Below are 206,192 nucleotides of genomic sequence, written 5' to 3'. Positions count from 1 at the left end.
AGACCCGCGTACGCGGGCGGGTGGCCGTGAAGCGTGAACCCGGCACGACACCAGTCGGTCAGACCGGGACCGTCCCGCCGCAAGGCAGGACTACCGATCGTGAGCTCACCAAAGCTCACTGAGAGGTAACGGGTGGGTGGGAGGGTCCCCTGTATACCTCGGGACTGGATCAGGTAGCCGTGACCCCACCCCCTTTCAGCCGCGAGCGCCGCGCTGAGGTTGTGGTGCGGTCGTGTCACGGCGAAGGATGCTGTCTGTGCGAGTAGACGTCGCCTCGGAGGCGGGCGCCTCCCGAACCCCGAACGAGGACTGGGCCTTTGCGACCGACCGGTTCATGGTCGTACTCGACGGGGCGACCGCCCGCACCGGAACCGGCTGCTGGCACGGTGTCGCCTGGTACGCCGCGTCTCTCGGGTCGACGGTCGCCGGTCTGGCGGCCGACCGGCGGGTACGCCTCGACGACGCGCTCGCCGACGGGATCCGTGCCACCGCGGACCGGCATCGTGGGTGCGACCTGACCCACCCCGGCACCCCGTCGGCCGGCGTGGCTGTCGTACGGCTCGACGACGACGTGCTCGAGTATCTCGTTCTCGGTGACGTCACGGTGGCCATCGACACCGCCGACGGTGTTCGGGTCGTCACCGACGACCGGGTGGACCGGACGGCGACGGCCGAACGTGCCGAGGCGGACCGCTATCCGTTCGGGTCCGCCGAGAAGCAGGCCGCCCTGCTGCGTATGAAGCACGCCGAGCTGGCGGCGCGCAACCGGCCCGGCGGGTACTGGGTCGCCGCCGCGGATCCGGCCGCCGCGGCGTACGCCGTCACCGGGTCGGTGCCGCTCGACACGGTCCGACGGTTCGCGTTGCTGACGGACGGGGCGGCCCGGCTGGTCACCCCGTTCGGGCTGCTCGACTGGCCGGCGGTGCTCGACGTACTCGACAGCCACGGACCGGCCGAGCTGATCCGGCGGGTCCGGGCGGCGGAGGCGACCGACCCGTCGTGCCTGCGCTGGCCGCGTAACAAGCGCGGCGACGACGCGACCGTCGTCTACGTCCGCTGATCCGGACCGGGCTCCTGAGCGCCCAGGTGGCGGGCGACCGCGTCGCGGACTTCGGCGTCCGACGGCACCGGCACCCGCTGCTCCTCGGCGAGCCGGCTGATGGAGGTGATCGTGACGTCGGCCAGACCGCACGAGGTGAACGAGTCGAACACGGCCATGTCCGGGTCGATGTTGAGGGAGAAGCCGTGGCTGGTGACGGTGCCCCGGACCCGCATCCCGATCGATGCGATCTTGCGATGGTCCGGTGTCCAGACACCGACGAGACTGGTGCCGCCGCGCGGCGTGTCCCGGCGAACGGCGGCGAAGCCCAGATCGGCGAGCGCGGCGACGAGGCCGTGTTCGACCCACCGTACGACGTCGCCGGGACCGCGCTCGCGCAGGCCGAGCACCAGGTAGCCGACGAGTTGGCCGGGGCCGTGATAGGTGGCCTGACCGCCACGGTCGACCAACACCGTCGGTACGTCCGCAGGCAGGCCGACGAGGTCCGCCGGATTCGTCGTACGCCCGTAGGTGACCACGGGCGGATGGCTGAGCAGGAACAGCCGGTCACCGGCCAGCCCTTCGCGGCGTTCGCGTACCCACCCGTCCATGTCCGCCATCGCGCGGTCGTAGGGCACCTCGCCGAGGTCCACCCGGGTCAGCGGCGGCGGTGCCACGGGCCGTCGTCGGCCCGGACCACCCGGCGCGCTCACACTCATGCCTGTTCCGTCCCCGTGGATGTAGGACACTCCTGCCGTGGCAGAACTAGCCTTCGGCACCGAAGATCCCGAGCTGGAGAAGCGCCTGTCTGACGAGTTGGACGCTATCAACAACGCGGCTGTCGCCTCCGACGACCAGACTCCGCTGTCGATCCGACTGCTCGACGACGACGGCGTCCTTCAGGGCGGGCTGACCGGCTGGACCTGGGGCGGCTGCGGCGGGATCACGTCCCTGTGGCTGGCATCCGACCTGCGTGGGCAGGGCTGGGGCGGGCGCCTCCTCACCGCCGCCGAGGACGAGATCCGGCGGCGCGGGTGTGACCGGGTCGTGGTGGCCACGATGTCCTTCCAGGCGCCCGGTTTCTACCTGCGGTTTGGTTACCGGGAGGTCGGCCGCACCCCTGGCATGCCGGACGGGACGGCGAAACACCATTTCCACAAGCGGCTCTGACCCGGCGGATCGTCGTGCCGAAGTTGCCGGCCGCTCAGCCGGTGGAGGCGGGGGTGTGCCGAGGTGGCCCCGCCGCGCGGACTGTGCCGTGAGGGCCGCTGCACAGCGGGAGTTCGTGGTTGATGGGCGGTCGTGGAGTTGGGCGTGTGTGTCGCCGGGGGCTTCTGGTTGGGCGGCCGGCGTCGGTGTGTGTGGTGGTGGCTGGCGGTGTGCGTCGGAGTGTGTCCGGGGCCAGCTGGCGTGTGTTGCTGAGGGGTGGGTGTGGTCGTGGTGTGTGCGTGCTGCCGGGGTGGATGGTCGCGCCGACCGGCGGTGTGCGGGTGGGCTGTGTGCGACGGGTGTGCGGTGGCACGCTGCGTGCGGGTGTTGCTGTGTGGGTCTCTGAAGGAGAGATTCCACGATAGTTCGTCGATCCAACCGGCCTAGCGTGGTCGTGCTGTGGTGATCTCGGTGGGGGCGCCGTCGGGGCCTGTTGGCGGGTGTTGTCGTGCCGGCTGGGGTGGTTCGGTGCGTGTCCACGGACGGGGCGGTGGTTTCATCCGTGTCTTTCGGGCGGGCCTGGTCGTAGGTCGGGTTGTGGTGGTCGCGGTGTCGGAGCCGTCAGGGCGGCCCGGGACCGTGCGGAGGGGATCGGCGACAGGTGACGCGTCGGTGCCGGGTGCTTCTCGGCCTTTTGCTGCTGCCCCCGGTCGGGAGAGTATCCCCCGAGGGGATGTTTAGGGGCGGCCCATGATCGTTGATCATGGGCCGCTACCTGCACAGTTGGGCCGGATGGTGCCCTTTGGTGACGACGAGTGCCTGCCTGGGGGTTTGCCCAGGGGTTTGCCCAGGGTCCTGCCCAGGGGTTTGCCTACCCCTGGTCAGCCCCGGTGAGGCGGGCGTGGTGGTCTGTCGGACGGACTGCGTGATGTCGGTGGCCGCGGGCAGGTGACCGTCGAACCGTTCCCTCGTTTGGCAGCGGACCGCATCGAGACGGTGCGGCCCACCCGCGCTGTTCGTACGCCTGCGTGCAGGCCGGCAACCCGCGCTGGCAACGCGCCGGAGCCCGCCGGATCCGGCGGCTTCCGTCCTACAAGGACCGGTGAGGTGCCTCACGCCAGCAGTACCGACACCGAGGTACCCAACCGGGAGCCAACTGGGCCCACCAGTTGGCCCGGCAACCACCTGGTTGCCGGACCAACGAGCGGGACCCCCGGTCACCTGAAGCCCGTTGGCCAACCCGACTCCACCAGGGCAGCGTCCAGTTGCCCAACTCGTTCGACCGGACGACTCCGGTTGGGCAACGAGAACCCGGCTGTTACGGCACGATCCGGGTCGCAGGGGTGTCGCCCGGTGGGCCGGACAGATTCCTCTCCAACGGCGGCACCGGAGTGGTCGAGACCGAGCCGTCGCCGCCGCAAGCGGTCACCGACGCCGCCGCAGCCGACGACAGGGTCACCTCGCCGAAGCCGAACGCGTCGACCCGGACCGCCACGGCAGCGGCCCCGTCGGGCGTGAGCGAGACCGCGCCCGCAGCGGCCACCACGAGCACCCGGTCGATGCGTCGTCCCTGCCCTCGACACGCAGCCGCCAGGCGAACGGCCGTGCGTCGGCGCCGTCGGCCGGTAGCAGCAGCCGCAGGTCCATCGGCAGGGTCAGGTCAGGATCAGAAGGCGGGCGCTGAAACGGTCAGCGGTTCGCCGCCGGCGCGTCAACCGTTGTCGGGGGACGGCCGGGCGGCGGGTGGAAGCGCCGGAAGATCGGCGGGAGGAACAGCAGGACCAGGACGGCGATCGCCGCGCCGAAGATCAGGAGCGGCCCGACGGTGTTGCCGACGCGGAACCAGGTCGGCAGGGTCTGAACGGGCGCGGTCCCGCTCGAGTCGGCCATCGTCCCCTCGAACGAGCCCCTGCCGCCGGCGAACACCACGCCGCAGCAGTACACGAACGGGCCGACCAGGAAGCAGGTCGCCACATATGCCCACCGCTGGCCGCGGACGAGCCCCACCATCGACAGGAGCAGGCCGACCGCGGCGACGCCGGACACGGCCAGCGACGTCTCGCGGGTAACGATGCCGACGAGGTCTACGAGGCCGTTGCGGTTGGCCGCCTCCTCTGGCGGCACGTAGTAGATGACGTCCCAGTGCGCGAGTTCGTAGATGGTCGTCGCGGCGTTGAGTGCCAGGCCGAGCAGCAGCAGACCGACCGCGACCACCGGCGCGAGCACGGGCCACCGGGACATCGACGTCATGGCCGGCCCCGGCGGTGACGATCGTTCGTGTCGAGCGCCGGAGGACACGTCGTGCCCGGAGCGATGTCGTGAGAGCAGAGTGCGCACCAGTGGGCGGGGACGGTTTCGTGCCTGATCGCCGCGTAGACGGTCGGGTTGGCGTCGGCCGCCCGCCGAGGCGTACGGGCGAAGTAGCGTACGGTCCAGCGGTCCTGTCCTGGTGGCCAGCCGCTCAGTGTGATCTGGATGGCGGTGGAGTCGTCGCCCCACCACAGGTCGGCCGGCCCGGTCGCTTCGGGCACGGGTGGCGGGAGCCGTTCCTCGTCGACGACCGGCAGGACCTCCGGCGGGGTGGAACAGGTGAAGGTCCGGTGCGGCCAGGACCGCACCGCAACCAGGAGGGCGTGCTTCTCCAGCCGCTGGTCGACGGACCGGTCGATGATGCGGTAGGGCCACCGTCCCGGTCCCATGGCGGTCCTGCCGTCGGCGAGGACGTCGATGCCCCAGGTCTGGTCGCCGTCGAAGATGCCGGGGAGGGCCGGTCCGAGCGGGCTGTGGTGGCCGGTGGGCACACCGTCGAGCCCGTACTCCATTCCGTTGCTGCCGATGACGGCGTAGCGGAGCCCGCCGAAGCGTTCCTCGAACCGGACCATCGCGGTGACCAGTTCCTCGGGTGCCGGTTCGTCGCGGCCGTCGACGGTCATGGCGGCGGCGGACCGGATGCGGGCCTCGGTCGTGTGCGGCAGCCGCCGGGCGCGTTCCGCCAGGAACCGGTGGAGGCGGGGGGAGAGCGAGGGGTCGTCGCCGACGTACACGTCGGGGAACCTACCGGTCCGGGCCCCGCCGCGGGGGCCCGGAGAGCCGTACCCGAGGCCGCCTCGGCGGTGGCCCGGACCGGCGAGGTCAGGCGCGCCGGCGGTGGGCGGTGACCAGGCCGGCGATCGAGCCGACCGCGATGAGTCCGGTGACGAGCTGCAGTGTGATCTGTCCCGCCCCGCCCGGCACGAACAGGTTGGTGGCGGCGTTGGCGGCGGCCGAAATGACGAGTGTGACCCAGAGCAGGTTCTTCACGGCGGCAGGTTCCTCTCGAATGCGGTGGGCGATGACATGTCCGAGTCTGCCGCCGGCCAGAGTGCCCGGCGATGGCCCCCACTCCCGAACCGATGGTGTAGCCCGCTACACCATGCCGGGGAAGCCCGCCCCACCGGCAATCCCGGATCCGGCACATAGCCTGGCCCCATGCGTACGGCGTTACAGCAGGCGGGGCGGGCCACGTACGGCCTTTTCGGGGCCGCCGGGCTGGCCCTGGTCTCCTACGCCTTCCTCGGGCTGATCCTGTTCACCGCCATGATCAGCCTTACCGTGGTCGGCGCGGGTGTACTGCCGGAGACCGTGCTGCTGCTGCGCCGGCTCGCCGGGCTCAAGCGGCGCCAGGTGGCGACGTACGGCGGGGTCGAGATCCCGTCCCGCTACCTGCCGTTGACCGGTCCGCTCGGCGGTCGGGTCCGGACCGCGCTGACCGATCCGGGGACCCGCCGCGACCTGCGCTGGCTGCTGTGGCACCTGCTCTACGGGCTGGGCCTGGCCTGCGCCGCGCTGACCGTGTGGCCGTTCGCGGTGCTCGTCGACGGGGTGTGGACCGGTCTGCTGGGCCGGCCGCCGCTGCTGTTGCCGGTCATCGACCGGCTCGCCGGTCTCGACGCCGCCTGGACGCGGGCACTGCTGCTGCCGTCGCCGAACGACCGGCTCGCCGAGCGGGTGGCCGAGCTGACCGAGACCCGGGCGGCCGCGATCGCGGCCCACGGGGCCGAACTGCGGCGGATCGAACGGGACCTGCACGACGGCACCCAGGCACGCCTGGTGGCGCTGTCGATGCGGGTCGGTCTCGCCCGGCGGGCGTACGACCGGGACCCGGACCACGCCCGCAAGCTGCTGGACGAGGCGCAGGACCAGGCCGAGCAGGCGCTCGCCGAGCTGCGGCATGTGATCCGCGGCATCTACCCGCCGATCCTCACCGACCGGGGCCTGGTCGGCGCGGTACGGGCGCTCGCCGCCAGCAGCGGGCTGGACGTCGCCGTCGAGGTGGACGGGCTGCCACCGGCGCGGGCGGCGGCGGCGGTCGAGGCGGCGGCGTACTTCGTCGTCGCGGAGTCGCTGACGAACGTGGCCCGGCACAGCGGCACCACCACGGCCACGGTCCGCCTGGCGAAGGACGCGGATACGCTGACGATCCTCGTCCGCGACGACGGGCGGGGCGGGGTCGACGAGTCCGCCGGCAGCGGCCTGCTCGGCATCCGGCGCCGGGTCGCCGCCCTGGACGGCACGATGGGGGTGAACAGCCCGGCCGGAGGGCCGACCGTGATCGAGATAGGACTGCCGTGCGCGTGGTGATCGCCGAGGACAACGCCCTGCTGCGCGAGGGCCTCGTTCTCCTGCTGACGTCCGCCGGCCACGAGGTTGTCGCGGTCGTCGTCAACGGCCCCGAGGTGCTGCCCGCCCTCCTGGAACACCGTCCGGACGTCGCCGTCGTCGACGTACGGCTGCCGCCGGGGCTGCGCGACGAGGGCCTGCGGGCCGCGCTCGACGCCCGCCGGGCGGTGCCCGGCCTGCCGGTCCTGGTGCTGTCCCAGTACGTCGAGGAGACGTACGCGACCGAGTTGCTCAGCGGTGGCGCGAGCGGTGTCGGCTACCTGTTGAAGGACCGGATCGGCCGGGTCGACGAGTTCCTCGACGCGCTGGAGCGGGTCGCCGCCGGTGGCACCGCCCTCGACCCGGAGGTGGTGACGGAGCTGATGAGCCGGCGCCGCGACGACCCGCTGGCCTCGCTGACTCCGCGCGAACTCGAGGTGCTGCGGCTGATGGCCGAGGGCCGCGACAACGTGACGATCGCCCGGACGCTGGTGGTGACCGAACGCGCGGTGAGCAAGCACATCGGCAACGTGTTCGCCAAGCTCGGGCTGCCGCCCAGCGACAGCGGGCACCGGCGGGTCCTCGCCGTACTGGCCTATCTCCAGCACGGCGAGGCGCGCGGCCCCGCCCGCTAGCGGCCGTGACACGAGCGCCCTGGTACGTCGGGCTGATCCGCCGGCCGGTGTGGGGGAGGATGACAGCATGATCTTCATTACCGCGAAGTTCCTGATCAAGCCGGAGCATGCCGACCAGTGGCCGCAGATCGCCGGACCCTTCACGCGGGCGACGCGGGCCGAACCCGGCTGCCTCTGGTTCGACTGGTCCCGCAGCCTCGACGACCCCAATGAGTACGTCCTTGTGGAGGCCTTCCGTGACGGCGACGCGGGCGGCGCCCACGTGAACTCCGCGCACTTCCGGCAGGCCCAGCAGGACCTGCCGGCATACCTTCAGGCCACCCCGAAGATCGTGAGCCAGTCGGTCGACCAGGACGACTGGTCCGACCTGGGGGAGATGGCCGTCAGCTAGCCGACGCACCCCGTCGCCACAGCGTCAATACCGTTGGTCCGGGCGTCCGCCCGGCCGGTAGCCTGCCCCGACCGGCAAGGAGGGCGCGATGACCGAGACGATGACGCTGTGGCGGCCGACCGGCCCGCAGGAGCTCGACCTCGTACGCGCCTCGGGCTGGACGGCGTGGCCGCCGCGCCGGCCGGACCAGCCGATCTTCTACCCGGTCCTCAACGAGCAGTACGCCATCATGATCGCCCGGGACTGGAACGTGCCGGCCTCCGGCGCCGGCTTCGTCACCCGGTTCGAGGTCGACGCGGAGTTCGCCGCCCGCTACCCGGTCCAGCAGGTCGGCGGCCGCGACATCCTCGAACTCTGGGTGCCGGCCGAGGAACTCGACGAGTTCAACCGGCACATCGTCGGCCTGATCGAGGTCGTGCACGAGTTCCGGTGAGCCCGGGGCCGGGCGTTCCCCTTGTGGGGCGCGCCCGGCTACCGCTCCCGCCCGCGGCCCGCGAGCCCGCGCAGCCAGAGGCTCACCGCGACCAGGAGACACACCACGCCGACGACCGTCACCGCCGTCCGTAGCGCCCATGGCGCGTCGGCGAGGAACGGGAACATCCGCTGGGCCACGAGGGCCGCGAAGGCGACGAGCAACAGAAGTACGGCGAGGATCCGGCGCGACATCCCCGTGACTATAGGCGGGGCGGGCCGGCGTCCGCCCTGGGAGCCTGCCCGGGCGGGCGCTAGAATCTGTGTCGTGTCGCGTGCGAACCGTCTGACGACGGCGGTTGCATGGAGGCGCCTGTCAGGTCCCGGGGAGCGAATCGTGAGTCCACACACGCCGCTCGCGTAACGCCGCCACGTCGGCGTGGCCCTTGTGTGCCACGCCCGGCCGCGCTCGCCTGCACCCCGATCTTCAACCCCACGACGGATGCCCGCGTGCGTCCGTGCCATCCGCGCACAGCACCGCATGCCGTACGGCCGCCGGCCGTACGACCGCGCCCCGGGGTCCGTCGTCCATTCGAACCGAGGGAGTACCTTGTCCGAAATCCCCGCGCATTACATGCAGCCTGAACCGCAGATCAGTGACTTCAACCGGCCGGTCGTCGAGGAGTTCCGCGCCAACGGCGGAAAGGTCGGCGGCCCGTTCGAGGGCGGCGACCTGCTGCTGCTCACCACGACCGGGGCGAGGTCCGGCCGGTGGCAGATCAGCCCGCTCGGCTTCGTCCGTGACGGCGACCGGCTGCTAGTCGTCGCGTCCGCCGGTGGTTCGCCCCGCCATCCGGCCTGGTACCACAACCTGATCGCCAACCCGATGGTCCGGGTCGAGGTCGGGACCGAGACGTTCGACGCGGTCGCGGTGCCCGCGCAGGGCGCCGACCGCGACCGGCTCTTCGCCCACGTCGTCGCACAGGAGCCCGGGTACGGCGACTACCAGGCCCGCACGAGCCGGCGGATTCCGGTGGTGGTGCTGGACCGGGTGCACTCGGAAGCGGGTGACCGCGAGGTGGCCAACCTGGCCGACAAGCTCATGGAGATCCACGACTGGCTGCGGGACCAGTTGGCGCGTACCCGGGCCGAGACCGACGCGTACTTCGCGGCCCGGCACGCCACCGACGGGCCGCCGCCGGTCGGGCTGGGGATGCAGATCCGGCAGCACTGCCTGGCGTTCTGCCAGTCCCTGCACTTCCACCACACCGGCGAGGACGGGCACATGCTGCCCGGGCTGGAGCAGGGGTATCCGCATCTCGCGTCGGTCATCGAGCGGCTGCGGGCCGAACACGTGACCGTCGACCGGATCCGCCGCGAGTTGGAGGGACTGCTGGCCGATGTCGCCACCGCCGACCCGGTGCGGTTCCGGGCTGAACTGGACCGGATGTCGAGCGAGCTGACCACGCACCTGGCGTACGAGGAGGAGACCCTGATCCCGGTCCTGGCGCAGGTCCCGTTCCCGCCGGCCGGTCCCGGCGCCTGAGGTCACCGGCCGATCGCGGCTAGATAGCACGACCAGCTAGCTGGTCGTGCTATCTTCTTGCGCGTGAATCAGGAGCGGCGCGCCCAATGGCTACGGGGAGTCCTCGACCTGTGCGTGCTGGCGATGCTCGCCCGGCGCGAGTCGTACGGCTACGAACTGTCGCAGGCGCTGGAGGCGGCCGGCCTCGGGCCGGTCAAGGGCGGGACCCTCTACCCGGTCCTGCTCCGGCTCCAGCGGGCCGGACTCATCGCCGCCGACTGGCGCGAGGGCGAAGCCGGCCCGGCCCGCAAGTACTACCGGATCACCGGACCCGGCCACGACGTGCTGCGGCAGGCCACCGCCGACTGGGGCCGGTTCGCCGGCGGGGTCGGCGCGATACTACGGGAGGTACCAGCGCGGTGAACCAGGATGCATGGCTGGCGGCCCTTGTCGGCGAACTGCGCCGGCACGGCGTCGGCCCCGACCTCGCCGGGCACGTCGTCGCCGAGGCGGCCACCCACCTGCGCGACAGCGGAGAGCCGCCGCTGTCGGCGTTCGGCCCACCGGGGTCGTACGCCCGTGACGTCGCCGACAGCATCGGTGCCGCCGCACCCGCCCCGCGGCGCCCGCCACCCGGCCCGGTCCGGCTCGACGTACGCGGGATCAGCAAGCGCTACCGCCGGCACCGCGTCCTCAGCGACGTCAACCTGACCGTACGCGCCGGCCAGATCGCCGCCGTCGTCGGCGCCAACGGTGCCGGCAAGAGCACCTTCCTGCGCATCTGCGCCGGCCTCGTCAGCCCCGACCGGGGCGAGGTGCACGCGTACGGCAGCCTCGGCTACTGCCCGCAGGACGGCGGCACCCGCGAGTTCCTCACTCCCGACGAGCACTTCGTCCTCATCGGCACCGGACGCGACCTGGACCGGCCCGCCGCCCGCCGGGCCGGCCGGGCGCACGCCGCCCGGCTGGACTGGGAGCCGGACCGCGGCCGTCTCGCCGGCCAACTCTCCGGCGGCACCCGCCAGAAGCTGAACCTGGTCATGGCCCGGCTCGGCGAACCCGACATCCTGCTGCTCGACGAGCCCTACCAGGGCTTCGACCGGGGCGCCTACCTCGATTTCTGGCACGAGGTGTGGCGGTGGCGCGACGCCGGCACCGCCGTCGTGGTCGTCACCCACCTGCTCAACCAACTCGACCGGGTCGACATCGTGCTCGACCTGACCCCCGACCGGGAGCGGGTCGCATGAACAAGATCCTCACCACCGCGGACCTGGCCCTGCGCGAGATCGCCCGCCGGCGTACCGTGCTCGTCGTCCTCGCCGTGCTGCCGCTCGCCTTCTACCTCAGCCGGCGCGGCGACCACCTCGGCCAGTCGATCCGGTTCGTCTGCCTCGGGCTCGGCTGGGCGCTGAGCACCGCCGCGCTGTTCGCCGGCAGCGCGGCCCGGCCCATCGAGCCACGGCTGCGGCTGTCCGGTTACGGCAGCCGGCACCTCGTCCTCGGCCGGCTCCTGGCACTGTGGACGGTCGGGCTGCTGTTGTCGCTGCCGTACTACCTGCTCATCCTCGTCGACCAGCACGACGTGCGCTACGGCGCCATCGCCGTGGTGATGCTGCTGACCGTCGCGGTCGCGGCACCGTTCGGGCTGGCCCTGAGCGCCGTCCTGCCCCGCGAACTCGAGGGCACCCTGGTGCTGCTCATCGTGGTCGGGCTGCAGATGATGACCGACCCGGCGGCCACCGCGTCACGGGCGCTGCCGTTCTGGTTCAGCCGGGAGATCGGCACGTACGCCATCGACCACACCGACTCCGGATACCTCGACCGGGGCCTGCTGCACGGCGTCGTCTTCACCGTCGCGCTGACCGCGCTGGTGGCCGTGGCGGCGGGCGTACGGCTGCGGCGGCGGCCACACCTGAAGTTCATGCCGTCCCGGTAGACGCCGCCCGGCCGGTCAGGCCGGGTACGTCGCGAGCCTGTCCCGCCCGGCTGATCAGGAGCCCGTCAAGTCGTCGACACCGGCCACAGTGGATTCCTTAATCCGTTGCGAGGGCCGGCACCGGCCCGAACGTACTGGTCAGCACCGGATAGGGGTGACCAGGGAGGGGAACGCGATGACGATGTACGGGAGTGTCACCCGACTGGCCGCCACGGCCCTCGTCCTACCGCTCGCCGGAGACGACCTGGGCCGGTGGGTCGGCTAGCGCGGGACAGTGATCCGCGCGCCGCCCGCCCCGACCCCGGGAGCGGGCGGCTTTCATTTCAGCGCCCCCCAAGGCCCGCCCTCGTAGCCCAACGGCAGAGGCACGACGTTGAGGACGTCGACAGTGCGCGTTCGAATCGCGCCGAGGGCACGCCCGGATAGCCCAACGGCAGGAGGCACGCCGCTTAGGACGGCGACAGTGCGCGTTCGAATCGCGCTCCGGGCACGACCCGATCGGGGGTGCGCGGGGTCGTCGACAGCCGTCGACGACCCCGCGTGGTGCTTCGCGCCCGGTTCCGCCGGCCTAGCGCGGGGTCGGTGCCGGCTGGCAGGGGGCGATGTCGCTCGGCGTCCGCGGACCGACGAGCGGCACGAGGTACGGACCCTCGCTCTCGACGTAGGTGATCAGCCCGGTGGCGAGGTTGACCGCCCCGACCGGACCCATCGTCTCGACGCAGGATGCGTTGACGAACACGTTCGTGGCCCGGCGGGTGCCGTTGCGGGTGACCCGGTAGGCGTGGCTGGGAAACGCGGTGACCTCGGTGCTGAGCATCAGGTCGGTGTCGGTGAACGTGCCGACCAGGGTGGCCTCCAGGGGCGGGGCGCCCGCCACGAGGTCGGTGGCGTGCCGGTGGGACAGCGTGAAGGTGTTCCCGTCGATGCTGTAGTCGGCCGGGTCCGGAACCGTCTCGTTGCCGTACTCGCGGCAGTTGCGGATCACGCCGGTGTCCAGGTTCGTGAACGTCCACAGCCGGATGCTGTGCGCCGGGTCGTCGCGCAGCCGGGGCCGGGTCATGCTGGCGCCGTCCCAGAGGAACTCGAACGTCGTGGTGATCCGGGCGGCGCCGTCCGGCCCGTAGCCGACGTGGTTGTCGCCGTAGAAGAACGACTCGAGCCGGATGCGGGCGTTGCGCCACTTCGGCCGGCAGTCCTCCGGCACGTCCAGCGATCCGAGGTCGGTCCAGACGCCGCCGGCGATGGTCAGTTCGAGCGGCTCGATGTGGAACGGGTCGACGACGGAGAACTGCGGGATCCACGACTTCAGTTCGATCTCGTACCGGTCCAGGACGGTGACCGTCACCTCGTCGGACTTCGGGCTGCCGCCCGCGCCGGAGACCGCGGTGAACCGCAGGACGTAGCTGCCGGGGGCGGAGAACTCGACCTCGGTGTCCGGTGCGCCGGAGGCGAACGTGGCCCGGCCGGGCCCGGACACCTTCTGCCAGGCGGACGCGGTCGCGGTGCCGACGATCGTGCCGCCGAGGTTCGTGGTCCGGGAACCGGCGACGGGCCGGTCCTCGCCGGCGGACACGATCAGCAGCGGGCAGCCGTCGGTGCCGACGTCGACGCCGGCCGGTGTGCCGGGGCACAGGTCCTCGCCGTCGGGGACGCCGTCGCCGTCGCTGTCGGCGAAGCCGGTCGGGTCGAGGAGCACCTGCCAGGTGCCGTTGTTGTCGGGGAAGGCGGCGACGTCGTCGTTGATGACCAGTTCCAGTTCGCCGACGCCGCCGAGCGTCGTCGGTCCGGCACCGATGTAGCGGTAGGGGCCGGACCCGACCCGCCCGATCAGGGCCAGCGCCGGCAGTTGCGGTGCGACGGCGTTGCCGAGGTGCCGGATCGTCGGGTGGCCGGCCGGTGGTACGACGTCACCGGATTCGAACGACCCGCTCCAGTAGCCGATGACACCCGACGCGGACACCGTGACGCCCTCGCCCGCGGCGAGCACGATCCCGGTCCGGTACGGGTTGACGTCGACCGGCATCGCGACCGTGGTCGGGTCGGCGGCCGCCGGTGCCTGGATGCCACCTGTCACGAGCAGGGCCACGGCGGTGCCGACCAGGATGCGCCGAATTCCCATGTGTCGACTCCTTCGACCGCGCGGGCACCGTCCGGGACGACGGGTGGACCGAAACGCGATGGAGCGTGGCACGACTGTCGCTTGTGGCCAAGTGGAGTGACGGACATCGGTCTGTTTCCACCCGCGAGCCGGGCCGGGAAAAGCTGTTATGTCGGTGTCGGTGATCCGTCTACAACCCGACGGGCCGCGAGGGTCGCCCAGCCCTGCCCGTCTCCTCCACCGGCTCCACGACACCCAGGAAGGACCCGAGACGTGAAAGGCAACCCGACCCGACGACGAGTAGTGGCCGTTCTCGGCACGGCTCTCACCGTCACCCTCGTCACCGGCGTGCTGACCGCCGTATCCGCCCAGGCGGCCGCCGGCTGCCAGGTCACCTACACCACGACCGGCCAGTGGCCCGGCGGCTTCACCGCCAACATCAGCATCAGGAACCTCGGCGACCCCGTCGACGGATGGCGATTCGGCTGGACCTTCCCCGCCGGGCAGACCATCACCAACGCCTGGGGCTTCACCGCCAGCGCCACCGGCGGCACCGTCACCGCCACCAACGTCGGCTACAACGCCGCCCTGCCCACCAACGCCAGCACCGACATCGGCTTCAACGGCACCTGGAACAACGTCACCAACCCGGCACCGGCCGCCTTCACCCTCAACGGCACGACCTGCACCGGGACGGTGAACCCCACCCCGCCCGCCACGACCCCGCCGCCGACGAGCGCGCCCCCCACGACCCCGCCTCCCACGACACCGCCACCGACCAGCCCGCCGTCGGCCGGCCCGATCGGCTGGGCCGCCCAGGGCGGCGGCACGACCGGCGGCGGCAACACGGCCCCGACCACCGTCGACAACCTCTCCGCGCTGCGCGCGGCTGCCGCGAGTACGGCGGCGGCGGTGATCCGGGTGTCCGGCACCATCTCGTGCACGGGAATGCTCAACGTACGGTCGAACAAGACCATCGTCGGCAACGCCGGTGCGACGATCGTCGGCTGCGGTCTCAACATCTCGGGTTCCACCAACGTGATCGTGCGCAACCTGACCTTCCGCGGCTGGAACGACGACGCCATCAACATCCAGGCGTCGAGCCGGGTCTGGATCGACCACCTGACCCTGTCGAACGGCGCCGACGGCGCCATCGACATCAAGGAGGGGTCGGACTACGTCACCGTCTCCTGGAACCGGATCTTCGACCACCACAAGGCACTGTTGCTCGGCCACGACGACGACAACGGCGCCCAGGACCGCGGCAAGCTGCGGGTGACGTACCACCACAACTGGTTCGACGGCACCGTCACCCGCAACCCGATGGTCCGCTTCGGCAACCCGGTGCACGTCTTCAACAACTACTACGACGGCGTCGCCTCGTACGGCGTCCGGTCCCTGCTCGGGGCCGGGGTGCTGGTCGAGGGCAACTATTTCGAGAACACCAAGGACCCGTTCCACCGCGGCGTCGACGGCACCCTGCTGGGCAACATCGTGGCCCGGAACAACACGTTCGTCGGGTCCGGTTCCGGCACCGCCGGCGGCGGCGTCGCCGCCATCCCGTACACGTACCCGATGGACCCCCCGGGCAGCGTGAAGTCGATCGTCCAGGCCGGCGCGGGCGCCGGGCGCGTCACCGCCTGACCTGATCCGGGGCGGGGTCGTCGGCGACCGTCGACGACCCCGCACGGCGCTACGACCGCAGTTTGCGGTAGGCGTACGCCGACAGCGGCAGGAACACCGCCGTGATCAGGATCGGCCAGCCGATGGCGAGCGCGACGGCGTGGTCGGCGAGGACTCCGCTGGTCGCGCCGGTCGGGTTGCCGAAGAGCTCCCGTACGGCGGTCGCCGTCGCCGAGACCGGATTCCACACGGTGACCGCGGCGAGCCAGCCCGGCATCGTCTCGGCGGAGACGAACACCGTCGACAGGAACCCGACCGGCCAGATGAGGGTCTGTACCGCCATCGTCGTGCTGTCGCCCTTGAAGGCGAGGCCGAGGTAGACGCCGACCCACAGCAGCGCGAACCGCAGGGCCAGGAGCAGCAGTACGGCCAGTGCCGCGGAGCCGGCATCGCCGGTGATCCGCCAGCCGATGAGCAGGCCGCCGCCGATCAGTACGGCGAGTTCGACCGCCGAGTTGGCCATGTCCGCCCCGACCCGGCCGAGCGCGACCGAGGCGCTGCCGATCGGCATGGACCGGAACCGGTCGGTGATCCCCTTCTTGGCGTCGTTGGCCATCGCCGACGTCGTCGTCTCCACGCCGAACATCATCGTGAGGGCGAGCATCCCGGGCAGCAGGAAGTCGATGTATCCGCCGCCGGGTACGTCGATCGCGCCGCCGAACAGCAGCCCGAAGATCAGCAGCAGCACGACCGAGAACAGCAGGCTGAAGATCGGTGTCCACGGCTGCCTGACCCAGTGCAGAAGATCCCGCTGGGTGATGATCCAGCCGGCTCGCAGGGTGTTCATCGGTGTACGACCTCCTTGCCGCCCGTGGCGGCGTTGTTCGGGGTGGCGGGGTCCGCGGTGGCGTCGGTCAGGGACAGGAAGACCTCGTCCAGGGTGGGCCGGCGCAGCAGCAGGTCCTCGGGGCCGATCGCGGCGGCGTCGAGCGCGCGGACGATCTCGGCGAGGCCCACCACACCGTGCCCCACCTCGAAGGTGAGGGTGTGTGCCTCGGCGTCGACCAGAGCCGTGCCACCGACCGCCGCGCCCAGGGTCTCCGCCGCCGGCCCGAGCGGTTCGTGGCGGGGGAGGGTGACGACGACGCGGTCGCCGCCGAGCTGGCGCTTCAGCGCGTCGGGGGTGTCGGAGGCGATGACCCGGCCGTGGTTCATCACCGAGATCCGGTCGGCCATCTGGTCGGCCTCGTCCAGGTACTGCGTGGTCAGCAGCACCGTCGTGCCCCGCGCGGCGACCCCACGCACGGTGGTCCAGACCTCGTTGCGGGCCCGCGGGTCGAGACCGGTGGTCGGCTCGTCGAGGAACAGCACCGCCGGGGCCAGGATCAGGCCCGCCGCGATGTCGAGCCGGCGCCGCATCCCGCCGGAGTACGTCGAGACCGGCCGGTCGGCCGCCTCGGTGAGGTCGAACGAGCGGAGCAGTTCGTCGGCGCGGGCGCGGGCGGCGGCCTTGCTCAGCCCGAACAGCCGGCCGAACATGACCAGGTTCTGCCGGCCGCCGAGGATCTCGTCGACCGCCGCGTGCTGGCCGACCAGCCCGATGCTGCGCCGTACGGCCTGCGGTTCGGTCCGCACGTCGTGGCCGGCGACGGTGGCGGTGCCGCCGTCGAGGTCGATGAGGGTGGTCAGGGCCCGTACCGCCGTGCTCTTGCCGGCGCCGTTCGGGCCGAGCAGCCCGTGGATGGTCCCCGCCTCGACGCTCAGGTCGAATCCGTCCAGGGCGGCCAGGTCGCCGTACCTCTTGCGAAGGCCGCTCGCGGTCAGTGAGTGGTCGCGTGCCATGGGACTCCTTAACTCCGTACGCCGTACGGCGTGACTGCGCCGAATCACCGTACACCACACGGAGTAGCATCCGCCTATGGAAAACGAACCCGGGGCGGCGCCCGACTACGACCGGACGCTCATGCTGCTGTGGCGGCGTACGCTCGGCGAGCCGCAGGGGACCCGCGGCCCCCGGCAGCGGCTGACCGTCGACGAGGTGGTGCGGGCCGGGATCGCGGTCGCCGACGCCGAAGGGCTGACGACCTTCTCGATGCGCAAGGTCGCCGAAAAGCTTGGCCTCGGCGTCATGTCGATCTACACGTACGTGCCCGGCCGGGAGGAACTGATCGGGCTGATGGTCGACGAGGTGCAGGGCGAACGCGAACTCCCCGAACTCACCGGCCCGCTGCGGGACCGGCTCGCCCGGATCGCCCGCGAACTCTGGGACGAGTTCCACCGCCACCCCTGGCTGCTCCAGGTGACCCACCACCGGCCGTTCATCGGCCCGAACGGCGCCGACCGCTACGAGTGGCAACTGCGGGCGATCGAGGGGATCGGCTTCGGCGACATCGAGATGGACCAGATCGTCACGCTGGTCAGCGGGTTCGCCGCCAGCGCCGCCCGCGCCTCGATCGAAGCCCGCCGGGCCCAGGAGATCTCGGGGATCACCGACGTGCAGTGGTGGGAGATCAACGCCCCCATCCTCGAACGGATCATGGAGCCGGGCCGGTATGTCGTCTCCGACCGGGTCGGTACGGCCGCGGGGGAGGCGTACAACGCGGTCAGCGACCCCGACCTGGCCTTCCGGTTCGGCCTCGACCGCATCCTCGACGGGATCGAACTGCTCGCCGCCGCCCGGTCATCCGACGCCGCCACCTGACGGGCCGGTGCGTGGGGCGCCCTCGTGTCGGTGTGCCGTTGATGTCGGTGGGGGCCGATAGTCTCGCGGTGCCGACCCGGTCCGATCCGCCGGGCCGATCCCACCGGCCTCGATCCCACCGGCCCCGATCCCGCCGGCTCGGTCCGCGAGGGAAGGAGCACCGTCATGACAGCTCAGGAACCCGCACCGGAGACCGAGTTCCCGCGCGGTATCGGCAAGGTGGCGACGCGGGAGCTGGCCGCGAACGGATACACCCGGTTCGCGCACCTGACGACCACCACCCCCGCCGAGCTGCTCAAGATCCACGGCGTGGGCCGGAAGAGCATCTCGATCCTGCGCGAGGAGCTGGCCGGCCGCGGCCTGTCGTTCGCCGACGGATCCTGACGGCCCGGCCACCGGAGGCGATGCGGATGCAGGTCGACTTCTGGTTCGACCCGAGCTGCCCCTACACGTGGATCACCTCCCGCTGGATGGTCGAGGTGGCCGCGGTGCGGCCGGTGACGGTCCGCTGGCGGATCATGAGCCTGTCGGTCCTCAACGAGGGACGGCCGGACGATCCCGAGGGTGACCCGGAGGGCTACCTGTGGGGGCCGGTCCGGGTGTGCGCGGCGGTGGAGCGACGGTACGGCCCGGCTGCCCTGGACCGCTTCTTCGCCGCGTACGGCGTACGGGTCCACGAGCGCGGCGAGTGGGCCGATCCCGCGGACATCCTCGCCGACGCCGGGCTGCCGCCGGAGCTGGCCGCCGCCGCCGGGTCCACCGAATACGACGCCGCGGTGCGGGAGTCCCACGAGCGGGGCATCAGCCTGGTGGGGCGGCATGTCGGCACACCGATCATCGCCGCGGACGGGCCCGGCGGCCGGCGGATCGCCTTCTTCGGGCCGGTGATCTCCCGTATCCCGCGCGGCGAACGGGCCGGCCGGCTCTGGGACGGTGTGCTGCTGGTGGCCGGCGAGCCGGCTTTCCATGAGCTGAAGGGGCGTCCGCACGAGGAACCCGGGTTCGGCCACTGAGGACGACCGGTCGCGAACCGGGCCGCGACAGGTGGCGGAACGGGCCGCCGGGTTTCCGCGCGGGGTGTTCCCATTCTGGGATCGAATATCGGCTGTTGTGCAAGTGGTGCAGCATTGTCTCATGCGCGGGACCGCTCCGCATGTCACATTTCACGCAAACCAGATATCCCGGGCGTCGTACTTCGAAATGTCGATCCGGGCACGGATGATGATGAATTATCAATTGTCGGGCTTTGATTGATGGCGATGTCATGTGTGAGTGTCGTTCGGGTTTTCGACGGTGCAATTTCATTGTGCTGAGATCTATTGCTCACCGTCCCGCCATGTGCTTAGCTGACCGGCAAGATCCACTCCTTTGAATCGGAGGAAGCCGTGCGTCGATCTCCCGTGCCACGGTCATCAGGCCGCGTCGAGCGACACCTCGAGGACGGCCGGCTCCGGGCGGACCGCGAGACGCGGGGATATCTGCTCGAAACCGGGTCGGATTAGCGTCTGTTCAGGGCCGGTCCGATCGGCAGGCTTCAGGAACTTCGTCGACCTTCTGAGGCCCAGAGGAGCAACTGGATGCGAGCACTTCTCGTGGAGGACGACCTGCGTGTCGCCTCCGCGTTGTCTTCGGCCCTGCGCCGTCGGGGCCACCTGGTCATTCCCGCGACGACCGCGGCCGAGGCCCTCCGGGCGGGGCCGGTCGACCTGGTCCTGCTCGACCTCAACCTGCCCGACCGGGACGGCCTGGAGGTCTGCCGGGAGTTGCGGCGGCGGGACGCCGACGTCTGCATCATCGCCGTGACCGCCCGCGGCGAGGAGCACGACCGCGTGACCGGGTTGCGCGCCGGGGCCGACGACTATGTGGTGAAGCCCTTCTCCATGGCCGAACTGCAGGCCCGGATCGAGGCGGTCATGCGCCGGACCGCGCGGGCCCGGCGGGCCGAGGGGGTGCTGGAGGTCGGTCCGATCCGAATCGACGTGACCGCCCGGCAGGCCTGGGTGGACGATCGGGAGGTGAGCCTGACCCGCAAGGAGTTCGAGCTGCTGATGGCGCTGGCCCGGCAGGCCGGCACGGTGGTACCGAGAGAGCGGCTGCAACTGGAGATCTGGCAGACCACCTTCGCGGCCGGCCACACCCTCGACGTGCACGTCGCCGCCCTGCGGAGCAAGTTGGACGATGCCAGCCTGGTGCAGACCGTACGGGGCGTGGGCTACCGCCTGCGGGTGACCTAGATCCGCACGCCCGGGCGACGGCGGTGACGATCGAGCCCCACCCGGCGCGCGAACCTCAGTGTGATCGTTCGTTGACACCCGGTCGTCGTCTCGTGTCGGCGGCCCCGCATCGGCCCGGGCCACGACATGCGGCCCCTGCCAAAGTCTCAGAGGATCCTCAAGAATCGTCGTGTTTCCGAGATGGCGCGGCCGGACTGACGTGTGCTGTCTCCACCTAGGTCCAGCCTCAATGCACAGGAGCCCCCATGCTGCATAGACGGCCAGCGGCAATAGCGCTAGCTGCACTCCTCGTGGCCACCGTATCGGTGGTCGCCTCACCAACCACGGCCTCGGCCGACCCGTTGACCCGGGTGCCCGCCCTCAACGCCGCGGAACCGAACCAGGTCCAGGACCTCAAGGTCACCCAGGGGTACGGCTTCGCCACCCTGGCCTGGACCCACGTCGACGGCGCCACCGACTACCAGATCGAGCGCACCCCGGTCGGCGCCGACGACGTGCCGACCGGCAACCCCGTCATCACCGGGCTCTGGCGCCCCAACCGTCAGATCAACAACGAGTCGCCGACCTTCGCCGACGCCGGATTCAACCCGGGTCTGCGGTTCCAGTGGCGGGTGCGGGCCCGGTTCGGCGCCGCCGAGCAGCCGTACTCGACCCCGTTCGTCGGCACCACCCAGGGGTCCTGGGGCGACCCGAACGTGCCCGGCGAGAGCCTGCGCACCCAGTGGGAGACCACCCAGGCCGCCCAGTACACCAGCGACGTCAACGAGTACGCCTACACCGCCGCCATCGACGAGCTGAGCGACCGGATGCGGGTGGTGGAGATCGGCCGCACCATCCTCAACCGGCCGATCAACATGATGGTCTTCGGCTACCCGACCCCGCCGGCCACCCCGGAGGCGATCGCGGCCACCTCGCCCGTGCTGATCAACTGCAACGTGCACGGCAACGAGCCGGGTGACCGGGAGGCCTGCCTGATCCTCGCCCGGCAGCTGGCCTTCAGCCAGGACCGCGGCACGCTCGACGTGCTCACCAACAGCACCGTGCTCATCGTCCCGACCATCAACGGGGACGGCCGCGCCGCCAACACCCGGGGCAACAACGCCGGGCAGGACCTGAACCGCGACTACTCCCTGGTCCGCCAGCCGGAGACCCTCGCGTTCGTCAAGATGCTCCAGGAGTACCGGCCGGTGGCCGGCTACGACGGGCACGAGTACGGCAACACCGGCACCGGTGACCTGCCGATGCTTCCGCCGCGGCACCAGAACGTGGCCCGGGAGATCTTCGACGAGTCGATGAACATGATCGAAGGCCACATGTACGAGCAGGGTGCCACCGACGGCTGGTGGGCCTGCCCGTACGGCTGCACCGGCGCCAGCGTGGGCCTGGGCGAGGAGACCATCCTCCGCAACACGCTGGGTCTGAAGAACGTGGTCAACTCGCTGCTCGAACTGCGCAGCTCCGGTGGGGCCACCCGGCCGGACGAGGGAAACACCTCGAACAACCGCCGCCGCAAGGGCTACTCCGCCCTCTGGACCTTCACCCAGTTCCTCGACTACCACCGGGCCAACCACAGCGCGATCCGGCAGGCGAGGGGCGAGGCGATCAAGCTGCAGAGCGGGAACACCGGACGGATCGTCTTCCGGGGCTCGCACGAGGTTCCCGCCCACCCGGCGCCGCACCCGGGCGAGACCCCGCCGCCGGTGGACGCGCCGCGCCAGGAGCTGATCCTCGACAACGCGCCGTGCGCGTACCGGCTCACCGAGGAGCAGTACAACGGTGAGCGCACCGACGGCGCGGCCGGGCATCGTACGACGGTGGCCCAGCGGCTCGCGGCCCACGGCTGGCGGGTCGTCAAGGTCGGCGACGGCTACTTCGTTCCGCTGACCCAGCCCGAGCGGGGCCTGATCCCCCTGCTGCTGGACGGGACCGGTGTCGAGCGGCTGGTCGCCGGTGAGCGGGTCTACCCGACCCTGACCGGCCGGCACAACGGGCCGCTGCGGGTGAGCGGCTTCACCTGTGTCTCGGGCGCCAACGTCAACGGGCCGGTCAACGTGCAGCCGGGCGCCGTCCTGGTCGCCAGCGGCTCGTCCTTCAACGGTCCGATCACCGCCGCCGGGTCCGCGGGCCTGTTCATGTCCGGTAACACCGTGCACGGCCCGATCCAGGTCGCCAACGTGACCGACGCGGTCTCCCTGATCAACAACCGGGTCAACGGTCCGGTCAACCTGGTCGGGAACCGCGCCGGTGGCAACGCCCCGTTCGTGGCGGCGAACACCGTGCAGGGTCCGCTCAACTGCGCGCAGAACACCCGGGTACCGACCAACCTCGAGTTGTCGAACTCGGTCGCCGGCCCCAGGTCCGGCCAGTGCGCGGGTCTCTAGGGGCCCACGCCGCCGGTGACCTGAACCGGCAACCATGAAATGCCGTACCGGCGGGCCACGCACCGGGCCCGCCGGTACGGTCCTGGTATGAGTCGATCATGGAGATCCTTGTGATCAGTTCAGCCCGGCACCCCGGTCGCCCCACCCGGTCCCCTCGGCACCCCCGGGACCGTGGCCTCGCCGTACGCGCCCGCGGCGTCGCCGCCTCCCTGCTCTGCCTGGTGGTCCTCGCCGGTTGCACGGGGAACGGCGACAACTCGTCCCCGGACCCGGCCGCCGGCTCGGCGGCGCCTGCCAGCCCCATCGTCACCGGGCCCCTCTGCGAGGTCCTGCCGGCCGGCGCCGAGCCGGGGAACCCGGCCGCCCTGACCGGCGAGCCGGTCGACGTGGCCCTGCAGTGGATCACCGTGCTCACCACCTTCGAGGCGGCCGTGCGGGCCTCCGGACTCGCGACCGATCTGCGGGGGATGGAGGGGCTGACCATCCTGGCGCCGACCGACGACGCTTTTCTCCGGAAGTTCTCCGCGGCGAACTGGGACGAACTGATCCTCAGCCGTCCGGACGACCTGCGCGCACTGCTCCGCGCCCACCTGGTCGACGGTTCCCACTCCCTCGCCGAACTCGTGACCGCCGGCAACATCACCACGCTCGACGGCACCGAGGCCACGGTGGCCGCGGACGGCGCCATGGCCCGGATCGCCGGCGACGCCCAGACGCTGTGCGTGGACTACCGGGCCACGAACGCCCGGATCCACATAATCAACAAGGTCCTCGGCGATCTGCCCACCACGGCCCACGAGGACGACCACATCGGCCACTGACGGGGACAAGGGGCGGATCTGCCCGACGGCCGTACGGCGCCTTACGCCGGTGGCCCCGGGACACGTAGCTGGCCCCGGGACACGTGGCGCGCGGTCGCGCGCGGGCGTCGGGCAACCCCGCCCGCCGCGGGCCGCGCGGCCGATCCTGCCCCGACAATCCCCACGCCTCGATACCCACTCCGTTGAGAGCCGAGAGCGGCTGGTCCGGAGATACGGATCGCGTCCGCGGCTGGCTGATGCCGAGCCCGTCGCGCGTCCGGGCCGACCTGCGGACGCTTGCCCACTCGGGCGTCCAGGTCCCACCCACCCATTGTCGATCATGTCGGGCGGGTGATGCCGCGATGGCAGGGTGAGCCGCTGAAACGTCGCGGACCGGAGGGGATGCCCAGCCGCTCGGCCAGCGACCCCGCACCGGCCGCGGCCGGGATCATGCCGGTCGCCACCAGCCCGGCACATCCTGCGACGACCGCCCGTACCGGCTGGTGATCAACACGGCCAGCTGCCCGGCGGGGTCCCGCCGCTGGCGACCGGCCGAAGGGCACCAACGGGATGGCGGCACCGGCCAGGCGAAGCCTCGTCCGGCTGCGCCCACATCCGTCCCTCTTCTGTATTCCCCTGCGGGGCAACGGGTCGGCCGGTCCCGGGCGACACCCCGCTGGTAGGGGGAGCCGTCGCTGCCCGAGCTGAAGGCGCGCACGGGAATCGTCCCTCGACCACTGAGGACGATCCACTGTGCACTCACCCTTTCCGGTTGTCGTGCCGGGCGACTGCATTCAGGCGTGAGTGTTGTTCGCATTTTGGGAAGTGATATCGGCTGTCGCGAAAGTGGGGCAGCATTGTCCCGTCTGCGGGACTCTCTTCGCATGTCACATTTCACTCAAATCCGGTAAGTCGGGCGTCGTGCTTCGAAATGTCGATCCGGGCACGGATGATCATGAGCTGTCAATTGTCGGTCTTTGATTGCTGAAAGCGTCATGCGTGAGCATCGTTCGGATTCTGGACGGTGCAATTTCATTGCGCTGAGATCTATTGCTCACTGTCTCGCCATGTGCTTAGCTGACCGACAAGATCCACTCCTTTGAATCGGAGGTAAGCTGTGCGTCGTTCACTGCCGCCACAGTCAACGAGCCGCGTCAAGCGCCACCTTGCGGTGGCCGCTGCGGCGCTGGTGGGTGTCCCCGGCGTCGCCGCCGTGCTCACCACTCCGGCATTCGCCCAACCCCTCGAGTCGCATTGCGGGAACGAGACCGGCAATGGTCCGGTTTCCGGCTTCATCAGCCACGCGGAACTGAAGCGGAGCCTCGAACAGATCGAGGCGACGAGTGGTGGCAAGGTCAGCGTCGACGTTGCCGGATACTCGAACCAGGGCCGCGAAATCTGGTCCGCCCGGGTAGGTGAGGGCGACACCGTCGTCTACGTCCAGAGCCAGATCCACGGCAACGAGATGCACGGCACCGCCGCGGCGCTCGACCTTCTCAAGACCCTCGGCAACAACTCCAAGCGGTCCGCCGAGATCCGCGAGGCGGTGACCGTCGTCGTCGTACCCAAGCTCAACGCCGACGGCAGCGAGGCCGACACCCGGCAGAACGCCCGGACCTGGAACGACGTCGTCGCCGACTTCCCGCAGCTCGCGGGCGCCTCGCCGTCGTGGAACTACAACACGCGGGTCGGCGGCTTCGACGTCAACCGCGACTTCAACCCCAACCTCGACTACGTGCCGCAGGCCGCCGACTTCCCGGGCAACAGCGCCTCCGTCGGCTGGTACATCACGCCGGAGGCGCAGACCTCCCGCAACGTGTACCGGGCGCTGGAGCAGGAGTTCGGCACCGTCGACGTCTTCGTCGACCTGCACAACCAGGGCGCCTGCTACACCGGCGAGGGCATGGACGACTACACCACCCTGTCCATCTCCGGCCGGTTCATCTCCAACCCCGCCCAGCACGGCAACTGGCCCAAGTTCAACTACGACGCGTCGCGCCGGATCAACGTCGCCGTGTACGACGCCCTCCAGTCGGGCAACTCGCCGCAGAGCAAGGTGACCCTCTACCCGCAGAACACGAACCTGCCCGGCACCGCGCTCGGCTCGTTCGCCCTGCGTGGCAGCGCGACCATCCTGTTCGAGACGCGTGGCCAGACCCAGTCGTGGGGCCAGAAGCAGCACGGCATGCTGACCAAGCAGCTGGTGACCGGCATGACCGGCATCATCGACTCCATCACCGACGAAACCCTGGACACCATCGACCCGGCCCGCTACGACGCGATCCCGGAGCGGCGGAACGTTCCCCGGACCTGATTCCGCGCAGCGCTGACCCCTTGACCAAGGGTCCCGGACCGGGCGGTACCTCCCCAGCCCGCCGGTCCGGAGCAGCCACCGCCCACCGTGTACGGCCCCCGCGTTCAGCGGACACGGTAGGCGGTGGCTGCACCACGTTTCGGGCTCGCCGCCGCTCGGACCCGCCGCGCCTACCGTGGCCCGGCCGGCCGCCCCTGGAACGCCTGCGCGATCGACCGTAGCTCCGCCAGCGGCCGGCCGAACCCCCGATCACTGTGTGAGCCCAGGCAGACCGGAACACCGTCCCAGTCGCCCCATTCGGTGACACCCCAGAACCGTTCGCTCGCCGCGAGCAGCTCGTCGGCGATCTCCGCCTGCCGGTGGTGGCAGCCGAGCGCCGCCAGGGCCGTGGCGACGACCTCGGTGGCCTGGGCGGGCAGGTGTGCATCCCCGATGGCCGGCAAAAGCACGAGCAACCGGCGGGCGGAGTCCGGCGCGGAGCCGGCACCGGCGGCGACGGTGGCCAGTTCACGCCAGGACAGCGCCGGTCCCCGGAAATTGCCCTCGAGAGCGGCGACCAGCACCGGTTCGTCGACGTCGGGGAGCGTGACCAGGTAGTCCTGCCCCGATTCGTCCGGGAAGTTGCGCCACACCAGATGCGCCTGGTGACCATCGCCGAGGTGCAGCGACACCACCGGCCACCGGTCCGGCCGGTCCATCTCGGAGAGCATCGCGTCAACGTCCGCCGGGTCGACGTCGAACCCTTCCACGGCGGTGGGCGAACCGCCGACCGACCACAGCAGGGCGGGCCAGAAGACCGGATCGTCCAACCACGCGGTCGCGTCGACCAGCACGGAGGCGTCGACCGGTGGCTGGTAACCGTCGAGGTAGCCGGGCAGGTTCACGACGGGCTGCCACCTGTCGACGGCGAGGTTCTTGCCGCTGGTCGGCGGCATCCAGGCGACAGGAATGCCGCGCTGTCGACGGCCACTCGCTCCACGGCCGGGACCGTAGCACCCCCGGTTCGGCTCAGCGTAGTCAGGAGATCTTCCGGCGCCGAGGAAATGCGCACCAATGGACTGCTCCTCCTGCAAGCCGAAGCGAAGGCCGAGGAGACAATGCTCCACAGAGGAGTCGGGACCGCCGGTAGCGGGTAGGGCTACCCCTGGACTGGGCCACCAGGGGTCCGGCAGGCTACCCGGGTACCGGACGAGCCGATCCAGGTCGGGGGAGTGACCATGCCCGAAGGCGCCACCACCACTTTCTTCGTCGGCCCACCCGAGGAGCCCGACAAATATCGCCTGCTGCGGCAGGTCGGCGGTGGTGGCGAGGCGGAACTCTGGCAGGCCGACGTGGCGTTGGGTGCCGAGCGGGAGCGGGTCGCCGTCAAGGTGCTCCGCTCGGCCCACGAGGACCGGGCAACCTGGCGCAGCCGCTGGATCGAGCAGGCCGACCTGCTGCGGCTGATCAGGCATCCGGGCGTCGTCGGGGTGCATGCCGCCTTCGAGGGGCCGAGGATGCACCATGTCGGCGCGGCCGACCCCGCCGAGACCGCTCTCTACCTGGTGATGAACTGGGTCGACGGCACCGACCTGCGGGACTGGCCGGCCCGGCAGTCCGGGCCACCGGCCGCAGTCTTCACCTGCCTCACCCAGCTCGCCGACGTGCTCGACTGGCTGCACTCCGGCCGGGCCACCCCGTCCGGCCGTCCGGTCGTCCACGGCGACATCAGCCCGGCCAACGTGATCGTCAACGCCGACGGCCAGGCCGTACTGGTCGACTTCGGACTGTTCCGGATGAGCAACCACAACACCAGCCTGCCGGCCGGCACCCAGGGCTACATCGCCCCGGAGGTGCTGCGCGACGGCAGCTACAGTCCGGCCTCCGACCGGTACGGCTTCGGCGGGCTGGCCTACTTCCTGCTCACCGGCACCCATCCACCGGCTACGGCCGACGCCCGCGCCGCCGGCCTGCACGCCGTGTTCGGTCCGACCCCGTCGCTCGACCACGCGCTGCTGATGTTCGCCGACGACCCGGCCGCCCGCCCGGCGGCCGGCGAGTGGGTACGCAACCTGCGCTCGCAGGCATCCACGACGACCATGACCCCGACCGGCCTGCCGCCGATGCGGCCCGGCCCGGCGTCGCCGTCTGCCGCGAACGGTGGTCCGTCGGCGTCCGGCGGCGCGTCCGGAACCGGCCGGTCGGTGCGGCCGTGGTGGCTGGTCGCGGCCGGCGCGGCGCTCACCCTGGTGCTGGTTGCCGGCGTACTCGGCGCCGTCGAACTGCTCGGCGGCGGCGACGGCGACGGCGAGCGGACCACGACCGGTGACACGGCGGGCGACGTGACCGGCACCCCGCCGACCGCCGGTGAGTCGCCGCGACCGGACCCGAGCGGCACGCCCGCGGCGTCGGATTCCCAGGTCTACCTCGTCTCGCTGAAACCGCGCGACAAACCGAACATGGAAGAGGAGAACGGCGTCGCGACCATCGACGACCGGGAGTACCCGTCGAGCATCTCCCGCAGCTGCTTCGGGGTCAGCCTCGAATACCACCTCGGGTACGACTACACCCGCTTCCAGAGCACCGTCGGCCTGGACGACGAGTCCGACTCCGGAAGCTCGGCGACGTTCGTCGTCTACGTCGACGACAAACGGCAGGACAGCGCCACCGTCCGCCTCGCCGAGACCGGGACCGTCGAGGCCGACGTCACCGGCGCCTTCCGGCTGCGTATCGAGGCGGAGATCGCCGGCGGCTACAACTGCGGGGTCACCACCGTGTTCGCCGACCCGACCCTGACGAGGTGACAGCATGGCCGACGACTCGCTCACCGTCCAGGTCGACGACCGACGGCACACCCTGCGACCGGGGCAGGCGCTGACGTTCGGCCGGGACGCGTCCTGCACCGTCCGCCTCGACGCGACCGATCTCGGCATCAGCCGTACGGCCGGCCGGGTGCACCACGACGGCTCCGGCTGGCAGGTCACCAACCTCAGCCGGAAGCGGACCCTGCACCTCGTCGACGCGTACGGCTTCGCGACCCCGCTGCCGGTCGCCGCCACCGGCTGGCCGTCCAGCGCCCGAGCCGTCGGGCATCCACACACGACGGTGCTGGTCGCCGGGCAGGAGTGGACGTACGCGCTCGTGCTGACCCCGGCGGCCCGGCCGGCGCAGCCGACCGCGCCGCAACCCGTCGACCCGCGCAGCACCCGCAACCAGGTGCCCGCGCTCACCCCGCGCCAGCGGGCGGTGCTGGTGGCGATGGCCCGCGGCTACCTGCGTCCCTACCCGCACTACGACCCGCGGCCCCACACCTACAACGAGATCGCCGAACGGCTCGGCCTGACCCGCACCCAGGTGGTCCGCCGGGTCGAGCGGGTACGCGAGCAACTGGTCGCCGCCGGCGTACTCGGTCTGGAGGGCGAGGGCGACGCCCGGCGCGCACTGTGCGAGTGGCTGCTCGCCACCCGGGTGATCAGCCCCGCCGACCTCGACCGGCCGGCGATGGTGCCGGATCCGGCCCCGGCTACGGAAGCCCCGGCAGCGGGCCCGGTTCCGCCGCCGGCACCGGCGACCCCGCCCACGGCGGCGTCCGGCCCGGTTCCGGCGTCCGGCCCTGCCAGTGCGTCCGTTCCCGCTCCGGTCCCCGATCCACGGCCGGGGGCCGGTGGCACCCCGGCGGCCAAGCCCGCGCCGCCGCCCCGTGCGGCGCTGGAGCGTCCGGAGACCGGGGGGCCGGACACCCGCGCCGTCACGATCGCGCGGCAGGTCGAGGCGGTGGCCGAGGACGCCGCGCGCGAGATCGCCCCGCTGCTGGAGCGCAGGCTCGTCGCCTACCACGGCCCCGACTGGCTGGCGGCGGTCAACAGCCGGCGCCGGAGGGGCGGTCACAAGCCCGGTCAGCGGCTGCGCGACTTCCGGTTCTGCCTGGCCGTCCTGGGCCACGATCCGGCGACCGAGGGATGGGCGAACCGGGCCTGCCGGCGGGCCGCGCTGGACCTCAACCGGTTGGCGTTCGATGCCGTGCACCGTGGCACGCTCACCGTCCCCGACCTGGAGCGGGCCCGGAAAACCGCAGCCCGGCTGCTGGCCAATCTGCCCGCCGGGTGAACGCGGGTCGGGCACCGGGTGGCTGGCCCGGTGCCCGACCCCTCGGGGGGAGTGGAAGGCGTTACGCGGCGCGGATCCAGCCGGGGTCGTTCGGCGCCGGGATCCGCATGCCGACCGCGCCGCGCTGGCCGTACACGGCGATGCCGCCGTGGCCGTGCGCGCCGAGGGTGGTCGCCAGCCGGTCCACGAAGGACATCGCCGCCGGGCCGCCGGCGTCGGCCGACTCGCAGGCCGAGACGAAGATCCGGCCCCGGTAGTCGGCGGGCAGCAGGTGTTCGAGGTTGACGTACAGGTCGCCGGCGGTGAGGAAGAGGTCCTTCTTCTTGTCACCGATCACCGGCTGGGGCGGGGAGATCCAGCCGGTGCCGTCGTACGCGCCGTGGGAGGAGACGAACAGGTCCTCGTCGACGCCGAGCCGGGGGATGACCTGGCTGAAGACGCGGTACGTGGTCCCGTACACCCGGGGGTTCTGCCTGGACTGTTTCTCGGCCTCGCGGACGAGGAGGTCGTCGTCGGTGCACACGGTGATGATCATTTTGGTTCCTCCGGTTCAGTCGGCGAGTACGGTGTTGGCGATGCTGTCCTTGGCGACCTTGCTGGTGGCGGCCGTGACCTGGTCCTTGACGGCCAGCCAGCCGTCCCAGGCGAGGCCGAGCTGGACGCCGAACGAGTCGACCTTGAAGGTGGACGAGTCGTGCTCGACGAACAGCGACTCGAAGCTGCTGGCCGAGAAGTCGAAGCTGTAGTAGACGAGCCAGATCTTGGCCATGCCGGTCGACTGGTCGATGGTCAGCGGCCCGACAGCGGCCTGCACCCGGTGCTCGTGCACCGAGGCGGACTGCCACCACACGTTGCGGAAGTTGGTCGCGCCGGGGTCGGCGGCATCCTTGAGCGCGGCGAACATCGACTCGATGGAGCCGGCCGTGATGCCGAGATAGGCGCCGAGGATGTCGGCCATGATGCCGATGACGTTGATCGAGGTGCCGGACTTGCTCTGGTCCCACTTCAGGCTCTCGTAGCTGGTCGTCGTCCAGCCGCACTGGGCGAGGTGCTTCTGAAGGCCGGTCCAGTACGCCGGGTTGGACGGGTCGGTCAGCTTCTGCCCGGAGTTGGCGTCCTGCGCGAACAGCAGGGAGTTCTGCCACGCCTCCTGCTGGTCCCACAGGCTCGGCGGGCCGTCCCCGGCGGGACGGGTGCCGGCGACGGCGGCGAAGGCCTGCGGGGTGGCCGGCAGCACGCCCGCCGGGTTGAGGCCGGCGTCGCCGGTCGCGTACGACATCACGCCGGGCTGGTCGAGCGTCGGGTCGTGTTGCGAGCGGAAGCCCACCGAGGTCAGGGAGATGTTCTTCGGTCCGGTCGAATAGACCATGACCGCTCCTTTCGGTTGCCGCCCCGCCGGTCGGGGCGATGGGGACAGCAGACCGGGTGGGGCGTGTCGGCGGCGTCGCCCGACCGCCGTGCCCCGGCCGTCGCCGGGTCACCGCCGCGTCACCGCGATGCCGCCCGTACGTCCCGAACCGGCGTCCGTCGGGGGTGCGGGAGCGCGGCGGGTCCGGCGCCGGGGGCGACTCTGCGCGTACGCCGTGTCACCGGTGCGTCACCGTGACCTCGGGCGGCGGCGCGTGGGGCTCGTGTCGACCTCGATCGTTTGTGGCTCAGGCGGTCGACACGCCGGGCCGGAAGCGTCTGAACCGCAGACGATCACGAAGCGGTGCGGGGTGTGTGCCACAGGCGGGCGGAGCGCCACAGACGGGCGGGGCGGGGCGTGCCCACGGGCGGGCCGCCGTGGAGGGCGGTGGGTCAGCCGCGGGCGGTGCCGGTGGGCAGGTGCCGGGCGATCAGGTTGGTGACGCCCAGCCCGGGCGCGACCCCCAGGGCGGCGAGGTGGCCGCGGTAGCGGTGGTACTGGCGTAGCGCCTCGGCGACGTTGCCCTGCCGGAGGTGGGTCTCGATCAGCAGTTGGTTGGCGCTCTCCCGCAGTGGGTCGGCCTGGGCGGCCTGGAGGATGTGCGGCAGCGCCGGCCCGGCCTGCCCGGCGGCCAGCAGCTGTGCGGCGGTCGACTCGAACGCCTGCACCTGTAGTAGCCGCAGGCGTTCGCGCGGCTGCTCGACCCACTCGTCGTCGAAGCCGGGCAGCAGGGTGCGGACGGTGGTGACCGGGGGTGGCGCGGCCAGTTCCGCGGGGTCGCGGCCGGGCCGCACCGCGGCCAGTGCCCACCGCTCGACGAGGCGTACGTCGAGTTCGACCGGGTCGGCCAGGGCGAGCAGGTGCCGGGTGCTGACCACCAGCCGGGGCTCGACCTTCTGCAGCCGCCACAGGGCGGTGCGCAGGTCGGCGTTGGCCCGGCGCTGGGTGGTGTCCGGCCACAGCCGGCCGGCGAGTTCCTGCCGTTCGGTGACGTCGTGCAGGGCGAGCGCGGCCAGTAGCCGGGCGGCGCTCGCCGGCAGTACCAGCGGGGTGCCGCCACGCCGTACCCGGAACGCGCCGAGGAGTTGCAGGCGCAGCGGCGGCGAATCGGGCGCGGACGGCTGAGGCTCTTCGCCGGGTCGCATGGTCCTCCTGGCTGCCCGGTGCGGCGGGGGTGCCGCGCGGCGGAGCTTGCCTCCAAAGAGTCACCGGATAGACACGGATTGTAAATAGATGTGCGACACAGTGCGCTGATCGAGTGATTCCGCTCGGCCACCCTTGCCTCGCCGACCGGGCTGGGTACGATCCGCCGCCCGCGAGCCGAGCCCTCCCGTCGTGCCGGATGCGGAATCAGGCCGTACTCTATGGCGTTGACTGCGGTTGATCTTTGGATAATTGGAGCGAAATGGAGCTGTTGGCCAGCCCGGAGATCTGGATCGCGTTCGCGACCCTGCTCCTGCTCGAAATCGTGCTCGGCATCGACAACATCGTGTTCATCTCGATCCTGTCCGGCCGGCTGCCGGAGCACCAGCGGGCCAGGGCCCGGACCATCGGTCTGGCGCTCGCCCTGATCACCCGACTGCTCCTGCTCGCCTCGCTGTCCTGGGTGATCGGGCTGACGGCACCACTGTTCACCGTCTTCGGGCAGGAGATCTCCGGCCGCGACCTGATCCTGTTGATCGGCGGTCTGTTCCTGGTCGCCAAGGCGACGTACGAGATCCACGAACACCTCGAGGGCGACGACCACGGCAAGAAGAGCAAGGCCGCGTCGTTCGCCTCCGTCATCGCCCAGATCCTCGTCCTCGACATCGTGTTCTCGCTCGACTCGGTCATCACCGCCGTCGGCATGGTCGACGAACTTGCCGTGATGGTCGCCGCGGTCGTCGTCGCGATGGTCATCATGCTGGTGTCGGCCAGCGCGGTCAGCAACTTCGTCAACAAGCACCCGACGGTCAAGATGCTGGCCCTGGCGTTCCTGGTGCTGATCGGCGCCAGCCTCGTCGCCGAAGGACTCGACCAGCACATCCCCAAGGGCTACGTCTACGGCCCCATCGCGTTCTCGATCTTCGTCGAGTTCCTCAACCTGCGGGTCCGGTCCCGGCAGAAGCGCGAACGCTCCGCGCCGGTGCACCTGCACCCGACGTACGTCAAGAACGGCGCGGAGCAGGGCGGGGCCGCACTCGCAACGGCCCGCCCGACCGGACAGAAGACCCAACTCCCCAAGCAGCCCGGCAACGCCGGCCAGCAGGGCAGGGCCGGACAGCCGAACCGCAGCGGGCGGCCGGGCAACACCAACCGGCCCGGCAAGGGCGGGCGCGGCGGCCGGTCCGGCCGCGGCTGAGAACCGGCCGGCGACCGGATCAGCCGTCGCCGGCCACGCTGTCCAGGAAGGCCCGGCGCCCGTCCAGGTACGCACCGAAGTCACGTACCCGGATCAGCCGGACCGCGTCGGGCCCGACACCCGTCGCCTCCACGACGACCGGGTGGTCGCCGAGCACCGCCTCGGCGATCCACCCGCCATCGTGCGGCCACCGGGCGAACTCCCGTGGCTCGCCGTCGACCACGATCGTGACGGCCCCGGGCACCTCCGCCCGCAGCGCGGCGTCGAGCCGGTCGAACACCTCCGCCGACGTCGGCCACTCGCGCTCCAACGCCAGCGCCCGCCGCCGCTCCCGCGCCACGTGCGCGGCGCCCACCCGGGCCGTGACCACCCGGACGTACGGACCCGGTCCTTTCGGCCGGCCGTGCGCGAGACCGATGGCCTGCAACACCCCGCTCTCCAGGCCGCACTCGTCAACGAGGCGAAGACCGGCCCAGCCGTCGAGCCCGTAGAGCGGCAGCGCCGGCAGGTGCCGGGCGATCTCGCGCTGCTGCTCGTCGAGCATGCGCCGAAACTGCTCGGGAGTGAGTTTTCCGCCGTACCGCATGCCGCTCCTCCGGTCCGCCGGGTCGCCACGATGCCGTCGCGGGTCATTCTGCCGCTCCGGACGGTGCCGGGGCGGTCCGCACCGGCACTTCGGGCAGGGCGGACAACCGGGGGACTTCACGCACGCCGTCCGCTCGGTCAGACTGTCCCGGCCGAGCCACGGACCGCCGACCACGAGTACCGGCGGGCCCGGCGTCGGCGGACCGACCAGCACCAGCGACCGACCGTCGAAGGGGAAGAGCACATGTCGACCGCACCCGCCCAGCCCGCACCGGACCTGGCGACACTCGACGCGATCCAGCGCCGGGTGCTGTGGCTGGCCGTCCGGATGGTCGACGCGGCCAACCGTGAGCGGCCGAACACCGAGGGTGTCAAGGTCGGTGGGCACCAGGCCTCCAGCGCGTCGATGGTGTCGCTGATGACCGCCCTCTACTTCGCCCACCTCGACGCCGCCGACCGGGTCAGCGTCAAGCCGCACGCCTCCCCGGTGCTGCACGCCATCAACTACCTGCTCGGCAACCTGGACCGCTCCTACCTCACCCGGCTGCGCTCGTACGGCGGGCTCCAGTCGTACCCGTCGCGGACCAAGGACCCGGACCGGGTCGACTTCTCCACCGGCTCGGTCGGGCTCGGCGCCGCCGCGCCGCTGTTCGGCGCGGTCACCCGCCGGTACGTCGACGCGCACTTCGGCCCCCGCCCACCGGCGCGGTTCGTCGCCCTGCTCGGCGACGCCGAACTCGACGAGGGCAACATCTGGGAGGCGATCGCCGACCCGGCGACCCAGGGCCTCGGCAACGTCATGTGGGTCGTTGACTTCAACCGGCAGTCGCTGGACCGGGTGGTGCCCGGCGTACGGATCGGGCAGTGGTCGGCGCAGTTCCAGGCGGCCGGCTGGCACGTCGTCGAACTGCGCTTCGGCGGCCGGCTCAGCGAACTGTTCACCCGGCCCGGCGGCGACGCGCTGCGCCGCTGGATCGAGGAGATGCCGAACGAGCGCTACCAGTCGCTGTTCGCGCTGAACCCGGGGGAGGCCCGGAGCCGGTTCACCGAGGACGCGCCCGCGGCCGTCGTCGACCTGCTCGCCGACCTGTCCGACGAGGAGGTGTTCGCCGCCGTCACCGATCTCGGCGGGCACGACCTGGCCAGCCTGCTCGACGCGTTCGCCGAGTGCGACCGGGTCACCGACCGGCCGAGCGTGGTCTTCGCGTACACGGTCAAGGGGTGGGGGCTGCCGATCGCCGGCAACCCGCGCAACCACTCGCAACTGCTCGGCGGCGAGCAGATCGCCGCGCTGCGGGAGGCGACCGGGCTGGCCGACGACACCGAGTGGGACCGGTTCGACGCCGCGTCGGGCGAGGGGATCTGGTGCAACCGGCGGCAGGAGGCGCTGCGGCTCGAACCGGCGCCGCGGCGGCTGGCGGTGACCGTACCGGAGGCGACCGGGGCCGGCCGGGCCGGCCGCAAGCCGGTGTCGACGCAGGAGGTGTTCGGCCGCACCCTGGTCGACCTGTCCCGCGACGCCGACCTGGCGCCCTACCTGGTCAGCACCGCGCCCGACGTGGCGACGTCGACCAACCTCGCCGGGTTCATCAACCGGATGGGCGTCTTCCACCCGATCGAGCAGCGCGCCTGGTCGGTCGACCCGGCGCTGAAGTGGACCGAGAGCCCGAAGGGGCAGCACATCGAGCTGGGCATCAGCGAGATGAACCTCTTCCTGCTGCTCGGCCAGCTCGGCCTGGCCTGGGACCTGTCGCACCAGCCGCTGATCCCGATCGGCACCGTCTACGACCCGTTCGTCCTACGTGGACTCGATGCCTTCGTCTACTCGGTCTACTCCGGGGCCCGGTTCATCGTCGCCGGCACCCCGTCCGGGGTGACCCTGGCCCCCGAGGGCGGCGCCCACCAGTCGACCATCACCCCCAGCGTCGGCCTCGAACTGCCCGGGGTGACGCTGGTCGAGCCGGCGTACGGCACCGCGCTCGACTGGCTGCTGTGCGACGCGGTCGGCCACATCGCCGCCGGCGGCGACACCCCGACCACCGCCGCCCCCGCCGAGGCCGCGTCGTACTACTTCCGGCTCTCGACCCGGCCGATCGACCAGGCGCCGTTCGAGGCCGCCCGGCAGCGGCTCGGCGACGTCGTGCTGCGCCGGCAGGTGCTCGCCGGCGCCTACCGGCTGCTCGACCCGTACGACAGCGCCCCGCACCTGCGGTCGCGGCCCGGCGGCGAACCGGCGCCGTCGGTGGTGCTGGCCGCCTCCGGCGCGGTGCTGCCCGAGGTGCTGGCCGCGGCGGCCGAGCTGATGAACGAGGGCGTAGCCGCCCACGTCGTCGACGTGACCAGCGCCGACCGGCTCTATTCGGCGTGGCAGCGGACCCTGCGCCAGGGCATCCGTACGGCGACCACGCCGAGCACCGCCGGGGCGCTGCGGGCTGCCTTCGGCGGCACCCGCGGACCCGTCGTCACCGTCCATGATGGAGCATCGCACGCCATGGCCTGGCTCGGCGCCGCGCTCGGCGTGCACTGCGTACCGCTCGGCGTCGACTCGTTCGGCCAGTCCGGCACCGTCGCCGACCTCTACCGGGCGCACGACCTCGACCCGGGCAGTATCGTCAACGCCGCGCTGGCCGCCCTCGAACTCAGCCACACCGCGGAATCGACCCATCACATGGCGGCCGAATGACCACAGTCTGAAGCCCGGCCAGGCGGCCACCGAACCCGGTGACCGCCTGTCCGGAGCGCCCCCCGCCAGTCGCGCGGATCCGGACCCCGGCCACGAAACCAGCCGCCGGCCGGTCCCGGGCCGCATCCGGCACCACCCCCGACACCCCGCATGCCGGCACGGATGCCGGGTGGCCGACCCGGCCGGCGCGACACGCCGGCCGGCGCAGCCGGTAACGAAGTAATCCTCGGCCACCCCCGGCCGCAGGCCCGACAGGAGTTTCATGACCAGTACGAAGACCGACGGCTCGCTGTTCCTGCGCGAGTTCCTCCGGGCGCCGACCCGGACCGCCGCGGTCGCCCCGAGCGGTACGGCACTCGCCGACCAGATGGCCCTGCCGATCCCCGAGCGGGGCGAGCCGGTGGTGGTCGAGCTGGGACCCGGCACCGGCGCGTTCACCCGGGCGATCGAACAGCGGCTCGCCGGACGCGGGCGACAGTTGGCCGTCGAGCTCAACCCGACCATGGCCGACCACCTCGCCGCCCGGTTCCCCGGGGTGGAGGTCGCCCGCGGCAGAGCCGGCGACCTGCCGCAGATCCTCGCCGGGTACGGCATCGACCGGGCCGACGTCATCGTCAGCGGCCTGCCCTGGTTCGCCTACGAGGCGGACAGCGACGGCCCACCGCTGGTGCACACCCTCGCCTCGGTGCTGACCACCCAGGGCGTCCTGACCCAGTTCGCGTACACCTGGACCCGCTGGGCGCCGCCCGCCCGCCGGCTGCTGCACGGGCTGCGGGCCGGCTTCGAGGAGGTGGTCAGCGGCCGCACCGTGTGGGCGAACCTGCCCCCGGCGACCGTGTACTTCGCCCGCCGGCCGCGCTCCCTGCCGTGAGCGGCTGACGGCGGACGGAACCGGCCCGGCCGACGGCCGGGCCGGACCGCCGTCGACCGGTCTTCGGCCGGCCGGGTGTTCGCCGGCCGGTCTGTTCGCCGGCCGGTCTGTTTCTCGGCCGGGCCGGCCGGTGGTCGGCCCGGCCGGTCGTCGGGCCGGTCAGCTGAACGGGCGACCGCCGGCCGGGCGGGACGACAACGCGGTGAGTGGATCGACCGCCGGCTCGACGTGCAGGTCGACGTAGGTGCGGGCGAGGCGGTCCAGGTGTTGCCGCATGGCGACGGCGGCGCCCTCCTCGTCACCGGAGCGGATGTGTCGCAGGATCTGCGCGTGGTCGTGGGCGGTCTCGCGCCAGAACTGGGCCGGGGCCGGCGGGCGCAGGAACCGCGTGCGCAGCACCTGGAAGATCGGCTCGACGGTGAGCGGCAGCAGTTGGTTCCTCGCCGCCTTGAGCACCAGCGAGTGGAACGCGCGGTGCGGCTCGAAGTCGCCGCCGCGCTCGGCGAGGGCGCTCTCCTCCGTGACGCAGGCGGTCAGCTCGTCCAGTTCGTCTTCGCTACGCAGCCGGGCGGCCAGTCGGGCCGCCGGCACCTCGAACATCTCGCGTGCCTCGAGCAGTTCGCGTACGGAGATCACCTGGGCGCCGCTGAGCAGGCCGAGCCGGGTGGTGAGGTATTCGCGCAGCTTGGCGGGGTCGGCCGCCATCACGAAGGTGCCGCCGTTGATCCCGCGGCTGGTGCTCACCAGATCCTGGGACGACAGGAGGCGCAGGGCCTCGCGGATCGTGCTCCGGCTGACCCCGAAGATCGTCGACAGTTCCGGCTCGATGGGCAGCCGGTCACCCGGCCGCAGTGAACCGGTGACGATCGCCTCGCGCAGTTGGTCAGCCACTTGAACATAAGCCGGACGAATTCGTGAGACAGGCAGTTTCGCTGCTGATGGACCGGATCGTTGCGGCCCGGTTGGCATTGTTGAAGATGAGGACCGAGGTCGGCGGGTGGCCATGGCGCTATTGTAAGACGTAAAGGTTGAATAATGGTTGCCCGACTGCGCAAAAAGTACGTCCGCTGATATTACGCCGACCCCCGTCCCTTCGTGACACCGGTACGTCCCGAGGCCGACCGACGCGGCCCGACGGCCATACGGCGCAAGGCATCGCGGCCCACCGGCCATCCGCGCCGGAGGTGCCGGGAACCGTGACCGCCGGTCGACGGTGCGGGCGGAAGCGTGCCCCGGAATAGTCGCCGATCATGGAGCCGATAAAGCGCCGATCGGGTGCGGTGCCGGGGCGATGAAGTCGACCATCGGCACACCGTTTCCGGGCTGGAAGCGGATCTGTCGGAAGGTGGCCACCGGTGGAGGGCCTTCGTGTTCCGGAATGCGGGAACCATGTCTTCTGCCCACCGGCGACCAGCAATTTCCCTGCTCCTTTCAAGGTCGTTCCGGCGCCCTCGGATGAACCATGATGTGAGATGGCTGTCCCGAGAAGTGGGAGCGGGGGATAGTGTCGACGCCTCGACGAGGAGAGGCGGGCGCCATGACGATCTACACCCACGGCCACCACGAGTCGGTGCTGCGCGTGCACCGGTGGCGAACCGCCGACAACTCCGCCGCCTACCTGCTGCCCCACCTCGTCTCCGGCATGTCGGTCCTCGACGTCGGATGTGGGCCCGGCACGATCACCGCCGACCTCGCCGCCCGGGTCACCCCGGGCCGGGTCACCGCCGTCGAGATCACCGCCGCCGCGCTCGGCCTGGCCCGCGACGAGGCGGGCGCCCGCGGCCAGCGGAACATCGACTTCGCCGTCGCCGACGTACACGAGCTGCACTTTCCCGACGGCAGCTTCGACGTCGTGCACGCCCACCAGGTCCTGCAACACGTCGCCGACCCGGTCCGGGCGCTCGCCGAGATGCGCCGGGTGACCAGACCCGGCGGCGTGGTCGCCGCCCGCGACGCCGACTACGCCGCGTTCGCCTGGTTTCCGCAGGTGCCGGAACTCGACGAATGGCTCGACCTCTACCGGCGGGCGGCCCGCGCCAACGGCGCCGAGCCGGACGCCGGCCGGCGGCTGCTGTCCTGGGCCAGGGCGGCCGGATTCACCGACGTGACCGCCACCGCCGGCGTCTGGTGCTTCGCCGAACCCGACGACCGCCGGTGGTGGGGTGGAAACTGGGCCGAGCGGGTCACCCGGTCTGACCTGGCCCGCCAACTCCGGGTGCTCGGCGCCACCGACGACGACCTGCGGCGCATCGCGGCCGGCTGGCGGGAGTGGGTCGAGGCCGCCGACGGCTGGTTCGCCGTGCCGCACGGCGAGATCGTCTGCCGGGTCCCGGCCTGACGCCGGTGCCGCTCCGGTGCCGGTACGACCCCGGGCGCGGGAGCGGTCCGACGTCGACCCGGCCCACCCGGGCGCGTCAGCGCCGGCGCACGATGCCGTGCACGAAGCGGCCGTTGCTGAACTCCGACACGTTGACCAACTCCCAGCCGGCCTGCTGCAACACCTCGACCGCCATGAGCACTTCCGTGACCGGGGACGTCCCGCCCGAGAAACCGTAGCGGGCGACCACCGACACGTGCCGGAACGGATATCCGCGCAGGTCGACCTGGTTGCGCAGGATCGCGTCGGCGCTGACCGTGCGGGTCTTGGCGATCTTGTCAGGCGTGGACGGAAGGGCCATCCCCGCACCGTAGGCGGCGAGTTCAAGCTGTCACACCTTCGGAAACCGGCGCCGCGGTAGGCGGGGCGGGCGGCCGGACGTCGTGCGGGCTCTTGAGCGTCCGCATCCGGCGGGTGAGCATCGGCAGGCCGGACAGGGCCAGCCCGACCGCGCCCACGGCCACGCCCGCCCGGCTGCCGGCGGCCTGGCCGACGAACCCGCCGGCCGCACTGCCCAGCGGCAGGATGCCGTAGATCAGCAGCCGGTAGCCGGCGTTGGTGCGGGCCAGCGAGCCGCGCGGCACCACGATCTGGCGCAGGGTGACCGACAGGACGTTGGCGATGCCGAGCCCGATCCCGCTGACCAGTTGCACGGCGGCCAGCCCGACGGCGAGCCCCGTGCCGGTGCCCGGCAGCACCGCGATCACCAGCGGGAACCCGCAGGACAGGAGCATCCCCACGATGAATCCGCGCCCGTAGCCGATCCGGCCGGTCAGCCGCAGTGCCAGCATCGTGCCGATGAACGCGCCGACACCCGCGGCGGACAGAGCCAGCCCGAACATGCCGGCGTTGAGGCCCCGATCGGTGACGGCGAAGACGACGAGGTTGACCGTCAGGATCTGGAACGCCCCGTTGTAGACGGTCGCGTACGCGGCCAGCGCCCGCAGGAACGGGTTGACCGCGACGGCCCGCAGCCCCTCCAGCAGTCCGGGCCGGCCCGCCACCGGCGGTGGCGGGGGTTCGGGACGGCGCGCCCCGGCCACACCGAAGGCGCTCAGCACGTAGCTGACCGCGTCCAGCGCCACCGCCATCGCCGGACCGACGAGCTGGGCCAGCCCGCCGGCCAGTCCCGGCCCGGCCACCTGCGCCGCCGTCGTCGACCCCTGCGTCGCCTGGTTCGCCGCCGGCAGGTCGTCCTCCTCGACCAGCGTCGGGACGTATGCGAAGCTCGCCAGTTCGAAGACCACGCTGGCGGCCCCGACGACGAACGCCACCACGACCAGCAACGGAATCGAGAGCAGGTCGACCACATAGGCCACCGGTACGGCGGCCAGCGCGACCGCCCGCACGATGTCGGTCACCACCATGACCTGCCGGCGCCGGCGCCGCTCCAGCCAGTGGCCGACGAACAGCGACAGCAGCAGGTTGGGCAGGAACGTGGCGGTGGCGATGGCGGCGACCCCGGCCGCGCCCGCGTCGAGGGTCAGCGTCGCCAGCAGCGGCAGCGCCACCGCCGTGACGTGCGTGCCGGCGACCGACGCGGTGTGGCCGAACCAGAACCGCCGGAAGTCCTGGTTGCGGCGCAGAAGGCCGGTCTTCGTTACCACTTGGGGGTTCCCTTCCAGTAACGGTTACCGCATGATGATGCCACAGCGGTAACGTGTAGTCATGACGCAGCCAGGCGACCGCGCACCGGCACCCGGCGCGCTCACGCTCGTGCAGGATTTCGCCAACACCGCCGACCTCGCCGGTGGACACGACGGCCTGGGCGGCCCCGACGACCTCACCGCCCTCTGCGCCGCCCACGGGCTCACCGACGTGTGGTTCGACGAGACCGACATCGCCGAGGCCCGCCGGCTCCGCGAGGTGCTACGCGACGTGTGCGAGGCGCACACCGGCGTCGAGATCCCGGCGGCCAGCCTCGCCGTCCTCGACGCGATGCTGGACGGGGCGCCGCTCGTGCTCTCGGTCGACGCAGGCGGGCAGGCCCGTGCCCTGCCACGCCCCGGGCTCACCGGTCTGTCCGCCCTCACCGCCGCACTCGCGGCCCGGATCCTCGCCGCCGCCGCCGACCGCACCTGGCCCCGCCTGAAGGCCTGCGGCGCCCACGACTGTCGATGGGTCTACTACGACCACAGCCCGGCGGGGCGCAGCCGCTGGTGCACGATGAGCATCTGCGGCAGCCGCGCCAAGATGCGCGCCTACCGGGGGCGGGGCCGGCCGGTCAACGCCAGCGTCGTACCCGCCCGCAGGTGACGACGGCGGAGCTTCGGTGCTCCGCGTAAACGGTTGTGCGCGGTGAGTGTGGATCTCTACTGTTTGGACGTGCTCTCAAGATCTCGATACCGCCCCCACCCCGCGCGGTTCGCCGGCCGGCTGCCGCGCCTGATCACCGCCTCCGTCGTCGCCGTCGCCCTGGTGGCGGTCGGCCCGGCTCCCGCGTCCTCGGCCCCGATCTCCGCGACGACCGCCGGCCCGCCGCCGCCGACGGTGTCGGGGGACCCGTACGTCCCGATGTCGGCCGGCACCTGGAACGGCGGGGTCGGCCAGCCGGGCACCTTCACGTTCGGCGCCAACGGCTCGCCCGACGTGGTGCGCTACGTCTACCAGCTCAACGGCGGCAACGCGGTGTGGGCGACCGCCGGCGAGCCGCGGGCCGAGCAGTTGCCCGCCGACCAGCGCCAGGTCTCGACCGACGTGACCGGCTACGGGGCGGTGAACGCGACCCGGACCCGGGTCACCACGCTTGGCCACGACTCCGACGACTCGCTGGCGGTCACCCCGATCGCGGCGGGCGGCGGTGCCAGCGGCGCGATCGGCGACACGTTCGCCACCGTCGACGGCGACCGCGGCGGGCTGCGGTCCGGCATGCAGCCCGGGAAGCGGTACGAGATCTCGGCGTGGATCTACGTGCCGGCGGCGACCGGCCTGGCGCCCACCGGGACGATCGGCCGGGAGCGGGGCCTGCGCCTCGTCGCCTTCTACAAGGCCGGCCCGACGTACACCGCGGTGCATTCGTCGCGGGCGTCGAGGACCGACACCTGGCAACGGCTCTCGGTCATCATGGACGTTCCGCCCACCGCCACCGACGCCTTCTTCCGGCTCTACAACGGGTTCGACGTCGGCTCCGGCAAGACCGTGTACTGGGACGACCTGTCCGTCCGGGAGTACGTCGAGACCACGAGCGAGGTGTCGATCACCCCGATCCGGGACGGCCTCAACGTCCTGTCCGTGCAGTCCTACAACTCGGCGTGGGTGGGCTCCGATACGACGGTCTACCGCTTCCTGGTCAACCCGAGCATCGGTGCGTGGAGCTGGAACATGGACGCCGGGGCGGGGACCGTCGCAGAGTCCGATCCCGCCGGCCACCCGCTGACCTTCACCGGCCCCGGCGTCTCGTGGGCCGCTCCGGGACGGGTCGGAGCCAGCGCGGTCACCCTGGCCGGCACCGACGACCTCTCCACGTCGGCGCCGGTGCTCGACACCGCCGCCCCGGCCGGGTTCACCGTTGCCGCCTGGGCCCGGCTAACCGACCTCGGACAGTCGCGGACGGCGATCTCCCAGGACGGCGATCAGGCGTCGATGTTCCGGCTCGGCTACCGCGACGACGTCGATGTCGACGGGGACAACCAGCCCGACCCCGCCTGGTGCTTCACGCTCGCCGCGACCGACTCCGCGACGGCGTCGCAAGCGGCCGCCTGCACGACCGACTTCGTCAACGTCGGCGAGTGGGTCAGCCTGGTCGGCATCTACGAGCCGTACCACGGACTCATCAAGATCTACGTCAACGGGCCACCGGATTTCGGCGGCACCCTGGCGCAGGCGCACTACACCGGCGAGTGGTCGGCCACCGGCGGCTTCGCCGTCGGCCGGGCCTGGTCCGGCAGCGATCGGTGGATTGGTGAACTCGACCACGTGCAGGCCGCGCAGCGGGCGTGGGGCGAGATCGATGTTCTCGTCCACATGCTCTGGTGACCTGGCTTACGGCCTGAACGATGAGCCGTTGGTGGGCGGTGCCGCATCGTGCAGCGCCCGCCGGGTGGCGGTCACCGCCGGGTGACCGTCACTCCCGGCGCGTACGGCGGTGAAGATCCGGCGGTGCTGGCGGGCGTCGGGGATCGGCAGCCGTACGACGTCCGGGGTGAACTCGGCCGGCACCAGCGCCGGAAGGAACGCCGCGGCCTGACCGGCGCGCACCAGGGCGGCCTGCACGAGCAGGTCGGTGCTGGTGTGCGCCACGTCGGGCTCGAACCCGGCGGCCCGGCACAGCGCCGTCGACCAGCTCCGGGCGACCGTACCGACCGATTCCATCACCCACGGGTGTCGCGCCAGGTCGGCGAGCCGGGTGATCCGGGTGCCGGCCGGCAGGACGAGCAGCATCTCGTCGCGGCACAGATCCTCCTGCTGCAACTCCGGCGGCCGGGGCGCCGGCCGGTCCGGATAGTCCTCGGCGACCACGAGGTCGAGGTCGCGGGCCAGCAGGGCCGGCAGCGCGATCTCGGGTTCCATGCCGGTGACCTCGATCCGCAGCGCCGGATGCCGGGCGCGCAGCCGGGTCAGCGCGCGGGGGACCAGGGTGAGTGCCGCGCTCTGGAAGGCGGCGACCCGCAGCGTCCCGGTGACCTCGGTCAGGCTGGCGGCGACGTCGGCCTCGGCACGTTCGAGTCGGGCCAGGATCGCGTCGGCGTGACCGACGAGCACCTGGGCGGGGGCGGTGAGACGGACACCCCGGCCGACGCGTTCGAGCAGCGGGGTGCCGACCTCGCGTTCGAGGACCGAGAGTTGTTGCGACACGGCCGACGGGCTGTAGGAGAGGGCCTCGGCGACGGCGGCGATCGTGCCGCGCATCGCGAGTTCGCGCAGCAGCCGCAGCCGGTGTACGTCCAGCATCCGTAAACCGTAAGCGGAACTGACGGGTTTCGTTCGGAAACATCCGCTGGACTGACGTACGGCTCGGCGCGGAGGCTGGAACCATGCTGACCGCTGCTGCCACCGACTCGTATCTGCGACCCGGGGCGCGGGCCTGGCGGTGCCGTCCGGCGCCGGCCGACGTACCCCGGTTCCACCGGGCCCTCGACGGCTACCGGCCGACGCCGCTGGTCGAACTGCCGGCCCTGGCCGCCGAGGTCGGCGTCGGCCGGCTCTTCGTCAAGGACGAGTCCGACCGGTTCGGGCTGCCCGCGTTCAAGATCCTCGGCGCCTCGTGGGCGATCCGGCAGGCGTTGGCGGACCGCGCGGACCGCGCGGACGGCGGGCAGATCACGCTCGTCGCCGCCACCGAGGGTAACCACGGACGGGCGGTCGCCCGGGTGGCCCGGATGCTGCGCCGGCCGGCCCACATCTTCGTACCGCAGACCATCGGCGCCGCGTCGGCGGCGGCCATCCGGTCCGAGGGCGCGACCGTGACCACCGTCCCCGACGGCTACGACGAGACGGTACGCCGGGCGGCGGCGTACGCGACCGGCGATCCGTCCCGGCTGCTGATCCAGGACACCGCGTGGCCCGGCTACGAGCAGGTTCCGGCCTGGATCGTCGAAGGCTACTCGACCCTGTTCCACGAGGTCGACGAACAGTTGGCGGCGGCCGGCGCGGCACCCGCGGCGCTCGTCGGCGTACCCGTCGGCGTCGGCTCGCTGGCCCAGGCCGCCGTCGTGCACCACCGCGACGGGCGGGGCCGCCCGGCGGCCCTGCTCGGCGTCGAACCGGCCGTCGCCGGCTGCGTCACCGCCAGCCTGCGGGCCGGCGCGCTGACCGAGGTGCCCACGGGAACGACCGTGCTTGCCGGGCTCAACTGCGGTGTGCCGTCCAGCCTCGCGTGGCCGTACCTGCGGGACGGGCTGGACGCCGCGACCACCGTGAGTGACAACGAGGCCGTGCGGGCGCGGGCCGACCTGGCCGCGCTCGGCGTGCCGGCCGGGCCGAGCGGCGCGGCGCCGCTCGCCGGGCTGCGCGCGATGCGGCACCACACCGACCTCGGCCTCAACCGGGCGTCCACGGTCGTCCTGCTCAGCACCGACGGCGCCGCCGGGCGTCCGGCGTGACCGCCGAGGTTGTCGCTGGGTGGTCGGCGTGACCGCCGACGTTGTCGCTCGGAGGCCGGCGTGACCGCCGACGTTGTCACCTTGCTGCGCGAACTCGTCGCGATCGACTCGGCGAACCCCTCGCTGGTGCCGGGGGCCGCCGGGGAGCGGACCATCGCCGGGTACGTCGAACGGTGGGCCCGCGACAACGGCCTGTCCGCGCGGATCGTCGCCCCGGACCCGACGCGGCCCAGCGTGATCGTGCGCGGCGGCGGTGGGGGAGGCGGGCGCACGCTGCTGCTCTGCGGACACCTCGACACCGTCGGGCACGGCACGATGACCGACCCGTTGACCCCGCGGGTCGACGGCGACCGGCTCTACGCGCGGGGCGCCTACGACATGAAGGCCGGGCTGGCCGCGGCGCTGATCGCCGCCCGGCAGGCGGCCCGGGACGGGCTGGCTGGTGAGGTCGTCGTCGCGGCCGTCGCCGACGAGGAACACGCCAGCCGGGGCGTGCAGGACGTGCTCGCCGCCGGCGGGCTGGACGTCGACGCGGCGATCGTCACCGAACCGACCGAGATGGCGGTCGCGGTCGGCCACCGCGGCTTCGTCTGGAGCGAGATCGAGGTGACCGGGCGGGCCGCGCACGGCTCCCGCCCGCACCTCGGCGTCGACGCGATCCTCAAGGCCGGGCCGGTGCTCGTCGCCCTCGCCGAACTCGACACCCGCCTGCGGCGAACCGTTCACCCGCTGCTCGGCAGCGGCAACCTGCACGGCTCGCTGATCGAGGGCGGGCGGGAGGAGTCGACGATCCCGGACCGCTGCCTGATCACCGTCGAGCGCCGTACGCTGCCCGGCGAAACCGTCGCCGACGTCGAACGCGACCTCGCCGAACTGCTCGACCGGTGCCGGGCCGCCGACCCGGACCTGGTCGTCACCAGCCGTACGACGCTGGCCCGCGACCCGTTCGAGACCGACCCGTCAGCCCCGATCGTCACCGCACTGGGGGCGGCCGTCGCGCGGGTGACCGGGCGGACGCCCGAGGTGACCGGGATGAGCTACTGGGCCGACTCCGGGTTCCTGGCCGCCGCCGGCATCCCGACCGTCCTGTTCGGACCGGGCGGGGACGGCGCGCACGCCGAGGTCGAGTGGGTCAGCCTCGCCGACACGGTCGCCTGCGCCGACAGCCTGATCGCCGTCACCCGGTCGTTCTGCGGCGAAGTCGAGTGACAGGGCCGCTGACGCCAGACACCGACTTCGGCACCGCCGACAGCCGGTCAGTGCTTCTGGCGTGAGTGGTGATCGTTAGCTGTTCCGCCGTTGTTACACGGCGTGTCGAGCTGCTGGGCAGCTGATGATCACAGGTGCCCCCGGGCCGCGGGCGGCCCGCGCCATGGTGCCAAGCGCCTGCTCGTTTGCCGAGATGATCGTCTGCTGCTCAGGTGTCGGCGGGTCGGCGTGTCGACTGTCTGAACAGCAGACGATCATGCCGGAGTGATCGTCAGGACGGGTCGTAGGAGAGGTTGGGGCGTAGCCAGCGTTCCATCTCGGCGACGCCGACGCCCTTGCGGGCGGCGTACTCCTCGACCTGGTCGCGGTTGATCCGCCCGATGGCGAAGTACCGCGACTCTGGGTGCGCGAACAGCAGGCCGCTGACGCTGGCGGCCGGCGTCATCGCGTAGGACTCGGTCAGGCCCATGCCGATGCTCGTCGCGTCGAGGATCTTGAAGAGCTTGTCCTTCTCGGTGTGGTCGGGGCAGGCCGGGTAGCCGAACGCGGGCCGGATGCCCCGGAACCGCTCGGCGTGCAGGTCCGCGAGCGACGGGTTCGCGTCCGGCTCGTACCAGCCGCGCCGGGCGGCGAGGTGCACGTATTCGGCGGCGGCCTCGGCGAGCCGGTCGGCGATCGCCTTGACCATGATCGCCCGGTAGTCGTCGTGCTCGGCCTCGTGGCCGGCGGCCAGCTCGTCGGCGCCGTGCACCGAGACGGCGAACGCGCCGACGTGGTCACCGCCGTCCGCCGGGGCGACGAAGTCGGCGAGGCTGCGGTTGGGACGGCCGCCCTCCCACAGCGCCTGCTGGCGCAGCTGCGGGAACCGGGTGCCGTCGGCGAGCACGATGTCGTCGCCCTCGGCGTGTGCCGGCCAGAAGCCGTAGACGCCACGGACCCGCAGCAGGTCGCCGGCCATGATCTCGTCGAGCATGGCGATCGCGTCGTCGTAGAGTTCGCGGGCGGCCGGCTCGTCGAGGATCGCCGGGAACTTGCCCTTCAGCTCCCAGGCGGTGAAGAAGAACTGCCAGTCGATCAGCGCGCGCACCTCGGCCAGCGCCGGCTCGACCGTACGGGTGCCGGTGAACGGCGGGGTCGGCAGGTCGGCGAAGTCGAGGCGTACCCGGTTGGCGCGGGCCTCGGCCAGCGACAGCAGCGGCCGCTTCTCCTTGGCCGCGTGCTGCTCGCGCAGCCGCTCCTGCTCCTCGCGGTTGGCCGTGTCGAGCCTGTCGGACCGGACCGGGTCGAGCAGGTCGGAGACGACACCGACGACCCGGGACGCGTCGAGCACGTGCACCGTCGAACCGGTGTACGCCGGGGCGATGCGTACGGCGGTGTGCTGCTTCGACGTGGTCGCCCCGCCGATCAGCAGCGGCAGCCGGATGCCCCGCCGGTCCATCTCCTTGGCGACGTTGACCATCTCGTCGAGCGACGGGGTGATCAGGCCGGACAGGCCGATCGCGTCGGCGCGCTCGGCGACCGCGGTGTCGAGGATCTTGGTGGCGGGGACCATCACGCCGAGGTCGATGACCTCGTAGTTGTTGCAGCCGAGCACCACGCCGACGATGTTCTTGCCGATGTCGTGCACGTCGCCCTTGACGGTCGCCATCACGACCTTGCCCTGGGCCCGGCTGCCGCCGACCCGGTTCTCCCGGATCGCGGCCTGCTTCTCCTCCTCCATGTACGGCTCCAGGTAGGCCACCGAGCGCTTCATCACCCGCGCGCTCTTGACCACCTGGGGGAGGAACATCTTGCCGGCGCCGAAGAGGTCGCCGACGACCTTCATGCCGTCCATCAGCGGGCCCTCGATGACGTCGAGCGGTCGGGCCGCCTCCAGCCGGGCCTGCTCGGTGTCCTCCTCGATGAAGTCGACGATGCCGTGCACCAGCGCGTGGGCCAGCCGCTTCTCGACCGGCGCCTCGCGCCAGGAGAGGTCGACGGCGCGCTTCGTGCCGGCCCCCTTGACCGTCTCGGCGAACGAGACGAGGCGGTCGGTGGCGTCCGGCCGCCGGTCGAAGATCACGTCTTCGACGAGTTCGAGCAGGTCGGCCGGGATGTCCTCGTAGACGACGAGCTGGCCGGCGTTGACGATGCCCATGTCCAGGCCGGCCCGGATGGCGTGCAGCAGGAACGCGGAGTGCATCGCCTCGCGTACGACGTCGTTGCCCCGGAACGAGAACGACAGGTTGGAGATGCCGCCGCTGGTCCGCGCCCCCGGGCAGCGTTCCTTGATCAGCGGGAGCGCCTCGATGAACGCCTTGGCGTAGCCGTTGTGCTCCTCGATGCCGGTGGCGACCGCGAGCACGTTCGGGTCGAAGATGATGTCCTCGGGCGCGAAGCCCGCCTTCTGCGTCAGCAGGTCGTAGGCCCGGGCGCAGATCGCCACCTTACGCTCGACCGTGTCGGCCTGACCCTGCTCGTCGAAGGCCATCACGACCGCGCCGGCACCGTAGTCACGGATCCGCCGGGCCTGCTCGAGGAACTGCTCCTCGCCCTCCTTGAGACTGATCGAGTTGACCACGGCCTTGCCCTGCACGCACTTGAGCCCGGCCTCCAGCACGCTCCACCGCGAGCTGTCGATCATGACCGGGATCCGGGCCACCTCGGGCTCGGTCGCGATCAGGTTGAGGAACGTCGTCATGGCCTGCTCGCCGTCGAGCAGGTCGGCGTCCATGTTCACGTCGAGCAGGTTCGCGCCGCCGCGTACCTGCTCCAGTGCGACGTCGACGGCGCCCTGGTGGTCGTCGGCCTCGATCAGCCGGCGGAACCGGGCCGAGCCGGTGACGTTGGTCCGCTCGCCGATCATCACGAACCCGGTGTCGGCGGTGATATCGAACGGCTCGAGCCCGCTGAACCGCGAGGCGGGCGGCCGGGTGACCGCCGGGCGGGGCGCCAGCGTGGCGACCTTCTCGGCGATCCGCGCGATGTGCGCCGGCGTGGTGCCGCAGCAGCCGCCGACCACATTGACGAAACCGGCCTCGGCGAACTCGCCGAGCAGCCGGGCCGTGTCGTGCGGCTGCTCGTCGTAGCCGCCGAACGCGTTCGGCAGCCCCGCGTTGGGGTAGCAGGCGGTGTAGGTGCCGGCGATGTTCGCCATCGCCTCCATGTGCGGGCGCATCTCGCTCGCGCCGAGCGAGCAGTTGAGCCCGACGAAGAGCGGCTCGGCGTGGGCGACCGCCGCCCAGAACGCCTCGACGGTCTGCCCGGACAGGGTGCGCCCGCTCAGGTCGACGATGGTGACCGAGATCCACAGCGGCAGGTCCGGGGCCACCTCGCGGGCCGCCGTGATCGCCGCCTTGCAGTTGAGCGTGTCGAAGATCGTCTCGATCAGCAGTACGTCGACGCCGCCCTCGGCCAGCGCCGCGATCTGCTCCGCGTACGCCGCCTTCACCTGGTCGTACGTCACCGCGCGGAACGCCGGGTCGTCGACCTTGGGCGACAGCGACAGGGTGACGTTGAGCGGCCCGACCGAGCCGGCGACGAACTTCCCGCCGGCCTCGTCGGCGGCCTGCCGGGCCAGCCGCGCACCGGCGAGGTTCATCTCGCGTACGGCCGCTTCCATGCCGTAGTCGGCCTGGCCGATGCTGGTCGCGGTGAACGTGTTGGTGGTGGTGATGTCGGCACCGGCCGCCAGGTATTGGCGGTGGATGTCGAGGATCACGTCCGGCCGGGTGATGTTCAGCAGGTCGGGATCGCCGGTCAGGTCGTGGCCGTGATCGGCGAATCGGTCACCGCGGTAGTCCGCCGGGGTCAGGGCGGCGCCCTGCAGCATCGTCCCCCACGCCCCGTCGAGAACGAGAATTCGCTGCTCAAGAAGGCTTCTGAGGGTTTCCGCGCGTCCCGCCACCATGCTCCCGTTCATAGGCTGAATTGCGCCGGCCGTGGGCGAACTGCTCCCGCGTGCCGAAAGGCCAAAGAAACATGATCCCCCACGAACTTCCAACCAAGGCTACCTTTCCCACTGGTCGGCCAGGGGCACCCGTCCCACCGCCGGCCCGCACCGCCCGCCCCCGAAGAACGGAGTTCCCCATGCCGGTCACCGTCACCTCCCGCATCGCCGGAAAACCCGCCGGCCAGGGTGAACCGGCCGGCCCCGGCGGGCGGTACCGGTCGGTGGACCCGGCCGACACCGGTCAGGTCGTGGCGGACGTGATCCTCGGCACCGCCGACACCTACCTCGCCGCCTGCCGGGCCGCCCGGGACGCCCAGGCCGCCTGGGCCGACGTTCCGGCCCCGGTGCGCGGTCGGGCCGTGGGGCACATCGGCCGGCTCGTCGAGGCCAACGCCGAAGCGCTCGCCGCCCTGCTCACCCACGAGATCGGCAAGCCGTACGCCGAGGCGCTGGGCGAGGTCCGCGAGATCGTCGACACCTGTGACTTCTTCCTCGGCGAGGGCCGGCGCCTCTACGGGCAGACCGTCCCGTCCGAGATGCCCGACAAGCAACTCTTCACCTTCCGCAACCCGGTCGGTGTGGTCAATGTCATCACCGCCGGCAACTTCCCGGCCGCCGTCCCGGCCTGGTACATCGTGCCGGCCCTGCTCGCCGGCAACACCGTGGTCTGGAAGCCGGCCGAATACGCCGCCGCCACCTCGCTCGCCCTCTACGAGCTGTTCGTGCGGGCCGGGCTGCCCGACGGCGTACTCAACGTCGTCTTCGCCGACGGCGAGACGACCTTCGACGGGCTGTCCGCGGCCCTCGACGAGGGACTGGTCGACAAGGTCGGCTTCACCGGCTCCAGCGCGGTCGGCGCCCGCATCGGCGGGTTGTGCGGCCGGCACCTCCAGACGCCGTGCCTCGAACTGGGCGGCAAGAACCCGATGGTGATCACCCCGTCCGCCGACCTCGACCTGGCCGTACGCGGCGCGCTCTTCTCCGGCTTCGGCACCGCCGGCCAGCGCTGCACCTCGCTGGGCACGGTGATCGTGCACGAGTCGCGGCACGCCGAGTTCCTGGCCCGGTTCACCGCGGCGGTCGCGGCGGCGCCGGTCGGCGACCCGACCGCGGCCGTGGTGTTCGGCCCGCTGATCGACGAGCGGTTCGCCCGCCGCTTCGAGGACTACCTCGGCTGGATCCAGCCGCACCACACCGTCTCCGGCTCGCCGCACACCGGTCGCATCACCGCCGACCGGCCCCGGCCCGGGTTCGTCGGCGATCCGGCGGCCGGCCTCTTCTACCACCCGACGATCGTCGACGGCGTACGCCCCGACGACGACCTGTTCCGCCACGAGACGTTCGGCCCGGTCGTCGGCGTGACGACCTACCGGGACCTGGACGAGGCGATCCGGCTGGGCAACCTGCCCGGCTACGGCCTGTCGGCGGCGATCTACACCGCCGACGCGGGGGAGGCGTTCGCGTTTCGCCGCGGGACCGGTGCCGGCATGGTCAGCGTCAACAACACCACCTCCGGGGCCGAGGCGCACCTGCCGTTCGGCGGCAACGGCCTCTCCGGAAACGGCAGCCGCCAGTCCGGCATCTGGGTCCTCGACCAGTTCACCCGCTGGCAGTCAGTCAACTGGGACCACTCCGGCACGCTGCAGAAGGCCCAGATGGACGTGGCCGACCTGACCCCGGACCTGACCTACCGCCTCCCCTGACCCACCCCCGCCCCCGCCCCCGCCCTCAAGTGCCACGTCCCTGCCCCCGACCCGCCCTCCAAGATCCGCGTGATCAGGGACCAAATCGGGCGGGTCGGCGGCGTGTCGGGGGAGTACGCCCCTGATCACGGGGATCTTCAGGGGGCGGGGTGGCCGATCGGGAGGGCGTAGAAGGCGGTGGCGTGTACGCCGTCGAGGAGCAGCAGCTGGTTGAGGTCGTCGTCGAAGAAGCCGCCCAGCGGCAGCGCCGACAGTCCCATCGCGGTCGTGGTCAGCAGCAGGTTCTGCGCGAGGTGGCCGGCCTCCATCGCGGCGTACCGGTAGGCACGCTGCCCGAACCTGGCCCGTAGCCCGCCGAGATCGGAGGTCACGAACAGCCACAGCGGCACCGCGTCGACGTCGATGCCGACATCGGCTCCGACACCGGCTCCGACGTCGGGCGGGGCGGTCAGCCGTGGCCGGGCGGCGAGCTGCGGGGCGATCCGCCGCAGCCGCCCGTCGGTGGGGCCGGGCGCGAGCCGGTGCAGCGTGTGTCCGGCCGGCCGGTACGCGTACAGCGCGGACACGATCCCGTCGACCCGGCGTGGCCACACCGACAGCGAGGCGGCCGGCCGGCCACCCGCCGTCGGATGGGCCAGCCGGGGCCGGGCGCCGCCGTCCGGCGTGGTGTCGCCGGCCGCGTAACGCAGCAACCGGGACAGGTCGTCGGCGGCCAGTGGTGCTACCGCGAACCGGCGGTGACTGCGCCGGGCCAGCAGCGCGTCGGCGAGCGACACGTCCGCGAGCACTCCGGCCGCGACCGCCGGCAGTCGCACGACGTCTCCGGCGGACGGCGGTCGTATGACGTCCCCGGCGGCCGACGGTCGTATGACGTCCCCGGCGGCCGACGGTCGTATGACGTCCCCGGCGGCCGACGGTCGTACGACGTCCCCGGGCGGCGGGACGTCTCCACCCGCCGCGACGGCGTCGGCCGGCGGGTGGGGGCCGTGCCTGGGGGACTGCGCCGACCAGCGGGAGCGGACATACTTCGCCCGCTCGTGGTGGACCCGGTCCGGTCCGTCCGGTCCGCCATCGTGGAAGCCGGCTGGTCCGGTCCCCGGCAGGTAGGCGAACGAGGCGAGCCATGCGACCTGGCATTCGGCCGCCGCGTCGAGCCCGATCCGGTTGTGCAGCAGGTGGATCTGGGTGGCGAGCACCGATCGCACGGTGGCCGGTGGCCCGACCGTCCGGGAGCGCGGCGCGTCGAGGTACGCGGCGACCGCGTCCGCCCAGAGCGCGACCGCCGTACGGGGTGTCTCGCGGGACTCGACCGACGCGGCGACGACCAGCCGGCGCTGCCGTACCCGGTCTGGATCGTCCTGGAAGTCGGCCTCGGCGGCGTCGAGTGCCGTCGACAGTTCGGTGCCGACGGCCTCCGGGCCGAGCGCCCGGCCGTTGGCGTAACCGCGCAGCAGGGCGACCGCGTCGGTGTCGCCGAGCCGGGCGGCGGCGACCGTCGCGAACAGCAGGTCCAGGCAGGCGGCCAGCCGCCGGCGGCCCGGCAGCCTGAGCACGGCGAGCGCGGCCCCGCTCGACTCGGCGGCCAGTCGCCCGGCCGCCCCGACCGCGGCCACCCCGGCCCAGGCCGCTCCGACGCCGCCCATCCCGACCTCGGCCGCTTCACCATCAGCCATCCCGGCACCAGCCATCGCGGCCCCGGCGGCTCCGCCGGGCCACAAAGCTCCCACCGGATCCTTGTCGGGTCCCGCCCCCGGCCCGCCGTCGGGCCCGGACTCCGTCGCGTACGGCGACTCGACGACCGTCCCGTGCGGATGCCAGCCGAGACGGTCGACACCGTCCGGCCACCCGAACCGGGCGTACCAGTGTTCCGGTACCAGCTCGCGCGGTGGCGGCGGCAGCGTGGCGACCTTCGCGGCCAGGTCGGTGCGGACCTGCCGGACGGTGTCGGGGTCGGCGCCGGCCAGCCGCCAGCGCAGGTGCGGGCCGCCCTGCCAGGACCGGTCGAAGTGCCACGATTCGACGAAGCCGTCCCGCAGCAGCCGGGTGGCGTACGGCCCGAGGTGTTCGCGCAGCACCGTGTCCATCTGTTCCGGCCCGCCGTGCAGGTGGACGTGGAACGAGTTCCAGGTGCTGGTCACAGCGGCGGCTCCTCCGGCAACGGTGCGGCCCGCGCGGAGTTGGCCGCCGTACGACGGCACCCGGCTCCACCCGCCTGGCCGGCGTCCCCAACCCTACCGACGCGGGCGGGGGGGTGATCGTCCTGAGGGGACGGCCCGGCCTGCGGCCGCCGGTGATCGGGTTCGTCTAGGGTTGCGCCATGACCAGCCTGTGGAAAGGCGTCACGGCCAAGCTCGGCAAGCTCACCGGCCGGCGGGAGGCGCCCGCGCCCGCCCGGCGGGAGGCGCCGGCACCCGGCCGTACGCCGAACGGCCGTACGATCCCCGCCGCCCGTCCCGCGCCGCCGCGCAACCGTCCGACCGGGGAGGTCCGTGACGGCCGGCTTCTCGTCTACGCGCCGCAGCTCGACGGGCAGGCGGATCCGGGCGAAATCGTGTGGACGTGGGTGCCCTACGAGGACGATCCCCGGCAGGGCAAGGACCGTCCGGTGCTGGTCGTCGGCCGCAAGGGGGCCACGCTGCTCGGGCTGATGCTTTCCAGCCAGGACGACCGGGACGGGCAGCGGCACTGGTTCGGGCTCGGCCCGGGGGCCTGGGACCGCGAGTCGCGGCCGAGCTGGGTACGCCTGGACCGGGTGATCGAGGTGGACGAGGACGGCATCCGCCGCGAGGGCGCGATCCTCGACCGGCGGCGGTTCGACCTGGTCGCCGCCGAGCTGCGCCGCGACTACGGCTGGAACTGAGGCGGGCACCCGGGCCCGCGCCGGGAGCCGGCCGGGCACCGGGAAGCAGCGGCGCACCGGGGAAACAGCGGCGCCGGGCTAGGTAGAGCGGTGGGGAGACGGCCGGGCGCCGGCGGTGGGTCGCCGGCGCCGGGGGCGCGGTCGGTCAGCGGCTGACGGTCAGTTCGGCCTCGCCCGGGTCGGCGTCCTTGACCAGGACGGTCACCCGGCCGACGGTGGCGGTCTCGCCCTCCTTGAGGGTCTTCGAGTCGCCCCGGTACGACACCTTCACCGAGTCGTCCTTCAGTTCGCTGACCCGAAGGTCGTACTTGAAGATCTTGGTCTTGGCCGAGCTCTTCGTCTTGACCGTGACCTCGCAGGTGTTGCCGCTGCACTTCTTCGTGGTGGTGCTGGCGCTGCACGCGGCGAGGCCGAGGAGGAGCAGCGGCGCCGCGATCGCGGCGGTCAGGATCTGCTTCGTTCGCATGACCGGAAGCTTGTCATCGAAGTAATGCCGGTGGATCAACCGGGGCACCGCTCTGGCACGTTCCCGGGACCGACCCGACCCGGACCGGCGGCGGGAGCGGAACAGACCGGACCGGACCGGCGGAAGCGGCGGGGCGGGGCCGGCGGTAGGTCCCGGGAACGGGCCATCCGGTCGTGCCGGACCGTCGCCGACCGGCCCGGACGTACGAGGATGTCGACCATGAACGAGTCCGAGAAGACGCTGCTCAAGCCCGGGCGGGCCAGAATCTGGGTGGCGGGGCTGCTCGCCGTCACCGTGCTCGCCTGGCTGGTCCTCGGCGTCGGGTCGGCCCTGGCGAGCCCGGTCTGGTGGCTGGTCGCGGCCGTACCGATCGTCGTGTTCATCGCGTTGCCGTTCTCGCTCTACTGGTTGAGCGAGGGACGTACCGGCCCGAGCTGGGTGGCGTTCGTTTTCGCGATCGTGTTGGCGGGGTCCGCGTTCGCGGTTCCCGCCGAGTGGCACATGCGGGCCGTCGGGGATCCGGTCACCGCCACGGTCGGCGACGCCAGCTGCCACTACAACGCCCGCACCGGCAGGTGTCTCTACAGCTACACGCTGAGCGGACCGGACGGGACCACGCTGCCGGGCAAGCTGCAGGAGACCGGTGAGTATCCGCCCGGCTCGTCGCTGGAGGTGATCACCGATCCGTTGGGTGTGTTCGCGCCCCGCCTGGCCGTCGACCTGGAGACGACGTGGGTCTTCGAGGTCGCGGCCCTCGTCGCCTTCGCCGGATTCGCCGGGGCGACAGTCGTCGCCGCGGTCCTCGGCGAACGTCGCCGCCGCGGGCACCCGGCCGCCACGGCCGGCAAGCCCACGACCGGCAAGCCCACCGGCGGCAGCGCTACCAACGGCACCGGCGCCGGTGGCCGCCGGACCGGGGTGAAGCGGCGGCCGAGCGGGGCCAAACGCAGACGGTAGGCGGGGATCAGGCCACGGTCCGGGCGGCGCGGGCGCGGCGCAGTTCGTCGGTCGCGTCGAGGACGACGCGGCGCAGGACCGGGTCGACGTCGGCCCGGCCGAGCAGGGCCCCGGCCGCCTCCTCGGTCCGCGCCGACACCGCGTACCTGGGATAGACGGTGGCGGCGATCCGGGCCATCGCGGTCGGGGTACGCCGGCCGGCGAGCGTGGGCAGGTCGGCGAAGTAACGGTCGACGTACGGGGCGGTCAGCCCGGCCTGGCCGGGGTGCCAGAAGCCCTGGGCGGCGGCGAGGGCGAGGTGGGCCGACCGGGTGTCGTCGTCGCGGATCGCCGCCCAGGCCCGCTCCTTGGCCTGTTCGGTGGCGACGGCGGCCCGGCAGCGGGCGGCGGGCTCGATGCCCTGCGGGTCGCGCCGGACCTCGTCGGCGATCTCCGTCTCGCCTGCGGCGCCGAGGGCGACCAGCCGGTACAGCAGTGTCCAGCGCAGGTCGACGTCGATGGCCAGGCCCTCGGGTACGCCGTCGCCGGCCAGCCAGCCGGCGAGCCGGCCGGTGTCGGCCGGGCCGGCGCACGCGGCCAGCCAGCGGGCGGCGGCGAGCTGCCGGCCGCTGCCGGGTGCGGCGTGGTCGAGGGTCTCCAGGCAGGTGGCGGCGAGGGTGGCCAGGGCGGCGGGCTGTGCCGGCTCCGGCAGGTAGCGGGTGGCGGCGAAGTCGCGGGCGAAGCGCAGCACCTCCTCGAAGACCGAGGTCACGGTCTCGGTGGGCAGTCCGGCGGCGGCGAGCGCCACGAACCGGGCCGGGGACAGTTCGGCGTCGCGGGCGGCGTCGATCGCCGCGGTCCAGACCACGGCGCGGGCCAGCGGGTCGTCGAGCGCGCCGAGCAGGGTGTCCAGCCGGTCCAGGTCCGCCGGGTCGAGACGGACCTTCGTGTACGTCAGGTCGCCGTCGTTGAGCAGCAGCAGCCGTCCGGGTTCGGTGCCGGCGAGCCCCGGCACCGGGGTCCGACCACCGTCGGCGGTCGGGTCGAGGTCGACGGTGTACCGGCGCAGCAGGGTGCCCGGGGCGTCGCCGGTGCCGTAGACGCCGACGGCGAGGCGGTGCGGGCGCAGTGTCGGGTGCGCCGGCGGCGCGGTCTGCACCACGGTCACCGACCGGTAGCGGCCGTCGGCGTCCAGGGCCACCTCGGGCCGTAGCGTGTTGACCTGGGCGCGGCGCAGCCACAGCCGGGCCCACCCGGTCAGGTCCCGGCCGGCGGCGGCGCCGAGGGCGGCCAGCAGGTCGTCGAGGGTCGCGTTGGCGAAGGCGTGCGCGGTGAAGTAGGCGCGGACGCCGGCGAGGAACGTGTCGTCGCCGAGGTGCGCGATGAGCTGGCGGAGCGCGGCGGCGCCCTTGGCGTACGAGATGCCGTCGAAGTTGAGCAGGGCGTGCGCGGTGTCGGGGACACCCTCGGGGGCGACCGGGTGGGTCGACGGCCCCTGGTCGGTGACGTACCCCCAGCTCTTGCGCCGGATGGTGAAGCTGGTCCAGGCGTCGCGGTAGGCGGTGACCTCGGCGGTGACCCGCCAGCCCATGTACTCGGCGAACGACTCGCTCAGCCAGATGTCGTCCCACCAGCGCATCGTGACCAGGTCGCCGAACCACATGTGCGCCATCTCGTGGGCGACGATCACGGTACGCAGTTCGCGGTCGGCGTCGGTGACCGCCGACCGGAAGAGCAGGTCCTCGGTGAAGGTGACGCAGCCGGGGTTCTCGACCGCGCCGGAGTTCAGTTCGGGCACGAACGCCTGGTCGTACTTGGCGAACGGATACCGCGACGCGAAGAGTTCGTGGTAGCGGTCGAGGAAGGCGCCGGTGACGGCGAAGAGTTCGTCGGCGTCGCGGTCGAGGTCGGCGGCGAGCGACCGGCGGCAGAGCAGGCCGAGCGGGATGCCGTCGTGTTCGGCCCGTCGTACGTGCCAGGGGCCGGCGACGAACGTGAAGTGGTAGGTGGAGATCGGCGGGGTGGCCCCGAACTCCCATCGGCGGGTGCCGTCAGCGGTGTCCACGGTGGAGTCGACGGCGGCGTTGGCCCGGGCGGTCCAGTTCGCCGGGGTGGTCAGCGTCAGCGTCAGTGGCGCCTTCAGGTCGGGCTGGTCGAAGCAGGCGAAGACGCGCTGCGCGCTGTCGAGCGGGGCGTGGCAGTGGACGTAGACCTCGCCGTCGTCGGGGTCGGTGAACCGGTGTACGCCCTCCCCGGTCGACGAGAACGCCATCGTGGCCCGCACGACCAGTTCGTTGTCGGCGCGCAGGTCGTCCAGGGGCAGCCGGTTGCCGATCAGGGTGCCCGGGTCGAGGGTGCGCCCGTTGAGGACGACCCGCGACACGGACACCGGCCGCAGTTCGACGAACGTGGTCGCGCCGGGCCGGGTGCAGGCGAAGCGCACCGTCGTGGTCGAGGTGAAGTGGTCGGCGTCGCGTCCGGCCGCGAGATCCAGTTCGACCCGGTACGCCTCGACGCGTAGCCGGTCGGCGCGGACGGCCGCCTCGTGGCGGGTCAGGGTCGGCATGTCCGGAGCCTACGCGGCCCGGTATGGGGCAGATGCTATGCGGCCGACCCCGCCGACCGGCATCTATATTGGCTAGCGTCGATCGATGGCGCGCGCCGGATCCACCCCCAACACGAGGAGTCCGTCATGTTCAGACGACGTTTCCTGCAGGCCGCCCTCGCGGTCCTGACCGCGCTCCTGCCGGTGGCCGGCATCCAGGCCGTCACCGCCGCGCCCGCCTCGGCCGACATGTCGGCCGCCGTACGCACCATCTACTACGACGCCAGCCGCGCCGGCGTCTTCGCCACCAACTTCGCCCAGGCCGCGCAGATCTGGAACAGCCGGGTCAGCAACATCCGCCTCCAGGCCGGCACCCCGGCCAGCGTGGTCATCTACGTCGACACCGGCTGGCCCCGCGCCCAGACCACCTCGCTCGGCGCCGGCCGGATCTGGATGGGATGGCAGGCGGTCAACCAGGGCTACGACCGGACCCGGATCGCCACCCACGAGTGGGGACACATCCTGGGCCTGCCCGACCGGCGCACCGGCCTCTGCTCCGACCTGATGTCCGGCAGCAGCGCACCCGTGTCGTGCACCAACGCCCAGCCGAGCACCGCCGAGGCGAACCGCGTCCAGCAACTCTTCGCCGGCTCGCTCACCCCGGCGCTCGCCGGCTCCGGGAGCGGTGGGAACGGTGTGACCTGGACCTGGCACGGCAACTGACGGCTCCGGGTGGCGGACCGGATCCCCGCCCCGGTCCGCCACCCGCCCGTTCCCCGCACCGGTGCCGTGGGCGGGGTCAGGTCGTCCCGTCGGCGGCCCGTAGCACCGCGGCGACCAGCGCCACCGTCGAGGCGGTCGGCACGGCGCTGTCCGGGGTCGCGACCACGACCTCGACCACCGGCCGTGGCGGCCCCAGTTCGGCATACCGCAGGTCCGTCGCCCGGGCCGCCCACGACCTCGGCACCAGCGTCACGCCGAGCCGGTGCCGGACCAGGTCCAGCGCGGTGGCGGCGTCGCCGATCTCGGCCACCGGGCGACGCCCGACGCCGGCCGTGGCGAACACCTCGTCGACCACGGCACGTACGCCCCAGCCGGCCGGGAAGTCGACGAAGCCCTCGTCACGCAGGTCCGTCGGGTCGACCGTGTCGCGCCCGCCCAGCCGGTGGTCCGCGGCGGTGGCCAGCAGCACCGGCTCGGTCGCCACGACGTGCATCCGCAGCCCGGCGCCGGCCGCGGCGCGGACCAGGAACGCCACGTCGAGCCGGCCGGCGCGCAGGCCGTCGGCCTGGTCGGCGCAGCCGCGCCCGCCCGCGCCGACGAACCGCAGGTCGACGCCGGGGTGCTGGACACCGAAGGCGGTCAGGGTCGCGAAGAGGTCGGGCGGCAGCAGGCCGTGCGGGATGCCGACGTTGACCGGCTGCCGCTGGCCGGCCCGGGCGTCGCTGACGGCCTGCCGGGCGGCGCGGGCGGCGGCGATGACGCGGTGGGCCTCCGGCAGCAGCGCCCGTCCCGCGTCGGAGAGCTGGGTGCCGGCGCGCTCGAACAGCGGTGTCCCCAGCTCCCGTTCGAGGGCGTGCACCGACGCGAGGTGGAGTCGCCGGGCGGCGGCGGTGAACCTGCGCTGCTCGGCGACGGCGATGAAGTGCTCCAGCCGGTTCAGCTCCATCGCCACCCCGCTTTCTTCTACAGGTTTGTAGAAGTTAGCAGAGCGTTCGCCCGCCGGTCAGCGCACGCGCGCCAGCCCGAGCAACTCGTGCAGGTCGTAGACGCCCTCGCCGGCCCACACCGTCGAGGCGACCGCGACCATCGCCGGTACGTACAGCAGGTAGCTGTGCCGTACCGGCCCCGCCGGCCGCAGCAGCGCCGCCATCCGGCGCGGCACCGCCCCGGGCCGGGTCGTCACGCTGACGTGCAGGGCCCCGGCGTGCGCCAGCCCGCCGCGCCGGCCGGCGGCCAGCGCCGCCACCCCGACCGCCTGCGCGACCGTCCGCCGGTCGCCGGTCTGCTCCGCCGCCCGCTCGTCGGCCCACCGCTCGACCAGGTATTCGACGTGCCGGGCCATCGGCCGGAGCAGCGGGTGGCTGGCCGCGGCCAGCCAGGCCAGCATCACCAGCTGGTGGTGCCGGCCGGTGAGGTGGGCCCGCTCGTGGGCGACCAGGGCCGCGTACTGCCCGTCGGTCAACGCCTCGCGCATCCCGGTCGTCACCACGATCCGGCCGTCGGGGCCGGGCAGCGTGAAGGCGTCCGCCGCACCGTCGGGCAGGAGCACCACCCCGCCCGGCCCGTCGCCGGACAGCGCCGCGGCGTGCCGCCGCGCCGCCCGGACCGCGCGCCGCTGCGACCGGCGGGTACGCGCCAGATTCAGCAACGCGGCGACGAGCAGCGCCAGCGACAGCCACGACGCCCACGGCACGTGCGCGGTGTCGAGCAGCACCCGCTCGTGGGACCAGTTGCCGCGGGCCGCGACCGCCGGAAGCTCGGCCGCGGCCTTCAGCGCGAAGACGAACAGGCTCACCGTGCTGGACGCCGCCAGCATCACCGCCGACCAGGCGAACACCACCGCCGCGTCACCGGGGCGCAGCCGCTCGGCGAGCAGCCGGACCACCACCATGCCCGCGAAGGGGCCGACGACGACGGCCATCACCCAGTGGTCGAACACGGCGGATCCGGCGTTCCGCGGTTACTGCTGCGCGCCGAGCACGTCGACGACGAACCGCAGCGGGCCCTCCGGCGCGCCCTGGCGCGGGTTCTCGCCGTACGCCAGCGCGGTCGGCAGGTCCAGCTGCACCCGGCTGCCGACCTTCACACCGACCAGGCCCTGGTCCCAGCCGGGGATGACCCCGCCGGCGCCGAGTTGGAAGGAGAACGGCCGCGAGCTGTTCCAGGAGGCGTCGAACTCCTCGCCGGAGCCGTAGAAGACGCCGACGTAGTTGACGGTGATCGTCTGGCCGTTGGCCGCGGCCGGGCCGGTGCCCTCGATGATCGGGGTGACCTTCAGCTCGGTCAGCTCGCCGGTGCCGGCGGTCACGGTCGGCTTGGTGCCCAGCGCCGGGTCGGCGCCCTCGGGCAGCGGCGGGAACGGCGCCTCGGTCGGCGGACCGGCCGGCGGGTCGCCGGCCTGCGACCCGGGCGCGCTCGCGCCCGGGCTGGGGAGGCTCGCCGTGCCGGTGTCGTCGTCACCGGGCCTCAGCAGGAAGAACGCGCCGACGATGACGGCCATGACGGCCAGCCCGGCGACGCCGCCGAGGATCGCCTGCCGGCGCTTCTGCGCGGCGACGGCCTTGGCCTTCGCCTCCTTGGCGAGGGCGCGCTTCTCCGGCTTGGTCAGCGTGCGTCCTTCCGGCGGCTCGAAGCGGGGGCGGTTCTGAACCCGGTCACTCAACGTCGACTCCCGTCGGGTCATGGCCGGCGGGGGTGAGGGGGTGGGTGCCGGCGAAAAACTGCCAGACACGGTACCGCCCCCACCTGCGAGTGCCACCCACCCGTCCCCGAGACGGCCCTGCTCACGCGTCGGGGCCGCCGTCCCCGGCCGCCGTCGGGCGGGCGGAATGGTGGGTATGGGGTTGTATGCGAGGTGTGGCGTGCGGTGTGCGGGATCAGCGCTCGGAGTCGAGGAAGGTGACCGGCACCCGGCGGCTCATCGCCGCGTAGAACCGGTTGACCGCCGCGCCGGGACGGCGCATGTCCTCGACCAGGCCGGGTTCGACCCGTTCCGCCTCGGCTTCGATCATCGACGTGAGCGCCTTCTCCATCGTCTGTCCATGATGGCGGGCGACCATCGCGAGGAGGTGGTGGGCGTCGGCGTCGATGACCAGTTCCTGGTCGTAGCTCATGGCTTCACGCTAACGACGGACAGGCAAGATCGGGCGACTACTCCTTGATCAACGGGCCGGGCCTGGGGTGCGGTCGAGGACCATCAGGGCCGCGTCGTCGCGGGTCCGGCCCCGGGTGTGGGCCAGCAGGCGGGCGACGATCCGGTCGACGCACTCGTCACCGGTCGACTCGGCGAGGCAGTCGTAGATCTCGGACAGGGCCAGGAACCCGCCGTCGCGGTCGCGCGCCTCGAGCAGCCCGTCGGTGTAGAGCAGCAACCGGTCGCCGGGGCGCCAGGCGTGCCGCACCGGGGTCGGCGGCGGCGCGCCCCGGCGCAGGCCGAGGGGCGGGTAGCGGTCGGGCGGCTCGATCGTGACCAGGTCGTCCCCGCCGGAGCGCAGCACCGGGGCGGGGTGACCGCAGTTGACCACCTCGAGTTCGGTCGTGCCGAACTGGACGAGGGCGGCGGTGACGAAGGCGACCGGCGCCGCCCCGCCCGCCGGGTCCCGGGCGACGGCCAGGTCCAGGTCGACGGCGACGGCGGCGAGGTCCTCGTGCACGTAGGCGGCGTGCCGGAACGCGCCGAGCGCCGTCGACGCGGTCAGCACCGCCTGGAGTCCCTTGCCGCAGGCGTCACCGATGATGGCCCGTACGCCGTACGGGGTGACCACCACCTCGTAGAGGTCGCCGCCGACCTTGGCCGTCTCGTACGCCGACAGGTAGCGGGCCGCCACCCGCAGGTCACCGACCTGCTCGGGCAGCACCCGCAGGACGGCCCGCTGGGTCACCTGGGCGATCTCGCTGACCTGCCGCAGGCGGTGTTCGCGCTGGGTGCGGGAGCGGGCGACGTAGATCGAGGCGAGCCCGACGGAGAAGACGACGGCCACCCTCAGCAGGTGGTCGAGGCTGCCGAACAGGCCGCTGGGCAGCCCGGCGAGCACCGCGACCGTCATGGCGACCCCGGACACGACGGCGGTCCGCCGGCCGCCCTCGACGGCGGCGGCGATCAGCGGTGCCAGGGCCAGGAAGCCGATGAACACGGCGTGCGTCTGGCTGACGACGTCGAGCAGCCAGACGAGGGCGACGAAGACGAGCGCGGCGGGCAGTCCGCGCCACCGGTCGAGGGTGCCGCCGGCACCCCGACCGGTTTTCGCCTGCCGTCCGGGCACCTGTCGGCTCCTCACCCTTGACCGGGCTACCGGTCCGGCCGCTTCGTCACGCGCGCCCTGAGGCTAGCCGACGTTGCTGGGAGCCGACTGCCCCGACGGTTCCGGCGGGTCGGGTCCGGATACCCCCTCGACTTATTTGAAAACGATTGTCATTATAGGTTGGCTTCGCCTCGCGGCGGCCCGGCCGATCGGCCCGGCGCTGCCGTGGCATCACGCCGTCCCGGCCGAACCGCGAGGCGGCACCCGAACTGTCCGGAGTGGACCGTCCACGCGGCGGCCACCACCGGGCGCGATGAAAGGGGAGGAATGACCGACACCACGCGGACGCGTACCCTCGCGTCCCTGATCGCCGGCGGCGTACTCGTCGCCGGCACCCTGCTGGCGGCGCAACCCGCGGCGGCGGCCGAGCGCGTCGTGCTGTCCCGCGGGCACGTCGACGCCGTCGACGTGCACTACAGCGGCGGACAGCTCCAGCTCAAGGTGCACGACGGCACCGTCGAGCCGTCCGTCGAGCGCGACCCGGCCGACGTCACCTTCCAGGTGGCACCCGGCGCGGCCACCACCGTGCCGGACGACCCCCGGTACGCCTTCCTCGGCACCCCCGGCACCGACGTCTGGGTGCTGCCGCAGACCCAGGACCCGGACCTGCTCTGGCCGGGCTGGAACACCACCGAACTCGGCACCGGCGTCTTCGCCGGCAACCAGGTCCGGCTCAGCCTCGTCGACGTGGCCGGGCCGGGCGCCGTCACGCTCTTCGGCGTCAACGCCTTCGGCGACCCGCTGGTCAGGTTCCGCAGCTCCGACGGCCTGCCCGACGCGATCGACGTGCCGGTGGGCACCCACGCCCACGCGAGCTGGGCGTTCACCGCACTCGGCGAATACACCCTGAAGTTCCGGGCCGACGCCACGCTCGCCGACGGCACCGCCCTCACCACCGGCCCGGTCGACTACTCCTTCGTGGTCGGCGACCTGACCGGCGGCGGAACCGAGAACGGGCTGACCATCGGCGGCCTGGCCGACAGCTACCAGCCGAACGACACCGTCACCCTGCGCGCCGTCCAGAGCCCACCGTCCGAACTGGACCACTACCACTGGTTCAGCCGGTGCCCCGGCGCCACCGACTTCGCCATCATCCCCGGCGAGGCCGGCGAGACGTACCGCTTCACCGCCACCCGCGAACTGAACGCCTGCGAGTACGTGGTCAAGCTCTACGGGCACGGCCACGGCGTCGTGGCCACGAGTCCCCCCGTCACGCTGCGGGTGGCCGACCAGCCGCAGCAGCCGGGGGCGGCGCAGACCATCACCGCCTCCATCGACGCCACGCAGGGCGCCCTGGTGGTCAGCGTCGACCCCGACGACCGGTCCGTCGTGCTGCCGACCGCCCGGCTCAACGCCGCCGGCGACCGGTGGGAGAGCCAGGGCGAACTGCGACCGGTCAAGGTGACCGACACCCGTTCGGCCACCCCGGGCTGGAGCGTCTCCGGCCAGATCCCGGCCGACTTCGCCGGCCCGGACGGCACCACCTTCGACGCCGGCCACCTCGGCTGGACGCCCCGGGTGGTCAGCCAGGGCAGCGGGCAGGGCGCGGTCGCCGGCCCGGAGGTCGCCCCGTACGCCACCGGCACCGGCCTCGGCGCCAGCAGCGTGCTGGCGACCGCGCCGGACGGCGCCGGACGCGGCACCGCCGAACTCTCCGCCGGCCTGCGGCTGAGCGTGCCGACGGAGACCCCGCCCGGTACGTACACCGCGACCCTCACCCTCACCGCCATCTGAGCCGCCCCGCCGGGGTACGGGCCACCGGCCGTACCCCGGCGGGCGGGACCGCCGGCGGCCTCGCCGGCGCGTCCCGGCCGGGTCCGCCGGCCGACCGGACCCGCGGACCCGGCCACCGACCCCGACATCCCTCGCCCCCGGAAACGGACCGAACCACCCATGCGCCTGCCCACCGCGCTCGCCGCCGCCTTGCTGGCCGCCGTACCGGCCGGCCCGGCCCCACCCGCCGCGGCGGCGGACCCGCCGCCCGCCGTCACCCTCGCCGCGCCCGCGCCGACCCCGACCCCGGCCACCCCCTCGCCCGCACCCGGGCCGGCGGCGGGCGCTGTCACCTGGGGCGTGGCACCGTCCGGCCCGGACGGGCCGGACGGCCGGCCCGGCTTCGAATACAAGCTCGACCCGGGCGCGGTGCTCACCGACCACGTCGCGGTCACCAACCACACGCCCCGCCCGCTGACCCTCGACGTCTACGCCAGCGACGCGTTCACCACCGCACAGGGCGGCTTCGACCTGCTCGCCGCCGGCGCGGCACCGGTCGACGTCGGCTCCTGGATCACGCTGCCGGCCCGGACGGTGACCGTGCCCGCCACCTCCCGGGTCGACATCCCGTTCGAGCTGCGGGTGCCGGCCGACGCCACCCCCGGCGACCACGCCGGCGGCATCGTCGCGTCGCTGGCCGCCGAGGGCACCGGCCCGGACGGCAACCGGGTCGCCGTCGACCACCGGGTCGGCACCCGGGTCCACCTGCGGGTCACCGGTCAACTGCGACCCGTGCTCGCCGTCGGGGACCTGCGGATCGGGTACGACGGCCCGGCCCACCCGTTCACCGGCGGCGACCTGACCGCGACGTTCACCGTCCGCAACACCGGCAACGTCCGGCTCACCGGGCGGCCGTCGCTGACGGTCACCGGCCCGCTCGGGCTCGGCCGGTGGACCGCGACCGCGCAACCGCTGCCGGAGATCCTGCCCGGCGGCGAACTGCGGGCCCGGGTCCGGCTGTCCGGCGTACCGCCGCTCTTCCGGCTGTCCGCGACCGCCGGGGTGACCCCGGCCGCGGTCGGTGACCAGGTGCTCGATCCGCCGCCGGCCGCCGACCCGGCGCGGGCCGGGGTGTGGGCCTGGCCGTGGCCGCACCTGCTGCTGCTCGCCGCGCTCGGGCTGCTGGCCCTCGCGGCGGCCCGGCTGCGCCGGCGCAGCCGGGCCGCACTGGCCGAGGCGGTCGCGCGGGCCCGCGCCCAGGGCCGCGCCGAAGCCGCCGGCCGGTCGGACACCGACGCCGACCCCGACCCGCCCGTGGACGACCGCCGACCGACCCTGACCACCGGAAAGGACCGACCGTGAGACGGCCCCGCACCGGCCCGGGCGCCGCCGCCCTGGCCGTGACCCTGGCCCTCGCCGGCTGCACCGGCGCCGCCGACGACGGCGCGGTGACCGTCGTGGCGAGCACCGAGATCATCGCCGACCTGGTGCGCAACGTCGGCGGCGACCGGATCTCCGTGGAGACCGTCGTGCCGGCCGGCGGCGACCCGCACTCCTACGAGCCGACCCCGGCCGACGCCGCCAAGGTGGCCCGCGCCGACGTGGCCTTCACCAACCACCTGCTGCTCGAGGAGCACTCGCTGATCAAGCTCTTCGACAGCAACGTCCCCACCGGGTCCCCGAACGTCTCGCTCGCCGAGAGCGCCGAACCGTACGGCGCGACCCTGATCCCGCTGGTCGAGAACCTCGACCTCGACGTGGTCTGGCTGGGCCTCGCCGTACGCGGCAAGGGGCCGGGCCGCACCGCCGACGTACGGCTGTCGGTGACCGCCGTCGAGGGGCCGGGCCGCTTCGCCGCCTACCTCACCGACGCCCTCGGCCAGCCGAGGGTCTACTACGACTCGGCCGACGGCATCACCGACGCCGACGTGGCCGTCCTGCCGCCCGACGCGCACACCCACCTCAACTGGTCGTTCAGCGCGGCGGGGGAGTACCGGGTGACGATGACCGCGCGGGTCGACGCCGGCGACGGCAGCCCGCCCCGCCAGCTCGGCAGCGGCACGTTCGCCTTCGCCGTCGGCGTCGACCCGCGCGGGGCGCTGCGCGACGACCGGACCACGCTGCTCGACGCCGGCCACACCGACCTCGCCGTCGACCTCGACACCGGGCAGGTGTTCGCCCGCACCGACGAACAGGGCGACATCCCGGCCGGGCAGGTCGTCGTCGACGTACCCGACCGGGCGGTCGAGCAGGTGCCGGACGACGCCCGGTTCGCGTTCCTCGGCGCACCCGGCACGAAGGTGTGGCAGCTGCCGCAGGCGGTGCTCGGCAAGCACGTGCACGGCGAGATCGACCCGCACCTGTGGCAGGACGTCCGCAACGCCAGGGCGTACGCCGAGGTCATCGCGGACACCCTGGCGGAGGTCGACCCGGCCGGCGCCGAGGCGTACGCCGGCAACCTCGACCGCTACCTCGGCGAACTGTCCACACTGCACACGTACGTCGGCGCGCAGCTCGCGAAGGTCCCGCCCGACCGGCGGAACCTGGTCACCACCCACGACGCGTTCGGCTACCTGGCCAGCGCGTACGGGCTCACCATCGCCGGCTTCGTGGTGCCGAACCCGGCCCAGGAGCCCAGCGCGGCCCAGGTGACGAAGCTGACCGAGACGATCCGCGACCTGCGGGTGCCGGCCGTCTTCGTCGAACCGCAACTCGCCGCCCGGGCCGGCGTGCTGAAGCGGGTCGCCGCCGATCAGGGCGTGCGGGTCTGCCGGATCTACGGCGACGCCTTCGACCACGACACCACCTCGTACGTCGCGATGATGCGGCACAACGCCGACGAGCTGTTGCGCTGCCTGGGAGGAGAACGATGAGACCGATGCGGGTGGCGGCCGGCGTGCTGGCCGCCGTAATGCTGGGCGGCGCGCCGCCGGCCGTGGCCGCGCCGCAGCCCCCGCCGCCGCCGTCCCCGAGCCCGGTGCTGGCCGGGGCCGACCTGGTCTCGGTACGGGTCGACGGCGGCGAACTGTCGCTGCGGTTCCGCGACGCCCGGCAGGCGGCCCGGGGAGAGGCCGGGCACCGCCCCGACGACGTGCGGCTCGGGCCGGACGGCGGGCTCGCCGCCCGGGTGCCGCACCGGCCCGCGTTCCGGTTCCTCGGCGCCGCCGGCCGGCCGGTGTGGGCGCTGGCCGGCGGCGATCCGGCCCTGCCGGCCCTGGACACCACCGGGGTGTCCGGCGGTCCGGTGACGCTGGCGCTGACCGGTGTGACCGGCCCCGGGCGGTTCACGGCGTACACGCTGTCCGGCTTCGGCACCCCGACACCGATGCTCGGCAGCGGGGCCGGGCTGCCGGACTCGGTCCTGCTGCCGGCCGGTACGCGGACCGGCGGGGTGGTGTGGGCCTTCGACGCCGCCGGCGACTACGAGCTGACGTTCACCGCCGCCGCCGGGCCGGTCGGCCCGGCGGCGGCCACCTGGCGGGTGACAGTGCCGCCGATCGACCCGCCGCCGATCAGCCCGCCGCCGGGCGCCGACCCGCCGCCGATCGATCCACCGTCCGCCCCGGCGGGGGACCGTACCGCCGGGCCGGCACCGCTCGCGCGGGCCGCCGCGCCACCGGCGGTCCCGGCCGCCGCACCCGCGCCGGCGGCGTTGGCCACGACGGCTCCGGCCGGCACCGGCGAGCGCAAGGTGATCGACGACGGCCACGTCGACATGGGGCCGACCCTGACCGACGGGCGGTGGCGGATCCGGATCAAGGACGGCACGGTCAGCCCGCCGGTCTGGCGGGAACTCGGCGACACCGTGCTGCACGTACGCGACAACGCGAGGATCACCGTTCCGGACGGCGCCGACCACGCCTTCCTCGGCCCGGCCGGCGGGAGCGTGTGGCTGCTGCCGCAGGCGCAGCAGGACGGCATCGTCTGGCCGGGCTGGAACACCCAGCACGAGGCGGTCGTCGGCGGGATCCGTGGGCCGGTGACCTGGACGCTGAAGAGCGTCACCGGACCGGGCGCGTTCACGCTGTTCCTGACCGGCTCGTTCGGCAAACCGCAGGTGCTGTTCGACGGCACCAGGCTGCCGGGGGAACTGGACATCCCGCTCAACACCCACGCCCACGGAAACTGGGCGTTCGGCGCCCCCGGCGTCTACCGGCTCGAGGTGGCGATGAGCGCCACCACGACCGGCGGCGCGCCGGTCACCGACAGCCGTACCCTCACGGTCGCCGTCGGTGACGGCACCGACCCGGGCCGGGTCACTGACGGCGACGGCAACGGTGGCGGCGACGGGCCGGGCGGCCGGCTGCCGCGTACCGGGGAGTCGTGGGTCCTGCCGGCCGCCGTCGGCGGCCTGGTCCTGCTCGGCGCCGGCGCGCTGCTGGTCCGGCTCGGCCGGCGGCGGGCGGGGCGGGCGTCGTGACCCCGGCCCTGCGGGTCGAGGCGCTCACCGTCCGGCTGGGGGAGCGGCTCGCCGTCGACAACGTCGACCTGACCGTCGGGGCCGGCGAGATCGTCGGGCTGATCGGCCCGAACGGTGCCGGCAAGACCACCCTGCTGCGGGCGGTGCTCGGGCTGGTCCCGGCGCAGCGCGGGCGGGTGCTGGTCGCCGGCTCACCCGCCGCCCGGGTCCGGCCCCTCATCGGGTACGTCCCGCAGCGGCACGAGTTCGCCTGGGACTTCCCGGTGACCGTGGCCGGCGCGGTGCTGACCGGCCGTACCCGCGCCATCGGCTGGCTGCGCCGGCCGAAACCCGCCGACCGGGCGGCGGTGGCCGAGGCACTGGCCCGGGCCGGTCTCACCGACCTGCGGGACCGGCCGGTCGGGCAGCTCTCCGGGGGCCAGCGCCAGCGGGTCCTGGTCGCCCGGGCGCTGGCTTTGCGCCCCCGGGTGCTGCTGCTCGACGAGCCGTTCACCGGGGTCGACGTACCCACCCAGGAACTGCTGACCGCGCTGCTGGACCGGCTGCGCGGCGAGGGCGTGGCGGTGCTGACGACCACCCACGACCTGCCGGCGGCGGCCGCGTCCTGCACCCGGCTGTGCCTGCTCAACCGGCGGGTGGTCGCCGAGGGGCCGCCGGACCGGCTGACCGACCCGGCCCTGTGGCTGCGCGCCTTCGGGGTCACCTCGTCCGACCGGTTGCTCGACACCCTGGGGGTACGGCGGTGATCGAGGCGCTCACCGAGCCCTGGCAGCACGTGTTCATGCAGCGGGCGTTCGTCGTGGCGGTGCTCGCCAGCGTGGTGTGCGCGGTCGTGGGCAGCTTCGTCGTGCTGCGCGGCATGGCGTTCATCGGCGACGCGGTCGCCCACGCGGTGTTCCCCGGGGTGGCCGTCGGCTACGTGCTCCAGGTCAACCTGGCGGTCGCCGGGGCGGTGGCCGGGGTGGCGACCGCGCTGACCGTGGCCGTCGTGGCCCAGAACCGGCGGCTGAAGGAGGACGCCGTGATCGGGGTGTTCTTCGCCTTCGCCTTCGGGCTGGGCATCGTGCTGGTCAGCACCCGGAGCAGCTACACCGGCGACCTGGCGTCGTTCCTGTTCGGACAGATCCTCGGCCTGTCCGACGCCGACGTGGTGACCGTGGCGGTGGTCGGCGGGCTGCTGGTCGCGGCGGTCCTGGCGCTGCGCAAGGAACTGGTGACGGTCAGCCTGGACCGGGAGACGGCCGCGGCGTCCGGGCTGCCGGTCTTCTGGCTGGACACCGCGCTGTACGTGATGGTGACGGTGGCCATCGTGATCTCGTTGCAGGCGGTCGGCAACATCCTGGTGCTGGCGCTGCTGATCACCCCGGCGGCGACCGCCCGGATGCTGACCGACCGGTTGGGCGTGATGATGTCGCTTTCGGCCGGGATCGGCGCGGTCTGCGCGGTCACCGGCCTCTACCTGTCGTACCACCTGAACCTGGCCGCCGGCGGGCTGATCGTGCTGACGCTGAGCGCGGTCTTCGTCGGCACCTGGCTGTTCGCCCCCCGCTACGGCCTGCTGCGGCGCCGTACCCGGGCGGTGCCGGCGGCGCCCTGACGGGGTGGGCACGAGGATCCGCTAGGGCGCGTCGGGGCTGGGACGGTGCTGCGGCGCCGGCCCGGGGGGGGCCGGGGGGCGCCCGCCCGGGGGGGGGGCGGCCCCCCGGCCCGCCCCCACCCCGTACCTCTGCCCCTACTGCCAGCGGAACGTCCGGACCGCGGCGGCCGAGACACCGATCACGTACGCGAGCAGCACCACCAGGTGCAGCGCGGACGGCCAGCCGCCGTCGGAGGTGTCCCGCAGCGCCTGCGCGCCGGCACCCAGCGGGGTGAAGTCGCCGATCCGGTTGAGCAGGTCCGGCATCGCCTCGCGCGGCACCCACAGCCCGGCGAAGAACAGCATCGGGAAGAAGAGCAGGGTGCCCGCGCCCTGGGCGCCCCGGCTGGTGCCGAACAGGCCGGCGATCAGCAGCCCGATCGAGAACAGCGCCAGCGTGCTCAGCACCAGCGCCAGCAGGAAGCCGGCCGGGTTCTGCGGCATCCGGACGTCGAAGACCAGCCGGCCGAGGGCGAGGATGATCACGACGGTGCAGGCCGTCAGCAGCAGGTGCACCACGATCTGGGCGGACAGCATCGCCGACGCCTTCACCGGGGTCGTCGACAGCCGGCGCAGCACGCCGCGTTCCCGGCGGGTGACCAACTCGCTCGGCAGCGCGTTCACCGCCATCATCGCGATCGCCATCAGCATCATGATCGGCACGTACAGGTCGATGACCCGTAGCCCGCCGAGGTCGTCGTTGACCACCCGGAACGTCGGGACGCTGCCCAGGATGACCAGGATCAGCGGGGACATCGCCAGCCCGAAGGCGATCGAGGCCGGCTCGCGCAGGAAGAGCCGCAGTTCGGTGCGTACCAGTCGGGTGTTCATGCCGTCTCCTCCGGTCCGGCGGATCCGCCGATGAGGGCGAGGTACGCGTCGTCGAGGCTGGGCTGGCTCAGCTGGACGCCGGTCGGCACCACGCCGTGCCGGGTCAGCTCGACGAGCACGACCGACACCAGGTCACCGGTGCCGGTGACCAGCACCTCGCCGTCCTGCCGGCGGACCGAGGTCACCCCGGGCAGGCCGGCGAGCAGCCGCTCGTCGAAGTCGCGGTCCGGGCGGAAGCCGAGGCGCTGGCCGGATTCCACGCCGCCGGTCAGCCCGTGCGGGGTGTCCAGCGCGACGACCGCGCCGTCGCGGATCACCGCCACCCGGTCGCACAGGTGGGCGGCCTCGGCCATGAAGTGGGTGACCAGCAGCACGGTGACACCCCGGTCGCGGACCTGCTCGACCAGCCGCCAGGTGTCCTGGCGGGCCTGCGGGTCCAGCCCGGTGGTCAGCTCGTCGAGCACGGCGATGCGGGGATTGCCGACCAGGGCCAGGGCGATCGACAGCCGCTGCTTCTGCCCGCCGGACAGCTTGGCGTACGGGGCCCGCCGCTTGTCGGCCAGCCCCAGCTCGTCGATCAGCCGGTCGGGGTCGGCCGGTGCCGCGTAGAACGACGCGAACAGTTCCAGCGCCTCGCCGACCCGCAGCCGGTCGGGCAGGGCGCTCTCCTGCAGTTGCGCGCCGACGAGTTCGCTGACCCGTTGGTGGTCCCGGACCGGGTCGAGGCCGAGCACCGAGACGGAGCCGCCGTCGGGGCGCCGCAGGCCGGTGACGCACTCGACCGTGGTGGTCTTGCCGGCGCCGTTCGGGCCGACGATTCCGAAGATCTCGCCCTCCTCGACGGCGAACGACACGTCGCGCACGGCGAGCCGGTCGCCGTACCGTTTGTGGAGGTTGCGTACCTCGATCGCTGTCATGCGTCGATGGTATGGACCGGGCAGGTCGTGGGGTATACGGAAAGCTGCCGACCCGGGTGGGGCCAGCTACACCCCCCACCCGGGTCCTGGCCGCCGGGGAGGCGTCGGCGGCCGTCGGGCTCAGGCCGGCCCGGGGCGTGGCACGCACACCGTCACCGCGCCCGGCCGGACCTTCGTCCGGAGCCGGCGGGTGGTGCCCCGCTCGCCGCCGTCCAGTTCGTACGTCACCGGCTCGGCGAACCGTACGTCGATCTTCTTCGCCCGGGTGATGCGGACGAACGGGGACCGGTCGGAGCGGCCGGCCGCCATCCGGCCGAGGGTACGGGCCCACTGGACCGCGCCGTCGGCGGTGGCGACGCCGACCTCGAGCCAGCCGTCGTCGGGCCGCGCGTCGTCGAACGCCTCGATGCCGCCGGTGATGGTGCCGACGTTGCCGATCAGGACACAGCTCGCCTTCCCGTCGAACCAACCGGTGCCGTCGACCCGGATCCGTACCCCGACCGCGCCGTCGCGCATGTGGCGCAGGCCGGTCCAGACGTACGCCAGCCGGCCCACCCGGTCCTTCAGGTCGCGGTCGGCCTCGCCGATCATCGCGGCGTCGAAGCCGGCGCCGGCCATGACGGCGAAGTGCTCGCCGTTGACCCGCCCGAGGTCGAGGTCACGGCGGTCGCCCCGGAAGCCGATCCGGACCGCCTCGGCCAGGTCGCGCGGAATGTCCAGATTGGACGCCAGGAGGTTGGCGGTGCCGGCGGGCACGATCGCCGCGGTGGTGCCGGTGCCGGCGAGCGCGTCGAGGCAGCGCTGCACGGTGCCGTCGCCGCCCCACACGAACACCAGGTCGGCGCCGGCCTCGGCCGCCTTGCGGGCCTTCTTCGGGGCCTTGCGGCTCTTGGGTACCTCGTACCAGATGAGTTCGTCGACGTCCTCGTCGGCGATCAGCTTGCGGAGCTCGTCGAGCCCGCCGTCGAGGGACTTCTTCGCGTGCGCGACGACGGCGACGCGGCGTGGCTTTCCGGTTGCGCCCATGGCCGGTTCCTTACCCGCGCGGGCGGGTCCGCCAACCTGACCGCGCGTCAGGCGGTGCGGTAGCGGGGGACGCGTCGCGGCTGGCCGGACAGCGCCGCCGGGCGCCAGCGTCGCAGCCCGGCCACCCGCGCCTTCACCCGGGCCGGCGCCGTCACGCTCGCCCACACGATCTTGCCGTCCGGTCCGGTCACCACGCCGCAGCCGTCGGCGTCGAGGCCGACCAGCCCCAGCCCCCGGCCCCGGATCGACAGGCCGGCCGACGGGTCCCGGGGGGCCGGTCCGGGGTCGGGGAAGGTCGGGTGGGCCGGCGAGCGGTCGGCGACGGCGATCCGCAGCTTGCGGCCGGCGTGGCTGAGCGTCAGGTCGATCTGCGTGCCGGCGTGCTCGACCGCGTTGGCGACGAGTTCGGAGACGATCATCTGGCCGGGGTCGACGACCTGGTCGAGGCCCCATTCGGCGCACTTGGCCCGCAGCAGCCGGCGGGCGGCGGCCGGTGCGTCCGGCTGTGGCTCCAGCCGCAGGTGGGCCCGCCGGGTGCCGGCCGGTACGTCGTGCGGCCGCAGTTCGCGCAGCGCCGCGCCGAGACCGCCGTAGATCCGGAACGGGGCGTGCCGGGCCCGGCGCAGCAGGCCGGCCACCCGGCGGGTGGGGGTGCACAGCGCCAGCCGGGTGCCGCACTGGCTCGCCGTACGCGCCATCGCGGCGGTCAGCACCGTCGCGGTCGTACGCCGGCCGGTGGCCACCCGGGCACAGTCGACCAGCACGGCCGGTGGCCGGTGGGCGACGCACCAGGCCAGCGCCCGCCGGGTGGCGGCCACCGCGGGTACGGTCAGCGGTCCACAAAGGGTGATCACGAGAGCGCCCGATTCGATGTGCGCCGAGACGGCTGCGAACGTCACCGCGATCCCTCCCTCACCTGCGTTGGATGCGCCTATACCCGGGACGGGCCGGCTCTACGCGTCACGGGCCGGTGTCGACGGTCATCACACCGGGGTAGGGCGCGAATCAATATAGATAGACAGATTGAAATTCTTCACCGTGTCGATATGGTTTTCCTGGGCGTCCCAGTGCTTCACCTCCAACGATGCGCGCCCGCGGCATCCGGTCGGCCGCCGGATGCGCCGGCACGCGGTCAGCCGCCGGATCCACCCCCGGTCCGGTGTCCTCCCACAGACAAGGACAAGCATGATGAAGGCACCCGTCCTGCTCGCCCGTCTCCTGCTGGCGGCCGGCGTCGTCGCCGCCGGCCTCGCCGCACCCGCCGTGGCCAGCGCGGCACCCGCCACTCCCACGTACGCCGCCACCGAGGCGGCCAGCGGCCCGCAGGGCGACGTCGGCACCCTCGTCGTGAACGGCCGCCCGGCCTCGCAGAACTACTCGTTCATGGTCTACGTCTCGGGCTGCACCGGCTCGCTGATCAAGGCGAACTGGGCGGTCACCGCCAAGCACTGTCCGAGCCCGAGCACGGTGCGGGTCGGCAGCATCAACCGCAGCAGCGGCGGCGTCGTCGTGTCGGTGATCCGGGTGGTCAACCACCCGACGATCGACGTCAAGCTCTTCCAGCTCGGCAGCTCGGTCAGCTACGCCCCGGCGCCGATCCCGACCAGCTCCGGCGCGGTCGGCACGGCGACCCGGATCATCGGCTGGGGTCAGACCTGCCCGCAGCCCGGCTGCGGCAGCGCCCCGCTGGTCGCCCAGGAGCTGGACACCTCGATCCGCCAGGACAGCGCCTGCCTCGGCATCAACGGCCCGTACGAGATCTGCACCAACAACACCAACGGCAACGCCGGTGCCTGCTACGGCGACTCCGGCGGCCCGCAGGTCCGCCTGATCAACAACCGGTGGAACCTGATCGGCGCCACCAGCCGCGCCGGCAACAACAACTCGGTGTGCGCGACCGGCCCGTCGATCTACGGTGACCTGTCGTCGATCCGCCCGTGGATCAACACCCAGGTCGGCGGCCTGCCCGCCTGATCCGCACCCGCACCACCCGACGCGATCCTGCCCCTGTCACTGCCCGTTCGACCTGATCCGGGCGGCGACAGGGGCAAGGTCGTTTTTTGCCGTGGGTGGGCGGGGCGGCGGTTTGTCGGCCGCGGTCATAGGGCAGGGTTGCAGTGTGTCGCTTATCCCGGTGGGTGAACCGGCCGTGCCCAGCCTGCACCGGGCCGCCCGGTTCGAAGACGCGGTCCGCAACATCATGGAACGCCGCCTGCGCCAGCGCGGCTGGGACGTCGTGCTCCTGCCGTACACCGGCTACGGCGCGCCCGGCTGGATACGGGTGCTGGGCCGGGTGCTGCTCACCCGCACCGGCGGCAAGCCCCGGCGGCGCCCCAAGAAGGTCCGCGGCTGGCGCAGCTTCCTGACCGTGTCGGTCAACTCCGCCCCGGTCGTCATCGAGGCCGGCGACCAGCGGCACGAGGTCATCGCCGACCGGGGCGGGTTCGTCGACGTCGTCGTGCCGGCCGACCTCGAGCCGGGCTGGCACACCGTACGGCTGAGCAGCCCCGGCGGTGAGCCGGTCGACGCCCCCGTACGCGTCGTGGATCCCGCCGTACGGTTCGGGATCGTCTCCGACATCGACGACACCGTCATGGTGACCGCGCTGCCCCGGCCGCTGCTCGCCGGCTGGAACACGTTCGTGCTCGACGAACACGCCCGCGCCTCGGTGCCCGGCATGGCGGTGCTCTACGAGCGGCTGGTGAACGCCCACCCGGGCGCACCCGTGCTCTACCTGTCGACCGGGGCGTGGAACGTGGCGCCGACGCTGACCAGGTTCCTCGGCCGGCACCTCTACCCGGCCGGTCCGCTGCTGCTCACCGACTGGGGGCCGACCGTCGACCGGTGGTTCCGCAGCGGCCGGGAACACAAGCGGGCCACCCTGGTGCGGCTGGCCGAGGAGTTCCCCGACATCAAGTGGCTGCTGATCGGCGACGACGGCCAGCACGACCAGGAGATCTACGCCGAGTTCGCGGCCGCCTACCCGGACAACGTCGCCGCGGTCGCCATCCGCCGGCTGTCACCGGCCCAGGTTGTGCTGGCCGGCGCGCTGCCGGCACACATCGCCGGCATGCTGCCGCCCCAACTCGGCGGCGTCGACTCGCCGGGCCGGTTCGCCAAGAAGTGGGTGTCGGCCCCCGACGGTGCCGGGCTGGTCACCCTGCTCCGCTCCGCCGGCCTGCTCTGACCTTTCCGCGATCTTGCACTTGTCGCCCGACGAACCCGACAAAAGGGGGAGACAACTGCAAGATCGCGGGGGAGTGGGGGGCGGTCAGGGCCAGGTGCCTTCGGCGGGGGCGGGGGGTGTGGGGGTGGCGGCCGCCGCGTGTCGCTCCAGCAACCGCTGCCGGACCTGCTCCGGGGTGTATGCCCGGCGGCGCCGCTCGGCCCGCGCGATTACCACCCCGGACGCCGCCACGCCGACGAAACCGGCCAGCCCAAGTATCTTCCACCAACGCATCTGCCTATGGTAGGGCTCGTGTCCGCCACGCCGATCAACCTCGATGACGCGGTCAACCTGACCCGCACCGGAGACCTCTGGGTCTTCCGGGGCACCAGCGGCGCCGACCGCGCCATCCAGTTCACCACCAACAGCCCGGTCAACCACGTCGGCATGGCCGTCGTCCTCGACGACCTGCCGCCGCTGATGTGGCACGCCGAACTCGGCCGGTCACTGCCCGACATGTGGTCGGGCACCCACCACCGCGGGGTGCAGTTGCACGACCTGCGCGACGCCGTCTCGGTCTGGGCCGGCCGCTACGGCCAGCGCGCCTGGCTGCGCCAACTCGACCCGGCCGTCACCGGCGAGATGGACGACGCGGTGCTGCGCACCATCGCCCGTCTCGACGGCGTCCCGTTCCCCTCCACCGCGCAACTGGCCTGGCGGTGGGCCCGGGGCCGGGTGCCGGCGTTCCGCCGGGGCGTACGCGACAGCGACCTGGAGAGCGCCTACTGCGCCGAGGTCGTCGCGGTGACGTACGAGGCGATGGGGCTGCTCGCGCCCGGCCGCCGCCCCAACTGGTACGACCCCGGCCGGTTCTGGAGCGGCGACGACCTCAGGCTCACCGGCGGCTACTCGCTCGGGGCGGAGATCGCGGTGGACGTACCGGGCCGGTAGCCGGTCCACACGCGACGGCCCGCCGCCGGTCGCGCCGGTGGCGGGCCGTTCAGCGGTTCGCGGTTACGAGACCTCCGGCTCGGGAGTCAGGGTCTCGGTCCCACCCGGGCCGGGCGTCTCCGAGGTGCGGCCGGGCGACGGCGTGGTCGGCGTGCCGCCCGGGGCCGGCGTGGTCGTGGTGGCGCCGGGGGCCGGGGTCGCCGTGCCGCCGGGGCTCGGCGTGATGCTCGGCACCGCGATACCCAGGCCCTGCGCCAGCGACACCAGCAGGTCGATGTGCGCCTGGATCACCGGCTGGGCGGTCTGGGCCAGTTGCACGACCTGCGGATCGCTGCCCTGTGCGATCTCGGTGTCGACGGCCTGCATCGCCTGCATGTGGCCGTTGAGTTCGGCGGTCACCCAGGCGGAGTCGAACTCGTTGCCGGTCAGCCCCTGGAGCTGGGTCATCGTCGCCTGCTGCTCGGCGGTCGGTTGGTTGGGCAGGCTGACGTTCAGGTTGGACGCGACCTGCTGGACCTGCTTGTCGAGTTCGGTGTGGTCCGCCGAGAAGCGCGCCCCGGCGTCCTTCACCTGCTGGTTCCCGGCGTTCTGCTGGGCCAGGTTGCCCATCGCGACCTCGGCCAGGTTGACCTGGTGGATCGTCTGCAGGAACTGGGTGTCCTGTTGCGACGGCTGCGCCGCGATCGGCGGGGCCGCCGGTGCCTCCACCGCCGCTGCCGCCCCGGCCGGCGCCAGGGCGAGTGCCGCGGCGGCGCAGAGCACGCCCAAACGCTTGATGACAAACATTGCTTTCCCCCCTTATTTCCTGAAATGCTCGGGTACCCGGTTCCTCATCGAGCATTCGACTGATCTACCTGGCATTCCGGGAAATGTTGAGCCGGTCTGCTCACCCCCGGCTCACCCCACCTGGACGACCGGACGAGCCGTACCGGCCCGCACCTCGCCGAGCACCGCCTCCAGGCGTACCCCGGTCCAGGCCGCCCGGTCCCGCAGCGTCGCCAGCCGGGCGGTGTTCTGCGGCAACCGCACCGGCCGCTCGTCCCACAGCCGGTCCACCTCCGCCAGCAACGGCCCGGCCGACTCACGGACCACGCCGAGCAGCGCCGGAGCGCCCATCTGCCGGGCGAAGTCGAAGACCTTCCCGGCGTACGGCAGCGGCAGCGCCGGCACCCCGGCCAGCGCGGCGAAGATGAGGAAGTGCAGCCGCATCCCCACCACCAGTTCCAGGTGCTCCATCAGCCCCAGGATCTGCCGGGGCCGGTAGTCGCCGTGCAGGATGCGGCCGTGCTCGGCGGCCGTCATGTGCGACAGCACCGCGTGCGCGTGCCGCAGGTCCCGGTTCTCCATCGGCACGAACAGCAGGTGCGCGTCGAAGCGGTGCACCAGGAAATCGCCGACGTGCGCGAGCAACCGGTGGTATTCGGCCGGGTCCAGGCTCTCCGCCGCCCGCCCCGGCTCCCGTACGCTCATCCCCATCAGCCGACGCTGCTCCGGCAGCCGGTCGCCGTGCAGGATCCCGAGGTCGAACTCCTCGGGTTCGAGCATCAGGGCCGGGTCGGCGGTGACCGTGACCGGCCGGGTGAGCCCGGCATCCTCGAGGGCCCGTTTGGACTCCTCGTCGCGGACCGTCACCTCGATCGCGGCACTCAGCGTCTCGACGACCATCGCACAGTCGAGCGGCTCGGTGAGCGGGCCGGCCCCGACGGCGTAGGTGAACACCGGGACGCCCTGCTCCTGGGCGGCCCGCACCATGCGCAGGTAGCGTCGGGCCTCGGTGTCGTAGAGCACCCCGCCCCCGCCGAGCACCAGCAGGTCGAGGCCGCGCAGCAGGGCGAGCCGGCCCTCGTGGTTGCTGTCCTGCCAGCGGACCGCCTCCACGCCGGGATGCGCCCGCCGGGTCTGGTCGGGGTCGCGGGTGAAGACCAGGATCCGGGCCCGGTCCGCCCGGACCCTCAGGTCGTCGAGCAGGCTGGTGAGGATTGCCTCGTCGCCGAGGTTGCGGCCGCCGTACGAGCCGAGAACCCCGACGGTCATACCGTGTGCGTCCATTCGCCGCTCCCAGGTCGGGTTCGCGGCGCTTACCCCGTCCGGTGCCGAGTAGACACCGGACGGGGAGCCGGCGCTCAGTTCACGTCGAGCAGGTCCACGACGAAGATGAGCGTCTCACCCGGGCGGATGGCGCCCCCGGCGCCACGGTCGCCGTAGCCCAGGTGCGGCGGGATGACCAGCCGGCGACGGCCGCCGACCCGCATCCCGACGACGCCCCGGTCCCAGCCGGCGATGACCCGGCCACCGCCGAGCGGGAACGTGAACGGCGCGCCCCGGTTCCACGAGGCGTCGAACTCCTGGCCGGTCGAGTGGGCCACCCCGACGTAGTGGACCGTCGCCGACTGGCCGGCCTTGGCCTCTTCGCCCTCGCCGACCGAGATGTCCTCGATCACGAGGTCTGCGGGCGCCTGGCCCTGGATCGGGTCGACCTGTGGCTTGCTCATCGTGTCGCTCTCCTGAACGGTCGGTGGCATGAACCGTCCGAGCCTAGCCGCCGGGCCGGGCGCCGGCGCGGCATCCGGCCACGACCGGGCGAACCACCCCGCCACGGGCGGAAAACGCGTGGGCGGGGCGGGCGCCCGTCCGGCATGATCACCCCATGACGACGGCCGACCACGGCACCCTGCGGATTCCGCCCCACCCGCAGATCACCGGCGACGGGCTGCACCTGCGCGAGTGGACCGACGACGACCTGCCGGCGTTGTCCGAACTCTTCGACGAACCGCAGGTCGACCGGTGGACCCCGCTCCGCTCGCCGTTCGACCTGACGGCCGCGCGGAAATACCTGGACAAGGCGTTCCGGGCCCGCGCCGAGGACCGGGGGCTGCATCTCGCGATCACCACCGACGGCCGGATCCCGCTGGGAGAGGTCCTGCTCTTCCAGACCGGCGGCGGCCCCGACGAGGCCGAGGTCGGCTACGCGGTCGGCGCCGCCCACCGGCGCCGGGGCCTGGCCCGCCGGGCGGTCACCCTGCTGACCGGGTACGCCCACCGGTCGCTCGGGATGCGCCGGGTCGTGCTGCGCATCGACCCGGCCAACGCGGCCAGCGTGGCGGTGGCCCACTCGGCCGGCTTCGCACTCACCGACGAGCCGCCGGTGACCCGCGAGGCCGAGGGCCGTACGGTCAGCCTGCGCACCTGGTGCCACCAGCGGTAGCCGGGCGTCACATTGGCCCGCGCCGGTCGTTGCGGTCAGTGATGACAGGGGACCGGTGGTACGGCCGTCCGGCGGCGTCCCGCACGCCGGCCGGTCCGATGCTCGGCGCGGCGGCGGTCGCCGGTGCCGGACTTGCCGCGCTGGCCGTGGCCGTCGCGACCCGCCGGCCGGCCCTGGTCGCCGCCGACACCGCACTGGCCCGTCGGGCACACCAGTTCGCCGTCCGCCACCCCGGCGTCGCCACCACCGCCGGCCGGCTGACCCACCTCGGCGACGGGCGGGTCGTCGTCGGCGTGCTCACCGCGACCGCCGCAGTCGTCGCCCGGCGCCGCCGGTGGCGGGCACTCACCTTCGTGGCCGCCGCGCCGGCCGCCGGAACCCTGCTGTGCCGGCTGGTCCGGGCCCGGGTGGCCCGGACCCGGCCGGACCGGGCACTGCGGATCGCCGACGGATACGCCTTCCCGTCCAACCACGCCACGAACGCCACCCTCGCCGCGGCGGTGGTGGCCGGGGTCGCCTGGTCCGAGGTGCCGGCGCCGAGCCGTCCCGGGGTGCTGGCCGGCGCGGTCGCCGCCCCGGCGGTGGTGGGCGCGACCCGGGTGCTGCTCGGTGTCCACTGGCCCAGCGACGTGCTCGCCGGCTGGCTGGTCGCGCTGACCGCCGTACCGGCCGTCGCCGCGCTGGCCCGCGCCCGCCGTACGGGACGGGCCTGACCCGTCCGCCGTGGACCGACCCGGGGCGCCGGGTGGTTCCGCGTCGGTAGCATCGGCGGCCCGCCACCGGCGGGGCTCCACGGCGCACGCACCACGAGGGACGGCACAACAGATGACGCGGACCAGGGGACACGCCCTGCTGGTGGGCAACAGCGACGGGATCGGCCTGGAGTTGACCCGGCGGCTGCTGGAATCGGGGTGGACGGTGACCGGGATCTCCCGGCGCGACAGCCCGGTCACGCACGACGGCTACCGCCACGTCGTCGCCGACGTCACCGCCCCCGACTACCCGGCGCTGCTGGCCGCGGCGGTCGAGCCGGTCGACCGGCTCGACGCCTGCGTCTACGCCGCCGGGATCGGCGAGCCGCTCGACCTCGCCGACCTGGCCACCCAGACCCGGGCGTTCGAGGTCAACCTGCTCGGTGCCGCCCGCACCGTGGAGGTGGTGGTGCCCAGGATGGTCGCCGCCGGGCGGGGGCACTTCGTCGGGCTGTCCAGCCTGGCCGACGTGCTGGTCTCCGGGGACGCGCCGGCCTATCCGGCGTCGAAGGCGGGGCTGACGGCGTACCTGAAGGGTCTGGCGTTGGCGCTGCGGCCCAAAGGGGTGCGGGTGTCGGTGGTCCGGTTCGGGTTCGTCGACACCAAGATGGGCAAGGCGCCGAACCGGCCGCTGCTGATGTCCGCGGCGGAGGCCGCCGAGGTGGTGCTGCGGACGCTGGACCGGGGCCGGGTCACGGTGTCCCGGCCGCGCCGGATGGCGGCCGTCGTCGGTGGACTACGCGCCGTCACCGCCGCCCGGATCCGCGCGCTGCGGTGAGCCCGGGCCGCCGGTCCCGGGTGGACGGCCGGGCGACACCCCACATCTCTCTGCGCATATGATGCTTGCCCTGTGGCAAACATTGATCGGGAGAGCCATTAAATGCCGGAATCACGCGGATCCGTGGCGGCCCTTCTCCGGGCCGCCGCGCCGGATGAACTGGTCGAGGTGGCCGACGGATTCATCCGGACCCGGTTGGGTGGAGCCCGGACCGACGTGCTGGTCGCCGACTACCGCATCTCCGGACTCTGGCCGGTGCTGGGCGAGTCGCACCCCGCCCACGGCCCACTGACCGAGACCGGCGCGGCCGTACGCTGCTTCAGCAGTCAGCGGTCCGTCGTGGAGCAACTGGCCGCCGGCGGCGTACGGCTCCACCTTCCGGTCACCGCCTGGGGCGAGCGGATCGGGGTGCTGGTCACCGACTTCGCCGCCGCCCCCGACGGCGAACTCGTCGACGAGGTCGGCCTGGTCGCCGACGAACTCGCCGTCGCGCTGCGGGCCGCCGACCGCGACACCGACCGCTACCGTCGGGCCCGCCGTCGGGAACGGCTGACCATGGCCGCCGAGATGCAGTGGGACCTGCTGCCCGGCCGCAGCCAGACACATCCGGCCTACCGGCTGGCGGGCCAGCTCGAACCCGCGTACACCGTCGGCGGCGACCACTTCGACTGGGCGCTGACCGACGACCGGCTCACCGTCACCGTCCTCAACGGATACGGCGCCGGCCTGGCCGCGTCGCTGCTGACCGCGGTGACCGTCAACGCCATGCGCAACGCCCGGCGGTCCGGCGGCAGCCTGGTCGAGCAGGCCGAACTCGCCTCCGACACCGTCTTCGCCGAACACCGCGGGACCCGGCACGTCGCCACCCTGCTCGTCGAGGTCGACCTGCCGACCGGCCGGGTCCGGGTCGTCGACGCCGGCTCGCCCCGCGCCCTGCTGATGCGCGGCCAGCAGGTCGAACTGATCCGGCTCGACCAGCAGCTCCCGCTGGGGATGTTCGCCGACACCCGCTACGAGGCGCAGGAGTTCAAGCTCGAACCGGACGACCGGCTGGTGGTCGTCAGCGACGGCGTCTACACCGCCGCTCCCGGCGGCCGGGCCCCGTACGGCGAGAGTGCCCTTGCCAGAGCCATCCGTCGAACTCGGCTGCAGCCGGCGACCGAAGCGGTTGGTACGGTGATGCGCGAGTTGCGCGCCTACCACGAACATGCTGATCTCGAAGACGACGCCGTCATCGTCTGTCTGGATTGGGATGGTATGAAACTCGATACCGCGGGTAGCGGCGTACGCAGGATCGAACCGGATCGGACGGGCTAGACCAAGGCAAGAGGACAACGGCATGGAGCGATCTGCGAATCTCGCCGCCGCGGTCGAGGCGGCCGCAGAGTCGCTGATCGCTGTGCTCGACGCCGCACGGTCCAGCCACGACTCGACGGTGTCACCGACCCAGCTCCGCGTGCTGTCCATCATCAGCAGTCGGCCCGGCACCAACGTCAACCGGCTCGCCGAACTGCTCGACGTCGTCCCGTCGTCGGCGAGCCGGCTCTGCGACCGGCTGGAGGCGACCGGCATGCTGCGCCGCGCCCCCGACCCCCGGGACCGCCGCGAGGTCCAGCTCTCGGTGACCGCGTCCGCCCGGGTGCTGCTCCAGGAACTGAAGGAACGCCGCTACCAGGCGGTCCAGGCGGTGCTGGACCGGATGCCCAGCCGGGCCCAGCGCGAACTGCTGCTCTCCCTGGTGGCCTTCAGCAGCGCGGCCGGGACGGTGCACAGCGCGGTGGACACACCGACCGAGGTGAAGAGCGCCTGAGCCGGCCGTGACCGCGCCGCCCGTGACCGGGCCGGCCCCGACCGGGCCGGCCCCGACCGCGCCGGCCTGACCCGTCGGTCAGCCGTCGGCGCCCAGCCGGCGGTGCAGCAGCACCTCCAGCGGGATCGACTCGCCGTCCCGGCCACCCTCGCCGATCACCAGCCGCGGTGGGTACGGCGGCAGCGCCGTACCCACCAACCGGGCCCGCAGGCTGGCCGGGACGGTCAGCAGGTAGAGGTTGCCGTCCTCGCCGACCGCCAGGTCGGCCCGCAGGTACCAGCCCCGCAGCCCGGTCCGGTAGCGGCCGCGACCGCCGTACGAGCGGGCGGTCAGCGCGGTCGCGGCCAGGCCACGGTCACGTGCCCGGGCGACGAACCCGGCGATCAGGGCCGCCGCCCGCTCCTCCTCGGCCGCCCGGGCCCGGGCCAGCGCCGCCCCGTGCGCCTCGACGGCGAGCCTGCGCCGCTCCTGCCACCCGCGTTCGTCGTCCACCCGAGAACCGTACGCTCACAGCATCTCCAGCGCGGTCTGGCCGTTCGGCGGCGGGTACGCCCGGTCCAGGATCGTCAGGTCGTCGCCGGTGAGCCGCAGGTCGAACGCCCCCCACAGGTCACGGATGTGTCCCGGCGTGCTCGCCTTCGGGATCGCGCACACCCCCTCCTGGCGCAGCGTCCAGGCCAGCGCCACCTGCGCCGGCTTCGCGTCGTGCCGGATCGCCACCTCACGCAGGGCCGGGTCGCCCAGCACCCGGCCGCGTCCCAGCGGCGAGTACGCCATCACCGGCAGCCCCGCCTCCCGGCACCTGGGCAGCAGTTCCCACTCGATGCCCCGGTTGCCGAGGTTGTAGAGCACCTGGTTCGCCTCCACCGCCGTGCCGCCGGGCAGGCTGGTCAGCTCGACCAGGTCGGGCAGGTCGAAGTTGCTGACCCCCCAGTGCCGGATCCGGCCCTCGGTGACCAGCGTGGTCATCGCGGTGATCGTCTCCTCCAGCGGTACCGTGCCCCGCCAGTGCAGCAGGAACAGGTCGATCCGGTCGGTACCCAGCCGGCGCAGGCTGCGCTCGCAGGCGTTGACCGCGCCGGTGGCGCTCGCGTTCGTCGGCGACACCTTGTCGACGATGAAGACCTCGTCCCGCCGACCCCTGATGACCTCGCCCACCAGCTGCTCGGCGGCACCGTCGGCGTAGAGCTCGGCGGTGTCGATCATTTGCATGCCCAGGTCCAGCCCGAGCCGCAGGGCGGCGACCTCCTCGTCGCGGCGGCGTACGTCCTCCGCCATCCCCCACGTGCCGAGGCCGAGTACGGGAACGGCGTCACCCGAGGGCAGATTGATCGCGCGCTGTGCGGTCTGAGTCATGGCTGCTCCTCCACGATTGCCGGACGCGGCGAGTTCCCGGGCCGCCGTACGGGCAAACCGGAATCGTCGCCGCCGCGCCGGGTATCCGTGCGGCTCGACGGGCCGGCCACCCGTTCGGCCCGACGGGCCGGGCAGTCCGGCGCGAACGCGGACCGGGAGGTACGCAATGCGGTACGACAAGTTTCTGGCCGACGTCCGGGAACGCGGCGAGTACGTCGACCGGGACGAGGCCGAACGGATCACCACCACGGTGCTCGAGGTGCTGGCGCAGCGGCTCTCGCCGGGCGAGGCCCACGACCTCGGGGCCCAGTTGCCCGGGGCGGCGGCGATACCGTTCGAGGCCCGGTCCGGTGCCGCCGAGCAGTTCAGCGTCCGAGAGTTCCTGGAGCGGGTCGCGGAGGAGACCGGCGCGACCGACATGACCGCCGAGTGGGACGCGAGCGCGGTGCTGTCGACCGTCGCCGACTCGGTCACCGGCGGCGAACTCAACGACGTGCTCGGCCAGCTCCCGTCCGGTTACGCGGTCCTGTTCGGCCGCCCCGGCCTGAGCGGCTGACCCGCCCAGATCCCGCCCCAGATCCGCGTGATCAGGGAGTACGTCGGGCGGGTCGCCGGCGGGCCGCCGTCACCGGCCCCTGATCACCGATCATGACAGGCCGGCGCGGCCGAGGGCCGCCCGGCCGGTCGGGCGGGCTCAGTCGAAGAAGCGGGCGAGGAACGCCGGGCCGGGTGTGTCGTCGCCGGGCCGGGCCGGTGCCAGGTCGGCGAAGACCGTGGCGCCGTCGCACGTGGCGTGCAGCGGCCGCCAGGGGTACGCCGCGTCCCGCCGCTCGCAGATGCTCTTGATCGTCTGCGGGTCGAAGTACCGTACGTGGGTCGGATCCGCCACCGCGTTGACATGCCGCCACCAGGGGGCCAGCACGTGCAGCACGCCGTCCGGCCGCAGCACCCGGTGACACTCGTCGAGCAGCGGCAGGTAGTCGATCAGATGCTCCAGGACGTGCACGGTGAAGATCCGGTCGACCGAGTTGGTGCGTACCGGGATCCCGGCCGCCAGGTCCGCGACCACCGCGACCCCACGCCCCGGCCGCCAGTCGATGCCGAGACTGCCCGGCTGTTGCAGGGTGTCGCCACATCCCAGGTCGAGGACCACCGGTTCGCGTCCGGCGACCGCGACCCGGTCCCAGACGGCGTACACGCCCTCGTACCGACCGAGCAGGTCTCGCAGGAGCGCGAGATGGGCACGGCTGTCCGCCGCGCCCGTCACGTGCGCCACCCCCCGGTCGAACGTCACGTTGACCCGCAGGTCACGCAGCCGGGGGTCGTTGGTCAGCAGATCGTCGGCGAAATGGTCCAGGCACCGGTCACGTAACCGGAGCCGGCTCTGTGCCGGCGCCTCGATAACCGTCACCGCGGCCGGTCAGCGGGCCGCGCCGGTACTCGGCGTCCCGGTCCGGTCGTGCGGGGCCCGCGCCCTCGGGTCGTCCGCCGTCCGGGCCTCGGCCGCCTCGTCGGCCCAGTCCGGGGACAGTTGCCGCTCGTCGCGCTCACCGGCCGGTTCCCGGTCGTCCGTCCGCTTCTTCTTGCCCTCGCCCATGTCACGCCCTCCGCTGTCGGATCGTCCGTCCGGACGGCGCGGTATACCCGCGGCACGCGCGGTAAACCGGGCGGCCGGGTTTGTCCGCCGACGGGCGGGGAATCCGGCGGCACCGACGACCGATCGGAGACCCAGGCATGAGCCGACCACGAATCGTGATCATCGGAGCCGGGTTCGCCGGCTACCACGCCGCCCGCCGGCTGTCCCGCCTGGCCCGGGGTGCCGCCGAGATCGTGCTGGTCAACCCGCACGACTACTTCCTCTATCTTCCGCTGCTGCCGGAGGTCGCCGCGGGGGTGCTCGAGCCGCGCCGGGTCACCGTGTCGCTGGTGGACACCCTGCCCGGCGTACGCCTGATCCTCGGCGAGGCCGAGCGGATCGACCTCGGCCGGCGGTGCGTCACGTACGGGGGACCGGGCGGCGGGCCCCGTGAGCTGACGTACGACCGGCTGGTGCTGGCCGCCGGCAGCGTCAACAAGCTGCTGCCGATCCCCGGCCTGACCGAGCACGCGCACGGCTTCCGGGGCATCCCCGAGGCGCTCTTCCTGCGCGACCACCTGACCCGGCAGGTCGAACTCGCGGCCGAGACGTCCGACGCCGCCGAACGCGACGCCCGCCGCACCTTCGTCGTCGTCGGCGCCGGCTACACCGGCACCGAGGTCGCCGGCAACGGCATCCTCTACACCGACGCGCTCGCCCGCCGGCTGCCCGGCCTGGCCGGCAACCCGCCGCGCTGGCTGCTGCTCGACGTCGCCGGGCGGGTCCTGCCCGAACTCGACGAGCGGATGTCCCGCACCGCCGACCGGGTGCTGCGGCGCCGCGGCGTCGACGTCCGCATGGGTACGTCGGTCGCCGAGGCCACCCACGACGGCGTACGCCTCACCGACGGCGGATTCGTCGCGACCCGCTCGCTGATCTGGTGCGTCGGCGTACGCCCCGACCCGCTGGTCGCCGACCTCGGCGTGCCGACGACCAAGGGCCGGCTCGTCGTCGACGAGTACCTCAACGTCCCCGGCCACCCCGAGGTGTACGCCTGCGGCGACGCGGCCGCCGTACCGGACCTGACCCGGCCGGGCGAGATCACCACGATGACCGCCCAGCACGCCGTACGGCAGGGCCGGCTGGCCGCCGACAACATCGCCGCCTCGTACGGGCGGGGGGCGCGGCGCCCGTACAAGCACCACGACCTCGGCTTCGTGGTCGACCTCGGCGGTACGCAGGCGGCCGGCAACCCGCTCGGGGTGCCGCTGTCCGGGCCGGTCGCCAAGGTGGTGACCCGGGGCTACCACCTGGTGTCGATGCCGGGGAACCGGATCAGGGTCCTCGCCGACTGGCTGGTCGGCTCGGTCCTGCCCCGGCAGGGCGTGCAACTCGGCCTGGTACCGCCCCAGGCGGTCCCGCTGGACAGTTCCTCCCCGGAACTGATGCACGCCGCCCGCTGAGCCCGCGCCCGTCGGGCACGCGTCGGGCGCGCGGCCGCGCGCGCCGGGTCCCCGCGCCGGGCGGGCGCGTTGATCAAGGAGAAGTTGAGCGACAAAGCGCCCCGGAACGGGCACGCTTTCTCCTTGATCAACGCGCGTCGGGGCGCCGGCCCGCCGCGCGCGACGGCAAGCCGGCGCGCGTCGCGGGCGCCGGGGCGGATCAGCGCCCGGAGCCGCCCAGGCCCTTGTCGAGGCCGGCGCGGCGCAGGGCGTCGGCGAGCGCACCGCCGCCGGTGAAGCCGCCTGACGTACCCCGGCCGCCGGAACCGCCGCGACCACCCTGCCGCCCGTCGCGCTGCCCGCCACCGCGCGGGCCGTCCCCGCGCTGCCCGCCACGCTGGCCGTCACCGCGCTGGCCGTCACCGCGCGGGCCGTCACCGCGCTGGCCGCCCTCGCGGCGGCCGCCGCCGGACCGCTGGTCGCCCCGGCCGGCGGTCACGTCGTCGTCGAGGCGCAGCGTCAGCCCGATCCGCTTACGCGCGATGTCCACGTCGACGACCTTGACCCGTACGATGTCGCCGGGCTTGACCACGTCGCGCGGGTCCTTGACGAAGGTGTTCGACATCGCCGACACGTGCACCAGCCCGTCCTGGTGCACCCCGACGTCGACGAACGCGCCGAACGCCGCCACATTCGTGACGACCCCCTCCAGCAGCATCCCCGGCGTCAGGTCGGAGATCTTCTCCACGCCGTCGGCGAACGTCGCGGTCTTGAACGCCGGCCGCGGGTCACGGCCCGGCTTCTCCAACTCCCGCAGAATGTCGGTGACGGTCGGCAGACCGAACGTGTCGTCGACGAACCCTTCCGGACGCAGTCCGCGCAGCAGCGGGTTGTTACCGATCAGCGCGCCCAGGTCGGTGCCGGTGCTGGCCAGGATCCGCCGGACCACCGGGTAGGCCTCGGGGTGCACGCTGGAGGAGTCGAGCGGGTCGTCGCCGCCGGGGATGCGCAGGAAGCCGGCGCACTGCTCGAACGCCTTCGGCCCGAGCCGGGGTACGTCCCGCAGCGCCTTGCGGCTGCGGAACGGCCCGTTCGTGTCGCGGTGCATGACGATGTTCTCGGCCAGTCCGGGCGCGATCCCGGAGACCCGGCTCAGCAGCGGCGCGGACGCGGTGTTGACGTCGACGCCGACGCCGTTGACACAGTCTTCGACCACCGCGTCGAGCGACCGGGACAGCTTGGTCTCGGCCAGGTCGTGCTGGTACTGCCCGACCCCGATCGACTTCGGGTCGATCTTCACCAGTTCGGCGAGCGGGTCCTGCAGGCGCCGGGCGATCGACACCGCGCCGCGCAGCGACACGTCGAGGCCGGGCAGTTCCTGGGAGGCGTACGCCGACGCGGAGTAGACCGACGCGCCGGCCTCCGACACGACGACCTTGGTCAGCCGGAGCTGCGGATGCCGCTTGATCAGGTCACCGGCGAGCTTGTCGGTCTCCCGCGACGCGGTGCCGTTGCCGATCGCGACGAGCTCGACCTGGTGGGCGGCGGCCAGCTTGGCGAGCGTCTCGACCGACTGGTCCCACCGCCGCGCCGGCTCGTGCGGATAGATCGTGTCGGTCGCGACGACCTTGCCGGTGCCGTCGATCACCGCCACCTTCACCCCGGTACGGAATCCCGGGTCGAGTCCCATCGTCGGCCGGGTCCCGGCCGGCGCGGCGAGCAGCAGGTCGCGCAGGTTGGCGGCGAAGACCCGGACCGCCTCGTCCTCGGCCGCCTGCCACAGCCGGGTCCGCAGGTCGACCCCGAGGTGTACGAGGATCCGGGTGCGCCACGCCCAGCGGACCGTGTCGGCGAGCCACCGGTCGCCCGGACGGCCCTGGTCGGCTATGCCGAACCGGTGGGCGATCCGCCGCTCGTAGTCGCTCGGCGTCACCGGGGCGGCCGGGTCGGCGGGCTGCTCGTCCGGCTCCAGCGACAGGTCGAGCACGCCCTCCTTCTCGCCCCGGAACAGGGCCAGGACCCGGTGCGACGGCAGCTTCGTGAACGGCTCGGCGAACTCGAAGTAGTCGGAGAACTTGGCGCCCTCGTCCTGCTTGCCGTCGCGTACGGCCGAGGTGACCCGACCCCGCGACCACATCTGCTCGCGCAGCCCGCCGATCAGGTCGGCGTCCTCGGCGAAGCGCTCGACCAGGATCGCCCGGGCCCCGTCCAGCGCGGCGACGGCGTCGGCGACGCCCCGGTCGGCGTCGACGTACTTCTCGGCGGCGAGCTTCGGGTCGACGGTGGGGTCGGCGAGCAGCCCGTCGGCCAGCGGCTCCAGCCCGGCCTCGCGGGCGATCTGCGCCTTCGTCCGCCGCTTCGGCTTGTACGGCAGGTAGATGTCCTCCAGCCGGGCCTTCGAGTCGGCGGCCATGATCGACGCTTCGAGGGCGTCGTCGAGCTTGCCCTGGGCGCGGATCGACTCGAGGATCGCGCTGCGACGCTCCTCCATCTCCCGCAGGTAGCGCAACCGTTCCTCGAGGGTCCGCAACTGGGCGTCGTCGAGCATCTCGGTCGCTTCCTTGCGGTAGCGGGCGATGAACGGCACCGTGGCGCCGCCGTCGAGCAGGTCGACCGCCGCCTGCACCTGCCGCTCGCGTACGCCGAGCTCCTGCGCGATCCGCTGGTAAACCGCCGTAGTCACGATCCTGATCCGTCCCTTTCCGGTGGACTTCGCCGCTGCATTCTGCCCGGGCCCGACCCCGCTTGTCGCGCGCCCACCCCGGCGCGTCGGCCCCCGTGGCCCACCCCACGTCATGCGACACCCCCCGCGCCCTCGCCGCCGGCGAGCGCCCGGTGAGTCCCCGGGTGAGCGCCCGGTGAGCGCCGATCAAGGGGAAGTTGGGGTGTTTCCCGCCCGTTTTGCGAAGAGGATCCCCTTGATCAGCGGGGGCGGGGGCGGGGGCGGGCGGGGCGGGGCGGGCGGGAGTGGGCGGGATGCGAGACGGGCGGGTGGGGTGGGTCAGCGGGGGAGGACGTTCAGGGCGGCGATGGCCGAACCGCGGGCGCCGGCCATGTCGAGATCGGGAACCAGGGCGAAGTGCGACGCCGCGGCCTGCTCGGTACGCAGCAGGGTGTGCTCCCGGATCCGGCCGAGGAACCATTCCCGGAACCCCGGATCCGTCTCGACCACACCGCCGCCGACGAAGAACACGCTCGGGTCGGTGAAGTTGGCCGCGATCGTGAACAGCCGCCCGAGCGCCATCGCCTGCTGGTCGAAGACCCGGCGGGCCAGTTCGTCGCCCTGTTCGCCGTACGTGCGGACGAGCTTGGCCGCGGCGCGCGGCGACTCGGCGGCGGCCAGCGGGTGGTCCGGGTAACGACCCAACCAGTACGGCAGGAGGTTGCGTTCGATCGCGGTCAGCGAGGCGACGCTCTCCACGTCGCCGGCGAAGCCGCACCGGCAGGTCGGGATCGGCTGCCCCTCGGCGAGCAGCCCGTGCAGCGGGATGTGTACGTGCCCGAGTTCGCCGGCCATCCCGGCGGCGCCCCGGACCACCCGGCCGGACTCGACCACCCCGCCGCCCAGTCCGGTGCCGACGATGGCCGAGATCGACGAGTGCTGTCCGGCGTCGGCGCCGAAGTGCACGTGGTGGGCGTAGAGGGCGGCCGCGTTGCCGTCGTTGTTGTAGACCACCGGCAGGCCGATCCGGTCGGCCAGCGCCGTACGGATGTCGTAGCCCCGCCACGGTGGCTGCGAGAAGTTGGTGGAGCCCTTCGAGCTGATCACCCCGTCGGCGCTGGCCGGACCGGGGGTGTCGAGGCCCACCGCGAGGACCTGCTCCCGGGCGACCCCGGTCAGGGTGAGCGCGGCGTCCATCGCCGTCACCATCGCCTCGACCGCGGCGGCGGGCCCTTCCAGCACCCGGCTCGGTGTCTCGACCAGCCGGTCGACCAGGAACCGGCCCGACACGTCGAGGACGGTCGCGTTCGTGCTGTTGCCACCGTTGTCCAGTCCGACGACGACCGGTCGGTCGACGGTCCCCATAGAGTTGCCGCCCTTTCGCGTTGACTGGAAAGGAATCGTACTCAGGGGACGGGTGACCGACCCGACGTCGACCGCCGCGTCGATCGAGGACTCGTTGCTGCCCAAAGTGGACATAACTCCCACGATTCCTCCTTGATCGACGGGCGGGTGGCGGGCGGGTGGCGGCCGGGCCGGCGCGAGGGCGGCGGGCGGGCGACGGGCGGGCCTGCGGGTGGGCGAGAGAGTCGGGGTGCGGGGTCCCGTGGGTGGACGGTTTGGTTTAAGGTGCGGCCGAAAGGGCGGTGATGGCGTGCATGGCACCGAAAGCGACCAGACGACAGCCGGACGGGATCTGTCCGACCTGACGGAACGCTGGGTGTCCGCGGTGCGGGCCAGCGGCTACCTGGCCCCCGACGGCGACCAGTTGCGCATCTTCCTGCACGAACTCGTCCGGCGGATGGCCGGGGCACTGCGCGCCCCGGCCGAGCACGAGCGGGTCGGGCACGATGTCGGCGTCGCCCTCGTCCGCGCCCGGCTCACCGCCCCCGAGGTGCTGCGCGACTCGATCACCACGCTGGCCCGGCTCCCGGCCGAGGCCGGACTGGCCGGACGAGCGGTGGAGGTCCGGCTCGGCGAACTGCTCGGCGGCCTGTCGGCCGGCTTCTGCGCGGCGGAGCGGGAACGCACCCTGATGGGGCAGGAGCGGATCCGGGCGGCGGCGCTGGCGGCCGTCGACACCGCCGAGCATGCCCGGCGCGACAGCGAGGCCCGGCTCCGGGCGGTGTTCAGCGCGGCCGGCACGGCCATCGCCATCGCCGACCTGCGCGGCCGGCTCGTCGAGGCCAACCCCGCCGTCTCCCTGATGCTCGGCATCCCGGCCGACGAGCTGGTCGGCCGGCGGGTGCTCGACTTCTTCCACCCCGACGACGTGCCGTCGATCCGGCAGGAGATCGTCGAACGGCTGCTCGGTTCCGGCGGTCGCCTCGTCCGGATGGAGAAGCGGTTCGTCGACGCGGCCGGCACGACGGGCTGGATGACGCTGTCGGTCTCCCTGGTCCACGGCGACGACGGCCGGCCGGCCTATCTGGTGGCGATGGCCGAAGACGTGACCGACCGGCATCGCCTGCAGACCGAGCTGCACCACCAGGCCCACCACGATCCGCTGACCGGCCTGCCCAACCGCACCCTGCTCTACCGGTGGCTGAAGGACACCATCGCCGCCGCCACCCCGGACTGTCGGGTCGGCGTCTGTTTCCTCGACCTCGACGACTTCAAGATCATCAACGACACGCTCGGGCACGGGATCGGCGACCAACTGCTGGTCGCCGTGGCCGGCCGGCTGCACGGCCGGGTCACCGACGCCGGCCACGTCATCGCGCGCGTCGGCGGCGACGAGTTCGTCGTCCTGCTGCGCGACACCGACGGCCCCGGCCAGGTCACCGCGCTCGCCGAGCAGCTCCTCGAGGTGCTCGACACACCGGTCGAGGTCGAGGGCCATCGGCTGACCGTGTCGGCCAGCATCGGGGTGCTCGAACGGCCCGCCTACGGCGAGGACTTCCAGGAGGTGCTGCGGGCCGCCGACGCCACCCTCTACCTGGCCAAGGCCGACGGGCGGGGCCGGTGGGCGCTGTTCGACCCGGACCGCAACGCCGCCCAGATGCGCCGCTACGACCTCGCCGGCCGGCTGCCCGAGGCGCTGCGCCGCGGCGAGTTCCAGCTCGAATACCAGCCGATCGTCTCGCTGACCGACCACCGGCTGCGCGGTGCCGAGGCACTGCTGCGCTGGCACCACCCCGAGCTGGGCCGGCTGTCGCCCAACACCTTCATCCCGGTTGCCGAGCAGTCCGGGGTGATCGTCGCGCTCGGCCGTTGGGTGCTGCGCCAGGCGTGCGCCGACGCCGCCCGCTGGCAGGACGGCGGCCCACCCCGGTTCGTCAGCGTCAACGTCTCCATGCGCCAGTTCACCGAACCCGACCTCGCCGACGAGGTGGCCCGGGCGCTGCGCGACAGCGGGCTGCCCCCGCAGGCACTGCAACTGGAGATCACCGAGAGCGCGGTGATGCAGTCGTACGACCGGCCCGTCGCCACCCTCCAGGCCATCGCCGACATGGGCGTACGGATCGTCATCGACGACTTCGGCACCGGCTACTCGAACCTGGCCCACCTGCGCCACCTGCCCGTGCACGGGCTGAAGCTGGCCGGCGCGTTCATGGCCGGCATGCGGCTGCCGACCCCCGACCGGGTCGACGAGCAGATCGTGGAGACCGTCGTACGCCTCGCCCACATGCTCGGCATGAGCGTCACCGCCGAGGGCGTCGAGACCGCCGAGCAGGCCGAGCGGCTCGCCACCCTCGGCAGCGACCTGGCCCAGGGCTGGCACTTCGGCCCGGCCGGCCGGCCGGAACAGATCGGTGAATACCCGCGCCACCTCACCCACCCCGCCACCTGACGCCGGCAGCCGTCCACAACCGGTCCGTCACATCCGTCGGTGCTGTCCCGTCCTCCATGACGGCAACCGCACCCAGCACAGGCGGGAGAGGCACGGATGAGGATCGCAGTCGCCGGAGGAACCGGCGCCGTCGGACGGCACGTCGTCGACGTCCTGCGGGAACGAGGGCACGAACCGGTCGTGCTCGCCCGCTCCACCGGCGTCGACCTCGTCGCCGGCACCCGCCTGGCGGCCGCGCTCGGCGGCGTACGGGCGGTCGTCGACGTGACCTCGGTGTCGACCCGCTCCGCCGAGGTGGCGGAAAGGTTCTTCCGGGCCGTGACCACGAACCTGCTCACCGCCGGAGCGGCCGCCGGGGTACGGCACCTCCTCGTGCTGTCGATCGTCGGCATCGACCGGGCCCCGTTCGGCTACTACGCCGGAAAGGTCGCCCAGGAACGGTTGGTAGAGAACGGCGGTCAGCCCTGGACGATCCTGCGCGCGACGCAGTTCCACGAGTTCGCGACCCAGATCTACGGGCAGCTCAGATTCGGCCCGCTCACGCTCATCCCGGCGATGAGGTCACAGCCGGTCGCCGCCCGGGAGGTCGCGCAACGACTCGTCGACCTCGCCGAGGGCGAACCGGTCGGCCGGGCCACCGACCTCGGCGGGCCACGCGAGGAGATGATGGCCGACCTGGTCCGGGCCTACGCACGCGCCGTCGGCGCGCGCGGCCCGGTCATCCAGTTCCCGCTGCCCGGCGCGTTCGGCCGGGCGATGCGCGACGGCACGCTCGTCGCCGGCCCGGCCGCCGAGCACGGCACCCAGACCTTCGCCGAGTGGCTGGCCCGGCGGCCGGCCCCGTAGGGTCCCCGCCCCCGGGCCCCGCCGCGATGACGCGGGCCGGCGGCCCCCCGGCCGCCAGTCGCCGGGTGCCGGTCGGTCGCCGGGTGCCGGGTGCCTGCGGCGGGCCTTCGCTCCGGGGATCGGGGCGACCCCCTCCGTTGCCGGCGCCGGGCCCGGGTCGGCGCGACCGGGAGGGACGCGATCAAGGAGAAGTGGTGACCGACTCGTGCCCGTTGCTGACGGTCAGTCCGGATCCGCCGCGGAGTCCGGACGGGTATAGCCGTCCGGGCTCACAGCGAAATCGCTGTGGATACGCCGAATTCGCTGTGGGTCGCGACAGCAATCCATGCCTCCGGCGGCCGCACGTCGGTCGTCGGAGGCCGACCCCGCGCCCCCCGGCCACCAACGACCGCCCCGCCCGTCACCGACAACCGGACCGTGCCGCCCGCCCGTCCCCGATAACCGGACCGTCCCGCCCCGCCACCCACGACCGGCCCGGACCGCCCCACCCGACCCGGCCCTCCCGCCACGCCGAGGACCGGCCCGGCGCGCCCGAACCGGTCGGGAGTACGGTCGACTTCATGACCCACCCCGTCGATCCCCGCGCCCAGCGCCTGTTCGGCGACAGCGCCACCGCGTACGGCGATCTGGCCGCGAGCCCGTTCCGTGCCGACCGCGACCGGATCGTCGGCTCGCCGTTCTTCTCCCGGCTCGGTGGGGTGACCCAGGTCATCAGCCCGGGCGGGTCCGGCCTGCTGGTGCACAACCGGCTGACGCACAGCCTCAAGGTCGCGCAGGTCGGCCGGGCGGTCGCCGAGCGGCTGTCGGCCGACGACCGCTACCGCGACCTGCTGGACAAGCTCGGCGGCTGCGACCCGGACGTGGTCGAGGCCGCGGCGCTGGCACACGACCTCGGGCACCCGCCGTTCGGCCATCTCGGCGAGCAGGTGCTGGACCGGCTGGCCCGCCAGCGGCTCGGCCTGCCGGACGGGTTCGAGGGCAACGCGCAGTCGTACCGGATCGTCACCAGCACCGAGATCCGGGGGACGGCGACGATCGGTCTGAACCTGACCGCCGCGGTCCGCGCGGCGATTTTGAAGTATCCGTGGACCCGCCACGATCATCCAGATCCGCACCCGCGTGACCTGGATCCGGCGCCGCGCGGGGCGACCCCGCCGGCCGACGACCCGGGCAGCGGGTCGCTGAAGTTCGGCGCGTACACGACCGAGGTCGACGACCTGCGCCAGGCCCGGGCCCCGTTCGCCGGCCGGGTCGCCGACTGGCAGCAGACCGTCGAGGCGTCGATCATGGATACCGCGGACGACATCGCGTACGCCATCCACGACCTGGAGGACTTCCACCGGGTCGGCGTGCTCCAGCAGGGGGCGGTGGCCGGCGAGCTGATGGGCTGGCAGCGCGAGGCGACCCGGCTGCGCGAACTGCCCGACGGCGAACTCGACGCCGGTGGCCGGCGGCCCGGCGCGGCCATCGAGCGGCTGCGTCGCCGGCTGCACCGCCGCGACGGCTGGATCAGCGACGACGAGGCGTTCGCGGCGGCCGTCGAGCACGTCCGGGCCGAACTGGTCGACGGGCTGCTCGCCGCCCCGTTCGACGGCTCGCTCGCCGCGGAGCAGTACGTCACCGGGTTCTCCAGCCGGTGGACCCGCCGGCTGGTCGACGCGATCGAGGTGGTGGCCGAGCCGTCGATGCGGTCCGGGCACGTCCTGCTGCACGCGGCGCAGTGGCACGAGGTCCAGGTGCTCAAGTTCGTCCACCACCGGTTCGTGCTCGAACGTCCGGATCTGGCCCTGCACCAGCGTGGGCAGGCCCGGCTGCTGGCCACCCTGGTCGAGGCGCTGGTCGCCTGGATCCTCGACCCCGGCGAGGAGACCCGGCTCCCGCGCCGGCTGCACGACCTGGTCGAGCTGGCCGAGGCCGAGTTGCTGTCGGCCGGCGCCGACGCGGCCGGTACGGGGCGGGGGAGCGGTCCGGACCTGAGGGCCCGGGCCCGCGGCCGTGCGGTCATCGACTTCGTCGCGGCGCTCACCGACGGGCAGGCGGTCGCCCTGCTCGACGCCCTCTCCGGGCGCTCCCGTCAGCTCTGGACCGACGCCTTCGTGCTGTGACCTGCCCGGCGGCGCCGACGGGCCGGGGTGGGGATCTTCACCCACCGGTTCCGGCTTGCCTTGATACTGTGTGGCCCTGCCAGACGATCAGTCAGCACACGTGTCCGTTCAGGGGGCGATGCCGATGCCGCGTACGGCTTCGCCGTCGGACAGCCCCGCCGCCTCGGCTCTGCCCGCCTGCCTCTATGTCGTCGGCGGGCTTCTGGCCGCCGTTCTCTACGTCGCCGACGTCAGCCCGGTCCTGTCCGGCCTGACGTTCATCGTCGTGGCCATCGCCGGTGTGGTCGCGCTCCTCGTCGGCCCCCGCTGGCACCGCACGGAACTGCGCAACCCCTGGACGCTGCTGGCCGCCGCCATCGTCGTCTTCACCGCGGGGGCACTGCTGCGCCCGTGGGCGTCGGGCCGGACCGGGGTCAGCGAGCTGGCCGCCGACATGTTCACCGTGCCTGGATACGTCCTGATGCTGCTCAGTCTCGCCGGCCTGTTACGTGCCCGGCGCGCCATCGAGAAGCACGCGGTCATCGACGGGCTGATCGTCTGCGTCGGCATGGCCATCGTGTCGATCCTGCTGTTCGCCGTACCCGCGGCGAGCATCGCGCACCGGTCCGCCGTCGTGTCGGCGCTGGCCGGCGTCTATCCGCTCTTCGACACGGTGCTGGTCCTGCTGGTGGTCAACCTGGCGTTCACCACCGCCGCCCGGCGGCCCAGCTACCTGCTGCTGGTCGCCACGATGACCGGCGTCCTGATCGGCGACGTCGCGTATGCGATCATCGGCCGGACCGGTCACCTGACCGGGTCGCCCCTGCTCGACCTGCCGTTCCTGTTCAGCTTCGCGTTCATCGGCGCGGCCGCCCTGCACCCGTCGATGGTCGAACTCGGGCGGGCCACCCCGCTGCCGGTGCAGGCGTGGTCGTGGCCCCGGCTGCTGCTGATCGTGCCGGCGCTCGCCGTGCCGTTCCTGCTCACCGTCCTGCTGCCGGACAAGAACCCGGTGCAGCGGGTGGTGATCGCGGTCGGCGGTGTCGCCATGGTCGTCCTGCTGCTCGGGCGGGCCGTGTCGGCCGTGTCGGCGTACGCGGCGGCCCAGCACCGCTACCAGCACCAGGCCACCCACGACGCGCTCACCCAGCTGCCCAACCGGACGATGCTGCCCGAGCACGTCGGCCGGCTGCTCCACGCGCCGGCCCCGCCCGGGGCGATGGTCTGGGTCTTCTATCTCGACCTGGACGGCTTCAAACGGGTCAACGACTCGTGGGGGCACGCCGCCGGCGACCAGTTGATCGTCGAGGTGGCCCGGCGGCTGCGTACGGTCGTGCCCGGGCCGGCGACCGTCGCCCGGGTCGGCGGCGACGAGTTCGTGATGGTCGACGTCGGCAGCCGGGACGACGCCGTCGCGCTCGCCGAACGGGTCCTGGACTGCTTCGGCGCGCCGCTGTCGATGCCGTTCGCCCAGGTCGTCATCAGCGCCAGCGTCGGCATCGCCGGCCGGCCGGTCGACGCCGGCACCGAGGTCACGGCCGACGACCTGATGCGCGAGGCCGACACCGCCATGTACCAGGCCAAGTCCGAGGGCCCCGGCAAGTGGACGATGTTCGACTCGTCGATGCACCAGCGGGTCCGGGAGCGGGTCGACATCGAGGTCGACCTGCGCAAGGCCCTGCCGGCCGAGACCCCCGACGGGTCGGCGGTGTCGCCGCAGCTGCACCTGGCCTACCAGCCGATCGTCGAGCTGCGTACCGGCGGGTTGCTCGGCGCCGAGGCGCTGATCCGCTGGAACCACCCGACGCGCGGGGCGATCCCGCCGGGTGTATTCATCCCGATCGCCGAGGACACCGGCCTGATCGCCAAGATCGGCCGGTGGGTGCTGCGGGAGAGCGTGCGGCAGCTTGCCGACTGGCGGCATACCGACGCCGTCGGCGACGACTTCTGGATGTCCGTCAACGTCTCGCCCCGCCAGCTTCGCGACCCCTACCTGCCGGACGTGCTCGCCTCGACGCTCACCGAGTACGGCGTCCCGCCCGACGTCGTCGTACTGGAGATCACCGAGTCGGTGATGATCGACGCGTCGGCGGTGACCGACGAGGTCCTGCGCCAGATGCGCGAGATCGGCGTACGCATCGTCGTCGACGACTTCGGCACCGGCTACTCCGCGCTGGGCTACCTGCGGCGCCATCCGGTCACCGGCGTCAAGATAGACCGGTCGTTCGTCCGGGGCCTGGGCGTCAACGCACAGGACGAGGAGATCGTCCGGGCGGTCACGGCGATGAGCAGTGCGCTCGGGCTCACCGTGGTCGCCGAGGGCGTGGAGACGACGACCCAGCAGGGTGTTCTCGCCGAACTCGGCGTGGTGATGGGGCAGGGGCTGCTGTGGGGCGCCCCGATCGGCCCGGCCCGGTTCGGGGAGCGCTGGTCCACGCTGCCGGCCCTTCCACCGGGGTCGCCGGTCGTGCCGTCCCGGTCACCGGGGCAGCCGGCGACCGTGCCGTCCGGCCCGCCGACGGCGGCGGCTTGGCGGGGACCGGTTCAGGACGGCCCGGGCGCCTCGTAGATCCAGTACGACTGGTCGTCGATGTGTTCGGCGCGTACGTCGCCGCCCAGCGAGCCCAGCGCGTGGTGGATCGCCCGGTGGAAGCCCAGCTCGTCGTTGTGGCGGCAGACGTCGACCACGGCCATCCCGCCGGCGGCCAGGACCGGTCGCCAGATCTCCCGGGTCAGCCGGGCGAAGGCGCCGGTGCCCCGGGCGGCGGGGTGCACGGCGAGGAAGCCGACGTACCAGATCTGGCGCGCGGCGAAGAGGTCCGGCCAGTGGTGCGCGAAGTACTCCGGTGAGATCAACGGGATCGCCGACAGGTCGTCGGTGACGGTGGCGACGCCCCGGATCCGGTCCGGCCGGCGGTGGTCGACGTAGAGGAGCTTGCGCACCCGCTCGTCGGTCATCACCTCGTCGAACTCGTGGCGGTAGAGCACGTGCCGCTGCACCGCCCGGATCTTCATCTCCTCGAACGCCTCGGCGTAGATCTGCCAGGCCTGCTCGGCGATCTCGGCCGGCAACACCCGTTCGGCCACGACCCGCACCGATCCACCTCCCGATCCCGCCCGTGATCAACACGGGAGCCGAAACGGTATCGCGCCACCGGCGGCCGATCGAACCGCCGACCGGCCCGCTCCGACCGGCCCGGTCGGCCGGTTTACGCGTTGTCCGGACGCTTCGCCGACGCCTTGAGGAAGTCGCGGTTGAGCCGGCCGATGGTGGTCAGCGGGATGCCCTTCGGACAGACCGTGGTGCACTCCCCGGCGTTGGTGCAGCCGCCGAACCCGGCGTCGTCGTGGGCGGCCACCATGTCGATCACCCGTCCCGACCGCTCCGGCTGGCCCTGCGGCAGCAGCCCGAGGTGGGTGATCTTGGCAGCGGTGAAGAGCATGCCCGACCCGTTCGGGCAGGCCGCCACGCACGCGCCGCAGCCGATGCAGGCCGCGGCCTCGAACGCCGCGTCCGCGTTCGCCTTCGGCACCGGGGTGGCGTGGGCGTCGGGCGCGCTGCCGGTGGGCGCGGAGACGTACCCGCCGGCCTGGATGATCGAGTCGAACGCCGAGCGGTCCACGACGAGGTCCTTGACCACCGGGAACGCCCGGGCCCGCCACGGCTCGATGTCGATCGTGTCGCCGTCCTTGAAGTGCCGCATGTGGAGCTGGCAGGTCGTGGTGGCCCGCTCCGGCCCGTGCGCCACCCCGTTGATCACCATGCCGCACATGCCGCAGATGCCCTCGCGGCAGTCGTGGTCGAAGGCGACCGGCTCCTCGCCGTCGAGGGTGAGCCGCTCGTTGAGCACGTCGAGCATCTCCAGGAACGACATGTCCGGCGACACGTCGTCGAGCTGGTAGGACACCATCCGGCCCTTGTCCTTGGGGCCGTTCTGGCGCCAGATGCGCAGGGTCAGTTTCACTTGTAGCTCCGCTGCGTCGGGTGGACGTACTCGAAGATCAGGTCTTCCTTGTGCAGCACCGGCGCGTCGCCGGTGCCGGTGAACTCCCAGGCCGCGACGTAGCTGAAGTTCTCGTCGTCCCGCTCGGCCTCGCCCTCGGGGGTCTGGCTCTCGGCCCGGAAGTGGCCGCCGCACGACTCGGTGCGGTGCAGCGCGTCGACGCACATCAGCTCGGCCAGCTCGAAGAAGTCGGCCACCCGGCCGGCCCGCTCCAGCGCCTGGTTGAGCCCTTCGCCTTCGCCGGGCACCCGGACCCGCTGCCAGAACTCCTCGCGCAAACCGCGGATCAGGTCGATCGCCTTGCGCAGCCCGGCGTCGGTGCGCTCCATGCCGCAGTATTCCCACATGATCCGGCCGAGCTCGCGGTGGAACGAGTCGACCGTACGGTCGCCGTTCACGGCGAGGAGCTTGGCGATCCGGTCCTCGACCGCCGTACGGGCGGCGGCGACCTCGGGGTTGTCGGCGGCGAGCCGCTCGAACGGCCCGGCGGCCAGGTAGTCGCCGATCGTGTTCGGCAGCACGAAGTAGCCGTCGGCCAGACCCTGCATCAGCGCCGAGGCGCCGAGCCGGTTGGCGCCGTGGTCGGAGAAGTTGGCCTCGCCGATCACGAACAGGCCGGGGACGGTCGACTGGAGGTCGTAGTCGACCCAGAGGCCGCCCATCGTGTAGTGCACGGCCGGGTAGATCCGCATCGGAACCGTGTACGGGTCCTCGCCGGTGATCCGTTCGTACATCTCGAACAGGTTGCCGTACTTGGCCTCGACGGCCTTGCGGCCGAGCCGGCCGATGGCGTCGGCGAAGTCGAGGTAGACGCCGAGCCCGCCGGGGCCGACCCCGCGCCCCTCGTCGCAGACGTTCTTCGCCGCCCGGGAGGCGATGTCGCGGGGGACCAGGTTGCCGAACGCCGGGTAGATCCGCTCCAGGTAGTAGTCGCGCTCGTCCTCGGGGATGTCGGCGGCGGCCCGGTCGTCGCCGGCCTTCTTCGGCACCCACACCCGGCCGTCGTTGCGCAGCGACTCGCTCATCAGGGTCAGCTTCGACTGGTGGTCGCCGGACACCGGGATGCAGGTCGGGTGGATCTGGGTGTAGCAGGGGTTGGCGAACAGCGCGCCCTTGCGGTGCGCCCGCCAGGTGGCGGTGACGTTGCAGCCCTTGGCGTTGGTCGACAGGAAGAACACGTTGCCGTAGCCGCCGGAGGCGAGCACGACGGCGTCGGCCAGGTCGGTGCTGATCTCGCCGGTCACCATGTCGCGGACCACGATGCCGCGGGCCCGGCCGTCGACGACGATCAGCTCCAGCATCTCGTGCCGGGTGAACATCTCCACCGTGCCGGCCGCGACCTGCCGCTCCAGCGCCTGGTAGGCGCCGAGCAGCAGTTGCTGGCCGGTCTGGCCACGGGCGTAGAAGGTCCGCGACACCTGCGCGCCGCCGAACGAGCGGGTGTCGAGCAGCCCGCCGTACTCGCGGGCGAACGGCACGCCCTGCGCCACGCACTGGTCGATGATCTCCACCGAGACCTGGGCCAGCCGGTGCACGTTCGACTCCCGGGAGCGGAAGTCGCCGCCCTTGACGGTGTCGTAGAAGAGGCGGTGCACCGAGTCGCCGTCGTTGCGGTAGTTCTTGGCGGCGTTGATGCCGCCCTGCGCGGCGATCGAGTGCGCCCGGCGCGGGCTGTCCTGGTAGCAGTAGGACCGGACCCGGTAGCCCAGCTCGCCCAGCGTCGCGGCGGCGGAGCCGCCGGCCAGGCCGGTGCCGACCACGATCACCGACAGCTTGCGCTTGTTGGCCGGGTTGACCAGCTTGGCGGAGAACCGCCGCCGGTCCCAGCGGGTCTCGACCGGGCCGTCCGGGGCCTTGGTGTCGGCGATCGGGTCGCCGACCGAGAACAGTTCGGTCATGGCTCAGGACACCAATCCGGTGAGTACGGCGAACGGCACCGTCAGGTAGCCGACGCAGAGAACGACCGCGACGCCGAGGGCGATCACCCGGGCGTTGCGTTCCCCGTCCGCGGTCTGCTGCCCGAGCGTGCGCAGCGCGCTGTAGATGCCGTGCCGCAGGTGGAAGCCGAGGGCGAGGATGGCCAGCGTGTAGAAGGCGGTGACGTACCACCGGTCCGGGGCGAAGTCGGCGACCACGTTGCCGTACGGGGCGGACTTGTCGCCGATCGGGTTCAGGTGCCCGGTCGTCAGGTCGAGGATGTGGTAGATCACGAACAGGACGATGATCACGCCGCCCCAGCGCATGGTGCGGGCCGCGTAGCTGCCCTGCACCTTGGGCCGGTGGGCGTAGCGGACCGGGCGGGCCTTGCGGGCGCGTACGGCCAGCACCGTCGCCGCCACGATGTGTCCGATCACCGCGGCGAGCAGCCCGAAGCGCTGGATCCACAGGAACCAGGTGTCGGGCAGGATCGGGGTGCCGATGCCGCGCAGCCAGTGGGCGTACTCGTCGAACGACGACTGGCCCACGAAGATCTTGAGGTTGCCGAGCATGTGGGCGAAGAGGAAGAGCACCAAGAGGATGCCCGTCACCGCCATGAGGGCCTTCATGCCGACGCTGGAGCGGATCGGCGACCGGGTCGCTACTGCCACGGCACGAACGTAAGGACCGCCTGATCCAGTCGTCCAATGCATCGCAGTCGCAGCGACGATAGCCATAGGCTATCGCTATGCAGCTCCAACAGCTCAAGTACTTCCTGGCCGTGGCCAAACACCGACATTTCACCCAGGCGGCCGAGAGCGTCGGGATCACTCAGCCTTCTTTAAGTAAGCAGATTCACAGCCTGGAAGCCGAGCTCGGAGCCCCTCTGTTCGAACGCGTACGCGGCCACGTCGCCCTCACCGCCGCCGGTGACGCCCTCCTGCCGCTGGCCGCCCGGATCCTGGCCGACGTCGACACCGCCCGGCGCGAGGTCCAGGAACTCGTCGGCCTGCGGCGCGGCCGGGTACGCCTCGGCGCCACCCCCAGCCTGTGCTCGTCGCTCGCCCCGCAGGTGCTCAGCCGGTTCCGGGCCGCCCACCCCACCATCGACCTGCACGTCGAGGAAGGGGGCTCGCAGGACCTCGTACGCGAACTCACCCAGGGCGGACTCGACCTGGCGCTGATCATCCTGCCCGGCCAGGGCACCGACCCGACCCTGACCGCCGAACCGATCCTGCGGGAGAACCTCGTGGTCGCGTCGGTCGGCCCGCTGTTCGGCGTGGCGCCGGAGGGTCCGGTCGACCTGATCGCGCTGCGCCACCAGCCGCTGGTCATGTTCCGCACCGGATACGACCTGCGCGACGCGACCCTGGAGGCGTGCCGCAACGCCGGGTTCACCCCGCGGTTCGCCGTCGAGGGCGGCGAGATGGACGCCGTGCTCAGTTTCGTCGAGGCCGGTCTCGGCGTCGCCCTGGTGCCCGGCATCGTCGTCGCCGGCCGGCCCCAACTGCACGCCACCCCGCTGGCCGCACCGGGCATCCGGCGCACGATCGCGCTGGCCTGGCGCCGGGGCGTGGTGCCGACCCACGCCGCTCAGGCGCTGCGCCAGACCCTGCACGAATACCTGCGTACGGCCGCCGCCGACCGGACCCTCCCGGCCGGCGTCGAACCCCTGTGAACCGGCCCGGGGGAGAGCGGCCTCAGTCGTCGGAGTGGCCCTCCGGCGCGCCGTCGGGGGTGAACGCGCCCTCGCCGGCATGCCCGCCGAGGTAGACGTGCTGATGGCCGTTGCCGGCGTCGATGTTGATCTGGTCGAGCTGTGCCGCCGCCACCGACCAGGCCGTCGCCGCATCGGTCCGCTGGCGCTGCACGACCGTCAGCAGCGTGGCCCGGTCGGCCGCCGGCAACGGCAGCGCGGCGGCGTAGAGGTCGACCGCGGTCGCGAAGCCGTCGACGGCGCCGCGCAGCGCGCCGCGGGCCACGTTGGTCGCGGTCGTACCCGACGGGGTCTCGGCGTGCCGCTCGACGGCGGTCCGCATGGTCGCCTGCCAGCGGGCCACCCGGTCGGCGTCGGCCGGTGGCGCGCCGGCGGCCAGGGCCGGGTCGAGTTCGCCCAGCAGGGTCTCCAACTCGGCCCGGGTGGTCCGGGCCTGCGCGGTCAGCGCGGTGATCTGGGCGACGTCCCGCCGGGCCTCCTCGGCCCGGATCCGCTCCACCGCCGACTCGGTCGCGTCCGGAGCGGCGATCGAATAGCCGATCGCGCCGCCGACGAGCCCGGCCAGGACGACCGACAGCAGCAGGACCAGCGCCGTGCGCCACCCGGGGCGTCCGCCGCCGGTCCGGTTCCGGGTGTACGACGGCGGGCCGGTTCTCGGCGACATGCACGGCTCCTCGAGGCGGGCGCTGTTGCGCAGAGGTTACGGCTTTCGTCGATACCAGTCCATAGTTCGACGCCGATGCCGAAAACTTCCGTTGGTCAGCGCGAAAGGCGTCGGTCGGTCGTACCCGTACCCGGCGGTCGGCGCCGCAGGTGACCGGCGGTGGCCAGCGCCGCCAGCAGCAGGCCGACCAGGGCCGCGACGGGCGTGCCCAGGACGGTGAGCGTGACGGCGACGGCCCCCGCCGGCAGCCAGGTCCACACCGGTACGGTCCGCGGCGTCCGCCCGCGCCGGCGCCGGAACGCCTCGACGGCCATCGGTACGACCAGGGGCGGCAGTGCGGCCGCGAGCACGGTGAGCCAGGGCAGCATCAGCCGGTCGAACCGCATCGCGGCCAGCGCCGCGCCGGGCACCGCCACCAGCAGCGTCGCGACGGCCGTCGACAACCTCGGCCACACCCCGCGCAGGGCCAGCGCCCCGGAGAACGTCGTGGTCAGCGACGGCGCGAAGATGCCGGCGGTGACGAACAGGTTCCCGTACGCCGCGATTCCCGCGGTGCCGCCCAGCACCGCGACCACGTCGGCCGAACCGGTACGCAGCCACACCCCGGCACCGGCCACGACGAGCAGTGCCGCCGGTACGACCAGCAGCCCCACGCACCACAGCAGGTCGCGCCGGCCCGCCAGGTCACGGCTGAAGTCGGGGGCACGCAGGGCGAAGACGGCGGCGTACCCGCACATCGCGGCGACGTCGGCGGCCATGCCGAGGCCCCCGACCCCGACGGTGACCGGCGCCGAGTCCGGGCGCAACCGGATCAGGCAGAGCGCGACCAGGGCGAGCGCCGACAGCGTGGTGAGCACCGCGATCCGGTTGCCGAGCCGGGGCGAGGCGAACGACGCGGCGATCACGGTGGCGGCCAGCAGCAGCGCGGCGACCGGGCCGGGCAGCCCGGTCACGGCGGCCAGGGAGGCGCCGCCCAGCCCGACGTTGAACCCGTTCCAGCCGATCATGGCGATGCCGAGGACCAGGCCGATCAGCGGACGACTCGACGGGTGCAGGTAGCGCGGCGCCACCTCGGTCAGCGTCGCGCCCTCGCCGTACGGGGGACGTACGCCCAGCGCGCCCTGCCCGAAGAGCAGCAGCGCCATCAGTACGGCACCGCAGAGCACGGCGACCAGTGGGAGCGCACCGCCGTTGCGGTCGGCCATCCCGGCGCCCATGATCAGCGCGGCGGGGGCGGCGCCGAGGCCGAGCCAGGCGCCGGCCGCGTCGGTCCACCGCCGCGGGGCGCCCGCCGGTTCGGTGCTCATCGACCGGCGTCCGTGGTGTCGGTGACCACGACCTGGGCGTACGGGCGCACGGACCACCTCCGGCGAAACGGCTCGCCGGCCGGCTGCAACTGTTGCGGCAAGCGCTTTCTCGGACCCTAGAAGGTCTCGATCAACTCAGGCAAGGGGCTGGTCCGAAACGATCCCGAAATCTGTCGGGGATGAGGGTCGACCGTCGCCGACGGCCAGGCGCCGGATCGCCATCCGACCGGTCCGTCCGGTCCATCCCGGCGCGACGCTTCTCGCTGAGCGTCGTGGGTGGTCCTCGTTGATCTGGGCGGGAGAGACCTTATCGCGCGTGGATAAGGTCTCTCCCGCCCAGATCAACAGGTCTCTTTCCGCCGCCCTCGATCCGCCAGGGCGATAAGTGCTGAAAAGTCTCCCGTGGCCGGCGGGGCGCCGAGGTCGCGTGGGCGCGCCAGCGCCGGCGGCACTCGGCGTGCCCGGCTCGGGCGGCCCGCCCTTCCCGGCGGCACTCGGCGCGCCTGGCTCGGGCAGCCCGCCCCGGCGTGTCGGCCCGCCCGGCTCAGCCGGCCAGGCAGCGGCCGTCGGGCAGCGGGCCGACCACCTGAAGGTCGTGTGATCCACCACCGAGGTGGCCGATCACGCAGGTCTCGTACACCGGCACCGCGAACAGGACCGTGCCGGGCGGTGCCGGGTCGCCGGCCAGCGCGATCTGGACCACCGGATCGGGGTGCCCGGCCGCGACGATCGCCGCCCGTACCTCGTCGACGGCGACCACACCGCCGGACGGGGCGGGCAGGACGACCCGCTGCCAGTCGGTCAGCGCCCGCATGTGCTCCGGCAGGGGCACCGGCCGCCGGTCGGCGTGCAGCCGCGTCCGCCGCTCGCAGTCGTCGGGCCGGCTGACCTCGCACACGACGGCGAAAGCCGACCGCTCGACGACCACCGGCGGGTCGTTCCCGGTCACCCCCAGGCCACGCAGCACCGGCAGGCCCACCGCGAGCGCCCCGGCGGCGACGGCCACCGCCGGCAGCCCGACCAGGAGCCACGACCGGCGCGTCCGTGCCGCTTCACCCGCCATGCCGACAACCTAGCGACCGTGGCCGCCCCGGACCGCCCCGCCGGTCCGGCGCAGCCCCCGAACTTTCCATAGGCGTATGGGCGCCGGTCCGGTCTACCGTCGCCGCATGGCTGAGAAGACCATCCCGCTGCTCACCTGCGCCCAGATCAGCCCGGTGTCCGACTTCTACACCGCGCTCGGCTTCGAGGTGACCTACCTCCAGAAGGCGCCCTACCCCTACCTCGTCGTCGAACGCGGCGACATCGAGTTGCAGTTCTTCGGCATGAGGGACTTCGATCCGGCCACCTCGCTCGGCGGCTGCTACGTGCTCACCGACGACGTCGAGACACTGTACGAGACGTTCCGCAGTGGACTGAAGGGCTTCTACGGCCGGATCCCCACCCGCGGCATCCCCCGCATCGGCCCGCTCAGGGACACCTCGTACGGCGTACGGCAGTTCCTGATGACCGACCCGGGCGGGAACAGCATCCGGGTCGGGCAACCCGACGGGGGCGGCCCCGAGATCCGCCCGGCGCCCCGGGACCCGTACGAGAAGGCGCTGCACACCGCGACCCTGTTCGCCGACTCGAAAGAGGACCTTCCGGGCGCGGCCAGGGTGCTCGACCGGGTGCTCGCCCGGCCCGACGGGAAGCCGACCGCCGGGCAGCTGGTCCGGTTGCTGGTGCTGCGCGCCGACATCGCGCAGCGCAGTGGTGACCCCGGTGCGGCCGCCGAACTGCTCGACCGGGCGGCCGGTACGCCGCTGACCGACGACCAACGCGGTTCGCTGCGCGACGAACTGCGTCGGATGGCCGAACTCGGCGACCTTCTGCGCGACGACGGGTGGCGGGTGGCCGGGTCCGGTGCGGGGGAGCCGGCCCACGGCGGCTAGGGTCGCCGCATGGCCGCACCGGTGCCGTTCGCCAGGGGACGAGAGGCCGACGTCTTCCTCCTCGACGCCGGCACCGTGCTGCGCCGCTACCGCGCCGGTGGCGACGTGGTCGGGGAGGCGGCGATGATGGCCCACGTCGCCGGGTACGGCTATCCGGTGCCCCGGGTCGTCTCGGCCGGCGGGCCCGATCTGGTGATGGAGCGCCTCGACGGCCCGACCCTGCTGGGCGCGTTGGCCGCCTTCGCGGTGACCCCGGCCGCCGGTGCCGAACTGCTCGCCGACCTGCACCGGCGGCTGCACGAGATCCCCGCCCGGTTGTCGACGGACCCGGCGGACCGCGTCCTGCACCTGGACCTGCACCCCGACAACGTCATGCTCACCGCCCGCGGGCCGGTGGTCATCGACTGGCGCAACGCCGTCGACGGGCCGCCGGACTTCGACGTGGCGCTGTCGGCGCTCATCCTCGCCGAGGTCGCGGCCGATCCGGCCGGCCCGTACGCCGTGCCGGCCCGGGAGATGCTGTTCGCGTTCCTCGGCGCGGCCGGCGGTCGGCCGCTCGACCTGCTGCCGCGGGCGGTCGCGATGCGGGCCGGCAATCCCACGCTGAGCGCCGCCGAGAAGGCGTCGCTGGGCGGGGCCGCCGCGCTCGTCCGCGCCGCCGTGGGCTGAGCCGCCGACGGCTGAGTCACCGACGGCTGAGTCACCGACGGCCGAGCCGCCGTCCGGCAGGGGCGCCGCGACCACTGAGGACGGTTCGCGCCATCTGGCGACGTGCTCAAAGTGGCACCCTTGGTCATATCACCCGATCGTGGCGTAATAACTGGGCTTCGCGGGCGTCGCCCTTGCGGCATCAATGAAACGTCCCTGGTGGAGAGCTTGCGAATCGGTCTAGCATGACCTCTTTCAATTGAAGCTCATGCATTCGATAACGGGGTGTCGATCATGGGAAACAGTGCCGGTGGCAGCGCCGTCGCCCGGTGACGAAACCACCACCCTCCTGACCGCCGGAGAGCGTCTCGGCTGGGTCTTCCGGGACCGGAACACGCAGCGGCGGCCCTTTCCCGAAGTGCTTCCGCTGCCACCGCCACCTCGGGTCGACCTGTCGGCCAAAGTGGTGGTCGCCCGAGCGCGGCTGCCCCGGAACCTGTTCGTCACCGCCGGCTCCGGGACGGCGGCCGCCACCATTCTGGCGTGCGTCGGCTCGATGGCCGGCGACCTGTTCCGCTCACTCGGCACGGTGTCGCTGCTCGCCGGGTTGGGCGCCGCCGCCGGCGTCCTCGTCCGGTACGGCGTACTGCGCGGCCGGGCCGTCCGCACCGCCGACGAACTGCGTCAGCGGCACGAGCGGGCCGAGGCCGAATGGGCGGCCCGCAAGGCCACGTTCGAACGGCAGGAGACCGACCGGGTCGACGCGTTGCCGGAATGGGGCACCGTGTCACCGGGACCGGACGCCCGCCGGGTCGACGTCGTGGGCGGCAACCTGTGGGGCTGGGAGGCCCTGCTGACGGTCTGCGGTACGTCGCTGCTGGCCACCCGGGGCCCCATGGTCATGGTCGACCTGTCCGGTGAGGCGGTCAGCCGGGAACTGCTGCGGGTCGCCGCCGCCAACGGGCTGACCGTCGATCTGCTGCTGCTCCCCGACGAACTGGCCGACAGCGACCTGCTCGTCGGGCTCACCCCCCGCCAGCTCGTCGACTCACTGGTGGAGTCGATCCACTCCGGGCAGCCGCCGACCGAGCTGGCCGGCCGGTTGATGGACGACCGGATCCTGACCGCCGTCTGCGCCGCGCTCGGCGAGCACATCTCGATGGCCAGGCTCGCCGCCGCGCTCCGGGTCCTCATGAACGAACCGGGCGACACCCCCGAGCTGACCCCCGAGGAGCGCCGGCACGTCGCCGACCGGATCTTCGGCGACGACTACCGCCGGCACGCGCACCAGCACCTGAGCCGGCTGGAGTCGTTCGTCGAACCGCTGGCCCCGCTCGGCACCCGGCGCGACGCCCGCCCGGCCGCCGCGCTGACCTGCCTGGCCCTGGCGACCGGCGGCCGCACCGTACGTGCCGAACTGCTCGACGACCTCGTCGTGCAGTGGCTGATCCGGCGGATCGCCCACGGGCCGGCCCGACCGGGCAGCCTCGTCGTCGCCGGTGCCGACGACCTGCCCGCCCGGCACGTCGAGCGGCTCGGCGACCTCTGCGAGCGACGCGGCGTACGGCTGGTCCTGCTCCACCGCCACCTGCGCGGCCCGGTGGTGCAGGCGATCGGCGCCGGCACGGTCGGCTTCATGCGGCTCGGCAACCACGAGGAGGCCCGGCACGCCGCCGACTTCGTCGGCCGGGAACACCGGTTCGTGCTCTCCCAACTGACCCGGACCCTGGGCGGCAACGAGACTCACACGGTCGCCGACACCGAGGGCGCGAGCGACACCGAGGGGCACGGCACCGGATGGGGGACGTCGGACGGCACCGGCCGCGGCGGCGGTCGCGGATCCACGCCGACCACCTGGAGCCGCAACCGGGGCTGGAACCTGAGCGAGAGCGCCAACTGGAGCGTCACCCGGAACTGGAGCCGTACCCGCAGCCTCGCCGACGGCACCAACTGGAGCGACGCCGAGAGCCGGCAGCGGGTCTACGAGTACGCCGTCGAACCGCGGACCTTCCAGGAGTTGCCCGACTACGCGCTGATCCTGGTCCGCCGCGACGACGACGGCGCCACCGTGGTCCCGACCGAGTGCAACCCGGACCTCGTCACCCTGCCCCGGGTCGGCATGGGCCCGCTGCCGTCCCCGCCGGAGGTGACGGGACCGGCCGTCGGGGGCCCGACCGCCGCCGCGCCGTTACCCGCCGCGCCCCCGCTGCCGCTCACCGCGGCGCCGCCGGCCCGGCCGCCGCGCCAACGGCCGCCATCGTGAAGGCCGTTTCCGCGCCCGTCGTCGCGCCCGCCGACCTGTGCCGGGTCGTCGAGGTGTTCGCGCCGGCCCCGCCACCGCCCGGTGACCCGGACCGCGCCGGCAACGACCCGGACCGGCCCCGGCGGCACGCGGCGGTCGTCTCCGCCTACCACCTCGGCGTCCACGCCCCGGCCCCACCGCTGGTCTTCGGCTGGTGCCGGACAGCGCAAGGCGGCCCGGTCACCGTGCTGACCACCGCCTCGACCGCACCGGCGGCACCGGTCCCGCGACCGCGCGACCCGGCACCGGCACCGCGCGGTGCCGCCGCCGGGCGGGCCGTGCCGTTGAACTTCCCGCCCGGCAGCCGCGGCGAGCCCTGTCCCGCCGCCGACGTGGCGGGGCTCCTCGGCGCCCTGCCCGCCTGGACCGAACTGCGCGGCGTGGTCGACGGTCTCCTCGTGGACCAGCCGACACCGGAGCCGGCCGCGCGGCGCCCCGATCTCGCCGACGGGCTGCTCGGCGCCTGGCACCGCCCCTTCGCCTGGCTGCTGGTCGCCGTACCGGTCCCGCCCGCCGACATCCGCCGCGAGGCCGACCGGGTCGCCGCCGCCGAACGTGACGCCCGGGCCCGCGCCTCGTCACCGGAGCACGCGGTACGCGCCGTCCGGCTGGAACACCGCCACCGCGAGTTGCGCGCCGCCGAGGCGACCGGCCTCTGGCGGGTACGGCTGTTCGCCGGCGGCCCCGACCCGGCCGCCGCCACGGCCGTCGCGGGTCTGCTCTGCGCGGGCGCCGACCTGACCGGACTGCCGTACGCGTTCGCCCCCGACCCGGCCCCGGTCGATCCGGCCGGCCTGCTCGACCCGGCCGCCGACGGCCCCGAAGGCGAACCGCTGCTGGCCGGTTCGCTGCTGGTCGCCGCGCTCGCCCGGCCACCCGCGGTGGAGGTGCCCGGTCTGCGGGTCGTACCCAGGCCGACCTTTGACGTCACCCCCGAGGCCGCGGACCCCGACGGCATAGACATCGGCGAGATCCTGGACCGTGACGGAGCGCCCGCCGGCCGGCTCCGGCTGCCGGGCGCGAGCCTCAACCGGCACACCTTCGTCTGCGGGGCGACCGGTGCCGGCAAGTCGCAGACCATCCGGCACCTGCTCGACGGTGCCACCGCCGCCGGCCTGCCGTGGCTGGTCGTCGAACCGGCCAAGGCCGAATACCGCTCGATGGCCGCCCGGCTCGGCCCGGGCCGGATCGTCGCCGTCCGGCCCGGTGATCCCGACGCCCCGCCCGTCGGCCTCAACCCGCTCGAACCCGCCGCCGGGTTCCCGCTCCAGACCCATCTCGACCTGGTCCGCGCGCTGTTCCTGGCCGCGTTCGAGGCCGACGAACCGTTCCCGCAGGTGTTGGCCGCCGCGCTGCACCGCTGCTACACCGAGCAGGGCTGGGACCTGCCGCTCGGCGCCGCCCGCACCGCCGGCCGCCGGCCCCGCCACCCCACCCTCACCGACCTCCAACGGGCCGCCGAACAGGTGGTGGCCGAGATCGGGTACGGCCCGGAGATCAGCGACAACGTCCGCGGATTCGTCCGGGTCAGGCTGGCCAGCCTGCGGCTCGGCACGACCGGCCGGTTCTTCGAGGGCGGCCACCCGCTCGACCTCGACCGGCTGCTCGCCGCCCGCGTCGTCTTCGAGATCGAGGACGTCGGCGACGACCGCGACAAGGCGTTCCTGATGGGTGCCCTGCTCATCCGGCTCGTCGAACACCTGCGGGTCGCCCAGCGGCGCGACCCGGCACCCGCGCGCACCGGCCTGCGGCACCTGAGCGTCTTCGAGGAGGCACACCGGCTGCTGCGCCGCACCGAGCGTCCGGGGCCGGCCGCCCATGCCGTCGAACTGTTCGCGTCGCTGCTCGCCGAGATCCGGGCGTACGGCGAGGGCCTGGTGATCGCCGAACAGATTCCCGCCAAGCTCGCCCCGGACGTCATCAAGAACACCGCGGTCAAGGTCATCCACCGGCTGCCGGCCCGCGACGACCGGGACGCCGTCGGCGCCACCGTCAACCTGACCGAGGCGCAGTCGGCATACCTGGTCACGCTCCGGCCCGGCACCGGCGCGGTGTTCACCGACGGGATGGACCACCCGCTACTGGTGACCGTCCCCGACGGCACCGACCGGGAAGCCACCGCCGTACGCACCGCACCGGTCGACACCCTGATCGGCCGGCGCAGCGTCACCTGTGGCACCGACTGCCGCGTCCGGCCCTGCGACCTGCGCCAGATGCGGCACGCCGAGCACCTTCTCGAGGACCGGCCGCTGCTCGTCGTCTGGGCCGAACTCGGCGTCCTGGGACACCTCACCGGCTGGGGCAGCCCGCTGCCCGACGGCGACCTGATGGCGGAGGTCGAGGCACTGCCGGCCCGGCTGCGGCACTGCGCCCTGTCACACGCCGTCGACCGCGCTGTGGCCGCCCGTGCCCCCGTCCTCGGCTGCACCCCGGACGACCTCGCGGCGCACGTGCTGGCCACCCTGCCGGGACTGCCCGGCCGCACCGTCCGCTGCGCCGACGAGGAACCCGGGTGGTTGGCCGCGCCGTACCGGTGGGCGCTCGTTCTCGACGAACTCACCGAGGCCGTACGCGCCGACCCGGCGGCGCCGGCCCACCCCCGTACGGCCGGGTGGAACGCCACCCACCAGGCCCGGATCCCGTACGCGGCCAGCGCCGACCAACTGGCGGTCGTGCGGGGCTGGTTCGCCGCCGACCAGCGCGACGGGGCCCGGCGCCGGACGACGGTGCTCGGCAACGACGACCCGCCCGCGCTGGTGGCCGCCATCGGGGCGCGTCACACCGACCCCGACTGGAACGAGCGCGTCGATGCCGCCCTGCGCCGTTTCCCGCGCTGCGCCTGGCCCGCCAGATACCTCGGAGCCGCCGCATGACGGTCGAACGGGTTGCGACACCTCGGGCCTGGTGTTGCGAATCCGGCCTAGGTTCACATGGGGGAACGTATGGGCGAGCGTATCCATCGCATGTCACGTGGCCTCGACGAGCCGGCCGACAGCGGTGTCCCGCCGGACGACCCGCAATCGGCAGGTGGCGCCGGCGATGTTGCCGCTGAGACGGTGGAAGCGGATGGCCCTTCTCGTAGGAAGGCGCGGAGGGAGGTCGCCGAGCAAGATGAGGATATCGGCCGACGTGGCTTGGAGAACTGCTCTGACGCCGCCTATCAGGGAGTCCTTCACATAGCTCAGGAGTTGGCAGATGAGATCAGACTCGGTAGGGCTCGGAATCACGATCTCGGCATGTCTGATGATGCCTTGGCCGACTATCTGGAGGGCTTTGTTGACAGAAGCGACGGTAGCGCTCTCCGGGGCGGAGGTGTCGGGTGGTTCGACTCCAGCATGGACATCACGGTCGTTCAGCGTGGACGATATTCGATTACAGCCTTCAGGGAATCCTCAGACGATTTCAATCAGCGGAAAGCCTAGGTGATCGACGTGCGTGCTGAGCGTATTGCGAACCGGATCGAAATTGTGCTCGACAGTGATGAGGCGATGCGATTGGCCGCCTGCCTCACCGAGGCCACGGTTGGCTTGTCCCGGGCGGAATTCTTCATCCGGACCGGCTGTGCCAGAGAGGATGTCGATTCCCTCGGCCGGAAACTCGTCGACATTGCCCGAGGCGACGTGGGAACGTTCTCCGCCGACCTGCCGGAAGGCGACGAACAGACGGAGAACCCACGTCGGCCACGTCGCTGACCGCGCAGACTTCGCGTGCCGGTCAGCGGCCTTCGGCCTGGTCCATGGCGCGGTAGATGCGCTGCTCCGACACCGGGTAAGGGGTGCCGAGCGCCTGCGCGAACACGTTCACCCGCAGCTCCTCGATCATCCAGCGGATGTCGCGTACGTCGGCGTCGGCCCGGCGGCTCGGCGGCAGGGCGGCCAGCATCTCGTCGTACTCCTTGCGCACCTGGTCGATGCGGGCCTGCTGTTCCCGGTCGCGTTGCGGATTCTGGGCCAGCCGGTCCAGCCGCCGCTCGATCGCCGTCAGGTAGCGGGGCAGGTCGGCCAGCCGCGCGTAGCCGGTGTCGGTGATGAAGCCCGGGTAGACCAGCGCCGACAACTGCGCCCGGATGTCGGCCAGCGCGGCGACCAGGGTGAGGCTGGACGTACGCCCCAACCGCTGCTCGACGGCGTAGGCGGTGCTCAGCACCTTCTGGGTGCGGCCGACCACCTCGACGACGGTGTCGACGAGGTCGGCGCGTACCCGGTCTCGGAGCGCCGCGAACCCGGCGGCGTCCCAGGCGGGGCCGCCGGCGGCGTCGACGAGGTGGTCGACGGCGGCGCCGGCGGCGTCGTCGATCAGGTCGACGACGCTGCGGTGCGGGTTGCGGCTCAGGGCGAGCTTGGCCTCGTTGGACAGCCGGCCCTGGAGGAACTTGACCGGGGAGGCGACGGTGAGCCGCAGCAGCCTGCGGGTGCCGGCGCGCATCGCGGTCCGCTGCTCCAGTTCGGTCTCGAAGACCCGCAGGGCGACGGTGTCGCCCTCGTCGACGAGCGCCGGGTAGGCGGTGACCAGGTAGCCGGCGCGCACCTGCTCCACAGTGGGCGGGATCGTGCCGAGGTCGGCCCAGTCGGTCAGCCCGGACCGTTCGATGTCGCCCGCCGCGGCGGCGACGGTCTGGCGTACCTCGGTCTTGAGCTGCTGTTGCAGCGCCGGCAGGCTCTTGCCCTCGGCGACCGGCCGGTCGTCGTCGCCGAGCACCCGGTAGGTGACCCGCAGGTGGTCGGGGATGCGGGACCGGTCCCACTCCTGCGGGGCGACGGTGACCCCGGTCATCCGGCGCAGCTCACGGGTGACCGCGTCGAGCAGCGGCTCCTGGCCGGGGGTGATCCGGGCCAGCACCGCCCGCGCGTAGTCGGGCACCGGTACGAAGTTGCGCCGGGTGGCCTTCGGCAGCGAGCGGATCAGCGCGACGACGAGTTCCTCGCGCAGCCCGGGCACCTGCCAGTCGAAGTCGTCGGCCCGGACCTGGTTGAGTACCGGCAGCGGGATGTCGACGGTGACGCCGTCGGTCGGCTTGCCGGGCTCGAACTCGTATTTCAGTGGCAACTGGAAGCCGTCGGAACGCCACACGTCCGGATAGTCGGCCGGGTCGACGCCGCCCCGGCCGGCGTTGACCAGCATCTCCCGGTCGAAGGTGAGCAGTTCCGGCTTCTCCCGGCGAATCCGCTTCCACCAGGTGTCGAAGTGCCGGCCGGAGACGACGTCGGCCGGAATCCGCTGGTCGTAGAAGTCGAAGAGGGTCTGGTCGTCGACGAGGATGTCGCGGCGGCGGGCCCGGTGTTCGAGTTCCTCGATCTCGCCGAGGAGCGCCCGGTTGGCGGCGAAGAACGCGTGGCTGGTCTGCCAGTCGCCCTCGACCAGGGCGTGCCGGATGAACAGTTCCCGGGACAGCGCCGGGTCGATCCGGCCGAACTGGACCTTGCGTGAGGTGACCAGCGGTATCCCGTACAGGGTCACCTTCTCGTGCGCGACGACCGACGCCTGCTTCTTCTCCCAGTGCGGTTCGCTGTAGCTGCGCTTGACCAGGTGGCCGGCGAGCGACTCGGCCCATTCCGGTTCGATGCGGGCGGCGATGCGGCCCCACAGCCGGGACGTCTCGACCAGTTCGGCGACCATCACCCAGCGTGGCGGTTTGCGGAACAGCGCCGATCCGGGGAACAGGGCGAACTTGGCGCCCCGGGCGCCGAGGTAGTCGTTGCGCCCGCCCCGGCCGGTGTCGGTGGGCTTGCTCTTCTCGTCCCGTACGCCGAGGTGCGACAGCAGGCCGGCGAGCAGTGACTGGTGGACACGCTGCGCGTCGGCCGGCTCCTCGTTGGCGGTCACGTCGAGCGTGCGGGCCACCTGCCGCAGCTGCGAGTGGATGTCCTGCCACTCCCGGACCCGCAGGTAGTTGAGGTGCTCCGCCTTGCACATCCGGCGGAACGAGCTGGACGACCGCTCCTGCTGCTGCTCGCGCAGGTAGCGCCACAGGTTGAGGTACGTCGCGAAGTCGGACTCCTTGTCGACGAACCGCGCGTGCATCTGGTCGGCCTGGGCCTGCTTGTCCGCCGGCCGCTCCCGGGGGTCCTGGATGGACAGTGCGGCGGCGATCACCATGACCTCGGCGACGCAGCCGTTGCGGTCGGCCTCGAGCACCATCCGGGCCAGCCGCGGGTCGACCGGCAGTTGGGCGAGGCGCCGGCCGAGCGCGGTCAGCCGGCGGCGCGGGTCGTCCTGCGCCGGGTCGATCGCCCCGAGTTCGTGCAGCAGCGCCACCCCGTCGGCGACGTTGCGCCGGTCCGGCGGGTCGATGAACGGGAACGCGGCCAGGTCGCCCAGACCGATCGAGGTCATCTGGAGGATGACCGACGCGAGGTTGGTACGCAGGATCTCCGGATCGGTGAACTCGGGCCGGGACAGGAAGTCCTGCTCGTCGTAGAGCCGGATGCAGATGCCGTCCGACGTACGCCCGCAGCGGCCCTTGCGCTGGTTGGCCGATGCCTGCGAGACCGGCTCGATCGGCAGCCGCTGCACCTTCAGCCGGTGGCTGTAGCGGGAGATCCGGGCGGTGCCGGGGTCGACGACGTACTTGATGCCGGGCACCGTCAGCGACGTCTCGGCGACGTTGGTGGCCAGCACCACCCGCCGGCCGCCGTGCGGTTGGAAGACCCGGTGCTGCTCGGCGGTCGACAGCCGGGCGTACAGCGGCAGCACCTCGGTGTTCCGCAGGTCGAGGCGGTTCAGCGCGTCGGCGGTGTCGCGGATCTCCCGCTCGCCGCTGAGGAAGACCAGGATGTCGCCCGGCCCCTCGGCGGACAGTTCCCCGACCGCGTCGCAGATCGCCTGGATCTGGTCGCGTACGACGTCGGTGTCGGTGTCGTCCTCCTCCGCCTCGGTGTCGAGGACCAGCGGCCGGTAGCGGACCTCGACCGGGTACGTCCGCCCGCTGACCTCGATCACCGGGGCGTCGCCGAAGTGCCGGGAGAACCGCTGCGGGTCGATGGTCGCCGAGGTGATGACGACCTTGAGGTCGGGTCGGCGGGGGAGGAGTTGCCGCAGGTAGCCGAGGATGAAGTCGATGTTGAGGCTGCGCTCGTGCGCCTCGTCGATGATCAACGTGTCGTACTGGCGGAGCAGCCGGTCGTGCTGCAACTCGGTGAGCAGGATGCCGTCGGTCATCAGCTTGACCATGGTCGAGTCGCCTACCCGGTCGCTGAACCGCACCTTGAACCCGACCGTCTCACCCAGTTGCGTGCCCAGTTCCTCGGCGATCCGGTCGGCGACCGTACGCGCCGCGAGCCGGCGCGGCTGGGTGTGCCCGATCAGCCCGCGCACCCCCCGCCCCAGCTCCAGGCAGATCTTGGGAAGCTGGGTGGTCTTGCCGGAGCCGGTCTCGCCCGCGACGATCACCACCTGGTGGTCGCGGATCGCGGCGGCGATCTCGTCCCGGCGGTCGCTGACCGGCAACTGCGGCGGGTAGCTGACCGCCGGCACCGCCGCCCGCCGGGCGGCCAGCCGCGACTCCGCCCGGTCGACCTCGCCGGCGATCTCGGCCAGCGCGGCGGCCCGCCGCTCCCGGTCGCGGATCTTCCGGGTGCCGTCGACCCGCCGCTGGAGGCGGTGCTGATCGCGCGGCATCAGCTCGGGCAGGCGGGCCAGCAGGTCGGACAACCCGCCAGAATGGCTGGTCGGGGCATCCTGGCTGTCGGCCGGCGGGTTCGTGCGGTCGGCCGGCGGATCCGTGCCGTCGGCCGGGTGGAGCCGTCGGTCGGTCGGACTGCTCGTCGGATCGGGCGTGGAGCGGGCGGGCGGCGGAGTCTGCATGTCGTCGCCAAGGATAGGCATGCCCGGGGCGGGACGGCTTCCGGTTATCCCTCGACAACCACCTGGTGGTCGGTCGCCGCCGGCTCGACGAAGCGGATCAGGCGCTCGGCCACCCCGGTCACCGCGGCCCGGGTGCCGCGCGGCAGCCGGCCGAACGGGGTGACCGTGACGGTCGCCACCCGACGGCTGACCCGGGTCGCCCAGACCCCCGCCACGAAGCCGTCGACCAGCACCGTCGGCAGCCAGCGCAGGTTCGCGCGTACGTAGACCCGGTCCCGGTACGCGTCAGGCAGGATCCGGGCGCGACGGCCCGCCGCGTACGCCAGCAACGCGCTGTCGAACGCCGGCAGGAACCGCACCGGAATCTCGCCGTCCGGGCCCGGCCGGGGCGCGTCGGGCAGGTCGTACAGCACCCGCCCGTCCTCGTCGGCGAACCGGACCAGTTCGGCGCCGATCCGGTCGACGGCCGCCCGCACCACCGGCACCCGGACCCCGAGCCAGTACGCGACGTCGTCGGCACCGGCCGGCCCGAACGCCCGAAGATGCCGCCGGACCGCCATGTCGTGGGCCGCGTCCGGGTCCAGGTCGCCGGATTCCGCGGCGGCCCGGTAGGCGGCCGGCGTCCGGGCCGCCCACCGCCCGTCGGCCGGCACCCGCACCAGCGCCGGCGAGGCCCGCAGGACCCGCCACCGGTACGCCCGCTGCGCCGCCACCTCGGCATCGCTCAACCCGCCCGGATGCGCCTCGACCCACGCCTCGACGAAGTCGTGCAACTCGTCGCCGGTGCGGGACTGCCCGGCGTACGCCAGCAGATCGGCGAGCAGCCGGTCCGCGCCGGCCGTACGGGCCACCTTGAGCCCCTGCCACCCGTCGACACCGGACCCGGTGGCGACGACCGCGTACGCGGGGTGCTCACGGGCGCTGACCAGGTGCAGGGTGCGGCGCAGCAGGATCCCGGTGACCAGGTCGCCCCGGTCCAGCGCGGCCCACAGTTCGTCGGCGGTGAAGTCCCGCCGCCGCGACCACAGCGCGACCGGCGGCGACGTCCACTGCTGGGCCTGGATCGCGCCGACGGACTCGACGGTTTCGGTGAGCGGGCCGTCGAACGGGTCGATCAGCCCCTGCCGGGCCAGGAGCGCCCGGTTCAGCGCCCGCGCCGACAGCAGCCCGTCTCCCCTACTTCCCTCGGTCACGTGACACCTCGCTTCGCTCGGCGGTCACGTGACTGCGGGCTGAGCTGACTGGTTCCCTCGCTGCGCTCGGTCACGTGACACCTCGCTTCGCTCGGCGGTCACGTGACTGCGGGCTGAGCTGACTGGTTCCCTCGCTTCGCTCGGTCACGGGACCAGCGTGCCACGTCCGTCCGACGGGACGGAAGTGGCGGTCGAACAATTGTTCGAATAGGGTCGACGTGGGGTCGGGGCGGCGGTTGATCGCGTGTGACACCTTCGCACCGAGGGTCCTCGGGTCCGCGCCGAGGCGCGGGGTCGTCCGTCCAGTGAGGAGCGCGCAACGTGCCGACCGGCGCAACCATTGGCAGCGCGGCCGAGCGGGGCTCCGCGCCGGACCGGGGAGCCGTCGGCCAGTCGCGTTCCATTGCCGCCGTCGAGCGGGCGATGGACGTGCTCCTGCTTTTCGGCCGCAGCGGCCAGGCCGACCTGGGCGTCACCGAGATCGCCACGGCGCTCGGGCTGACCAAGGCCGCCGTGCACCGCATCCTGACCGCGTTGCGCAGCCGGGACCTCATCGTCCTCGACCCCACCACCCACCGCTACGCCCTCGGCCACGCCGCGGTGGCGCTCGGCCGCGCCTACCTGGCCCGCACCGATCTGCGTACGGCCGCCGGGCCGGAACTGCGTGGGCTGTCGGACCTCACCGGCGAGACCGCCACGCTGTCGCTGCGGCGCGGCGACACCCGCCTCCACGTCGACCAGGCGGTTCCCGACCAGGAGGTGCGCCTCGAACTCGACGTCGGCGTGCCGTATCCGCTGCACGCCGGCGGCCCGTCGAAGGCGTTCCTGGCCTTCCTCGACGACGTGCAGATCAGCGCCTATCTGTGCCGGCGCCGGCTGGCCAGGGTCACCGACCGCACCATCACCGACCCGGTGCGGTTGCGGGCCGAGATCGCGAGCATCCGTTCGCTGGGTTATTCGACCTCGTACGGCGAGTGCCGGACCGGCGCCGCCTCGATCGCGGCGCCGGTGTTCGGGCACGACTGTCGGGTGGCCGCGGTCATCGGCGTCTCCGGCCCGGAGGGCCGCTTCCGTCCCGACACGGTCGACGCGACCGAGGCGCTGCTGGCGGCGACCGCCCGCATCTCCGACCAACTGGGCTACCGCGCCGCCTGATCCGGCGCATTCCGGACCGCGCCCCCGCGATCCTGCGGTGCCGCCCCGGCAGCGGGCGACAACCGCAAGATCGCGGGGGGTGCGCTCAGGCGGCGGTGGTCCAGATGGCCGCGAAGGCGGCGGCCTCACCGGCGAGCCAGCGCTCGACCTGATCGGTCTTGACGCTCGCGTCGCGGCGGTGTGCGATCCCCCGTCGCACGTCGACCAGGACCGGCTCGGCGTGCGGGAGGACCTGGCCCATGTGCCTGGTCATCAGGTGCAGGGTGGCGATGACCGCCTCGTTGCTGGGCGGCTGCTCGTCGAGGTGCAGCCGGATCGCCTCGGCGTGGCCGTCGGCGTAGCGCAGCCCGAGATGGGGGTTGATCTTGACGGGTAGACCGCCGAGCATGCCGAGGGCGTCGTGGGTCTGGGCGAGTTGGACGGTGTCCGGCTCGTCCAGCGACCGCAGCCAGGCCAGCGCGCCGGGCACCAGCGCCTCGTAGAGCGGGCGCCAGCGCGGCTTGACGAGTTCGACGACCGCGGACAGGTGGGTGCCCCCGGTGTGGAACGCGATGTCGGTCTTCAGTGCCTTGACGAGTTGACCGTGCGGGTTGAACCCGGACCGGCTGGCCCGCTGCCGGCGCAGCCCACCGACGAAGGTCGCCTTGGCGGGGCCGGTGCGATCGACGTAGCGGGTGAAACCGAGCAGTGTCGCGTAGGGCGTAGGGGTGTCGGTAGCGGTCGGGCTCACTGATGTCCTCCCAGGTCAGCGGGCGGATTAGTACATACATTCTAATCGACTGGCGCCGCTTCGCCCAGGGTTTCTCGCCCCCGATCGGCCCCCTCTTCACAGCCCGGTGACCCGGTCCGGACGGGTACGGCGTCCGCCTCGATCGTCCGCGGTTCGAGCACCCGACACGCCCTGCCCGGAGGGGCCGAGCCGCAGACGATCACCGCGACCCGGGCGGGAGGAGACCGCCACCGCCCATGGCGACGTGGTCGGCGCGCCGCGCAAAGATGGCCTGATGTACGAAGTCGTGATCCGGCGTCGGGAGGCCACCGACCTCGACGCCTGCGTCGAGGCGCTCCGTGCCGTCCATGACGCCGACGCCTACCCGTTGAACTGGCCCACGGATCCACACCGATGGCTCACTCCGGCACGATTGCTGCGGGCCTGGATCGCCGAATGCCCGCGCGGCACCATCGCCGGCCACGTCGCCGTCCAACGCGCCCCTGACGCCGCCGGGAACCAGACGCCGAGTCCCGGCGCGGAGTTGTCCCGGCTCTACGTCACCCCGGCCGCCCGCCGCCGCGGCGTCGCCACCGCGCTGCTGCGCCGGGCGCGCTCATGGGCCGTGGAGCACCACCACCAGTTGACGCTGAACGTCACGGACGACCGCCGCTCCGCCGCCGTCGCCTTCTACGAAGCCGACGGCTGGCGGCACTCCCACACCGAAGACGCCGACTGGACCACCCCCGACGGAACGCCGGTGAAGCTGCGCCACTACGTCCTCGGCGGCGAGGAGCGCTGACCGGGCCGCAGTGGCCCGGGCCGCCGTGACGCGGCGATCAAGGAGATGTCGTGGGTGGTATGTCGCTTGTCGCCGACAACAAGTCCTTGATCGGCGACAAGGCGGGGGCGCGGGGCGCGGAGCCCGGGAGAGGGAGAGGGGTCAGACCGTCTGGAGGGGGCCGACGTCGGTGATCCGGATGACGGCGGCGCCCGCCTCGTCCGACGCCGCCAGGTCGACCTCGGCGCTGATGCCCCAGTCGTGGTCACCCTCGGGGTCGTCGAAGATCTGCCGTACGGTCCACCGCTCGCGCCCCTGCTCGATCAGCAGCAGCGCGGGGCCGCGCGCGTCCGGGCCGATGCCCAGCGACTCGTGCTCGTCGAAGTACGGCTCGACGGCGTCCGCCCAGGCGTCGGCGTTCCAGCCGTCGGCCGCGTCCAGTTCGCCGAGGTCGTCCCACCGGCGCAGCGCCGCCAGTTCGACCCGGCGGAACAGGGCGTTGCGGACCAGGACCCGGAAGGCACGCAGGTTGCGGGTGACGGCCGGCGGCCGCTCGTCGAGGACCTTCTCCACCTCGTCGGCGGGGTTGCGCAGCCGCTCCCACTCGTCGATGAGGCTGGAGTCGACCTGGCGGACCAGTTCGCCGAGCCACTCGATGAGGTCGACCAGTTCCTCGGTCTTGGCGTCCTCGGGCACCGTCTGCCGCAGCGTCTTGTACGCGTCGGCGAGGTAGCGCAGCACCAGACCCTCGGAGCGGGACAGGCTGTAGAAGCCGACATACTCGACGAAGGTCATCGCCCGCTCGTACATGTCGCGGACGACGGACTTGGGGGAGACCTCGTAGTCGGCGACCCACGGGTGGCCGCGCCGGTACATCTCGTATGCCGCGTCGAGCAGTTCGGCGAGCGGCTTGGGGTGGGTGACCTCCTCCAGCAGCTCCATCCGGGCCTCGTACTCGATCCCCTCGGACTTCATCGCCGCCACGGCCTCGCCGCGTGCCTTGAACTGCTGCGCCGACAGCACCTGCCGGGGGTTGTCGAGGATGGACTCGATGACCGACAGCACGTCGAGGGCGTACGACGGCGACTCGGCGTCGAGCAGTTCGATCGCGGCCAGCGCGAACGGCGACAGCGGCTGGTTGAGCGCGAAGTCGAACTGGAGGTCGACGGTGAGCCGTACGGAGCGGCCCTCCTCGTCCGGGGTGTCGAGGCGTTCGACGACGCCACCGGCGAGCAGCGCCCGGTAGATGGCGATCGCCCGCCGGATGTGCCGGCGCTGGGCGGGCCGGTCCTCGTGGTTCTCGGTCAGCAGGTGCCGCATCGCGACGAACGCGTCGCCGGGCCGGGCGATGACGTTGAGCAGCATCGAGTGGCTGACCTGGAAGCTCGACGTCAGCGGCTCGGGTTCGGCGGCCACCAGGCGTTCGAAGGTGGGCTGCGCCCAGCCGATCGCCCCCTCCGGCGGCTTGCGGCGCACCACCTTGCGCCGCTTCTTCGGGTCGTCGCCGGCCTTGGCCAGCGCCTTCTCGTTCTCGATGACGTGTTCGGGTGCCTGCACCACCACGGTGCCGATGGTGTCGAAGCCGGCCCGGCCGGCGCGGCCGGCGATCTGGTGGAACTCGCGGGCCTTGAGCAGCCGGGTCCGGACACCGTCGTATTTGGACAGTCCGGTGAACAGCACGGTGCGGATCGGGACGTTGATGCCGACGCCGAGGGTGTCGGTGCCACAGATGACCTTGAGCAGCCCGGCCTGGGCCAGGGTCTCCACCAGTCGCCGGTATTTCGGCAGCATGCCGGCGTGGTGCACGCCGATGCCGTGCCGGACCAGCCGGGACAGCGTACGCCCGAAGCCGGCGGTGAACCGGAAGTTGCCGATCGCCTCGGCGATCATGTCCTTCTCGGCCCGCGTGGCGACGTTGACGCTCATCAGCGCCTGCGCCCGCTCCAGCGCCGCAGCCTGGGTGAAGTGCACCACGTAGACCGGGGACTGCTTGGTGCTCAGCAACTCTTCCAGGGTCTCGTGCAGCGGCGTCATCGCGTACGAGAACATCAGCGGGACCGGCCGCTCGGCCGACTTCACGACGGCGGTCGCCCGGCCGGTACGCCGGGTCAGGTCGTCCTCGAACCGGGTGACGTCGCCCAGCGTCGCCGACATGAGCACGAACTGCGCCTGCGGCAGTTCGATCAGCGGCACCTGCCAGGCCCAGCCCCGGTCCGGCTCGGCGTAGAAGTGGAACTCGTCCATGACGACCAGGCCGACGTCCGCGCGTTCGCCGTCGCGCAGCGCGATGTTGGCCAGGATCTCGGCGGTGCAGCAGATGATCGGGGCGTCCTCGTTGACGCTGGCGTCGCCGGTCAGCATCCCGACGTTCTCGGCGCCGAAGACCTCGCACAGGTCGAAGAACTTCTCCGACACCAGGGCCTTGATCGGCGCCGTGTAGAACGACACCCGGTCGTCGGCCAGCGCGGCGAAGTGGGCCCCGGCCGCCACCAGGCTCTTGCCCGAGCCGGTCGGGGTGTTGAGGATGACGTTGGCCCCGGACACGATCTCGATCAGCGCCTCTTCCTGATGAGGGTAGAGGGCGAAGCCGCGGCTGTCGGCCCAGCCGGCGAAGGCGTCGAAGAGCGTGTCGGGGTCGGGGGCGGCGGGAATCCGGGTGGTCAGCGTCATGGCCGGTCCATGGTGCCCGAAATGCGCAACCCCTCGCCAGCCGGGCCGTCCGGTCCGGTCGTGGCAGGCTCCGCGACGCGGCGGAACACCAGGTCGAAGATCTGCCGGCCGGCGCGTACGCCCCGGTGCTCGAACTTGGTCAGCGGCCGGTGCGCGGGCCGCGGCGCGAACCCCTCGGCGGTGTTGACCAGCCCCGGGTCGGCGTCCAGCGTCGCCAGCATCGCGTCGGCGTACGGCGCCCAGTCGGTCGCGCAGTGCAGCACCCCGCCCGGCCGCAGCCGGCTGCGCAGCAGCGCGACCGGCGCCGGCTGGATCAGCCGCCGCTTGTGGTGCTTCAGCTTCGGCCACGGGTCGGGGAAGTAGACGTGCACCGCGTCCAGCGAGTCCGGCTCCAGCATGTCGCGGGCCAGGTCGAGGGCGTCGCCGCGGGCGATCCGTAGGTTGGTCAGCCCGCGCTCGCGCACCAGCGCGAGCAGGTTGGCGATGCCCGGCACGTGCACCTCGACGGCCAGGTAGTCGCGCCGCGGGTCGGCCGCCGCCATCGCCGCCGTCGCGTCGCCCATCCCGGAACCGATCTCCAGCACCAGCGGGGCGCGGCGGCCGAACAGCGCCTCCCGGTCGAGCCGCCCGTCGCCGACGACCAGCCCGTGGAGCGGCCACCCGTGGTCGAGCGCGTCGTCGAGCCGGGTCGTCATCCGGCCCTGCCGGGTGTGGAACGACCGGACCGACGTCCCGCCGCCGCCCACGCGGTGCTGCCGGGCCGGTCCGGCGTCGGCCGGTGGCCGGTCCGGTGCGGTTGCCGGTGGGCTCACGTCGAGGAAGGTCACAGACAGATGAGCGTACGCATTCGAAGGGTGCGTCCGGCGGCCGGGGGATGCGAAAATCACCCGGTACGGCAGACACCGGACACCCCCGCCCGGCGCTGCCCGACGGAGGGGTCCCCAGATGACCGAGCGGAGCGTGGGCACCGGCATGCCCAGCCCCCTGTCGCGTCCCGGCCGGGGCCGGCGCGCCGTCCTGTCCGGCGTGGCCGCCGCCGCGCTGCTGCTGCCACCGGTGCTCCTGCTCACACCCCCGGCCCCGGCGTGGGCCGCCGACGTCTACGTCGAGCTCAACCCGAGCACGGTCGAGGCCGGCTACCTCGTCGGCATCCGGGCGAGCTGCCGGGAGAACACCGAGCCGGCGACCGTCGAGTCGGACGCGTTCGCCGACAAGGTCACCGTCGAGCCGCAACTCGACCTGCTGACCGCCGCCGCGACGGTGCCCGAGGACCGGTCGGCACGGCCGTACCGGGTGAAGTTGACCTGTCCGGACGGGCGGGTCGCCACCGCCGTGCTCAACGTGGTCCAGCCGGGCCGGCCGAGCGAGGGCCCGGCCACCGGCTTCGGCGGCACGGCCGGCGACAACCCCGGCAGCCTGCTGCTCGGCGCCGGGCTGGCCACCGTCGCGGCCGGGGTGGCGCTCGGTGTCTTCACCTCCCGCCGGCAACGGGCCTGACCACCGTGTTCAAGCTGCGCCGGCCGCGCCTGGCCGCGGTGGTCGTGATCGTCGGGCTGGTCGTCACCGCCGCCGGCCTGTCCGAGACCGGACTGCTGCACAACCTGTTCGCCGGGGCGGACAAGCCGCCGCCGCGCGAGTTTCCGGTGATGGAGCCGAGCCGGCCCATCCGGCTGGCGATCCCGTCCCTGAAGATCCGCGCCGACGTGCACGGCCTCGGCCTCGCCGACGACGGCTCGATCGCCGTACCGCCGCTGCACCGGCACCGGCAGGCCGGCTGGTACGACCGCGGCCCGACCCCGGGCGAGTTCGGGCCGGCGATCATCGTCGGGCACGCCGACACCCGGGACGGCCCGTCGATCTTCCACGAGCTGCCCCGGATCCGCCCCGGCGCGAAGATCGAGGTGACCCGGCGGGACCGGAGCGTCGGCATCTTCGAGGTCAACTCGGTGGAGAGCTTCGACAAGAAGAAGCTGCCCGCCGAGCGGGTGTACGGCGACTACGCCCGCCCCGGCCTGCGGCTCATCACCTGCGGCGGCGAGTTCCGGGGCGGCGGCATCGGCTACGTCGACAACGTGGTCGTCTTCGCGTCGCTGGTCGACACCCGCGACCCGTGACCCGGCCGCGCGCCCGGCACGATGCCGGGGCCGGCCGGGTGTGCCCGGCCGGTGCGGCGGGCCCGGGTCAGGAGGCCGCCGGGACCTGCTGGACGACCTCGAACTCGAGCAGGTTGGCGCCGGTGGCGACCGGCTTGGCGCGCTCGCCGGCGTGCGCCTCCCGCGCCGACCCGCCGGCCCACGCCTGGTACGCCTCCTCGGACTCCCACCTCGTGTAGACGAAGTAGCGGGACTCGCCGGCGACCGGGCGCAGCAGTTCGAAGCCGAGGAAGCCGGGGGAGTTCTCGACCGCGCCGGCCCGGGCGGCGAAGCGACGCTCGAGTTCGGGGCCGGCACCCTCGGGCACCTCGATCGCGTTGATCTTCACGACAGCCATGGCTCCACCCTACGGGTGGCCTCACAGCCCGGCGGGTGCCGTGGGCGGCGTGCCACCCTCGGTCAGGTCGACCACGATCGGGGCGTGGTCGGACGGGCCCTTGCCCTTGCGGGCCTCCCGGTCGACGTACGCGCCGTCGACCAGGGCGGCCAGGTCGCCGGAGGCGTAGACCAGGTCGATGCGCATGCCCTTGTTCTGGTGGAACATCCCGGCCCGGTAGTCCCAGTACGTGTACGGGTGCGGGCCCTTCATCGGGGTCGGCACCACGTCGGTCAGGCCGAGCCGGCGCAGTTCGGCCAGCGCCTCCCGTTCCGGCGGGGTGACGTGGGTCGAGCCGACGAACAGTGCCGGGTCCCAGACGTCGGCGTCGGTGGGCGCGACGTTGAAGTCACCGCAGACCGCCAGCGGGCCGCGGGCCAGGTCGTCGGCGAGCGCGTCGCGCAGGGCGGCCAGCCAGGTCAGCTTGTAGAGGTAGTGCGGAGAGTCGGGGGTGCGGCCGTTGGGGACGTACACCGACCAGACCCGGACCCCGGCGCAGGTCGCGGCGACCGCGCGGGACTCCGGGTCGGGGAAGCCGGGCTCGTCGCGGAACCCGCGGGTGACGTCGTCGAGCCCGACCCGGGACAGCACGGCCACCCCGTTCCAGCGGCCGTCGCCGTGCGCGGCCACCGTGTAGCCCAGCTCGCCGACCTCGGCGGTGGGGAACGCGGTCGCCGCGCACTTGGTCTCCTGGAGACAGAGCACGTCGGGGCGGGTGGTGGCCAGCCAGTCGAGCAGGCGGGGGAGCCGGGCCTTGACGGAGTTGACGTTCCAGGTCGCCAGACGCATGCCCCCAGCCTGCCCGATCGACCGGCACCGGGCGGTGCCGGTCAGCCGTTCGGCGAGTCGCCCGGGCGGGTCTGCTCGGCCAGGAAACGCTCCAGCTCGGCGCCCAGCTCGTCGGCGGTTGGCAGCGGGCCGGTCTGGTCGGCGAGCAGGTTGGTGCCCTGCCGGCCCCGGGTGAAGGCGTCGTATTGCTCCTCCAGGGCGTGCACGAGCGCCCCGGCCTCGTCGGTCTGGGTGATCTGCCGGTCGATGTCGCCCCGGACCACCTCGGCCGCCGTACGCAGCCCCTCGGTCGGCAGCAGCAGACCGGTGGCCCGCGACACCGACGTCAGCAGCACCTCGGCCGCCGCCGGGTATTCGGCCTGGGCCACGTAGTGCGGTACGTGCACGGCGAAGCCCATCGCGTCGCGGCCCTGCTCGGCCAGCCGGAACTCGACCAGGTGGCCGGCACTGCCCGGCACCTGGACGCGTTGCAGCCACGGCTCGTGGCCGGCGATCAGTTCCCGGCGGCTGGCGTGCGCGGTCACCCCGGTGGGCCGGGTGTGCGGCACCGCCATCGGGATCGCGGTCAGCCCGACGGTGAGCCGTACGCCGAGCCGCTCGACCAGCGTGATGACGGCGGCGCTGAACCGTTCCCACTGGAGGTCCGGCTCCGGGCCGGTCAGCAGCAGGAAGGGGGTGCCGGCGTCGTCGTCGAGCAGGTGCAGCTGCAGGCGCGGTTCGTCGTAGCTCTCCCAGTGGTCCTCGACGAAGATCATCGTGGGTCGCCGGGAGCGGTAGTCGAGCAGTTGGTCGATGTCGAAGGTGGCCAGCACCCGACCCTGGAGGGTGCCGAGCAGGTGCTCTCGGGCGATCCGGGTCGCGTTGCCGGCGTCGACGAACCCGGTCAGCGCCTGCACCAGAACCGGTTCGCCCAGTTCGGGCAGGTCTTCGGTGAGCTCGTACAACTCGTGTGGATCGAGCACCGGTCAGAACCTCCTCTTGAGGGCGTGTCGCGGGGCGGCAACCCCGCCGGTGGAAACGCTGACCCCATCCTCGTGCATTCCATCGGACCGTGCCGCGTCCCCTCCCTCATCCGGGTTCCGGCGGACCTCGTCCCGACGGCGGCGGGTCGGACGGAGGCGAATCCGATTACACATTGCTCACCTGTCGAACGCGTTGTGTAGTAAGGGTTCTGGCGTGATCGGGCCGGACCGCCCCGCGCGGTGGACCCGGGCGGCGCGGGTCGTGCCACCGGTGGTCGACCGAATGGGGGAGGGGGGTGCTCGTCGCTCTCCGTGCTGGATGGTTCGAAGGTAAATGCCTGCCTGGCTGTGCAAAGTGCAGCTTTCCCGGGATGCCGGTCTTGCGGGCTTTTTGACCTGGCGTTCGCGCGTGTTGGCGGCTGACCGATTCATCGATCAAAATTGTGATGAGTGCCACAAGATCACTCTGTGTAGTTGCCGATCGTTGTGCCTAGCCTCGTCGGATGCGTGACGACCACACACTTGAAACCGAGTCCGGCGCCGCAGGCACCACTGACCATTCGGCCGAGGTCCCCTCGGCCGATCCGGTTACCGGCGCACCCACCCCGACCCGGCGCACCCGGCAGGCCCTCGGGGAACTGCTCGACCGGTCCAGCGACACCCTCCACGAGCTGGTCGCCCGGTCCGACCGGACCGTCGAGCGCTTCCGTGTCCACACCGGAGCCATGCTCACCGCCGTACGGACCGACCCGCGCGTGCGCGCCCTGCGCAACCACCCCCGGGTCGAAGCCGTCCTCGACAACCCCCGGGTCCGCGAACTGGCCGGCCGGCAGAGCCCGACCCGGCTCGCCCTGGCCATCGGCGTCATCTGCTGCCTCGGCCTCGTCGCCTTCGCCGAGACCCGCGCCGCGACCGTCGAGCGCCGGCTCCCCTCCGACGTCGCCGCCGCCCAGACCCGCGCCGACGAGGTCCGCTCCCGGGCCGGCCAGCCCGCCTCGCGCTCGCTCGAACGCCAGCCGGGCGCCGACGCCGCCGACACCACCCGGCGGGCGGACTCGGGCGACGACCGCGCGTCCGGCCGGGCCGCCGACACCTCCGACACCTCCGACGGGCCGGACACGCCGGCCGAGACGGTCGAGGCCGAGGCGCCCGCCATCCCGGAGCGGGTCGCCCCCGTCGCCGGCCTGTCCCAGGTCCAGATGGACAACGCCCTCGCCATCGTGCGGGCCGGCGACGACCTGGACATGCCGCGCCGCGCCCACATCATCGCCGTCGCGACCGCGATGCAGGAGAGCAACCTGCTCAACCGGGCCAGCGAGGTGCTGCCGGAGTCGAAGAACTACCCCCACCAGGGCACCGGCTGGGACCACGACTCCGTCGGCCTGTTCCAGCAGCGCACCAGCACCGGCTGGGGGCCGGTCGCCAGCCTGATGGACCCGGCGTACTCGGCCACCCAGTTCTACAAGGCACTCGCCCGGGTGCCCAACTGGGAGCGGATGCGGCTCACCGTCGCCGCCCAGACCGTGCAGGTGTCGGCGTTCCCGGAGCACTACGCCAAGCACGAGGGCAACGCCACCGCGGTCGTCGACGCCATCATCGGCCGGTCCTAGTCGGACGGTCCACCGGACGCCGGTCACCGGGGCCCGGGTGACCGGCGCCCGGTGACCGGGCCGACGTGTGGCCGGCCGGCGGTACGGGTAGAAGCCTCCTACCCGACCGGCAGGAGGCCGACATGTCACTGACCCGACGCATCAGGTCGTTCATCAGCAGCCCGCAGGGGCAGCGGACGGTCGCCCAGGGGCGGCGGCACCTCGCCAACCCGGCCAACCAGCATCGGCTTCGCTCGCTTCTGTCACGATTGACGCGGCGCCGCTGACGGCGGTGCCGCGTCAGGCCCGTCCGTCCCCCGGAGTGCTCCCGTGACCGATCCCCGCCCCGCCGGCTCCCTGCCGCCCGACCAGCCGCTCTGGCCCGAGCCGCCGGCACCCGCCCCGGCGGAGCCGGCACCGCCGGCCACCGGGGGACCGGCCAGCGGGGCAGCACCGGTGCCGGCCGCCCCGGCGCCCGCCGCCCAGCCGGTGCCGGCCGCCGAGGTTCCGGGGTCGGCGGCGCCGACCCCGGACGCCGGGCCGGCCATGCCGTTGTGGGGGCCGCCGCCCGCCTACCCGGCGGCCGGCGGACCCGCTCCGGCGCCACGGGCCGCCGGATACGCCACGGTCCCGGTCGCGGCCCCGCCCGTCGGTGCCCCCGACGACCCCGCCGCCGACGACGGGACCGCCGCCCCACCGGCCAGCCTGTGGGAGAAGATGCGGGCCGACCCGCAGTACGCCCCCGAGCACCTGGCCCTCGAAGCCGTCCGCCGGCTCGGTCCGGAGGCCCGCCGCTGGGTCGAGCGGGTGCACATCCAGCAGCCCGGCCTGCACCCCGACGTGGTCGCGCAGAAGGCGGCGAAGAAGTTCATCAACCTGGCCCGGCTCTCCGGTGCCGTCTCCGGCGCCACCGGTCTGCCCGGTGCCGTCGTCGACGTCGGGGTGCTGGCCTGGACCCAGGCCCGGATGGTGCTGCACATCGCCGCCGCGTACGGCGTCGACCCGGCCCATCCCGACCGGGCCACCGACCTGCTCGTCCTGCAGAAGGTCCACAAGGTCGCCGAGACCGCCCGGATGGCGCTCGGGGTGGCCGCCGGCCGGGAGAAGGCCGGCGCGCTCTTCCGCACCGGAACCAAGACCCCGGTCGGGCAGGTGGCGCTCAAGCTCGGCATGAAGCTCGCCCAGATGGCCGGGGTCAAGGCCGCGAAGAAGCTCTTCGCCAAGATGATCCCCGGCGCGGCGATCATCCTCGGCACCTGGGCCAACTCGTCGGCGACCACCGATCTCGCCCGGCGCGCCCAGGCGCTCTACCGGCAGCCGGCGATCGGCCAGCTTCCCCACCAGCGCCACCCCTGACACTGCACCTGGTGAATCTGAAGTCACCCACGGTCACGGGCGTGGTACGACATTACGGGCGGAGGTAGTCCGGGCAGACCTGTGGGGGCAGCGGCCATGGCGGGGCAGTTGGACGGCAAACGCATCATCGTGACCGGTGGCGCCCAGGGCATCGGCGCCGCCGTGGTGGCCGGATACGTCGCCGAGGGCGCCCGGGTCGCGGCCCTCGACCGGCAGTTCGGCACCGCCGGGACCACTCCCGACCACATCGTCCGGCGTCACTGCGACGTGTCCGACCGGGCCGAGGTCACGACCGTCTTCGACGAGGTCGTCAGCCTGCTCGGCGGCCTCGACGTGCTGGTCAACGTGGCCGGCGTCGAGCGCGGCGGGCCGTCGGCCGAGATCCCCGACAGCGACTGGGACGCCGTCTTCGACATCAACGCCAAGGGCACCCGCAACACCAACGCCGCCGCCTTCGCCCACCTGAAGGACGCCGGCGGAGCCATCATCAACTTCGGCTCCCGGTCCGGCATCGTCGGCGTACCCGAGCAGGCGGCCTACTCGGCCAGCAAGGCCGCCGTACACGTCTGGACCCGGGCCGTCGCGCAGGAGTGGGCGCCGTACAACATCACCGTCAACGCGGTCGCGCCGGCCATGTGGACCGGCATGTACGACGACTACCGCGGCCGCCTCAACGCCGAGGAACTCGCCCGGCACGACGCGATGATGTCCGCCCAGATCCCGATCGGCGGCAAGCTCGGCAACCCGGCCATGGACCTCGTACCGCTGATGGTGTTCCTCGCCGGCGACGGCGCCCACTTCATCAGCGGCCAGTCGTTCCCGGTCGACGGCGGCTGGCTGCACATGCGCTGACGGTCGGCCGCGGGGCGTCGTCCCCGGGCCGGACCGCTGTCACGGGTAGCGGCCCATGCTGACCGGCGTCCAGTCGCTGACCGGCTGGCCGGCCACCACGATGTGGCTGTAGTACCAGACCGGTGGGTTCCCGGTCCGCCGGTACGTCCGGCCGCCCTGGTCCCACACGTTCGTGTCGTCGAAGACCTGGTCGGCACTGGCCTGGATCGAGTCGTAGACCGGGCCGGCGATGAACTGCCGGCCGAAGCGGTTCCGCAACCAGAAGGCGTGCTGGGTGGTGTAGCCGTTCTGCGGGCTCTGGTTGCCGACCCGGATGACGTAGTTGGCGCCGTTGCAGTAGTTGTCGGTCATCAGGAACCACGACCCGTTGCCGCTCATCGTCCCCACCTGCAACGTGCCGTTGGCGAAGTCGACCACCTCCGGCGACGGCGCGTCGGCGGCGCCGGTGAAGCAGTCCAGCCGGTTGAACAGCACCCCGATGTTGTCGCCCGACGTCCACTGCACCGGGTCCGCGTGCGCGCCGGGCGCCTTGCGCAGCCCGTACACCCAGTTGTATTCGACCAGGGCGTCGCGGCCCACCTTGAACGCGTCGTTGCTGACCTCGTGCACCGCGTTGTAGCGCGCGGTGTAACCGCCGTACGGCGGGAACGCCGCCGACATCGCCTGGCCGCAGAGCAGTTCGCAGTACGACATGACCAGCCCCGGATTCGCGTCCTGTGTGGACACCAGGTATTTGCCGGTGCCGGTGACCGGGCGGCCGTCGATCCGGCAGTACCGGACCGTGACGTCGCGGGCCCGGATGGACAACTGCCCGACGATGTCCAGGTATTGCAGGACCGCGCCGGCCCGGGTGACGGTCACGCCCACCGTGCCGGTCGCCGCGTTCACGGTCACCGTCCCCGAGTTCGCGCCGGTCGCGTCGACCAGCGCGCCGGCCTTCGTGACCTTCGTCAGATAGCCGTAGCCCCGGCCCTGGGCCGCGAGGACGGGCAGGACCCCGCAGTACGCCGCACCGAGCGCCGCCCCGGACGTCACACCGGGCGGCGGCGCGGTGTGACCGTACGGGCCACGCCCGTTGTCCACCCCGCCGTTGCCGCCCCAACGGGCACCGCCCCAGGCCGGTACGCCGATCACGGGGCCGGTCGTACCGGGCACCCAGGCAGTCGTCTGCACCATCGTCGTCTCCTCTCGGGCACCGAACCCGACTCACGGATACGACTCGATGCTGGCGCGGCCGTCGTGGCACCGGCCCGCGTCGTGCCGCCCCGCGGAACGACTGCGGCACGATGTCGCCATGCCCGAGCGACTGGACCGGATTACGATCGTCGACCACGACCCCACCTGGGCCACGTCCTTCGAGGAGCAGCGGCGGGCTGGGTCCACGCCCCCGAACCCGGCGACGCCGAGAACCGCAAATGGTCGCTGTGCCACCCCGACATCGCCCGCCGCACGCACCACCTCCAGGTGGTCGAGCGGCGCTCCGACGGATGGCGCGAATGGCTCGCGTTCCGCGACCACCTACGCGCCGACGGTGAAGCGCGCGACGCGTACGCCGCCCTCAAGCGGCGGCTCGCCGCCGCGAACGACCGGGACCGGCCGCGTTACCGCGCGGGGAAGGCCGGCTTCATCCGCGGGGCGCGGTAGCTCGCTGCCGCCTTGGTCGAACCCGTGCGGCCCGCGGGGGCAGCAGCGTGGTCCCGGGGCGAGGTTGCTGTTTCGGTTCACAGCGAATTCGCTGTTTCCACGCCGAATTCGCTGTGAACCTCGACAGTGGTATCCCGCCCGGCCCCGTCTCGATCGTCTGCGGTCCAGGCAGCCGACCCGCCGTACCCGGAATGCCTCAACCGCAGACGATCACGACTTGACGGTGGTGGGGGCGTGCCGGGGCCCGACCGGTCCCCGGGCACGCCGTCAGGCGGTGACCAGCCGCCGGCTCGTCAGCGGTACCGGAATCACGGCGAGTCGGCCGAGTCTCCCGAATCTCCCGAGTCGGCGGAGGCCGGGGAGGCGGCCGACGCCGGCGAGTCCGCCGAAGCGGCCGAGACCGGTGATGCGGCCGAGGCGACGGAAGCGGCGGACGCCGCCGACGCAACAGACGCCGCAGACGCCGCCGAGGCCGCCGACGCGGGGGAGTCGGCCGGCGAGGTGGGGGTGAACGGGGAGTCCGCCGACGCCGGTTCGGTCCAGCCCGGGTCGTCCGGGCTGTCGTTCGGGGAGTCGGCGGAGTCGAAGGGGGACTCGGCCGGGCTGTCCGCCGACTCCGGCGAGTCGTCGGCCACCGGCACGGTTCCCGGGTCGCCGATTCGCACGTTCTCCGTCGGGGTGGTGCGGTCCTTCAGGTCGATGCCGTCGCTGGCGAGGGCGGCGGTGGCACCCAGGCCGAGTACGGCGGCCGCGGCACCGGCTCCCGCGACGATCTTCCAGGATCTCTTGATCCGCATCGGGCAACTCCTTCTGTAGGGAGGGATCGTTCGTTTCGAACAGCGCTGCTCACGTACCAGGGTTCGGGACCCGGATGAGGGGTTTCTGACCCGCCGGTGAGAGATCCCTCATCCGCCCCGGACCGGCACCGGCCCGACCGCACGGGCACTGGCCAGCCAGCGTTCCGCGAGATCCAACCGGCGCCGGGTGGTCGCCGGCCAGCCCGGCTCCTGCACCCGGTACGGCCCGGTGGCCAGCGAGAGCACCACCGCGGCGACCCGGTAGCGCAGGTCGGCGGGGTCCACCCGGCGGGCGAAGCTGGTCAGGTAGCGGGCGCCCAGGCGGTTGATCGCACCGGACCGCGCCTGGTCGATCTGGGCCAGCACCGACAGGTGCCCCAGCAGGCAGGCGAGGTCGTCGAGGCGGTCGCCCGGCCCCGCCGTGTCCACATCCAACAGTCCACTGACCCGGCCGTGCAGGACGTGCAGTTGGCTCTCGTAGAAGTCGCCGTGGACCGGCACCGTCGGCCCGGTGCCCGCCTCGTTCCCGATCGCCTCCGCCAGCGCCGCACATCGTTCCGTCTCCGCCGGCAGCGCCGAGCCGACGACGGTGGCGTAGTGCCGCGCCCGCTCGCCCCACGACGTCCGGCGCGGCTGCCGGGTCAGGTCGGCCGGCAACCGGTCCAGCAGGTCCAGCACCTGTTCGCCGTCGGGCAGCGCAGCGTTGCGGCCACGCAGCACGTCCCGCAGCGTCCGGCCGGGCAGCGCGGCGAGGACCAGCAGCCCGTCGGGGGTGAAACCGAGGCTCTGCGGCGCCGGCACCCCGGCGGCGGTGAGTAGGCGGTGCCGCTCGTGCAGGGCGGCGACCCGGGCCGGCCGGACCACCTTGACGAAGACCCGGCCCCGGTCGTTGACCGCCTCCAGGACGGCCCGTCGCCGTGGCCGGTAGGCGCGCACCGTCAGCCGCACCGGGCCGCCGCCCAGCCCCAGGTCGGCCAGCGCCCCCGCGACGGCCTCCGGGTCGTACGCGGCGCTCAGGCCCGGAAGGTACGGGTCGTGGGGGAATCGCCACACCGCGACCCGGGTGTCACCGTCGTCGAGCAGCAGGGTGCCCTCGGGCGGGGTACGGGTGCAGGCGGCGAACCGCTCCTCGGTCGTACGCCCGTCCGGCCACCGCACCCGGACCTGGTACGCGGCGGTGGCACCCCGGCCGGGCTGGTGCTCGACCTGACGCGTACGCCAGGACAGGAGTTCGGCGCCGGCCCCGGCCAGGGCGGCCCGGAGGAACTCGCCCGCGTCGGGGCCGGTCAGCAGGTCGGGTCTGATCATGACCCTCAGGGTCCCGACCACGGCTGAGTGACCGGTGAGGCCGCCATGAGAGTCGTCTCATCCCGGCGGGACGGCTCAGAGGACGAGCCGGTACCCCATTCCCCGGACGGTCTGGATCACATCGCCGCCGAGTTTGCGCCGGAGATAGCCGACGTAGACGTCGACGACATTGGACCCCGGGTCGTGGCCGAGTCCCCAGACCCGGTCGAGGAGCTGCTCCCGGCTGAGCACCTGACCGGGATGGCGCATCAGGGTCTCGGCGAGCAGGAACTCCCGGGCGGTCAGTTCCACGGCCCGGTCCCCGACGGTCACCGTACGGCGGATCAGGTCGATCCGTACCCGCCCGGCGACCAGTTCGGTGGCGGCCGGCCGGCCCTGGTCCCGCAACCGGGCCCGGACCCGGGCCAGCAACTCCTCGAAGCTGAACGGCTTGGTCATGTAGTCGTCCGCGCCCAGGTCCAGCCCGGTGACCCGGTCGGAGACCGCGTGCCGGGCGGTCAGCACGATCACCGGGATCCGTTCCCCGCGCGTACGGAGCTGGGCCAACGCCGCCAGACCGTCCTGGCCGGGCAGACCGAGGTCGAGGATCATCAGGTCGAACGCGCCGTCGCGTACGTACGCGGCGGCGTCCGTCCCGTTCGTGACCACGGTGGTGACGTAGCCGGCGGCGCGCAACCCCTTCTCCAGGAACGAGGCGATCCGGGGCTCGTCCTCGGCGACGAGTATCCGGTTCATGCCCCACCCCCGGGCAGGACGAGGGTGAAGGTGGAGCCGGCGCCGGGAATGCTGTCGACGGCGACCGTACCGCCGTGCGCCGCCGCGATCGCCGACACGATCGCCAGGCCCAGACCGGCGCCCTCCGCGCGCTGCCGGCCCGGCTCGGCCCGGGCGAACCGTTGGAAGATCCGCTCCCGGTCCTCCGGCGCGATGCCGATGCCGGTGTCCCGGACCGCCAGCAGGAGCCGGCCGTGCTCGGCCCGGGCGGACAGTTCGACGCGGTCACCGGGGCCGGTGAACTGCACCGCGTTCTGCGCCAACTGCATGAGTGCCTGGGTGAGCCGCTGCCGGTCCGCCCGCAGGGTCACCTCGGCGACCGGGCCGAGCCGCCAGTCCCGCTCGCCGAGCGCGGCCGCCTTGGTGTAGACCTCGGCCATCATCGGGGCGATGGGCACCTCCTCGGGGCGCAGGAAGTCCGGCTGCTCGGCACGGGCCAGCATCAGCAGGTCGTCGACCATCCGGTTCATCCGGTCCAGTTCGTCGGTCACCAGCGCGACCGTCTCCCGCCGCTCGACCGGATCGTCGCCCATGAGCTCCAGATGACCACGGACGATGGTGATCGGGGTACGCAACTCGTGCCCGGCGTCGCTGATGAACGCCCGCTGCGCGGCGAACGCCCCCTGGAGGCGGCCGAGCATGCCGTTGAACGTCCGGCCGAGATCCGCCACCTCGTCGGAGCCGGTGACGACGATCCGCTGGGACAGGTCGGTCTCCTCGATGTCGCGGGCGGTCTCGGTCATCGACCGCAAGGGGCGCAACGCCCGCCCCATCGCGAGGTAGCCGCCGGCCGCCACCACCACGATCACCAGGGCACAGGCCAGGGCCATCGTCCGTACCGCCCGGTCGATCTCGGCCCGTGGCCCACCGCTGAACTGCGCGACGACGAAGTGCCCGCGTACGTCGTCGTCGATCTGGACCGGTACGGCCAGCCACCGGGCCCGGGCCGCCGGCCCGCCTTCGACCTCGCCGTAGGCGCTGGTGGTGAGCGCGACCCAGCGGGCCGTCAACGCCGTGTCGCGGGTGAGGTCGTACGGCGCGTCGGCCGAGGACCGGTAGAACGCCCCGTCCACGAAGATCAGCATGACCTCGCCCTCCTGCGGCTCGTTGCGCAGCAGGTAGGTGTCGGCGATGGCGCGCAGGTCGGCCCCGAACGGCTGCCCGGTCGCCGGGTTGAGGCCGGCGGCGAGCCGACGGAACTCGCTCACCTCCTGGCCCAGGTAGGCACCGGTCCGGTTCTCGAGCTGGTTGAGCAGCACCTGCCGGATCACCACCACGGAGCTGAGGCTGGCCACCGTGAGCAGGACCAGGGCCCAGCCCAGCAGCCGCGTACGCAGGCCGACGGTGGGCCGCCAGGACCGTCCGGAGGGCGGCCCGGCCAGCTCAGTCGTCGTCTCCGTCGTCGTCATCGTCGGAGTCGTCGTCATCCCCACCGTCGTCGCCCGATCCACCGCCGGGCCGGGATCCGCCCCCGTCGTCGTCATCGTCGTCCCCTCCGGTGGCCGGCGGCACCTGCCCGATGGGGTCCGGCTCCGCCTCGTCCGCCGCCCCCATCTCGGCGCTCTCCGTTACCGGTACCACGATGCGGATCTCCGGAACAGCCGGGGGAGGCAGCAGGGCCGGCAGCCCGACGCCGACGAACAGGGCGGCCAGTGCGGCCAGCCCCACCCCGGTGGCCACCTTCTGCGCACTCACCGGCAACAGGCTGGTGGATCGGGATGACCGCCGGATGAAGGCTTCATGAGAGTTCTCTCATGGTTCGAGCCGGGCGGCCCGGGTGGTCAGATGACGACGTTCGGGCAGGCTGGTGGCGAGCCGTGCGGCCGCCCGGTAGTCGGCGGCCGCGGCGGTCCGGTCACCGGCCAGTTCCCGCAGGTGGGCGCGGGTCGCGAGGAGGCGGTGGTGCCGGGCCAGCCGGGTGTCCGTGGCCAGCTCCGCCAGCAGGGCCAGACCGGCGGCGGCTCCGTGCACCATGGCGACGGCCACCGCCCGGTTGAGGGTGACCATCGGCCCCGGCGCGAGCCGTTCCAGCAGGTCGTACAGGGCGAGGATCTGCGGCCAGTCGGTGGCGTCGAGGGTCTCGGCCTCGTCGTGGAGCGCGGCGACAGCTGCCTGCACCTGGTACGGCCCGACCGGCCCGCGCGCCAGCGCCTCGCTCACCAGCGCCACCCCGCGGTCGATCAGCTCACGGTCCCAGGCGGCGCGGTCCTGCTCGGCCAGCGGCACCAGGGCGCCGTCCGGTGCCGTACGGGCCGGACGGCGGGCCTCGGTGAGCAGCATCAGCGCCAGCAGCCCGGCCACCTCGGCGTCGTACGGCAGCAACCGCCGCAACCAACTCGTGAGCCGGATCGCCTCGTCGGACAGCCGGGGCGTGGTCAGGTCCGGCCCGCCCGTCGCGGTGTAGCCCTCGTTGAACAGCAGATACAGCACGTGCAGGACGGCGGCCAGCCGCGCCGCGCGGTCCGCCCCGGACGGCATCTCGAACGTGCCGCCGTTCGCCCGGATGGTCTGCTTCGCCCGGCTGATCCGCTGCGCCATCGTCGTCTCCGGCACCAGGAACGCGGCGGCGATCTGCGCGGTCGTCAGGCCACCGACCGCGCGCAGCGTCAGCGCGATCTGACTGGGCGACGACAGCGCCGGATGGCAGCACAGGAACAGCAGCTTCAGCGAGTCGTCCCGGTCGGCGTCCCGATCCTCGTCCGCCGGCCGGCCCAGCAACTCCGACTGCGGCGTCGCCGCCACGACCGCATCCTCCCGGCCCCGCCGGGACCGGTCGGCGCGTACCTCGTCGAGCAGCCGGTGCGCGGCGACCGTGACCAGCCAACCGCGCGGATTCTCCGGTACGCCCTCGGCCGGCCACCGCAGCGCGGCGCGGATCAGTGCCTCCTGGGTCGCGTCCTCGCACCGGTCGAACTGCCCGTAGCGGCGGACCAGCGCGCCGAGGACCTGCGGCGCCAACTCGCGCAGCAGGCCCTCGACCCCCCGATCGGCGGTCACAGGTCGGCGGGCGCCTCGTGCAGCACCGGCCACACCTCGACCGGCTCGAGGTGCGCCCACGGCATGTCCGCCGCAATCTCGTACGCCCGCTGCTCGCTCTCGCAGTCCAGCAGGTAGAAGCTCGCCATGTACTCCTTGGTCTCCAGGTAGGGCCCGTCGGTGACCGCAGGCGCGCCGTCGGTCCGCCGGACCAGCTTCGCCGCCGCGGCGTCGGCCAGCCCGTACGCGCCGATCAGCTCACCGGTCTGCTGGTATCTCCGGTTGAACGCGTCCTGTTTGGCGATCTCCTCGGGCCACGACTCGGCCGGGATCGAGTCCCACTTCTCCTGGTTGCCGTAGATCATCAGCAGGTACTTCATCAGGTTCGCTCCTTGGTCGTGAGGCGCCGCGGTCGGCGCGCTGTCACCTGGTGAACGGAGCCGGCCAGCCATCCTCGACATCCTCGCCGGAGAATTCTCCGGCGAGTACCCGGCGGCCCACCGCCGTGCGCCCCGGGGCGATGACCGGGGCGGGCGACGGAGGTTGGATCGGGCCGCCGGCCGGTAGGGTGCTGGCCGTGCTGGGTGGTGGAGTGGGTCGCGGTGCGCGGAACGCCGCGAAGACGAAGAGTCGTACGTCGCCGGCCGGAACGTGGCGCCGGCCGCCACGCCGGGTGGTGGTCGCGTTGTCGGTCGCGCTGGTCGTGGCCGTGGGTGGTCTGCTGACCTGGGCGTTGTGGCCGGAACCCGAACCGGAGCCACGGGCGCGGGAGTACCGCGACGTCACCGCCTGCCTGCTGACCGGTGCGTCCGGGGTGCAGAGCCCGGAGGCGGCGCCGGTCTGGTCGGGGATGCAGGACGCATCCGTGGAGACTCTTGTCAAGGTCCAGTTCCTCGAGGTGGACGGTCCGCAGACGGCGGAAAACGCGGGAACTTTTCTGGCGAGTTTGGCGCAGAGCCGGTGTGACACCGTGATCACGGTGGGTGACGCGCCCGTTGCTGCCTTGCAGTCTATTGCCCCGAGGTTCCCGAATGTTCGATTCGTGGGGATAGGGGGTGGTGCGCCCGTCGACAATGTGTCCGTTGTGGAAGCTGGTGCACCAGATGATCTCCAGAGTGCGATTCGGCGCCTGGTTACGGAAATGGCATGAGCCGACTTCGGAGCGCATGACTTTCGTCCTACATTCTGGGATATCGGGACTTGTGCCACTCTCGATGTTCCCGGAGACTCCCCGCTGGTCTTCGACAAAAGGGAGTCTTCGTGCCGCGTTGGGGTGGGCGTGCGCTGCGGCGGGGCGCGCTGATCGTCGCTGTGGTTTTCGGTCTGACGGTGGCGGTGCCACCCGGTGCGGTCCCCGCCGGGGGATCGTTCCCGACGTCGTGGCTGTCATGGTTCGCGCAACGCCCCTCCTGGGCCGACGGCGCACGGGCGTTCCTCGGCATGCCGGTGCAGAGGCAGGGCGAGTCGACCCCGCCCGACCACTACGTGTCGGCGGATGCCACCCGGGCCGTCGGAGGCGCCGGCCGGGTGCCCGCCCCGGCGCCCGGAACGCTGGCGCCATACACGCCGCACGAGGTCGACACCACCCCGCAGACCACGGCCAGCACCGAGAGCCGCTTCGACCCGAAGACCAGCAAGCGGCAGCCGAAGCAGTCCACCGCCCGAACCGACGTCTTCCGCAACGCCGATGGGTCCATCACCCGGCGCACCTACACCGACCCGGTCAACTACCGGACGGCGGACGGCTCCTGGCAGCCCATCGACCCCACCCTGGTCGAGCGACCGGACGGTCGTCTGCACGTGAAGGCCAACAGCGTCGGTATCGCGATGGCCGGGGAGTCGTCCGCCCGTAGCCGGGGCGCCGCCGCGGACACCGAACTCGCCGCCCTCACCCTGCCGACCGGCGAGGTGCTGGCCTGGAGCCTCCAGGGCGCCCAGGTCGGCACACCGGAGACCGACGGGGGCACCGCGACGTACCGCGACGTGTTGCCGGACACCGACCTGGAACTGACCGCGATCGCCTCCGGGGTCAAGGAAACCCTGGTGCTCAAGTCGCCGGCCGCCGGCTCGTCCTGGGTGTTCCCGCTGCGGCTGGAGGGCCTCACCCCACGACTGGACGAGCACGGATCGGTCGAGCTGGTCAACGCCAAGGGATCGGTGGTCGCCTGGATCCCGAGCGGCTGGATGGAAGACTCCCGGATCGACCCGCGGTCCGGCTCGGCCGCCCAGGGGGCCGTCCGTTACGAACTGACCACCGTGGACGGTCGCCCGGCGCTGCGGGTGGTCGCCGACGCCGCCTGGCTGAACCACCCCGACCGCGTCTACCCGGTCCGGGTCGACCCGACCGCACACACCGACACCACCGGCGACGTCTACATCGACAACGACCCCAACACGACGAACCAGAACGGTGACAACCTGCCGGTCGGCACCTACAACGGCGGAGGGGTCAAGGCCCGGTCGTTCATCCACTTCGACGACTACCGCAACGACGGCTTCAACGGACTGCGTATCACCGGCGTGCGGATTTGGCTCTACCAGACCTGGGCCTACAGTTGCACCACCTTCCTACCGTTCTACGTGCACCGGGTCACCGGGCCGTGGACCGTTGCCGGCCTGACCAACGCCGGACTGGCGTCCACCCCGGCGATGACCGACCCGATCGGCCAGGTGACGGTCAACGACCACGGCCCGTCGTGCACCAACACCAGCGGCAACCGCAGCGTCGGCAAGTGGGTCCGGGCCGTGCTCAACCCGGCCACCTTCAACGACTGGGGCACCGGCGGGGCGAACCACGGCCTGGCCCTGACCGCCTCCGAGACCGACTCCAACGGCTGGAAGCGGTTCACCTCCGCGAACTACTCCAGCGGCGACTACATGCCCTACCTTGAGCTGGACTACACCTACAACCACGCCCCCCAGGTCGACGTCCGCTACCCGGGTAACAACGCGGTGCTGCAGACCCTCACTCCCGAACTGGTCGCCCGGGTGCACGACCCGGACAAGTGGCCGAACAAGGGTTTCAGCTACCACTTCGTGGTCTTCGACGGCAGCACCGGCACCCAGGTCGCCAACTCCGGCTGGGTCGGCAGCCAGGCATGGCGCGTCCCGGCCGGAAGCCTGGCCTGGAACAAGAAATACCTCTACACCGTCCAGGTCAACGACAGGGCTAGCAACAGCACCATCTACCCGGCGCTGGCGTTCAGTACCCGGGTACCGCAACCGCTGGTGACCTCCGGCCTGGCGCAGAACGCCGGCAAGGGATTCGACCCGAGCATCGGCAACTACACCACGTCGGCGACGGACGCGAGCATCGCGACCGTCGGTCCGTCGCTGTCGATCACCCGTAGCTACAACAGCCTCGACACCCGCCGGGCGAACGCCTTCGGCGCCGGCTGGTCCACCGTGGTCGACGTACGGGCGACCGAGGTGAAGGACGCCGCCAACAGTGTGCAGTCGGTCCTGGTCAGGTACCCGAGCGGGCAGGAGGTGCCGTTCGGGCGCAACGCGGACGGCAGCTTCACCCCGCCGCCGGGCCGGTTCGCGACGTTCAAGGAGGTACGCGGCAGCGGCGGCACCCTGACCGGCTACACGCTCACCGACAAGGACGCCACCGTCTACACGTTCGGGCAGCCGAGCGGCGCCGGGGCCTTCGCCGTCACCGCCATCGCCGACGCCAACGGCCGGACGCTGACCCTCACGTACGACGGATCGGGCCGGGCGACGAAGCTGACCTCGGCGTCCGGGCGGTCGCTGAACCTCACCTGGACGACGCCGGCCGGATCGGCACACCCGCACATCTCGACCGTCACGACCGACCCGGTGGTGCCGGGCAACCCCACGACGGTCACCACGTGGCAGTACACCTACGGTACCGAGGACCGGCTGGCGGCCGTCTGCCCGCCGACCGGCTCGACCGAGTGCACCACGTACACCTCCGACACCACCTCGCAGTACGCCAACACCGTCCTCAACAGCGGGCCAAGTTCGTACTGGCGCTTCGAAGAGGCGACCGGGGCGACGGTGGCCGGCAGCCAGGTGCTGAGCAACGCCGGCGCCGACAACGCCGGCTACGCCAACGTGACCCTGGGCCAGGCCAACGGGCTGCCGGGCTCGACCGCGACCGCCGCTGCCTTCGACGGCACCACGTCCTCGGTCCAGTTGCCCGGCAACCTGATCAGCGACGGCGAGTACCAGTCGGTCGCGATGAGGTTCAAGACCACCGGCACCGACGGGGTCCTGTTCAGCTACAGCCGGGATCCGATCACCAACAGCACGACGGCGGGCAACTACGTACCGGCGCTCTACATCGGCAGCGACGGCAAGTTGCGTGGCCAGTTCTGGCAGGGGGCCGCCACCCCCATCACGTCACCCAGCGCGGTCAACGACGGCCAGTGGCACCAGGTGGTGCTCGCGGGCGCCGGCACCACGCAGACGCTGTACCTCGACGGCGTGGCGATCGGCACCCTCGGCGGACCGATCGCCGAGTCGGCCGACGGAGGTGCCAACAGCGTCTACGTCGGCGCCGGATTCGTCGGTGGCACCTGGCCCAACCACGCGCGCTCGAACCAGGCGGCCGGGGTCTCCCGCTTCAACGGCGCCATCTCCGACGTCGCGTTCTTCAACCAGACGCTGACCGCCGCCACCGTGGCGGCGCTGCAGCAGGCCGGCACTGCCTCCCACCACGTGCTGAACGGGATCGTCCGGCCGTCCGGCGGGATCACCGCGCAGGTCTCGTACGACAAGGCCACCGGCAAGGTCGCGTCCGTGACCGACGAGAACGGCGGCACCTGGACCATGGGTACGCCGACCGTCAGCGGCAGCAGCGATGTCTACCGGGCCGCCGTGCTGGGCTCGAAGCCCACCCAGTACTGGCGGTTCGGCGAGGTCGGTGTCAGCGACGCGGTCAACGACGTCCGGGGCGGGACTGCGACTTACAACAATGTCACCCTGGGCGTCGACGGGCCGTTCGCCGACAGTAAGGCCGCCTCGTTCAACGGCACCTCGTCGTACGTGACCCTGCCGGAGACCGCCGTACCGACGACCGGCCCGAACTCGGTCGAGATGTGGTTCAAGATGCCGTCGGGCAACAACGTCGGCGGTGTGCTGTTCGGCTACCAGGGCATGCCGATGGACAACATCGCCGGGTCCGGCGGCTGGGTTCCCGCCCTGTACGTCGGCACCGACGGAAAGCTGCGGGGCACCTTCAACCACGCCACGTCGAATCCGCCGGTGACCTCCGCCGGGAGCGTCAACGACGGTAAGTGGCACCACGTCGTACTCAGTGCCGGAGGCAGCACCCAGTCGGTGTACCTCGACGGTGTTCTCGTCGGCACGATGAACCGACCGATGGTCGACTTCGGTGCGACGTACGCCTACGTCGGCGCCGGAAAGTGGCAGGGATCCTGGCCGAACCACGGCACGTCGTCCGCCGGATACTGGCCTGGTTCGATCGCCGAGGTCGCGTTCTACAACAGCCAGCTTTCCGCGGCCCAGGTCGGGGCGCACTTCGAGGCGTCGAAGCAGACCGCCCCGGTCGCACTCACCATGGTCTCCGGCGTCGCCACGGCGATCCCGATGCCGGTGTCGACCGTCGAGGTCACCGGCCCCACCGGTGAGAAGACGTCCTACAGCTACGACGTCGTCAACGGAAACCGGATCATCGCCCAGTCCGACGCGCTCGGCAACGTGACCCGCTACGGCTACGACGTCGGCGGCTTCGGCAACCTCGTCTACGACCCGCGTGGCGTGTGGACGCAGACCCTGCAGGACGTACGCGGCAACACCCGGCAGTCGATCACCTGTCAGGACCAGGCCGCCAATCGGTGCTCGTCGGTCTACTTCACCTATTACCCCGACGCGACGTCGACGACCCTCACTCCGGACGCCCGCAACGACCTGCTGCTCACCGTCCGCGACGGTCGGTCGGCGTCGGCGACCGACAACACCTACCTGACCACGTTCGGCTACGACGCCAAGGGCAACCGGACCACGGTCACCGACTCGCTCGCCCGGGTCACCACCACGGCGTACACCGACGGCACCACCGTCGCCGCCCACGACGGCGGATTCGCGCCCGCCGGCCTGCCCAGCACGGCGACCACCCCGGCCGGCACCGCCCAGTCCGTCGTCTACTACGCCAACGGCGACGTCGCCGAGGTGACCGAACCGGCCGGCAAGGTCATCCGCTACACCTTCGACGGGCTCGGCCGGCTGCTCACCGAAACCGAGATCACCGACACGTTCCCGGCCGGCCTGACGACCACGTACACCTACGACGCGCTCGGCCGGATGGTCACCGAGACCGAACCCGCCGTCACCAACCGGGTCACCGGTGCCGTGCACACCGCCCGGACCACCCTCGGCTACGACGTCGACGGCAACGTCGTCGGACGGACCACCGCCGACACCACCGGCGGCGACGCGGCGCGCACCGAGACGTACACGTACAACGCGCACGGGCAGGAGACGACGTACACCAGCGCGGCCGGCGCCACCACGACCTTCGAGTACGACCCGCACGGCCGGATCGTCGAGGAGATCGAACCCGACGACGGCGTCACCCGCAACACCTACGACGCCGCGGGCAACCTGCTGACCACGAAGATCGTCGGCTTCACCGGTGACCCGAACGACCCCGACCCGGCCCAGGACCTGACGGTCGCCACCAACGCCTACGACCCGGCCGGCCGGCTCGCCTCGGAAACCGACGCGATGGGCTGGACCACCGAATACACGTACACCGACAACGGCCTGCCGGCGCGGACCACCCGGACCGACGGCACCAGCACGTTCGTGGTCGAGCAGAACACGTACGACGCGGCCGGCAACGTGGTCAAGCGGGTCACCAACAACGGCGCCACCACCGTCGACTTCACCATCGACGCCGCCGGGCGAGAGGTCTCCTCGACCGTCGACCCGACCGGGCTGAACCGCACCACCACCCGCACCTACGACCGTAACGACAACGTCGTCTCCACCCGTATGTCCCGGGCCGGCACGACGCTCGGCATCACCGACGCCGCCTACGACCCGATGGGTCGCCTGGTCTCGCAGGCGACGCACACCTCGACCGAATCGTCGCCGACCGGACGCTGGCGGCTCGACGAGACCACCGGCGGCAAGGCCGGCGACTCCGCCGGCGGCAACACCGCCACCGCCAACGCCGCCGTCACCTGGTCGAACGAACGCGGGGGCGCCGTCGCCCTCAACGGCAGCAACTTCCTGACGACCGTCGGGCCCACCGTTGACACCACCGACAGCTACACCGTCTCCGCCTGGGTCAAACTGACCTCGGCCAGCTACTTCGCGACCGCGGTCAGCCAGGACGGTAACCGCACCAGTGGCTTCTTCCTGCAGTACTTCTGGGCCACCAACCGCTGGGCTCTGGCCACCCCCACGAGCGACACCGACAATCCGCCCGCGACCCGGGCGCTGTCCACCAGCGTTCCACAGCTCAACACCTGGACCCACCTCACCGGCGTCTACGACGCGACGGCCGGCGAACTGCGCCTTTACGTCAACGGCATTTTGGAGGGCACAGCCGCGAAGACGTCCTCGTGGCCGTCGAGCGGTGCGGTCGCCATCGGCCGCGCAAAACACAACGGACAGCCGGTCGACCGCTGGCCCGGCTCGGTCAGCGACGTACAGACGCACGGCAAGGCGCTCAACGCCACCGAGGTGACCGCGCTCTACAACGGCACCGGACCTGCGGCCGGCGCCGGCACCATCCGGACCACGTATGACCTGGACCAGGATGGCAACCCGGTCGCGGTCACCGACCCGAACGGCAACACCACCTACCACTCGTACGACGAGGCCGGCCGCGCGGTGAAGACCACCGCCCCGCCGGTCATGGCCGAGGTCCACGGGCAGCCCGCCACCCTCGCCAACGCCATCTCCTGGGTCGGCTACAACACCTTCGGCGAGATCACCGACACCAAAGACCCGAACGGCAACTGGGGGGTCACCGGCTACGACGCCGCCGGGCGGGTCGTGTCGGAGACGCTGCCGAGTTACACCGCCCCCGGCTCGTCGACGCCCGTCGTCGCGCAGGCCACCCGCACCTACGACGTGATGGGGCAGCTCACCTCGGCCACCGACCCGCTGGGCAAGACCACCAGCTACGTCTACGACCAGATGGGCCGGGTCGCGAAGGTGACCGCCCCCAACGACGGCGAGACGACCTACACCTACGACCACGTCGGCGACCTGCTGTCGCAGACCGACCCGACCGGTGCGGTCACCTCGTCGACGTACGACTACCTCGGCCGCCAGCTCACCACGACCCAGGTGGTCCGGCAGACCGGCACCAACCACACCACCACCTATGCGTACGGCACCAACGGCTGGCTGTCGCAGGTGACGTCGCCGACCGGCGTCACCAGCTCCACCACCTACAACGCGATCGGTGAGCGGCTCACCACCACCGACGGCGCCAACCAGACCACCACCCACACCTACGACGGCGCCGGCCGGCAGACCCGTACGACGCTGCCGGACGGCACGTACACCAGCGTCAGCCACGACCTCGCCGGCCGGCCGCTGGAGACGAAGGTGCACAACGCGGCCGGCACGGTCCTGTCGACGCAGAGCAGCGAGTTCGACAAGAACGGCAACGTCGTCGCCGCGACCGACGCCAAGGGCACCACCATCTCCTTCGAGTACGACGCCACCGGCATGCTGGTCCGGGAGATCCAACCGATCTCCGGCTCGGACGACATCCAGACGACGTTCGGCTACGACCTGGCCGGTAACCGGACCCGGTTCACCGACGGCCGTGGCAACGCCTTCTTCACCACGTACAACTCGTGGAACCTGCCGGAGTGGCAGGTCGAGCCGGCGACGACCGCCCACCCGTCGACGGCGGACCGCACCTTCGTCACCGCCTACGACGCCGCCGGCCGGCCGGTCACCCAGACCTCGCCGGGCGGGGTCACGGTCACCAACACCTACGACGACCTCGGGCTGCTGACCGCCCAGGTCGGGGCCGGGGCCGAGGCGACGACCGAGGACCGCGAGTTCGGCTACGACGTCGCCGGCCGCATGACGTCGTTCTCCGCACCCGTCGGTACGAACAACATCACCTACGACGACCGCGGCCTCCCACTGACCATCACCGGTCCGGTGGGCAACGCCACCTACACCTACACCGCCGACAGCCGGCTCGCCTCCCGGGCCGACGCCGCCGGAACGACCTCGTTCACCTACGACGGCGCGGGCCGCCTGTCGACGGTCAACAACCCGACCGCCGGGGTCGCGCTGACGAACACGTACAACGCGCTGTCCCAGGTCTCGAAGATCACGTACGGCTCGTCGGGCAACTCCCGGAACTTCACCTTCGACGCCCGGCACCGCCCGGTCACCGACGAGTTGAAGACCCCGTCCGGCACCTCGATCGCCAAGGTCGACTACGGGTGGGACGCCAACGACAACATCGTCTCGAAGACGACGACCGGGTTCACCGGAGCGGCGACGAACACGTACACCTACGACCTCGCCGACCGGCTGACGTCGTGGAACGACGGCACCACCACCACGGTGTACGCGTACGACAAGGCCGGCAACCGGGTGCAGAACGGCTCGCGGCTGTTCACGTACGACCAGCGGAACCGGCTGCTCACCGCGGCCGGGGACAGCTACTCGTACACCCCGCGCGGGACGCTCGCGACGGTGTCCGGCGGATCGGGTACGCGTACGACGAGCACCGACGCGTTCGGCCAGGTACGGGCCCAGCAGGCCGGCGGCACGACCCAGTCGTACGACTACGACGCCTTCGGCCGGGTGCTGCGCTCCGGGTTCGCGTACGCCGGACTCGGCAACGACCTGGCGGCCGACGGCGGTGCCACGTACGTCCGCGACCCGGCCGGCGACCTGATCGGCGCGCAGGCCGGCGGCACCCAACGCCTGGTGTGGACAGACCTGCACACCGACGTGATCGCCCAGTTCACCGCGACCGGCACCACCCTGTCCGGGTCGACGACCTACGACCCGCTCGGCACCGTCGTATCATCGGCCGGGCAGGTCGGCTCGCTCGGCTACCAGTCGGAGTGGACCGACACCACGACCGACCGCGTCAACATGTGGGCGCGGTGGTACAACACCGACACCGGCCAGTTCGACACCCGCGACTCCGCCAACGTCAGCCCGGTGCCGGCGTCCATCGCGGCGAACCGCTACCAGTACGGCGACGGCAACCCGCTGACGACCACGGACCCGACCGGCCACTGGGGCAACCCGATCAAGGCCTTCAAGAAGGCCGTGAAGGCCACGGTCTCCCGGGTGACGACGTACGTCTCCTCGGCCTACCGGGCGGTCACCACCTACGTGTCGCAGAAGGTCCAGGCGGTCGCCCGGGTCGCCGCGACAGTGGTCAACAACGTCAAGAAAGCCGCGACCAAGGTGGCGAAGACGGTCAAGAAAGCCGTCGACACCGGCCGAAAATATGTGGCACAGAAGTACCAGGCGGTGAAGAAACAGGCGACCAAGGTCTACAACACCGTCAAGCAGGCCCACCAGAAGGTCGTGGCGAAAGCGACCCGGGTGGTCAAGAAAACCGTCGCCGCCGTCTCCGACGGCGTGAACGCAGCAACAAAGTGGGTCAAAGAAAACAAGGACATGATCATCGAGGTCGCCGCCATCGGTGGGGCGATCCTGGCCGGCCTCGCCTGCACGGCGGTGACGGCCGGCGTGGGTGCCGTCGCCTGCATGGTCGGCGCCGGCGCGGTGATCAACCTGGCCAAGGACGCCGCCCAGGGCGACATCCACTCCATCGGTGACGCCCTCGGCTCCATGGCCACCGGCGCACTGTCCGGCCTGGCCGGCGGTGCCGGCGGCATGATCGCCGGCAAGGTCGCCGCCGCGGTCGGTTCCAGGATCGGCAACAGCGTCCTGGGCCGGCTGGCCACCGAGGCCGTCGAGAACGGCATCTCGGATGCCTTCGACCAGGTCCTGACCACCGGCCGCTTCGACCCCAAGGCCATGCTCGCCGGCATGATTCCCGGCCTGGGCGGTGCGAACCGCAAGGCCGGCGCCAACCCGACCCCGGTCCGGGGCGGCACCACCAGCGGAAGCGGGGGTGGCGGTCCACCGGCCGCGACCAGGTCAAGCGACAGCGGCAGTGGTGGCAGTTGCACGGTTCCGCAACGCAAGCACAGCTTCGACCCGTCGACCAGGGTGTTGATGGCTGACGGCAGCGTCCGTCCCATCGAGGACATCAACATCGGCGACCAGGTCCTTGCCACCGACCCCGAAACCGGCGTAACCCTCGCCAAGCCCGTCACTCAACTTCACCGCAACACCGACCACGAACTCACCGACCTCACCATCGAGACCGAGGACGGCGAGACCACCGTCCTCAAGACCACCCAAAACCACCCGTTCTGGGATGGCGATAGCGGTGAGTGGGTGGACGCGGCTGAGTTGAAGGCCGAGGCGCAACTCGCCACCATTGGCAGTGGCAACACCAACCCCAGGGTCGCGTCGGTAGCTAACCACCTCGGCACCGGGGAGATGCGTGACCTCACCGTCGCCGACATCCACACGTACTATGTGATAGCAGGCACCACACCGGTCCTCGTCCACAACTGTGGCACGGCGCCGATTCAGCCGACCCGTACCTTCCGGAACGAATCGGCCAACGACCATGAGCCGCAAGCTCCGCTTCCCCGGTCAGCCTTCAACGAGAACGGGCAGAACCTGGCGAATGGCGACCATCACTACGTGGTGATGCGGAACGGTTCGGTTCGGACGATGTTCAGCCGTGACATGGAGGCGATCCATGACACTGCTGGTCACACTAGCTTGTCGGAGGGTGAGCCCGTATTTATGGCCGGGCACTTCCAGGTATCCGACGGGCGAATCGTCGAGTTCGATAACTGGTCCGGCCACTATTCGCCGAACAACGACTTTCCGGGCTATCGGCCGATCGCGGATGTTGCCAGGGAGGCTTTGGTTAATAACGGCTTCCCGGGGGCGCGGACGGCTGATTGGGATGACATTACAAAGTGAGATTGACGGCTCGAAACAGTGGGAGATGACGGTGGATCGATGAGGTCGGATGGCTGGACGGTAGGCCTAGTGAACTTCGCTGCGATGATGGCGCGACTCTTGAAGAGCCGCGGACAGAACGTCGACAGCTTGATGCGTGCTGCCGAAGTCGATCAGTCCGAACTCGAAGCAGCCTTCAAGGGGGAAGTGTCCGGCCAGTCAGTCCTGGGACGACTTGCTCCTGCCCTCGGTGTGCACACGACGGATCTCTATATCCTGGCCGGCCTCGACGTGCCGAGTGACCTAGCACCGTGCGCGCCTCCGGCCGACTCGATCCTGGACCACGTCGTGAGGACCGCTCTGCGCCTGCCCTTCGTGCGGCGCGAGCAACTGCTGGGGGTGGCCAGGTCGATGCCGAGGCCGGACCCGGTTGCACCGATCGTGCGGGAGCGCGACCCGTTTCCGTACGGTCCGGGTGCGGTGATCGTGCGCATGCTTCGCGTCCGAAATCTGAACAACTTGAACTCGGCTAAGATGCTGTATCGCCTTGCCGGAATCGGGCCGTTGTCGGCGGCGACAATTCAGGTCGTGGGTTACGGTCGTAAGGAGCTAACTCCAGAGTTGCTGTCCGGGTTCGCGGCCGTGCTCTCCTTCCGGGTCGAAGATCTGGCCGCTCTGTTGGATATCGAGTTGATGCAGGCAAGCCCGCCTGTGGACACCGCAACGCGCCAGGTGGCAGAGCTGATCTGGGATATGCGTCACCTGAGTTCCGATCAGCTTCGCGCTATCCAGGAGGAGTTTGGAGTGGCCGCTTGATCGGTCAGTCGCGCTGGCCCGTTCTGAGCCGGTGGCAGCGGTGAGTGGGTCGATGCGGCGAAATCGACCGTCGACGCGCGATTCGCCGCCGGTGCCGGCAACATGAGCCCCACGGTCGAGGCGGTCGCCGGCCACCTCGGCGCCGAAGAGGTGCGTGATTTTGCCGCCGCAAACATCCACACCTACTACGTGATCATCGGTGACACGTTGGTCCTTATGCATAATGCCAATGCCTGCGGTGGCCCTTCTGTGCCCACGGCAGTGAGATGGGCAAAGGCGGGGCGACTCGGCAGGTTGGCACGGCTTTTAGGCACTAATGGGCGTGAGGTCATGGTCGAGTTCTAACCGGCCGCCAGGACGGCGGCCCGAATCCGCGACGATGTCGCCGAACGACAGGCGGGTTGTCTGATCCCAGGTGCTACCGCGCCGTGCTCGGGCAGGGATCCGGACAGCAGGGTTCGAGCCGGTCAGCTACGCGTCGGAGCAGCGCTGCCGTAGCGCGCCGGACGCCGCCCGACCTCGGCCGCCGTCGGCGGGGCTGCCGGTCCGGTACGACGGGTGCGTCAGGGCGGGCGGACATCAGGTGACGCCGGGTGGCGTCCATGGCGGAGATTCCGAACGGATCCATCAAATCCTCCCGGTCGGAGACGGGCCGGTGGACGCCCGTACGACGAGTTCGGTCGGCAACACGATCCGGCGCCCGTGCGGGTCGGCGGGCGGGTCGAGCAGGAGGCCACCCGCGATGCGTCCCTTCTCGATCGACGGCTGCCGGATCGTGGTGAGTTGCGCGTCGGCGGCTTCCGGGATGTCGTCGAACCCGACGACGGAGACGTCCCTGCCGGGCCGCAGGCCACGGGCGGCCAGTGCGTCCAGTGCGCCCAGCGCGAGCAGGTCGCTCATCGCGAGGATCGCCGTCGGTCGTGGTGCTCGGTCGAGGACGTACGCCGCGGCTGCCGCTCCTTCCACCCGGGTGCTCTCGGCGGCTTCGACGATCGTCACGTCCGACCGGTCCAGGCCCGCTTCGTCCAGCGCGTCGCAGTATCCGTGGAGCCGCTCGCGGGTCACGTAGTACGGCACCTCGGCAAGCTCGCCGACGGTGATCTGTCGGCTCACCCGATCGGGCCGCGACCAGGTGGCCAGCAGTGCGACCCGCCGATGGCCGAGGGCCGCTACATGCCGGGCCGCGTTCCGGCTGGCCGCCGCCTCGTCGATCCCAACGCAAAGCGCCTCCTGATCCCCGTCGGCGCGCAGTTCGGCGCTGACCATGGGAAGCCCACGGGACCGGATGGCGTCCAGTGAACCGTGCCAGTCCGGCACGCAATAGACGCAGAAACCGTCGACCACGGCGTTGCGTACGAGGTCGCCGGCGGCCTTGTCGTCGTTCACCGGCATCGGAAGCAGGAGCAGGCCGCTGCCGTACCGCTCACCGGATTCCGCGAGTCCACGTAGGAACCGGACCGCGTACGGGTCGGCGAGCGCGGACGACAGGGTCGCTGTGACGAGTACGCCGATGGCTCCCGTCCGGCCTCGGCGAAGCGAACGCGCGGTCGGATTCGGTCCGGCGTAACCCAGCCGCTGGGCGGCGTCGAGGATCCGTTGTCGGAGTTCGGGGGAGAGTTGGTCCGGACGGCTGTACGCGTTGGAGACGGAGCTGCGGGACACCCCGACCGCGTCGGCGACGGTTTGCAGGGTCGCGCTCATCGGCACCCCTACTGTATCGATCCAGAAGGCTTCTGGATCGATACAGTAACACTGAAAGAGTCGTTTCGGCCAGCGGGCTGTGCGTCGTCGAGCGGTTTCACGACCTGTGGTGGTGCCCAACTCAGGGGCGCCGATCTACCCGTCAGCCCGGGCGAGCGAGCACGGATCGGCGACGAAGTCGGCGAACGACCGGCGGGGTGTCCAGCCCCGCACAAGGGCTCGCGTCGTGTCCAGCACGACGCCGTGAGCGAGCTGGTCGACGGCGTACCTGGTCAGGGTCGGCTGGCCGGTGCCGGGCAGGCGGGCGATCGTCTCCACGACGGTGGCCGCCGCCATCGTCAGCGGCACCGGCAGGTGCGCGACCCGTACCGGATGGCCGAGCGCGGCCAGACCGTCGCGGACCACCGCATCCCGCGAGTACGGCGTCGCGTCCGCGATGTTGTACGCCCCGGACGGCCACGAAAGCCCGGCGAGGCAGGCGTCGGCCAGGTTCTCCACCGCGGTCAGGCTCAGCCTCACGTCGGGGCCGGGCAGCATGACCCGGCCACGCCGTACCGCCCGGACGAGCCGGGGGAGCAGGTGCGGATCGCCGGGGCCGTACACCGCCCGGGGGCGGAGCACCACCGCGCCCGCCTCCAGCGCCAGCCGTTCCCCCTCGGCCTTGGTACGGCCGTACGGGGTGCGCTGGCCGGTCACCGGATGGTCCTCGGTGATCGCGGCGACGCGTAGCCGGGGGTCGTAGACGCTGGCGCTGCTCACCCACACCACCGGCCGGTCGCCGGCCGCCGCCAGCAGCCGGGCGGTGCCGTCGACGTTCACCGCGCGGTAGGCGGCCTCGACCGCCGGCCCGCCGCCGGTGTCGCCGACGGCCGCCGCCAGGTGGATGACGGCGTCGGTGCCGGTCAGGTCGGGGTGGTCGCGGGCGGCGTCCCAGTGGACGTGCCGGCCGACCGGGCCGGGGCGCCGGCCGAGGCAGACCACGGTCGCGCCCGCCTCGGCGGCTGCCCGGGCGACCGCCGCACCGCAGAACCCGCTGGCGCCGGTGACCGCGATCCGCAGCCCGTTCACCGGGTGGCCCGTACGGTCAGCACCGCCCAGCCGGGCAGCGCGGCCCGGCGGTCGACGCGGGCCCGGACGACCTTCGGCCGGTACGGCGCCAGGGCGGCGAGGGTGTCGGCGAGCTGGGCGCGGGCGAGTGCCGCGCCGGGGCAGGCGTGCGGGCCGGCGCCGAAGACGAGTTGCGCCACCTGCGGCGGGGCGGGGCTCTCGCGCGACGGGTCGGTGCGGTGGGCGTCGACGGCGTGCCGGGCGATCAGGGCGAGCCGGTCACCGGCGCGTACCGGGCAGCCGTCGACGGTGCCGGGAGCGGCGGCGACCCGGGGGAGCAGCGGGGTCGGGGCGGTGACCCGGAGCAGTTCGGCGACGAGCGTCGGGCGGGACTTCTCGTCGGCGGCCCAGTGCCACAGGTCGTCGTCGGCGCACCAGGCGGCGGCGCGCGGGATCGCCGCGACGGTGGTGTTGATCGCGGCGACGGCGAGCATGGCGGCCAGGCCGGCGCCGTCCGCGTCCCGATCGGCCCGGCCGGTGGTGGTGCGGCGAATCAGGTCGGCGAGGGCGTCGGCGGCCTGCCGGGCGGCGCGGGCGGCGCTCGGCCGGCGCGGACCGGGCATGTGCTGGCCGGCCCCGGTGGCGGCGGCGTGCCGGGCGGCGTCGGCCAGCACCAGCGGGTCGGTGTCCAGGTCGAGCAGGGCGGCGGTGGTCGCCCCGGCGAGTTCGGCGGTGATGTCGACCAGGTCGACGGTGCCGCCAGCGGCCAGCGGGGCGAGCCGGCGTTCGAGCACCGCCGTCCAGACCGGGCGGAGCCGGGCGACGCCGGCGCTGCCGAGTTCGTCGGCGAGACTCCGTCGTGCTCCCTTGTGGACGGTGCCCTCCTGGTCGAAGAGGAGCCCGCCCTCGGCGAGCCGGCTGGCGGTGCCGCCGGTGGTGCCCTCGGCGGTCCGGTCCAGCGGGACCCGGGTCAGCGCGTCCAGGTAGGCCCTGGTCCCGTGCACCAGCACGGTCCGGCCGATCCGCCGGACCGGGGCGCGTCTGGTCGCCGCGAGCAGCGTGAACAGGACCGGATGGCTGCGCAGGTAGACGAGCCGGTCCCGGCGCCGCGCCCGGCCGGCCCGCCGGGCGGACCGGGCTCCGGACGGGGCGGCGACGGCCTGGTCAGCGGACATGGTCACCCTCCGGTTCGGTCGGCTGCCAGCGGCGGTCCCAGTACCAGAGCAGGGTGCGGCGCGGCCCCCACGCCCGCAGCCGGCGCAGGCTGTTCTCCACCACCAGGTGCTCGGCCCGCACGATCCGGTCGGTGTGCCGGCGGGCCCGGTTGAGCAGGTCCAGGTCGTCGGCGCCGTCCCGCAGCGTGATCCGGGGGATGCCGCCGCAGCGCACGTACAGGTCCGCGGTCAGCGCCAGGTTGTGCCCGTGGCAGAGCACGTACGGGGTACGGAAGCCGGCCGCCCGGTGCGTACGCCGGAACCGGCCGTATACGCCGGCGGCGCGTACGGCCGCCGGGAAGAGCCGGCGCTCGGCGAAGCTGGGCCGCTCGTCGCGGCGTGGCACGCTGCGCCCGCAGACCATCTCGGCCCCGGAGTCGAGCAGTGCCTTGGCGGTCGCCACCCAGTCCGGGGCCGGCCGGCAGTCGGCGTCGGTACGCAGAAGCAGCGTCGCCCCGGCCGCGATGGCGTGCCGGCATCCGGTATCGGCGGCGGTGCCGGCGCCCGGCCGTGGTTCGGTCACCACGTCGACCGGGAACGGGGCGCCGGCCGCGAACCGGCGCACGACGTCGGCGGTGCCGTCGGTGGAGTTGTTGTCGACGACGACGAGCGCGAAGTCGGGGTCGGTCTGCGCGGCGAGCGCGGTCAGGGTGGTGCCGATCGCGCCGGCCTCGTCGTACGCCGGCACCACCACCCACAGCCGCCGGCTCACCGCTGCTCCGAGGCGTCGGCGAGGCGGGCGGCGGCGAGCGCGGACGCGGCGGCCCGGTCGGGTTTGCGGGACCGGCCGGCGGTCGGTACGGCCGCGAACACCACCCGGTCCGGCCGGGCGGCGCCCATCCGGTCCAGCACCGGGGCGAGCGCCCGGCGCAGTTTGCCGGGGTCGGTGCCGGGTTCGGGTTCGACGACGGCGACCAGCCGCTCGTCGCCGTCGCCGGCCGGTACGCCGACCAGGACGGCCAGGTTGACGCCGGGCACGTGCAGCGCCGGCTCGTACAGGCCGGGGTAGATGTTCTCGGCGGCCCGCAGGATCATGTCCTTGCAGCGCCCGGCGAGCACGAGCCGGCCGTCCTCGATCCGGCCCACGTCACCGGTCTCCACCCATCCGTGCGGCTCCGCCCCGAGGTAGCGGTCGGCCTGCCCCGGCCCGGACAGCAGCAACTGCCCGCCCTTGTCGACCCGGCTCCGAACACCCGGCAGCGGGGTGCCGACCAGGTCGCCGTCACCGGTGAACGCCGCCTTGTCGGCCTGCTCGACGGCGGCGGCCGGGAAGAGTTCGGTGAGGGCGTACACGCCCCACGCCTCGCTCGCCCCGGCCCGTTTCACCCGGTCGAGCAGGGCGGCGCTGACCGGCGCCGACCCGGAGTAGAACCGCCCGGACAGCCGGGGCGACTCCGCGAGCAGTGCCCGCAGCTGCGGCGGGGTGAGATAGCTGGCCTGCGCCTTCACCTGGAGGATCTGCCGGGCCAGCACCTTCGGCGAGCGGGCCGGCAGGGCGACCGGTGCGCCGCTGGCCAGCGACGGCACCAGCACGAAGAACATGCCGCCGAGGACCGGTTCGTCGGCGCGCGGCCGGACCAGGTCGACGACCTGGCGCATGCCGGCGGCGAGGCTGGCCCGGGTGTGCACCACCGCCCGGGGTGCGCTGGTCGTCCCCGACGTGAAGATGATGACGGCGTCGCCGTCGGAGGCGGACCGGTCCGGCGCCGGACCGCCCCGTCCGCCGAGCGCCGGGGCGGTGAACGGCAGCCGCCGCCCGACCGTGGCCACCGGGGCGATCGAGTCGAGCCGGGGCAGGTCGAGATGCGCCCGGCGGGCCAGCGGCCGGGCCCAGCCGGCGACCGCCTGCGCGGCCGCGTCGGCCACCACCAGCGCCGGGGCGGCCAGCCGGAGCCGGGCGGTGAGTACGTCGGCGCCGGCCGACGGGTCGAGTACGGCGACCCGCAGCCCGAGCCGGAACGCGGCCAGCATCACCGACAGGGCGCGGGGGCCGGGGCGGACCGCCACCCCGAGCGTGTCGCCCTCGGCGAGCCCACGGTGGTGCAGGGCGGCGGCGTACCGGTCGGCCAGCCCGGCCAGGTCGCCCCGGGTGGCGCGTACCCGGGTGGTGCCGGACCGGCGGGCGGCCAGGACCGCCGGACGGTCCGGGTGCCGGCGCAGCGCGGCGGCGAGTTCGTCGAGCATCAGCGTGGGTCCGGGGTCAGGTCGCCGCTGCCCCGGTCGAGATACCAGCGGGCGGAACGGCGCAGGCCGTACGCCCGCAGCCGGCGGGTCGAGTTCGCCACCACCATCGTGCGGCTGCGGGCGATCGCGGGCGTGGTGCGGCGTACCCGGTTGAGGAACGTGCGGTCGGTCGGCGACGGGCGGCGGGGCATGCCGCCGCAGGCCAGGTAGAGGGCGGCGGTGATCGCCATGTTGTTGCCGGCGTGCATCCGGTAGGGCGCCAGGTAGCCGGCCTCGCGGTGGGCCGGCCGCAGCCGGCCGAACGCCGCCGCGATCGCGACCACCATCCGGAACCCGGCCCGGCCGAGCGGCCCGTGCTCGTCGCGGCGGGCGCTGATCCGGCCGCAGACCATGCCGGCCCCGGCGGTCAGCGCGGCCCGGGCGGCGGCGACCCAGCCGGGGGCCGGCAGGCAGTCCGCGTCGGTACGCGCCAGCAGCAGCGCACCGTGCGTGATCGCGTGCCGGAAACCGGTGTCGACCGCGCAGCCGACGCCCTTGTCCGGCTCCCGGATCAGCAGTACGGGCACCGGGGCAGTCGCCGCGAACCGGTGTACGACGTCGGCGGTGCCGTCGGTGGAGCCGTTGTCGACGACGAGCAGGGTGAAGTCGAGGTCGGTCTGGGCGGCCAGCGCGTCGAGGGTGCCCCCGATCCGGGTCACCTCGTTGTACGCCGGCACCACGACCCAAAGTTGGGACATCACTTCTCCCAGACCATCGTCATCACGCTGACGCCGCCGCCGAGGCCGATGAACAGCACCCGGTCGCCGGGGCGCAGGTGCGGGTCGACCCGGGCCAACTGCACGCCCAGCGTGGCGCTGGCCATGTTGCCCAGGCCGGTCACGGTGACCTCGAGCTTCTCCTTCGGCACCCCGGTCACCTCGACGAACCGGTCAAGATAGGGGCCGGTCACCTGGTGCACCAGCACCTTCGCGTAGTCGGCCCAGTCCAGCCCGGTCCGGTGCCGGACCCGGTCCAGGATCGCCGTACCGATCTTCTCGAAGACGCCGCGCAGGGCGTGCCCGTCGCCGCGGAAGTAGGTGTGCTCGTCGCCGCGCGGGAACCGGGAGCCGCCGCCGTCGATCCCGCCGACCGTCCAGTGCTCGGAGTGCGTCTCCGTGTCGACGTCGAGGATGCCGCCGGAGGCGACCGGTTCGACGACGACGGCGGCCCCGGCGTCGCCGAACGTGAAGCCGGCGAACGCGGCACGGGCCTGGGCCAGGTCGGCGAGCTGCCAGCGCATCGACCTGGTCGGTGTCTCGCCGGTGACGACCAGCGCCCGGGTGGCCCGGCCGGCGAGGACGAAGGCGCGCGCGGCGTCGATGCCGTTGACGAAGCTGTTGCAGGCGTTGGTCAGGTCGACGGCGTGCGCCCGGGTGCCGAGTTCGGCCTGCACGATGTGGGCGGTCGCCGGCTCGACGACGTCGCGGGTCGCCGAGGCGAAGATCAGCAGGTCGATGTCGGCCGGCTCCAGGTCGGCGGCCGTGAGCGCCTGGCGGCCGGCGCGTACCGCGAGGGCGGAGGCGTACTCGTCGTCGGCGGCGATCCGGCGCTGTTCGATGCCGGTCATCGTGGTGAAGATCCGGTTGGGCAGCGCGAATCCGCTGGCCGTGGCGACCTGTTCTTCGAGGTCGGTGGTGGCGAGCACCCGTTCGGGGAGGCTGGCGCCGACCGCGGTGATGCCGACCCGCGACTGCGCGTGGCTGTGGGGCGGGATGCGATCGATCATCTGGTCAGCTTTCCGATGGGCGGCGGTCCGGTGGATGAGTAGCGGTGCTCATTCTGGCTGGTACCGCCCACCCGGTGACCAGCGAGGTTAGCCGGGACAGGGCTCGGGTAGACCAACCGTATGGCCACGAAAGCCCAGCCCCGGGGGCGTCGGGGCACCCACGACCGGCCGTACACGGCGCTGAACCTGCGACTGCTGCTGGCCGGTTTCGGTCTGGCGATGAGCGCCGTCCTGGCCCTTCTGGCCGCCCGTTCGGACGTGCCGTGGCTGGCCGTGGTGCTGGCCTTGCTGGCCGCGGTCGCGGCGATCGACCTGGTCGTCGTGCAGCGCCGCCGCCGCGCCCGCCGCCGCGAGGATCCCGGGGGCAACTACTCGCTGTTCGAGTGAGGAGCACGACGTGTCGATCGCCACGACCAATCCGGCCACCGGACAGGTGCTGAAGACCTTCGACCCGATGACGTCCGAGCAGGTCGACGCCGCCATCGGCCGGGCCGCCGCCGCGTTCGACACCCTGCGTCGTACGTCCTTCGGGCAGCGGGCGCGGTGGCTGACCGCCGCCGCCGACCTGCTGGACGCCGAGCGTGACCAGGTCGCCCGGCTGATGACGACCGAGATGGGCAAGACCCTGGCCGCCGCGAAGGCCGAGGTCACCAAGTGCGCCGACGCGGCCCGCTTCTACGCCGCGCACGCCGAGGCGTACCTCGCCGACGAGCCGGCCGACGCCGCCCAGGTCGGGGCGGTCAAGGCGTACGCCCGCTACCGGCCCATCGGGCCGGTACTGGCCGTCATGCCGTGGAACTTCCCGCTCTGGCAGGTCATGCGGTTCGCCGCCCCGGCGCTGATGGCCGGCAACGTCGGCCTGCTCAAACACGCCTCGAACGTGCCGCAGACCGCGCTGTTCCTCGACGAACTCTTCCGCCGGGCCGGCTTCCCGGCCGGCGCGTTCCAGGCCCTGCTGGTCGGCTCGGACGCCGTCGAGCCGATCCTGGGCGACCCGAGGGTCCGCGCCGCGACGCTGACCGGCAGCGAGCCGGCCGGCCGGGCCATCGCCGCCGCCGCCGGCCGGCAGATCAAGAAGACCGTGCTCGAACTCGGCGGCAGCGACCCGTTCGTGGTCATGCCGTCGGCCGACATCGCGCTGGCGGCGCAGGTGGCGACCACCGCCCGCTGCCAGAACAACGGCCAGTCGTGCATCGCCGCCAAGCGGTTCATCGTGCACGCCGACGTCTACGACGCGTTCTGCGACGAGTTCGTCGCCCGGATGTCGGCGCTGAAGGTCGGCGACCCGATGGCCGACGACACCGACGTCGGGCCGCTCGCCACCGACCGGGGCCGCGACAGCGTGGAGGAGCAGGTCGCCGACGCGGTCGCCAAGGGCGCCCGGGTGCTGTGCGGCGGCCAGCGTGGCGAGGGCGGCGGCTGGTGGTATCCGCCGACCGTCGTCGCCGACCTGCGCCCGCCGATGCGGATGTGGGCCGAGGAGGTCTTCGGGCCGGTCGCCGGCCTGTTCCGGGTGACGTCGTACGACGAGGCCGTCGAACTGGCCAACGGCACCAGCTACGGGCTGGGCGCCAACGCGTGGACGACCGACGCCGGCGAGCAGGAGCGGTTCGCCGAGGACCTCGACGCCGGCAGCGTCTTCGTCAACGGCATGACCACCTCGTACCCGCAGTTGCCGTTCGGCGGCGTCAAGAACTCCGGGTACGGCCGCGAACTGTCCGCGCACGGCATCCGCGAGTTCTGCAACGTCAAGACGGTGTGGGTCGGCGAGGGGAAGTCGGCCGGAGCCGGCGCGGGCGCACACAGCGAGTGAGGTGGCCCGGCCGACTCGCCTCCACCGGGGCGTTTCGGGCAATACGCTCCACCCATGCACGTGCTCGTCGACGCCGTCGTGCTGCTCGGCACCGCGGTGCTGGGCGCGGCACTGGCCCGCCGGCTCGGCGTGCTCGCACCGATCCTGCTCGTCGTCGTCGGGCTGGCCCTGTCGTTCGTGCCCGGCTTTCCCGACGTACGGCTCGACCCCGAACTCGTCCTCATCGGCATCCTGCCGCCGCTGCTCTACGTCGCCGCGCTGGAGACCTCGGTGCCGGCGTTCCGCTACAACCTGCGCCCGATCCTGCTGCTCGCCATCGGCCTGGTCATCGTCACCGCGTTCACCGTCGGGTTCGTGCTGCACGCCCTGCTGCCCGACGTACCGTTCGCGGCCTGCGTGGCGCTCGGCGCGGTCGTCGCGCCGCCCGACGCCGTCGCCGCGACCGCGGTCGCCCGCCGGATCGGCCTGCCCCGACGGATCGTCACGATCCTGGAGGGCGAGAGCCTGATCAACGACGCCTCCGCGCTGGTGCTGCTACGGGTCTCGATCGCCGCGATGGCCGGCACCGCCGTCACCGTCGGCGAGATCGCCGTCGAGGTCGCCCGCGACGCCGGTGGCGGGGTACTGATCGGGGCGGTCGCCGCCGTTCTCATCGGCCGCGTCCACCGGGCGATCAAGGATCCGCTGCTGGACAACGCGCTGTCCCTGCTCACCCCGCTGGGCGTGGCGCTGATCGCCGAACTGTTGCACGCCTCCGGCATCGTCGCCGTCGTCGTCGCCGGGCTGGCCCTCGGCCACAAACTGCCGGTCCTGCTCTCGGCCGCCTCCCGGCTCCAGATGCACGCCTTCTGGCGGCTGGTCAACTTCCTGCTCGAGGGCCTGGTCTTCCTGCTCGTCGGGCTCCAGTTGCGGGAGATCGTCCGGGACATCGACACGGCACCGGTGACCGCCACCGTGGTCACCGGGGCGGTGCTGGCCGCCGTGCTGGCCATCCGGTTCGTCTGGGTCTACCCGGCCACCTACGTGGCCCGGCTGGTGCCCCGGATCCGCCGCCGCGACCCCCGGCCGCCCGCGAAGGTGCCGACCCTGATCGGGTGGGCCGGCATGCGCGGCGTGGTCACCCTGGCCGCCGCCCTCGCCCTGCCGATGAGCCTGGCCGGCGGTGCGCCGTACCCGCGCGGGCTGTTCATCTGGATCGCGTTCACCGTCATCGTGGTGACCGTCGTGCTCCAGGGGGCGAGCCTGCCGGTCGTCGCCCGCCGGCTCCGCCTCGAACCCGACGACCCGACCCAGGACGCGCTGGTCGAGGCCGAGGTGCAGAACCATGCCGGCCAGGCCGCCCGGGAACGCCTCGACGCCTGCGCCGACGGCGCCCCGGCGGGCGTCGTCGACCGGCTGCGCGGGCTGGTCGACGAGCGCACCAACACCGCCTGGGAACGCATCGGCGGCGGCGACCGGGAGACCCCGTCGGCGGCGTACCGGCGACTGCGGCAGGAGATGATCGCCGCCGAACGGGACGTCTTCCGGACCGCCCGCGACGAGGGGCGGATTCCCGAGGAGGTCCTGGTCCGCACCCTGCGCGACCTCGACCTCGAGGAATCCCTGCTGCGCGAGAGGACCCCGTGATGACCTGCGCCCACCTGGCCGAGGCCGGCGCACCGCGGCCGCAGACCACGCAGGGCTGCCAGGACTGCCTGCGCGACGGCAACACCGACTGGGTGCACCTGCGGCTCTGCCTGACCTGCGGGCACGTCGGCTGCTGCGACTCGTCGCCGTACCGGCACGCGACCGCGCACTTCCAGGAGTCCGGCCACCCGGTGATCCGCTCGTTCGAGCCGGACCAGTCGTGGCGCTGGTGCTACACCGACCAGATGCTGGGGTAGCCGCCCGCCGCCCCCTTGTGCCGCTGGCGCATCATGACGCGATGATGCATGTACGACGCCGCGACAACCGGCGGCGGCGCAGGAAGCGCGACTGGCTCGACGGCTGCGACGTATGTAGCTGCGACTTCCCGTCCTGCAATTTCGGCCTCTTCTCCGGCCTGCTCCTGCTCGGCTCGGCCACCGCCGGGGCCGCCGCCCGGGTCCGGCCGACCCGGGCCCGCCGTCGCCCGCCCGTCCCGGCCCGACCGGGTACGTCCGCGGCAGTGCGGCCAGGCCCATCCACCACGGCGCGGACGTCACCGGCTTTCCGGTCCGGGATGGTCGACCGGGCCGGCCTCGCCGCGATCCGCGGCTACCGGCGGTGGCTGTCGCACCGGCTGCCGACCCGCTGCCGGTTCACCCCGACGTGCAGCGCGTACGGGCTGGCGGCGGTCGACCGCTTCGGCCTGGCCGTGGGCGGCGAGCTGGCGGCGGCCAGGGTCCGCCGGTGCCGCCCCGACGTGCCGTACGGCACCCCCGACCCGGTCCCGCCGGCTCACGGCTGACTGTGAGCGGCGGGGCCGGTTCATCAGTGGTGAGCTGATGCGGGTGGTAGCAGGCGTGACCCTTGCTCTGACCGGCTTCGTGCCTTGGGCTCGACTTGTCCGTCCGCTACCCCCTGCGCCGGCCTGGCGGGTGGCGTTTGGCCTGGTCAGGAGCTTGACCGTCAGTCAGCGGCTGGCGTGTTTCGGCACAGTGGTGAACTGCTCGCCGGGCCGGGCAGCGCTCAGGGCCGCGGGCCTGGGCCGTGGAAGGCACCGCCCGCCGTGCCGCGGTCGAAGCCAGCACCGCCCTGACCTTGCTACGCGACCTCGCCCGCCACATCCGCACCCCAGCCGCCTGGCGCACCACAGGAGCGTCCCGCCCCGGCTCTCGGCCGCCGTGCCGGCCCGGTCCACCCGACCACCCGGAGGCCGAATACCACTGTCACGCCCCACAGCGAATTCGCTGTGCGTACGCCGAATTCGCTGTGAACCACAACACCAGAGTTCTTCCCCGGCAAACCGCCAGGCACCCGTGATCATCAGTTGCCCAGCAGCTCGACACGCCGTACCTACAACGGCGGAACAACTAACGATCACCACGCACCCCCACGTCACGAAGGACGTGGGGGCGGTGGCCGGTTGACGCACCACAGGAGCGTCTCCCCGCCCCTACGCAGCAGCCCGCCCCCGCGTAGCCCGCCCGCCGCGTTGATCAAGGGGATCTTTCGGGTTAAGCCGGACACGATCCCTGGCAACTAGTCCTTGGTCAACGCGGCGCGGGCGCGGGCGCGTGTGGGGCCGTGCGGGCGTGCGGGGCGGGGCGGGGACGCGGGCGGGGTTTGGTGGGTCAGGTGGTGCAGGGGGTGGCGTTGAGGGTGAAGAGGGTGGGGGAGGGGGTGGCCAGGGTCGGATTGGTGGTGGCGTTGAAGCCGAAGGTCACCGTCCCGCCCGCCGGGATGCGACGGTTGTAGGTCTCGTTGCGGGCGGTGACCGTGGCACCCTGCTGGGTCACCCCGGCCATCCACGCCTCCCGGACCTTCTGCGCGCCGCTGAAGGCGAAGCCGACGGTCCAGCCGTCGACCGGCGCCGTACCGGTGTTGGTGATGGTGACCTGCGCGGTGAAGCCGCCCCCACCGTGCCAGATGCCGTAGTTGACGTAGCTGACCCGGCACGTGCTCGGCGCCGGCTGCTCCGCCGCGCCCTGGTCGGCCAGAAACGACGCCATCCAGGCCAGCGCCGAGTTCCAGTTGATGGCGACCTCGTTGGTGGCGTACGAGGCGATGTCGTCGACGTAGCAGAACATCGGCGCGCAGCCGGCGAGCAGCTGTGCCGCGAACGGGTCGTCGAGGCTGGCGTTGGCGCCGCCGGCGATCGATCCGTCCGGCGGGTTCGGTGAGGCCGGGTCGAGCTGGTTGCCGAAGATCCGGCTGTGCTGGTTGCGGGACGCCTTCTCGCCCCAGCCGGTGACGTACGACTGGTTGAGCGCGTTGCGGCCCAGGATGTAGTCGATCGTCTGGACGGCCGCGTCGCGGTATCCGACGTCGCCGGTGAGGTCGTACGCGGTGGCCAGCACGACCCCGTTGTTGAGGATGTTGCCGTTGCCGCCCCAGAAGTAGCTGCCGGCCGCGCCGGGCAGCGGCAGCCCGTACGCCTGGCCGGCCTGGGTGGCGCGGTGGGCGTCGGCGGCGGCGACCACGGAGGCCCGGATCCGGTCCCGCTCGGCGCTGGGGAGTCCACTGGGGACGGTGGCCAGGTCGAGCCGGCCGAGCGCGGCGGTCGAGGGCCAGCTGAAGCCGTTGGCGTCGAACACGTCGCCGGTGTGGTGCGGCGACGCGGTCAGGTCGGCGAGGTAGCCGGCCTCGCCGGTGGTCAGGTAGAGCTGGGCCGCCGCCCAGTAGAACTCGTCGCTGACGTCGCCGTCGCTGTAGGCGCCGCCGCCGTTGCCGTCGTTGGGGTCGGCGTACCGGGTGGGGTTGGCCTTGGCGGCCGCGTACGCCGTCTTCGCCGCGGTCAGCGCGCGGGCCGCGAACGCCGCGTCGTACGGGGCGTAGAGCCGGCCGGCGTGGGCGGCGGTGGCGGCGAGGTTGAGCGTCGCCGCGGTCGACGGCGGGTGCAGCTCGCGCAGTTCGGGGTCGTCCTCGGGGGCCAGCGGCATCCCGGTCCAGTTCCGGTCGTGGATCTTGTGGTGGGCCATCCCGGCCAGCGGCTTGCCGGCCGGCACCTGCATGCGCAGCAGGAACTCCAGCTCCCAGCGGGCCTCGTCGAGGATGTCCGGTACGCCGTTGCCGCGCTCGGGCACCCGCAGCGTGGCGTCGCCGAGCGCGGCACCACCGCCGGCGCTGGCCGCCGTCTTGGTCCGCTCGAAGGCGCTCAGCAGCTGGTAGGTGGCCAGGCCGCCGTTGACGACGTACTTGCCGTGGTCGCCGGCGTCGTACCAGCCACCGCGTACGTCGAGCCGGTAGTCGCAGACGCCGGGCTGGCACGGCACGTCGACGTCGCCGCGGTTCGGGGCGACACCGAGGTGTCCGGCCGGTCGGGCGTACTCGGCACCGACCAGGTCGCCGTCGATCTCGATCCCGCTGCGTTGGACGTAGAAGAACTGCAGCGCGTCGGAGCGCAGTTGGTCGTAGAGGTCGCCGGTGATGTCGAACGGATGGCTGGTCTCGCCGTCGGCGGTCAGCCGGTAGCCGGTGCCGGGCGCGGTGTGGCCGGTGAACGTGATGGTGTGCACGTTCTGCGCCGACGCCTGGTCGACGCCGCGCGGGGTGGTGGTGCCCTGCGCGACCACGGTTCCGGCGGCGTCGGCCAGCGTCCACGGCAGGGCCTCGGCGGCGGTGACCAGGGTCGCGTGCTTCGGGCCGCCGGGCAGGTAGCCGACCTGGTTCACCCGCACGCGGGGGCCGGTGTCCGGCTCGTACGGCGGCTCCTCCTCGCCGCCGCGCAGCGACACGTTGTCGAGGCAGACCGTGTAGTCGTGCGGGTTGGCGCCGATCTGGAAGGCGACCTGGCCGCGTTCGGTGTCCTCGGTGACGGTGAAGGTGTATTCGAACCGCTGCGGCTGCGCGGTCAGCGCCACGTCACGGACCAGGAACGACGTGTACGGCTCGCCGCCGAGTTGCACGGTCGTCCGTACCGTCGCGCCGGGGTCGGCCGACGCCTCGAAGGACAGCGCGTACGTCTCCCCGGCGATCAGCGGTACGTCGTTCTGCCCGATCCCGCCGTCCCACGGGTTGACCAGTCCGCCGGGGGCGTCGGCGCACAGCCGCCCGTCGACGATCCCGCTCGACGTGGTCCCGTACGTGAACCAGCCGGCGGTGCCGTTGCTGAAGTCGCCGTTCTCGATCTGCTCCGGCGGCTCCTCCTGGGCGGTGCCGGGCGGACCGGCGGGGTGCGGGGCGGTGGGGTTGGCGCCGGCCGGGGCGGCGGCCACGATGAGGACGAGCGCGACGGCGGTGGCGGTGCCGGCGAGGGTCGTGGCGGTGCGCCGGGGGCGGCTTCGGGGACGGTTTCGGGTGCGGGGCACGGCGGTCCTTCCGGTGGCGGGGTGGTGCCCGCGACGGCCACCGACGGGCCCGACCGGCGGCCGCGGGCGGCAAGAGCTGGGAGCGCTCCCAGTCCCCGTCCGATGTTGCCAGCGCATTTCCGACCTGTCAATCGACGTTACTGGATGTGCGCCGACCGAGAGGGGAGCCGGGTGTTTTATCCGATTTCATATGTGAGATGTCCTCGATCGACAAGACGCACGGTGATTCACTAGAGACATGGTGGCCCTCCTACTGGCAGGCTGCCTGCCATGACCCTGAAGCTGCGTTCTGCGGCGGTGAGCGACCGTGGACTGATCCGGAGCGCAAACCAGGACTCCGTCCACGCCGGCCCGTTCCTCGTCACCGTCGCCGACGGGATGGGCGGGATGGCGGCCGGTGACCTCGCCAGCGAGATCGCCATCGCCGCCGTCACGCCGCTGGACGTGCCCACCCCCGACGACGGGCTCGTCGACGCGTTGCGCGGGGCGGTCGAGTTGGCCGGCGAACGGATCCGGGCCGCGGTGGTCGAGGACCCGGGGCGCGAGGGGATGGGCACCACCCTCACCGCGCTGCTGATGTCGGCGACCGGCACCGGCCTGGCCCTCGCGCACGTCGGTGACTCGCGCGCCTACCTGCTGCGCGGCGGGGTGCTGGAGCAGGTGACCAGGGACGACACGTTCGTCCAGATGCTCGTCGACGAGGGCGTGATCACCCCGGAGGAGGCGATGAACCACCCGCGCCGGGCCGTGGTCACCCAGGCCCTCCAGGGTGATCCGGTCGTCCCCGCCTACACCGTCAGCGCCCCCCGGGCCGGCGACCGGTGGCTGCTGTGCAGCGACGGACTGTCCAACGTCGTCCGTGAGGGCACCCTCGCGGAGACCCTGAACGGCTATCCGGACCCGGAGGAGTGCGCCCGCCGCCTCGTCGACCTGGCGCTGCGCGCCGGCGGCCCGGACAACATCACCGTGGTCGTCGCCGACATCGTCGAATGACCCCGCGACCCCGGGGACGGACCGCCGGTCAGCCCCGGCGCGGGCGGGTCCGCCCGGTCGGCTCGGCCGTGGTCGGATCCTCCGGCCACGGGTGGCGCGGATAGCGGCCGCGCAACTCGGCCCGCACCTGCCGGTAGCCGGTGCGCCAGAACGACGCCAGGTCGCGGGTCACCGCGACCGGGCGGCCGGCCGGCGACAACAGGTGCAGCAGCACCGCAACCCGGCCGTCGGCCAGCCGGGGCGCGTCGGCCCAGCCGAACGTCTCCTGGAGCTTGACCGCGAGCACCGGGGCGGCCGGATCGGTGTAGTCGACCCGGACCCGTGACCCGCTCGGCACCGCCAGCCGCTCCGGCGCGACCTCGTCCAGTCGGGCCGCCTGCGGCCAGGGCACCAGCCGGCGCAGCGCCGCGGCCACGTCGATCCGGGCCAGGTCGGCCCGCCGGACCGCGCCGGCCAGTTCCGGGCCCAGCCAGGCGTCGACCCGGTCGAGCAGCGCCGCGTCGTCGACCGCCGGCCAGGGCTCGCCCAGTGCCAGCCGGCAGAACGCCAGCCGTTCGCGCAGCGCCCGCGCGGCCGGTGTCCAGGTCAGCAGCGTCAGCCCCGCGCGCTCCAGCCCGCCGCGCAGCGCCGCGCCGACCGCCGCCGGGTCCGGCCGGGCGATCGGCCGGTCGGCGAGCACGATCGCGCCGAGCCGCTCCACGTCGCGGGCCACCACGTCGCCGTCCACCCAGCCGACCTCCCGCTCCCGGCTCAGTTGGGCCGCGCCGGCCTCCCGGGCGGTCGCCTCGTCGATGGCGGCGGCCAGCCGGATCCGGGCGCCGCCGCGCCCGGGGGAGCGGTCGGCCACCGCGATCGCCAGCCACGGCGTCCCGGCCAGGCCCGACCCGGGCGGCAGGTCCGCGGCGGTGCCGCCGGCCATCAGGTACGTCGTGGTGGCGCCCGGCCGCAGCCGGGCCAGCCGCTCCGGGTACGCGAGCCCGACCAGCAGCCCGGCGGCAAGATCGTCGGTGACCGGGGTGTCGGGGGCCGGGTGGTCGGGGTCCGGTGTGCCGGACCCGAGTGCGGTGGTCAACCGGCGTACCTCGGTGCGCCACCGGGCCGTCGCCGCCTGGTCGGCGCCGGTACGCAGCCGCCGCCAGGCGGTCACCAGGTCGTCGCCGGAGCCGGCCGGACCCTCGTCGGACAGCAGCGCGACGACCTCGGCGGCCCGCCGCGCGCCGATCGTGCCGGCCCCGTCGAGCAGTGCCCGGGCCAGCCGTGGATGCGTACCGGTGGCGGCGATCGAGCGCCCGCGCGGCGTGACCCGGCCGTCGGCGTCGACCGCCCCGAGCGCGGCCAGGGTGGCCGTGGCGACCCGCAGCGCGCCCTCCGGCGGTGGGTCGGGCAGGGCCAGCCCGGTCCCGTCCGGGGCGCCCCAGCAGGCGAGTTGCAGCGCGAACCCGGTGAGGTCGGCGACCGCGACCTCCGGCTCGGCGTGCGCGGGCAGCCGCTCGTGCGTGGCCGCCGGCCAGCAGCGGTAGACCCGGCCGGGCGCCTCCCGACCGGCCCGGCCGGCACGCTGGGTCGCCGCCGCCCGCGACGCCGGTACGGTCACCAGCGCCCCGAGCCCCCGCGCGTGGTCGGTACGCGGCACCCGGGCCAGCCCGGCGTCGACGACGACCCGGACCCCGGGAACGGTCAGGCTGCTCTCGGACACGGCGGTCGCCAGGATCACCCGGCGGCGGGCGGCGGCCCGCAGCGCGGCGTCCTGCTCGCGGCCGGACTGCCGGCCGTGCAGGGCGATCACGTCGACGTCGCCACGCAGGTCGCCGAGCCGGCCGGCGACCGCCGCGATCTCGCCGGCGCCGGGCAGGAAGACGAGCACGTCCCCGGTGTCGTCGCGCAGCGCCACCCGGACGGTGGCGGCCACGTGGTCGAGCAGGCGCGGGTCGACCCGCAGCCCGTGCGGCGGGTCGACCGGGCCGGGCGGTGCCCAGACCACGTCGACCGGGAAGAGCGCCGACTCCGCCACCACCACGGGGGCCGGCCGGTCCGGGCCGAGTACGGCGGACAGCCGCCGGGCGTCGGCGGTCGCGCTGGTCGCCAGCAGCCGCAGGTCGGGCCGCAGCGTGGCGCGTACGTCGACGGTGAACGCGAGCGCCAGGTCGGTGTCCAGGTGCCGCTCGTGGCACTCGTCGAGCAGCACGACGTCGGTGCCGGGCAGTTCGGGGTCGCGTTGCAGCCGGCGTACCAGGACGCCGGTGGTGACCACCTCGACCCGGGTGCGCGGGCCGACCCGCCGCTCGCCGCGCACGGTGTAGCCGACGGTGTCGCCGACCTGTTCGCCGAGCAGGTCGGCCATCCGGCGGGCGGCGGCGCGGGCGGCGACCCGGCGCGGTTCGGCGACCACGACCCGGCCGGCGCCGGCCAGGGCCAGCGGCACGAGGGTCGTCTTGCCGGTGCCGGGCGGGGCGACCAGCACGGCGCTGCCGGCCCGCTGCAGTGCCCCGGTCACGGCCGGCAGCACCGCGCGGACCGGCAGATCGGGCATCCGGGCGCTCAGCATCCGTTCATTGTCCCGGATGCCGATACGGCCACTTCCCACGCTATGGGCACCCCCAGGTCAGTCCGGCCCGAATGTAACCAGCTGGTTACCGGGCTTGCACATCTGTCCACATGGGATGCATCCTTCTTGGCGGCGTCCGGTCGTGACATACCGTATCGAGAGGAGAACTGTGCTACTCGCCGATGAGTTCTTCCTCATCGCCCACGACGACGCCACCGGAAAACCCCGCTTCAACCCCGGTGCCACGGGGATCGGGCTGGCCGCCGCGCTCCTCGGCGAACTGCTCCTCTTTGGACGGATCACAGTGGAGTCGGGCGAGCTGACCATCGTCGACCGGCGCCCGCCGCCCGACGCCCTCGCCCACACGGTGCTCGACCAGTTGGCCGGCGAGGCACAGCACCGGCAGATCCGGCTCTGGATCGACTTCCTGCGGCACGGCGCGGCCGGCTCGGTCGGTGAGCGGCTCGCCCGCTCCGGCGTCGTACGCCGCCACGAGTTCCGGCGGCTGCTGCGTACCACGACCGCCTACCTGCCGGTCGACATCAACGCCGCGGCGTGGCCGGCGACCCGGCTGCGGGCCCTGGTCGACCGCGGCGAGGCGGCCGACCAGGCGGACCTGGCGCTGCTCGGCCTGGTCGGCGCCACCAACCTCACCCGTGAGGTGCTCTGGCACGGCCGGTCCGAGGCGCAGCGCCTCGTCGACCGGTTGCTCACCGACCTGACCCCGCCGCTGCGCGAACTCGTCGCGCACACCGAGGCGGCCGTCGGAGCGGCGGTGCTCAGCCACCGCCAATAGATCCGCCGCAATGGACATCCGCAGTCCTCCCCCGTAAACGGAGCAGTCCAATGACCCTGAGCACAACCCGGAGCCGCCCGAGCAACGTCTCGTCCGCCCTCGCCCGCAACCGGCTGGGCATCCCCTCCGTGATCTTCTTCGTGCTGTCCGCCGCCGCCCCGCTGACCGTGGTCGCCGGCCTGGTCACCACCGGGTACGCCGTCACCGGCGTCACCGGCATCCCGCTCGCCTTCCTTGTCATCGCCGTACTCCTCGGCCTGTTCTCGGTCGGCTACGTCGCGATGGCCCGCCGGGTCGCCAACGCCGGCGCCTTCTACGCCTACATCGCCCGTGGGCTCGGCCGGCCCTTCGGCGTGGGCGCCGCCTGGGTCGCCCTGATCGCCTACAACGCGTTGCAGGTCGGCCTGTACGGCGCCATCGGTGCCGCCGCCGCACCCGTCATCGACCAGTGGTTCGGACTGCGGACCGAGTGGTGGGTCGTCGCCCTCGTCGCGTGGGCCGTCGTCGGCGCGCTCGGCGTGCTGCGGGTCGACGTCAACGGGATGGTGCTCGCCGTACTGCTGCTCTCCGAGATCGCGATCATCCTCGTCTTCGATGCCGCGAACCTGCTCCGGCCGGCCGGCGGGCAGCTCACCTTCGACACCCTCGCGCCCGGCAACCTCCTCGTCCCCGGCGTCGGGGCGATCCTGGTGCTGGCCACCACCGGCTTCAGCGGCTTCGAGTCCGCGGTCGTCTTCAGCGAGGAGAGCAAGGACCCCGGACGGACCGTGCCGGTCGCCACGTACCTGTCGGTGGCGATCATCGGCGGCCTCTACGCGCTGTCGGCGTGGGCGATGACCGTCGCGACCGGTCCCGGCCGCATCGTCGAGGTCTCCCGGGCCGAGGGCACCGAGGTCATCTTCAACCTGGCCGGGGCCCGGCTCGGCGAGCCCATCGTCCATATCGGACACGCGCTGTTCCTCACCTCGCTGCTCGCCGCCATGATCTCGTTCCACAACACCACCGCCCGGTACGCCTTCGCGCTCGGCCGCGAACGGGTCCTGCCGGCCGTCTTCGGGCAGACGTCCCCGCGTACCGGCGCCCCGCGCGGCGGCTCGGTGGCCCAGACCGCGCTCGGGCTGGCCGTCATCCTCACGTACGCCGTCGCCGGATGGGACCCGCTGGTCCAGCTCTTCTTCTGGGGCGGCACGGTCGGCGGGTTCGGCCTGCTGCTGCTGATCACCGCGACCTCGGTGTCGGTGGTGGTGTTCTTCGTCCGGCAGCCGTCCGGCGAGCCGCTGTGGCGGCGGGTCTTCGCGCCCGGCCTGGCCGCCGTCGCGCTGGCCGTCATCGCGCTCACCGCGCTGGCCAACTTCGCCGACCTGCTCGGTGTCGCCGCCGACTCGCCGCTGCGCTGGATCTTCCCGTCGGCCTACCTGGTCGCGGCCCTGGTCGGCACTGCCTGGGGCCTGGTGCTGCGCGGCCGGCGGCCGGACGTGTACGCCACCATCGGGCTCGGCGCCGAACGCGCCACCGCGCTGCTGCCGCTCCAGCGGGCCGGCGCCGGCGGGGCGCCGCCGGGCGACCGGACCACCCCGGCCGACGGACCCCCGAGCGCCGACGAACGGGCGGGCACCGACGATCGGGCGAGCACCGGGACGACGCGGTGAGCGGCCCCGCCCCCGAACGGCCCGCGGCCGACGAGGCGCCCGCCATCGCCGCCCTGATCGCCGAGGCGTTCGCGCCGCTACCGGTCTCCGGCTGGCTGGTGCCCGACCGTGCCACCCGCCGGGCGGTGCTCGCCGGCAACTTCGAGATCCTGGTCGAGTACGCCCTGACCTTCGGCCTGGTGTACGTCACCGGCGACCGGTCGGCGGTCGCGGTGTGGTTCCCGCGCGACGGCGAGCCGCCACCACCCCCGGTCGACTACGAGGTCCGGGTGGAGCGGGTCTGCGGGGAGTGGACCGACCGGTTCCTGCACCTCGACGACCTGTTCGACGCCAACCACCCGCACGAGGCACACCACCACCTGGCGTTCCTCGCCGTGGCACCGGCCCGGCAGGGCACCGGCAGCGGGTCGGCGCTGCTGCGCCACCACCACGCCCGGCTCGACGCCAAGGGCATGCCCGCCTACCTGGAGGCGAGCAGCGCCCGCAGCCGCGACCTCTACCGGCGGCACGGCTACGCGGTCGGCGAGCCGTTCCGGGTGCCCGACGGCACCCCGTTCTGGCCGATGTGGCGGCGCCCGCAGCCACCGCCGGCCCGCTAGCCACCGGCGGCGTTCCCGTCGGCATCGGCCCGGTCCCGCCGCGTGCGGAGCCGGGCCGATCTACTTTCGGCGACTGTTCCGGGCAGCGCGGCCGGCATACCGTCGTGCCTGTGGAGGAAACGGGCGACGGCACGGTCGTGACCGGCGTGCCGGGGGAGGGGCCGCGGGCTCCCGCCGGGCGCCGCCGGCACCGCCGGTCGTTGCGCGAGGCGGTCGTCGACCTCGCCGCGATCGGGGTGGCCGCGCTGGTCGCCATGGAGGCGGCGGGTACGGCCGAGATCCTGGGCACCGTGACCGGCGGCACGCTCTTCTTCGCGCTGGTCCTCTCCGGGGTCGGCTGTCTCGCCCTGTGGTGGCGGCGCCGCTGGCCGGTCGGGGTCGCGCTGCTGCTGGCGGCGATCATGCCGATCACCGAGTTCGTCGGCGCCGCGGTCCTGATCGCGGTCTACACCGTCACCGCGAACCGGCGGTGGCCGGTCAGCCTCGCCGTCGCCGGGCTGCACGTGGTCGCCTTCGTCCCGTACTCGCTCCACCGGCCGGACCCGGACCTGGGGATTCTCGGTGCCAACGTCCTCCACGTCGCGCTGCTGTCGATCGCGGTGGCGGTCGGCACGGTCGTACGGGCCCAGCGGGAGAAGGACGCCGTGGTGCGGGAGCGGGCCGAGGCCGAGGCCCGGCTGCACCTCGACCGGGTACGCGTGCTCGAGCGCGAGCGCATCGCCCGCGAGATGCACGACGTGCTCGCCCACCGGATCTCCCTGGTCAGCCTGCACGCCGGTGCGCTGGAGGTGCGGTCGGACCTGTCAGCGGAGGAGATCGCCCGGGCGGCCCGGACGATCCGGGTCGGCGCGCACGAGGCGCTGGAGGACCTCCGCGAGATCCTCGGGGTGCTGCGGGCCGCGCCCGACAGCGCCGACGGGCTGCGTCCGCAGCCGGGCCTCGCCGACCTCGACCGGCTCGTCGCCGACGTCCGGGCCGCCGGCACCGTGGTCGAGGTCGAGAACCTGCTGCCGGACGTGGCCCCGCCGGCGGCGGCGAGCCGTACCGCGTACCGGGTGCTGCAGGAGGGGCTGACCAACGCCCGCAAGCACGCGCCCGGCAGCGAGGTGCGGATACGGCTGGACCGTGCTCCGGACGGCGAACTGCGCGTACGGATGTGCAACCGGTTGGTGCCCGTCGGCGGGCCGGTGGTGCCGGGAGCCCGGGTCGGTCTGGCCGGTCTGTCCGAGCGGGTCGGCCTGGGCGGCGGGTGGCTCGAGCACGGCGTCCGCCGTACCCCGGACGGCGAACTCGTCTTCCAGCTGGCGGCCCGGCTTCCCTGGCCGGGCTGATGCCCGGGTGGTGAAACGGACACGGCGCGGCGGCCGGACCCCCACCACAGGATCCGGCCGCCGCTTGCCGACCAACAAGGTCAGTAGGTGTCGCTGAGCTGGCCGCGCAGCTTCACCAGGGCGCGGGCGAGCAGCCGCGAGACGTGCATCTGGGAGACCCCGATCTGCTCGGCGATCTGCGACTGCGTGAGGTTGCCGTAGAAGCGCAGGGTCAGGATCTTCTGCTCACGCTCGTCGAGCGTGGACAGTGCCGGCCCGAGCGCGACCCGCAGTTCGGCCAGCTCGAACTCGCCGTCCTCGCCGCCGAGCATGTCGCCGAGTTCGGTGGCCCGCTCGCCGTCGCCGGTCGGGGTCGACAGCGACACCGCGTTGTAGGCGCGGGCGCCCTCCAGGCCCTCCAGCACCTCTTCCTCGGTGAGCTTGAGATGGGCGGCGATGTCGGCGACCGTCGGCGAGCGGCCCAGGCTCTGCAGCAGGGTGCTGTTCGCCTCGGAGATGCTCAGCCGCAGTTCCTGCAGGCGGCGGGGCACCCGGATGTCCCAGGTGCGGTCCCGGAAGTGGCGCTTGAGCTCGCCGATGATGGTCGGGATGGCGTAACCGGCGAAGTCGACGCCACGGCTCGGGTCGAACTTGTCGACCGCCTTGATGAGGCCGACCGCCGCGGTCTGCATCAGGTCGTCGGTCGGCTCGCCCCGGCCGCTGTAGCGGTGGGCGAGATGCTGGGCCAGCGGCAGCCAGGCCTCGATCGCCCGGTCCCGCAGCGCCGGCCGGGACGGATGGTCGGCGGGCAACGCCGCCATCGCGTCCAGCAGTTCGGCCGCGCTGTCGGCGGGCTTGACTTCGGGCATTTCCACGGACCTGGTAGCGGTCCCGGTCTGCTCGATCGTCGCGGTCATGGTGATCCTCCCTGCACCCCGTCCGCGGGATATGTCAGTCGTTCAGGTGCATGTTCGGCCGTTCAGTGGTCTAACCCTAGCCCGAAGGTATCCCGGAAATCTAGCCGAACGGACGATGGATAAAAGGGATGTCAATGGGCAGGCCTGGCATTTGGCGCGAAGAAATCCTTCGATGTAGGCGCCCGACGCGCTCCGAGGCCGGGTTCCGCCCGGCCCGATCGCCCGGCCGGGTGACCCCGCTCACCCGGTGGGGGCCGGCAAAACCGATGGCCGGCCACCGCCGCGGCGGTTAGCGTCGCGGCCCGTGCCCCGTACCGTGAACCTGATCCTGGTCGATCCGACCGGCGCGCCGCTCGGTGCCCTCGCCCCGTTCGACGCACCCGACCCGTGGTGGCAGGACGTCGCCGACGTGGTGGCCGCCGCCCGCGCCCGGCATCACGTCGAGGTGACCGTCCTGCGGCTGCTCACCGCCGATCGGCCGGCGCCACCCGGCGGCACGGTGACCTACCTGGCCCAGGTCGACACCGCCCCGGACGGGCTGCTGCCGGTCCCGGCCGCCACCGATCTGTCCCCGGACCCCCGGCGGGCGCCCTGGGCCGACCCGGGCGGTCCCGACCGTACGCTGCGCTGGGCCATGGACCGGCTGGAGCAACTCGGCCGCAGGGCGTACCGGCCGGTGCAGCGGCGGGCGTGGAACCTGTCGGCGATCTGGCGCCTCGACCCGGCCGGCCCAGACGCCGCCGGTGCGGACCCGGCCGGCGATCCGGTCTGGGTCAAGCAGGTGCCGGGCTTCCTCGCGCACGAGGCGGCGGTGCTGCGCTGGCTGGGCCGGGCGGTGCCACGGCTCGCCCCGGTGCTGCTCGGCGCCGACGGCACCGGCCGGATCCTGCTCGACCATGTGCCCGGCGAGGACCGGTACGGCGCCGGCCCGGCCGAACGCGAGGCGATCGGCGCCGACCACCACGAGATCCAGACCCGGGCGGCCGCCGACGTGGCGGTGCTGGTCGCGGCCGGCGTACCCGACCGGCGGGGCGCGGCCCTGGCGGCGTACGTACGCCGGGTGCTGACCGCGTACGGCGCCGACCTGGCACCGGTGGCGGGCCTGCTCGACGGCCTGGACGAGCGGCTGGCCCGGGTGGCCGACTGCGGCGTCCCGGACACGCTCGTGCACGGTGACCTGCACCCGGGCAACGTCCGCGGCACCGGGACCGGCGGTGCCGGTGGGGCAGGTGGGGCCGGCGATGCGGGTGGGGCCGGTGGGGCCGGGCGGGTCGTCATCGACTGGGGGGACGCCCTGGTCGGTCACCCCGCCTTCGACGTCCTGCGGCTCATCGAAGGGACCGAGCCCGCGGTCGCCGCCGCGCTGACCCGTTCCTGGGCGGCCCGCTGGCGGGCGAGCGTGCCCGGCTGCGACCCGGAGCGCGCCCTGGACCTGCTGCGGCCGGTCGCGGAACTGCGGATGGCGGCCGTCTACGCGGACTTCCTGGCCCGGATCGAATCCGCCGAACACCCGTTCCACGCCGGCGACGTGCCGCACCATCTCGCCCGGGCGGCCGCGTTACCTCGAAAAGGTGGCGGGAACCCGATCGGTTGACGAAGGAGGCGAGAGATGAGCAGAGCTACTATGCCCACCACCATGTGGCCGGGCGGCGACAACCTGCCCGCCGGTCCGGCCGGCGAGCAACCGGCCATGCCGGGCGCTCACGGCGGGACCGACCTCGGCCGTCCCACGGTCATGCTCGCGGCCTACCCCGACTACGCGTCGGCGCAGCGGGCCGTCGACTTCCTGTCCGACAACAAGTTCCCGGTCCAGGGCACGGCGATCGTCGGCACCGACCTGACGCTGGTCGAGACGGTGCTGGGCCGGATGACCACCGGTCGTGCGGCGCTGGCCGGCGCGGCCACGGGTGCCTGGTTCGGTCTGTTCATCGGCCTGCTGTTCGGCATCTTCGCCACGACCGCGTGGTTGGCGGTGATCGTCACCGCCGTCGTCATCGGTGCGGTCTGGGGTGCCATCTTCGGTGCCATCGCCCATGCGATGACCGGCGGCCGCCGCGACTTCACCTCGGCGAGTTCGCTGCGGGCCGGCCGCTACACCGTCGTGGTCGACGCCGACCAGGCCGAGCAGGGCCGGCAGGTGCTGGCCCGGATGAACTGGCAGGCCGAGAACCAGCCGGCGAACCAGGGGAACCAGCAACAGCAGCCGGCGAAGGTGCGCTGAGCCCGGATGGCGCGGCCGGCCGGGGAGCGCCCCGGCCGGCCGCGTCGATCATGCGGTTACCGGCCGGTACGTCTTCTCGCCGGCCGGGATCGGGGCCGCCAGACGGTTCTCCGGCGGGGCCAGCGGGCAGGCCCACCGGTCGTCGTACGCGCAGCTCGGGTTGTAGGCGTAGTTGACGTCGAGGCGTACCCGGCTGCCGGGTAGGACGACCAGGCCGCGGCCGTACGTGCCCTTGACGGTGTCGGTCAGGTAGCGGCCCCCGCCGTACGTCTCCCGTCCGCTCGTGCCGTCGCGCAGCGGCACGAACAGACCGCCGCCGTACGCCTCGATCCACCACAGGGTCAGCGGGCCCCACGGGGTCTCCGCGATGCCGACCCGGCGGTATCGCACGACACCGTCCGGGCCGCCGGTGTCGATGGTCTCGGTGCCGGAGGCGGGGCGCAGCGGCACGTCGACGACCGCGTCCGGGTTGGGCGGGAAGTAGTCCAGCCCGGTGAAGTCGGCCCGCCGGTCGAGCGGGATCGGGGACTGCGGGTGGCCGGCGAACAACGCGTCCCGGGCGGCCCGGAAGCCGGCGAGGTCGAGCCCGCCGAGGTAGATCCGGGCCACCTGCTCGCGCCAGTCCAGCAGGTCGAGGTCGTCCATCAGCCCGGCACCCGCCGGTCGCGCTGCTCCCGCCCGGGTGCGCCGTACGGGTAGTCGGCCACCACCGGGGCACTCGCCTCGTCGAGCCGCTCGCGTTCCTTCGCGTCCAGGGTCAGCCCGGTGGCGGTCAGGTTGTCCTCCAGTTGGGCGAGGGTACGCGCGCCGAGGATGACCGAGGTCACCGCCGGCCGGTCGACCAGCCAGGCCAGCGCGACGGCGGCCATCGAGACGCCACGTTCGGCGGCGATGTCGCGTACGGTGTCGACCACCCGCCAGGTGCGCTCGTCGCGGTTGCGCGGGTCGTACGCCTCCATGCCGCGTTGCGGGTTCTCGCCCAGCCGGGTGGCACCGGCCGGCCGGCTGTCCCGGCTGTACTTGCCGGTCAGCCAGCCGCCGCCGAGCGGTGACCAGGGCAGGATGCCGATGCCCTCCTGCTCGCAGACCGGTACGAGTTCGAACTCGACGTCGCGGGCGAGCAGGTTGTACTGCGGCTGCAACGTCACCACCGGCGAGAGGTTGAGGTGGCGGCCGATCAGGGCGGCCTTCTGGAGCTGCCAGCCGGTGAAGTTGCTGACGCCGACGTAGCGGATCTTGCCGGCGCGGACCGCGTCGTCGAAGAACCGCAGCGTCTCCTCGATCGGGGTCAGCGGGTCCCAGGCGTGTGCCTGGTAGAGGTCGATGGTCTCGACCTCCAGTCGGCGCAGGCTGGCCTCCAGCGCCCGGGTGAGGTGGGTGCGGGACAGGCCGGCGTCGTTGGCGCCGGGCCCCATCGGGAAGCGGCCCTTGGTGGCCAGTACGACCCGGTCGCGGATTCCGGGGCGCTCGGCGAACCACCGCCCGACGATCTGCTCGGACATCCCGGCGGAGTAGACGTCGGCGGTGTCGATGAACGTGCCGCCCCGCTCGACGAACAGGTCGAGTTGCGCGAACGCCTCGTCGTCGTCGGTCTCCGCGCCGAAGGTCATGGTGCCCAGGCAGTAGGTGGACACGACCGTGCCGGTCGTGCCCAGGGTGCGGTAACGCATACCTCGCCTCTCGGTTGGGTTGTGGGCGCCAATCTGTCCGCCCACAGCATTTTGTCCCGACCAGCTTCCGTCGGCGCGGTGTCGTGGCGGAGGGGCTCCAAAGACGCAACGCCCGACGAACATTCTGTTCAGGTTTGGAATTCCCTGCTGACGCTGTGACGAAGCTCTTCGTCGGGTGGGTTGTTCAGATTTGAAGGAGTGCTATTCTCGGAGCGTGGTCGAGAGTCTGGACAACACGCAGATGGCCTGCTGGCGGGCCTTCATCGAATCGAGCCAGCGCCTGATCACCCAGCTCGAGGAGGACCTGCGGGCCGACAGCGAACTGAGCCTGCCCGACTACCACGTGCTGGTGCTGCTCTCCGAGGCGCCCCGGCAGCGGTTACGGATGGGCGAACTGGCCAACCGGCTGGTCTTCTCGCCGAGCCGGCTGACGTACCACGTCTCCACGATGGAGCGGCGCGGCCTGGTCGTGCGGGAGAGCTGTCCCGAGGACCGGCGCGGCAGCCAGGCGGTGCTCACCGCCACCGGCCTGCTCGCCCTGCGCGAGGCGGCACCGCACCACCTCGCCTCGGTGCGCCGGCACCTGATGGACGACCTCGACGAGGCCGAGATGGCCTGCCTCACCCGCGTCTTCACCCGGCTCGGCGACCGGCTGACCGCGGCCCGCACCAGCGACTGACCGCGACCCGCCCGAGCGGACCGCGAACCCGGAGCCCGGGGCGCCACCCGCGCCACCGGCTCCACCACCCGAAAGAAGGAAGCCATGCCAGCGATCACCGTGGACGACGTCCTCGTCCTGCCCCGCCTGCCCCGCCTCGACGACGCCGCCACCGCCTTCCGGCCGGTCCGCCGGATCGTCACCGCACCGAGCGGTTTCGAGGGCGAGGGCTTCCCGGTCCGTCGGGCGTTCGCGGGCGTGCCCATGCCGGAACTCGACCCCTTCATCCACCTCGACCAGATGGGCGAGGTGGACTACGCGCCGGGCGAGCCGAAGGGCACCCCGTGGCACCCGCACCGCGGCTTCGAGACCGTCACGTACATCATCGACGGGATCTTCGACCACCAGGACTCCAACGGCGGCGGTGGCACCATCACCGACGGCGACACCCAGTGGATGACCGCCGGCTCGGGACTGCTGCACATCGAGGCCCCGCCAGAGCACCTGGTCGTCAGCGGCGGGCTCTTCCACGGCCTGCAGTTGTGGGTCAACCTGCCCCGGGTGGCCAAGATGAACCCGCCCCGCTACCAGGACATCCGGGGCCGTGAGTCGGCGCTGCTGACCACACCGGACGGTGGCGCGCTGCTGCGGGTCATCGCCGGCGAGGTCGACGGCCACCGGGGACCCGGTACGACCCACACCGACATCACCATCACGCACGTGACGGTGCAGCCGGGGGCGCGGGTCGACCTGCCGTGGCGGCCGGACTTCAACGCGCTGGTCTACGTGCTGGGCGGCAAGGGCACGGTCGGCACCGACCGGCGGCCGGTGCACACCGGTCAGTTGGCGGTGTACGGGCCCGGCGACGTGCTGACCTTCACCGCCGACCGGGCGCAGGACTCGCACACGCCGGTGCTGGACCTCTACATCATGGGCGGCAAGCCGATCGGTGAGCCGGTGGCCCACTATGGCCCGTTCGTGATGAACACCCGGGCCGAGCTGGTGCAGGCGTTCGAGGACTACCAGGCTGGCAAGCTCGGCGTCATCCCCGCCGCCCGGGTGCCGCACTCCGGCGGCCAGGACCGGCCCTGAGGCCCGTCGCGTCAGGCGGAGATCAGGAACATCCCGGCAACCCCCAGCAGGACCATCACGAGTACGGCGAACAGCAGGCCGCGCTCGGTGTCGAGGGTGTCGGGGCGGGCGGTTTCGGCGGCGTTGATGGTGTCGGTGGTCATTGCGGCTGCTCCTCAGCGTCGCTCCGGTGACATTGACGGTATGAGGACGTCGACGTGGCGGAATCCCGGTTTAGTGCCGCCCGTGCCTACCTGTCGGCAGGTGCGGGCGGTCGCCGGCCGTCCTGCGGGGTGAGGGCGTCGTCGACCTCAGGGGAGCCGCCCGTGCGGACTACGTTCTCGGCGCCGCGGGGCGGTGTGACCCGGCCACGGGGTTACCCGGATGGCGCCCGGCGAATCACGTCCGAACCGCCGAATCCCCGCCGCGATCGGCTCCGCACGCGTGGCCGGCGCGGGCGGCGGCGCCAAACGTGGCGACAGTCTCACCGCGCCGACCGGTCGTCGGTGCCCGGCCGAACGGCCGTCGGGGGCATGCGGCCGCCCGTGCGGCTGCCGGGGCCGCGCGCCGGTCGCACCGGCCCCGGCAGCCGCGTCTCAGGCCCGCTGGTGGTGGAGCGCGGCCGCGGTGATGAGCTGCGTGGATTCCGCCGCGGTGAGGGCGGCGTCACGCAGATGGTCGAAGGCGAGGACGAACCGCTTGCTCTGCGGCGCCTCGACGTAGATCTGCCCGGCGAGGTTCTCCACGTAGGCGACCTCGGGATAGGGCTCGGGCATCCGGAAGACCTGGAACGAGCCGTCGAACCGGGGCGTGGCGTGGGCACCCGCGGGCAGGACCCGGATCTCGATCCGTTGCCGGGCGGCGAGGGCGACGAGATGGTCGAGCTGGGCCCGCATCAGCTGGGGGTCGCCGAGATCGCGGTGGAGCACGGCGTCGTCGAGCACCACCGAGAGGTTGTTGCCGCCGGCCTCGAAGGCGCGCTGGCCGGCGATGCGGTCGTCGAGTCGGGCGGCCCGGTCGGCGGCCGGGGTGGCCGGCTCCCGCAGCCGCAGCGTGCGCTCGGCGTAGGCCGGGGTCTGGAGCAGGTCGGGCACGAGATGGGTGTGGTAGGCGCAGATCACGGCGGCGTGCCCGGTCAGCCAGGTGTGGTTGACGTAGGCGCGTTCGGGGAGCACGTCGGTGAAGTCGACGTCCCACTGGTTGGTGCGCCAGGTGTCCCGGCACAGGCGGAGCAGGCGGGCCCGGGTGCGGCCGTCGAACACGCCGTATATGTCGAGCAGGGCCGCGACGTCGTGGTGCTTGAACGGCCATTCGGCGCGTTCGTAGCGGGCGAGCGCGGAGTGGTCGCGGCCGAGGTAGTCGGCGGTGGACTTCAGGGTCATCCCCCGCTGGCGGCGCAGCTCGCGCATCTGGTGGCCGAGCCACTGGGCGCGCAGGGTGCGTTGGACAGGTTCTTTGAACGGCATCGAACCACCTCTCGGAAAGCACTGTGGATGCGTTGCTCCAAACGCGATGCGTTGAGAGCGTCGCCACTGCGCTATCGACGCCGCCCGTCTTCGCGGGACGAGCGGCGGAGAGGCTTCGCGGGCCTAAATTGCACGATCAGGTGTGTGCTGATCGCCGACTGCAATGGACTGGAACATATGTATCACGGATGCCGCCTACCAGCCCGCACCCGACCCGTACCTCTTCGTCGATCTAGGGCGGTCGGTGTTGAGAAGCGGACGAATCAACCACCTCGCACCGGGCACGGTACGCGCCGCGGGGGCGTGCGGCACGCCGCGCGACAGGGGTCGCGCGGCGTGCCGTTCGGCGGTCAGGCGCAGGGCGTCCCGTTGAGGGCGAAGCCCGTCAGTGCCGGTGTGCCGGCGCCGTTCTGGGTGCCCTGGAAGCCGATGCTGGTCGTGCCCCCGGTCGCCAGGGCTCCGTTCCAGGCGGCGTTGCGCGCCGTCACCTGGTTGCCGGACTGGCTCCACGTCCCGTTCCAGCCGTTGCTGAGCTGTACGCCGGCCCCGGCGGTGAAGGTCAGCGTCCACCCGCTGACCGCCGGGCCCCGGTTGGTCACCCGGATCTCGGCGGTGAAGCCACCGGTCCAGGCGTTGGCGGTGTAGGTCACCGCGCAGCCACCGGCCGGCGGCGGGGTGGTCGGCGGGGGAGTGGTCGGCGGCGGGGTCGTGGGCGGCGGCGTCGTCGGGTTCGGGCTGGGCGGCGGCGTGGTCGGCGGCGGACCGGCGGCGACGGCCAGGTCGTACGCCCGCTGCGGCACGAACTGTCCGGCGGCGGCGATGCAGCCGTCCGCCTCGCCGGGCAGCTTGATCCACAGGAAGGCGTCGATCTTCGCGTCGCCGGTCTGGTTGGTGCTCGGCGTGCCGATCGCCCGGCCGGCCGGGTCGCACCACTCCGAGCCCAGCGGGCCGTTGCCGTTGCGGCTGGTGTCGATCACGGCCGTCAGGTGGTTGGCGCCGGTCGCCGCGATCACCGCCTTGACGTAGTTGACGACCTCGCTCGTCGCCCGGTAGTTGGACACGTTGCTGGAGATGCCGTCGGCGCTGTTGGCCACGTCGGCACCGACGAGCATGCCGGCCATCGCCGAGGGGGAGTGCCAGGCCGAGTGGCCGGCGTCGAAGTAGACCTTCGCCTGCGCCGAGCCGGCCTTGAGCCGCTTGCCGGCGTACGCCATCGAGGCCCGCACCTCGGCCTGCTGGCTGGCGTTCATGCAGGTGCCCATCAGGGCGAGCACGTCGGGTTCCAGGATGATCGTGGCGGGCCGGTTGCCGAGGCCGGCCGCGACCTGGTCGATCCACTGGCGGTAGGAGGCGTGGTTGGGGGCGCCACCGGCGCTGTGGTTGGAGCAGTCGCGGTTCGGGATGTTGTAGACGACCAGGATCGGGATCCTGCCGACGGCGGCGGCCGCGCCGACGAACGCGTCGACCTGACCCCGCACGGTGGTGGGGTTGTACTGGGTGAACCAGCGACCCTGCGGCACGTTGGCGATCCGGTCACGGATGACGCCGGCGCGCGAGTCGCCGGGATTGGCCGCGACCCACTGGGCGGCGTTGGTCTGCGGGTCGACGTAGAACACGGACTGCGCGGCCTCGGCCGGCTGCGGCGACAGCAGGCCGATGCCGGCCGCGGTGGCCGCGACCACCGCCAGGGCGGCGGCCGCGCCGGCGGCGAGCGCTGATCGGGTGGGCATGCGGTGACCCCCTCGGGTACGGTATCGAGCGTCTTCTATGGAAGCGCTCCCATGACAAGCAACACCGTACGGGGATGTTGCGCTTGTGTGAAGCCCTTGTGTCTGCCTGATTGCCCGCCCGCGTCGCGTGACCCGGCCGGTCCGGAGGGCGTAGGCTTCCGATGAGCCGGGAGGGACGGTTGGGTATCCAGTGATGGCACTTCCGGTCGCGACCGTTCCCCGCGGTGAAGACGCCGTGGGCGCCGGTCCCGACGGGAGCGCCGTCGCTGCCGGTTCCGACGGGGGCGTCACGGTCATGAGCCGCGCCGTCGGCGCACGGGCCCGCGGCTGCCGATGACGGATCGCCCGGTGGCCGCGCCCCCGCGCGGGTCACAGTGGCACGAGGCGCTGTTCTACACCGGTGACGACGACTACCTCGAGACCACCGTGCCCTTCGTCCAGGCCGGGCTCGCGGCCGGCGAGCCCGTGCTGATCGCCGTACCCGCGCCCGGGCTGCACCTGCTGCGCCGGTTCGACGGCGTCGAGGGCGTACGCCTGGTGGACATGGTCGAGGCCGGCCGCAACCCGGCCCGGATCATCCCCGGCGTGCTGCACACCTTCACCGTCTCGCACCCGGGCCGCCCGGTCCGCGTCGTCGGCGAGCCGATCTGGCCCGGCCGGGCCGCGGCCGACTATCCGCGGTGCGTGCAGCACGAGGCCCTGGTCAACCTCGCGTTCGCCGACCTGCCGGTGCGGATCCTGTGCCCGTACGACGCCGCCCGGCTCGACCTCGACGTGCTGGCCGACGCCGCCAGCACCCACCCGGTGCTCACCCGCGGCGGCGACCGCCGGGCCAGCCTCGGCTACGCCCACCCGGAACGGATCGTCGACGCGTTCAACCGCCCGTTGCCCGAGCCCGGCACGCCGCCGACCGTGCTGGTCTTCGAGGCGGCCGGCCTGTCCGGCGTACGCGGTCTCGTCGTCGCGCTGGCCACCGAGGCCGGGCTGCGTCCCGACCGGGTGACCGACCTGCGGATCGCGGTCAACGAACTGGCCACCAACGCCGTCGCGAACGCGCCGGGACCGGCCGTCCTGCGGGTGTGGACCGAGCCGGACGGGCTGCTGTGCGAGATCACCGGGTCGAGCGTGCTGACCGACCGGCTCGCCGGCTGCGTCCCGCCCCCGCACACCACCGAACGCGGCCGCGGCCTGCTCCTGGTCAACCTGCTGTGCGACCTGGTCCACGTGCACACGACCGACGACTCGACGACGGTCCGCCTGCTCATGGACCGCTGACCCGGGCCGGTGGCGCGGGCGGCGGTCGTCAGGTGAGCGCCGCGATCGGAGACTCGTCGAGAGCCGTGAGCAGGGCGGCCGGATCGTCGTAGACCGCGACCGCGCCGGCCCCGGCCAGCTCCGCCCGGCAGGTGCCGCCGCAGGTCAGCGCCACGCAGGGGATGTCGAGGTGCCGGGCCGCGGCCACGTCCCAGACCGAGTCACCGACGAACACCACGCGGCGGGCCGCCAGGCCCGCCTTGTGCAGGGCGGCCACCAGGATGTCCGGGCTGGGCCGGCTCTCCGGCGCGTCGTCGGCGCAGGTCGCCGCCGCCACGGCGTCGTCGGCGGCGAGAGCGGACCGCAGCGCGGTCAGGTCGTCGCCGGACACCGACGACGCCAGGACCACCCGCAGCCCGCGGTCGGCGCAGGCCCGCAGCAGGTCGGCGGCGCCCGGCAGCGGACACAGCCGTTCCCGGTGCCGGGCGAAGATCTCCCGGTGACCGGCCCGGATCCGGTCGTCGGCACCCCGGTCGCGCTCCGGCCCCAGGACGTGGTCGAGCAGCCGGTCCGAACCCATCCCGACGCCGCGGTGCACCCGCGCCATCGGCGCGTCGAAGCCGGCCCGGCCCAGCGCCTCCCACCAGGCGACCGTGTGCAGGTAGGTGGTGTCGACCAGGGTGCCGTCGAGGTCGAAGAGCACTCCGGCCGGGCCGTTCGCGTCCATCCGGTCCCCCTACCCGTCGGCGGCGGGGGTGACTCCTGCCGGACCGTCGGGGATGAGGATCTCGAACCATACGGTGGACCCCCGTACGGTCGGATCGGTGCCCCAGGCATCGCTCAGTTGCTCGATCAGCGACAACCCGCGGCCCCGGCTGCTCAGCCGATCGGCCTGTGTCCTGGTCACCGTGCCCCGCGTGCCCCGGTCGGCGACCGACACCAGCAGCCGTTCCGGGCTCAGGTCGATCTCCACCCGGGCCGAGGTGCCGGCGTGCAAAAGCGCGTTGGTGGTCAGCTCGCTGGTGCACAGCACCGCCGCCGCGACGACCGGCTCCGGCACCGCCCACTCGGTGAGCTGGGCGGTCATCCAGTGCCGTACCCGGCCCGGCGCGGTCGGCTCGGCCGGCACCCGGATACCGGCCGACCGGCTCGGCTTGCTGGCGTGCTCGACGGCCAGAACCGCGACGTCGTCCTCGGTCGGGCCGGGCACCGCACCGGCGGCGACCGCGCACAGGCTGCGCGGGTCGGAGCCACCGGCCGCCGACACGGCGGCGGCGAGGGTGTCGAACCCCTCGGCGAGGCCGCGGTCGCGGCGCTCGACGACACCGTCGCTGAACAGCAGCACCGTGTCACCGGGGGCGAAGTCGACGGCGACGGCGGTCCGTCGCCCGCCCAGGCCGAGCGGCGGACCCGGCGGTACGTCGAGGTATCCGGCGGCCGGCGCCGGCTCCCGCCCGGTGCCCGACCGGCGCAGCAGGGGAGCGGGATGTCCCGCGCTGGCCAGCGTCAGCCGGCCCGCCTCGGGGTCGGCGACCCCGTAGGTGACGGTCACGAAGATCTCGTCGCTGCGCATCTCGGCGGCCAGGTTGGCGACCAGCCGGTCCAGGCCGAGCAGGACCGACGCCGGGTCCGGGTCGGTGAGCGCGAGCGCCCGCAGCGCGGCGCGTACCTGGCCCATCAGCGCGGCGGCCCGCACGTCGTGCCCGGCGACGTCACCGAGGACGATCGCCAGCTTCCCGCCGGCCAGCGGGAACGCGTCGTAGAAGTCGCCACCGGCGGCGTTGCCGTCGACACCGGCCTCGTAGCGGGCGGCGATCCGGAACCGGGGGATGTCGGGCAGGTGTTCGGGCAGCATGCTGCGCTGGAGGAGTTGCGCGGTGCCGTGCTGGGTCTCGAACCGCCGGGCCCGTTCGGCCGCCTGGGCGACCAGTTCGGCGGTCGCGGCGAGCAGGGCCCGCTCGGCCGGCGGCCACGGATGGGCGGCCTCCAGCCCGAAGGTGAGCGCACCCCGCAGCGACGCGCTGCGCAGCGGCAGCGCGGCCAGCGCGCGTACCTTCTGGTCGTGCCGGTCCAGGGCGGTACGCCGCAGCGGCTGGCCGTCGCTGCGGAACGTCGCGGTGCCGTCGGCGGCGGCGACGACCAGCGGCGCCGCCGAGTCGCCGGACAGCCGCCGCCACAGCGGGGGGAGCCGTTCGTCGGCCTCGTCGATGACCTCGCCGCGTACCCGGCGGGTGGTCCGCCACCCGCCGCCGTCGTCGACGCCGAAGGACGCCTGGTCGACGTCGAGCGACGACACGGCGTAACGCAGCACCACCCGGGCGACGTCGTCGAGGGTGAGGGTCGCCGACAGCGCCGACGCGAGTTCGCCGAGGTCCTGCAACCGCCGGGTCACCTGGGTCGTCTCGGCGGCGACGGTGAGCACACCGACGATCCGGCCGTGGCTGTCGCGGACCGCCGACAGGCCGCGGGTGAAGACCGCGTGCTCCAGGGTGCCGGCCGCGGCCCGGATCACCGGCAGCGCCGCCTCGGTCTCCAGGAACGGTTCACCGGTGCGACGCACCCGCTCGAAGACGTCGCCGACGCCCGGCATCGCCCAGACGTCGGCGTGCACCTCGGGGGCCGGCCGGCCGAACGCCTCGGGATGCTTGACCCCGAGCACCGTCGCGTAGGCATCGTTGTAGACCAGGGTCAGGTCGTCGCCGTACACCAGTGCCATCGCGACCGGCGACCCGAGCACCAGGTCGACGATGGCGCGGAGCGCGGGATCCCAACCGGACGGGTCGCCGAGCCCGGTCTGCGACCAGGGGCGGGCCGGCCGGGCGTCCGCGTGCGGCCCGCCGGCCGTACGGGCGGCGGGCACGGATACGGGAACCGCGGGTGTGCGCCCTGCCGTGGCTGGCATGGGAGCAGCCTATCCGGCGGAATCGAGTCCGGCCCGATCGGTGGAGACGCCGCAGCTCAGAGAGCGGGTCGAGGCGGATTCACCCGATCGCGGGTCCGGACCTGTCTGCGCCGACTGTTCGGCCGATGACACCCGAATCCGTTTTGTCGGAAATGCCAGTAACTGATCGTGATTGGCGCGATGATCGGCAGGGTATGGGAACGCCGGAAGGTCATGCGACAGGAGGGGACCAGATGTCCGAGACGATGGCCGCGCGGCAGGTCGACATCGGGGCCGCGCTGACCGACATGTGGCGATCGGTGCTGCTGTTCATCCCGAAGGCCATCGCCTTCGTCGCGATCCTGGTGATCGGTTGGATCATCGCGCGCTTCGTTCTCAAGATCGTCGACCGGGTGCTCGAACGCGTCGGCTTCGACCGCGCGGTGGAGCGCGGCGGCATCGGCCGGGCGCTGGAGCGCACCAGGTACGACGCCAGCGACATCCTCGCCCGGCTCGCCTACTACGCCGTACTGCTGCTCACCCTGCAACTGGCGTTCGGGGTCTGGGGACCCAACCCGATCAGCGACCTGATCGCCGGCGTGGTCGCCTGGCTGCCCCGCGCCTTCGTCGCGATCGTCATCGTGGTGGTCGCCGCCGCCATCGCCAGCGCCGTCCGCGACCTGATCGCCGGCGCCCTCGGCGGACTGTCGTACGGCCGCCTGCTGGCCAACCTGGCCTCGGCGTTCATCATCGCGCTCGGCGTGATCGCCGCACTGAACCAGATCGGCATCGCGACCACGGTCACCACCCCGGTCCTGGTGGCGGTGCTCGCCACCGTCGCCGGCATCCTCATCGTCGGCGTCGGCGGCGGACTGGTGAAGCCGATGCAGCAGCGCTGGGAGGGCTGGCTCGACCGGGCCGCCACCGAGTCGCAGGTGATCCGGGACAAGGCCGCCGCGTACGCCGCCGGCCAGGAGGACATGCGCCGCCAGATGGCCGACCGGACGCCGGCCCCGGCGGACGCCGACCGTACCCAGGTCATCCCGCAGGGGGCGGGCTCGCCCGCGATGTCCGGCGGGCCGGCCCAGCCGATGGCGGGCGGCCAGCCCGCTCCCGGCGGCCAGCCGATGGCCGGTGGTCAGCCGGTGGCGGGTGAGCAGCCGATGTCCGGTGAGCAGCCGATGTCCGGTGACGCGACCCGGACCCAGGCGGTGTACCGGTCCGGTAGCGCCACCCCGCCGGGCACCGAACGGCCGGCGGCCATCGACGACACCCAGCGGATCATGCCGCCGGACCGTAGCGACCGGTGATTGCGCCACGAAGGTGGCCCGGCCGGACCGTGCGGTTCGGCCGAGCTGGGCCGGGCTGGGGGCTGGGGCTGATCAAGGAGTAATCGTGGCCTGCGCAGGGTGGATTGTCGGAAACATCCCCGTGATCGACGCGGTGCGGGTGAGGAGGGCGACGCCGGGCAGTGCCTGGTCGGGCTGATCAAGGAAAAGTCGTGGCCTGTGCGGGGCGAATTGTCGAACACATCCCCTTGATCGGCGCGGCCCCTTGATCGGCGCGGCCCCTTGATCGGCGCGGCCGCGGTGCGACGCGGCGGCCCGGCCCGGTGCGGCGCCCCGGGGCGGCGCGGCCCGAGTGCGGCGCGGGCACGGTGTGGCGTCGTCCGGATGCGGTGCGGCCTCTGGGCGAGGGGCGTGGTGGGGGCGGTCGGGTGGCTCAGCCGGCCGGCGGTGTGACGGCGGGGCGGTCGGCGGCGCGGGCCAGGGCGCACACCGCGAGCAGCCTCGTCAGCACCCAGTCCGGGCCGGCGGACCAGTCGACCGGGCCCTGCGGCAGGTGCCAGCCGTGCTGGAGTGCGGCGTCGCGTACCCCTTCGGCGTAGCCGGCGAGCGCGACCGGGGTCAGCGGCCGGCGGTCACCGAGAAGGCTGTCCCGTACGGCCGCCGCGTGCTGGTCGACGCTGGCGAGCAGCCTCGGGTGCGAGGCGGCGGCGGCGAGGCCGGCGACACCGACACTTACCTGCAAATCGGCCAGCACGGAGCGTGCGGACCGGTTCGCGCGGCGTGCGGAAGCGCCGTTGAACAGGGCTGTCATGGAGACCGAGGCTAGTCAACCGGCCGGTCCGTCGACCTCGGTCGGTCGGTGGGGACCGGCCGGCGGGCGGCTGAATCTGCGGGTCGTATCCGCGTACCGCAACCCCCGCCCGGGTAGTGGTGTGGTGACAGCCGACACCCGTACCCGGAAGGAGACATCGTGGCTGACGACGGCCCCGACCAGGCGCACCGGCGCCCGGCCGGCCTGGACGACATGACCGTGGCCGCGTTGGGCAAGCTCAGCGAGGCGCTCGAGACGACCGAGCGGGCCCGCGGGCACCTCTATGCGATGCACCAGCTCACCGGGCACGCCGACCTGCAACTCGACGAGGCCGTCGAGCTCTTCCGGCGGGCCGGGCACCACGGGGTCGCCGACCGGATCGAACGGGAGCTGATCGGCCGCAACGTGATCGCCGGACGATGGACCTTCCAGATCGTCGAGGACTACGACGACGGCTACCACGCGACGTTTCGTGACCTGGAGGCGTGGGCCCGCGACGACCTGGCAGGTGGACGGCGCCATCTCTTCGAGGCGGAGATGAAGGAGCGGCGCCGGACGAAGGGGCTCGCCGGGCACGAGGCGCGACCGGCGGGGTGAACCCCGCTATTCGAAGCTGCTGGGACCGGCGTCGGCCGGCCGGCGCCGCATGGCGTCGTCGGCCAGGATGACCGTGGCGACCATCAGTGCGACGACGACGCTGAACAGCCACGAGTCGTCGCTGACCAGGCGGGCGGCGACGGGGGCCTGTAGCGCGGTCAGCACGAAACCGAACCAGGCCCAGCGGCGCTGACGCGGGGAGAGGAATCCGGGGGCTTGACGCATCCGAAAAGTTTGCCCCGGAGAAACCGGATTGCCCTCGGCCGTTCGGTCGAAGTCGGGGTTGTCTGTCCGGTCTGCCGGCAACTGTCGGTGATCTGATGGTGGCCGAAAGTTGGTCGGTGTTGTCAGCTTCCGCCGCCGCCACCGCCGTCCCCACCGCCACCACCACCGCCACCGTCGCCGCCCCAACTCCAGCCGCCGCCACCGCTGTCGCTGTCGCCGCTGTCGCCGCCCCCACCGTCGTCACCGCCCCGGCGGGACCGGCGGGCGGGGGCGGGCGAGCCGCGGCCGGCCCGGGAGACCGACATGTAGCGCCCCACGAGGGCGACCACCAGGATGAGGAGACCCAGGCCCAGGAAGGGCAGTAGCTCTGTCATGCCATCACTGTCGGAGATGCGTACGAGCCGGCCAACCCCTATCCGTATCGGCGTCCGTCAGCGCGCGACCCCGGCGTAATAGGGGGGAATGAGGGGTGGGGACGGCCCGGCGGGGCGGTGTGCGAGAGCGTTTTCCCTGCGGCAAGATCGGGGGCTGTGTCCGCCCCAACCACACCCCGGCTGTCCCTGCTCCTGCTCGCATACTTCGCGTTCGTCAGCCTCGGCCTGCCCGACGGCCTGCTCGGCGTCGGCTGGCCGTCGATCAGCGCGGGCTTCGCCGTACCCACCGAGGCTGTCGGCCTGCTGCTCACCGCCAGTACCGCCGGCTATCTGACCTCGAGCGTCGCCGCCGGCTTCACCATCAGCCGGCTCGGCGTCGGCTGGCTGCTGGCCGGCAGCACCGGCCTGACCTGCCTCGCCCTCGTCGGCTACGCGGCGTCCCCGGCGTACGCCCTGCTGATCGGCTGTGCACTGCTGCTCGGGTTCGGCGGCGGCGCGATCGATTCCGGCCTCAACGCCTACGCCGCGGGGGCGTTCGGTCCACGGCACATGAACTGGATGCACGCGTTCTTCGGCCTCGGCGTCGCCCTCGGCCCGCTGATCATGACGACCGTGCTGGCCACCGGATCCTCCTGGCGATGGGGGTACGGCGTCGTGGCGGCGGCGCAGGCCGTACTGGCAGTGGCCTTCGTGCTGACCGTGCGGGCCTGGAGCCGCCGGCAGCCGGCCACCGGCCCGGGCGAGGAGCCCTCCGCCCGGCCCGCGCGGGTGCCCGTACGGGAGACGCTTGCCCTGCCGGCGGTGTGGTTCGGCGTGCTGGCGTTCGCGGTGTACGTCGCCGTCGAGGTGACGGCGGGGCTGTGGGCGTACCTGCTGCTGACCGAGGGGCGCGGCCTGAGCGCGACGGTGGCCGGTGTCTGCGTGTCCGGCTACTGGGCCAGCCTCTTCGTCGGCCGGGTGGTGCAGGGAGTGGTCGCCGAGCGCCTCGGTACGTCGACCGTGCTCACCGGCAGCCTGGTCGCGATGGTGGCCGGCGCGGTGCTGGTGGCCCTGCCCGCCTCCGGCTGGGTCGCCGTCGCCGGGCTGGCGATCATCGGGTTCGGCGCCGCGCCGGTGTTCCCGCTGCTCACCCTGACCACCGCCGAGCGGGTCGGGGCCGGGCACGCCGACCGCACGATCGGGTTGCAGATCGGTGCGGCGGGGCTGGGCGGGGCGGCGATTCCGGCCGGCGTGGGCGTCCTGCTGGGCCGGGTCGACGTGGAACTGCTCGGACCGGCCCTGGTCGTGCTCTCGGCGGCCCTGCTCGCCCTCTACTCCGCGGCCAGCCGCCGCCCTCGCCGCCGTCCCCACCCGGCAGCGCTGATCAAGGACTAGTCGCGCGACAAAGGCCGCGGCCCGGGCACGCCTTCTCCTTGATCGACGCGCAGCTCCCGCGCGGTTCGGCGCGCCGTTCAGCGCACGGGTCAGTGTGGGCCGGAGCGGCCGGTGGTGGACGGGCGGTCGGCGCGTTGGTTGTCGGTCAGCTTCTCGCGGCCGGCCGGGGTGCTCTCCAGCTCCTCCGCCTCCGCGCCGTGGCCGAAGGCCGCCTCGGCACCCGCGTCGTTGCCGGTGACGTCGTCGAGTTGGCCGTCGGTGTCCCAGGTCGCCATCGCCTCGGTGAGGTCCTTCAGCGGCAGTCGCTGCTCGTCACGCCAGGTCTCGTCGGTCATTCACCGGTCGTACCCGGGGGCCGGGCGCCGAAACCCTGGTCGCACCCGGGGGCCGGGCACCGAAGCCCTGGTCGCGCCCCGGGGGAAGAACGTAACGGCGACGCGGCGGCCGCCGGCGGGTCGAACCCGCCGGCGGCCGCCGCTGATCCCGCCCCGCTACGGCTCGGACCGGTTCACCTCGCCGCGCCAGGCGCCGGTCTCCACGCCGCCGCGGCCCTCGATGAACTTCTTGAAGCGGTCCAGGTCACCCTTGACCCGCATGTCGATCATGCCGAGCTTGTCGGCGGCCTGTTCGGCCATGCCGTGCGGCTCGAGGTCCATCTGCGCGGTGACCCTGGTGTGGGTGGCGTCGAGCCGGTGGAAGGTGATGACCCCCGCCTGCTTCATGCCGCCGGTCGACTTCCAGGCCACGCGCTCGTCCGGCAACTGTTCGGTGATTTCCGCGTCGAACTCGCGTTTCACGCCGGCGATCTCGGTCTTCCAGTGCGTCTTGGTGTCGGTGAGTTGGCGGACCTCCTTCACCCCTTCCATGAAGTGGGGGAACTCCTCGAACTGGGTCCACTGGTCGTACGCGGTACGAACCGGTACCGCGACGTCAACGGACTTGGTGACCGAACCCATGTGACTTCCTCCTTGATCGACAGTCCTGGACGGGACGGGACGGGACGGGACTGGACGGGACGGGACTGGACGGGCGTGGACGTGGACCGGCCGGGGCCGGAAGGAACGACCGTCGGGTACGGGACCGCGGCTACCAGCGCGTCGACTCGTTCGCGTGACCCAACGCGGCCCAGACCTCGGACACCGTGCGGTACTCGGTGCCCGACGGCAGCCGGTCCAGCTGGGCGAGCACGTCGTCGGGCGCCTCGTTGTCCCGCGCGCTGTGCCGCAGCGTCTCCCGGTCGCCGGGCAGCGCCGACAGGCTGATGTAGCGGCCCAGCCGGCTGCGCTGCTCGACCTCGGCGGGCGTCATGCCCTGCGGGACGCCGGTCTGGTTCTCGCCGCCGGGAACCCGGCTGACCTCCGGCTGGTCCTCGCCGGACGGCTCGGGCTCGCGCCACGGTTCGGCGCGGGCGCCGGCCTTCCCGGCGACGGTGCCGGCGACCTCCCGGTTCATCTGGTCGTCCAGTCGTGGTCCGTGTTTGCTGTTGCCACGTTCCATGACCTAGTCGCTACCCGGCCGCGTCCGCGCTAAACGATTTCCGCCGATCAGGAGCCGCGTGAAGGGGACGTCTCCGACCGGTCGTCGGCGGGGGCGCGTTCGGGCAGCACCGGGTCCTTTTCGGCGTCCTCGACCCCGCCCTGGATCGCCCGGCCCCGCTGGATCTCCGCGTTGACCTCGACCCCGAACAGCACCGCCATGTTGATCAGGTAGATCCAGATCAGGAAGGCGATGACCGCGCCGAGGCTGCCGTACGTGGCGTCGTACGACGCGAAGTTGGCGACGTAGAGCCCGAAGCCGAACGAGACCACCGCCGCCGCCAGCAGCGTCACCAGGCCGCCGGGGGTGAGCCAGCGGAACCGGGGCTGCCGTACGTTGGGCGCCACCCAGCCGAGCAGCGCCAGGAGCAGCAGTGCGATCAGCACCAGGGCCGGCCACTTGGCGATCGCCCACGCGGTCCGGGCGGCGGCGCCGAGGTTGAGCGCGTCGCCGACGGCGTCGACGACCGGACCGCTGACGATGAGCATGACGACGCTCGCGGCCAGCAGCACCAGGGTGACGAGGGTGACGCCGAGCTGCAGCGGGCGCAGCTTGTAGAAGGGCCTGCCCTCTTTCACGCCGTAGATCGCGTTCGCCGCCCGGGTGAAGCCGCCGACGTAGCCCGACGCCGACCAGAGGGCACCGAGCAGACCGAAGCTCAGCAGTACCCCGGCGGAGCTCTGCTGGTTGACGACGCTGTCGATGGCGTCGCGTACGCCGCCGCTGGCCACCACCGAGCCGGCGCCGAGGTCCTCGGCGATGCCGAGGATGGTGTCGACCGCGTCGCCGCCCCGGGCGACGAGGCCGACCAGGGCCACCACCACGATCAGCGACGGGAAGATCGCCAGGACCGAGTAGTACGTCAGGCTGGCCGCCCAGTCGGTGCAGTTGTCCTTGCCGAACTCCTTGGCGCTGCGGACCAGTACACCCTTCCACGTCGACCAGTGCAACTGGCGCAGGCGGCGGGGCAGTTTGCGCTGCCGGTCGCGCGGTCGGGCCGGCGGGTGCGTCGTCGTGGCCATCGCCCAACTCCCTGCTGCTTCGGCAGCGGCGACCCCCCGCCGCTGGTTGCGGTGGCCGTACCCCCGGGCGGACCTGGACAAACCCGTCATGGTTTGGTCGCCCGGGGGCGGGGAACGCAGCCAGTCGAGCATTTTCTAGGCGAGGAGGTCCGACATGCCCGCGCGTGACGAGCTGCCGAGCACGCTCCAGCGTTCGCCGGACAAGGCCCAGCGCACCTGGTCGAAGACGCACGACTCGGCCGTCGAGACGTACGGCGAGGGTGAGCGGTCGCACCGGGTCGCGTTCGCCGCGCTGAAGCACTCGTTCGAGAAGGTCGGCGACCACTGGGAGCCCAAGTCGGGCAAGGGCCCGAGCGACGAGCAGGCGGCCGGTGGTGGCCCGCAACGGCGGACGCCGACCGCCGGCGGGGTGGACGCCAACGCGTCCAAGGAACACCTCATGGATCTGGCCGCCCGGGCCGACGTCCGGGGCCGGTCCAGCATGACGAAGCCGGAGCTGGTCGAGGCGTTGCAGAAGGCCAACGACCGCAGCACCCGGCAGGCCCGCGAGAAGAAGAAGCGATCCTGACCGGCCCGGCGGCCGGGCGGGCGCCCGGCCGCCGGGTCCGTCCGGTACGTCACCAGCGCACCGCCGGGCCGCCGGGTGGTTCGATGTGCACGGCCTTGGCGACCGTCATCTCGTCGAGCAGTTCCGGCCCGTAGCCGAATCCCTCCCCGCTGGCGCGGCGCGGGTGCGCGGCGCCGCCCGGGGCCCCGCCGAAGACGGCGTTGACCTTGACGGTGCCGACCGGCAGTTCCCGCCAGGCCCGCTGCGCGTTCGCCATCGAGCCGGTCAGCACGGTGGCGGCCAGCCCGTACGGCGACCGCCCGGCCCGCGACAGCGCCTCGTCGTACGAGTCGACGACCAGCACCGGCGCGATCGGCCCGAACGTCTCCTCCCGCATCACCGCCATGTCGTCGGCGCAGCCGGTGAGGACCGTCAGCGGGTAGAAGGCGCCCGGCCCGTCGGGCACGGTCCCGCCGCACAGCACGTCGGCGCCGTCGGCGACCGCGGCGGTCACCTGGGCGTGCACGTGCTCGCGGTGCCGGCGGTCGACCAGCGGCCCGAGTTCGGAGCGCGGGTCGCGGCCCGGGCCGACCCGCATCTCGCGGCAACGGCCCACCAGCGCGGCCAGGAAGCGGTCGGCGACCGTACGGTGCACGTAGATGCGCTCGACGGCGACGCAGAGCTGCCCCGAGTTGGCGAACGCGCCGATCGCGGCCTGGTCGGCGGCCCAGCGCGGGTCCACGTCGGCGTCGACGATCAGCGGGTCGCTGCCGCCGTTCTCCAGCAGCGCCTTGGCGCCGGTGCCGGCGCAACTGGCGGCGATCGACCGCCCGGCGGCGGTCGAGCCGACGTGCGCGACGAGGTCGACCTGCCGGCCGGCCAGCGCGGCACCGACCGCGCCGTCGCCGGTGACCAGCGAGAGCACGCCGGGCGGCAGGTGCTCGGCCAGCAGCTTGACGAGGAGCCAGCCGGTCGCCGGGGTGCGCTCGCTCGGCTTGTGGACCACCGTGTTGCCGGTGACCAGGGCCGCGCCGAGCAGCCCGCAGGAGACCGCGACCGGGTCGTTCCACGGCGTGATCACCGCGACGACACCCCTCGGCTGGTACGTCACCAGGTCGATCGCCTCCGCCGCCCCGGCCAGCGTCCGGCCGCCGTGCAACGGCCCGAGTTCGGCGTACTGCCGCAGGGTGGCGACGCCCGCCTGGATGCCGGCCCGGGCACCGGCGAGAGGCTTGCCCATCTCGGCGGTCTGCGCGTCGGCGATCCGGTCGGCCGCGTCCTCGATCGCGTCGGCCGCCAGGTGCAGCGCGGCGGCGCGTACGGCCGGGGTGCTCGCCGCCCAACCGGGCGCGGCGCCCCGCGCCGCCTTCACCGCGGCGTCCAGGTCGGCGCCGACGGCGGACGGCGCGGAGCTGACCGGGCTGCCGTCGGCCGGGTCCACCACCTCGAACCGGCCGTTGTCGCCGGCCGGCTTCCACTGCGCGCCGATGAGCTGTTCCACCTCGTACATCCGCCCGTAGTCCCCGCAGAAGGCGCCGGCAAACCCGGGCCTTTCCGGGGTCGCCCACCCGGTCCCGGGCCGGCAGAGCCGGCAGAATCATCGGGCATGGGAAGGGTGGATGCGCAGGGCGCCGACGCACTGGTGATCGGGGCCGGCCCCAACGGGCTGGTCGCCGCGAACCTGCTGGCCGACGCCGGCTGGGACGTGCTGGTGCTGGAGGCGACCGGTGCGGCCGGTGGCGCCGTGCGGTCGGCCGAGATCACCGCACCCGGCTACCTCAACGACCTGTTCAGCTCGTTCTACCCGCTCGGGTACGCCTCGCCGGTGATCCGCCGGCTCGACCTGGAGGCGTACGGGCTGCGCTGGACGCACGCCCCGGACGTGCTGGCCCACCTGCTGCCGGACGGTCGGGGCGCGGTGCTGAACCGGGACCCGGCGCGCACCGCGGCGTCGCTGGAGCGGTTCGCGCCGGGCGACGGCGACCGCTGGCTCGCCGCGTACGACGAGTGGCGGGCGCTGTCCGGGCCGCTGCTGTCGGCGCTGTTCAGTCCGATCCCGCCGGTGCGGGGCGGGCTGGCCCTGCTGGCCCGGCTGCGTACGGCGGGCGCGTTGCGGCTGGCCCGCCGGCTGGCGCTGCCGGTGCGGACCCTCGGCGGGGAACTCTTCCGGGGCGAGGGCGGACCGCTGCTGATGGCCGGCTGCGCCCTGCACACCGACCTGTCCCCGCTCGACGTCGGCAGCGGCGTGTACGGCTGGCTGCTGACCATGCTCGGCCAGCAGGTCGGCTGGCCGGTGCCGGTCGGCGGGGCGCAGCGGCTCACCGACGCGCTGGTGACCCGGCTGCGGGCCCGGGGCGGCCGGATCGCGTACGGCATGCCGGTCGACCGGGTGCTGGTGGCGCGGGGGCGGGCGGTCGGCGTACGGACCCGGGGCGGCACGCTGTGCCGGGCCCGGCGGGCGGTGGTGGCCGACGTGCCGGCGCCGGCCCTGTTCCTGGACCTGGTGGGGCAGCGGTGGCTGCCGCCGCGGCTGGTGGAGGACCTGGCCCATTTCCGGTGGGACGGCTCGACGGTGAAGGTCGACTGGGCGCTGTCCGGGCCGGTGCCGTGGACCGATCCGGCGGCGGCCGGCGCCGGCACCGTCCACCTCGGCGGTGACCTCGACGGGCTGACCGGGTTCGCCGCCGACCTGGCCCGCGGTGTGCTGCCGGCGGAACCGTTCCTGCTGGTCGGGCAGATGTCCACGGCGGACCCGACCCGGTCACCGGCGGGTACCCAGGCGCTGTGGGCGTACACCCACCTGCCGTTCCGGCGGGCGTGGGACGGCGCGGAGGTGGTCGCGCACGTGGCCCGGATGGAGGCGGTGCTCGAACGGTACGCGCCGGGGTTCGGCCGGCTCGTCGTCGGCCGGCACGTGGCCGGCCCCGGGGATCTGGAGCGGGCCGACCCGAGCCTGGTCGGCGGGGCGCTGGGCGGCGGTACGTCGGCGGCGTACCAGCAGCTCGTGCTGCGGCCGGTGCCCGGGTTGGGGCGGGCGGACACCCCGGTCGACCGGCTCTTCCTGGCGAGCGCGTCGGCGCATCCGGGCGGTGGGGTGCACGGTGGCCCGGGCGCGAACGCGGCGCGGGCGGCGCTGGCCCGGGATCGGGCGGTCGGCGGCGGCCTGTACGCGGCGGCGGTCTCGGCCGCCCACCGGGCGATCTACCGCTGAAAGTCGGAATGTGCGGATCGCGCGGCGATGATCGGCGATCACATCTATGCAAGATCGTCGATCTCTGGTAGGAAAGTTGCAGGGTTGACCCATGTCATGTAGAAAACCCCCACCCGAGAACCGGAGTTCCCATGACACCCACCCGCCGCGCGACCCGACGCGTGCTCACCCTGCTGGTCGCGGTGTTCGCCGCCACCGTCACCGCCCTCGGCTTCTCCACCCCCGCCCATGCCATCACCCACTCCAGCGCGACGTCGCAGCTGAGCGCCGCCGGCATCAGCTGGACGTCCAGCGGCGGGTGCAGCAACCGCAACGTCCCCACGTGTACGTCGTTCGACGGCATCCGCCAGGCGACGATCACCGGGATCATCACCTTCAAGCGGGCCAGCGGCTGCGCGGTCACCATCACCGCCGGCACCGAGACCGGACACGCCAGCGGCACCTACAGCCACTGGAACGGCTACAAGGTGGACATCCGGCTGAGCACCTGCGTGGAGAACTACATCACCCGGTCCTACACCTACGTCGGCTACATCTCCGGCTGGGGACACCAGTACCGGGCGGCCTCCGGCAACCTCTACACCAAGGAAGGCAGCCACTGGGACGTCCTCTACTACACCTGCGGCTGCTGACCGGCCCGCGCGTGGCGCCGCCGCACCGGCGGCCCCCCCCCCCCCCCCGGGGGGGCGGGGGATGTGACCCG

Annotated in this window: 179 protein-coding genes, 2 tRNA genes and 2 pseudogenes; 93 read left to right on the top strand and 90 right to left on the bottom strand. The window is 72.9% G+C overall.

Annotated features, from left to right (window positions below):
- Window positions 1–256: 256 nt before the first annotated feature.
- Window positions 257–1,060 carry a hypothetical protein gene (locus AB0I42_RS16465; RefSeq protein WP_357538140.1) on the top strand — a complete coding sequence of 268 codons (804 nt, stop codon included), beginning with the start codon at window positions 257–259 and terminating at the stop codon, window positions 1,058–1,060.
- Here the strand turns inward: AB0I42_RS16465 and lipB are convergent.
- Window positions 1,048–1,716: a lipoyl(octanoyl) transferase LipB gene (gene lipB / locus AB0I42_RS16460; RefSeq protein ID WP_357538138.1), complete on the bottom strand. Its 669-nt coding sequence runs from the start codon at window positions 1,714–1,716 to the stop codon at window positions 1,048–1,050. The genes AB0I42_RS16465 and lipB overlap by 13 nt on opposite strands.
- Before the next feature lie 79 nt (window positions 1,717–1,795).
- Between lipB and AB0I42_RS16455 the strand changes: the two genes are divergently transcribed.
- Entirely contained in the window at window positions 1,796–2,209 is a 414-nt protein-coding gene (locus tag AB0I42_RS16455; RefSeq protein WP_357538136.1) for a GNAT family N-acetyltransferase, read from the top strand.
- A 1,297-nt stretch (window positions 2,210–3,506) separates the two neighbouring features.
- On the opposite strand, the gene AB0I42_RS16450 is transcribed toward AB0I42_RS16455, so the two are convergent.
- The 4 genes from AB0I42_RS16450 to AB0I42_RS16435 all read right to left on the bottom strand — a co-directional run bounded on the left by AB0I42_RS16450 (window position 3,507) and on the right by AB0I42_RS16435 (window position 5,488).
- Window positions 3,507–3,731, bottom strand: a complete 225-nt coding sequence (locus AB0I42_RS16450) for a hypothetical protein (RefSeq protein ID WP_357538134.1) — start codon at window positions 3,729–3,731, stop codon at window positions 3,507–3,509.
- A 146-nt stretch (window positions 3,732–3,877) separates the two neighbouring features.
- Window positions 3,878–4,429, bottom strand: a complete 552-nt coding sequence (locus tag AB0I42_RS16445) for a hypothetical protein (RefSeq protein WP_357538132.1) — start codon at window positions 4,427–4,429, stop codon at window positions 3,878–3,880.
- 5 nt (window positions 4,430–4,434) lie between these two features.
- Window positions 4,435–5,232, bottom strand: coding sequence for a hypothetical protein (locus AB0I42_RS16440; protein WP_357538131.1), 798 nt, complete (start codon window positions 5,230–5,232; stop codon window positions 4,435–4,437).
- 88 nt (window positions 5,233–5,320) lie between these two features.
- Window positions 5,321–5,488: a hypothetical protein gene (locus AB0I42_RS16435; RefSeq protein WP_357538130.1), complete on the bottom strand. Its 168-nt coding sequence runs from the start codon at window positions 5,486–5,488 to the stop codon at window positions 5,321–5,323.
- Between the two features lie 168 nt (window positions 5,489–5,656).
- Here AB0I42_RS16435 and AB0I42_RS16430 point away from each other — a divergent pair, with 168 nt between their 5' ends.
- The 4 genes from AB0I42_RS16430 to AB0I42_RS16415 all read left to right on the top strand — a co-directional run bounded on the left by AB0I42_RS16430 (window position 5,657) and on the right by AB0I42_RS16415 (window position 8,285).
- Window positions 5,657–6,808, top strand: a complete 1,152-nt coding sequence (locus tag AB0I42_RS16430) for a histidine kinase (protein WP_357538128.1) — start codon at window positions 5,657–5,659, stop codon at window positions 6,806–6,808.
- Window positions 6,796–7,461, top strand: a complete 666-nt coding sequence (locus AB0I42_RS16425) for a response regulator transcription factor (RefSeq protein WP_357538126.1) — start codon at window positions 6,796–6,798, stop codon at window positions 7,459–7,461. The genes AB0I42_RS16430 and AB0I42_RS16425 overlap by 13 nt, the downstream gene beginning before the upstream one ends.
- A gap of 67 nt (window positions 7,462–7,528) precedes the next feature.
- Window positions 7,529–7,852, top strand: coding sequence for a putative quinol monooxygenase (locus AB0I42_RS16420; protein WP_357538125.1), 324 nt, complete (start codon window positions 7,529–7,531; stop codon window positions 7,850–7,852).
- An 88-nt stretch (window positions 7,853–7,940) separates the two neighbouring features.
- Window positions 7,941–8,285 carry an ADP-ribosylation/crystallin J1 gene (locus AB0I42_RS16415; RefSeq protein ID WP_357538123.1) on the top strand — a complete coding sequence of 115 codons (345 nt, stop codon included), beginning with the start codon at window positions 7,941–7,943 and terminating at the stop codon, window positions 8,283–8,285.
- Window positions 8,286–8,323: 38 nt separating this feature from the next.
- Here the strand turns inward: AB0I42_RS16415 and AB0I42_RS16410 are convergent, their stop codons facing one another.
- Complete coding sequence (locus tag AB0I42_RS16410) at window positions 8,324–8,518, bottom strand: hypothetical protein (protein ID WP_357538121.1); 195 nt, start codon at window positions 8,516–8,518, stop codon at window positions 8,324–8,326.
- 379 nt (window positions 8,519–8,897) lie between these two features.
- Between AB0I42_RS16410 and AB0I42_RS16405 the strand changes: the two genes are divergently transcribed.
- The 6 genes from AB0I42_RS16405 to AB0I42_RS16380 all read left to right on the top strand — a co-directional run bounded on the left by AB0I42_RS16405 (window position 8,898) and on the right by AB0I42_RS16380 (window position 12,214).
- Window positions 8,898–9,809 carry a nitroreductase/quinone reductase family protein gene (locus AB0I42_RS16405; protein WP_357538119.1) on the top strand — a complete coding sequence of 304 codons (912 nt, stop codon included), beginning with the start codon at window positions 8,898–8,900 and terminating at the stop codon, window positions 9,807–9,809.
- 63 nt (window positions 9,810–9,872) lie between these two features.
- Complete coding sequence (locus tag AB0I42_RS16400) at window positions 9,873–10,211, top strand: PadR family transcriptional regulator (RefSeq protein WP_357538117.1); 339 nt, start codon at window positions 9,873–9,875, stop codon at window positions 10,209–10,211.
- Window positions 10,208–11,035 carry an ATP-binding cassette domain-containing protein gene (locus AB0I42_RS16395; RefSeq protein ID WP_357538115.1) on the top strand — a complete coding sequence of 276 codons (828 nt, stop codon included), beginning with the start codon at window positions 10,208–10,210 and terminating at the stop codon, window positions 11,033–11,035. Before AB0I42_RS16400 ends, AB0I42_RS16395 begins: the two co-directional genes overlap by 4 nt.
- A complete protein-coding gene (locus tag AB0I42_RS16390) occupies window positions 11,032–11,724 on the top strand; it encodes a hypothetical protein (protein WP_357538113.1) in 693 nt (230 codons plus the stop codon). Before AB0I42_RS16395 ends, AB0I42_RS16390 begins: the two co-directional genes overlap by 4 nt.
- A 342-nt stretch (window positions 11,725–12,066) precedes the next feature.
- Window positions 12,067–12,139 (top strand) — tRNA-Leu (locus tag AB0I42_RS16385).
- Window position 12,140: 1 nt separating this feature from the next.
- A tRNA-Leu gene (locus AB0I42_RS16380) sits at window positions 12,141–12,214 on the top strand.
- A 78-nt stretch (window positions 12,215–12,292) separates the two neighbouring features.
- Here the strand turns inward: AB0I42_RS16380 and AB0I42_RS16375 are convergent.
- On the bottom strand, window positions 12,293–13,843 hold the full coding sequence (locus AB0I42_RS16375; RefSeq protein WP_357538112.1) for a hypothetical protein: 1,551 nt from the start codon (window positions 13,841–13,843) through the stop codon (window positions 12,293–12,295).
- Window positions 13,844–14,095: 252 nt separating this feature from the next.
- Between AB0I42_RS16375 and AB0I42_RS16370 the strand changes: the two genes are divergently transcribed.
- A complete protein-coding gene (locus AB0I42_RS16370; protein WP_357538111.1) occupies window positions 14,096–15,466 on the top strand; it encodes a cellulose binding domain-containing protein in 1,371 nt (456 codons plus the stop codon).
- 49 nt (window positions 15,467–15,515) lie between these two features.
- Here AB0I42_RS16370 and AB0I42_RS16365 read toward each other — a convergent pair whose 3' ends face one another.
- Together AB0I42_RS16365 and AB0I42_RS16360 are read right to left on the bottom strand one after the other, a co-directional pair.
- Window positions 15,516–16,292 (bottom strand): ABC transporter permease, encoded by a 777-nt coding sequence (locus AB0I42_RS16365; RefSeq protein WP_357538109.1) that lies wholly within the window; start codon window positions 16,290–16,292, stop codon window positions 15,516–15,518.
- On the bottom strand, window positions 16,289–17,287 hold the full coding sequence (locus AB0I42_RS16360; RefSeq protein WP_357538107.1) for an ATP-binding cassette domain-containing protein: 999 nt from the start codon (window positions 17,285–17,287) through the stop codon (window positions 16,289–16,291). The genes AB0I42_RS16365 and AB0I42_RS16360 overlap by 4 nt, the downstream gene beginning before the upstream one ends.
- A gap of 76 nt (window positions 17,288–17,363) precedes the next feature.
- On the opposite strand from AB0I42_RS16360, the gene AB0I42_RS16355 reads away from it, so the two are divergent.
- The 7 genes from AB0I42_RS16355 to AB0I42_RS16325 all read left to right on the top strand — a co-directional run bounded on the left by AB0I42_RS16355 (window position 17,364) and on the right by AB0I42_RS16325 (window position 25,875).
- Complete coding sequence (locus AB0I42_RS16355) at window positions 17,364–18,146, top strand: TetR/AcrR family transcriptional regulator (protein ID WP_357538105.1); 783 nt, start codon at window positions 17,364–17,366, stop codon at window positions 18,144–18,146.
- Between the two features lie 165 nt (window positions 18,147–18,311).
- On the top strand, window positions 18,312–18,530 hold the full coding sequence (locus AB0I42_RS16350) for a hypothetical protein (RefSeq protein WP_357538103.1): 219 nt from the start codon (window positions 18,312–18,314) through the stop codon (window positions 18,528–18,530).
- Between the two features lie 20 nt (window positions 18,531–18,550).
- A complete protein-coding gene (locus AB0I42_RS16345; RefSeq protein ID WP_357538102.1) occupies window positions 18,551–19,159 on the top strand; it encodes a disulfide bond formation protein DsbA in 609 nt (202 codons plus the stop codon).
- Window positions 19,160–19,723: 564 nt separating this feature from the next.
- The gene (locus tag AB0I42_RS16340; RefSeq protein WP_357538100.1) at window positions 19,724–20,380 is read left to right on the top strand and encodes a response regulator transcription factor; all 657 of its coding nucleotides are present in this window, start codon (window positions 19,724–19,726) and stop codon (window positions 20,378–20,380) included.
- 290 nt (window positions 20,381–20,670) lie between these two features.
- The gene (locus AB0I42_RS16335; protein ID WP_357538099.1) at window positions 20,671–22,761 is read left to right on the top strand and encodes a M14 family zinc carboxypeptidase; all 2,091 of its coding nucleotides are present in this window, start codon (window positions 20,671–20,673) and stop codon (window positions 22,759–22,761) included.
- Between the two features lie 98 nt (window positions 22,762–22,859).
- Window positions 22,860–23,582, top strand: a complete 723-nt coding sequence (locus AB0I42_RS16330; RefSeq protein ID WP_357538097.1) for a fasciclin domain-containing protein — start codon at window positions 22,860–22,862, stop codon at window positions 23,580–23,582.
- Between the two features lie 1,150 nt (window positions 23,583–24,732).
- Window positions 24,733–25,875 carry a M14 family zinc carboxypeptidase gene (locus AB0I42_RS16325; protein ID WP_357538095.1) on the top strand — a complete coding sequence of 381 codons (1,143 nt, stop codon included), beginning with the start codon at window positions 24,733–24,735 and terminating at the stop codon, window positions 25,873–25,875.
- A gap of 170 nt (window positions 25,876–26,045) precedes the next feature.
- Here AB0I42_RS16325 and AB0I42_RS16320 read toward each other — a convergent pair whose 3' ends face one another.
- Entirely contained in the window at window positions 26,046–26,810 is a 765-nt protein-coding gene (locus AB0I42_RS16320) for a hypothetical protein (protein ID WP_357538093.1), read from the bottom strand.
- A 282-nt stretch (window positions 26,811–27,092) separates the two neighbouring features.
- Here AB0I42_RS16320 and AB0I42_RS16315 point away from each other — a divergent pair, with 282 nt between their 5' ends.
- Both AB0I42_RS16315 and AB0I42_RS16310 read left to right on the top strand, forming a co-directional pair.
- Complete coding sequence (locus AB0I42_RS16315; RefSeq protein WP_357538091.1) at window positions 27,093–28,658, top strand: protein kinase; 1,566 nt, start codon at window positions 27,093–27,095, stop codon at window positions 28,656–28,658.
- A gap of 4 nt (window positions 28,659–28,662) precedes the next feature.
- Window positions 28,663–29,961: a hypothetical protein gene (locus tag AB0I42_RS16310; protein ID WP_357538090.1), complete on the top strand. Its 1,299-nt coding sequence runs from the start codon at window positions 28,663–28,665 to the stop codon at window positions 29,959–29,961.
- A gap of 61 nt (window positions 29,962–30,022) precedes the next feature.
- Here the strand turns inward: AB0I42_RS16310 and AB0I42_RS16305 are convergent, their stop codons facing one another.
- The 3 genes from AB0I42_RS16305 to AB0I42_RS16295 all read right to left on the bottom strand — a co-directional run bounded on the left by AB0I42_RS16305 (window position 30,023) and on the right by AB0I42_RS16295 (window position 32,514).
- Window positions 30,023–30,496: a hypothetical protein gene (locus AB0I42_RS16305; RefSeq protein ID WP_357538088.1), complete on the bottom strand. Its 474-nt coding sequence runs from the start codon at window positions 30,494–30,496 to the stop codon at window positions 30,023–30,025.
- Between the two features lie 15 nt (window positions 30,497–30,511).
- Window positions 30,512–31,330, bottom strand: a complete 819-nt coding sequence (locus AB0I42_RS16300) for a hypothetical protein (RefSeq protein WP_357538086.1) — start codon at window positions 31,328–31,330, stop codon at window positions 30,512–30,514.
- A 431-nt stretch (window positions 31,331–31,761) separates the two neighbouring features.
- Window positions 31,762–32,514, bottom strand: coding sequence for a BTAD domain-containing putative transcriptional regulator (locus AB0I42_RS16295; protein ID WP_357538085.1), 753 nt, complete (start codon window positions 32,512–32,514; stop codon window positions 31,762–31,764).
- 260 nt (window positions 32,515–32,774) lie between these two features.
- Between AB0I42_RS16295 and AB0I42_RS16290 the strand changes: the two genes are divergently transcribed.
- Entirely contained in the window at window positions 32,775–33,710 is a 936-nt protein-coding gene (locus AB0I42_RS16290; RefSeq protein WP_357538083.1) for a TerC family protein, read from the top strand.
- A gap of 19 nt (window positions 33,711–33,729) precedes the next feature.
- On the opposite strand, the gene AB0I42_RS16285 is transcribed toward AB0I42_RS16290, so the two are convergent.
- Window positions 33,730–34,296 carry a hypothetical protein gene (locus tag AB0I42_RS16285; protein ID WP_357538081.1) on the bottom strand — a complete coding sequence of 189 codons (567 nt, stop codon included), beginning with the start codon at window positions 34,294–34,296 and terminating at the stop codon, window positions 33,730–33,732.
- 243 nt (window positions 34,297–34,539) lie between these two features.
- On the opposite strand from AB0I42_RS16285, the gene AB0I42_RS16280 reads away from it, so the two are divergent.
- Both AB0I42_RS16280 and AB0I42_RS16275 read left to right on the top strand, forming a co-directional pair.
- Window positions 34,540–36,978, top strand: coding sequence for a pyruvate dehydrogenase (locus AB0I42_RS16280; RefSeq protein ID WP_357538079.1), 2,439 nt, complete (start codon window positions 34,540–34,542; stop codon window positions 36,976–36,978).
- Between the two features lie 262 nt (window positions 36,979–37,240).
- Window positions 37,241–37,849, top strand: a complete 609-nt coding sequence (locus AB0I42_RS16275) for an SAM-dependent methyltransferase (RefSeq protein ID WP_357538078.1) — start codon at window positions 37,241–37,243, stop codon at window positions 37,847–37,849.
- 159 nt (window positions 37,850–38,008) lie between these two features.
- On the opposite strand, the gene AB0I42_RS16270 is transcribed toward AB0I42_RS16275, so the two are convergent.
- Entirely contained in the window at window positions 38,009–38,740 is a 732-nt protein-coding gene (locus AB0I42_RS16270) for a FadR/GntR family transcriptional regulator (RefSeq protein ID WP_357538076.1), read from the bottom strand.
- A gap of 652 nt (window positions 38,741–39,392) precedes the next feature.
- Here AB0I42_RS16270 and AB0I42_RS16265 point away from each other — a divergent pair.
- Window positions 39,393–40,187: a class I SAM-dependent methyltransferase gene (locus AB0I42_RS16265; protein ID WP_357538158.1), complete on the top strand. Its 795-nt coding sequence runs from the start codon at window positions 39,393–39,395 to the stop codon at window positions 40,185–40,187.
- A 76-nt stretch (window positions 40,188–40,263) separates the two neighbouring features.
- On the opposite strand, the gene AB0I42_RS16260 is transcribed toward AB0I42_RS16265, so the two are convergent.
- Together AB0I42_RS16260 and AB0I42_RS16255 are read right to left on the bottom strand one after the other, a co-directional pair.
- Window positions 40,264–40,527 carry a transcriptional regulator gene (locus AB0I42_RS16260; protein ID WP_357538074.1) on the bottom strand — a complete coding sequence of 88 codons (264 nt, stop codon included), beginning with the start codon at window positions 40,525–40,527 and terminating at the stop codon, window positions 40,264–40,266.
- Window positions 40,528–40,549: 22 nt separating this feature from the next.
- Window positions 40,550–41,833: an MFS transporter gene (locus AB0I42_RS16255; protein ID WP_357538072.1), complete on the bottom strand. Its 1,284-nt coding sequence runs from the start codon at window positions 41,831–41,833 to the stop codon at window positions 40,550–40,552.
- A gap of 61 nt (window positions 41,834–41,894) precedes the next feature.
- On the opposite strand from AB0I42_RS16255, the gene AB0I42_RS16250 reads away from it, so the two are divergent.
- Complete coding sequence (locus AB0I42_RS16250; protein WP_357538070.1) at window positions 41,895–42,482, top strand: CGNR zinc finger domain-containing protein; 588 nt, start codon at window positions 41,895–41,897, stop codon at window positions 42,480–42,482.
- 69 nt (window positions 42,483–42,551) lie between these two features.
- Complete coding sequence (locus AB0I42_RS16245) at window positions 42,552–44,201, top strand: LamG-like jellyroll fold domain-containing protein (RefSeq protein WP_357538068.1); 1,650 nt, start codon at window positions 42,552–42,554, stop codon at window positions 44,199–44,201.
- Between the two features lie 6 nt (window positions 44,202–44,207).
- Here the strand turns inward: AB0I42_RS16245 and AB0I42_RS16240 are convergent, their stop codons facing one another.
- Window positions 44,208–45,116 carry a LysR substrate-binding domain-containing protein gene (locus AB0I42_RS16240; protein WP_357538066.1) on the bottom strand — a complete coding sequence of 303 codons (909 nt, stop codon included), beginning with the start codon at window positions 45,114–45,116 and terminating at the stop codon, window positions 44,208–44,210.
- A gap of 83 nt (window positions 45,117–45,199) precedes the next feature.
- Here AB0I42_RS16240 and AB0I42_RS16235 point away from each other — a divergent pair, with 83 nt between their 5' ends.
- Together AB0I42_RS16235 and AB0I42_RS16230 are read left to right on the top strand one after the other, a co-directional pair.
- Window positions 45,200–46,267, top strand: a complete 1,068-nt coding sequence (locus AB0I42_RS16235; RefSeq protein WP_357538065.1) for a pyridoxal-phosphate dependent enzyme — start codon at window positions 45,200–45,202, stop codon at window positions 46,265–46,267.
- A gap of 60 nt (window positions 46,268–46,327) precedes the next feature.
- The gene (locus AB0I42_RS16230) at window positions 46,328–47,476 is read left to right on the top strand and encodes a M20/M25/M40 family metallo-hydrolase (protein ID WP_357538063.1); all 1,149 of its coding nucleotides are present in this window, start codon (window positions 46,328–46,330) and stop codon (window positions 47,474–47,476) included.
- Between the two features lie 271 nt (window positions 47,477–47,747).
- On the opposite strand, the gene metH is transcribed toward AB0I42_RS16230, so the two are convergent.
- Window positions 47,748–51,365 (bottom strand): methionine synthase, encoded by a 3,618-nt coding sequence (gene metH / locus AB0I42_RS16225; RefSeq protein ID WP_357538061.1) that lies wholly within the window; start codon window positions 51,363–51,365, stop codon window positions 47,748–47,750.
- 179 nt (window positions 51,366–51,544) lie between these two features.
- Here metH and AB0I42_RS16220 point away from each other — a divergent pair, with 179 nt between their 5' ends.
- On the top strand, window positions 51,545–53,110 hold the full coding sequence (locus tag AB0I42_RS16220; RefSeq protein WP_357538059.1) for an aldehyde dehydrogenase family protein: 1,566 nt from the start codon (window positions 51,545–51,547) through the stop codon (window positions 53,108–53,110).
- A 137-nt stretch (window positions 53,111–53,247) separates the two neighbouring features.
- On the opposite strand, the gene AB0I42_RS16215 is transcribed toward AB0I42_RS16220, so the two are convergent.
- A complete protein-coding gene (locus AB0I42_RS16215; RefSeq protein ID WP_357538057.1) occupies window positions 53,248–55,248 on the bottom strand; it encodes a lantibiotic dehydratase C-terminal domain-containing protein in 2,001 nt (666 codons plus the stop codon).
- Window positions 55,249–55,427: 179 nt separating this feature from the next.
- On the opposite strand from AB0I42_RS16215, the gene AB0I42_RS16210 reads away from it, so the two are divergent.
- A complete protein-coding gene (locus tag AB0I42_RS16210) occupies window positions 55,428–55,970 on the top strand; it encodes a type II toxin-antitoxin system PemK/MazF family toxin (RefSeq protein WP_357538055.1) in 543 nt (180 codons plus the stop codon).
- Between the two features lie 145 nt (window positions 55,971–56,115).
- Here the strand turns inward: AB0I42_RS16210 and AB0I42_RS16205 are convergent, their stop codons facing one another.
- Entirely contained in the window at window positions 56,116–56,436 is a 321-nt protein-coding gene (locus AB0I42_RS16205) for a hypothetical protein (protein WP_357538054.1), read from the bottom strand.
- 219 nt (window positions 56,437–56,655) lie between these two features.
- On the opposite strand from AB0I42_RS16205, the gene AB0I42_RS16200 reads away from it, so the two are divergent.
- Complete coding sequence (locus tag AB0I42_RS16200; protein WP_357538052.1) at window positions 56,656–57,393, top strand: hypothetical protein; 738 nt, start codon at window positions 56,656–56,658, stop codon at window positions 57,391–57,393.
- Between the two features lie 7 nt (window positions 57,394–57,400).
- Here the strand turns inward: AB0I42_RS16200 and pepN are convergent, their stop codons facing one another.
- Complete coding sequence (gene pepN, locus AB0I42_RS16195; RefSeq protein ID WP_357538050.1) at window positions 57,401–59,938, bottom strand: aminopeptidase N; 2,538 nt, start codon at window positions 59,936–59,938, stop codon at window positions 57,401–57,403.
- 126 nt (window positions 59,939–60,064) lie between these two features.
- Between pepN and AB0I42_RS16190 the strand changes: the two genes are divergently transcribed.
- A complete protein-coding gene (locus tag AB0I42_RS16190; RefSeq protein ID WP_357538049.1) occupies window positions 60,065–60,640 on the top strand; it encodes a snapalysin family zinc-dependent metalloprotease in 576 nt (191 codons plus the stop codon).
- A 76-nt stretch (window positions 60,641–60,716) separates the two neighbouring features.
- Here the strand turns inward: AB0I42_RS16190 and AB0I42_RS16185 are convergent, their stop codons facing one another.
- From AB0I42_RS16185 to AB0I42_RS16165, 5 genes are all read right to left on the bottom strand, one after another.
- Window positions 60,717–61,586, bottom strand: coding sequence for a LysR family transcriptional regulator (locus tag AB0I42_RS16185; protein WP_357538156.1), 870 nt, complete (start codon window positions 61,584–61,586; stop codon window positions 60,717–60,719).
- 57 nt (window positions 61,587–61,643) lie between these two features.
- Complete coding sequence (locus AB0I42_RS16180) at window positions 61,644–62,579, bottom strand: M56 family metallopeptidase (RefSeq protein ID WP_357538048.1); 936 nt, start codon at window positions 62,577–62,579, stop codon at window positions 61,644–61,646.
- Window positions 62,580–62,600: 21 nt separating this feature from the next.
- Window positions 62,601–63,302 carry an FKBP-type peptidyl-prolyl cis-trans isomerase gene (locus AB0I42_RS16175; RefSeq protein ID WP_357538046.1) on the bottom strand — a complete coding sequence of 234 codons (702 nt, stop codon included), beginning with the start codon at window positions 63,300–63,302 and terminating at the stop codon, window positions 62,601–62,603.
- 214 nt (window positions 63,303–63,516) lie between these two features.
- The gene (locus tag AB0I42_RS16170; protein ID WP_212816958.1) at window positions 63,517–63,753 is read right to left on the bottom strand and encodes a hypothetical protein; all 237 of its coding nucleotides are present in this window, start codon (window positions 63,751–63,753) and stop codon (window positions 63,517–63,519) included.
- A gap of 48 nt (window positions 63,754–63,801) precedes the next feature.
- Window positions 63,802–64,902: a PP2C family protein-serine/threonine phosphatase gene (locus tag AB0I42_RS16165; protein WP_357538045.1), complete on the bottom strand. Its 1,101-nt coding sequence runs from the start codon at window positions 64,900–64,902 to the stop codon at window positions 63,802–63,804.
- Window positions 64,903–65,208: 306 nt separating this feature from the next.
- Between AB0I42_RS16165 and AB0I42_RS16160 the strand changes: the two genes are divergently transcribed.
- The 6 genes from AB0I42_RS16160 (at window position 65,209) to AB0I42_RS16135 (ending at window position 72,671) form a co-directional block, all read left to right on the top strand.
- The gene (locus AB0I42_RS16160) at window positions 65,209–66,675 is read left to right on the top strand and encodes a choice-of-anchor M domain-containing protein (RefSeq protein WP_357538043.1); all 1,467 of its coding nucleotides are present in this window, start codon (window positions 65,209–65,211) and stop codon (window positions 66,673–66,675) included.
- A 159-nt stretch (window positions 66,676–66,834) separates the two neighbouring features.
- A complete protein-coding gene (locus AB0I42_RS16155; protein ID WP_357538041.1) occupies window positions 66,835–68,016 on the top strand; it encodes a DUF916 domain-containing protein in 1,182 nt (393 codons plus the stop codon).
- Window positions 68,013–69,527 (top strand): anchored repeat ABC transporter, substrate-binding protein, encoded by a 1,515-nt coding sequence (locus AB0I42_RS16150; RefSeq protein WP_357538039.1) that lies wholly within the window; start codon window positions 68,013–68,015, stop codon window positions 69,525–69,527. The genes AB0I42_RS16155 and AB0I42_RS16150 overlap by 4 nt, the downstream gene beginning before the upstream one ends.
- A gap of 5 nt (window positions 69,528–69,532) precedes the next feature.
- Entirely contained in the window at window positions 69,533–71,074 is a 1,542-nt protein-coding gene (locus AB0I42_RS16145; protein WP_357538154.1) for a TIGR03773 family transporter-associated surface protein, read from the top strand.
- The gene (locus AB0I42_RS16140; RefSeq protein WP_357538037.1) at window positions 71,071–71,820 is read left to right on the top strand and encodes an anchored repeat-type ABC transporter ATP-binding subunit; all 750 of its coding nucleotides are present in this window, start codon (window positions 71,071–71,073) and stop codon (window positions 71,818–71,820) included. The genes AB0I42_RS16145 and AB0I42_RS16140 overlap by 4 nt, the downstream gene beginning before the upstream one ends.
- Window positions 71,817–72,671 carry an anchored repeat-type ABC transporter permease subunit gene (locus AB0I42_RS16135; RefSeq protein ID WP_357538036.1) on the top strand — a complete coding sequence of 285 codons (855 nt, stop codon included), beginning with the start codon at window positions 71,817–71,819 and terminating at the stop codon, window positions 72,669–72,671. Before AB0I42_RS16140 ends, AB0I42_RS16135 begins: the two co-directional genes overlap by 4 nt.
- 135 nt (window positions 72,672–72,806) lie before the next feature.
- Here the strand turns inward: AB0I42_RS16135 and AB0I42_RS16130 are convergent, their stop codons facing one another.
- The 4 genes from AB0I42_RS16130 to AB0I42_RS16115 form a co-directional block, all read right to left on the bottom strand.
- Complete coding sequence (locus AB0I42_RS16130) at window positions 72,807–73,541, bottom strand: ABC transporter permease (RefSeq protein ID WP_357538034.1); 735 nt, start codon at window positions 73,539–73,541, stop codon at window positions 72,807–72,809.
- The gene (locus AB0I42_RS16125; protein WP_357538032.1) at window positions 73,538–74,458 is read right to left on the bottom strand and encodes an ABC transporter ATP-binding protein; all 921 of its coding nucleotides are present in this window, start codon (window positions 74,456–74,458) and stop codon (window positions 73,538–73,540) included. Before AB0I42_RS16125 ends, AB0I42_RS16130 begins: the two co-directional genes overlap by 4 nt.
- A gap of 120 nt (window positions 74,459–74,578) precedes the next feature.
- Window positions 74,579–75,484 (bottom strand): diacylglycerol kinase family protein, encoded by a 906-nt coding sequence (locus tag AB0I42_RS16120; protein WP_357538030.1) that lies wholly within the window; start codon window positions 75,482–75,484, stop codon window positions 74,579–74,581.
- Between the two features lie 47 nt (window positions 75,485–75,531).
- Window positions 75,532–76,383, bottom strand: a complete 852-nt coding sequence (locus AB0I42_RS16115) for an ATP-binding protein (RefSeq protein ID WP_357538028.1) — start codon at window positions 76,381–76,383, stop codon at window positions 75,532–75,534.
- A 286-nt stretch (window positions 76,384–76,669) separates the two neighbouring features.
- Between AB0I42_RS16115 and AB0I42_RS16110 the strand changes: the two genes are divergently transcribed.
- Complete coding sequence (locus AB0I42_RS16110) at window positions 76,670–77,458, top strand: trypsin-like serine protease (RefSeq protein ID WP_357538026.1); 789 nt, start codon at window positions 76,670–76,672, stop codon at window positions 77,456–77,458.
- Window positions 77,459–77,603: 145 nt separating this feature from the next.
- Window positions 77,604–78,671, top strand: a complete 1,068-nt coding sequence (locus AB0I42_RS16105; RefSeq protein ID WP_357538024.1) for a phosphatase domain-containing protein — start codon at window positions 77,604–77,606, stop codon at window positions 78,669–78,671.
- Between the two features lie 84 nt (window positions 78,672–78,755).
- Here the strand turns inward: AB0I42_RS16105 and AB0I42_RS16100 are convergent, their stop codons facing one another.
- A complete protein-coding gene (locus tag AB0I42_RS16100; RefSeq protein WP_357538023.1) occupies window positions 78,756–78,944 on the bottom strand; it encodes a hypothetical protein in 189 nt (62 codons plus the stop codon).
- 18 nt (window positions 78,945–78,962) lie between these two features.
- Between AB0I42_RS16100 and AB0I42_RS16095 the strand changes: the two genes are divergently transcribed.
- Window positions 78,963–79,601, top strand: a complete 639-nt coding sequence (locus tag AB0I42_RS16095; RefSeq protein WP_357538021.1) for a hypothetical protein — start codon at window positions 78,963–78,965, stop codon at window positions 79,599–79,601.
- A 63-nt stretch (window positions 79,602–79,664) separates the two neighbouring features.
- Here AB0I42_RS16095 and AB0I42_RS16090 read toward each other — a convergent pair whose 3' ends face one another.
- The 3 genes from AB0I42_RS16090 to AB0I42_RS16080 all read right to left on the bottom strand — a co-directional run bounded on the left by AB0I42_RS16090 (window position 79,665) and on the right by AB0I42_RS16080 (window position 82,093).
- Entirely contained in the window at window positions 79,665–80,387 is a 723-nt protein-coding gene (locus AB0I42_RS16090) for a DUF4142 domain-containing protein (protein ID WP_357538019.1), read from the bottom strand.
- Between the two features lie 111 nt (window positions 80,388–80,498).
- On the bottom strand, window positions 80,499–81,650 hold the full coding sequence (locus tag AB0I42_RS16085) for a polysaccharide pyruvyl transferase family protein (RefSeq protein WP_357538017.1): 1,152 nt from the start codon (window positions 81,648–81,650) through the stop codon (window positions 80,499–80,501).
- A gap of 74 nt (window positions 81,651–81,724) precedes the next feature.
- Window positions 81,725–82,093, bottom strand: a complete 369-nt coding sequence (locus AB0I42_RS16080; protein ID WP_357538016.1) for an FKBP-type peptidyl-prolyl cis-trans isomerase — start codon at window positions 82,091–82,093, stop codon at window positions 81,725–81,727.
- 155 nt (window positions 82,094–82,248) lie between these two features.
- On the opposite strand from AB0I42_RS16080, the gene AB0I42_RS16075 reads away from it, so the two are divergent.
- The 5 genes from AB0I42_RS16075 (at window position 82,249) to AB0I42_RS16055 (ending at window position 86,146) form a co-directional block, all read left to right on the top strand.
- Window positions 82,249–82,806, top strand: a complete 558-nt coding sequence (locus AB0I42_RS16075) for a GNAT family N-acetyltransferase (RefSeq protein ID WP_357538014.1) — start codon at window positions 82,249–82,251, stop codon at window positions 82,804–82,806.
- Between the two features lie 41 nt (window positions 82,807–82,847).
- Window positions 82,848–83,519, top strand: a complete 672-nt coding sequence (locus tag AB0I42_RS16070; RefSeq protein WP_357538013.1) for a phosphatase PAP2 family protein — start codon at window positions 82,848–82,850, stop codon at window positions 83,517–83,519.
- Between the two features lie 112 nt (window positions 83,520–83,631).
- Window positions 83,632–84,336 carry an SDR family NAD(P)-dependent oxidoreductase gene (locus AB0I42_RS16065; RefSeq protein WP_357538011.1) on the top strand — a complete coding sequence of 235 codons (705 nt, stop codon included), beginning with the start codon at window positions 83,632–83,634 and terminating at the stop codon, window positions 84,334–84,336.
- Between the two features lie 102 nt (window positions 84,337–84,438).
- A complete protein-coding gene (locus AB0I42_RS16060; protein WP_357538009.1) occupies window positions 84,439–85,653 on the top strand; it encodes a PP2C family protein-serine/threonine phosphatase in 1,215 nt (404 codons plus the stop codon).
- A gap of 22 nt (window positions 85,654–85,675) precedes the next feature.
- Entirely contained in the window at window positions 85,676–86,146 is a 471-nt protein-coding gene (locus tag AB0I42_RS16055) for a MarR family transcriptional regulator (RefSeq protein ID WP_357538007.1), read from the top strand.
- Window positions 86,147–86,224: 78 nt separating this feature from the next.
- Here AB0I42_RS16055 and AB0I42_RS16050 read toward each other — a convergent pair whose 3' ends face one another.
- Together AB0I42_RS16050 and AB0I42_RS16045 are read right to left on the bottom strand one after the other, a co-directional pair.
- Window positions 86,225–86,638 (bottom strand): hypothetical protein, encoded by a 414-nt coding sequence (locus AB0I42_RS16050; RefSeq protein WP_357538005.1) that lies wholly within the window; start codon window positions 86,636–86,638, stop codon window positions 86,225–86,227.
- Between the two features lie 15 nt (window positions 86,639–86,653).
- The gene (locus AB0I42_RS16045) at window positions 86,654–87,502 is read right to left on the bottom strand and encodes an aldo/keto reductase (RefSeq protein WP_357538004.1); all 849 of its coding nucleotides are present in this window, start codon (window positions 87,500–87,502) and stop codon (window positions 86,654–86,656) included.
- Window positions 87,503–87,668: 166 nt separating this feature from the next.
- On the opposite strand from AB0I42_RS16045, the gene AB0I42_RS16040 reads away from it, so the two are divergent.
- A complete protein-coding gene (locus tag AB0I42_RS16040; RefSeq protein WP_357538003.1) occupies window positions 87,669–88,058 on the top strand; it encodes a DUF2267 domain-containing protein in 390 nt (129 codons plus the stop codon).
- Window positions 88,059–88,196: 138 nt separating this feature from the next.
- Here the strand turns inward: AB0I42_RS16040 and AB0I42_RS16035 are convergent, their stop codons facing one another.
- Both AB0I42_RS16035 and AB0I42_RS16030 read right to left on the bottom strand, forming a co-directional pair.
- Window positions 88,197–88,859, bottom strand: a complete 663-nt coding sequence (locus AB0I42_RS16035) for a BON domain-containing class I SAM-dependent methyltransferase (protein WP_357538152.1) — start codon at window positions 88,857–88,859, stop codon at window positions 88,197–88,199.
- Between the two features lie 63 nt (window positions 88,860–88,922).
- The gene (locus AB0I42_RS16030; protein WP_357538001.1) at window positions 88,923–89,099 is read right to left on the bottom strand and encodes a hypothetical protein; all 177 of its coding nucleotides are present in this window, start codon (window positions 89,097–89,099) and stop codon (window positions 88,923–88,925) included.
- Window positions 89,100–89,236: 137 nt separating this feature from the next.
- Here AB0I42_RS16030 and AB0I42_RS16025 point away from each other — a divergent pair, with 137 nt between their 5' ends.
- Window positions 89,237–90,541: an NAD(P)/FAD-dependent oxidoreductase gene (locus AB0I42_RS16025; RefSeq protein WP_357537999.1), complete on the top strand. Its 1,305-nt coding sequence runs from the start codon at window positions 89,237–89,239 to the stop codon at window positions 90,539–90,541.
- Window positions 90,542–90,740: 199 nt separating this feature from the next.
- Here AB0I42_RS16025 and AB0I42_RS16020 read toward each other — a convergent pair whose 3' ends face one another.
- Window positions 90,741–93,203 carry a Tex family protein gene (locus AB0I42_RS16020; protein ID WP_357537997.1) on the bottom strand — a complete coding sequence of 821 codons (2,463 nt, stop codon included), beginning with the start codon at window positions 93,201–93,203 and terminating at the stop codon, window positions 90,741–90,743.
- Window positions 93,204–93,521: 318 nt separating this feature from the next.
- A complete protein-coding gene (locus AB0I42_RS16015) occupies window positions 93,522–94,547 on the bottom strand; it encodes an ROK family protein (protein WP_357537994.1) in 1,026 nt (341 codons plus the stop codon).
- Between the two features lie 289 nt (window positions 94,548–94,836).
- On the opposite strand from AB0I42_RS16015, the gene AB0I42_RS16010 reads away from it, so the two are divergent.
- From AB0I42_RS16010 to AB0I42_RS15995, 4 genes are all read left to right on the top strand, one after another.
- Window positions 94,837–96,975, top strand: coding sequence for an EAL domain-containing protein (locus AB0I42_RS16010; RefSeq protein ID WP_357537992.1), 2,139 nt, complete (start codon window positions 94,837–94,839; stop codon window positions 96,973–96,975).
- A 96-nt stretch (window positions 96,976–97,071) separates the two neighbouring features.
- Complete coding sequence (locus AB0I42_RS16005) at window positions 97,072–97,821, top strand: NAD(P)H-binding protein (RefSeq protein WP_357537990.1); 750 nt, start codon at window positions 97,072–97,074, stop codon at window positions 97,819–97,821.
- Window positions 97,822–98,381: 560 nt separating this feature from the next.
- Window positions 98,382–99,926: a dGTP triphosphohydrolase gene (gene dgt / locus AB0I42_RS16000; RefSeq protein WP_357537988.1), complete on the top strand. Its 1,545-nt coding sequence runs from the start codon at window positions 98,382–98,384 to the stop codon at window positions 99,924–99,926.
- A 124-nt stretch (window positions 99,927–100,050) separates the two neighbouring features.
- On the top strand, window positions 100,051–102,474 hold the full coding sequence (locus tag AB0I42_RS15995) for an EAL domain-containing protein (RefSeq protein ID WP_357537986.1): 2,424 nt from the start codon (window positions 100,051–100,053) through the stop codon (window positions 102,472–102,474).
- On the opposite strand, the gene AB0I42_RS15990 is transcribed toward AB0I42_RS15995, so the two are convergent.
- From AB0I42_RS15990 to AB0I42_RS15975, 4 genes are all read right to left on the bottom strand, one after another.
- Window positions 102,450–103,001: a hypothetical protein gene (locus AB0I42_RS15990; protein WP_357537984.1), complete on the bottom strand. Its 552-nt coding sequence runs from the start codon at window positions 102,999–103,001 to the stop codon at window positions 102,450–102,452. The two genes, AB0I42_RS15995 and AB0I42_RS15990, sit on opposite strands and share 25 nt — an antisense overlap.
- 113 nt (window positions 103,002–103,114) lie before the next feature.
- A complete protein-coding gene (locus tag AB0I42_RS15985; protein ID WP_357537982.1) occupies window positions 103,115–103,870 on the bottom strand; it encodes a succinate dehydrogenase/fumarate reductase iron-sulfur subunit in 756 nt (251 codons plus the stop codon).
- Window positions 103,867–105,807, bottom strand: a complete 1,941-nt coding sequence (locus AB0I42_RS15980) for a fumarate reductase/succinate dehydrogenase flavoprotein subunit (protein ID WP_357537980.1) — start codon at window positions 105,805–105,807, stop codon at window positions 103,867–103,869. The genes AB0I42_RS15985 and AB0I42_RS15980 overlap by 4 nt, the downstream gene beginning before the upstream one ends.
- Window positions 105,808–105,810: 3 nt before the next feature.
- Entirely contained in the window at window positions 105,811–106,455 is a 645-nt protein-coding gene (locus AB0I42_RS15975; protein WP_357538150.1) for a succinate dehydrogenase cytochrome b subunit, read from the bottom strand.
- A gap of 113 nt (window positions 106,456–106,568) precedes the next feature.
- Between AB0I42_RS15975 and AB0I42_RS15970 the strand changes: the two genes are divergently transcribed.
- Window positions 106,569–107,504, top strand: coding sequence for a LysR substrate-binding domain-containing protein (locus AB0I42_RS15970; protein WP_357538149.1), 936 nt, complete (start codon window positions 106,569–106,571; stop codon window positions 107,502–107,504).
- Between the two features lie 22 nt (window positions 107,505–107,526).
- On the opposite strand, the gene AB0I42_RS15965 is transcribed toward AB0I42_RS15970, so the two are convergent.
- The 3 genes from AB0I42_RS15965 to AB0I42_RS15955 form a co-directional block, all read right to left on the bottom strand.
- A complete protein-coding gene (locus AB0I42_RS15965; RefSeq protein ID WP_357537978.1) occupies window positions 107,527–108,207 on the bottom strand; it encodes a hypothetical protein in 681 nt (226 codons plus the stop codon).
- Between the two features lie 95 nt (window positions 108,208–108,302).
- Complete coding sequence (locus AB0I42_RS15960; protein WP_357537976.1) at window positions 108,303–109,514, bottom strand: hypothetical protein; 1,212 nt, start codon at window positions 109,512–109,514, stop codon at window positions 108,303–108,305.
- 544 nt (window positions 109,515–110,058) lie between these two features.
- Window positions 110,059–110,577, bottom strand: coding sequence for a hypothetical protein (locus AB0I42_RS15955; protein WP_357537974.1), 519 nt, complete (start codon window positions 110,575–110,577; stop codon window positions 110,059–110,061).
- 106 nt (window positions 110,578–110,683) lie between these two features.
- On the opposite strand from AB0I42_RS15955, the gene AB0I42_RS15950 reads away from it, so the two are divergent.
- The 6 genes from AB0I42_RS15950 (at window position 110,684) to AB0I42_RS15925 (ending at window position 118,090) form a co-directional block, all read left to right on the top strand.
- On the top strand, window positions 110,684–111,448 hold the full coding sequence (locus AB0I42_RS15950) for a VOC family protein (protein ID WP_357537972.1): 765 nt from the start codon (window positions 110,684–110,686) through the stop codon (window positions 111,446–111,448).
- A gap of 9 nt (window positions 111,449–111,457) precedes the next feature.
- The gene (locus AB0I42_RS15945; RefSeq protein ID WP_357537970.1) at window positions 111,458–112,117 is read left to right on the top strand and encodes a phosphotransferase; all 660 of its coding nucleotides are present in this window, start codon (window positions 111,458–111,460) and stop codon (window positions 112,115–112,117) included.
- A gap of 283 nt (window positions 112,118–112,400) precedes the next feature.
- Window positions 112,401–114,359 (top strand): hypothetical protein, encoded by a 1,959-nt coding sequence (locus tag AB0I42_RS15940; RefSeq protein ID WP_357537968.1) that lies wholly within the window; start codon window positions 112,401–112,403, stop codon window positions 114,357–114,359.
- On the top strand, window positions 114,356–117,271 hold the full coding sequence (locus tag AB0I42_RS15935; protein ID WP_357537966.1) for a DUF87 domain-containing protein: 2,916 nt from the start codon (window positions 114,356–114,358) through the stop codon (window positions 117,269–117,271). The genes AB0I42_RS15940 and AB0I42_RS15935 overlap by 4 nt, the downstream gene beginning before the upstream one ends.
- A gap of 69 nt (window positions 117,272–117,340) precedes the next feature.
- Window positions 117,341–117,820, top strand: a complete 480-nt coding sequence (locus tag AB0I42_RS15930) for a hypothetical protein (protein ID WP_357537963.1) — start codon at window positions 117,341–117,343, stop codon at window positions 117,818–117,820.
- Complete coding sequence (locus tag AB0I42_RS15925; protein WP_357537962.1) at window positions 117,821–118,090, top strand: hypothetical protein; 270 nt, start codon at window positions 117,821–117,823, stop codon at window positions 118,088–118,090.
- Window positions 118,091–118,112: 22 nt separating this feature from the next.
- Here the strand turns inward: AB0I42_RS15925 and hrpA are convergent, their stop codons facing one another.
- Window positions 118,113–122,201, bottom strand: coding sequence for an ATP-dependent RNA helicase HrpA (gene hrpA / locus AB0I42_RS15920; RefSeq protein WP_357537960.1), 4,089 nt, complete (start codon window positions 122,199–122,201; stop codon window positions 118,113–118,115).
- Window positions 122,202–122,245: 44 nt separating this feature from the next.
- Window positions 122,246–123,394, bottom strand: coding sequence for a winged helix DNA-binding domain-containing protein (locus AB0I42_RS15915; RefSeq protein ID WP_357537958.1), 1,149 nt, complete (start codon window positions 123,392–123,394; stop codon window positions 122,246–122,248).
- A 321-nt stretch (window positions 123,395–123,715) separates the two neighbouring features.
- On the opposite strand from AB0I42_RS15915, the gene AB0I42_RS15910 reads away from it, so the two are divergent.
- A complete protein-coding gene (locus AB0I42_RS15910) occupies window positions 123,716–124,549 on the top strand; it encodes an IclR family transcriptional regulator (protein WP_357537956.1) in 834 nt (277 codons plus the stop codon).
- An 85-nt stretch (window positions 124,550–124,634) separates the two neighbouring features.
- Here the strand turns inward: AB0I42_RS15910 and AB0I42_RS15905 are convergent, their stop codons facing one another.
- On the bottom strand, window positions 124,635–125,279 hold the full coding sequence (locus AB0I42_RS15905) for a hypothetical protein (protein WP_357537954.1): 645 nt from the start codon (window positions 125,277–125,279) through the stop codon (window positions 124,635–124,637).
- Window positions 125,280–125,553: 274 nt separating this feature from the next.
- Here AB0I42_RS15905 and AB0I42_RS15900 point away from each other — a divergent pair, with 274 nt between their 5' ends.
- Window positions 125,554–126,060 carry a GNAT family N-acetyltransferase gene (locus AB0I42_RS15900; RefSeq protein ID WP_357537953.1) on the top strand — a complete coding sequence of 169 codons (507 nt, stop codon included), beginning with the start codon at window positions 125,554–125,556 and terminating at the stop codon, window positions 126,058–126,060.
- Between the two features lie 141 nt (window positions 126,061–126,201).
- On the opposite strand, the gene AB0I42_RS15895 is transcribed toward AB0I42_RS15900, so the two are convergent.
- Together AB0I42_RS15895 and trmB are read right to left on the bottom strand one after the other, a co-directional pair.
- On the bottom strand, window positions 126,202–128,709 hold the full coding sequence (locus AB0I42_RS15895; protein WP_357537951.1) for a DUF3516 domain-containing protein: 2,508 nt from the start codon (window positions 128,707–128,709) through the stop codon (window positions 126,202–126,204).
- A gap of 77 nt (window positions 128,710–128,786) precedes the next feature.
- A pseudogene (gene trmB, locus AB0I42_RS15890) lies at window positions 128,787–129,404 on the bottom strand (tRNA (guanosine(46)-N7)-methyltransferase TrmB); the annotation flags it as partial.
- A 250-nt stretch (window positions 129,405–129,654) separates the two neighbouring features.
- On the opposite strand from trmB, the gene AB0I42_RS15885 reads away from it, so the two are divergent.
- Window positions 129,655–130,206: a hypothetical protein gene (locus AB0I42_RS15885; protein WP_357537950.1), complete on the top strand. Its 552-nt coding sequence runs from the start codon at window positions 129,655–129,657 to the stop codon at window positions 130,204–130,206.
- Window positions 130,207–130,211: 5 nt separating this feature from the next.
- On the top strand, window positions 130,212–130,823 hold the full coding sequence (locus AB0I42_RS15880; RefSeq protein WP_357537949.1) for a class F sortase: 612 nt from the start codon (window positions 130,212–130,214) through the stop codon (window positions 130,821–130,823).
- 67 nt (window positions 130,824–130,890) lie between these two features.
- Here AB0I42_RS15880 and AB0I42_RS15875 read toward each other — a convergent pair whose 3' ends face one another.
- Genes AB0I42_RS15875 through AB0I42_RS15865 form a run of 3 tightly spaced genes read right to left on the bottom strand, consistent with a single transcriptional unit; the run spans window position 130,891 to window position 132,989 of the window.
- Window positions 130,891–131,199, bottom strand: a complete 309-nt coding sequence (locus AB0I42_RS15875) for an antibiotic biosynthesis monooxygenase (protein ID WP_357537948.1) — start codon at window positions 131,197–131,199, stop codon at window positions 130,891–130,893.
- Window positions 131,200–131,220: 21 nt separating this feature from the next.
- A complete protein-coding gene (locus AB0I42_RS15870; RefSeq protein WP_357537947.1) occupies window positions 131,221–132,027 on the bottom strand; it encodes an exodeoxyribonuclease III in 807 nt (268 codons plus the stop codon).
- 41 nt (window positions 132,028–132,068) lie between these two features.
- Window positions 132,069–132,989, bottom strand: a complete 921-nt coding sequence (locus AB0I42_RS15865; protein WP_357537945.1) for a PAC2 family protein — start codon at window positions 132,987–132,989, stop codon at window positions 132,069–132,071.
- 503 nt (window positions 132,990–133,492) lie between these two features.
- Between AB0I42_RS15865 and AB0I42_RS15860 the strand changes: the two genes are divergently transcribed.
- From AB0I42_RS15860 to AB0I42_RS15850, 3 genes and pseudogenes are all read left to right on the top strand, one after another.
- The gene (locus AB0I42_RS15860) at window positions 133,493–134,599 is read left to right on the top strand and encodes a hypothetical protein (protein ID WP_357537943.1); all 1,107 of its coding nucleotides are present in this window, start codon (window positions 133,493–133,495) and stop codon (window positions 134,597–134,599) included.
- 669 nt (window positions 134,600–135,268) lie between these two features.
- Window positions 135,269–135,934 (top strand): annotated as a pseudogene (locus tag AB0I42_RS15855) (EcsC family protein); the annotation flags it as partial.
- A 96-nt stretch (window positions 135,935–136,030) separates the two neighbouring features.
- Entirely contained in the window at window positions 136,031–136,786 is a 756-nt protein-coding gene (locus tag AB0I42_RS15850) for an SDR family NAD(P)-dependent oxidoreductase (RefSeq protein ID WP_357537942.1), read from the top strand.
- 39 nt (window positions 136,787–136,825) lie between these two features.
- On the opposite strand, the gene AB0I42_RS15845 is transcribed toward AB0I42_RS15850, so the two are convergent.
- Window positions 136,826–137,962, bottom strand: coding sequence for a hypothetical protein (locus AB0I42_RS15845; RefSeq protein WP_357537940.1), 1,137 nt, complete (start codon window positions 137,960–137,962; stop codon window positions 136,826–136,828).
- Window positions 137,963–138,025: 63 nt separating this feature from the next.
- Here AB0I42_RS15845 and AB0I42_RS15840 point away from each other — a divergent pair, with 63 nt between their 5' ends.
- The gene (locus AB0I42_RS15840) at window positions 138,026–138,430 is read left to right on the top strand and encodes a GrpB family protein (protein WP_357537938.1); all 405 of its coding nucleotides are present in this window, start codon (window positions 138,026–138,028) and stop codon (window positions 138,428–138,430) included.
- A 308-nt stretch (window positions 138,431–138,738) separates the two neighbouring features.
- Here AB0I42_RS15840 and AB0I42_RS15835 read toward each other — a convergent pair whose 3' ends face one another.
- From AB0I42_RS15835 to AB0I42_RS15800, 8 genes are all read right to left on the bottom strand, one after another.
- Complete coding sequence (locus AB0I42_RS15835; RefSeq protein WP_357537937.1) at window positions 138,739–139,227, bottom strand: hypothetical protein; 489 nt, start codon at window positions 139,225–139,227, stop codon at window positions 138,739–138,741.
- A 108-nt stretch (window positions 139,228–139,335) separates the two neighbouring features.
- The gene (locus AB0I42_RS15830; protein WP_357537935.1) at window positions 139,336–140,535 is read right to left on the bottom strand and encodes a phosphotransferase; all 1,200 of its coding nucleotides are present in this window, start codon (window positions 140,533–140,535) and stop codon (window positions 139,336–139,338) included.
- 75 nt (window positions 140,536–140,610) lie between these two features.
- A complete protein-coding gene (locus AB0I42_RS15825) occupies window positions 140,611–141,270 on the bottom strand; it encodes a response regulator transcription factor (RefSeq protein ID WP_357537934.1) in 660 nt (219 codons plus the stop codon).
- A complete protein-coding gene (locus AB0I42_RS15820; RefSeq protein WP_357537932.1) occupies window positions 141,267–142,718 on the bottom strand; it encodes a HAMP domain-containing sensor histidine kinase in 1,452 nt (483 codons plus the stop codon). Before AB0I42_RS15820 ends, AB0I42_RS15825 begins: the two co-directional genes overlap by 4 nt.
- Window positions 142,693–143,004 carry a hypothetical protein gene (locus AB0I42_RS15815; RefSeq protein WP_357537930.1) on the bottom strand — a complete coding sequence of 104 codons (312 nt, stop codon included), beginning with the start codon at window positions 143,002–143,004 and terminating at the stop codon, window positions 142,693–142,695. Before AB0I42_RS15815 ends, AB0I42_RS15820 begins: the two co-directional genes overlap by 26 nt.
- Window positions 143,005–143,061: 57 nt before the next feature.
- Window positions 143,062–144,306 carry a DUF6596 domain-containing protein gene (locus AB0I42_RS15810; RefSeq protein WP_357537929.1) on the bottom strand — a complete coding sequence of 415 codons (1,245 nt, stop codon included), beginning with the start codon at window positions 144,304–144,306 and terminating at the stop codon, window positions 143,062–143,064.
- Complete coding sequence (locus tag AB0I42_RS15805) at window positions 144,303–144,665, bottom strand: YciI family protein (protein WP_357537927.1); 363 nt, start codon at window positions 144,663–144,665, stop codon at window positions 144,303–144,305. The genes AB0I42_RS15810 and AB0I42_RS15805 overlap by 4 nt, the downstream gene beginning before the upstream one ends.
- A 43-nt stretch (window positions 144,666–144,708) precedes the next feature.
- Window positions 144,709–145,167, bottom strand: coding sequence for a hypothetical protein (locus tag AB0I42_RS15800; RefSeq protein ID WP_357537925.1), 459 nt, complete (start codon window positions 145,165–145,167; stop codon window positions 144,709–144,711).
- A 378-nt stretch (window positions 145,168–145,545) separates the two neighbouring features.
- Here AB0I42_RS15800 and AB0I42_RS15795 point away from each other — a divergent pair, with 378 nt between their 5' ends.
- The 3 genes from AB0I42_RS15795 (at window position 145,546) to AB0I42_RS15785 (ending at window position 157,434) form a co-directional block, all read left to right on the top strand.
- The gene (locus AB0I42_RS15795; RefSeq protein WP_357537923.1) at window positions 145,546–156,294 is read left to right on the top strand and encodes a LamG-like jellyroll fold domain-containing protein; all 10,749 of its coding nucleotides are present in this window, start codon (window positions 145,546–145,548) and stop codon (window positions 156,292–156,294) included.
- A gap of 69 nt (window positions 156,295–156,363) precedes the next feature.
- Entirely contained in the window at window positions 156,364–157,089 is a 726-nt protein-coding gene (locus AB0I42_RS15790; protein ID WP_357537922.1) for an XRE family transcriptional regulator, read from the top strand.
- Between the two features lie 102 nt (window positions 157,090–157,191).
- Window positions 157,192–157,434: a hypothetical protein gene (locus AB0I42_RS15785; RefSeq protein WP_357537920.1), complete on the top strand. Its 243-nt coding sequence runs from the start codon at window positions 157,192–157,194 to the stop codon at window positions 157,432–157,434.
- 282 nt (window positions 157,435–157,716) lie between these two features.
- On the opposite strand, the gene AB0I42_RS15780 is transcribed toward AB0I42_RS15785, so the two are convergent.
- The 7 genes from AB0I42_RS15780 to AB0I42_RS15750 form a co-directional block, all read right to left on the bottom strand.
- Window positions 157,717–158,790 carry a LacI family DNA-binding transcriptional regulator gene (locus tag AB0I42_RS15780; RefSeq protein ID WP_357537918.1) on the bottom strand — a complete coding sequence of 358 codons (1,074 nt, stop codon included), beginning with the start codon at window positions 158,788–158,790 and terminating at the stop codon, window positions 157,717–157,719.
- A 135-nt stretch (window positions 158,791–158,925) separates the two neighbouring features.
- The gene (locus AB0I42_RS15775; protein WP_357537916.1) at window positions 158,926–159,858 is read right to left on the bottom strand and encodes an NAD-dependent epimerase/dehydratase family protein; all 933 of its coding nucleotides are present in this window, start codon (window positions 159,856–159,858) and stop codon (window positions 158,926–158,928) included.
- Entirely contained in the window at window positions 159,855–161,012 is a 1,158-nt protein-coding gene (locus tag AB0I42_RS15770; RefSeq protein WP_357537914.1) for a cytochrome P450, read from the bottom strand. The genes AB0I42_RS15775 and AB0I42_RS15770 overlap by 4 nt, the downstream gene beginning before the upstream one ends.
- Window positions 161,002–161,763 (bottom strand): glycosyltransferase family 2 protein, encoded by a 762-nt coding sequence (locus AB0I42_RS15765; protein ID WP_357537912.1) that lies wholly within the window; start codon window positions 161,761–161,763, stop codon window positions 161,002–161,004. The genes AB0I42_RS15770 and AB0I42_RS15765 overlap by 11 nt, the downstream gene beginning before the upstream one ends.
- The gene (locus AB0I42_RS15760; protein ID WP_357537910.1) at window positions 161,760–163,235 is read right to left on the bottom strand and encodes a class I adenylate-forming enzyme family protein; all 1,476 of its coding nucleotides are present in this window, start codon (window positions 163,233–163,235) and stop codon (window positions 161,760–161,762) included. Before AB0I42_RS15760 ends, AB0I42_RS15765 begins: the two co-directional genes overlap by 4 nt.
- Entirely contained in the window at window positions 163,235–163,972 is a 738-nt protein-coding gene (locus AB0I42_RS15755; RefSeq protein ID WP_357537908.1) for a glycosyltransferase, read from the bottom strand. The genes AB0I42_RS15760 and AB0I42_RS15755 overlap by 1 nt, the downstream gene beginning before the upstream one ends.
- A complete protein-coding gene (locus AB0I42_RS15750; protein WP_357537906.1) occupies window positions 163,972–165,000 on the bottom strand; it encodes a ketoacyl-ACP synthase III in 1,029 nt (342 codons plus the stop codon). The genes AB0I42_RS15755 and AB0I42_RS15750 overlap by 1 nt, the downstream gene beginning before the upstream one ends.
- Window positions 165,001–165,120: 120 nt before the next feature.
- On the opposite strand from AB0I42_RS15750, the gene AB0I42_RS15745 reads away from it, so the two are divergent.
- The 5 genes from AB0I42_RS15745 to yidD all read left to right on the top strand — a co-directional run bounded on the left by AB0I42_RS15745 (window position 165,121) and on the right by yidD (window position 169,241).
- The gene (locus AB0I42_RS15745; protein WP_357537904.1) at window positions 165,121–165,387 is read left to right on the top strand and encodes a DUF6343 family protein; all 267 of its coding nucleotides are present in this window, start codon (window positions 165,121–165,123) and stop codon (window positions 165,385–165,387) included.
- A 10-nt stretch (window positions 165,388–165,397) separates the two neighbouring features.
- Window positions 165,398–166,813 carry an NADP-dependent succinic semialdehyde dehydrogenase gene (locus AB0I42_RS15740; protein WP_357537902.1) on the top strand — a complete coding sequence of 472 codons (1,416 nt, stop codon included), beginning with the start codon at window positions 165,398–165,400 and terminating at the stop codon, window positions 166,811–166,813.
- A gap of 54 nt (window positions 166,814–166,867) precedes the next feature.
- Window positions 166,868–168,439: a Na+/H+ antiporter gene (locus tag AB0I42_RS15735; protein WP_357537900.1), complete on the top strand. Its 1,572-nt coding sequence runs from the start codon at window positions 166,868–166,870 to the stop codon at window positions 168,437–168,439.
- The gene (locus AB0I42_RS15730) at window positions 168,439–168,696 is read left to right on the top strand and encodes a UBP-type zinc finger domain-containing protein (RefSeq protein ID WP_357537898.1); all 258 of its coding nucleotides are present in this window, start codon (window positions 168,439–168,441) and stop codon (window positions 168,694–168,696) included. Before AB0I42_RS15735 ends, AB0I42_RS15730 begins: the two co-directional genes overlap by 1 nt.
- Before the next feature lie 317 nt (window positions 168,697–169,013).
- Window positions 169,014–169,241: a membrane protein insertion efficiency factor YidD gene (gene yidD, locus AB0I42_RS15725; RefSeq protein ID WP_357537896.1), complete on the top strand. Its 228-nt coding sequence runs from the start codon at window positions 169,014–169,016 to the stop codon at window positions 169,239–169,241.
- A gap of 826 nt (window positions 169,242–170,067) precedes the next feature.
- Here yidD and AB0I42_RS15720 read toward each other — a convergent pair.
- Window positions 170,068–172,743, bottom strand: coding sequence for a glycoside hydrolase family 9 protein (locus AB0I42_RS15720; protein ID WP_357537894.1), 2,676 nt, complete (start codon window positions 172,741–172,743; stop codon window positions 170,068–170,070).
- 270 nt (window positions 172,744–173,013) lie between these two features.
- On the opposite strand from AB0I42_RS15720, the gene AB0I42_RS15715 reads away from it, so the two are divergent.
- Entirely contained in the window at window positions 173,014–173,736 is a 723-nt protein-coding gene (locus tag AB0I42_RS15715; protein WP_357537893.1) for a protein phosphatase 2C domain-containing protein, read from the top strand.
- Window positions 173,737–173,764: 28 nt separating this feature from the next.
- On the opposite strand, the gene hrpB is transcribed toward AB0I42_RS15715, so the two are convergent.
- Window positions 173,765–176,281 carry an ATP-dependent helicase HrpB gene (gene hrpB / locus AB0I42_RS15710; RefSeq protein WP_357537891.1) on the bottom strand — a complete coding sequence of 839 codons (2,517 nt, stop codon included), beginning with the start codon at window positions 176,279–176,281 and terminating at the stop codon, window positions 173,765–173,767.
- 169 nt (window positions 176,282–176,450) lie between these two features.
- On the opposite strand from hrpB, the gene AB0I42_RS15705 reads away from it, so the two are divergent.
- From AB0I42_RS15705 to AB0I42_RS15690, 4 genes are all read left to right on the top strand, one after another.
- Window positions 176,451–177,077 carry a GPP34 family phosphoprotein gene (locus AB0I42_RS15705; protein WP_357537889.1) on the top strand — a complete coding sequence of 209 codons (627 nt, stop codon included), beginning with the start codon at window positions 176,451–176,453 and terminating at the stop codon, window positions 177,075–177,077.
- 50 nt (window positions 177,078–177,127) lie between these two features.
- Window positions 177,128–178,726, top strand: a complete 1,599-nt coding sequence (locus tag AB0I42_RS15700) for an APC family permease (protein WP_357537887.1) — start codon at window positions 177,128–177,130, stop codon at window positions 178,724–178,726.
- A gap of 44 nt (window positions 178,727–178,770) precedes the next feature.
- Window positions 178,771–179,325, top strand: coding sequence for a GNAT family N-acetyltransferase (locus tag AB0I42_RS15695; RefSeq protein WP_357538148.1), 555 nt, complete (start codon window positions 178,771–178,773; stop codon window positions 179,323–179,325).
- Window positions 179,326–179,525: 200 nt separating this feature from the next.
- Window positions 179,526–180,656, top strand: coding sequence for a histidine kinase (locus AB0I42_RS15690; RefSeq protein ID WP_357538146.1), 1,131 nt, complete (start codon window positions 179,526–179,528; stop codon window positions 180,654–180,656).
- Between the two features lie 80 nt (window positions 180,657–180,736).
- Here AB0I42_RS15690 and AB0I42_RS15685 read toward each other — a convergent pair whose 3' ends face one another.
- The gene (locus AB0I42_RS15685) at window positions 180,737–181,504 is read right to left on the bottom strand and encodes a SigB/SigF/SigG family RNA polymerase sigma factor (protein ID WP_357538144.1); all 768 of its coding nucleotides are present in this window, start codon (window positions 181,502–181,504) and stop codon (window positions 180,737–180,739) included.
- Window positions 181,505–181,856: 352 nt separating this feature from the next.
- Here AB0I42_RS15685 and AB0I42_RS15680 point away from each other — a divergent pair, with 352 nt between their 5' ends.
- Both AB0I42_RS15680 and AB0I42_RS15675 read left to right on the top strand, forming a co-directional pair.
- Entirely contained in the window at window positions 181,857–183,146 is a 1,290-nt protein-coding gene (locus tag AB0I42_RS15680) for a phosphotransferase (protein ID WP_357537885.1), read from the top strand.
- Between the two features lie 96 nt (window positions 183,147–183,242).
- Window positions 183,243–183,773 carry a general stress protein gene (locus tag AB0I42_RS15675; RefSeq protein ID WP_357538143.1) on the top strand — a complete coding sequence of 177 codons (531 nt, stop codon included), beginning with the start codon at window positions 183,243–183,245 and terminating at the stop codon, window positions 183,771–183,773.
- 48 nt (window positions 183,774–183,821) lie between these two features.
- Here the strand turns inward: AB0I42_RS15675 and AB0I42_RS15670 are convergent, their stop codons facing one another.
- Complete coding sequence (locus tag AB0I42_RS15670) at window positions 183,822–184,418, bottom strand: DUF1684 domain-containing protein (RefSeq protein WP_357537883.1); 597 nt, start codon at window positions 184,416–184,418, stop codon at window positions 183,822–183,824.
- Complete coding sequence (locus tag AB0I42_RS15665; protein WP_357537881.1) at window positions 184,418–185,443, bottom strand: aldo/keto reductase; 1,026 nt, start codon at window positions 185,441–185,443, stop codon at window positions 184,418–184,420. Before AB0I42_RS15665 ends, AB0I42_RS15670 begins: the two co-directional genes overlap by 1 nt.
- 214 nt (window positions 185,444–185,657) lie before the next feature.
- Here AB0I42_RS15665 and AB0I42_RS15660 point away from each other — a divergent pair, with 214 nt between their 5' ends.
- Window positions 185,658–186,122 carry a MarR family transcriptional regulator gene (locus AB0I42_RS15660; protein WP_357537879.1) on the top strand — a complete coding sequence of 155 codons (465 nt, stop codon included), beginning with the start codon at window positions 185,658–185,660 and terminating at the stop codon, window positions 186,120–186,122.
- 84 nt (window positions 186,123–186,206) lie between these two features.
- Window positions 186,207–187,193 carry a pirin family protein gene (locus AB0I42_RS15655; protein WP_357537877.1) on the top strand — a complete coding sequence of 329 codons (987 nt, stop codon included), beginning with the start codon at window positions 186,207–186,209 and terminating at the stop codon, window positions 187,191–187,193.
- A gap of 11 nt (window positions 187,194–187,204) precedes the next feature.
- Here the strand turns inward: AB0I42_RS15655 and AB0I42_RS15650 are convergent, their stop codons facing one another.
- The 3 genes from AB0I42_RS15650 to AB0I42_RS15640 all read right to left on the bottom strand — a co-directional run bounded on the left by AB0I42_RS15650 (window position 187,205) and on the right by AB0I42_RS15640 (window position 190,368).
- Window positions 187,205–187,336 (bottom strand): hypothetical protein, encoded by a 132-nt coding sequence (locus AB0I42_RS15650; RefSeq protein WP_357537875.1) that lies wholly within the window; start codon window positions 187,334–187,336, stop codon window positions 187,205–187,207.
- 432 nt (window positions 187,337–187,768) lie between these two features.
- The gene (locus AB0I42_RS15645; RefSeq protein ID WP_357537873.1) at window positions 187,769–188,638 is read right to left on the bottom strand and encodes a helix-turn-helix transcriptional regulator; all 870 of its coding nucleotides are present in this window, start codon (window positions 188,636–188,638) and stop codon (window positions 187,769–187,771) included.
- A gap of 350 nt (window positions 188,639–188,988) precedes the next feature.
- Window positions 188,989–190,368 carry a glycoside hydrolase family 6 protein gene (locus AB0I42_RS15640; protein ID WP_357537871.1) on the bottom strand — a complete coding sequence of 460 codons (1,380 nt, stop codon included), beginning with the start codon at window positions 190,366–190,368 and terminating at the stop codon, window positions 188,989–188,991.
- Between the two features lie 348 nt (window positions 190,369–190,716).
- Between AB0I42_RS15640 and AB0I42_RS15635 the strand changes: the two genes are divergently transcribed.
- Window positions 190,717–191,643 carry a sensor histidine kinase gene (locus AB0I42_RS15635; RefSeq protein WP_357537870.1) on the top strand — a complete coding sequence of 309 codons (927 nt, stop codon included), beginning with the start codon at window positions 190,717–190,719 and terminating at the stop codon, window positions 191,641–191,643.
- A gap of 28 nt (window positions 191,644–191,671) precedes the next feature.
- On the opposite strand, the gene AB0I42_RS15630 is transcribed toward AB0I42_RS15635, so the two are convergent.
- Both AB0I42_RS15630 and AB0I42_RS15625 read right to left on the bottom strand, forming a co-directional pair.
- The gene (locus tag AB0I42_RS15630) at window positions 191,672–192,349 is read right to left on the bottom strand and encodes an HAD family hydrolase (RefSeq protein ID WP_357537868.1); all 678 of its coding nucleotides are present in this window, start codon (window positions 192,347–192,349) and stop codon (window positions 191,672–191,674) included.
- 9 nt (window positions 192,350–192,358) lie between these two features.
- The gene (locus AB0I42_RS15625; RefSeq protein ID WP_357537866.1) at window positions 192,359–194,524 is read right to left on the bottom strand and encodes a SpoIIE family protein phosphatase; all 2,166 of its coding nucleotides are present in this window, start codon (window positions 194,522–194,524) and stop codon (window positions 192,359–192,361) included.
- A 233-nt stretch (window positions 194,525–194,757) separates the two neighbouring features.
- On the opposite strand from AB0I42_RS15625, the gene AB0I42_RS15620 reads away from it, so the two are divergent.
- Complete coding sequence (locus AB0I42_RS15620) at window positions 194,758–195,813, top strand: hypothetical protein (RefSeq protein WP_357537864.1); 1,056 nt, start codon at window positions 194,758–194,760, stop codon at window positions 195,811–195,813.
- A gap of 412 nt (window positions 195,814–196,225) precedes the next feature.
- Here AB0I42_RS15620 and AB0I42_RS15615 read toward each other — a convergent pair whose 3' ends face one another.
- Complete coding sequence (locus tag AB0I42_RS15615) at window positions 196,226–196,603, bottom strand: DUF6401 family natural product biosynthesis protein (RefSeq protein WP_357537862.1); 378 nt, start codon at window positions 196,601–196,603, stop codon at window positions 196,226–196,228.
- Between the two features lie 213 nt (window positions 196,604–196,816).
- On the opposite strand from AB0I42_RS15615, the gene AB0I42_RS15610 reads away from it, so the two are divergent.
- The gene (locus tag AB0I42_RS15610; protein ID WP_357538142.1) at window positions 196,817–197,200 is read left to right on the top strand and encodes a hypothetical protein; all 384 of its coding nucleotides are present in this window, start codon (window positions 196,817–196,819) and stop codon (window positions 197,198–197,200) included.
- Between the two features lie 6 nt (window positions 197,201–197,206).
- Here the strand turns inward: AB0I42_RS15610 and AB0I42_RS15605 are convergent, their stop codons facing one another.
- Entirely contained in the window at window positions 197,207–197,425 is a 219-nt protein-coding gene (locus tag AB0I42_RS15605; protein ID WP_357537860.1) for a hypothetical protein, read from the bottom strand.
- Between the two features lie 122 nt (window positions 197,426–197,547).
- On the bottom strand, window positions 197,548–197,799 hold the full coding sequence (locus AB0I42_RS15600) for a hypothetical protein (protein ID WP_357537858.1): 252 nt from the start codon (window positions 197,797–197,799) through the stop codon (window positions 197,548–197,550).
- A 156-nt stretch (window positions 197,800–197,955) separates the two neighbouring features.
- Here AB0I42_RS15600 and AB0I42_RS15595 point away from each other — a divergent pair, with 156 nt between their 5' ends.
- Complete coding sequence (locus AB0I42_RS15595) at window positions 197,956–199,173, top strand: MFS transporter (protein ID WP_357537857.1); 1,218 nt, start codon at window positions 197,956–197,958, stop codon at window positions 199,171–199,173.
- A gap of 89 nt (window positions 199,174–199,262) precedes the next feature.
- Here the strand turns inward: AB0I42_RS15595 and AB0I42_RS15590 are convergent, their stop codons facing one another.
- The 4 genes from AB0I42_RS15590 to AB0I42_RS15575 form a co-directional block, all read right to left on the bottom strand.
- A complete protein-coding gene (locus AB0I42_RS15590; protein WP_357537855.1) occupies window positions 199,263–199,508 on the bottom strand; it encodes a hypothetical protein in 246 nt (81 codons plus the stop codon).
- 156 nt (window positions 199,509–199,664) lie between these two features.
- Window positions 199,665–200,129 carry an SRPBCC family protein gene (locus AB0I42_RS15585; RefSeq protein WP_357537854.1) on the bottom strand — a complete coding sequence of 155 codons (465 nt, stop codon included), beginning with the start codon at window positions 200,127–200,129 and terminating at the stop codon, window positions 199,665–199,667.
- 130 nt (window positions 200,130–200,259) lie between these two features.
- The gene (locus AB0I42_RS15580; protein ID WP_357537852.1) at window positions 200,260–200,670 is read right to left on the bottom strand and encodes a DUF2795 domain-containing protein; all 411 of its coding nucleotides are present in this window, start codon (window positions 200,668–200,670) and stop codon (window positions 200,260–200,262) included.
- A 47-nt stretch (window positions 200,671–200,717) separates the two neighbouring features.
- Window positions 200,718–201,731, bottom strand: coding sequence for a YihY/virulence factor BrkB family protein (locus tag AB0I42_RS15575; protein WP_357537850.1), 1,014 nt, complete (start codon window positions 201,729–201,731; stop codon window positions 200,718–200,720).
- A gap of 154 nt (window positions 201,732–201,885) precedes the next feature.
- Here AB0I42_RS15575 and AB0I42_RS15570 point away from each other — a divergent pair, with 154 nt between their 5' ends.
- Window positions 201,886–202,299: a ChaB family protein gene (locus AB0I42_RS15570; protein ID WP_357537849.1), complete on the top strand. Its 414-nt coding sequence runs from the start codon at window positions 201,886–201,888 to the stop codon at window positions 202,297–202,299.
- Window positions 202,300–202,348: 49 nt separating this feature from the next.
- Here the strand turns inward: AB0I42_RS15570 and AB0I42_RS15565 are convergent, their stop codons facing one another.
- On the bottom strand, window positions 202,349–203,788 hold the full coding sequence (locus tag AB0I42_RS15565) for an aldehyde dehydrogenase family protein (RefSeq protein ID WP_357537847.1): 1,440 nt from the start codon (window positions 203,786–203,788) through the stop codon (window positions 202,349–202,351).
- A 96-nt stretch (window positions 203,789–203,884) separates the two neighbouring features.
- Here AB0I42_RS15565 and AB0I42_RS15560 point away from each other — a divergent pair, with 96 nt between their 5' ends.
- Window positions 203,885–205,489, top strand: a complete 1,605-nt coding sequence (locus AB0I42_RS15560; RefSeq protein WP_357537845.1) for an NAD(P)/FAD-dependent oxidoreductase — start codon at window positions 203,885–203,887, stop codon at window positions 205,487–205,489.
- 131 nt (window positions 205,490–205,620) lie between these two features.
- The gene (locus AB0I42_RS15555) at window positions 205,621–206,121 is read left to right on the top strand and encodes a hypothetical protein (RefSeq protein ID WP_357537844.1); all 501 of its coding nucleotides are present in this window, start codon (window positions 205,621–205,623) and stop codon (window positions 206,119–206,121) included.
- Window positions 206,122–206,192: the final 71 nt, after the last annotated feature.

It is taken from the genome of Polymorphospora sp. NPDC050346, from assembly GCF_040655695.1.
Lineage (GTDB): Bacteria > Actinomycetota > Actinomycetes > Mycobacteriales > Micromonosporaceae > Polymorphospora > Polymorphospora lycopeni.
Note: the sequence above shows the minus strand (reverse complement) of the source record. Positions and strands in the feature narration are given on the sequence as shown.

Bases quoted from the DNA above. Each gene is read 5' to 3' on its own strand.
- AB0I42_RS15835 (WP_357537937.1), bottom strand. From the start codon at position 139,227: ATGCGGATCAAGAGATCCTGGAAGATCGTCGCGGGAGCCGGTGCCGCG.
- AB0I42_RS16290 (WP_357538083.1), top strand. From the start codon at position 32,775: ATGGAGCTGTTGGCCAGCCCGGAGATCTGGATCGCGTTCGCGACCCTG.
- AB0I42_RS15755 (WP_357537908.1), bottom strand. From the start codon at position 163,972: ATGTCCCAACTTTGGGTCGTGGTGCCGGCGTACAACGAGGTGACCCGG.
- AB0I42_RS15700 (WP_357537887.1), top strand. From the start codon at position 177,128: ATGACCCTGAGCACAACCCGGAGCCGCCCGAGCAACGTCTCGTCCGCC.
- AB0I42_RS16065 (WP_357538011.1), top strand. From the start codon at position 83,632: ATGACGCGGACCAGGGGACACGCCCTGCTGGTGGGCAACAGCGACGGG.
- AB0I42_RS15930 (WP_357537963.1), top strand. From the start codon at position 117,341: ATGGGCGAGCGTATCCATCGCATGTCACGTGGCCTCGACGAGCCGGCC.
- AB0I42_RS15770 (WP_357537914.1), bottom strand. From the start codon at position 161,012: ATGTCCGCTGACCAGGCCGTCGCCGCCCCGTCCGGAGCCCGGTCCGCC.
- AB0I42_RS15650 (WP_357537875.1), bottom strand. From the start codon at position 187,336: ATGACCACCGACACCATCAACGCCGCCGAAACCGCCCGCCCCGACACC.
- AB0I42_RS16410 (WP_357538121.1), bottom strand. From the start codon at position 8,518: ATGTCGCGCCGGATCCTCGCCGTACTTCTGTTGCTCGTCGCCTTCGCG.
- AB0I42_RS16085 (WP_357538017.1), bottom strand. From the start codon at position 81,650: ATGGACGCACACGGTATGACCGTCGGGGTTCTCGGCTCGTACGGCGGC.
- AB0I42_RS16235 (WP_357538065.1), top strand. From the start codon at position 45,200: ATGCTGACCGCTGCTGCCACCGACTCGTATCTGCGACCCGGGGCGCGG.
- AB0I42_RS15980 (WP_357537980.1), bottom strand. From the start codon at position 105,807: ATGACCGAACTGTTCTCGGTCGGCGACCCGATCGCCGACACCAAGGCC.
- AB0I42_RS16300 (WP_357538086.1), bottom strand. From the start codon at position 31,330: ATGGTCTATTCGACCGGACCGAAGAACATCTCCCTGACCTCGGTGGGC.
- dgt (WP_357537988.1), top strand. From the start codon at position 98,382: ATGACCCACCCCGTCGATCCCCGCGCCCAGCGCCTGTTCGGCGACAGC.
- AB0I42_RS15760 (WP_357537910.1), bottom strand. From the start codon at position 163,235: ATGCTCGACGAACTCGCCGCCGCGCTGCGCCGGCACCCGGACCGTCCG.
- AB0I42_RS16080 (WP_357538016.1), bottom strand. From the start codon at position 82,093: ATGAGCAAGCCACAGGTCGACCCGATCCAGGGCCAGGCGCCCGCAGAC.
- AB0I42_RS15600 (WP_357537858.1), bottom strand. From the start codon at position 197,799: ATGACAGAGCTACTGCCCTTCCTGGGCCTGGGTCTCCTCATCCTGGTG.
- AB0I42_RS15630 (WP_357537868.1), bottom strand. From the start codon at position 192,349: ATGGACGCGAACGGCCCGGCCGGAGTGCTCTTCGACCTCGACGGCACC.
- AB0I42_RS16250 (WP_357538070.1), top strand. From the start codon at position 41,895: ATGACGCAGCCAGGCGACCGCGCACCGGCACCCGGCGCGCTCACGCTC.
- AB0I42_RS16130 (WP_357538034.1), bottom strand. From the start codon at position 73,541: ATGAACACCCGACTGGTACGCACCGAACTGCGGCTCTTCCTGCGCGAG.
- AB0I42_RS16350 (WP_357538103.1), top strand. From the start codon at position 18,312: ATGACAGCTCAGGAACCCGCACCGGAGACCGAGTTCCCGCGCGGTATC.
- AB0I42_RS16320 (WP_357538093.1), bottom strand. From the start codon at position 26,810: ATGCCGCCGACCAGCGGCAAGAACCTCGCCGTCGACAGGTGGCAGCCC.
- AB0I42_RS15675 (WP_357538143.1), top strand. From the start codon at position 183,243: ATGCCGGGCGCTCACGGCGGGACCGACCTCGGCCGTCCCACGGTCATG.
- AB0I42_RS15645 (WP_357537873.1), bottom strand. From the start codon at position 188,638: ATGCCGTTCAAAGAACCTGTCCAACGCACCCTGCGCGCCCAGTGGCTC.
- AB0I42_RS16285 (WP_357538081.1), bottom strand. From the start codon at position 34,296: ATGCGGTACGGCGGAAAACTCACTCCCGAGCAGTTTCGGCGCATGCTC.
- AB0I42_RS16365 (WP_357538109.1), bottom strand. From the start codon at position 16,292: ATGAACACCCTGCGAGCCGGCTGGATCATCACCCAGCGGGATCTTCTG.
- AB0I42_RS16110 (WP_357538026.1), top strand. From the start codon at position 76,670: ATGATGAAGGCACCCGTCCTGCTCGCCCGTCTCCTGCTGGCGGCCGGC.
- AB0I42_RS16390 (WP_357538113.1), top strand. From the start codon at position 11,032: ATGAACAAGATCCTCACCACCGCGGACCTGGCCCTGCGCGAGATCGCC.
- AB0I42_RS16280 (WP_357538079.1), top strand. From the start codon at position 34,540: ATGTCGACCGCACCCGCCCAGCCCGCACCGGACCTGGCGACACTCGAC.
- AB0I42_RS15655 (WP_357537877.1), top strand. From the start codon at position 186,207: ATGCCAGCGATCACCGTGGACGACGTCCTCGTCCTGCCCCGCCTGCCC.
- AB0I42_RS15785 (WP_357537920.1), top strand. From the start codon at position 157,192: ATGAGCCCCACGGTCGAGGCGGTCGCCGGCCACCTCGGCGCCGAAGAG.
- AB0I42_RS15610 (WP_357538142.1), top strand. From the start codon at position 196,817: ATGACCGTGGCCGCGTTGGGCAAGCTCAGCGAGGCGCTCGAGACGACC.
- AB0I42_RS16100 (WP_357538023.1), bottom strand. From the start codon at position 78,944: ATGCGTTGGTGGAAGATACTTGGGCTGGCCGGTTTCGTCGGCGTGGCG.
- AB0I42_RS16160 (WP_357538043.1), top strand. From the start codon at position 65,209: ATGACCGACACCACGCGGACGCGTACCCTCGCGTCCCTGATCGCCGGC.
- AB0I42_RS16005 (WP_357537990.1), top strand. From the start codon at position 97,072: ATGAGGATCGCAGTCGCCGGAGGAACCGGCGCCGTCGGACGGCACGTC.
- AB0I42_RS16345 (WP_357538102.1), top strand. From the start codon at position 18,551: ATGCGGATGCAGGTCGACTTCTGGTTCGACCCGAGCTGCCCCTACACG.
- AB0I42_RS16185 (WP_357538156.1), bottom strand. From the start codon at position 61,586: ATGGAGCTGAACCGGCTGGAGCACTTCATCGCCGTCGCCGAGCAGCGC.
- AB0I42_RS15820 (WP_357537932.1), bottom strand. From the start codon at position 142,718: ATGACGACGACGGAGACGACGACTGAGCTGGCCGGGCCGCCCTCCGGA.
- AB0I42_RS16170 (WP_212816958.1), bottom strand. From the start codon at position 63,753: ATGAGCTACGACCAGGAACTGGTCATCGACGCCGACGCCCACCACCTC.
- AB0I42_RS16120 (WP_357538030.1), bottom strand. From the start codon at position 75,484: ATGGGCGCAACCGGAAAGCCACGCCGCGTCGCCGTCGTCGCGCACGCG.
- AB0I42_RS16040 (WP_357538003.1), top strand. From the start codon at position 87,669: ATGCGGTACGACAAGTTTCTGGCCGACGTCCGGGAACGCGGCGAGTAC.
- AB0I42_RS15825 (WP_357537934.1), bottom strand. From the start codon at position 141,270: ATGAACCGGATACTCGTCGCCGAGGACGAGCCCCGGATCGCCTCGTTC.
- AB0I42_RS15895 (WP_357537951.1), bottom strand. From the start codon at position 128,709: ATGACGCTGACCACCCGGATTCCCGCCGCCCCCGACCCCGACACGCTC.
- AB0I42_RS16045 (WP_357538004.1), bottom strand. From the start codon at position 87,502: ATGACTCAGACCGCACAGCGCGCGATCAATCTGCCCTCGGGTGACGCC.
- AB0I42_RS15735 (WP_357537900.1), top strand. From the start codon at position 166,868: ATGCACGTGCTCGTCGACGCCGTCGTGCTGCTCGGCACCGCGGTGCTG.
- AB0I42_RS15730 (WP_357537898.1), top strand. From the start codon at position 168,439: ATGACCTGCGCCCACCTGGCCGAGGCCGGCGCACCGCGGCCGCAGACC.
- AB0I42_RS16355 (WP_357538105.1), top strand. From the start codon at position 17,364: ATGGAAAACGAACCCGGGGCGGCGCCCGACTACGACCGGACGCTCATG.
- AB0I42_RS16210 (WP_357538055.1), top strand. From the start codon at position 55,428: ATGACCAGCCTGTGGAAAGGCGTCACGGCCAAGCTCGGCAAGCTCACC.
- AB0I42_RS16240 (WP_357538066.1), bottom strand. From the start codon at position 45,116: ATGCTGGACGTACACCGGCTGCGGCTGCTGCGCGAACTCGCGATGCGC.
- AB0I42_RS16260 (WP_357538074.1), bottom strand. From the start codon at position 40,527: ATGGCCCTTCCGTCCACGCCTGACAAGATCGCCAAGACCCGCACGGTC.
- AB0I42_RS15715 (WP_357537893.1), top strand. From the start codon at position 173,014: ATGACCCTGAAGCTGCGTTCTGCGGCGGTGAGCGACCGTGGACTGATC.
- AB0I42_RS15780 (WP_357537918.1), bottom strand. From the start codon at position 158,790: ATGAGCGCGACCCTGCAAACCGTCGCCGACGCGGTCGGGGTGTCCCGC.
- AB0I42_RS15640 (WP_357537871.1), bottom strand. From the start codon at position 190,368: ATGCCCACCCGATCAGCGCTCGCCGCCGGCGCGGCCGCCGCCCTGGCG.
- AB0I42_RS15850 (WP_357537942.1), top strand. From the start codon at position 136,031: ATGGCGGGGCAGTTGGACGGCAAACGCATCATCGTGACCGGTGGCGCC.
- AB0I42_RS15625 (WP_357537866.1), bottom strand. From the start codon at position 194,524: ATGCCAGCCACGGCAGGGCGCACACCCGCGGTTCCCGTATCCGTGCCC.
- AB0I42_RS15950 (WP_357537972.1), top strand. From the start codon at position 110,684: ATGGCTGAGAAGACCATCCCGCTGCTCACCTGCGCCCAGATCAGCCCG.
- AB0I42_RS16360 (WP_357538107.1), bottom strand. From the start codon at position 17,287: ATGGCACGCGACCACTCACTGACCGCGAGCGGCCTTCGCAAGAGGTAC.
- AB0I42_RS15750 (WP_357537906.1), bottom strand. From the start codon at position 165,000: ATGATCGATCGCATCCCGCCCCACAGCCACGCGCAGTCGCGGGTCGGC.
- AB0I42_RS16075 (WP_357538014.1), top strand. From the start codon at position 82,249: ATGACGACGGCCGACCACGGCACCCTGCGGATTCCGCCCCACCCGCAG.
- AB0I42_RS16190 (WP_357538049.1), top strand. From the start codon at position 60,065: ATGTTCAGACGACGTTTCCTGCAGGCCGCCCTCGCGGTCCTGACCGCG.
- AB0I42_RS15670 (WP_357537883.1), bottom strand. From the start codon at position 184,418: ATGGACGACCTCGACCTGCTGGACTGGCGCGAGCAGGTGGCCCGGATC.
- AB0I42_RS16430 (WP_357538128.1), top strand. From the start codon at position 5,657: ATGCGTACGGCGTTACAGCAGGCGGGGCGGGCCACGTACGGCCTTTTC.
- AB0I42_RS15870 (WP_357537947.1), bottom strand. From the start codon at position 132,027: ATGCGTCTGGCGACCTGGAACGTCAACTCCGTCAAGGCCCGGCTCCCC.
- AB0I42_RS16155 (WP_357538041.1), top strand. From the start codon at position 66,835: ATGCGCCTGCCCACCGCGCTCGCCGCCGCCTTGCTGGCCGCCGTACCG.
- AB0I42_RS16220 (WP_357538059.1), top strand. From the start codon at position 51,545: ATGCCGGTCACCGTCACCTCCCGCATCGCCGGAAAACCCGCCGGCCAG.
- hrpA (WP_357537960.1), bottom strand. From the start codon at position 122,201: ATGCAGACTCCGCCGCCCGCCCGCTCCACGCCCGATCCGACGAGCAGT.
- hrpB (WP_357537891.1), bottom strand. From the start codon at position 176,281: ATGCTGAGCGCCCGGATGCCCGATCTGCCGGTCCGCGCGGTGCTGCCG.
- AB0I42_RS16070 (WP_357538013.1), top strand. From the start codon at position 82,848: ATGACAGGGGACCGGTGGTACGGCCGTCCGGCGGCGTCCCGCACGCCG.
- AB0I42_RS16415 (WP_357538123.1), top strand. From the start codon at position 7,941: ATGACCGAGACGATGACGCTGTGGCGGCCGACCGGCCCGCAGGAGCTC.
- AB0I42_RS16420 (WP_357538125.1), top strand. From the start codon at position 7,529: ATGATCTTCATTACCGCGAAGTTCCTGATCAAGCCGGAGCATGCCGAC.
- AB0I42_RS15860 (WP_357537943.1), top strand. From the start codon at position 133,493: ATGCGTGACGACCACACACTTGAAACCGAGTCCGGCGCCGCAGGCACC.
- AB0I42_RS15995 (WP_357537986.1), top strand. From the start codon at position 100,051: ATGCCGCGTACGGCTTCGCCGTCGGACAGCCCCGCCGCCTCGGCTCTG.
- AB0I42_RS15565 (WP_357537847.1), bottom strand. From the start codon at position 203,788: ATGTACGAGGTGGAACAGCTCATCGGCGCGCAGTGGAAGCCGGCCGGC.
- AB0I42_RS16330 (WP_357538097.1), top strand. From the start codon at position 22,860: ATGGAGATCCTTGTGATCAGTTCAGCCCGGCACCCCGGTCGCCCCACC.
- yidD (WP_357537896.1), top strand. From the start codon at position 169,014: ATGGTCGACCGGGCCGGCCTCGCCGCGATCCGCGGCTACCGGCGGTGG.
- AB0I42_RS16205 (WP_357538054.1), bottom strand. From the start codon at position 56,436: ATGCGAACGAAGCAGATCCTGACCGCCGCGATCGCGGCGCCGCTGCTC.
- AB0I42_RS15875 (WP_357537948.1), bottom strand. From the start codon at position 131,199: ATGGCTGTCGTGAAGATCAACGCGATCGAGGTGCCCGAGGGTGCCGGC.
- AB0I42_RS15560 (WP_357537845.1), top strand. From the start codon at position 203,885: ATGGGAAGGGTGGATGCGCAGGGCGCCGACGCACTGGTGATCGGGGCC.
- AB0I42_RS16405 (WP_357538119.1), top strand. From the start codon at position 8,898: ATGCAGCCTGAACCGCAGATCAGTGACTTCAACCGGCCGGTCGTCGAG.
- AB0I42_RS16030 (WP_357538001.1), bottom strand. From the start codon at position 89,099: ATGGGCGAGGGCAAGAAGAAGCGGACGGACGACCGGGAACCGGCCGGT.
- AB0I42_RS15580 (WP_357537852.1), bottom strand. From the start codon at position 200,670: ATGGAACGTGGCAACAGCAAACACGGACCACGACTGGACGACCAGATG.
- AB0I42_RS15955 (WP_357537974.1), bottom strand. From the start codon at position 110,577: ATGGCGGGTGAAGCGGCACGGACGCGCCGGTCGTGGCTCCTGGTCGGG.
- AB0I42_RS15590 (WP_357537855.1), bottom strand. From the start codon at position 199,508: ATGACCGACGAGACCTGGCGTGACGAGCAGCGACTGCCGCTGAAGGAC.
- AB0I42_RS16315 (WP_357538091.1), top strand. From the start codon at position 27,093: ATGCCCGAAGGCGCCACCACCACTTTCTTCGTCGGCCCACCCGAGGAG.
- AB0I42_RS16145 (WP_357538154.1), top strand. From the start codon at position 69,533: ATGCGGGTGGCGGCCGGCGTGCTGGCCGCCGTAATGCTGGGCGGCGCG.
- AB0I42_RS15945 (WP_357537970.1), top strand. From the start codon at position 111,458: ATGGCCGCACCGGTGCCGTTCGCCAGGGGACGAGAGGCCGACGTCTTC.
- AB0I42_RS15685 (WP_357538144.1), bottom strand. From the start codon at position 181,504: ATGCCCGAAGTCAAGCCCGCCGACAGCGCGGCCGAACTGCTGGACGCG.
- AB0I42_RS15605 (WP_357537860.1), bottom strand. From the start codon at position 197,425: ATGCGTCAAGCCCCCGGATTCCTCTCCCCGCGTCAGCGCCGCTGGGCC.
- AB0I42_RS15830 (WP_357537935.1), bottom strand. From the start codon at position 140,535: ATGATCAGACCCGACCTGCTGACCGGCCCCGACGCGGGCGAGTTCCTC.
- AB0I42_RS15570 (WP_357537849.1), top strand. From the start codon at position 201,886: ATGCCCGCGCGTGACGAGCTGCCGAGCACGCTCCAGCGTTCGCCGGAC.
- AB0I42_RS15585 (WP_357537854.1), bottom strand. From the start codon at position 200,129: ATGGGTTCGGTCACCAAGTCCGTTGACGTCGCGGTACCGGTTCGTACC.
- pepN (WP_357538050.1), bottom strand. From the start codon at position 59,938: ATGCCGACCCTGACCCGCCACGAGGCGGCCGTCCGCGCCGACCGGCTA.
- AB0I42_RS16090 (WP_357538019.1), bottom strand. From the start codon at position 80,387: ATGTTTGTCATCAAGCGTTTGGGCGTGCTCTGCGCCGCCGCGGCACTC.
- AB0I42_RS15965 (WP_357537978.1), bottom strand. From the start codon at position 108,207: ATGTCGCCGAGAACCGGCCCGCCGTCGTACACCCGGAACCGGACCGGC.
- AB0I42_RS15615 (WP_357537862.1), bottom strand. From the start codon at position 196,603: ATGACAGCCCTGTTCAACGGCGCTTCCGCACGCCGCGCGAACCGGTCC.
- AB0I42_RS16295 (WP_357538085.1), bottom strand. From the start codon at position 32,514: ATGCGACCCGGCGAAGAGCCTCAGCCGTCCGCGCCCGATTCGCCGCCG.
- AB0I42_RS15620 (WP_357537864.1), top strand. From the start codon at position 194,758: ATGTCCGAGACGATGGCCGCGCGGCAGGTCGACATCGGGGCCGCGCTG.
- AB0I42_RS15960 (WP_357537976.1), bottom strand. From the start codon at position 109,514: ATGAGCACCGAACCGGCGGGCGCCCCGCGGCGGTGGACCGACGCGGCC.
- AB0I42_RS16310 (WP_357538090.1), top strand. From the start codon at position 28,663: ATGGCCGACGACTCGCTCACCGTCCAGGTCGACGACCGACGGCACACC.
- AB0I42_RS16125 (WP_357538032.1), bottom strand. From the start codon at position 74,458: ATGACAGCGATCGAGGTACGCAACCTCCACAAACGGTACGGCGACCGG.
- AB0I42_RS16445 (WP_357538132.1), bottom strand. From the start codon at position 4,429: ATGTCCCGGTGGCCCGTGCTCGCGCCGGTGGTCGCGGTCGGTCTGCTG.
- AB0I42_RS16025 (WP_357537999.1), top strand. From the start codon at position 89,237: ATGAGCCGACCACGAATCGTGATCATCGGAGCCGGGTTCGCCGGCTAC.
- AB0I42_RS16305 (WP_357538088.1), bottom strand. From the start codon at position 30,496: ATGATCATCACCGTGTGCACCGACGACGACCTCCTCGTCCGCGAGGCC.
- AB0I42_RS15665 (WP_357537881.1), bottom strand. From the start codon at position 185,443: ATGCGTTACCGCACCCTGGGCACGACCGGCACGGTCGTGTCCACCTAC.
- AB0I42_RS16375 (WP_357538112.1), bottom strand. From the start codon at position 13,843: ATGGGAATTCGGCGCATCCTGGTCGGCACCGCCGTGGCCCTGCTCGTG.
- AB0I42_RS15745 (WP_357537904.1), top strand. From the start codon at position 165,121: ATGGCCACGAAAGCCCAGCCCCGGGGGCGTCGGGGCACCCACGACCGG.
- AB0I42_RS15845 (WP_357537940.1), bottom strand. From the start codon at position 137,962: ATGGTGCAGACGACTGCCTGGGTGCCCGGTACGACCGGCCCCGTGATC.
- AB0I42_RS15885 (WP_357537950.1), top strand. From the start codon at position 129,655: ATGACCGAGCGGAGCGTGGGCACCGGCATGCCCAGCCCCCTGTCGCGT.
- AB0I42_RS16060 (WP_357538009.1), top strand. From the start codon at position 84,439: ATGCCGGAATCACGCGGATCCGTGGCGGCCCTTCTCCGGGCCGCCGCG.
- AB0I42_RS15805 (WP_357537927.1), bottom strand. From the start codon at position 144,665: ATGAAGTACCTGCTGATGATCTACGGCAACCAGGAGAAGTGGGACTCG.
- AB0I42_RS16015 (WP_357537994.1), bottom strand. From the start codon at position 94,547: ATGGGGACCGTCGACCGACCGGTCGTCGTCGGACTGGACAACGGTGGC.
- AB0I42_RS15975 (WP_357538150.1), bottom strand. From the start codon at position 106,455: ATGAAGGCCCTCATGGCGGTGACGGGCATCCTCTTGGTGCTCTTCCTC.
- AB0I42_RS16340 (WP_357538100.1), top strand. From the start codon at position 19,724: ATGCGAGCACTTCTCGTGGAGGACGACCTGCGTGTCGCCTCCGCGTTG.
- AB0I42_RS15575 (WP_357537850.1), bottom strand. From the start codon at position 201,731: ATGGCCACGACGACGCACCCGCCGGCCCGACCGCGCGACCGGCAGCGC.
- metH (WP_357538061.1), bottom strand. From the start codon at position 51,365: ATGGTGGCGGGACGCGCGGAAACCCTCAGAAGCCTTCTTGAGCAGCGA.
- AB0I42_RS15555 (WP_357537844.1), top strand. From the start codon at position 205,621: ATGACACCCACCCGCCGCGCGACCCGACGCGTGCTCACCCTGCTGGTC.
- AB0I42_RS15900 (WP_357537953.1), top strand. From the start codon at position 125,554: ATGTACGAAGTCGTGATCCGGCGTCGGGAGGCCACCGACCTCGACGCC.
- AB0I42_RS16055 (WP_357538007.1), top strand. From the start codon at position 85,676: ATGGAGCGATCTGCGAATCTCGCCGCCGCGGTCGAGGCGGCCGCAGAG.
- AB0I42_RS16200 (WP_357538052.1), top strand. From the start codon at position 56,656: ATGAACGAGTCCGAGAAGACGCTGCTCAAGCCCGGGCGGGCCAGAATC.
- AB0I42_RS16275 (WP_357538078.1), top strand. From the start codon at position 37,241: ATGACCAGTACGAAGACCGACGGCTCGCTGTTCCTGCGCGAGTTCCTC.